The organism is Nocardia sp. Tas62D01 (assembly GCF_055232035.1).
In genome coordinates this window covers 8,398,602-8,619,684 of sequence record NZ_JBUYUZ010000001.1, presented here as the reverse complement: position 1 = coordinate 8,619,684, position 221,083 = coordinate 8,398,602, and the positions used below count along the sequence as shown (strand labels likewise).

The window sequence follows — 221,083 nt, the reverse complement described above, 5'->3', positions numbered from 1 at the left end:
GGTCTGCTCGGCCAACTCCAGCACCGGCACCAACCCGGCGCACGACACGAGATTCGTCTCATCGAACACCGCCGACCCCGCAGCGAACGTATGCAAGGATCGCATTGGAAATGCCTCCTGATCACTGGATGATTCCGACCTCGGCAGTCACAATCATCCCAGTTCAGAAGGCATTTCCCATTTCACACGCCGGACGCAGCCCCACCCCCACCCACGAATTCAGGCTCAGCGACCTGGTCGAGGTCCAAGGCGGGTGTCCATGTCGAGTTGGAACCGGCCGTAGGGGTTGACGTGTGCCCAGCACAGGGCGCTCAAGGCCCGACGGTCCTCCGGTGTGAGCCCGCTTGGCCCACACCGGGTCGGCCAGAACTCGTTGCAGCAAAAGGGTATTGATGTAGACGAGGCTGCTCTGCAACAGATGGAGAGCGAGCATCGACACCTCGACGGTCTCCCGGTCTGGGCCGGTGAGCTTGCCGTAGAAGACGACCTCGTTGGCTGAGTTCCACTTGTCCACCACCTGCAACCCAGGACCCAGAATCGCCCCGCATCAATTCATCAGAAACGACGACATATTGTGCTCCGGTTGGCGTGATGAGATCGGCGCCTACGGGATCCAGTGCAGCAACAACGACGAGGCATTCCGCGTCTCCCGCAACCGATACAGCCTTACCTATGCCTGACTTCGAATCACGCTGACCTCGGTGTCCTCGCTGGAAATGGGAGTGTGACAGTCCCCGGTATGCAGCATGGCAGGATGGCGAACCAGAAATAAGGACCTCATCGGGAGAGCCAGGCACGGAGGGTTCGGGCGAGGGCGTTGGTGGATTTGTGCGCGTGATCGAGTTTTCGGCGCACATGGATTGTGAACGGATCTTGCGGGCCGAGTACACGTCGGCTGTCGGCGAGGGCCGTTTCGTATAGCGGGATGGCGGTGTCGACGCGCCCGACGGACTCGTAGGCTTCGGCGAGATTGCTACGCGCGAAGAGGGTTTCGTGGTGGTCGGGCCCGAGTATTCGTGTGCTGTCGGTGAGGGTTGTCTCGAACTGGACGGTCGCCTCGTCGAGGCGTCCCGTCGAGTGGTAGCCGAACGCGAGGTTGGTACGGGAGGCGAGGGTGTCAGACATCCCAGGAGCTTGGGTGTCAAGGAAATTCAAGCTGCGAGGTGCTGGTGGCGGTGTGACCAGGCCGCTTGCTGGCTGTAGGGAGTCTTGGTTTTCAGGCAGCCGTGCAGGATGCCGACGAGCCGGTTGCCGAGCTGGCGGAGAGCGGCGTTGTAGTTCATGTCGCGGGCTCGTAGCTCGTCGTAGTAGGCGCGCGCTCCGGGGTCGTGCAGGATCGCCGCACCGGCCTGCATGTGCAGGGCGTCGACGAGCCGATCGTTGTGGACGAACCGGGCGTGGACGGTTTTGGTCTTGCCGGACTGGCGGGTGATCGGGGCGGTGCCGGCGTAGTTCTTGCGGGATTTGGCGTCGGCGTAACGGCCATCGGCGTCGCCGAACTCGGCAAGCACCCGGGCGCCGGTGATCACGCCCATGCCGGGTTGGCTGAGGTAGACCTCAGCGTCCGGGTGCCGGCCAAAACACGACCCCACCTCGCCCTCGAGGATCTTGACCTGCTCGTTGAGGGTGCGCAGGACCGCGACCGTCGCGCGGACCGATGCCGCGTAGGCGCCGGCCACGATCTCGGCCTGGCCCAGGTGCTCACCGCGCAGCGCCGCCTGGATCGCGGCGGCCTTGGCGGGGATATCGCGGCGTCGTGCCCGCTTGAGCGCGGTAGTGATCTGGCCGATCGTCAACCGTGCCGCAGTGGCGGGATCGGCGGCCTTGCCCAGCAGTTCGAGGGTGTCGGCACCGGCGAGCCCGAGCGGCTTGTAGGCCTCGAGTGCCGCCGGGAAGTACTCGCGCAGCGCCGTGCGCAGCCGCAGCATGTGCCGGGTGCGTTCCCAGATCAACGTCTGATGCGCGCGGGCGGCGACCTTGACCGCCGCGGCCTCGTCGGAATCGGCGGCGACCTGACGCAGCTGGTGGCGGCGGGTGCGCAGCATGTCGGCCAGGGTCTTCGCGTCGGCCTTGTCGTCCTTGGCGCCCGACAGCGACAGCAGTTCCCGATGACGGGCAGCGGTTTTCGGGTTGACCCCGTACACCTGGTAGCCGGCCGCGACCAGCGCCCGCACCCACGTGCCGCGGTCGGTCTCGATGCACACCAGCACCTGCCCGGGATCGGAATCCTGTGGCAGGAACCGGGCGATCAGCTCATGCAGCCGGGTCATGCCCTCGACGCCCTCGGGTAGCCTGGCTGCCTTCAGGGTCTTGCCTTGTTCGTCCTGCACCTCCACGTCATGGTGATCTTCGGCCCAGTCGTCTCCGACGAACAGCATCGTGTGCTCCTGAATCTGCCGGTTCGGTCATCAGCAGCCGACGGGAGACCCAGCGCCCTAATGGACCAGTGCTCACACCAAAGGTGTTGGTGGGCACGACATCCCATAAGTTGTTTCGCTCCCGGCCACCGGCAGGGGCACGGTCTGACACAAGAACTCGAAGCTCAGGGTGCGTAAGTGCTCACCTGCCGGGGCTACCGGCACCGAGTCTGCCCTACCGACCGACCCGGTAGCTCCCATTAGGATGGTCGCCGCCGAGCACCCGTTCGCGGTCGGCGAGGGTCTGCTCGTTCAGTTGAACCGCCTCGTCGGGGCGGCCTGCCGAGTCGTAGCCGAACGCGAGGTTGTTGCGGGAGGTGAGGGTGTCGGGATGGTCGCGGCCGAGTACCCGTTCGCGGTCGATCAAGTTTGCCTCCAAGAGCTCGATCGCTTCGTCGAGACGGCCGGCCGATAGATAGCAAGTAGCGAGGTTGTTGCGGGAGAGGAGGGTCATTTGATGGTCGGCGCCCAGCGCCGGCACACAGGCCAGATAGGTGGTTTCGTGCAGTTCGATTGCGTCCTCGAGACGGCCCGCCGTCACATACGCCGAGGCGAGCTTGTTGCGAGTGGTGAGGGTATCTGGATGGTCGGCTCCGAGAACGCGATCGCAGTCGGTCAGAGTTTCCAATAACAGCGGGATCGCCTCCTCGGGATGTCCCGCCGTTTTGTAAGCGCCGGCCAGGTTGTCGCGGGAGGTGAGTGTGTCCGGGTGGTCGGCTCCGAGAACTTGCTCGCGGTCGGCGAGAAGCGCCTCGTACAACTGGATCGCCTCGCTGAGACGTCCGGCAGATTCGTAGGTCGCGGCGAGGTTGTTACGGGAATAGAGGGTGGTGGGGTGGTCAGGACCGAGTGCCCGTTCACAATCGGGAATGGTCGATTCGAATAGCGTTGCGGCGCGGTCGAGTTGTCCCGCCAATCGGTAGATGTAGGCGAGATTGTGGCGTTCGGCCAGAGTGTTGGCGTGGAAATGGCCGAATACCCGCTCGTTATCGGTGACGACTTGCTCGTACAGCCTTATAGATTCATCCAGCTGCCCGGCGGACCCGAAAGCCCTGGCGACGTAGCTGCGCACAGTGAGGGTGTTAGGGTGGTTTGGGCCGAGAAAGTGTTCGAAGTTCGCGGCGACAAGCTGTCCAAGCGCGATGGCTCGGGTGAGATCGGCGGTCTCGATCAGATGTGTCACGGCCCATGCACGCGCCAACAGCACCTGCTCCACCAGATCGACATCGCCCTGGGCCAGCCGCGTATCCCACAGGGCCTCGATCTGGTCGACGAGATGCCTCCCGACGTGCCCACGACTGTGATCTGTCGAACAGACACGGCCCGATCACCGCCAGTGCGGTGTTGACGAGATCGTTGGCTATGTCTACGGATTGGGCGCGTTCACGCAGCACCCGGGACACCAGCCGGTGCATGATCACGGCTGCGCCATCGGTCGACCACGACAACAACGAACCCATCGAGCACAGCTCGAGCACCTCGTCCAACCGACCATCGGGGTCGGGCAGGACAGTCCGACGCACACCTGCGGGTGAGAGCATCGCCATCACCCCGAGCAGCCAACTCACCACCACGTCCAGGTCAGGCTCATCGGCGCCGGTCTCGACTGTATCGATCGACAACAACACCGCCTGCACTACCGACCGCGGGTAGTCGTGGCCTGCACGGCGGGCCACGACTACCGGAAGTGGATGGTCGGCTAGCAACTGCCGATACCGGCCATAGCCGATACGACGTCCGTTGATCGTCGCGCCCAGGTCGGCGGCCACCGAATCAGCGCCGACTTCATCGGCCGATCCAGTGGCCTGGCAGAGAAAGCGCACTGACTCCGGCCGGTTGAAACAGTCCAGCTCGACCGGCTCGCCCAACGCGGTGAACGCGCGATCGGTGCTAGTGATCAGCACTCGCGCCTGGCCCCCGACGGCAGGGCTCCGGCGTTGTCGGGGTCTAGGTCATGAGCTGCGGAAACCGGTTGCGCGACACGCCGGTTCGGGATGCGAGGCGGACACGGGCTTCTCGGTGACGATGAAGGTTCCTACGCCTGAATCGATTTCCGGAGTCGCCCGTGTCCGCTGGTCCAGTATCGCTTGCCGAGCCCGTGGTGGAGGTGTTGACCCGTCGGCGCGTCGAACCGGCACCGTCGCCGCTACCGCAGGACCGGGTGATCGAGCCGTGTTTGCTACAGATGTTGGGGACGGTGCCCGACCCCCGCGATCCACGCGGGGTCCGCTACCCGTTGACCGCGTTGTTGGCGATCATGATCCTGGCCACCGCGGCCGGGATGCGGTCGGTGGCCGGGATCGCCTGTTGGACCCGTACCGCGCCGACGGAAGTGTTGGCGCAGTTGGGCATCCGGGTCCGACGCCCGAGCGAGAAGACGTTGCGCACGATTATGGCCCGCCTCGACGCCGCCGACCTGGACCAACGGTTGGGCGACTACTTCGCCGGCATAGCCGCCACGGTCGACACCACTACGGAGCTGATGGCCGTCGCGCTGGACGGCAAGACCGTGAGAGGTGCACGGTTGGGTGGTGGCCGGGCACCGCACCTGGTGTCGATGTTCGCCCACCACACCCGCCTGGTCCTGGGCCAGTTGGCGGTCGCCTCGAAGACCAATGAGATCCCAACGGTCCGGAAATTACTGCAATTATTCAGTCGCACAACGCTTTTGGTGACCATCGATGCTATGCACACGCAGACCGCGACGGCGAAGCTGATCTGCGGAAAGCTGAAATCGCACTACCTGATGACCGTAAAATCCAACCAGTGCGCCACGAGGCGCTCCGACGCATCCCCGCTTCAGGCGGGACAGACTCGAAGGGAGGTCTGCTGGGTCCGATGACTTACCTGGATCCGAAAGGTGAAGGGGACCAGAGCATGTCAGAAAACCGGCGGCCGGGTCCAGGTGCCTGGGACGGCGCGTCGGGGGACCCGCGCGGTATGGCGAAGGCTTGATTGCTTGAACCCCAATCTCCAGCAGCAGCAATTTACTGCGACCGGAACGGCACCTGAAACCGGTGTCCGTCGTGGCCGGGGACGTACTGGTTCGCCCCGGCCAACCTTTCGCGGCGGAAGCGATGCCCGGCGAGGGCATTGAAGGAGATGAATGGGGCGCCTGCAGCCGCGCTGCAACGTGTGTCGGAGACGAACGTGGGATCACCGTCCCGGTCTGGCCGGCGGTGACGGAGTGCTCGTAGTAGTCGGCGGAGTCACGCCCGGCCGAGGGGAGCGGGAAACCCGCTCGCAGGGCGAAGTTGCGCCGTCTAACTCGGCGTTGGATCACTCTCGCAGAGAGTAGAGGTTCGGAAGGAGCAGACCCTTTGGGTCACCCGTCTTACCTGGACGCGAAAGCGCGAGGGGACAACAGCATGGCGGGAAAGCGTGGAGCATTGTGAAGGCGTTGATGGTGCTGCCGCGCAAGACCCGTGTGATATGGCGAAGACCAGACTGTTTGAAGCCCAGTTCCCGGTGATGGAAATGTGCATCCTCCGACATACAACGCCCGGAGCGGAGCCACCAGCATCAGGCGAATCCCCTTTGCTTCGCCCCAACCCTTCCGGCTGGTGGGCGGTGGGCAACGAGCTCACTCAAGGGAACGGACGGGCCGCCTACGTCGCACTCGATACGTCCAGCGCAAGAGGAATTCGGGATCACCTACCGGGCGCGAGCCCCACGGTGACGGAGTGCCAATAGTAGTCGTGGGAGTGACGCCCCACCAGGGAGAGCGGGAAAGCCGTTCACAGGGCCAAGTGGCACAGGTGTCGAGGTTATCCGGATAGATGAGGTATGCGTAATGCAGAGAGCCGAAGTCCTGAGGGAGATCATCCATGAACGCGGTAAGAGAGGATTGCCACTGGAGAGATTGTATCGGCACTTGTTCAACCCGGAGTTGTATCTGCGTGCCTACGGCAAGATCTACCGAAACGACGGTTCCATGACGCCCGGCTCTAATCAGGAGACCGTGGATGGCATGAGCCTGAAGAAGATTCAGGCGATCATCGAAGCGCTGCGGTATGAGCGCTATCGGTGGTCCCCGGTAAGGCGTGTATATATCGACAAGAAAGGATCGCCGAAGAAACGCCGACCCCTGGGTCTGCCGTCGTGGTCGGATAAGCTGTTGCAGGAAGTGATCCGTTCCCTGTTGGAAGCGTATTACGAGCCGCAGTTTTCCGAACGTTCTCACGGCTTCCGGCCGGGGAAGGGCTGTCACACCGCTCTGACGGAAATATCGCAGTCGTGGCGCAGTATGACGTGGTTCGTCGAGGGAGATATCTCCCAGTGTTTCGACCGGCTCGACCATGGGGTGCTGCACTCCATTCTGGTCGAAGACATTCACGACAACCGTTTCTTGCGGTTGATCGACGGACTGCTCCAGGCTGGATATCTAGAGGAATGGCGTTACCACGAAACATTGAGTGGCGCACCGCAAGGTGGATTATGCGCAGCTGCGCATAATCCCCCTTATGAACAGCGCTGGGTTATGCGCAGTGTCGGTCGGTATGGCCTGATGACAGCGATTTCAGGGGTCGATCACTGCGCATAACGCGTGGATCCTCTGATCAGGAGGTCCGGCATGGTGCCGGGCCGGGCATGATCGGAGGTCGGTTGTCATGGCGAGGTTGTCTGCGTTGGTGTCGGGCCTGGAAGCGGAGTTGCAGCGTCTGGGCTACAAGGAATCGACGCTGGTCTGGTACCGGGGGTGCTGGCGGCGGATGCAAAAGTACTTCGCTGCACGGGGTGTCGAGGAGTTTTTCTTGGATGGGGCGATGGCGTGGGTCGACGACGCGTGCGGGTTCTTCGGCAAGGAGCAGGCCGGAACACTGAAGCCAACCGATGTGTATCTGTTCAGGGTCGCTGCGATGCTGGACGATTACGCGGTCCACGGGGCGGTGCTGCGCCGCTACAGCCGGTCGGTGAGCAAGCTGGACGAGGCCGGCATTGAGACGGTGGCCCGGTTCCAGGCGCAGCTGCGCTCGGCTGGGCGTTCGGTGTCGACGGTGCGGACTTATGGGACGCTGGCCGGGGAATTCGTCGCGTTCACCGGCACCCGTGGAGGGTTAGGCTGCTGCGACGCCGCCATGATCGGGGCGTTCGTCGCCACACTGACCGGATACCAGTTCAAGACCGTCGAGCAGAAACTCTGTGCGGTGCGGTCGTTCCTGCGGTTCGCCTCCGCCGTCGGCTTGGTCGACGAGGCGTGTCTGGAGGCGGTGCCAGCGGCACGCTCGTCCCGCCACGCCAGGATCCCGTCGGTGTGGGGTCCAGGCGAGGTGGCCAGGATCGTGGAAGCGATCGACCGGGACAACCCGTGCGGGAAAAGGGATTACGCGATCATCCTGCTGATCACCAGGCTCGGGCTGCGCGGCGTCGACATCAAACGGCTGGAGTTCGCCGACTTCGACTGGCCGGGCAACCGCCTGTTCGTGACGCAGGTCAAGACTGGTCACCGAGTGCGGCTGCCGCTGCTGAAAGATGTCGGCTGGGCGGTGATCGATTACATCCGCCACGGCCGGCCCGACTGTGAGCATCCGCAGGTGTTCGTGCGGCATATGGCCCCGATCGGCCCGTTCTCCGATCAGGACCATTTACATCAGATTCTGGTCAAACATGCTCGGGCAGCGCATGTTCCGGTGAGCGAGAAACGCCGACACGGCATGCACTCTCTGCGGCATTCGCTGGCGACCCGGCTGATGGAAAGCGGCACACCGGTCGAGCAGATCGCTGACATCCTCGGTCACCAGGACGTCCGGTCGACTGGTGTCTATCTGAAATCCTCTCTGGGCCTTTTGGCCAAGTGCGCGCTGGACCCGGACGAGCCCACGCATGGGGTGACGCGATGAACGCCGACATCACGATGACCGAGGCGATCGGTGCTCTGGTCACCGAAAAACGCGCCACCGGTTACAAATACGGCGCCGAGGAACGGGTGCTGATCCGGTTCGCCGCGTTCACCGCAGCCCGGTTCCCCGGCCAGCAGGCACCCACCCAGGCCTCGGTCGAGGCATGGATCGCAGCCGCCCGTCGACGCGACGTCACTCCGTCGACCCTGCATGGCTTGGCCGCGCCGGTGCGGGAGTTGGCCCGCTGGCTGGGCCGCCGGGGCGTGGCGGCCTACGTCCTGCCCGCTGGGGCACTGCCCCGTCCCGCCCGTTACGTCCCGCACATCTATACCGACCAAGAGCTGGCCGCGGTGTTCGCCCAGACCGACCGCTGCCACTACGACTCCCAGGTCCCGTTCCGGCACCTGGTCATGCCGGTGTTGTTCCGCACGATCTACGCCTGCGGGCTGCGTGCTTCCGAAGCCCGACTGCTGGCCTTCGGCGACGTCGATCTCGAGGCCGGGGTCCTGACCATCCGCGACGGCAAGGGCGGCAAAGACCGGCAGGTCCCGGTCAGCGCACCGCTGCGTGAGCGGCTGGCCGACTACTACGACCAAGTGGCCGGGCGCACCGGCGCGGACTGGCTGTTCCCCGGCACCACCGGACGCCCGCTGACGATCGGCAACATCGACAAGAACTTCCGCCGGTTCCTCTGGCAGGCCCGCATCCCCCACGGCGGCCGGGGCCGTGGCCCGCGCGTCCACGATCTGCGGCACACCATGGCAGTCAACAATCTTCGGGCCTGGTTCGCCCACGGCGAGGATGTCGCGGCGCTGCTACCGATCCTGCAGACCTACATGGGGCATTCGTCGGTCGCCGACACCGACTACTACCTGAGGCTGACCGCCGAGTCCTACCCGCACATCGCCGCCCACATCCAACACGCCTACGGCGACATCGTCCCGCCTGTCACGGAAGGCCCTCGTGATGGCCACTGATTTCGCGGTGTTGCTGCACCGGTTCCTCACCTCACACCTGGCCGGGCTGCGCGGCTGCTCACCCAACACGATCGCCTCCTACCGCGACACCTTCAAACTTTTGATCGCCTGGTTCCGCGACCACAAATCCATCCCGCCCGACAAACTCACCCTCGACCGCATCGACGCCGGCGCGATCACCGCGTTCCTCGACTGGCTGGAAACACAACGGCACAACAGCATCTCGACCCGCAACCAGCGCCTGGCCGCGGTCAGTTCGTTCTTCCGATGGCTGCAATCCCAAGACCCGGCCCGAATGGCCGCTTGCCAGGACATCCTCGCAGTCCCGGCCAAACGCAAGGCCCAACCGGGCGTCCATCACCTCACCGTCGCCCAGACCCGTCGCCTGCTCACCGGCCCCGACCGGTCCACCCGGCCAGGCCGCCGCGACGCGACCCTGCTGGCCACCCTCTACGACACCGCCGCCAGAGTCTCCGAATTCACCGACCTGACCGTCGGCGACATCCGCCTGCAACCCCCGGCCCTGGCGGTGCTGACCGGCAAGGGCCGCAAAATCCGCCACGTCCCGCTCGGCGACAACACCACGGCCCTGCTAAACGCCTACCTGACCGAACACGGCCTCGACACCCGCGGCCACGACGAGCATCCACTGTTCACCAACCAGCATCACAACAAGCTCAGCCGCAGCGGAATCGCTTGGATCATCAGCAAATACCGCGCCCGCGCCGACGATCCGGAACTGACCGGCGCACACCTCGGCCCGCACACCCTGCGCCACTCCAAGGCCATGCACCTCTACGAGGCCGGCGTCCCGCTGCCCTACATCCGCGACATCCTCGGACACGTAGACCTGACCACCACCGAGATCTACGCCCGCGCCTCCACCGAGGCCAAACGCAAAGCCCTCGAAGCCGCCTACAGCGAAATCGTCACCGACGAACTACCCGAATGGAACCACGACACCGGACTACTCAACTGGCTCACCAGCCTATGAACCAGCACTGCGGTTATGCGCAGTGATCGACCCCTGAAATCGCTGTCATCAGGCCATACCGACCGACACTGCGCATAACCCAGCGCTGTTCATAAGGGGGTATTTTGAGTCCTTTGCTCTCCAACATCTATCTGGACCGGTTGGACAAGTACGTCGAGACAACACTTCTGCCCGCCTTCAACCGGGGAGCCCGGCGCAGGCCGTATCTGCCGTATATGCGGGTGCACAAGGCAGCATGGAAGCTGGAGAAACGTGGTCAACGGGAGGAAGCGCGGCAGTTGCGTCGTCAGCTGCAACAACTTCCCTCTCATGACCCGAATGATCCGGGTTTCCGCCGGCTGCACTATATCCGCTATGCCGACGATTGGTTGCTGGGATTCTCCGGAACACGGCGGGAAGCCGAATTGATCAAGGAACAGGTCGGTAGGTTCCTGCGGGATCGTTTGAAGCTGGAACTGTCCGAGCCGAAGACCCTGATCACCCACGGGCGGACACAGGCCGCTCGATTTCTCGGCTACGAAATCGTGGTCCACCACAACGACGCCAAGCGCGATCGGAACGGTCACCGCTCGATCAACGGGCAGATCGGCCTGAAAGTGCCGATGGATGTCGTGCGGGGAAAACGCAAACCCTATCTGCGCCGCGGTAAACCTGCTGCTCTGCTCGCGCGTGCGCACGATTCGGACTTCCGGATCGTCGCGCGCTATCAGGCGGAGTTCCGGGGCATCGCGGAGTATTACCAGCTGGCCTACAACCGGCACCGTCTCGGCCTGCTGAGATGGATTATGGAACGGTCTTTGACCAAGACGCTGGGACATAAGAACAAGATCAGCGTCACCAAGGTCTGGAACCGTTACCGGTCCACCTGGCAGACGCCTGCCGGTCCCCGAAGGGGACTTCAGGTCGAAGTCGAACGCGGGAACGGAAAGAAAGCCCTGGTCGCTCGGTGGGGCGGAATATCGTTGGCCCGCAGGACCATGAGGGTAACCCTCAAAGACGAACTCCCGGCGGTATGGAGGAAGCGCTCCGCAGAACTCATCGACCGGCTCATGACCGGCCGCTGCGAACTCTGCAAGAAATACACGGACGTCGAAGCGCACCACATTCGGCGACTGAGCGACCTCCCCTCGGAGAATGAGGCTGAGCAGCCCGACTGGGCAAAGCAGATGGCATCACGCCGCCGCAAAGCCCTTATCGTCTGTCGCGACTGCCACAAAGACATCCACAACGGATGTTCCACCCGGCAGGATTCGAGGAAAACGGCACTGGAGAGCCGGGTGCGGTCATAAGTCGCACGCCCGGTTCGGAGGGGGGCCGTCGGAAAAGGAGCCGCGCACGCGGACACCTCGCCGACGGCCTACCCAGCGGGCACAGATGAATGCGGGTATCGACAAACCTGGAGGTATGCGAAATGCAGAGTGCTGAAACGGTTCTCGGTGTCCTGCGTGACAGGGGCAGGCAGGGCCTGCCGCTGGATCGGTTGTATCGGCAGCTGTTCAACGAGCAGCTGTTTCTGATGGCCTACGGGCGCATCTACGCCAACGACGGCGCGATGACACCCGGGGTCGACGGGGACACACCCGACGGGATGAGCCTGGAGGTGATCCGGAGTGTCATCGGCCGTTTGCGGGCCGAACGCTACCGGTTCACTCCGGCCCGGCGGGTCTACATCCCCAAGAAGAACGGAACCCGCAGGCCGTTGGGTTTGCCGACCTGGACCGACAAACTGGTCGGTGAGGTGGTGCGCCTGCTGTTGGAGGCGTACTACGAGCCGCAGTTCTCGGCCCGCTCGCACGGGTTCCGTTCCGGGCGGGGCTGTCATACCGCGCTCGACGAGATCGCTTCGACATGGACGGGCACGACCTGGTTCATCGAGGGCGATATCGCCGATTGTTTGAAGTCATCGACACACTGCTCCTTTCGTTGATTGTCATGGTTGAAACAGTCCTTCCGGGGTGGTGGGGGGTTGGATACGCAGGCCTTTTCGTCGTCCGGTGCGGACGTGGACGGCTTGCAGTTCGCCGGTCTTGACACGGTGCATGATGGTTTGGCGGGACACTTTGTAGGCGAGGGTGGCTTCGAGCATGGCCAGCCACCCTTCAGGGGCGTCATCGACGAACAGGGCGCGGACGTTGTCGGTGAGCCGGATCCGCCAGGGCGCGCCGGGGGTGAGTTGTTCTCCGGCGATGAATCCGTCGCCGAGCCAGCGGTGCAGGGTGGAGGGGGCCAAGCCGAGTTCGCGGGCGGCGTCGGCCACGGTGAGCAGTTCTCCTTCCTGCGGGTTGTCGCTGGGTTGGTGGCGGTCGATGTTGTAGTGGTGGCGTGTGGTTTGGACCCTACCGGCGGTGTATGACAATCCTCGGGCGGTGCGGCGGCCTTGCCTGTTGAGGATGTGGGCGATCGTCGCGTCGGGGTAGTGCACCGCGAGACGGCGGATGAGGTCGACGGTGTCTTCGTTGGTGCGTAACGTGTTGGGCGGCTTGCGTTTCACGGGCACGGTGAGTTCGCTGATCGCGCCGCCTTTCCATCGCACGATCAGCTCGGCGTGGGAGTCGGAGTCGTCACGGTGGATGGCGATGTTGACTTCCTCGAGCAGGGTCCGTAGGAGTTGTTTGCGGTCGCGGTCGGTGGTGGTGTCGGCGTCCCATACGGCTTCGAGGTTGTCGCCGAGGGCCAGGATCGCCGTTTTCTCTTGTGGGGTTAGTGTTTTCGGTCGTGCGGTTTCGCGTTGGGCGAGTTCGGTCTCGGCGTCGGCGAGGTGGGTGAGCGCGGTTTCCCACGCGGTTTCCAGGCCGCGGGCGACGAGCCGGTTCTCCGGGTCGACGGCGTGGTAGCGGCGTTCGGCTTTGCTGGCGTCGTAGCGGGCGGTTTCGACTTGCCGTCGCCACTGGGCCAGGGCGGCGTCGTGGTTGTCCTCGAGTTGTTGGGCGGCGGCCAGGCAGGCTTGTGCCGCCGACGGGGCGAGAGCGGTCAGGAACAGGGCGGTGACCGCGGCGTCGATGCCGACGCCTCCGACCCGCAGGTGCCGTGTGCCGCGTCCGTCGACGATCTGCCCGGTGCCGGTGCAGTAGTAGCCGGGGGTGGCTTTGTGTTCGCCGTCGTAGTAGACGGCGAGTTTGCGTCCGCAGACCCCGCAGGTCGCCAGGGTTTGCAGCAGGGCGCAGCCTTCCCGGATCGCGCCGGTGCCGGGCTGGTGGGCAGCCGGGCGGATGTTGGAGCCGATGCGGGTTTGATTGGCGAGGTAGGTGTGCCAGTCGATGAATCCTTCGTGGTGGTCGGGTATCAGGACGTCCCACTCGTTTCGGGGCAGCACGCGGCGGCGCACGCGTAGGACACCGTCCTCGCCGACCCGTTTGACCGCCCCTGTTCGGCCGAAGGTGTAGGCGCCGGCGTAGGCGGGGTGGGTCAGGATGTTGTGGACCGCGTGATAGGTCGGGTCGACCCACACCATCTCGGTGGTGGTGTTGATGAATCCGCCCTTGTTCAAGGGCAGTTTCAGGCCTTGGTCGCGCAGCCACAGCCACACCCCGCGCACCGATCCGCGGTGGCCGAACTGTTCGAAGATCGCGTCGATGACGCCGCGGACGGCTTCGTTGGGGTGTTTGAGGATCTGCCCGTCGGTCTCGCTCCAGATCAGGCCGGTCGGCAGGCCGGTGCGCAGCTCGCCGCGGGCGGCTTTGTTGCGGATGCCGCCGTTGAGGCGGGCCCGCAGGATGTGCAGTTCAGCTTCTGACATGGTGCCTTTCATGCCGAGCAGCATCCGGTCGTTGAACAATCCCGGATGGTAGACGCCGTCGGCGTCGGCGATCAGCGTGTCGGTCATCCCGGCCAGGTCCAGCAGCCGGTACCAGTCGGTGTTGTTGCGGGCCAGCCGCGAGCATTCCAACGCCAACACGATCCCGACCTGCCCGAGCCCCACCCGGGTGACCAGTTCCGCGAATCCGGACCGGCCCGCGGTCGAGGCCCCGGACACACCGAGGTCCTCGTCGATCACGCTCACCGCGCTACGCGGCCATCCGAGCGTTTCGGCTCGCGCGACCAGGTCGTATTGGCGGGCGGTCGATTCCTTGTTGCGGTCGACCTGGGCGAGGGTGGACTGGCGGACATAGATGGCCGCGGTCCGCCGCAGATGCGAGGCGGTGATCTTCGAGTCACTCATCGGCGCTGCCCACCGTTTCCGTCATGGGGGCCGCCGCTTTGGCGATCAGGCCGGCCAGGATCGTGACCGCCTCGGCGAGTTGAGGTTCGGGGAGCTGGGCCGACGGTGTGGTGGGTGGTGCCGGAACCTGGTCCAGCGGCAGAATCAGCTGTGCGGGCTGCATGGGAGTCCTCCTTGGACGGTGACTGCCGTGCAGCCTGCTCCCGCGCGAGTCCGTGCCGGGCCGAAAGCGCGGAAACCAGCTCGCACGCGGCCAGCAAATCCGCCACCGTCCCCAACGTCGCCGATATCGAACCGGGAAGCTGTTCTGTCGCAGCGTGATCGACGTGATCTGTCCATGCCGCGGGAACGAGGGTCTTGCTGCCGTCGGGCAGCACCAGCAGCAGTTCGAGCCGGCCGTGGCGGTGGACCCGACCCAACACGACCAGCAGCCGACCCTCCAACGGGTGGTGGCGCCGCGTGATCGTGACCGTCGCCGCGCTCATCGCATCGCCCGGAAAGCACCGGTGCCGTCGTGCCCGGCAGCGTGAACGACGGCCGAAACGATCAGGGCGGTGTTGGACTCGTCCAGGCCCGACAGCGCCTCGCGCAGATCCACCGGCACACCTTCGGCGATGCTCACGGCGATCAGCAGCAGCTGCCTCTCGCTCGACGAGCACGGCAACTGTCCGGATTCCACAGCCCGCACCGCCGCAACGAAATCCAGCGACACCATGGGCTGACCGCAGAACGGATGACGACACCACCGCAGCGCGACCCGACTGAAATCCTCCCGCCGCAACCAGGACTTATGCCCGATCAGCAGCCCGACAGCCGCCTCCAAACACAGCGCGCTCCTGGCCCACACCCGCAAACCGGCGGTCAGGTCCTCGAGGTGGGTAGTAAGTCGTGTGCTTCTTCACCAATTTGGATCATCACTGGCTGGCGAATTTTCTCGAGCACCGGATCGCGGATCAGCGGATCCTGCGTCTCATCCGAAAGTGGTTGAGCGCGGGAGTCATCGAGGAAGGGGAGTGGTCGAAGACAGAGGGTGCACCACAGGGGGCATCGGCATCGCCGTTGCTCGCGAACGTGTACCTGCATTATGTCTTCGACCTGTGGGTCCAGTGGTGGAGAAGGCATTTCGCGCGCGGCGACGTGATCGCCGTGCGTTTCGCCGACGATTTCGCCATGGGCTTCGAGTATCAGCAGGACGCGCGGCGGTTCCTTACCGATCTTCGTGAGCGGTTCGCGAAGTTCGGGTTGGAGCTGCATCCGGACAAGACCCGGCTCATCGAGTTCGGGCGGCACGCCGCCCGGCGCCGGAGGGCGCGGGGCGACGGGAAACCGGAGACGTTCGACTTCCTCGGCTTCACGCACCTGTGCGGGCTGACGAAGAAGGGACGGTTCTGGTGCAAGCGCAAGACCATCTCGAAACGGATGCGGGCCAAGCTGTCCGAGGTCAATGAGGAACTCAAGCGACGCCGACATCAACCCATCCCCGAACAAGGGCAGTGGCTGCGCAGCGTGGTGGCAGGCCACCTCGCCTACTACGCCGTGCCCGGTAACACCGACGCGGTGGCGGCCTTCCGCACCCAGGTCGGGCGGCTTTGGTTCAAGGCGCTGCGGCGCCGAAGCCAGCGAACCCGACTCAACTGGGTCCGGATGGACCGCCTCACAAAACGATGGCTACCACCCGCTCGACCGAGGCATCCATTCCCCGACACGCGGTTCGACGCCAGAACCCAAGGCAGGAGCCCAGTGCGGTAATTCCGCACGCTGGGATCTGTGCGGGGGGCCGCCGGCAACGGCGGTCCCTACCGCGATACCCCGGATACTGGGTCTTTCCGGAGAACAGGTCCGGAACCGCCGACCAGTCCCAGGCCGGGCAGATTGTGCCGTCCACCAGCACGGACCCGACTCCGATGACGTCGCGGGGGTTGGGAACGAACTCTTCGAGTACGTCAGCGATCACCGGTCGCAGCAGATCCCAGCGGCGGCTCACCGTGGACTGACTGATCCCGAAGAACGCGCCCGCGACATCCTGGACGAGGTTTCTGCGCATCAACGACACCACCAAAGCGACAGACCTGAACAAGCTCAACGCGTAAGGGCGACCGGCCGACTCGAACCCGCCGACGGTCTCGTGTACCCGGGCGGTCAGTTCCGTCAGTTGCCCATCGGTCAGCCCCGTAATAGCCTTGTACCGCAACGGCCCTCGTTCTCGCTCGTAGACTTCGTAACTCCACGAACTGAGATACATGAGGGCCGTTGCCAATACGGCTGCGACACGCCGACGTATCAAGCATTACGATCACCATCTCACCATCTCACCGGCCACACATGCCACGAGAGTTGCTACGCCACAGCCGATTGCGGGACAGGCTTATGAATAAGCCTCCAGCATGACCACTAGAGCCAATAGCACCCGAATCCATCGTGGCCAACGCCACACCATCCGCAACACTAGCCAAGTATGCCGGATCCAAAGATCCAGCCGGAGTGTCAGCTGGAGACGGCGACTTCTCCGCGCTCGCCCGCCGGGATGGAGCCGATCAAACCGGATGGCTCGAACAAGTGGGATGACTCTTGGTTCGTCGGCCGCGCGTTCTCGGCGATGAGAGGGAAGATCGGGGACGCACTCACACGCTCGAAAGTGCAACTCGACGGGTATGACATCATCGCATCCGGTGACGAGATCACCGTCTTCGCACCCGGACTGGTGCAAGAACGGATTCAAACCGGATTTCCTCGCCCGAGATCCCGACGGCAATCTAGTGATGATCGAGTCCAAGGCATGGGGAGCGGGCTATTACCGACCCGCAGCTACCTGGTTAGACCCACTACCAGGGAGGCGACAAATTACTTGATTTTCAGTGTGAAGGATGAGGTGCTGGCTGACAGCTGATGAAAGCTGGCTTCGACGACCCGCACAACGTCACCGTCGCTCGTGTGGAGACGGTGCGCTGGAACGGTCCGCACGGTTATGTTCCCACCGACGAGGTGCTGCGCAAAGCGGCCATGGAATACGAGACCAACTACAGCCCATTCACGCGCCAACCTCGGGACAATCCGGGAGGTCCGCCGGAGTTGACCAGGTCGAAACTGTTGGCCTGGAACGCTCTCGCGGAAGAATTGGCCCGGCGCGACGAGGCGAACGGGCAGATAGTCAAGGCCATGATCGCGCGGGCGCGGCAAGCGGCGATGGATACGATACTCCGTGCCACCGGTCAGGTGAAACCGGACGTAGGCGAAATCGCGGCTCCGGTGCCGCCGTTCCCTACTCCGCCGCACACATCCATCGCGGACATAGCGCGGCCGGTTCGCGGCTTGTCGAGCGGATTTTTCGGAAAACGAACCGCCGATCAATCGATGACTGTGAATATCACCAGACCGGTGTGGGCGGATGTCAGCAGGTCGGCGTTCGAGGAAATGGTCGTGCATGGACTCGTCGCGCACCTCGTCTGACGAGTTCTCGTCTCGCACGGGTGGGGCGTCGGTGTGCTCGCTGGTCGAGGGTCGGTCGCGACGTCCTCGCGGCGTCGGCGCGCCTAGGCTTGTGATCATGTGCAGCAGGAGACTTCGACTGCTGAGCGGAAGGCGTTAGACAATGGGTGTCAGCAGGGCGAAATTGACCGAGCATGTCCTCTCCGAGATCACTGCGGGGATGACGATGGAGGGGTACTCGGTGAGCGAGCCCCTGGACAACCAGCCGTCGGCCGAGCCCGGCGTTCGGATGCCGTCTTGGTGGACGGTGTGGTTCACTCACGCGGAGAGGGGGCTCGCGGGCAGAACTACCGCCGCGGCGAGTGCGACGGTCGCGGCTGACAGCCAGACCGGCGGGGTGCGGATCATAGGTTATGCGTGGTTGCTGTCGCAGGCCGTGGAAGGGGTCTTGCGGGAGGTGCCGATTACGGCACTGGACAGCAGCTACCGCCCCGGCAATACGTATGCCCATCGGAACTACATGGATATGACCGGTTTCGGCGATATGGAGAATCCGCCCAAGTCGGATCGAGAATTCCACGTAGTCGCTCTCGGTGTCGGTGACGGTGTCGAACGGTTCATGGACGGTGTGCGCGGGGGAGTCGTGGATTTCTTCGCCGAACGTGACAGTCTGGCGAAATTGGTTGATCTGGCGTTGCGGGAACGCCCCGCGGACCGGGGATGGCCGGCGCCGTCGCGATTCCGGGGGGTCGTGGTGTTGTGTCTGCTCGATGGTCGGGTCGATGACGCGGTGGATTTGATGGATCGGTATCTGTCGTGGGAGAAGTACAAGCGTTCGGATTCCCGCGACCGCGTCGTGGCTTTCGATTCGGTACTGCGCGAACGCTTCCCGGACTACGCGCGCACCCGCTCGAATCGAGCCGGTTGATCCCCCGCAGGCCCCACGGACCCGCGCGGCTGTCTCGATGCCACCACGATGTCACAAGTACCCCACACACAGCCGGACGTTCCCAGACACAACCGGACTGAATCGCCAGAATGCCGAACCGCGACGCCCCCCGAAAACTCCATAAACCTGCCCGAGGCTGCCTCCGGAGCGGAAAGGCGACAGTCGTCAGCGCAGCGCTGTGTTCTGTGGTCCGGATCGCCCGACGAGTGCGCATGGAATTGCGGTGAGTGCGAATACGGCCGCGAACGCGAAGAGGACGTGCCCCCCGAGAGTCAACGGTCCGATCTGATGGTACGTCCGTATGGCTCCACACGATCAATCCGAGCTGGACCAATCCCGTCAGCGCCGATCCGATCGCGATCAGCACCCGCCCGTTCTCGTCTCCGGAAGCGAACAGCCCCGCACCCCATGCCTGTATCGCCGCCACGATGGCAACAACCACCGCCACGATCGCGAACGGTGACGCCGTGTCAGCCTGATAGGGGGTTGCGTCGCGGTTGAGGTAGACGAGGCCGAGCATCAGCGCCTCCAGAAACACACCGATACTGTGTCGGCTGCCGCCTTATGGGACCACCGGTTTGCCATGAGCATGGGACCGGGTCCGGTCGCGGCCGTGTGCTGATGGTGACCGATGACCGGGCTGTTGGTCAATCCGTGTGGGTCGGATCGGCTGGTTTGCCGCGGCGCGGCTTCTGGCGTTGCCGGTAGGACTCGCCCTCGACGACGAGCTCGTAGGCGGCTGATTGGAGCCGGTCCATCGCTGACTGCGCCAGCAGCGGGTCGGCCATCATGGTCAGGATCTCCGGCGGTTCGCGGTTGCTGGTGATGATCGTGGAGGCTTTGCGGTGGCGTTCGACGATCAGCTCGTAGAAGTCGTTGGTCTCGGGTGCCTCGAGCCTGTGTAATGCCAGGTCATCGATGATCAGCAGGTCGACACGGTGCAGCTTGCGCATCTCGTCTTCGTAGCTGCCGTCCAGGCGTGCTCCCCGCAGTCGTTTGAATAGTTTGTCGGCGCGTTCGGTGTGGACGGTGTGGTGCCGGCGGACCGCGATGTGTCCTAATGCGTTGGCCAGGAAGGTTTTTCCAACCCCGACCGGTCCCATAATCAGGATGTTGTAGGCGTCGGCGAGGAACCGCAAGGAGATGAGTTCGGCCCAGAGTTCGGAGTCGAAGGTGGCCGCGGTGGACTCGTCCCATGCTTGCAGCTGCATCTGCGGGTCCAGGTGCGCGGTCTTGGCGCGGCGTTGCTCGGATTGCCGGTCGCGGCGGGTGACCTCGTCAGCGAACAGCATCTCCAGGAAGTCGTGGTGCGGCAACCGATTCGACCTCGCCAGCGCAAGCCGCTCCGGGAGGGTGTCGAGCAGTTGTCCGAGTTTGAGGCGGCGCATCAACGATTTCAGTTCCGGCGAGATCTCGATCGGTTTGACCGCCGGGGACGCGGCGGGACGGCGAGTGGTGCTCATGACAGCCTCCTGACCGCGAAATCGGTAGTGGAACGGACGAACGGGGACGGGGCCGGCGGTGTCGTGAGCAGAGTCAGCTGCTGGCCGGCGCCGCCACGGGTGAGCATGCGGTCGATGACGCCGACGTCGACGACCTCGGCGTCCAGGGCGCGGCGGCACGCGTCGTCGACGGTGTCGCAGCCGTGGCGGCGGACCAGGCCCAGCAGCCGGTAGACCTGCCGCATCTTCGTCCAGGGCAGCGGATGCTCGAGCACCGCCGCCGCGTAGGCGCCGACATGGTGGCCGTGTGATTCGGCCTTGCGCTGCAACGTATTCAGATCCCGCATCGCATACGCGGTCAACTCCGACGGCAGGTCGGCAGGATCGGTCTGCCGACGACCGGGCCCAACGCGGGGGTGGACTTTGATCAGTTCACTACGGAAGTAGAGCTTCACCGTGGCCGTGTCGACGCGGGCGGTCAACCGCTGCCCGACCAGATCACCGGGGATACTGTAAAGCGCTTTGGCGATCTGAACGTGTTCTCTGAACCAAAACTTTGTTCGATCCGACAGTTCTGATCTGTCACTCGGCGACAGGCCGTGGGATGCCGAGGTGTGTGGTTGTGCTGGAGCGTCTTTCGATCTGAGTGAGTTTGTCTTTGGTGCCGGCGAGGCTGATCTGGAGTCCTTCGACTTCGCCGAGCCAGCCCTCTCGTTCGGCTTCGGCGATCCGGGCTTTGAGACATCCCAGGGCTTAGCTTGTCAAGCTGCGGCTTGTTGATCTTGGGTGTGGTGTGTCCAGGCGGTGGTCTCGTTGTAGAGGGTTCCGGATTTGAGGCAGCCGTGGAGGATGCCCACGAGCCGGTTGGCGACCTGACGCAGGGCGGCACGGTGGGCTAGGCCGCGGGCGCGTTGCTTGTCGTAGTAGGCGCGGGCTCCCGGCGATACGTTGAGCGCACTGAATGCTTGGGCCATCAGCGCGTCGACGAGCCGGTCCTGGTGCACGAACCGGGCCGCGACGACCTTCATTTTCCCCGAGGCGCGGGTGATGGGGCTGGTCGCGGCATAGTTCTTGCGGGCCTTGGCGCTGGCGTAGCGGGTGGGGTCGTCCCCGAACTCGGCGAGCACCCGGGCGCCGAGGATCTTGCCCAGTCCTGGCTGGGACAAGATGATCTCAGCGGCCGGGTGCCGGCCAAAATGGGCCTCGACCTCCCCTTGCAGGACTTTCACCTGCTCGTCGAGGGTGGCCAGGACCGCGACCGCGGCGCGGGTCCCTGCCGCGTAGGCCGCCGCGATGACCTGGTTGCGGCCCAGCTGCTCGCTGCGCAGGATTGCCTGGATACGGGCGGCTCTAGCGTCGAGGTCGCCGCGGCGGCCGGCCCGCTTCAGCGCGGCCCGGATCTGGTTGAGCGACAACCGCGCCGCGGCGGCCGGGTCGGGTGCCTTGCCGAGCAGCTCCAGGGCGTCGGGAGCGTCGAGGTCGTCGAACGCTTCCAAAGCGGCGGGGAAGTACTCCCGCAACGCGTACCGTAACCGCTGCGTGTGGCGGGTGCGTTCCCAGATCAACGTTTTATGTGCTCGCGCAACAACTTTCACCGCTTCTGCGGCGGGACTGTCCCCGGCGACCGGACGCAACTGGTGCGCGTCGGTACGGACCATGTCGGCAAGGGTATGCGCGTCGGCGGCATCGCTCTTCGCACCCGAAACGCTGCGGCGTTCCCGGAACCGGGCCGCCTGCAACGGGTTCACCGCGTACACCGTGTAGCCGGCCGCGATCAACGCCGCGACCCACGGGCCACGATCGGTTTCGATCCCGATCCGTACCCGCGCGGCATCGGCGTCGTCGCCGAGGTGTTCACCGATCATGGCGTGCAGCCGGGTGATCCCGGCGATCCCTTCCGGTAATCGAGCCTTGGCCAGCCGTTTCCCGGCCTCATCCATCAGCTCGACATCGTGGTGGTCCTCGGCCCAGTCATCACCGACCAGCAGCACAGCTGTTCCCTCTTCATCGTTGTCGGACACCAAATCCGGCAGCGTGCGGGAGAACGTCGGCGACCTAATGAATCGGTGCTCACGCCGTCATGCGGCAGGCACGACATCCCATCAGCGATCCATTTCTCCCGGCCGACCGGCAGGGGCACGATCTCAAAGCAGGACTCGAAGTCCGGGGCCAATCAGTGCTCACCTACCAGCCGCTACCAGTAGCGAGTCTGCCCGATCGACCGACCCGCTACATCTCATTAGGTTGTCGTGGATCTCGATCAGCCGGTGCTGCTGGGCGGGGTCCGGCCAGAGGAGCGAGCATCTCACGCATGCGTGTTCATGGATGCAGCTCGAGCCGAACGCGCGCCCGCAGGTGCCGATGGAGACCTTGCGGCGTTCGAAGTGGCCGAGGAACTGCTGCCATTCCTCGTCGGTGGGGCGACGGTATTCCTCCGACGGCCGCAAGGCGCGGCGGCGAGCCAGGAAGCCCAGGTGGGCGGTGATGGCTTCGTCGGGGTAGACGGCCTTGTAGCCCATGGTGACGTTGATGTCGCGGTGCCCGGCGATGATCTGCGCGATGTGTGGTGGGAGGCCGTTGAGCACGGCGTCGGTGATGAAGACTCTCCGGAAATCGTGGGCGGTGAACTTCAGCGGGTCGCCGGTGGCCGGGTCGGTCAGTCCCGTTCGAGCGAGGGCCTTGTCGAGCAGGTCGGAGACGAGACCGTGTGTGAACGAATGGATTTCGGTTCCGATGCGGTGCTGGAACAGCAGCGGCGCCGGTGGATTCCACGTCAGTTCGTGGCTGTCGCGGGCTTTGATGATCGGGACGGCGCCGTCGGGGCGGCGGATGCGGCAGAGGATGGCGCTGAGGACGTCGGCGAGTTCCGGGTTGACCAGCAGCAGGCGTTCGGTATCGGTCTTCGACGGCGCGATCTGCAGCAACGGCACCAGTTCCCCGGTGCTGGGCAGACGATACTGCACGAGACTGTGGTGGCTGAGCTCGAGCAGTTCCTCGACACGGATTCCGGTGTGCCGCAACACTTCGATGGCCGCCCAAGCCCAGAATGCGTGGTTCGCGTCGCGGTTGAGCAGCGTCAGCGTGCCGCCGTCGGGGTTGCGAATCCAGACGTTGTCCGGCTTCGCGCTGGGCCGATGAATCCTGGTGAAGGCCTTGCCTGCGGCGGTGAACGACTGCCCGGGTGGGGTCTGTCTGCCGACTGCGAGCAGTTCTTCGGATTCGCGGCGCCATTGGTTGGTGGTCTCGACGAGGATCGGCAGCACGGGCAGGCGCTCGCGGGTGCGGCTGTCCATGCGGGCCTTGCGGCGGCGGACGAATTTGACGCGGGAGAGGTCTTCTTGGCTGATCGGACACGGTGCGACCCACGGACCCCAGCGAGCCGGGTCTTCCAGAGCCCATTCGGCCAGGTCGAGGTAGAACGCGCGAACCGTGGAGAGGGTGTCGAGGTAGCCGAGGCGCTCACTGTCGACCTCGACGAGCTCACCGTCGCGCAGGACCGTGCTGGTCTTGGTGCGCAACCGCCGCTTCCAGGCTCCGGCGACCTCGCGTGGCAACGCCAGCGAGTCGATGCCAGGGTGATGGTGCTCGAGATCGACCCAGAAGCTGCGGACCAGGTGGTTGACCAGGCCGAGTAGCCGCGAGTAGTCGACCACGGGCTGGCGCTCGCGCAGATAGTCCACCAGCAGCTCGCGCATCGGCCCGCATGCAATCGGATAGCGGTCGACGAGCTGCTCGATGCTGCGTTGCCCGAAACTGCGGATTTCCCGCAGCGACGGCACGTCGCTGCCGAAAACGCCTGCCTCACTGAGCATCCGGAACGTGGCCGCCGCGGAATCGCAGCGTCCGCGGACCTCGCGTTCGACGTCGAAGATCTCCAAGACGTCACCGACGGTGACATCGGCCAGCACTCCGCCCTTCGCAGCGACGATCACCGCGGACCGGAACACGACATCCTGACCGGCGTCCGAGCGGACCGTCGGGTTCTGCTCGCAGAGCCCCCGCAGCCGCGCGAACCCTTCACTGTCACGGGCGTAGACCATGTTGCGGACGAGCTTGCGTTTCTTGCCCGCGGTCAACAGCCATTCCAGGGACGGGCGAACGACGTCGGTGCCGACGACGAGCAGCAGCGAGTTGGTCATCAACTTCAGCATGTGGTCGGAATAGCGGCCATTGCGGCGTAACCATTGCTCGGGGATCTGTGCCCAGTCCTCGCGCGCGTCGTCGGCGCCGCTGGCCAGCCAGCGATCCTGCCAGGTGTCACCGGGCTGGTCTTCGAGCCAATCGAGCAGGTGCGTCAACCCCCACCGGCGAGCGTTGCGCACCTGTTTCGACGCGATCGCCCGATGACTTGTCGACAGCACCAGCGAGTCGACCTTGGCCCGGCTCAACCGGGTTCTCGGCCAGTTGCCGCCCACGATCCGTGTGGGATAGCGTTCACGCCAATCTGGCTGCGCAGCAATCGTTTCCCGCTGTGTGGTGTGGATTCTTTCGGAGGATGTCGTGGTCATCGATCGATCCGTCCGAACAACACCGCCATCGTTTCCGGGCGATAACCGGGTGCCGGCGGCGGGGCGGGCAGGCTGGCTCTGCGGGTCCGTTCGGCATGGTGAGCCAGCACGCGGGCGATCACATCCTCCTGCCGCGGTGTCGTATAGATCTGAGTGGTGGTCAACCGTGCGTGGCCCAGCACGTACTGAACGTCCGTCAACGGCATCGCCGGGTCCTCGGCCATCCGGTAAGCGGCCGTATGCCGCAAGGCGTGCAATGTCACCTCCGAGCCGACAGCGGCGTTGACTCGCTCGAACATCCGATGCGCCGCGTGATAGGTCAAGGGGCGGACCGGCCGGGTTCGCGTCCACCACAACGGCTTGCTGCGCCCGTGCGGGATCAGCGTTCCCATCTCCACCTGATAGAGCCGCAACCACACGAACGCATCCGACGACGCCGGCAACTCCTGAGTCTCACGAGTGCCCTTGCGCACCACCGTAATCAGCTGCCGCCCCGGATCGACACCACCCTGTGTGGCCGACAACAGTTCCGATGCCCTGGCTCCGGTGGACACGTAGAACGCCACCAGCGCCCGGTCCCGGTTCGACGGCAGCCCGGCGAAAATATCGTTGAACTGCTCGTCCGGGATCGCCCGCGGCAGCCGCCGCGGGACCCGCGGGCGATACAAACCTGTCTTCTCGTTTGCATACGGCTCCATCGGATTGTGGTGCGCATGCGCGCGCCCGCCGCGCCGAGACCGGTCCAGCGGGAACGGATTCAGCATCGGGCCCGTGCCGACATCCCGATGAAAGTCGTAGAACCCGCGCAACACCGTCTCGCTGTGCGCACGTACCGACACCGAATACGGCTTGCCGTCGCGGCCGGACACCGCCATCCAGCGGCAGAAATCACGGGCCTCGATCCGGGTCGCCCGACTCCACGACATCTCGACCACCCACAAGAACCGGAACCAGCGCAGCAGATCCATCCCATACGATCGCACCGTCGCCGCGCTGCGCCCGGCAGCCAGCAGATCACCGAAGAACGCCGCCGCCGAGTCGACCGGATCACCGATCGGATCGAGCAGCCGGTAGGGATCCCACTTCGACTGCGTCGCAAGCAGACACCCGACAACCGGCACCTGCAAACCGGCCAAATCCCGCGATGCCTCCGCTTCGTCGAACATGGCAACCGACCGTAGGTGCTCGCCCGAGCGCATGTCCCCCGAACTGCTCGAACACCCTGGTCTGTTCAGTCAATAGGTGCCGGTCCGGCGCAACTTTCGGATGAGACCAGGTCGGGATGTCGAATGCGGTGTCGGGCAACGGTTTCAGCTTCGGGTGCTCCTCGGTGGCGAACACCTCGGCCGGGCGTAGTCGAGTGGTGGGCGTGTATTCTCAACCCCGCGGTCTCCCGGCACCACCGCTCGGCCCGCTGGCGGCAGTCGTCAAGGTCCAGGAATTGTTCTCCGGCAAAGAAATTCGATCGCGCGTAAGGAACACACCGTTCGACGCGAGGCTTATCTTGGGGGCTCCGGACGCGGGCCGGATCGACCACGAACCCACGCGATTCGGCGTATTCGCGGAACGAGTCGTTCAACCACGGATCGGTCGCGTTCGCGTGGTCGACGATCGCTTTCATGTTGTCCGGGATCGCGACTGCGAACACACCGTCGAAGAACACCCATGCCGCCTCGAACCCGGCGATCACGTCGTTGAGCGTTTCCCGGTAGGTCGGATAGACGAACATGTGCCGCGAATACACCGCGGTGAAGATCAGTCCCTTCACCACCCGCCGCCGACCCTCCACATCGGTCAGCAGGCCGAGCCGACCGAAGTCGACCTGCACCTCGGCACCAGGGTCGCAGTCGGCCACCCGCACCGTCGTTCTTCGCTGCCCGAACCCCAATTCCGTTGTCGCATAACGGTTCAACGTCCGATACGACACCACCACACCCCGGCGGCCCAGCAGAACATGAATCTTCGTCAACGGGAGGCACTACGTTCTTTCTTCGATGGTCTGGACTGCATTGGGACCGGGGTGCCTGATTGTGGAAACTGTCGGGGTGGTGTAGTCGAAGTTGATCTGGGCGTAGCTGCCGCGGTATTCCTTGGGCAGTTCGTTGTCAGCGATGATCACCTGGAGTCGACCCGGCAAAGTGCCAACCAGGGTGGTGAGCCTTCGGTACATCGCCTTGCTGAGGCCAGTGGCCGTGTTGAGTGCCATGCATGGGCTGTCGATCAGGAGGAGCAGCGGGTAGAAGTTGTCGGACGTGCGCAGGGCGACCGCGACCAGCGAGCACCAATAGGCGATTTGGGTGGCAGTTGTCAGACCGCCGCCCAGCTGATTGCTCTTGGAGAATATGTTGCCGTTGATGACTGGCAGGTACTTCTTGGGATCGATGGTCGCGGAATTGACGCCGGGGATTCCGATCGCTCGGACGGTGGTGGCGAATTCCTCGCTGAGTGCGTTGATGATCTCGGTGCGCCGCTTGTCCAGTGCCTGCTGCGCCTGTTTGATGTCGGCTTCCAACTGTGCGCGCTGGGAGCTGAGGGTGCGCACGTGTTGACGGAGGTCGGCCACGACGTCCCACTGGCGGAGAACGGCTTCCCATCGCTGTTGCTCGCTGCGTGCGCTCGCCAATTCCTGTGCCGCATCACTGAAGGCTTGCAGGCGAGGGCTGATACGTTCGGCGGTGCGCTGCTCGATCTGGGCGTTGAGAAGGTCAATCAGCCGGTTCTTCTCAGCCGCAGTTCGCTCGACCACTGTTCTCTGGCTGCTCAGTGCAACGATCTGCTCGCTCATCTCCTGAATCTGGTCCTGCAACTGCCTCGTCTCGTACTGGTTGTCAGAGGTGCTGTCGTTGACCGGGTCTGGCTGGAGGCATACCCTGCAGGCGTTGGCAGGGATCTCTCGGTCCTCCAGCGACTGCATGCACCGCGGGCATACCCTGAATTCGATGTTTGCGAGCACGAGGTTCGCCTCGCGCATGCGGCCAAGCCTGCCCATATCTGCCTCGACCCGTCGGCGTTCCGCGGTGAGCTGGGACTGGCGGCGGTTGATGTCGGCGATTCCTGCGGCGAGGTCTGCGGCACTGCGCTCGGCGTCGGAGAGCAAATCTCGTAGTGCGCGAGTGTTGCTGTCGATCACCGGGTCCAGCTCGTCTCGAAGCTGCGCAAGCTGCTGTTCCGCTGCGGCTTCGTTCGCCTCCGCGGTGTGGAGTTGGCTTTCGGCTTCTTCTCGCTGCCCGGTCCCGCTCTCATGTAGGAAGTCGACAACAGCTGTGTGCCGAGCCTCAGCCACAGCGATCTCGTTTGCCAGTGTGTTGGCCTGGGCACGCAGGTCGAGGATCTCAGCATCGGTGAGTCCGTACAGCAGCTCGAAGACTGTGCGGCGCTTGAGATCCCGAAAGTTGTCTTGGCTGTAGGCTATATCGACGTTGATCTGCCGCTGCGGGATGTAGACGTACATGAGGATGTCGGCGAACGTGACGCGGTTGCCTGCTTTCTTGCCCTTCTCGGAGCTGGCACGCAGGTCGTCACGCAGGCCCAATGACGTCATCAGCAGCGAGTTCAGGGAGTACTCGGCGTCAAGGCCGACGTTGTGGTCGGGCAAGCGATCTTGGGTGATCAAATCGGTGACCCGGACCGCGCGCCGTTTGGCGCGGTCGAGGCTGCGCGCAAGCTGGAGTTGCGCGTCACCGATTCGCACGTGGAGGGTCACCGAGTCGATGTGCTCCACAGCAACCGGTGCCAGCGTGGCATCGAGCCCGAATCCGAACTTGATCAGTTCGAGCAGGGTGGTCTTCCCCACCCCGGTGGGGCCAGCCAGCACGGTCAGGTCCGAGCGGAAGCGGTACTCGACGGCGCCCTCGGTGGTGTCGAGGCGAACCAGGTCGAGTCGGAAGCGTGTCGTCACCGGATCTCCTGCCGGTGTGGGCGGTCCATCAAGTCAGCCAATCGGTCGTAGATCCGTTCTTTGACGTCGTGGCCGGTCAGCCCAGACGAGGCCTCCGCAATGGCGACGCTGCGCTCAGCAATGCCGGACCACTCGGCACTGCCTGCCAAGCGCTCGGCTGCCTTTCGACCTGCGGGGGTCGGGGCGACTGCCATGCTGCCTTTTCGGGCCTTGACATAGCGCAGCAAGCCTCGGCCAATCAGCGCGCCGATGACAGCGTAGTAGCGGTCGTCCCAAGGCCCGTACTTGTACCTGATCATCGGCGCTTCGACGTCGGTCGGGGAGGCTTCGGGGTCTGGCGGCAGGTGCAGGCGCGGGTCGGCCCGGTCTAGTTCGTCGAGCACCACGGGCCCGAGCGCTGGGTAACGCAGCAGGAAGTCAAGTTTGGCTAGCTTGGTCAAACCGTCGAGCTTTTTGCTGTGCCCGTCCGCGGCGGAAACTGCCGCGACCAGCAGCAAGACCCGGGCTTGGTGGTAAGCGAGGTCCTCACGGAGTAGCGCCAGCTCGGACTTGTCCAAGTCGATCACGGCTGCGTCACCCCCTTTGAACGACGGTCTGTGATGACGGCGTCGATGTCGAACCTCGGACCGAACCAGATCTGGCACCGGTTCGACAGGTCACAGAGCCCGCCCAGGGCGATCTCGCTGTCGACGCCCGCCGGGAGCTTGCCCGCTTCTTGTAGTTCGACCAGCTTGTTGTCCACGGCACTCCACAGTCCGTGGCCGGACAGCTCAGAATCTCCCATCGCGTGGTCGCTGACCCGACGCAGCAGTCGCTCCAGCTTCTTGCGCGCCACCCGCGCTCCAGGATCTCCGCTCTCCTGGTCACGCCAGTAGTCCTCGTATTCCATCCGCAGTGCAGTGGCCCGGCTTACCGCGTTAGAGGAGCACCCGCCCTGAGTCATCTTGATCTCGACCCGGGAGATGGCTGGGATAGACAGCACGGGTTGATAGGCGCCTGGGACGGCGAGGGCGGTCTCGATGGCGATCTGGATGTCTCCCAACGTGACAAGTCGGCGGGCAATTCGCCGACGCACGTCCGGCTCCGGACCTCCGCTGCGGTCCCGCTGCAGGACCAAAGGAAGATCGCCGTAAGTCGTCTCCCCGCATCCGTTCGCGAAAAAGGCCCAACACCGCGTTCCACACCGCTACGCGATCAACTACATCGCGACCCATCTTCTCCAGGATGGGATTGACGTACTTGGTGGGCGCAGCGTCACCTACCACGCCCTGGGTCACCTCGACTGTGACGATGGTCAACGAGGCGAGGAATACCATGACCTCGCGATCCTGATCCTTTTCCAGGGATACGTCTCAGTGCGCTTCCAACGCTTAGCCGTGCCTTTGTCGTGAGCCATGATCGCCGTGCCCAACTGCCTGACAACCTTTGCCTCGTCCGACGTAAGGGCCGGTTCGCGCCTCTCGGCTTCGAGCGTCCGCAGCCGAGAAGTCAGAGTCTTCAGCTTTCGTGCGGGACCTGCGGTGAGACCGCCTGTGGTCACCAGGCGACACACGGGCTTCTGCCCCAATGCGAACCACCGGTTGAACAAGTGGGCGAGGCCTCCATCATCGGCCAACATATTCACCGTGGTGTACGCGCCGACATCCGCGCTTCGGTGTTTGCCCGAGACAAGTTCCATGAGGTCCGCGCTGCCTACAACCCAGTCCTCATGCCACTCGCACAGGATGTAGTCGTCGCAGGTGGGGTCTAGCACATCCTGCTCGTCGAGGGCATCACGGTAGAGTGCGAGCCCGTCTGCGGCGGCCATGGCCGCCTGCCACTCGTACAAGTCAGCTGTGTTGGCACCTGCGTCATCGAGCTGAGCGACCGCAGCGAGACCATCGAGGTCATCGGCGCGGGTGGTTACCACCCACTGGCGCAGGACCTCCGGAGCTGTCCCCGCCACCATGAGCTCGGAGCCCGGCTGACCAGCGGGTCCTGGGGTTGAGTCCTCCGGCGGCACCCACCGGACTCTATACGGCCGACCGGCCCGCCTCTAGTGGATGTCGAGCCAAGACAGATGCGAAGGCTCCAAACGCTTTTGCCTGTTGAGTGTGACTGGCTCGCCAGACATTCTGCAGCCGTTACCAAAGGACGGACATCGGCTAGTTAGACACTGGTGTGAGGATCAGATCCCGGCCAGGATCTGGTTCAGGTGCCCGGTGGGGTGCTCTCTCATGCGGCTGCCCGCCGTCGGTATTGGTGTGGCTCTCTAATTGGCTTGCCGCCCACCGGGTGCCGTGCCGGAGTGGCTCGAAAGGGGTTTGCCCCACGCTCGAACTAGCAGTGCCCTCCCGCACGGACACCAGTTGCCGACCACGGGAGAGACGATGACCGTCATCGTCGGAATGGACCCACACAAACGTTCCGCGACCATTGTCGTTGGCGCGCTGCAACCCTCGCCGCATCGCCCAATACGACACCGCCCGGGGCGTCCCACGTCGGGTACGCCACAACGGCTGCCCGTCGGCCGGGACGCCGTCGGCGTCGAGATATAACGCCAGATACCGCAGCGCTTCCGCCGACACCGGCACCGATTGTCGCAACCACGTCCCCTTCGACACCACATAGATCCGGCTACCAGCCCAATCGACATCCCCGACGCCGATCGCGAGCAACTCGTTCGCCCTGGCGCCGCTGCTGACATAGCAGAGCAGCAGGGCGCGGTCACGATCGCACGACATCGCCGCGAACAGCTCATCCCACAGCAGGTCCGGAATCGACCGTGGCGCAGCATCGTTGACACGTTGCCGCAACCGTGCCCGCCTGAACTTTGCCGGAGCTTCGATCGGACTACGGTGCCCCAACGCTCGGCGGCGCGACCGGGACGACGGCACCGGATTGACCACTGGGCCACGACCACAATGAGAATGGAACGCGTAGAAGCCGTAGATCGCGCTAATAGTGAATGATTGATCGTCCGACGTGAATACCCGCGCGCCAGATACGGGTTCCAGTCTTGGGGTTGATCGAACCCGCGGTCGTCGTCGATGCCGAGGAGCGGCGGCGTTGCGGGTTCGGGGCCGTCTTGAGCCATCCCACCAGCACGTCGACCTCAGTCCCGGTAGCCCGGTCCCAGTCGATCTCCAGCATCCACAGAAGTCGGAACCAACGAAGCAAAATCGTAGCCGTAACTGCGGGACGTCAACGGCCGCGAGTCACTCAACGCCAGGTCACGTAGGAACTGCGTGATCGGCTCTATCTCGACACCATCCACATCAAGAGCAAGATACGGAGGAAACCGAGTCTCCACGGCCACAACAGATCCCACCCGTTTCAGGCCGACCCTCCCCTCCATCAACCGCCTGCACATGTCCACAACACACACCACCCCTTCGAACCTGTCGCCGGGCCATCCTCGACCGACTGTGGTTGGTGCAGTCAACCGAACAGGTTCGGTTTCCACCCAGGGTGGGTAGGACACCGTTGCCGCGATGTTCGGCGCTCAGCGCGTAGAAGCCGTGCTCGTCGGGATCGAGGTGCAGCGCAACCGGTTCGCGGGTGTCTTGCAACAAGACGATCCGGTCGGCGGTTGACGGGCCGGCGCGGGTCACCACGACCAGACGCACCGAGCGCTGCCGCAGCATCGGGAGCAGATGGGTGGCGACCAGCTCACACGTGCTGGTCCACTCATCGCCGGTTTGGGCGATCATGATGACCAGGTTCGACAGGTCCGACAGTAACTCCGGTGGCCGGAACTCAGGTTCCAAGAGGGTGCGGGCCACTGCGCACGTGCTTTCCACACCCATTCCGTACGACCAGCACACCAGCACAGCATCATCCGCGAACGCCAAAGGGAGAGGGAACAATCCATCGGCGTGATCGATCATCGCGGTGGCTCCTGTCCGGACGTCGGCATGCGCGACACCTGTGCGGGGCGATTCCGACGGAGGTGTCGTGCAGCGGTGAGTTGGTGAAGGTCCCATCTAGCGGGGACCGTCGAATGTTGGCCGGTGCGCCACGGCGGTGGTGTTGAGTCGTGGCGCTGATCGGGTCCGCGGCCACTGGGAATGGAGCTGCGCTGCGCACACCGGCCGGCGCCAAAGTGGATAGGGGAGGTGGGCGGAGTGGAGGCCGATACCCCACGAGTTAGGGGACCTGCCAACAGCACTGACCACGCAGCTGGTCAAAGCTGGTCAGACGCAAGGATTTGAGAAGCCTTCGACAGCAGATCACCCGCGCCGTAGTTTGATTACAAGACCGGTGCAATGGGAGGAACCGTGATGCGCGTCGATGTCGAATTCACCAGTGGCGCAGTGATCTTGCGGGGCTGGCTGTATCGGCCCGAGCAGGCGTCGGGGCGCGTCCCGCTGGTGGTGATGACCCACGGGTTCGCCGGCGTCAAGGAATGGGTTGCCCCGTTCGCCGAAGTGTTCAGTCAGGCCGGTTTAGCTTGCCTTGTCTACGACCACCCCGGATTCGGGACCTCCGATGGTGAACCGCGTTTCGAGGTCGACCCCGCTGCGCAGATCGAGGGCTACCGTGATGCGATCACCTTCGCGCAGACCCTGGACGGTATCGACCCCGAACGCATCGGCATCTGGGGAACCAGCTTCGCGGGCGGCCACGTCCTGGTGGTCGCGGCGACCGACCGGCGTGTGCGTGCGGTCGTATCGCAGGTGCCACTGACCAACGGCTGGGCCAACTTCCGCAGCTTGGTGCCGTCGATCATGTTGCCGACCGTGCATGCGGCCATCGCCGCCGATCGGCAAGCGCGTGCCTCCGGCAAACCGCACCAGACGATCAAGGCGGCCTCCGATGATCCGACCGAACTCGTCGCCATGCCCGGTATCGAGGTCTACAACTGGTTGATGGCCAACGGCCCGCAAGTCCCGACCTGGCGCAACGAGGTCACCCTCTCCAGCGTCGACAAGTTCCAGTCCTACGCCCCGGAAGCGTTCCTACGCCGCGTGTCTCCGACACCGCTGCTGATGGTGATCGCCGATCAGGACACCCTGACACCCGCCGATATCGCTCTGCAGAGCTACGCCGAGGCACTGGAACCCAAACAATTGGCCCTGATCCCCGGCCCGCACTTCGCGGTGTACGAGGAGCAGTTTCAACGAGCGTCCGGCGTGGCCCGGGACTTCCTGCTCGCCAACTTGAGCGGATAACGCCTGGGTCTGGCTCGGTATTTGCTCGCAACCTCGATCAGGCGTAAGCCGTGTTAGCTGAGCGGCAAGACTGTGGCGACCAGATCACAAGTGCTGGAGCACTCGTCGCCACCTTGGGCGACCGGAGGGATCGAATTCGACAGATCATCCTTCAAATACGACCGAGACTTGCCGAGCGAGTGCGGGAGTATGATCGATTGCGGGAGAATCAGCAGGCGGGCCCGACGTAGGAGGTCGGCAATGTCGTTGCGTCGTCCGCCGCGGTCACCGCGGACAGCTCGATCCCCGGAAGCCCTTGAGCGACTGGAGCGCTCGCGTGCGCGTATTCGTGAACGCCGAGAACTGGCGCGTCAGCGGGAGCGAGCGATCACCGACGCGGTGAAGCGGTACCTCACCGATTGGCAGGCGATCATTGCGTGTGAAACCAAGCGTGATCAAGAAATCGAGGCGCTGCGCCAGCAGATCAGTGCAGTCGAATCACGAGCCACTGAAGAGATCGCCCGCCACCGCGCCGACCAAGCTCTTGCCGCCGCAGTGATCCGCGACCAAGGCCAGACCGACGAAGACGTCGCTGAACTGCTCGAAATCAGCGTCAAACAAGCCCGGCAACTGATCACCGCCGCACGCGCAACCGGTGCCACAATGTCGGCGAGTGCATCACCGAAGCCCACCGCCACACCCACCATTTCGCCCGATTCGATGTTGGATTCAGGCGCTGGCGTAACCACCGGCGTTCCACACGAACCACCGGAAGTGCTGCGGGGCGAAGGCTTGCCGTGAAGGAATGCCCGGCGCTGGAGAGAAGGGCCAGAACGCGACACCGCACCGATGGCAGTAGAAACCGGCTTGCCATACAGCGTGAGCGTGCCGACGTCCTCGTACGACTCTCCCGTTGCGACGAATACGACGAACAGCAACGCTGAGCAGGAGGCCGCCAGGCGTCGTCAGCACCACGAAGAAGACCACGGTGGAAAGAGCAGCGACCCACCGTGAGACCCCGGGATACGGCTCGGCGACCGAGATGATTGCCGGAACGATCCAGCACATCGCTGGCAACAGCAGCACAAGCCCAAAGAAGGTCAGGCGCCCGGCTGGAGTACGTGCGGGCTCGCGGGCCAGACTCCGTGCGAGTGTTGTGGTGTGAGTGCGCTCAACCGTGGCGGTACCGAACACCGGGATCAGGCCAGTTGAACCCACACCAACGCCGGAATAGACGTTCGTTCCGGAGCTGGTCGACACACCGTCCGCATTCAAGGCGGGCACACTCTGAACCGAGTCGAGCTGGCGGCAGTGTGGACACGTGAGGTCGATGTCCATGCGGGGAACCCCCTCCCAAGCCGTTGCGCTGTAGCGGCGCGGTTGTGGTGCTGGTACCTGCAACGAAAGCTCTGTGAGGTATCCAACACCTTCAGCGACCCGCTGTCGAGAGGTATTGGCGTGCTGATGCATTGATGAGTCCCTTCCTTGTGGCCGACGGTTGAGGCAGATTCGTCCGATCCAGCTGCACATGGCCCCAGACCGACAAAGGGCCGATCACCGCCTCCTACTTCTACGAGAAGGCGTGGCAACCCGCCCCGCGGCGTCTGGACGCGCTCGCCCGCGCTGCTGCCGCGATCGACCAGGGCGAGGACATCGTGGCCCACGGGCATCTGAGCCCGTTCACGCAAGGCGCTCTGGCGCGGTGCCGACCCCGAGGAGTTGATCGCCCGCTACGCAACGGCGCTGAAGACTCTGCAGATCAAGCACCTGACCCCGTACACGTTGCGGCACACCGGGATCTCGTGGAAGTTGCAGGACGGCGTGCCGATGTTCGTGGTTTCCCGCGACGCCGGGCATGAATCGGTCACCGTCACCGACCGCGTCTACGGCCACAACGACCGCCGCGCCAGCGAATCCGCCGCCCAGGTCATCGCCCACCGGCTGCCTCGGGTGCGTGCGAACATGCTAGCCATGGCCGCCTGACCGCACACGCCGCCGACCGAAATCCATTCCATTGCATTCCATTCCCGTGAAACGGAATGAATTGGAATCCAATGGAATGGATTGAAGCGGAATCCGCGATGGGGATAGCAGTCACTGCTCACATCGCGGCCGAGCCCTGGTCAGTGCCAGTTCCCGGCTGCCGGCTTGGGTAGCGTTGCCGGTGATGCTGACCGCGGGTGCCGAGGTGAGCACCGTCCAGAAGAAGCCGTGCGCACGCGGCTTCGGTGTGGTCGTCTCGGGCCGGGCGGTGCGAACGCCGACGGCTGTGGGGGCGAGGGCGATCTCGGTCATGAAAGTCCTTTGTCGCGATGTGATCAGCGTGCGTACGAGGAATGGGTGCTCTGATGTTGCGCGGACACGAGTGGATGGGGTTCGGCAGTTTTGGGTGTTCGAGTGCCTCGATCTGTGTACTGGTCAATCCTGGTGGCCCACTGGGCAAGTCGCCCAGCTGCCGCAACCCCAATTCCTTCATCACAGTCAGCTGTTACTCAGGCATCGGACGTAGTCTCTGTGGGTCTCCGGGCGAGACCGAGCGGGTGTGTTCGCCGCTGAGGGCCGAAAGCGCTTGGGCTGTTTCATCGATCCCGGTGGGTGTGAGGGAGAGGCACGGTGTTGCGGTGGCCGACGGCGCAGCCCGTCGTTCGGGTAGCCTGAAAGGCGGGAGAATCAGCGGACAGGTGGTCAGGAGCCTGACATGCCCACGTCTCGTCCGCCACACAGATCACGCGCATCATGACGCTGATCTGTCCTTGCCACTCCGTCAATGCGAATCGCGAGGACGATAGGCACAGTCTCGGGTTGCGGGTGTCGCCAGTTTCTGGGGACCAGCGGACACCCATTGATCTCCCGAGTCTCGCCGACGTCACCAGAGGTATCTTCAGCGGATTGCGCTGTGAAAGACCGGGCTCGCATTCGGTCGCCCACGGCGTCAGAGCTGTCACGGTCAACGGGGCGGCGAATTGCTGTCAGTGGAACACATTCCGTGTACGACTTTGGCTTCGAGCATTCATTCGCAACACGGCCCGACTGTTCACTGATGATCGTTTAGTGCTGGTCGCCCGTCCGGGAACCGGCACAACTGTGGCGGTTTCGCCCACTGTGCCGGCAGATGTGCTACGAGTCTTCCGACCTGGCTCTGGGCATCCTGAGCGCCCAGCAATCTTGTGTCCCGCAAGGTGCTTCGAGCGCGGGGGCGCTGATTGTGTGCGCTAACCCCAGCAATCGGCGCGTTAACCATAGCAGCGATGGGCCTGGCATCATCAGAGTCGTCTGCCCCGATAGCCCGCCGGAGTTGAATGACAGTGCGGCCAGGGTGCTGCTCGAGCTTCTCCTCCGACATGCCCGCGAACAGACCACTGAGAGGCAGGACGATGCCGACCGAGTCCCACGAATGGGCCGTACTCGACGAGCTGCTCGGACTCGTCCCCGAGGTCGGCGACAGCAGTGCTGACCGAAAGTTCGCGTTCTACGGGCGTTGCTCGACCGAGGACAACCAAGACCCGCAGACCTCTTATCGATGGCAGCGGGGCAACGCGGAGAAGTTTGTCGCCGAGGCGTCGATCATCGAGGACTATTTCGATATCGGGCAGTCGCGGTCGGTGCCGTGGCATCGCCGCGGGGAGGCAGCGCGCCTGCTGGCCGATCTGAAGAATCCCGGCAGAGGGTGGACCGCCATCGTTGTGGGCGAGGGAACTCGCTGCTGGTTCGGTAACCAGTTCAGTCTCGTGGCGCCGCGCCTTCAGGCGCACGGCGTTGAGGTGTGGGTGCCGGAACTGGGCGGGCGCTTCGACTCACACAACGTGACCCACTCGATGATGATGAGCATGCTCGGTGGGCTCAGTGAGTCCGAACGCCAGCACGTGCAGCAGCGCACCCGCGCGAGCATGGACGCTCAAGTCCTCAACGAGGGCCGCCACCAGGGCGGGCGCCCACCCTACGGTTACGTTGTCGTCGACGGTCCACCGCATCCGAATCCCAACCGGGCCGGCGACGGGCTCAAGCTACGGATCTTGTCGATCGATGTGGCCACCGCGCCTGTGGTGCAACGGATTTTTCGTGACTACCTCGCTGGCAGCGGTGACAAGGCCATTGCGATTGCGCTCAACCGGGAGGGAATTGCGTGCCCGTCGGCGCATCGGCCCGAACAGAATCGGCACCGCTCCCAGGATGGCTGGCAAGCAAGCACCGTTGCCGCGATCCTGCAGAATCCCCGCTACACCGGGTACGCCGTCTTCGGCCGATGGAGCAAACACGAAGAACTCCTCGATCCCGACGATGTCGCCGCCGGAAACATCACACGATTCCGGCGCTCGCCTACTCAGCGGATCGTCCGCTCGAAGAAGCCAGCGCACCCGGCCGTCGTCTCGGTGGGAACCTTCACCGAAGCCCAATTGATCCGCAGACGCCGGGCCGGCACCGGCAACCGCTCCCGCGGCCGCCTGGAACGCACAAGGAAGCCGTCGCCTCGCGAGTACCTGCTGCGGGGCCTGGTCCGCTGCGACGCGTGCGGCCGCAAGATGCAGGCCGAAGTGGTCAGCGGCATCGTTTACTATCGCTGCCGCGCCAAAACCCTGGCCCCTGCCAGCCCGGCCCTGGCTGAGCACCCGCCTACGGTCAACCTGCGCGAGGACACCATCACATCCTCGATCGACCGCTGGCTGGCCACCCTGTTCGACCGCCCCCACCGTGAGCGCACTATCGCCACCCTGCTCGCCGGCCAGAACGACGACGACCGGGATGCGCAGCGTGCACTGCTGCGGCGGCGTATCGCCGATGCCGAGGCCCGGCTCGGACGCCACCTCGCTGCCATCGAAGCAGGGGTAGACCCGCAAGCACTGGTCTCTGCGATGAATGCCTCACAAGCAGACAAAGCCGCAGCCCAAGCAGAACTACACAATCTCCCGAGCACGCCTCAACTGACCGAAACCGAGATCCGCAAACTCATCGAATCACTCGGCGATATCTCCGCGGTCCTCGCCGCAGGTGCGCGATCAGATAAGGCGAACCTGTATCAAGCCCTCCAACTCCACATACAGTTTCGGCCCCGACAACAGCTCGCTGTCGTCGGGGCCGACCTTGGGTTTAGCACTGGTGTCCGGAGGGGGACTTGAACCCCCACGCCCGTTAAGGGCACTAGCACCTCAAGCTAGCGCGTCTGCCATTCCGCCACCCGGACCGGTGGTGCTCAGCAAGGTTATCGGATGTGGGCGCGTGGACCAAATCGCGGCTCTAGCTGGCGATTCTTGGGGATGTGCGGGCGGGGCGTGGGTTCGGGTGCGGTGGGGATGTCGGGGCGCGAATGCGCGGAGCACGGTTGGGCTGAGGCGAGTTCCTCGGCGGTTCGGTCGGGGTGGTCAGCGTGCTGGGACCCGGGTTGCTCGTTGCCCGATGGACCGACGAGTACCTACTATTTGGGCTGGCACTTACCGGTGGGTTTGTGAATAGCTAGCGAGGTCGGGCGATGGGTGGAAAGAGGTCAGGGCCGTATTTCTGCGGGATCGATGCGGCGATGGATGTCGTGGGCGGGAAGTGGAAGTCGCTGATTCTCTGGGAGCTGGAGAACCACGGTGTGCGTCGGTTCGGTGAGTTGCGCCGCGGGCTGCCGGGGGTGTCGGAGAAGATGCTGATCCAGCAGCTGTGGGAGCTGGCAGAGGACGGGATCGTGGATCGCGAGATCTATCGCGAGGTGCCGCCGCGGGTCGAGTACCGGCTGACGGAGTTGGTGTCGGCGCTCAATGCGGCGTTGGAACCGTTGGGTGCGTGGGGCCGCGACCGGATCGATCGGATCGGTGCCGATCGGGTACACCTGACGGCCTGACAGCGGAACCACTCTCGGCGAAACGTGTTGCGCCGCATGGAAGAACCCGATGCCCGTCGGGCAAGACTACTCACCCCAGGAGCGGGTATTTGTGGTCCGCCGCCAGGTCGGACAGCGCCCGGTGCATGATCCCGGTGACGTACTCGTAGGCCACCTCCAGGTCCAGGGCAGCGCGGCTCGGGCGCTGTCGGGGTTCGCGGCGATGGCACCGAATTTGGCGAGGAACGAACCGAGCACCGGCACGGCCATCACCAAGTTGTGGGGCGAGTTGGTAGAACGGACGGTCGGGACCGAAACGGCGGGCGAACGCGAGGGTCGTCACCATCACCTCAGACGAGACATTGCCTCCGGAGTGGTTGCCTACCAACAGAATCGGGCCGTCCTCGGGGATTCGATCGAGACCGCGCACCTCGGGACGGAAGAACCGGCGCGCCAACTCCCAGTACGGACCGGCCGTGCGGGCGATGAACTCAGGATCCCGCTCGCTCATATCCGCCTTCGGAACCCGCTCTGTGACTTGTCGACCGACCCAATCGGTTACGGCGTCGACCGGAAGGGGTGGAAGGTTGATCAGCTTCATGGTACCCACTTTCGGAGCACGAGTGGTGTCGGTCACAGGGGTACCCGAGTAGGCGGCGATCACACAGGCGGCGTTCCGATCAGCCTGATGCTGGCGCACGCCGCGCCGCGATTGCGCACCATAGACGGCACCGCACAGGTGCACTCCGACCGGCGCGGCGGGAGGTGCAGCACGGCATCCCGGCCGCCAGATGGTAGGAAAGGGTACGTGTCAGCAACTGGCGAAGGATCCGGCCCGAACAAAAGCTCTCGCGCGGTGTCCGAGGTGGTGGAGCTGGTCAGTAGGCTGATCCAGTTCGATACCTCCAACACCGGCGATTTGGCTACCACCAAGGGGGAGTGTGAGTGCGCGCAGTGGGTGGCCGATCAGCTGCATCAGGCGGGCTACACCACCGAGTATGTGGAGTCCGGCGCGCAGGGGCGCGGGAATGTGTTCGCTCGGTTGAAAGGCGCCGATTCCAACCGCGGCGCGCTGATGATCCACGGCCACCTCGATGTGGTGCCCGCCGAGGCCGCCGACTGGAGCGTGCATCCGTTCGCCGGTGCGGTCCGCGACGGTTATGTGTGGGGGCGCGGCGCGATCGACATGAAGGATATGGTCGGCATGATGCTGGCCTTGGCCCGCCAGTTCAAGATCGAGGGGACGGTGCCGCCGCGCGATATCATTTTCGCGTTTCTGGCGGACGAGGAGAACGGCGGCAAGTGGGGGTCGCAGTGGCTGGTGGACAACCGGCCCGACGTGTTCCACGGGATTACCGAGGCGGTGGGGGAGGTCGGCGGATTCTCGCTGACGGTGCCGCGCCCGGATGGCACCGAGCGCAGGCTCTACCTGGTGGAGACGGCGGAGAAGGGGCTCGGCTGGATGCGGTTGCGCGCCAAGGCCCGTGCGGGCCACGGTTCGTTCCTGCACGAGGACAACGCCGTCACCATCCTGGCCGCAGCGGTGGCGCGACTCGGCAAACACACTTTCCCGCTGGTGCTTTCGGATTCCGTCGCTGAATTCCTTGCCGCCGTCGCCGAGGAGACGGGCCTGGAATTCGATCCGTCGAGCCCGGATATCGAGGGCCAGCTGGCGAAGCTCGGCACCATTTCTCGAATCATCGGCGCCACGCTGCGCGACACCGCGAACCCGACCATGCTGCAGGCCGGATATAAGGCGAACGTCATCCCACAGACCGCGGAGGCGGTCGTGGACTGCCGGGTGGTCCCAGGACGGCAGGCGGCATTCGAACGCGAGGTCGACGAGCTGATCGGCCCGGACGTCGAGCGCGAGTGGATCACCAAACTCGATTCGTACGAAACGACCTTCGACGGCCACCTGGTCGACGCGATGAACGACGCCATTCTCGCCCACGACCCGCAGGGCCGCACCGTGCCCTACATGCTCTCAGGCGGCACGGACGCGAAGGCGTTCGCCCGCTTGGGTATTCGCTGCTTCGGTTTCGCGCCGCTGCAGCTGCCGCCGGATCTGGACTTCACCGCCCTGTTCCACGGTGTCGACGAAAGAGTTCCGGTGGATGCCCTCGAATTCGGCACCCAGGTGCTGGAACATTTCCTGTTGCACAGCTGAATCAATCCGGAGAGGATCTCATGACCTACAACCCCTACGACGCGCTCCCGCAGGTGCCCACCTTCACGGTGACCTCGGAAGACATCACCCATGGCGAGTCGCTGCACAACGATCAAGTCAGCGAATTCTTCGGCGCCGGAGGCAAGGACATCTCACCGCAGCTGTCCTGGTCCGGATTCCCCGCCGAGACAAAGAGTTTCGCGGTGACGGTGTTCGATCCGGACGCACCGACGGCGTCGGGATTCTGGCACTGGGCCGTCGCGAACATCCCGGTGAGCACCACCTCGCTGTCCGGCGGTGCCGGCAGCGCTGGCGGCACCCTGCCCGAGGGCGCGATCAATCTGCGCAACGACGCGTCGTTCCCTGGCTTCGTCGGCGCCGCGCCGCCCGCTGGACACGGACCGCACCGCTACTTCGTCGTGGTACACGCGGTGGATGTGGAAAGCCTTGAGGTCGGCGAGGACGCGACGCCGGCGTTTCTCGGCTTCAATCTGTTCTTCCACACCCTCGGCCGTGCGACCATCGTGTGCACCTACGAGGTGAAGTAACTTCGAGAAACACTGTGGCCCTGAGCGAAATGCTCAGGGCCACAGTACGTTCGGTTGTCGTCTGCTACGAGACGTTGACGACGCCCGTCCGGCAGCGGGCTGGTATAGAGCGCGACGATCTCCTCGGCGTACTTGGCCGCGATCGGCGACCGCTCGAGCTTCATCGTCGGGGTCAGCTCCTCGCCGCCCGGCTCCCACGCCGAGGCCACCAGGGTGAACCGCTTGATCTATTCCACCCGCGACAGGTTGGTGTTGCCCTCCTTGACGGCGGTCACCACCTCGTCGGCGCGCAGCTCACTAATCGTGGTCAGATGTGGAACGCTGTGGCAGGCGTTACTGTGCTAGCGGCTCCAGCGCCACGGCATGAGTACGAGCCACCAGCCCGGAGATCCGAGGACCAGTGGTGTGGTAACCGGAATCATGTGTCCGCGGCGGCTCCGCTTGGCCTCGAGATATTTCCGCGCCCGCTCGCTTCGGGGCTTGATATGCAATGGCACCACGGTCACCGCGAGACCGGCACCTTCCAATGCGCGAACCTTGTCCGGATTGTTCGTGAGCAGCCGCACCGACGTGAGTCCGAGCGCGGCCAGACTCTTGGCCGCGAGTTCGTAGGACCGTGCGTCGGCACTGAAGCCGAGTCGCTCGTAGCTGTCGAAGGTGTCGAGATCGCAGACCTCGCTGAGGTGTAGACCGCGCGCCTTGTTGGTCAGCCCGGCGCCGCGTCCCTCCTGCTCCAGATAAACGAGGACGCCGGATCCCGCCTTTTGGATCCGATCCATCGCCGTGTCGAGTTCGGGACCGCAGTCGCAGTCATCCGATCGCAGCGCTTCACCGTAGAGACAGCGGGAATGGATGCGAACCAGGCATCCGTCGGTGACCTGACCGAAGACCAGCGCATGCCCGCCGTTGGCTTCGTGCGGAATCGGCACGACTCGAACGTCTAGTTCGCGCCCTTTGCGAGTCAACCGATGCCCGGTATCGGTGAGGCTCGATGCCGCGGTGGTCACATATTCCTCCGATGCAGGTCAGGCGATCAGGCGGGACTGCGGGTTACCGGTGGTGCGACGCGCGACCGAGCAGGAATGGCATGCCACCATCGCGTCGGTTGTTCGACAAATTACACGCCTGACCCGGCGGGGCATGACAGTATCCCAGCGGAGGGTGCTTCGCGACCGCTGAAGGTATATCGGCGCGGCTGGTGTGACGCCGATCAGGTTGGAGGGCAATAGATTACAGCTATAGCCGAGAGTTCGCTCGTCCCGACCTGTCAACGGTCCTCGGACGAGAGCCGCACGATCCGATCGATCTCGCCGACCAATGGCATGGCGCCGGGGACGTCCCCGAACGACTGTGTCGCCACCATCGCGGCGGTTGCCCAGAGATAGTCCTGCCGATCGGCAGCGCGGCGCGATGAAATCAAGCGGTATGCGAGAGCGGCGGCGAAGGCGGCCTGAGCGCCCGGCGACCCCTCGAGTGCCACCGGGTACGGAAGGATCTCGACATCCACCCCGTCGGAGCGCACCGTGCATCCGAAGTCCTCGAGCACACACACCGAACGCACACCGAGCGAGCGCAGCCGTCGCACGACGTCGGTATCCGGGCCGTGGTTCACCTCGCCCATCATCCGTTCGAGCTCCCACCTTCCGCCGACGAGATAGTCGACGGCCCCCAGGTGTCTGTAGAGCAGCTGTGGTCGATCGATCGGAGGGGTTGGGTCGACCACGAGCAGTGGCGGCGCATCGGGTCGCATCGTGGCCATCACCTCCTCGATCACGTCGACGGCATGCTCGAAGGTCAAAAGCACGACATCCGAGGTGAGGATCGCGTCGCGTATCGCCGGATTGCGCGGGTCGGGCGCGCCCAACCGGACGCGGTCGTCTTTGCAACCGATGCTGCTCGACATGCCGGTACTGGTGATCATGACCGCGGCGACCGCCGTTTGCGCTCCTGCGACGATCTTGACCAAATCGGTATCGACGTTTTCCTCGCGGAGGTAGTCGAGGATGTACCGGCCTCGGTCGTCGTCGCCGATCGTCGCGATCAGCCGTACCTCGAGACCAAGCCGGGCCGCCGCGACGGCGCGGTTGAGCCCCTTGCCCCCGGGGTGTTCCTCGAAGCTGCCCGGAGTGGATTTTCCTGGCCGTGGCACATGATCGATCCGATAGATGTGGTCGATAACCGCGTCCCCGACCACCGTGACGACGCCCGGCTTGGCATTTGAATATGCCAGTGCAACAAGCGTTTTCGGCTTGGGGGCATCGTACGGCAGCGCAATCGCATACTGCGATCCCGCGGCCAGTAGACCGGCGAGAGCGGTGAAGGCGTTATGCTCGAGCGCGCCCCGCAACTGCCGCACGGTCGGCGTCGGTGGAATGCTGTCCGCCCGCAGCGCTTCATGCAGCGACTGCCACTGCTCGGTCAGGTACTCGCGCCGCTTGCCCATGTGTTCGGCGTAGAGCCGATCGAGATCTACTCCAGCAGCTGGGTTTTCGCGGAACAGGCCGAGAGACAAGGCGGCATCGACGATCATCCGGTCGGTCGGGCCCAGCTGTGTGGTCAGTTCGATGACAACGGGCAGTACGGCCTGCTCGGCAGTAACTCTGACCTGATGCGCGCGCTGTCGCACCACGGGTAGGTCCAGCAACGGTGACACGTCGATCTCGGTGGTGCGCAAGCGATCCGGGTTGAGGCCCGAATGCTTGCCCAGGCGAGTGAGGATATTGCGAATGGCAACCATGCGCGAGTCCTGCAGGACCATGTCCGAGATCCACCCTCCGTGCGCTCGTTGCTGTTTCGTTGCCTATGCAGCTGGAGCGACAACGGGGTTTAGCGCGCTGCAAAACCGGCAATTACCAACTTACAACGGCAATTGACGGCTAGGAACCGCAAATGCCACACTGGGTTGGGCGATCTTATCGCCTCCACCAGACGACTCGGGAGGGCCTGGTGACGAGAGTGATTCTCTGGATACGGAACGTTCGATGGCGCATACAGCATTGGCCCGGGCGACTCGGAATACCCCTAGAGCTCATCGGGCTCGAGCTGTTACCTCGGAGGCAGCCATGAATGTACACGCGACCGAATGGACGATGATCAGCGATATAACTCCCGAATCGGCGTACCGGATGAACGGGCCGGGGGACAGGATCTGGCGGCTGAGCTGGCTGCCCGGCCGGCTGTTGACCCGGGAACAGGCATTCGCGGGCATGGAACTCGACGAGATCCTCAGCAACCCTGCGGGTGTGCACGATCGCATCGCGCAAGCCGAAGCTACCAAACGAGCGGATACGGTCGGCATCATCTGGGAACAGGCGGTGATCCTGTTGTCCAAGCGGATTGTGGCTCGGCTGCGACAGCATTCGGACGAATCGCAGGAGCAAGACGACGCGGCGGCGGGTGAACCGGTCACCACCGGCCCCACCTTCCGCTCGCGCTGAAGATCGCGGCGCAGCGGACGCCGCGCGTGCTCGGTTAGTGTCAATGCCGCGCAGTTTGGTTGGTGCTCGCTTTGGTTGGTGCTCGCAGTGCCGATAGGCATCGGCTGGTTCGCAACTATTGCTGCGCCGAAGCCAGTCGGACGATTCGATCGATCTGATCGACTTCGGGCATGGCGCCGGGGATGTCACCGAACGATTGTGTCGCAACCATCGCGGCGCTCGCTTATAGGTAGTCGTGTTCATCCGTGGGGCGGCGCGAGGAGACGAGACGGTAGGCGAGGGCGGCTGTGAAAGCCGCATACTTGCCGGGAGATCCTTCGAGGGCGACCGCGAATGGTGGGGTTTCGGGTTGTTCGAATGTCAGCAGCAAGGCGTCGGAGGCTGCGATCGCGTCGTGCACCGCGCCGCCGAGGAGGTCCTGCGGGCTGAGCCGGATGCGATCGTCACGACAGCCGACGCTGCCTGCCACGCCCGTTCAGGTGATCATCACCGCGGTGACCGGTGTCGGCACATTGGGGACCACCCGTACCGGTTCGATGTCGACGTTCTGGCTGCGTAAGTAAGCACGGATGGGATGGCCTGCGGTGTCGTCGCCGGAGATCGGCTGCACCTGGAGCCCGAGCCGAGCGGCCGCGACGGAGGTCCTTGCCGCCGGGTGCTCCTGGAAGCTCCCGTCCGCGGGCGCGTCAGCGGACGGAATGCGCTCGACCCGGTAGATATACCGCGTCCCCGACGACGGTGACCACGCCGGGGATGACCTGCGAATTCGACGGCACCATGCACCGTCCCCCTTGGGTGCTGCATTGATTTGTCCTGCCGCACACCAGAATAGGCCGCGTGCATCACGGCAGCGCCCGCTTGCGTCTTTCAGGCGATGCGGGATGGCATGTCCTGCAATGACGCATCGCCCTCCCGCCGCGGCGATCAGCTCAGGCGCGGGCCTCGTGTTCCGCACCGATGGCGTCGGCGATGTTCTTGTAGCCGTTCTCGCGCAAGCGATGTGCCAATCCGCGGTGGATTTTGCGGGTCCAGAAGGGGCCGCCGTAGATGAAGCCGGTGTAGCCCTGCAGGAGGGTGGCGCCGGCGAGGATGCGCTCCCAGGCTTGGTCGGGAGTCTCGATGCCGCCGACGGAGATGAGGACGAGGCGGCCGCCGACTCGGCGGTAGAGGCGGCGGAGGACTTCGAGGGAGCGGTCGGCGACCGGCGGACCAGAGAGGCCGCCCGTTCCCATGGCGGCTACTTCGGCGGGGTCGGTGCGCAGGCCGTCGCGGCGGATGGTGGTGTTGGTGGCGACGATGCCTGCCAGACGGAGCTCGACGGCGAGGTCGGCTACGGCGTCGATGTCGTCGTCGGAGAGATCGGGGGCGATCTTCACCAGCACCGGCACCTGGACGCTGTCGAGCACGGCCTGCAGCACCGGGCGCAGCGATTCGACGGCTTGCAGGTCGCGCAGGCCGGGGGTGTTGGGGGAGCTGACGTTGACGACGACGAAGTCGGCCAGCGGGCCGAGCAGTGCGGCGCTGATCGCGTAATCGGCTGCGGCGCCTTCGGGTTCGACGACTTTCGTCTTACCGATGTTCGCGCCGACGGGTAGGCGGCCGCGGCGGCCGCGCAGTTGTTCGGCCGCGGCGGCGGCGCCGTCGTTGTTGAAGCCCAACCGGTTGATCAGGGCGCGGTCGGCGGGCAGGCGGAACAGCCGCGGCGCGGGATTGCCGGGTTGGGCTTGCGCGGTGACCGTGCCGATCTCGGCGAAACCGAAACCGAGCGGCCGCCAGGCGTCGACGCCGTCGGCGTTCTTGTCGAATCCCGCGGCCAGGCCCAGGGGTGCGGGGAAGTCCACGCCGAAGGCGGTATTGCGCAGGATCGGATCGTCGGAAACGAGCACCCTGGACATTGCCCAGCGAGACGGGGCGAAGCGCTCAGCCAGCTTCATCGCGGCGAAGGCCAGACGATGGATGCGTTCGGGCGGCAGCAGGAACATCAGGCGCAGCACTAATGCGTACATCGGCTCACATCCCCGGTTCTGGCTGGGGTAGCTGCGCGGTTTTTCGGCGGCGCAGCAGTACCCGGCGGCTGCCGTCGGTGTAGGCGCGCACGCGGGACAGTTCCCAGCCGCCGAATTCGGCCTGGATGGCCAGCCGCATCGACGCGGTCACCCGGTTCACCTCAGGTGGTAGTCGCAGCGGCACGTACTCGTAGTCGTCGCTGCTGGTTTCCCAACTCGCCGGTAGCGCTGCGCGCGGGCGAAATTTCGGCGCCATCACTGCCCTCTCTTCCGCTCATCCGCGCGGATCCGCTGCAGACCGTCTCCGGTCGCGGACCCGACGAACAGGTCACCGGTGCGCTCATCGATGACCACCGAGTTCGGCTGTCGGACCGTCGGATACCGGCCCACTTCCTTCGGTATACCCGTCGACAGATCGAATCCGACGACTTCGTTGCTCTGCGTACACGTCACCCACACGGTGTCGGACCGCAGATCGTAGGCAAGCGCGTAAGGCGATGATCCTACCGGGAAACGCTGATGCAGTACGAGCGGTCCGGAAGTGTAGACCAGCAGTTCGTTACCCGCGGTATCGGCGACGATCAGGCGGCCGAAGCGGTCGGATATCAGGTTGGTGGCCCCGTCACCCGCGCGCAGTGCCAGCCCGAGCCGATCTTTGTGCAGGTCGAGTTCGGTGAGCGAGGTCTGGCGCCGGTCCAACACGGCGACCCGGTTGTCGGCGACGGCGAGTGCGTCCGCCGAGGCGAGGCCCGACACGGTGTCGAGCACCTCGCCGCGGGGGGACAGGCTGCGGACGTGGCCGTCGGCGGTGCCGATGAGCAACGAACCGTCGCCGCGCAGCAGCACGGTCCTGGCGTCGCCTTCGACACGGACCTCGGTGGTGGCCGCGGTGGCGACATCCACGCGAATCACCCGGTTCGGCGCGGCGACCAGGATCTCGCCCGGCCAACCCTGAGCCAAAGCCGCTCCGGGCGCCGGCAGGGCGACGGTACGCACCGCGGGCGGTTCGACCGTGGGATCGATGAGCGAGAGGGTGGTGCCGTCGAGCGCGGCGAGCAGGCCGGTGCCGACGTCGTAGCGCAGTGCGCCGATGGAAATGCCGACCGGCAGGACCTGTCCGCCGGGTGCGGTGGTCACCGCCGGGGCAACCGCCGCGATGGCCGGTTGTCTGGTCTGCAGATCGTCGTTATTCGTCTTGGAGGAGCAGCCGGTGAGCAGCATCAAAACCGCTACACCCGCGATCGCTGAGGGGACCGAGCCGCGAGGGCGCATCCACCGAACTCCTTACTACCGACCGAACTACCGACGACTCAACCGCAACATCACCATCTGACCATGATGGCGCACGGTGACGGCTGACCGGGGTGGTGGCTCGAGGTGAATGTCGGTGATCGGGTTACGGTTGTGTTGAAACAATGTCCGACTCAGGGAGATGTGTTGAAAGCCGACCATCCATCGGGATTTGCCATCGATGACATAACCGTTGGTCGGTTTGCTCACGGATTCGGCAGCACTGCCGATGGCAGGCTCTACGCCTTTCGGACGGTCCGGTCGACCGTCACGCTGGAGATCTACCGCAGCGACCTGGACAGCTACGTTCCAGGGCCGGAGGACGTCGTCGCTGTCGCTCAGGCGCGGGTCACCGATATCGATCTCGACGACGAACGCAGCGTGATCGCGCTGGTACGGGACATGATTCCGGACGCGGTGCCGGTCGAAGCGGCCGCCGAGCGCGACGTGACGACGGTCCGGGCCTTGCTGGGACGGATCAGTTCTGTCATCGATGGTATGTAGATGGTGATGCTGACCACACAATTCGCCCGTACCGCGCTGACCGCAGCGGCCTTCCTCGTGGTGGCGTCGGCCGCGGCGTGCAGCTCGGGACCGGACGAAGGGGCTGTCGATGCCGCCCGCTCGTCAGCCAATGCTTCGCTGTCCTCCTCCGTCGCGGCGTCCTCCAGTGCCGCGCATCGGCCGTTGCCGACGGCAGCCGAGCTGGACGCGCAGATCAAGCGCGCGCTCGACCCCGCGCTGCCCGACAGCGAACGTACCGCGCTCATCGAGGACGGCGAGGTGTTCAAGGACGCCATCCCGGACATGTACAAAGCGTTGCGAGACAATCCGCGTGCCATCTACAGTGTCACCGACCCGGTCTTCGACAACCGTGACGGCACGCTGACCGCGACCATGCGTCTGGACAAGGACGGCAGTGGCACCGCGATCCGCACCACCGTGGTGCATTTCGTGCTCATCGGCGGTAAGTGGAAGATCTCCCGCACCGACCTGTGCGGCATTCTGCGCTCCGCCGACTACCGCACGCCCGCCTGCGGCTAGTGCTGAACTCCGGCCTAGCGCGATGGGGTCACTTCGTCCACCGTCACCGCTACCTCGTTCTGGTCGTGTTCGCGCTGGCTGTGGTCGTTTCCGGCTGGTACGGCCGCGACCTGTCGGGCAGGTTGACCCAGGAGGGCTGGTTCGACGAGAGCAGCGAATCGGTGGCCGCCTCCAAGATCGCCGACGACACCTTCGGCCGCGACACCGATAGTGACATCATCGCGCTTTACACCGCACCGGCGGGGGCCACGGTCGACGACCCGGCTGTCCGCGCCGCGGTGACGAGCGCGCTGCACCAGTTGCTGGCCCGCCACCCCGACCGCGTCCAGAAGATCGACAGCTACTGGGACAGCCCGTTCGCGGCCCAAGCCACCGATGCCTCGCACAGCCATGCCTTCGCCAGTATCGGCCTGCGCGGCGAAGGCACCGCGACCGTCGAGAACTACGCGGCGATCAAGACCGAGCTCGGCGCGGGACCGGCAGGCGGCGGACCGGGCGGGACGACGGTGCAGTTGGCCGGGCTGCAGCCGATTGTCGAGGGCATCAATCAGGGCATGCAGCACGACATCAAACGTGCCGAAATCATCGCGTTGCCGATCGTGGCGATCCTGCTGTATTTCGTGTTCGGCGGGGTGATCGGCGCGCTGCTGCCGGTGCTGATCGGGGGCATGACGGTGCTGGGCACCCAGGGCGCCATGCGAGTGCTCACCAACCACATCGGTGTGAATGTATTTGCTAGTGCCGTAGTGACTTTGGTAAGCCTCGGGTTGGCGATCGACTACGGGTTGTTCACCGTGACCAGGTTCCGCGAAGAGCTCGCGGCGGGCCGGACAGTGGAGGAGGCCGCCGCGCGCACCGTCGCCACCGCGGGCCGCACCGTACTGTTCTCGGCGGCGATCATCGCGATCAGTCTCGGCGCGCTGTTCATCTTCCCGAATGGCGTGCTGCGTTCGGTGCCCTACGGCGGCATCAGTTCGGTGCTGCTGGCCGCGCTGCTATCGGTGACCGCGCTGCCGGCGGTGCTGAGCATCGTCGGGCGCCGGATCGACCTGTGGGGCTGGCATCGCTTCTCGCGCAGCAAGACCGAGGCGCAGATCGATGCGGGGTTCTTCTCGCGGCTGGCTACCCGGGCGATGCGACGGCCGTGGCTGGTGGCGGTGCCGATCGTGCTCATGCTTATGGCGCTGAGCATTCCGTTCCGGAACATAGAATTCGGCGGACTGAGCGAACGCTATCTGGCCGATGACAATTCGGCGCGGGTCGCGCAGGAACGCTTCGACGAGCTGTTCCCGAGCTTCCGCACCGAGCCGCTCAAACTCGTGGTTGTCGGCGCGAATCCGCAGCAGCTCAGCGATATTCGGTTCGAGGCGAACCAGATGCCCGGGCTCACCGGACGCTTCGAACCCAGCGTGCCTACCAAGAACGGCGTCAATGTGCTCAATGCCGGGCTGGCCGACAAGCGCGACGCGGACAAGGTGATCGCCGCCCTGCGGGCCATACCCGAACCGCCCGGCGTGGACGTCATGGTGGCTGGTGTGCCCGCGCTGGAGCGCGACAGCATCAACGGGCTCCTGGACAGGCTGCCGATGCTGGCGGCGATCCTGGTGATCGCGGCGCTCGTGCTGATGTATGCGGCGTTCCGATCGTTTGTGCTGGCGCTCAAGGCCGTCATCATGAGCGCGCTGAGTCTCGGCTCCACGCTGGGCATCCTGACCTGGGTTTTCGTCGAAGGCCACGGTGCGGGGATCCTCAATTTCACGCCGGGACCGCTGATGTTCGCGGTGCTCGCGCTGATCGTGACGGTCATCTTCGGACTGTCCACCGACTACGAGGTGTTCCTGCTGTCGCGGATGACCGAGGCCCGCGCCGACCGCGCCGACCCACCGGAGGCCATCCGCTACGGCATTGCCCACACCGGCGGCGTCATCACCTCAGCCGCGGCGATTCTCATCGTGGTGACCGGCGCGTTCGGCTTCTCCGATCTGGTGCTGATGAAATACATCGCCTACGGCATGATCGCCGCACTGATCATCGACGCGACCGTGATCCGTATGCTGCTGACGCCGGCGGTGCTGAAATTGATCTGGCGCTGAGGGGAGACGGAGTATGTGTGCGTTCAAGGGCGCGAATCTGGCGCTGGTGTTCCTGCTGGAGCTCGGTGTGCTTGTCGGAGTGGGCATCTGGGGCTTCACGCTGCCCGCCGGGGTGTTCACACGGGTGATCGCCGGGCTGGGCGGGCCGGTGTTGTTCATCCTCATGTGGGCATTGTTCGGCGCGGGGTCGAATGCGCGATTTCAATTACGCGGGAGGTGGCGTCTGGCTCTGGAGTTGCTCTGGTTCGGTGGAGGCGCGCTGGCGTGGTACCAGGCGGCAGGGCCGATCGCTGGACTCGCTTTCTTCGCGGTGTGGGCGTTCACCGCGGCAGTACGGGTCGGTGTGCAAGGTGGTCTGATCGTCGACATCGGGGCCGAGGAAATCGGCGACCAAGCGTAGTGGTTCCAGCGCAACGGTTCTGGCTTCGGAGTCCAGGCTCGGCGGGGCTGCGGGCGAAGCGAAAGTCGTGGCCTGATGGCTGACGGTCGTCAGCGGCGGACCGGGAGGACCAGTTGGGCGCCGGTAACCGGGTGATCGAGGACCTCGACCGGGTGTTGGTAGACGCGGCTGAGTAGTTCTGTGGTGAGGACTTTGCGGGGTGGGCCGTCGGCGGCTATGTGGCCGGATTCCAGGACCGCGACGCGGTCGGCGTAGGCGGCGGCGATGCCGAGGTCGTGTAGGACGACCACGACGGCGGAGCCGTCCTCGGCGCGGCTGGTGGCGAGGTTCAGGACCGCTTCCTGATGGCCGAGGTCAAGGGCTGCGGTGGGTTCGTCCAGCAGGAGGGTGCCGGTGTCCTGGGCGAGGACCCGGGCCAGCGCGACGCGGGCGCGTTCACCGCCGGACAGGGTCGGAAATGACCGGGCCGCAAGGTGTTCCACGTCGGTGGCGGCCATGGCGGCAGCGATCTTCTCGTCATCGAGTTCACGCAACTCGGTGCGCACCCACGGCGCACGCCCCATCGCGACCACCTCGCGGGCGGTGAACGGAAAGCCGACGGTGTGGCTCTGCGGCAGCACGGCGCGGCGACGAGCCATGTCCAAGGGCGACCAGTGCGCCAGCGAACGGCCATCGAGCTCGACGGTGCCCTCGGTCGGGGCGAGCTCACCGGCAAGTGCGGCAAGCAGCGTGGACTTGCCTGCCCCGTTCGGCCCGACCAGTGCGACGATCTCACCCGCGACAACCTCGAAGTCCACGTTCTCGAGCACCCGCCGCACCTGCGCGCCGGTAGTACCGCGCCGATCGACACTGATCCCGGTCGCCCGCAGCATGACCGTCCCGGGCTCCGCCACCTGGGGCAGCTCGTGCGTCCGCGCGAACACCCCGCCGATGCCTTGCCGCACACTGCTCATGCGCCACCACCGAGCACGCTGCCCACTCGACGGTCGTGCCTGAAACGGATCGTTGGGCATCCGCCAAGACCCGCTATCGACCGACTAGCTTCGCCTGAGCCGTGTTCTACGCTGCTGCACCTGTGTGACATCCACATCGGATCGCGCGCGGCCACTCGCACACCCGCCCCTCGGCCGCGGGCGGCGAACACACTGCGCGGAGCCGCCGGCGGGTCCCGCTCATCTGAGATCTCCAAAGTTGGCTGCCCCAGTCCGCTTTCACGGTCGACATCGCGTGCAGTGTCGGTGCGGTTCGTAGAGGCTCTTTGGTCACCGGAACGAGCCGTCCGTGGTCGGCGGGTCATGCCCAACCTCCGGCGCGGGCGCGGGTGCGGCGCAGGAGCCAGAAGAAGAACGGGCCGCCGATGAGGGAGGTGAGCATGCCGAGGGGGAGGTCGGCGTTGTCGACCAGGGAGCGGGCGCCGACGTCGGCGGCCAGCAGGACGACCGCGCCGATGATCGCGCTCAGCGGGATCAGCACGCGGTGGGCGGGGCCGACGAGCATCCGGACCAGGTGCGGGACGATCAGGCCGACGAACAGGATGATGCCGGTGAAGGCGACGCCTGCGGTGGCCAGGATTGCGACGACCACGATGACATTGCGGCGCAAGCGTTCTACGTCGACACCGAGATGGCGGGCGGCGGATTCGCCGAGGGCGAGCAGGTCCAGGCGCGGGGCGATGACGATCGCGGCGAGCACACCGAACGCGGTGAGCGGCGCGACAACACGCACCGCATCCCAGGTCGCGCCGTTGAGACTGCCCAACTGCCAGAACACGATCTGATCCCGGGCCGCGGGGGAGGCGACGAACAGCAGGAAAGCGATCAAACCGCCCGCAAAGGCGTTGATCGCGACACCAGTGAGCACCAGGGTGACCACTTCGGTGCGGCCATTCGAGCGCGCCAGCAGATACACCAGCAGCGTGGTGGCCAGGCCCGCGACGAACGCGGCCGCCGCGACCGACCAAGCCGCGATGAACGCACCGCCGACCACGATCACCGTGCCCGCACCGACCGCGGCACCCGCGGACACCCCGATCACGCCCGGTTCGGCCAGCGGGTTGGCGAACACTCCCTGCAACAATGCACCCGCTGTAGCTAGCGCCGCCCCGACCAGCATGGCCAGTACGACCCGCGGGAAACGCACCTGCCACAACGTCACTTCCCCGGCCGGATGGGCGGGCATCGGCCCCCAGTCCAGACCGATTCGGTGTAGCACGCTGCCCGCCACTTCTGCGGGCGTCGTCGGCACCTGCCCGATCGCCGCGGACGCCAACGCGAGCAGCACCAGCACGGCAATCGCGACCACGAAGACGATCGTGGTGCGTGAGCGGCCCCGAGACTTCGGCGCGACTGGTTGCGGTGTATGCGGCATCGTCCGGTTGGTCGCAGTGGTTCGCGACACCGACTCACTCACGACCGCACCTCGCCGACTGTCGGCTCCCTGAGCCCTGAAGCAGTCCCGCCGGGTGCCATCTGGACGTGGTCCCGGGACACGACGCCCGTCAAGCCGAACGCTGTGCAGGGCACGGCCGAGGCTGGTGCGCCGATCAGTGCTGCGGGTATGGAGCCGAGGTTCCGCTCGCCGCAGCCGAGGTTCCGCTCGCCGAGGGCGGTCATGCGGGCTTGGTGCCGTACACGGCCTCGCTGAGGGCGGAGATAACACGGCCGGTGTTGGGCCCGAAGCTCAGCAGGACCGCGTCGGACATGTCGACGACGCGTTTGTTGCGACCTGCGGGGGTTTGGGCGATGCCGGGCACCTTTTCCAAACCGTCCACGCCGCCAACGGAATTCAGGCCGTCGGACATGACGAGCAGCACGTCGGGGGCGGCGCTGATCATGGCTTCGCTGGTGATCGCGACGAACGGCTCCTTCAGTCCTGCCGCGGTTCCTGCGTCGTGGGCGCCGAGGGCGGCGATGAGCGCGTCCGCGCCGGAGCCGGGACCGGCGAGCATGGTGATGGCGGTGCTGCGCAGGTAGAGGAACGCGATGGTGAGTGGATTGTCCAGCTTGGGCACCGCGGCGGTCGCGGCGGCGATCTCGTCGCGGGTTCGTTGGGCCAGCTCTTGGCCACGTCGGGGTATACCGAGCGCGCCCGCGACGGCCTCGATTTGCGGGACGACGCCGTCCATGGTGCGTTGTGGATCGAAGTAGACGACCGTGACGCCGACCGCGCGCAGCTGCTCACGAACTGCTGGCGCGGCACTGGTGCTGTCGGTGAGGAACACCGTAGGCCTTAGCGCCAGAATGGATTCCACATTGAGCGAGCCGCTGCCGCCGGTCACGTTGGGCACGTTCTGCACCGCGGGGAAGGCTGCGGCGGTGCTGCGGCCGACGAGTTTGGGTCCCATGCCCAGCGCCCACACCGTCTGCGCGAGGGTGCCGTAGCGGTCGGCGGCGATGATGCGGCTCGCGTCGGTGATGGTGACGTCGGATCCGTCGAACGAACGCACCGTCACCGGCAACGTGGGAGCGGGCTCCGGTCCGATCGGCACCGGGTCCAGATTCGTCAGCTTGGCGGTGGAGCGTCCCTGCGGACCGGAGGTCCCGGCCTCGCCCCCCGTCCCGCAGGCGGCCACCTCCATGAGCAGGGTCAGCGCGAAGACAGCGAGGACAGCGCGACGCGCTCCGATTCGGACCCGGTCGATCCCACGCGTCTGGACAGCCGAATGCCTGGACCTCGCACACCTCATGCAGGCAAGGCTAACTCGCGTTATTCCGTGCGTGCACTGACGTCGTCCAGAGCTGCCGCGATCGCCCGCGGCAGTTCGAGCGTCTCCGCGGCCAAGACGCCGGTCAACTGCCCGATATCGCGGGCGCCGACGATCATGCTTGCGACGCCGGGCCGATCCCTAACCCAGGCCAACGCGACGGCCAGCGGCGAGGTGGCGAGCCCGTCGGCGGCGGTGACCAGCGCGTCGACGACCCGGGTCGCACGCTCGTCGAGCCGGTGCCGGATCTCGGCGGCGGTCGCCTCGTCCGCGCCCCGTGAATCGGCGGGCACGCCGTCACGGTATTTGCCGGTGAGAATGCCCCCGGCCAGCGGCGCGGAGGCGATCAGCCCGACTCCGTGATGGTCGGCGGCGGGCAGGAACGCGCTTTCGGCACCGCGTGCCAGCAGCGAGTACGGCGCCTGCGCGACGCTGATCGGTGCGATGGCGGCGAGGCTGGCCAACTGCCAGGCGCCGAACCCGCGCACACCCGCGTAGCGGACCCGCCCCGAACGCACGACGTATTCGAGGGTGGCCGCGACCTCGTCGAGCGGGGTACGCGGATCCCAGGCGGCGACATTCCAGACGTCGAGGTGATCGGTGCCCAGCTCGAGCAGCGTCCGATCGAGTTGACGCAGCAGCGTGCGCCGCGAAGTGTCCACCGTCGCGCGGGCCGGTTCCGGCGCGGGCACCGACGGACCCGCTGGCGCGGGCGAAATCCTTGGCAGCACACCGGCGCAACCGCTGAGCACCAGATCGTCACGGGACACCAAGTCACCGAGCAGATCGGCAAGAATCCGCTGCGCCGCACCGCCACCGTGGGCGGGGGAGGTGTCCACCAGGGTGCCACCGGCTTCGGCGAAGGCCACCAACTGCACGGCGGCCTCGTCGGCATCCGTGTGTGAACCCCAGGTATGAGTCGCCAAACCTATCCGGGACACCCGTAGGCCACTGCGACCGACCGTCCGCTGTTCCATCACCGTGTCCGCGATTTCGTCACGGCGCCAAGCCTAGAGCGTGCGAGCGCCTGCCGGTGCCCACGCACGGCCGTGGGTCGCACCACCGTGCCGGACACCCCTGCGCCGCCTCGACACTGTACTGTCGCTGCGTGATTACGGCGGTGATCATGTCCGTGCGACCCGCCCGTCAACCAATTGCCCAGTCCGAACGGATATTTCGGGCAGAAGTGGAGGAGGGTACGTGGTCGGCGAGTCAATGACCTGGGTGCAGGCGCTGGTGCTCGGTCTGGTGCAGGGCCTCACGGAGTTTCTGCCCGTTTCTTCCTCCGCGCATCTGCGCATCGTGTCGGGGGTGTTCTTCGGCGACGACGCGGGCGCGTCGTTCACCGCGGTGACCCAATTGGGAACCGAGGCTGCGGTGCTGGTGTATTTCGCCAAGGACATCTGGCGGATCGTGTGCGCGTGGTTCGGCGGGCTGCAGCGCAGGTTGACCGGGTCTGCCAGGCAAACGGTTTCGATCGAGGATCAGGTCACCATGAAGCTTCCGGTCGTGACCGCGGGCACCGCGAGCCACGCGGGATTGCCCGCCTTCGACCAGGAGGCACAGCGTGAGCTCGATTACCGGATCGGCTGGTACGTGATCATCGCGACGATTCCGATCGGCGTGCTCGGCTTCCTGTTGAAGGATCAGATCCGCACCGGCGCCCGCAATCTGTGGCTGATCTCCTTCATGCTTATCGCTTTCGCGCTGGTCATCGCCGCCGGTGAGTACTACGGCCGCAAGGTGCGCCCGATCGAGCAGCTGACCACCCGCGACGGACTGGTCATGGGCTTCGCGCAATGCCTCGCGCTGATCCCGGGTGTGTCGCGCTCCGGCGCCACAGCCACCGCGGGTCTGTTCCTCGGACTCGAGCGTGAAGCGGCGGTGCGGTTCTCGTTCCTGCTCGCCATCCCCGCGGTGACCGCGTCGGGTCTGTTCAGCCTGCCCGACGCGTTTCAACCCGCGGGCGATGGGCTGAACGCAAGCGGACCGCAGCTGCTGGTCGCGACGATCGTGGCGTTCGTCGTCGGCTATGCCTCGGTGGCCTGGCTGCTGAAGTTTGTCGCCAAGCACTCGCTGGACTGGTTCGTCGGCTACCGCATCGTGCTCGGCCTGACCGTGATGGGTCTGCTGGCGGGCGGGGTGGTGTCGGCGACATGAACATTAGGCTGGCCGCATGACGGTGATTTTGCTGCGGCACGGTGTGTCCACCTCGAACACCGCCCGCACTCTCGCCGGGCGCAGCCCTGGTGTCGATCTGACCGAACGCGGTACCGAACAGGCCAGGGCGGTCGCGGATCGACTCGCTAGTCTGCCGATCGAACACATCGTGCATTCGCCGCTGTTGCGCTGTCAGCGAACGGTGGCGCCGCTGGTGGAGAAGTTCGGGCTGGAACCGGAGTACGACGACCGGCTCATCGAGGTCGATTACGGCGACTGGACCGGCAAATTGCTCGCCGATCTGCTGAATGAACCGCTGTGGAAAGTCGTGCAGCGGCACGCCTCCGGCGCGGTGTTCCCCGGCGGGGAAGGGCTGGCGCAGGTGCAGGCTCGCGCGGTCGCCGCGATCCGCGAACGCGACCGCGCCTTCGCCGAACAGCACGGCCACGACGTGCTGTGGGTGGCCTGCACCCACGGTGACGTCATCAAATCCGTGCTCGCCGACGCGTTGGGCATCCACCTCGACGGGTTCCAGCGCATCGTGGTGGAACCCGCGTCGATCAGCGTCGTTCGTTACACCGCGACCGCGCCGTATGTGTGGCGGATCAACGACACGGGCACCGATCTGTCCGCGCTCGCGGCGGCCAATTCGCAACGGGGCGCGGCAGATTCTGGCAAGGCCGGAGAGCCCGATTCCCGCGCGCCGGAGGCCGCCGAACCGGTCGACACATCCGGTCCGGTTCCCGGCGGCGAGCTAGGTGGCACCGGAAGTGCGGATAATGGGAATGCGGAGCGCTGAGATTCCTTGTAAACGAGTAGTCGGCGTGTCGAATGTCCGGGCGCCGTGGGTAGTCGATCAGGGTCACGTATCAGGAGGTGCATGTGTCACGCGCAATCCATGTATTTCGCACCCCCGATCGTTTCGTCGCCGGGACCGTCGGTGAGCCGGGCGATCGCTCGTTCTATCTGCAGGCCGTGGAGCAACCGCGCGTGGTCAGCGTGCTGTTGGAGAAGCAGCAGGTAAAGGTGCTCGCCGACCGGATGGGTCTGCTGCTGGACGAGGTCGCGCGCCGCTTCGGCGCCGAGATGCCGCCGCAGGCCGACGACGTGTCCGATGTCGATCCGCTGGTGACGCCGATCGACGCGGAGTTCCGGGTCGGCACCATGGGTCTGGGCTGGGACGCCGACGCGGGCGCCGTGGTGGTGGAGCTGTTGGCGATCACCGAGACCGAGGTCGACGAATCGGTGGTGCTCGACGACACCGAGGAGGGCCCGGACGCGGTGCGGGTGTTCCTGACCCCGATCCAGGCGCGCGAGTTCGCGCTGCGCTCGACGCGGGTGATCGCCGCGGGTCGTCCACCGTGCCCGCTGTGCGGGGAGCCGCTGTCGGCGCGCGGCCACATGTGTGTGCGCACCAACGGGTACAAGCGCGGGGAAATTTTCGGCGCGGCCGAGCTGGAGGAATAGGCGGTGGCCGAAGCCGGGTGGCAGACCGCCGAGTTGACGGTGATCGGGCGGGTGACCATCGCGAGCAATGTCACTCTGGTCTGCGACGCGTCGGGCACCGTCGGTCCGGCCGGTTCGCCGCTGCGCGTGGTGTACAAACCGGTGCGTGGTGAGCAGCCGCTGTGGGATTTCCCCGACGGCACGCTCGCGGGCCGCGAGGTGGCGTCCTATCGGATATCGGATGCGCTCGGCTGGGGCGTGATCCCCGAAACGATCCTGCGCGAGGGCCCCTACGGCCCCGGCATGGTGCAGCGCTGGGTGGACGCGACCGACAACCACACCGAACAGGGCAACCGGCTCGACCTGATCGATCTGGTGCCCGCGGGCGCGGTCCCGGACGGCTTCTGCGAAGTGCTGCGGGCGCTCGACCCGGCGGGCAACGAGGTGTCGCTCATCCACGCCGACGACCCGCGCCTGCAGCGGATGGCGGTACTGGATGTGCTGCTCAACAACGCCGACCGGAAGGGCGGACACGCGTTGGAAGGCATCGACGGCCAGGTGTACGGTGTCGACCACGGCATCTGCCTGCACAGCGAGCACAAACTGCGCACGGTGCTGTGGGGTTGGGCGGGCCGAGCCATCGGAGATGATTTGATCACCGACATCACCGCGTTCGCCAAGGCGCTGCCCGGGCAACTCGCCGATGATCTGGCACCGCACCTCACCGACACCGAGATCGAAGCCCTCGTCGATCGCACGCAGGAACTCCTGGACAGTCCGGTGATGCCGACGCCGCGCACTTCCCGCCCGATTCCCTGGCCCGCCTTCTGAGCGTGGCCCCACCAGGGTCTCCCTCCGCACATCCGCGGTGCATCAGACTGGGCGCATGCGATACCGACTCTCCGGCTCGACCGGTCTGCGAATCTCCGAAATCATCTTGGGCACAATGGTTTCGAGGATGCCGAGGAAAGCGGCCGGCTTGACGGAAGCCGATTCGGAGCGGCGATGACGGATCATCCGAGCAGCGGGCGCACCTTTTCGCCGACGAAACGAACGAACCCCACCGGATCCGGATCGTCGGAGGTCGGCTCGAGCACCACAGTGTCCGCGCCTGCTTCGCCGTACCGCCGGACGGCGCCCGCGATCGCGTCGGGGTCGCCCGCGATACCGGCTCCCGGCTGGAATCCGGCCTTCTGCCCGGCGGCCGCGACGCGTTCGGCGGCGTCCGGTCCGGTGGCCGCGAGCAGGTACACGATCACCCGATGTGGTTCGCTGCGAGCCGCTTTCGCGCGACCTTCGTCGATGAGTGCCCGCGCAGCGCGAACGCCGTCCGGCGCGGTTCGGGAGGTGAGGATCGAGCCGTCGGCGAGTTCGCCGGACAACCGCAGCGTCCGCGGCCCGGACGCGGCGGCAATGCTGTGCGCGGGCGCGGTGGGTCGCCAGTCCAGCGCTACCTTGTCGAGTTGCACGTACCGGCCCGCCGTGGTGACGGTTTCGCCGTTCAGCAACCTGCGCAGGGCGCCGAGCTGTTCACGCAGCAGCGTCATCGGTGATTCGACACCGGCGCCGACCTGCGCCATCCATTCCTGCACGCCGTGCCCGAAACCCGGACGATCGAGGCGGGACTGCTCGGCTCCTCGGCGAGTGCGAGAACCGATTGCGCCGGATTCGCCGACATCGCAATTCCGGAGCGGATCGCATCGAAACAACGAGACCGAAAGCATCGACGTCTGCCGGTTGTCACGTTTACGTAGGTCGGAAGGCGCGGTAGGGGTGTGCTAGGCATCGAATCCGCCGGGGCGAAGGGTGATGATCTCGACCACACCTTTACCCTCGAATCATGCAGTCCTGGTCCGATACCGCCCTACCCACCATTCCCGGAGCAGGGCCACCGTTGCGGTTGTATGACACCGCCGACCGTCAGGTGCGGCCGGTCACGCCCGGCCTGACGGCCACCATGTACGTCTGCGGGATCACCCCCTACGACGCCACCCACCTTGGGCACGCGGCAACCTACCTGACCTTCGACCTGGTCAACCGGTTGTGGCGGGACGCGGGTCACGACGTGCACTACGTGCAGAACGTGACCGACGTCGACGACCCGCTGTTCGAGCGCGCCGCCCGCGACGGCATGGACTGGCGTGATCTCGGCGCCCGTGAGATCGATCTGTTCCGCGAGGACATGACCGCGCTGCGCATCGTGCCGCCACGCGACTACATCGGCGCCATCGAGTCCGTCGACGAGGTCGTCGAGCTCGTGCAAAAGTTGCTGGCCTCGGGCGCGGCGTACACCGTCGATGACGCCGAGTTCCCCGACATCTACTTCCGCGCCGACGCCACCGAACAGTTCGGCTACGAATCCGGCTATGACCGCGCCACCATGGACCGCCTGTTCGCCGAACGCGGCGGCGACCCGGATCGTCCAGGCAAGCGCGACACCATCGACGCCCTGTTGTGGCGCGCCGCCCGCCCCAGCGAACCGTCCTGGCCCGCGCCTTTCGGCGCCGGACGCCCAGGCTGGCACATCGAGTGTGCCGCGATCGCCCTCAACCGCGTCGGCCCCGAGTTCGACATCCAGGGCGGCGGCAGCGACCTGATCTACCCGCACCACGAATACTCCGCGGCACACGCCGAAGCCCTCATCGCGGGCCGCCGCTTCGCCCGCCACTACGTGCACGCCGGTCTCATCGGCCTCGACGGCGAGAAGATGTCAAAGTCCAAGGGCAACCTGGTGCTGGTCTCCAAACTGCGCCGCAGCGGTGCGGACCCGGCGGCTATCCGCCTCGGCCTGCTCGCCGGGCACTACCGTCAGGACCGGATGTGGACCGACGCCGTCCTCGGCGAGGCAGCCAAACGCCTCGACCTGTGGCGCCGCGCCACCGCGCTGGATTCCGGCCCCGCCGCCGATGACACGGTGGCCCGGCTGCGTCAGCATCTGGCCGACGACCTCGACACCCCGAAAGCAACGGCCGCCGTGGACAACTGGGCGACGCAGGCCCTCGAGTACGGAGGCGCCGACCGCGATGCACCCGCCCTCGTCGCCGCTGCGGTGGATGCCTTGCTCGGCGTGCAGCTGTAAGATGGGCCGAACGCGATCTGCCGCAACGGGTTGCGTTTCGGTGCTGTTTCGCGCGCCGCAGTATCCACCCGAGCCGGGTTCTTGCCTTCGATGCCGAACACCGACGCCCTTCTCCTGCGCAGGGACCGAGCGCCCGCACATCGAGGTGTCTTGCCCGCGTCGTGATTCCGTGATCAGCTTCCTGCGTGTGCAATATCTCTCCGCGCGCCCTGCTCGGTAAGCGCTCCATCCTCGGTGGGGCGCTCGGTGCCGGGCTCCTGCCGGCAGCGGGTCGTCTCGAGGCATCGGCCGAGCCGAGCGAGGCGCGAACCATTGCGGCGCGCAAGCGTTTCTTCGGCGACGATACCGTCGATCCCGAAACCGGCGCGGTGCGTGCCGACCGCGTGGTGCTGTCGTGGGTGGGCTGCACCACATACGCGGCGGCGATCGGCGGGTCGGTGTTCCTGCTCGACGCGTGGGTGCCCCGGCTCACCAGCTCGGGGTACGTGCCTGCCACGCCGCAGGACCTGGCCGACCTGCGACCCGAGGCGATCTTCATCGGGCACGGCCATTTCGATCACGCCGGCGACGCGGGCCGGATCGCGCAGGCTTCCGGTGCGGTCGTACACGGTACCGCCGAGCACTGCGCTGCCATCCGAGCCCAGGTTTCGGAACCGACCTTCCCCATCGCCGCGCTGGGAGACGCCGACACCCCGATCGGCGAACGGCACGACTTCACCGTCGGCATTGTCTCGGTCACTGCCATCCGGCACTTGCACTCTGCCCCAACAGCTCCGGACCGTTCCGACCCCGCATCCCCGTTCTTCCCGATGCCCGAACTGCGCACGCTCGTGCAACACCCACCAACCCTCGACGGGGTGCTACAGAGCCTGCCGCGGCTACGTGACGCCGAAAACGGCGTCGTGCTCTACCAATTCCGCGTCGCGGGCTTCACCCTGGTCTGGCACGACTCCGCAGGCCCACTCACCGAGAAGGCGCCGCACGTCTTCGAGGTCTTCGAGGCCCTCGCACCCACCGACGTCCACATCGGCGCCATCCAGGGTTTCAACCAACTCACGAACGGCCTCCGCGACCCCCGCCGCTATATCGAGACCCTCCGCCCCAAACTCTTCGTCCCCAGCCACCACGACAACTGGCTTCCCGGCCTCACCGCATCCGCCGCCACCTACGACACCCCACTGCATGCCGAACTGGCGCGACTCGCTCCCGACAGGCGCCCGGAACTGCGCGCACTACACGACCCGGTCGACTACCTCAGCCCGCAGCGACTGACCTTCCCGCTGTAAGTTTCACCGAGCCGGGCGCTCGCACCACTGAAAGGTGTTGCAAGGGGTGAGCCAGCCGGGCACTCATACCGCAGGCTGCCGAAACGCGTTGCGACGGGCGGAGTCCTGTGCAGCGGAAAGCAGCCGGCTACCCGCTCGGCGTAGCGTACAGCGCCTCCTCCTCCGCCGCCGGTTCGTGCACGGCGTCGGTCAGCGCCGCGGCGTAGGGCTCTTCGATCGCCCCGGCATACTTCGGGTGGGAACCGAATACGCCGGAAAGGGGCCGCGGCGGAGTGTATCCGAGGTTGAGTAGCAGCGGTACAGCGGTTGGCGGTAGGCCAAGATCCGCTGGCCAGGGTTGATCGGCGACACCGAGTCCGCCTACCGGCTCATCGACGCCGCGCACGTCGCGCTGCTCGCCGAACGCGATACCCGCACCGAGGTCGCGACGGCCCTTGGCAGCCTGTCCACCACGACACCGACCCCTGTCAACGGCCGACCGCTGACCGTGGGCGAACTCGCGCGCCGACTCGGCGTGCACCCGGCGACGCTGCGCGCCTGGGAGACCGAGGGCATCCTGCGCCCCGAACGCGACCGGGCAACCGGTTACCGCGAACACGGACCGGACTGCGTGCGCGACGCCGAGATTGCACGACAGCTGCGCCGAGGCGGGTACCTGCTGCGCCAGGTCGCGCAGTTCATCGATTCGCTGCGCAAGGCGGGCGGGGCGAACGCGTTGAGCGCCTTCCTCGACTCCTGGCAGGACCGGCTGACCACGCGCAGCCGCAACCTTCTCGCCGGTGCAACCCAGCTCGACGCCTACCTCACCCTGCTCGATCAGACGTAGCGGGGGCAGCCAACGAGGTAGCCGAGGCGATGCGCCACGGAAACTGGAGCGTTCCGCTGCTTCGGCCAGCGCTCATCGGCATGCTGGGCGTGCTGGCCGGCTCGCACTGGTGGCGCGACTCCCATTCAATCCAAGCCTGGGAGTGTCCGACTCGTTAGCGGCCCGGGATTCACAGACATCCGACGGACTACTGTGACGGGCTCGGCGCGGAGCCTTCTGAGCGGTGGCATCTGCAGCCCGACGTCGGGCGCAGAGTGCGGCCCTGTCGAAATTCGCGATCAGATTCCGGCCACAAGCATCTTGCAGGTAGGTCGCCGTTCAGGCTGGGTTCGTGAGCATGCCGTTGACCGGGCTGTTAGTGGAAGTCGACAGGCGGTCGAGGTGTTCGGTGAGTTCGGCGGGGAGTTCAATGTCGGCGAGGTTCTGGTCAAGCTGTTCGAGCGTGCGGGGGCCGATGATGATCGAGGTGATGTCCGCTCGGCCGCGCACCCAGGCCAGTGCAACGGCAACCGCAGTTGTGCCCAGTTCTACAGCGATGCGGGAGACTTCGTTGGCGATGCGCAGATTCCCGTCGGTAAGCAGGTCACTGGCCCACCGGTTGGCCATCGGCACCGCCGAGGCCAGTAGCCGGCCCAACCGGGTGTTGTCTGCCGGGGCGGTATCACGATAGCGGCCGGTAAGCACCCCGGATCCCAAGGGGCTCCACGCGGTCACACCCAGCCCGTGCCGCCGGCACGTCGGTAGGATCTCCGCCTCGATCGACCGCGCGACCAAAGAGTATTGAGCCTGCAGGACGGTGAACAGAGTGCCGCCGACTCGCTCTGCGGCCCACTGCGATTCGACGATCTGCGCGGCGGTGAAGTTCGAGCACCCGAGGTAGCGGACCTTTCCCGATCGGACGAAGCCGTCCAGGGTCGCCATGGTCTCCTCGATCGGAGTGTCTGGGTCCCACTGGTGGCAGTAGTAGACATCGATGTAATCGGTGTCCAGGCGGCGCAGGCTCGCCTCCAGCGCCCGGGTCAGATGCGCCCGCGACAGTCCACGATTGTTCGGTCCATCCCCTTGGGGCAGAAATGCCTTCGTCGAGATCACGACCTGATCGCGGCACCGGTGTACCGCGCGGGCGACGATCTGCTCGGACTCGCCGCCGTTGTAGGCGTCAGCAGTGTCGATCACGTTATGCCCGGCTGCCAGGAATCGGTCGACGATCCGCCGCGCCTCAGCCTCATCACAACTGGCGAAGTACGCGGAGTTGCCGAAGTTCATGGTGCCCAGGCTGATCCCGGAAACCTTCAGACCGGATCTGCCTAGCGGGAGATAGTGCATGAGTGCGTCCTCACTCTCTCGATATAATCGGAATTATGATTCCGCTTAGACGATACGGAATGCAGATTCCGCTTGTCAAAGGGTTGGCGCCGTGACGGCCGGTCGCCCACTGCGCGCCGACGCCCAACGCAATCAAGCCCGAGTTCTGCAGGCAGCAGAGTCGGTGTTCGCGGCGCGGGGTATTGACGTCCCGATCGAAGAGGTCGCCAAGGCCGCCGGGGTCGGTGTCGGCACCGTTTATCGGCACTTCCCGACCAAGCAGCAACTGGTCGAAGCCATCATCGGTGCGCGTATGCAACGGCTGGTCGAACAGGCGAGAATGCTGGTTGTGCAAGGTGATTCGCGGACCGCGCTATTCGATGTCATGGATCGAGTGGTGGCCGAAGCCGCAGTGAAAAAGCATATGGGCGTCACCGTCGCGAAGGCCGAATCCGGCGCAGAGGGCTCCAAGGTGATGGCCGGTATTGCGGCCGATATGCGTGCGGTGCTCTCGGCACTGCTCGCCGCCGCGCAGGCTGCCGGGGCGGTGCGCGCGGATCTCGAACTGACCGACATCCTCGCAGCGCTATACGGCCTGAGCGCCGCCGCCGAGTACTACGGCTGGGAAACAGAGCGGCGACTACGCGCGATAACCACCACCTTCGACGGGCTTCGACCACCGTAGCCGGGTTCCATACAGGCGCGGGTGGAACATCACCGGATCGGATTCCTGACAGGCCATCGGTCTGGGCCGTCGTTGGTGCAGGAATGCGCGCACATGCCGCATAGCGTGCGTTGCCGCTCTGAAGGCCTCACGAAGCTGTTGTCTCCATCGCGTTTTCACCCAATGTTGTCTGGAGTAGGTACCTACTCCAGACCTGAGCTATTCCCTGGTCGGTCGAGGTTGGCTCGGCGCTGGGCCAGGTAGCTGTGCCAGTCGCGTTTGGCGACGCCGACCCAGCGGACTGCGGTGGTGTCGTGGAGTCCGAGGAGATCGGCGAGCACCGATGCGGGTAGGGGTTCCCGTAGAACTCGCCGAACGCGGCCCGGATCATCGACCAAAGCGCCACACCTATCAGTGCGAAAGACCGCCTCTGACCGGCATTTCCGTTGCTTTTCCGCCGATGCTACGGCGACCCGCACTATGCACGGTAACTCGAACGGTCGACCTAGCACTTTGACCGGCCGGGAGTTTGTCGACTCTGAAAACTATGCGCGCTACCGGCTACGCCGGGGGCCGTCCGACAGCAAACGCCCAGTTCGATTCGCGCTACCGCCGGATTCCGCGTGGATGCTCCTCGCCCCCCTCCACCGACACGCTCGACGCTGTCGCGCGAGACCGCGGATCCCCTCTACAGGGAAGTCAACGCTGATCGGGGAGGTCTCGCCCCCAACGGCACTCACCAACCGACATCACCCCTGTGACGGAGACGTCAAAATTGGTCGATACCAACATCTTCCGTGTGATGGTGGTGTCAAATTGCCATTGATCGGCGGTGTTGTAGATGACCGATGTAACCAGTCAGGAGTGCCCACGTGCCACGTGAAATCGATTCCGCTGTCTTCCCGCATCTGGATGCGGACCTGGACCGCGTCCGTGACGTTCTCGGCCCCGTGCAGTTGCGGGGCAGGCCTGAGCTGACCGCACTCACAGACGAAGGACCCGACACCTCTCGCCGCCTGGTCCGTCCCACCTTGACCTTGCTGTCGTACTACCTGCTCACCGATCCCGCCGCCCCGGCCGACGACCGGGCGGTGCGCGCCGCCGCCGCCATGGAGTTGCTGCATCTGGGGTCCCTCTACCACGACGACGTCATCGATCACGCCTTCCAGCGCCGAGGCCGCCCCAACGCCAACGCGGTGTGGGGATCGCACATGGCCGTGTTGGGTGGGGACTGCGTGACATCCTCGGGCACGCGCATGCTGGCCGAAATCGGCCATCGCGAAGTTCTCGCGGGGGCGATCGCGGGTGAGCAGATGTGCGAAGGCATGGTGATCGAGGCCGCCGACCTCTACGTGGCCTCCCGCAGCGAGCAGTCCTACCTGGACGCGATCGACGGCAAGACGGCGGTGCTGCTGTCGCTGGCATGCCGGGTGGGCGCGATGCAGGCCGGCCGCCCCGACAATCAGGAAGAGGCGTTGGCCCTGTTCGGCCGACACTTCGGGCTGGCCTACCAACTGTATGACGACATCCTCGACCTGACCTCGACCCCCGAAGAAATGGGCAAGCCCGTCAACGCGGATCTACCCGAGGGCATCTACACACTTCCCGTGATCCGCGCGGCGGCCCGCGACCGGGACCTTGCCCGCCTGCTGCGCAGAGCGATGACGCGTGAGCAAGCCGCACGTGCCCGTGAGCTCGTCATCGCCTCCGGTGCCGTGGACGAGGCACAGGCGATGGCCGATGAATTCATGGACCAGGCTGCCGGTCAGCTCGCCGCTGTGCCCGCTCACCCGAGCGCCCGCCACGCGATGATCGCCTATGCCCGGTCCGTACTCGATCGGCGAACTCCGCTGCCCGCGGTCCCGCCGCAGGTGACACAGCCACGTGCGGCCCATAGTTATGCGCTCCCGCAGGAGCTCACGCGATGGGTGAGGAGCTGGATGGTGGATACCGGCCTTGCCGTCACCTCGGCCGAGTTCGACCACCACCACCGATGGGCAGGAGTGCTGCGGTTCCCGGCGGCAGAAATCTTGGCCCCGGCGGACGCGGCCCGTGAACAGACCACCGCCGGCCTGGCCATGCTGTCCTTGGTGTGGGACGACCTTTTCGAGGATCCACGGCTGAGGGACCCGGAAGCCGTGACCGCGCTGAGGCGTGGCCTGGTGGCTACGCTGCGCCAGGACCCGGAGACACCGTGGCGGCCCGGCGCGATCCCGACGGCGTGGGCGAGTTTGTGGCCGCGCCTGCGCGAGGGCCGGAGCACCCGCTGGCAGGAGCGGTTCCTCGACAGTCTCGAGGAGTGGTTCGAAGCCGCCGAACGCGAAGCGCACCATCGCATCAATGGCTACATCCCTTCCACGGCCGACTACCTGCCGCTGCGGATGTCGACCAGTGGGATCGAAATCGCCCTCGCCTGCATAGAGGTGCACCAGGACCGGGAGCTGCCCTCGAGGCTGCGCAACCACCCCGTGATCCGCCGTCTCGAGGAACTCGCCTTCTGGGTGACCTTCGTGGAGAACGACCTGGTGGGGTTGGATCAGGACGAGGCAGACCAAGTCCCCTACAACCTGGTCAGGGCGATCCGTCACGAGACCGGGTGCACCCGCCGCGAAGCCGTCGAGCAGGTGCAGCGCCAAGTGGCGGATCAGCGCGCCCAGCTCAACGAGGTGATCCGCTACCTGCCCGCGCTCTTCCGCATGGTTCCAGGCCTGTCGGGCCGGGGTAAGGAATACGTGTCGATCTACGAGATGACAAGCGTGGCGCTCCGCGCGCATCAGAGCGATCGGTATACGCAAACCTCCGCTTCCGCAGCGCCGGACTTGGAACGCTTGCGCCGTGAGATCTATTACCCGGCCGCCGAACCGGCTCCTGCCGCGCCGTAGGCCCCCGCAGCCGGGGCGAAGCCGGGTGTCACTCGCGATCCACCGTGGTGGTCGCGCGGGACGCCCCTCAGTGCTTCGCCGCTCAAACGCCACAACGAGGTGACTTCCCCGGCGCGGGCGGCATGCAGCGGATCGGCGGTGTCACGCGGTCTGGTGTGTCGGGGTCGGGTGTCGATCCGATCCACTATCCGCAGGCCCGCCGATGCGATGCCGTCGATCAGCTCGGCGCGGGTTCTGAGCCATAGGCGCTCGGCCAGGTTCGACAGGATGAGCCAGCCTTCACCGCCCGATTCCAGATGGGCGGCAAGCCCATTCAGGAATGCACGCAACATAGCGCTGTCCGGATCGTAGACGCCCTGTTCGAGTGCAGCGGTCGGGCGCGCGGGTAACCAGGGTGGGTTGCAGACGATGAGGTCGGCGCGACCGTCCGGGAACAGGTCGGGACCGATCACCTCAATGCGGTCGGTGAGGTCGAGCCGGTTGATGTTGTCGCGCGCGCAGGCCAGCGCGCGCGGGTTGATGTCGGTGGCCACGACTCGCTCGATGCCGCGGCGGGCCAGCACGGCGGCGAGCACGCCGGTCCCGGTGCCGAGGTCGAAGGCGGTGCGGGTACCGGCGGGCAGCGGGGCCCGAGCGACAAGGTCGACGTATTCACCGCGCACGGGTGAGAACACCCCGTAATGCGGATGGATGCGCGCGCCAAGCGCGGGCACATCGACGCCGTTCACGCGCCACTCGTGCGCCCCGATGGCGCCGAGCAGTTCGGTGAACGCGATCATCATCGGCTCTCCCGGCCCACCGTAGGTCTCGGTGCACACCTGCCGCACATCGGGTGCTCGCCGCAGCGCGAGGGTGTAGTCGCTCGGCAACTCCACCACCAGCCTGCCCAGCACGCGTGCGCGATGGCCGCGGGCCCGGCGATGGAGGTGGAAGGATTCGGCCGGGCTACCACCCGGCGGCGTTGTCGTGCGATCGATGCGGCGACCCAGCGCCTGCAGCAGCTGGCGCGCGTTGTGGAAATCGCCCCGCCACAGCAGCGCCGTGCCCTCGCAGGCCAACCTGTATGCGGTGTCGGCACGCATGCTGTCGTCGGCAACGGCAACCTGCCGCGGCATCGGCGCCGCACTCTCGGAATGCCAACGCGCACTGCGGCTGACGTCGGCTTCGGTCCAGTGAACGGTGGACATCGAGTACTCCTCGTGATCGAACGTGCATGGGCACGGAGAGCACTTCGACGAGGAGCGGAAACAGCCGGTGTCAGACCCGATCGGGGTCGGAGGAAGAGAAGGCCTACCGGTCCCGCGTCGAAGCGCGAACCGAGGAGTCGCCGAGGACCATGCCGAGCGTCACGAGCAGTCCTTTCACCGGGATACCCACTAAGACTCGCATACGGATCACGCGCTGGGCCGATCGGGTCGCGAGGAATCGTGTTCATCCCACCGCTGTACACGCATGCCGCGCCGTTGTGCTCGCGTCGCACTGACCCGACCGGGGGCGCTACGTCAGCCCAGCAGCTCGTCGACGGCTGCCGACAACGTCAGCTCCATAACGTGGTGAGACGGACTGGATCACTGCCGAGTGGTCGACGCTGCCACGCCCTCGCAACGACACCGAAATTCACCCAGCACGGGTGCGCGGATCACGGTGGCGGCAAGGGCCGCGTTCATGCTCGGGCGAGGGTGGCTTGCATGGCGGTGGTGAAGGCGATGATGGCTGGATGTTGTTGTGCGCCTGCGCGAAACGCGATTGTGGTGTGGCGTGAGATCGGCAGTTTGGTCAGGGTGACGTTCGGTGGTGGGTTCGCGGCGCCGAGTTCTGGTATCAGTGCTACGCCGTGGCCTGCGGCGACGAACGCCAAAACTGTTGAAAACTCGTCGATTTGGTGGTGGATGCGGGGGAGGAATCCGGCCGCCTGGCAGGCTCGGATGGTCATGGTGTGGCATCGGGTGCCGGTGGTAGCGACGATCCACGGCTCGTCTCGCCAGGCATCGAGGACCATATCGGAGGTCGCGGGGTGGTGTGTGGTGGAGGCCAGGAACACGATCTCGCTGTAAAGCGGCTCGCTGCTCACCCCGGCTTCCGGTGGGAACGGGACCAGGTCGTAGTCGTGTACCAGCGCCACATCGAGTTCGCCCGTGCGTAGCGCGTCGGCCACCAGTGCTGGATCGAGTTCTGCCACTCGAGGTTCCAGGCCGGGATGGGCGGCGGCCAGTGCGCTGAGCGCGGCGGGGATGAATGCCTGGGTCGCGGAAGGGAAAGCGCCGATCCGTAGTGGTCCGGTCAGCCCGGCCTCGGTGTTGGCCAGGTCCGCGCGCGCCTCTTCCAGCCGCGCGAGCACGGCCTCGGCATGCCCGACGAGGGTGTGACCGGCGGGAGTGAGTGTCACCCGTCGGCCGGTGCGTTGCAGCAGCGCGACGCCGGCTTCCCGCTCCAGCGCACTGAGTTGCTGGGACACCGCGGATGGGGTGAAGGCCATGGCGTCGGCGACGGCCGCGATGGTGCCTCGTCGGGCGAGTTCTCGCAGCAGCCGCAACCGGCGAACATCGAGCATCAGCTCAGCTTATGCTCGACGGCACAAATGCGAACTAGACCTGTACTGTCGCGTGGGAAAGGCTGGAACCATGGCTCTCCACGAATCGCTGCGGGGGATATTCGTCCCGCTCGTCACCCCGTTCACCTCCGACGGACACGTTGCCCTCGACGCGCTGGAATCCTTGGCCGCAAGCGTGCTCGACGAAGGGGCGTCCGGACTCGTCGCACTGGGCACCACCGGCGAACCGGCCACTCTCGACGCCCCCGAGAAACGCGCGGTGATCGAGGTGTGCGCCGCTGCATGCCGGGCCCGAAACGCGTCGCTGATCGTCGGCACGGGCGATAACAACACTCGGGCCACCGCCACCGCGCTCGAAGAACTCGCGACCCACCCCGAGATCACGGCGGCACTGGTCCCCGTGCCGTACTACACCCGCCCCTCGGAAGCGGGCGTCCTCGCGCACTTCACCCAGCTCGCCGCGACCAGCCCCGTCCCGCTGATCGTCTACCACATCCCCTACCGCACACGCAGATCCCTCAGCGCCACAACCTTGCGCCAGCTCGGTCAGCTGCCGCGCGTCGCCGCCGTCAAATACGCGACAGGCGACATCAACGCCCAAACGGTCGACCTGCTCGGCGATCTGCCCCCGGACTTCGCCGTACTCGCCGGGGACGACCAATTGCTGTCCCCACTGCTCGCCCTCGGCGGGATCCTCGCCTCGGCGCAACTGACGACCGCACCATTCGTCGCCCTGATCTCCGCCTGGCGCAACGAAAACCACGCGGCAGCCCGCGAATCGGGCGCCGCGCTGGCCCGAATGTCGGCCGCCGCATTCAGCGAACCCAACCCCGCGGTGATCAAAGGAGTCCTCCACGCCCAAGGCCGAATCCCCACCCCGGACGTCCGCTTACCCCTGCTCTCCGCCGAATCGGACTCGGTCACGCAAACGATGAAACTGCTCGCAGAGTCACGTTGATTCGGTTCGGTGGCCCAACGTGTTCGGGTGCTAAGCCCGTCCCATCCACGCATCGATCTTGACCAACGCGCCAGGCGCGAACGCGCAGGTGACGTGGTCGCAGGGCGAAACCGTCAGCGACACATCCACTCCGGCCGCCTGCCCGGTGGTGGCCATCTACGCCAAGCTCGACCCTCACGCGTCGGCGCACCACGCAAACTCGATCGCGCGCTGACCGACCTCGGCGTCGAACACGACATCAAGACCTATCCCGCAGCCACACACGGCTTCGCCAAGGTCTTCCCTGGGGACCCGATACTGCGGGGTCACCGGCCTGGGCTACAACGAGGACGCGAGCCGCGACGCCGGGCATCGCATCTTCGCGTTCTTCGACAAGCGCCTCACCGACGCCGCGTCGGGCGGTTCCGGATTACACTGAACGCCAGGAGTTCTCGCGGAGGCGTTGTACGCGCTATCGTCATTCGCCGCGCCACCGTGGTGCGCGCTTCTCGGCGAACGCCAGCGTGCCCTCCATCGCGTCTTTGCTGACGAACACCGGGCCGCCCTCTTCGAAGCTCATCTGCCAGATCGGGAAATCCCAATCGGAGCCGAAGTCGTTGACGCGGTGCGCGATCCGCTTCGACGCACGGACCGACAGTGGGGCGTTGGCGGCGATTGTGTCGGCGAGGGCGAGGGCGGTGGGCAAGACCTGGTCGGCGGGAACGACCCGGTTGACCAGTCCCCACAGCGCGGCGGCCGGGGCGTCGATAGGGGTGCCGGTCAGCGCCATTTCCAGGGCGATCTTGGGCGGGATTTGCCTGGGCAGCCGCAGCAGTCCGCCCGCGGCGGCGATGAGACCGCGCTTGACCTCCGGCAGCCCGAGCGAGGCGTCCTGGCTCATCACGGCGAGGTCGCTGGCCAGCACGATCTCGGTGCCGCCGCCGAGGGCGAAGCCGTTGACGGCGGCGATGAGCGGCTTATCGATGAAATGCTGGACCAGTCCGGCGAATCCGTATTCCGGGTGATCCGGGTCGCCGATCCCGTTGCCGCGGGAGAGCTCCTTGAGATCGGCGCCGGCGCAGAACGCGCGGCCCGCGCCGGTGATCACCCCAACCCGCAGTTCGGGGTCGGCGGCCAGTTCCTCGAGCGCCGCGCCGACCGCGATGGACAGTGCGGCGTTCACCGCGTTCATCGCCTCGGGTCGGTTCAGCGTGATGACGGCGATGTGGCCCCGGCGTTCCAGGGTGGCTGCCTCGCTCAAGTCGGTCTCCTTGTTCGTGGGTCTCCGATGACTGTGTCGAAACCTACCGGGACACCGGGATTTCCGACGGAGCATCGGCGGTGAGCGCGGCGGCGGCAGCGCCGAACATGGTGTTCTTGATCGCGCCGAGGGTTTCGGTGTCTTTGCCGCCCAACGGCACGAGCAGTTCCAGTGCGGCGGCGGTGACCTCTCCTTCGCCCGCGGTCGCGTCGACGATGTCGAGGGCCTGCGCGTCCACGCCGCCGAAACGACGACCGGTGGTCATCGAGGCCACCGCCGACTTCGGGGTGAGTTTGGCCTGGATTAGCGCGGCCATGCCCGGGGTGAACGGGATGCGGATGTCGACCTCGGGGAAGCAGAAGAAGCCGCGGTCGGCGCGCATGACGCGGTAGTCGTGGGCGATGGCCAGCATGGCGCCCGCGCCGAACGCGTGCCCGGGCAGCGCGGCGGCGGTCGGGATGGGCAGGGTGAGCACGCGCGTGAACAGGGCCTGCACCTGTCCGATGTACCACTTGGTGCGTTCGCCGTTGGCGACCAGCCAGTCCAGGTCGAGACCGTTGGAGTAGAACTTGCCGCTCGCGGTGGTCACCAGACCTGGGGCACCGTCGGCGAGCGCGGTATCGAGGTGGGCGTTGATCGTCTCCAAAAAGGCTGGGGAGAAGCGGTTTTCGTCGGCGCCGAGGTCGAGCACGGCGATCTTCTCGTGGTAGGTGAGAGTGGACGACATGGGGATTGTTCCTTTCCGGCGGATCTAGGACGAGCGGGATCGAAGTCAGTTCGGCGGGCCTACCGCGAGGACGGCGCGCGCCGCGGCCCGCAGGTGTTCGCGCGCAACGGGATTGGCCAGCCGGTCGCGGCGCAGCAGCATCGCGGTCGGCAGGTCGACGACGCAGGTGGTGATCACATCGACGGCAGCGCCGTCACCGCGACCCCACAGCGCCCGCGCCAACCGGATCAGCAGCGCCACCAGCACCTCGTCGGTACCGGCGAGTTCGACGGCGAGCTCGGACGGCAGTTCGTCGCCGAGCAGTTCGGCGCGGGAGACGGTGTGCAGCAGCTTGGACGAATCGGGGTAGCGCTCGGCGAACGCGACAGGCGTCTCGGCTGCGGCGAGCACCGCCTCGATCGCGGCTGTCGGGGCCGATTCGTCGAGCGATGTCGCGGCCAGGTGTGCGTTCACGAGTTCGGTTTGCACGGCGAGATAGCGGCGCGCGGCGCGTAACCAACTGCGCCCGAGCAGTTCCGTGCGCGATCCGAAGGTGTGATAAATCGCGCCATTGGACACCCCGGTCGTCGCGGCGACGGCGCGAATGGTGACCGCCGCCGGACCCGACCGCGCCGCCAACGACTCCGCGGCGTCGAGCACGGTGTCCGGGTCGTGGGTCCGGGGACGAGGCATACCGAATACCATAACAGAGCGATTGCTCTGTTATGGGTTCGTCAACGCCGTGCTGCTGCTGCGCTTCGGTCGGTATCTGGATGTGGGGCAACTGCTCACAGCACATTGCCAGTGAGCACCCAGGGCTTTCACGTTTGCACCTGTCATACTCCTGCGGTGACAGCGATCAGCGGCGAAGCGACCCTGCCCGATGTGACCGAACCCGTCGAGCTGCCCGATCTGGTGGGATTGCCCCCGGCACGGCGATGGGAGCGGGTGGGGCTGATCGCACTGTTGGCCGGGACCGCCGGGGCGTACCTGTGGCACATCACCGTCAACGGTATGGGGAACAGCTTCTACGCCGCTGCCACCTGGTCGGGGTCGCGGGATTGGAAGGCGCTGCTGTTCGGCTCACTAGATCCCGGCAACATCATCACCGTCGACAAGCCGCCCGTCTCCCAGTGGGTGATGGGTCTTTCCGGCCAGCTGTTCGGGTTCAGCAGTGCGAGCATGCTGGTGCCGCAGGCGTTGCTGGCGGTCGCGGCGGTGGCGCTGATGTACGCGGCGGTGACCCGCGCGACGGCCAGCCGCGGCGCCGGACTACTCGCAGGCACCGTGCTGGCGGTTACGCCGGTGGTGGCCTTGATGTTCCGATTCAACAATCCGGACGCGGTGATGGTGCTGCTGATGACGGCCGGGGCGTACTGCACGATCCGGTCGCTGCGAAACGCCGGTGCCCGTTGGCTGATGCTGGCGGGTGTCGCGCTCGGATTCGCCTTCCTGGCCAAGATGCTGGAAGGGCTGATGGTGCTGCCCGCGCTGGCCCTCACCTATCTGATCGTCGCACCCACCTCGCTACCGAAACGGCTGGTGCACCTGCTCGGTGCGGCCACGGCACTGATCGTCTCGTCCGGGTGGTATGTGCTGCTCACCATGCTGTGGCCGCCGACCGCACGGCCGTACCTGGCCGGGTCCACCGACAACACCTTCATGGATCTGGTGCTGGGCTACAACGGTTTCGCGCGGTTCCTCGGCCACAATCACCACGGCGGCAACCGCTTCGAGCTGCCACCCGGATACGAGATGCCGGGCGGCTTCGGCGGCCAGGGCTTCGGCGGCTTCGGCGGATCCGGGCCGACCAGGCTGTTCACCGGGGAGATCGGGTTCGAGATCTCCTGGCTGCTTCCCGCCGCGCTACTCGCGTTCGCCGTGGTGCTCGCGTCACGGTGGCGCGCCCCGCGCACCGATCCGATCCGCGGCGCCGCACTGGCTTTCGGACTGTGGTTGATCTTCGACGGCATCGCGTTCACCACCATGCAGGGCGGCATGCACGCTTATTACACCCTGGCTATCGGTCCGGCCGTGGCCGGGATGTTCGCGCTCGGCGTGCACGAGGTGTGGCACAGGCGCACGGACGTGTTCGGCCGGATCGGTGCCGCCACACTGGTCCTCGCGTCGGGACTGTGGGCTTTCGTGCTGCTGCAGCGCAACGCCGACTGGCAACCGTGGCTGCGCTGGACCATCGCTGCGGCCTCGATCCTTGTGGCACTGGGGTTGATCGCCGCCGCGTTCCCCGCGGTGGCACGACGCCTGCGCACCCGGGCGGCCTCGGCGCTCGTGATCGCGGGCGTGCTCGTCGGGCTCGGCGGATCCACCGCATATGCGGCGGCCACGCTGCCGCAAGCCCATCTGGGCGGCGGCCCGTCGGTCGGCCCGGCCCGCCCCGAACCGCCGAGTCCGGCGAACGATATCCGGCGCGAAGTCATGGCCTTCGTCACCGGCGCGACGGAGCCTCAGGTCGCCGCGCTGCTGCGCGACACCACGACCACCTGGTCGGCCGCGGTGGACCGGTCCTCGACCGCGGCCGCCCTGGAGCTGGCCAGCCGGACCCCGGTGATCGCGATCGGCGGCTTCACCTCCGACGACCCGGTGCCGACGCTCGACGACTTCGAGAATCTGGTCCGCACGCACCAGGTGACGTATTACCTCGCACAGGAGGTGAAGCTGCCCGACTCATGGCGGGTGAAAGACCAGCCGGGGATCACTCCGGATCCCGCGCAGCCGACGAATCCCGACAGCGGATGGTGGCGGCCGACCGGGCACAAGGACATCGCCGACTGGGTTGCCGCGCACTACACGTCGGTCCACATCGGCAATGTCGCGGTGTACGACCTGACGGTGGCGCCACACTAGGTCGGCCGAGACTGTCGGTGGGTCGTCGGCACGAAAACGCACGCGTAGGGCGGCTCGGAAGGGTCCTTTGCGGGGTTGCGGCAGGTGCATCGTTCGGCTGAACTCTCCTTACCGAGTGCCCCCGCCCGTGTCGGAACAGGCGCTCGACCGGGTCGGTCGGCACGTCGGCCGTGTCTACCCAGAACTGTGGCAACCCGAGGTGGCTACCGTGCAATACACTTGTATTATCCCTGCTTGTGGGTTATAACTGGCCTGAGTGGGCATTGCTGTCGCTGATCGGGATCGACCCCCGCGAGGTGCTGCAGGTGCTCACCGGTGCCCGGCGATGGCCTCGGCGGGCGCGTGGCCTCGGCGGGCTGGCGGTCCTGACGGTGTGGGGCCGCACAGACGCAGGCAGGCCACTCATCGTCGCCGTCCGCCGCACCGAGGACTGGCAGTGGGACATCCTGGGTGCCGTCGATATGAACGACACGCAGGTCGCGGAGTTCGAGCGTTGGGAGCACGCCGATGACTGACTATCCGACGAACCCCGGGGACGTCCAGGATTTCCTGGCCGGCCTCGAATTCGGCCATGAGCCCGTCGATCCGGCCGACGCGCCGCCCGCGCTGCGCCCCGACGACACGGTCACCGTCACCACCTCGCTGCGCATCCCGTTCGAACTGCACCAGCGGGTGAAGAAGGCCGCCGAGGAACGCAACGTGACGATGTCCGCGCTCATCCGCGACTGGATCGAACTCGAACTCGCGGGCCTCGAAAATGACCAGCCCATCTCCCGCGCCGACGCCCTGCGCGCCCTCGCCGCCTTACATCCACTGCGCCAGTCCGCGTAGTCGGCGGGCGCGTCGTTCGTGGCTATCGCGTGTCTGCTTCAGCTGGCCGCAGGCGCTCGGACGCCACGAAGGTTCACCGTCCACCCGCGCTCAGCGGCGTGGGGTCAGGGTGCGCAGTCGGTCGGCGATGAGGTCGGCCACCGCGGCCATCCCAGTGTCGGTGGGGTGGCAGGGGGCGCCGGGTCGGGTGTTGCCAGGGAGTGGCACGTAGAAGTCGATGGTCCAGGCGTCGGGGGAACCGGGCGGGTGCGCGAGGCTCGGCGCGCGGGCGTCGATGAGCTCTGCTTCGGCGCGCTCGGCGGCCGATTTCGTTTGTGCGGCAAGGGCTTCGGCGAGATGCCGGTAGTGCCGGTCGGGCGCGGGGTCGTTCGGGGACTCTGGGCCGAGCACCGAGAGGTAGTTGACGATCAGGATGTGCGCGTGCGGCGCCCGTTCGCGCAGCGCGGTGAGGACCGCGAGCAGGCGGTCTTCGATCGTGTCCAGCGCCTCGTCGGTGGCGGATTCGTCGGCGAGTTTCGCGATCGGTGGTAGCAGCCGCAGCAGTCGGGGGAGGCGCTGGGCGAGCAGGTAGGGCGTGAGCCCGATGTCATTGCCGCCGATGGTCACGGTGACCAGATCGGTGGCGGGTCCGACGGCACTGATCTGGGGTGGCCTGCCGTACTGGCGGGTGTGCAGAATGTGATCGCAGGTGGCGCCGGAGCTGGTGACATCGTCGAGTTCCAATGCCGCAGCCGCCGCCACAAGGTGTGGATAATTCCGCTGCGAGCGCCCGGCCAAGCGCGGTGAATCCGGTACCCGAGGCGTAATGCCTGGTCCGGCCGCGAACGAACTGCCCAGGGCGACATACCGTTTCCCGCGCCATGCGGCCAAACCTCGGCGCGGTTCGCTGGATCCGCCGTCAGCCTGCGTATTATTCGTCACTCTCGCCCTTCCTGGTCGTCGCGCGGTCGATACTCTGACGAATCCTGGCGCAGATGGTCCGGTCGTTCTCGGCATCGAAGACGAAGTTCACGGCATGGATCAGAATGCCGGGCCCCTCCGCGCCGATGCCGAGCTGGTTGCGTATGCCCGCGCGGTTGCCGTCCGCGGCCACCAGATGCGTTCCAAATCGTCCTGGTCGATCATGACCCAGTCGGTGGGACTCATCGTCGCAGGCGGCCGAACCTGGGCGAGCACGTCGACGCGGAAACGTTCTTGCCCGGCCAAGGTCTCCGCACCGATCATCTCCGGCATATCGGCCAGTATCGATTGACGCCCGCGAATCTCCGCTTCCAGACCGAGGCCACGGTAGACCTCGATCGTGCGCGGGTTGAACCCCCGTGCCTGGGGCATGATCGCCGTGGACGGGTGCCGTTCGACCACGGTCGTCGATCGGCTGGGACGGCGCGTCGGCATTGGGACGTCGTGGTGCATTGGCCTCGACTGTTCAGCTGCTCTGTGCGAGTACGTGGCGGACCGCGTCGGCGGGGTCGGTAGCGACATACCCGGCGTCGACACGGTTTCCGGCGGCGTCGAGCAGTTGCCAGCCGCTGAGGGAGACGACGGGGATGTCGCCGCGGTGGTGGGCGAGCGCGAGTTCGGAGAGCGCGCCCCAGGATCCGCCGATGACGATGACCGCGTCGGCCGAGCGCACGAGAATCGCGTTTCTCGCTTCGCCCATGTTGGTGTAGAGCACCGCCGACAGGCCGGAGCAGGCGGCGGCGCGGTCGGTATCAGGACGGACGCCGATGACGAGTCCACCAGCGCGAGAGGCTCCTTCGGCGACCGCGGCCATTACTCCGGTGCCGCCGCCGCACAGCACCGTCGCGCCCGCCCCGGCGAGCAGTCGACCGACCTCGGTGGCGTGCGCTGCCTCCGCATCCGTGCAGTCGCGAGGCCCGCACACGGCGACCTGTCGTGGTGGTGCGGTCGGCTGCTCGCCGCGCGGGGATGTCACGGGGTCGGCGCGCCGGCACGGCTGGCCAACAATCCGGCCAGCTGCGCACTGAATCCGTCGGCGGCGATGACGTAACCGACGTGATTGCCCGGGAATTCGACGACCTCGAGACCCAACCGTTCGGCGAGCACGACATTCGGCCTGCCGGGGAACGTGTCCTTGGAGTCGTGTCCGACGGTGAGCACGAGCTTCGCCGCCGCGTCCCGCAGCGCCGCGATATCGAGTGTGTAGCGGGGGTATTGGCTCAGTTCGTGTTCCATCCAGAATTGCAGGTTCTGTTGAATCCTGGCGAACATCGCCGCGATATCGGGCGGCAGCTCCTCGGCGGGCGGCCGCGGCGGCATCTGCAGGCCGATTGCCGCGGAGAATGCGGCCATCGCCGCGAGAGTGCCCTCGGTGTGGCTCCGCTCTAGGATACCGTCCAGGAAAGCCAGCCACTCGTCGGCGTCAGGGAGCAACGTAGCCAAGGGAGGTTCGTGCACAACCACAGTATTGATCAACTCCGGGTGCTTGCTGAGCAACTCGACCGCGACGATCGCGCCGGAACTGCTGCCGAGCACATGGGCGGGTTGGTCGGACAAGCGGGTGAGTAGTGCCGCTGCGTCGGCGCCGTCGTTCTCGACGCGATTCTCCGGCCGCCCATCGAGGGGGCTGCGCGAGAAGCCGCGCCGATCATAGGAGACGACGGTGTAGCGGTCGGCCATTCGTTCGGCGAGGGCGTCGAAGGTGCCCGCATCGCCGTTGCCGCCGGGGATCAGCAGCAGCAACGGTCCGGCGCCACGGATTTCGTAGTAGAGCGTGGCGCCGGGAACGGTCAGGGTGTGGTGGGTCGGAACGTCCATGGGAAAGGCTCCTGGGAGAAAGGACAGTTGCCGCAACGCTTCCCGGATGACCGGTAGCGCCGCGACCGGCGGATCGGCATCGACCCACCGGGTAATGGCCACATGCAGCGCCGAGGAGATGGCGCCCGCCATGATGCGCGGGAACATGTCGGCGTCGAGATCGCGGCCGGTCCGCTCCGCGATGGCTTCGGCGAGCGCGTCCTGAATCACGCCCTGCGCCTTGAGATATTCACCCTGCAGCGCAGGCGCGCCGGTGATCAGCCGCACGCCCTTCGTCCACGCGGGATCGGGGATTTCGGCGTCGCGGAACTCGGCGAGCACCGCGTGGATGACCGCGGGCCACAACGGCTCCGTGGCGGGTCGCTCGCGCAATCCGTCCGCGATCCGCCGGGCCCGGTCCACCGCGAGCGCGCAGATGGCCTCGGGCTTGCTGGCGAAGTAGTTGTTGAAGGTGCGCGTCGAAACGCCTGCCGCCGCAGCAATGTCCTCGACGAGAACGTCATCGAGCCCACGCTCCACCGCCAGTCGCAGCGCCGCGAAACCCAGCGCCTCGTGAGTCGCCAACTTCTTGCGCTCCCGGAGCCCGAGTACGAATGCCACACCCCAACGGTACCGAAAATTGCGTGTCACGCAAGATTGCATGATCGGAAAGGTTTGGCGGACAAGGCCTTAGATCGACCGAGCAAACGGCGTCGCGTGAGATTGCCGCAACCTGAATGCGGTTCGGCTACCCGCTCGCGATCGGCGAGCAATTCGTAGCGGTCGCCCCTTGCGCTCCGAAACCGACCGAACGAGCTAGACGGCTCGCCGCCTCGAGCTTTACTGGCTTCGTGGCAGTGGATGTGACTCCACGACCCGACTGTCGGCGCGCCGATTGCGTGAATGCGGTTCGCGCAGTACTGCATTCGATGAATCGCCGACGTGGCCGTGGCAGCCCACGAACGCGTTGTTAGAGGATCACCGCCGGTGTGCCGCCGGATGTCGCGGGTATGTGCTGGGTGGTGGCGCGGGTGCATGGGTTGTGCGGATGTGGACATCGGTGCGGGGCATGGGCTTGTCCGGCCTCGAAGGGTGGCGGTGCGACTGCGCGCCGAGCTGGGCATCGGCACGCTGTCGAGGATCCACGGTGTGCGACGAATATCGCTGAGGGCGCGATTGTCGGTCAGTATGCGCTGCCGCTGTTGGGCCTGGGGAACCAGATGCCGTATGGGTTGCCCCAGAAGCCGTACGGGTTACCCCACAGGCCCTGCCCCCAGCCGCCGTATCCGCCCCAGCCGTATCCGTTCCAGCCGCCGTGTCCCCGGCCGCCGTGAATCTCGTCGCCTTGCTGCGCCTGCGTAGCCGCAGGCGTGTCCGCGAGCGCGGGAGTCGCAACTGCGGCTACCGGTGTCAGCGCGATCGCGGAGGCGATCGCGACGCGGGCAATCGTTCGCCGGGTAGGTCCGGTGTCGATGTTTTGGGTCATCGGAAACTTCCTCACTTCGGTAGGCGTCGTCCAGTCGGTGACCGACTGACTGGACGGGTCGACATCAATTCCCTTCGGACGCAAGAGAATCAATCTCGCCGTTACGTATCGTACCGTTATTTAACGGCACATTCAACCGGCGCTGATGGGATCGACACGGATCGGAGCGACACCCTCGATCGGACCCCCGACGACTGTTGACTGGCGAATTCGGCCCACCGGGTGCGAACCCAATTTAGTCGGCTGCGGGTCAGGAGGTCTGCGCGCACATCCAGGCCACACGGGCTGTTACGTAACGTGAACTGACCACCGAATCGGTCCCATAGTGGGACCCCATCCACGTATGCTGTGTGTGCTGGTCGCCCCTGACGGGGTACCGGCATCGCCGCAGCAGCTTTCGCGGCAACTACACCGGCTCCTGTTGAGCGGCGCTGCCAGTCGCTCCGGGGGAGTTACGGTCGGTACTGGTCGGGGTACCGGCGACAGCGAAGCCGCTGCCCACGCACGGTGACGCGAGGCCATGGCGTCCGCACCGATTCTGGATTTCTTCACCCGCAAGACAGGTGGTCGATTCGATGACCCCACTGCACATTTCGGTAGTCTCGGTCTGGATTGTCGCGGTTGCCACTCTCACCTGGCCCAGCATTCGCGGGCCGATCACATTCCCCTCCCTGTTGCTGACATCCCGACGCCATGACGATCACGCACCCGGCAGCGGCGTGCCGATCGCCCCGGCACCGCCCGCGCCCGCCCACGCCGCCCCCGGCACCTCCTTCACCGTCACCCAAGCCCACACCGTGATGCAGCAACATATGAGCTGCGATGTCGACAGGTGCGCGCGCAAGGCCGCGGCATTCGCCACTCTCGTCGACGCGGGCCTGCTCATACCGGACCGTTCCTATTTTCGAAGTCGCTCATGAATCGACGGCATCCCGACCCGGAGTGTTGCAATTCGGTTTCACAGGAAGCCCATAAGTGATTCGAGTGTCGTTCACGGATTCTCGCGGTTGACTGAAATAGGGCTTCGACCGCACGAAGCAAGCTTCAGTCCGAGGAGGTCAGGCCGTGCACACTGCAGCCACCATCCGCTTCGCGCGACCCGAGATGGTGCGACCTGTCAGTGTTGGGTGGGCCTCGACGAGTAGGAGCGGCCTGCGCTCGATCAATGCCGACGCCGTCACCACCTGCACCGACTCGATGATGGGGCGCACCGCGTTTGTCGTCGCCGACGGCGTCGGCGATCATCTCCCGGCCACAAGGGCCGCACGCACCGTCGCGGCGGTCGCCGCGCGGGTGGGCGCCCACCTCGGCGCCAAGGCTGGAATCCTTGCGGCCCAACAGGAATTGCTGCGCGAGTTCCCGCAATCTGAGGCCGACAGCGTGCTCGTCGTCGCGGTGCTGCCGTCCGACGCCCGACCCGACGAACCCTGCGACATCGCGTGGGTCGGTGATTGTCGCGCCTACCGGTGGAACGGGCGGGTGCTGCACCAGATCACCACCGACCACACCCTCGCCGAGTTCTGGCGCGCCCGCGGGCAGGTGCCGACGCCGCGCATGAATCACCTCGTCACCACCTCGGCGCGCACCACCCGACCGATCGACATCGGGCACGCCGTCACCGGGTCGAGCACCGGCCGGTTGCTGCTGAGCACCGACGGTGTGCATGGGCGCCTCGGCATGGCCACGATCAAGTCGATACTCGCCGACGCCACTACAGCCGAACTCGCCGCGGACGCCCTGGTGAACACCGCCCTCGGGGCACGCGGGACCGACAACGCCACCGCCCTGGTGGTGGACTGCCGTTCGGCTATGCCGAGGGTTTAGGTCGATAATCCAAACCGAACGCTTGGATGCGACGAATCTCAGCCTGTGCGCAATCGACAGCCACAGCCGATGAGCACACTGGCCGGATCGCATTCTGGATCCGCCCTTGGTGCCCGTATGGGCACTCGGAGGAACTGGCGTCACCGGGCGGCATCTGCCCCAAGAGATGATCCGACCCGGCCGGTGACGCCAGCCTCGCGCTGCCGATGCTGGGGAGCGGCCTGGCACCGCGCGCCGAATGCGTACCGGAGGCTCGCAGGTTCAAATCCTGTGGGCGGATGGGCTATCCGGGTATGAGGGCACGTGCTTGTTCGCTGCCGCGGTACCGTGCGAGAGCGCCTCTGATGGTGGCGACGGAGTAGGCGGCCTCGCTACGCCCCAGCGACAGCCGCGGCTTCAGCCCGCGGTTCTCGAGCGGGAACGTGGAACACAGCCTCGCTCTCGTGGAGGCTCTGTGCCGGGTCGCCGAGGGGAAAGGGTGCACGGTCGCCCAGTTGGCTATCGCGTGGGTGGCTGCACAGGGCGAGGACATTGTGCCGCTGGTCGGCGCTCGCACGCGCGAGCGGCTGGCCGAGGCGCTGCCCGCGATGGAGCTGAACCTCACCGCGGACGACCTCGCCGAGATCGAGAAGGCGGTGCCGGCGGGCGCGGTGCGCGGCGACCGATACCCGTCGGCGTTCATGTCCAGTCTCGGCGTGGGGAACTGAGTCCGGCTCCGGCGGGGCCCGCTGCGGCAGGGATGCTGGCGGGCAAGACACGTCGTCTAGCCAAGACCGTCAACTCGGGCATAGCCGCGCCGGGGATGTCCGAGGCGCGGACCCCGCCGGGAAGTCGGCACCCGATCAGTATGCCCTTATGCAACCGCCGAGGCTGGATGCGGACGTGCGATTCGGTCTGATGCGTTACTGCTGGAGGACGGATAGGACGTTGCCCGCGGGGTCGGTGAACCAGGCAATCAGGGGACCGCCTCCGCGGTGTATGCCGTTCTCGTCTTGTTCGGCGAATTCGTAGCGTTCGAAACGCACATTGCGGCGGGTGAGCTCGTCGACGGCCGTCTCGATGTCGGGGACCGGAAAGTTCAATACCGTGAAACTCGCGGAGCTGTGATCGGGTTTCGGGTACACCAGCACCGTGCCCCCGCCGCCGAGGCGCAGCTGTAGCATCCCGTTCTCCTCGGAGACCGGTACCCCCAACGTATCGGCGTAGAAAATCTTGGCCGCCTCGATATCGTTCACCGAAAACCCACTGAACGCGCTGCTGTCGGCAAACACCACTAGCCCCTCTCGGCCATCGCGGCCCGATGCTCCGGACTCAGCTGAATGAGTTGAACATAGTTTCCATCAGGGTCTATCGCGGTGGCGAACAGACTGCCGTCGCGATCGTCCAGCTCGGCCAGCCACCGCCCTCCGAGGTCATCGACGCGACCGGCTACCGCCCGCGCATCGTCCACATCGACGTTCAGGATCACGCGACCGGGCTCGGGGTTCGCGGCCCCGACGTCGTCGCGGCTGTCGATCAGAACATAAAAGCCGCCGAAGTCCAGGACATCGTAGCCGGGCTCGCCCGGTGTGCGGTCGACCTTCAGCGCGAACACCGCCGCGTACCAGTCACGCAGGCGGACAGGGTCGGTGCTGGACAACAACAAACTGCCGATCATGGGTGTAGTCATATCGGTAAAGACGGCACGAGGCCGACGAACTCATCGGTGCGGGGCAGACCGACTGCTCGCCTGCCATCCGCTCATCGACATGTGCGGATGTCCTGTGCCGCAGCTCATCTCGCACAGCTGACCGCGACGTAAGCGGCATGAGAGTGCTTTCCGAGGCAGTGGGGCAGGGCACCGGCGTTGTGTGTTTCGGTGCCGGTGAGCTGGGGAAAGGTGTTGAGCGACACGCGGTGTCGGGTTGATGGGCGGGCACGGGTTCCTCGGAGACGATGAAGGTCTGTTACGCTTGGTCGATCTCGGAGTCTGCCCGTGCCCGTTGTTACCCTATCGCCTGCCGACTCTGTTGTGGAGATGTTGACCCGGCATCGGGTCGATACGGATGACTGTGTCGCCCCATCGTTGCTGGAAGTGCTTGACAAGGTGCCGGATCCGCGTGATCGGCGGAGTCGTCGCTACCCTTTGGCCGGGTTGCTGGCGATCGCGATCCTGGCCGCCGCGGCCGGTATGCGCTCGTTCGCGGGGTTCGCGACCTGGGCTCGGACCGCTCCGGCGGAAGTGCTCGCCGAGCTAGGGATACCGCTGAGGCGGCCGAGCGAGAAGACGTTTCGGTCGGTGTTGACCCGTATCGATGCCGCCGACCTGGACCGTCGGCTGGGCGAGTACTTCATGATCGTGGCCGCGACCTCGGTCGATGGTGACTGCGGTGGGTTGTTGGCGGTCGCGCTGGACGGCAAAACGGTTCGTGGTGCGCGGGCTCGCGGTGGCCGGGCACCGCATCTGGTGTCGGTGTATGCCCATCGCGCTGGGCTGGTTCTCGGTCAACTCGCCGTCGCCGCGAAATCCAATGAGATTCCCACCGTGCGTAAGCTGCTGCGCATGCTGGGGGGGACCGGCCTGATGGTCACGATCGACGCCTTATGCCGACATCGGCATAACGCGTCTTATGGGGACCTGGCCGTTATGCCGATGGTGATGTGAGTCGATTGAGGGGCAGCGGCTTTTGGTGGCCAGGTCGGCATAATTCAGAGTCCGTCCAGGAAAGCCAGGAGGTTGTCGCCGGGTTGGTAGCGGCCGGGTTTGGTGTCGGTGGGAGCGGTTCGTGCGAGGGCGCGCTCCTTGACCGCAAGGTCGGCGTGGACGTAGATCTGTGTGGTGGAGGCGTTTTCGTATCCGAGCCAGAGCGCGATGACGGTGGTGTCGACACCGGCGTTGAGCAAGCGCATAGCAGCTGTGACGTAGGACGTGCGGTGAGACTGTCTTCTCGCTGATGGTCGGACACCTCATGGCCGCGCCGGCGGCGTGTTTGGCGATGCGGCGTTCGAGTGCGTCGCGGCTGAGTCGGGTGCCGGTTCGGGTGGGAAACAATGGATCGGCGGGAAGACCGCCGCGTTCGGTGATCCACGTTCGGAGCATCGAGACGGTCGTTTTGGTCAGCGGGGTGACCCGCTGTTTTCGGCCTTTGCCCAGGCAGCTGACGTGTGCCCCGGTGTTGAGGTGGACATCGCTGATGGTGAGTGACCGTAGTTCGGTTGCCCGTAAACCGGTTTGGACCAGCAGTGTCATCATTGTGTGGTCACGGCGGCCGGTCCAGGTGGAGGGGTCCGGGGCAGCGAGCAACGCGTCGGTCTCGGTGTCGGTGAGGTATGCGATGATGGTGCGGTCGAACCATTTCGGTCCGATCGCCAGCACCCGCTGGATGCTGGCGCTGTGTTCGGGGTGGGTAAGCGCGGCGTAGCGGAACAGCGAATGCACCGCCGCGAGGCGGGCGTTGCGGGTGCGGACGCTGTTGCCGCGGTCCTGTTCGAGGTGATCGAGGAACGCCCCGATCAATACGGCGCCGAGGTCGCTGATCGCTAACCGTGACGGCGGTATTCCGGTGCGTGACTCGGTGAAGGTCAGCAGCAGTTTGAACGTGTCGCGGTAGGCGACCACGGCACCCGCCCGGGGGAACGCAAGACTCGCCTGCTGCTGGAAGTGCTACGTGACCGCGAGGCCGACGTGCTGCGCTTCGCGCACGACCTGCGCGTCCCACCCACCTCCAACCAGGCCGAACGCGACCTGCGACCAGCCAAAACACAACAAAACACCTCCGGGCGGCTCACCAGCGAGGCCCGGACCACCGACCGCTACCGCATCCGCGGCTACATCTCCACCGCAGTCAAACACGGCCACAACGCCCTCGACGCCCTGCGCGAGGCGTTCCTCGGCAGACCCTGGATGCCACCGGACCCCACACCCACCTATGCCTGACCAGCCACCCCGACCGCAGCACCGGCCGGGCCAACAGTCACCGCAAAACCCAGATCAAAACCGGCGCTGAATGTTTACCGCCCCCTGCGCAAACAGGAACCTGTGTGCGTCAGGGGCATTGAGGCTTATTCGTGTGTCCTGAACGCAAGGAGGGTTTGATGTAGGTCTAACTCTTGATGCGGTGCTGCGTGGATGATGAAGGTTGTGGCCCTTCGGTGCCGCCCTGCGGAGGGTGGTATCAAACCGCCTCATGCTGCGTTGGCTGAAGACCGTCGTGGTGAGCGATGAGGAAAAGGCGTCTTTGAGGCGCCAGGTGGGGATCGGGAAGGCGAGCGCAAGCGAATCGTTGCTGACGTGTCGAAACCTCTGAGCTTGTGATTTAAGGTGCCGCCGCGTCAGCGGCGGCACCTTTTTTGGTGGGTTTGCCGACGTCGGGGTGGGTGGCGCGATGCTGGTTTTTGGTCCCGGGTGGGCGGCCGGGTCCTGGCCGGGAGGGTTTCGGCGCGCTGGCGGGCAGAGTGGTCTTCCGGCGGAGGTGGCGAAACCCGCGGCGGACGCGGGCGGGAGTGAGCCGGGCCGGGTCCGTGACGGGTTTTTCCCAGGGTCGGCGCAGATCTGTGGTGTGGCCGCGGGCGAGGCGGAGTTGAGTGTAAGCGGCGAGGATGAGCCAGGTCCACCGGTCGCCTTGGTCGGGGGTACGGATCCTGGGGCGGGTCCAACCGAGGGTTTGCTTCAAGAATCTGAACGTGTGCTCGAGATCGAATCTGCGTAGGAACGCCTGCCAGTACCGGTCGATGGTGTCGGCGGTGGTGTCGGGTCGGGAGTGCCACAGCCACACCGGTTTCGGGTTGCGGTCGCCGGGAAGGTGCTCGACACGCAGTTCGATGAGTGAGCCCTCGATGACCGGGGTCGGGCCGTCATGGCCGGCCCAGGCGCCGCGGTGGGGCAGGCGAGGGTGCAGCCGATTGAATGATCGGGCTCGCGCTTGACCGTAATGGGTTGTGTTGGTGCGTGTTTCGGCGGAAGGTTCGGGATGCGTGTCGGGCTGGTTCAGCGTGACTTCCCGGCCGTGCCGGCGGGGACGGCCGTTGGTGCCGGCCCGCCGCAGTGGAGCAGGCAGGCAGAATACGCGGTCGGAGCGGACCCGGCCGAGCAACTCGACGGGCAAGTCGGCGAGCAGCCAAGTTAGGCGGATGATGTCGTAGCCGGCGTCGAACACGATCAGAATGTCCGCCTCGCCCGGGTTGTGCTGCCCGGCGGCCCGCAGCCGGGTTATCACCTCACGCAGTTGCGCGGCGGTGACCTCGGTGACGTCGTCGGCGCGGCCGATACGCTGGGCGTCGAGCAGCGCCGTCCAGCTCGACCGGCCGGTTTCCAGCGCCGCGACGAACGAGTACGGCCAGCCGGGAATCAACTGTGCCTGGCCCTTACCACGGCAGTAGGTGTGGCAGAACGACCGGTCGGCGCTGGTCACCGCGTCGGGCCGCAGCCACGGGCTCACATCCACGGCCAGCACCAGCCGGCCGTGGGTGTCGCGGGGCAGCGGCGGACCCGCCAGCGCCGTACGCAGCCGGTCCACGCGGATCTGCCCGGCAGCCAGACCGTCGTAGAGCCCGCCGTGCCCCCGACGGTGCTCCGGGGCCAACGACAGCCCGACCAGCGTGGTCACCGGCCCGTCGGCACACAGCACCGCATCGGTCAAATCGAACAACGCATCACCGCGCACCGCGAGGCTGTCGTAGAACGAACAACGAAATCCCGCAAGGCAATCCGGTCCTGGGGAGCGTGTCCGCTCGCCACAACCCGCCGCCTCGGGCACAATCTGAGCCACGGCCACCGTCTTCTTCTTCAGGATCTTTCGCAGGAACCCGAAGATCATGAAGCGGTGGCCGCCTTCATGTCACGCGGACACGCCGAGCCACTGCCACCGAAACACACACGAACACAACAGTTCTCACGCAACCGCGACCCAACACCTTAAATCACAAGCTGAGAACGCGTCCGGAAACTTCGGTGGTGTCGGCGTGTGATGGGTGAGGCTGTGGAGGGCTCCCGGTAGGACTGGTGGTTGCGAATCCGTCCATTCCTTCCGAGAGCCCTTGTGTCAGTGTCGCTTACGTGCTTGTGTTCGTCGTGCCCGGCCCACGGCGAGTCGTCCGCCCTGTCGAAATGCCCGTTCTATCCGTCCTCGTCGTTGACCGACGCAGAGTGGGAGGTTTTGGAGCCGTTGTTGCCGCCGCCGGGCAACACGGCGGGCAAGGGCGGGCGACCGGAGAAACATCCGCGCCGCCTGCTGTTGGACGCGATCTTCTATCTCGTGCGCGGCGGGATCGCGTGGCGGCAGCTGCCCAGCGACTTCCCGCCGGCCACCACCGTCTACGACAACTTCAGCCGATGGACGAAAAATGGTGCGTGGCAACGGATTCACGACGCACTGCGGGATCGTGTGCGAGTCCGAGCCGGACGTAAACCGTCACCGACGGCGGCGATCATCGACTCCCAGACCGTGCGCGGCGCGGACACCGTACCCAACTGCAGCGCCGGCTACGATGCGGGCAAGAAAACCAAAGGCCGCAAACGCCACATCGCCACCGACACCCTCGGACTGCTCCTCGCGGTCGTCGTGACCTCGGCCGATATCCAAGACCGCGACGGCGCGCATCGTCTGCTGGTCGCGTTGCGGGCACGATTCTCCACGGTATCGCTGGTGTGGGCCGACGGCGGCTACGCCGGACGCCTGGTCACCTGGGCGCTACAAGGTCCTCACGCTCACCGTGCGGGTCGTCAAACGCAGCGACGACACCAAAGGATTCATCGTCCTCCCACGCCGCTGGGTCGTAGAAAGAACGTTCGGATGGATCACCAAACACCGCCGCTGCGTCCGCGACTACGAGACCCTGCCCCAGAACCACGAAGCGATGGTCCCACATCGCCATGATCCGAACCATGACCCGACGCCTCGCCCGAACCGAGCCAGCCGACCAGCACAAATGAGTTTCCGGACGCGTTCTTACACGTGCCCGCGGCGCGGCCGGTGGTCTCATCAGCGTGCAGCACTGGCGCGGAGCCCAGCAATGCCCGCATGTGGGCGGTGAAGGTCTTCTCCAGGATCCGGGCCGCGCGGCTACGCACCCCGGCGAGGAACCCGGTGGAGACATCGATCCCGCACAACGCGGTGAACAACTCGCGGGTGCGTCCGATGGGCAGGTAGTGCCCACAGCTCAGTAACGCCGCCCGGGCGAGGGTCGCCGGTCCGATCCGCACTGGCGAACCCGCCGACGCCAACACCGCGGCGTGCTCACCGGCATCGGCCCAGTCTGCGGCCGTGACCGTCCCGCAGCACCCGCATGCACGCGAAACCCGCTGGTACTCGATGATTTCCGGTGCCGGAGCCGGCGCGATATCGACCACTTGGCGGCGTTGCCGCCCCACCTCGGCCGCGCCCGGCAGCGAGCCCGAACATCCATGGCAGCGGCCCGGTTCGAGCCGCACGATCGTACGGTCCGGGTCGTCGGACAGTCGCCGCGACACCGACGACGACCCCGACTGCTTGCCCGGCTTACCCCCCGACCGCGACCGCGACGACCGCTTCTTTGCCGGCTTCTTGTCCCACGACGCGTCGCCCGAACCCGGCTTCGAGGAGTTCGACGAATCCCTCGACACCTGCCGCTCCAGCACCGCGATCCGATCCACCTGCGCCGCAACCTGTTCCGCCTGCACTGCAGCATGAACTGCTTGCGCGGCAATCTGATCCGCCTGCGCGGCATGGACCGCCACCAGCTCCGCGTTGGCGGCGAGCAGCCCCGCGTTCTCCACCCTCAACTCCTCGACCAATCCCGACAACTGCGCGACCAGCTCCACGAGCTGCTCCACCGTCGGCGAATCGATCACCCGGCCACCCTGCCACATCCAACGCCAAAACCAACATCAACACACCACGAACGACCGGTCAAACAGACTGGGGGACAGCTGAATAGCTACCCGAGAAAAGCCCCGCCGCCTCGATGTTGTTCGAGGCGGCGGGGCTTTCGGTTAGTCGGGGTCAGCGGAAGGTTTCGTACAGGCGTGCGTCGGTTGCGATGCCGAAGTGGCCGGTAATGAACTCGTTGCACTCGGCATGCGGGTGTGTCTGCGTGACATCCATTTCCGGATGCGGGCCCGCGTAGGCGTTTCGCTGACTCGACTGCCGATAGGGGCCGATTGCAAGCCCGCCGCCGAGGGAGACGCCGATGCAGTCGGCTTCCACGGTGAAGTATCCGTCACCACCGGGGCATAAGCCCGTCGCGCCGGTTAACGATCGATCGAGGGTGCAGTCCCTCGGTTCCGCCGATGCCGGACCAGCGGTGACGAGCACTGAAGCCACTGCGGCCGCTAGCAAGGTCGAACCGCTGATGATGCGACGCATGCCGCCTGTCATTCGAATCTTCGTTTCTTTGGCCACAGCGACAATCTAGTCGCTGCCCCACCTGTGGTAACAGAACATTGATGACCCCAATTCCATTGGCAACCGCGTCGCCACCAACTTGGCAGTTGCCAGCGGATCATGATCGAACGGGACATGGTGGCGCCAAGGTGCGAGTAGGCGTTGGCCGAAATCGGGAAACCGAGCAACGGTATGCATGGCCCCGTCGCTCGGATTCCCACTCGTCGGCCAGGACGATCATAGGGCCGCAGATCTTCCGCTGGCGGTGACTGTTGCCATCAGTGATCACCACCCGAGACCGTGCGGCGGGTACCCACGGGCTTGATCCGGATTTCGGGTCCCTGCGCTAGCAGGGTGTTCGGGTTCTGAAGCGTTAGGTACACGTAAATCGCAGGTCAGGCCGGGTACTGCACCGGGCCTGACCTGTGTTATTTGAACCAACCCCACGCTTACCCCACGTTTTCGTTCCCATTCGGATGGGGGTAGGTTCAATGCCACTAAGACTGTGCGCCTTGGGATTTCGGTAGGTTGACGAGGTCGATGGTAGGTGGTGCGTGGCGGGTACCGGTGTGGTGGGGTTTCTTGATGGGGTAGTGGTTGTGGCGGGCGCGTTTGATGACACGGGGTATTTGCGGGGGCGGCGGACGGGGTTGAGGTTGCGGGGCCTGGTGATACTACGTTTCACCTGGTTGAGGAGGGTTTTCTGGCGTCGAGGGGGGAAAGCCGCCGGATCGTTGATGCGGCGGCGGATGATGCGCAGCGTGCGTGTGAACTTGAGCCGGTCGGGGTCGGTGTCGGTTTCGGTGGCTGCCCGGCAGATCAGGGCGGCGATGGCGTAGTGCGCCAACAGGTATCCATAGATTTCCTGGCGGACCATGTCGGGGCTTTTCGATCGCAGCACCCGGCCGGGGCCGCGCAGGCTCGTCTTGATCTCGGCGTTGACCGCTTCATGTTCCCACCGCTGATGGTAGCTATCGGCCAGCAAGCCTGCGGGGGCGTCGTCGGGATCGACGATATTGGTGATCAGGCAGACCAGTTCGGGCACCTCGTCGGTGTCGGTGCCGGCGTCGACCTGGTATTCCACGACCCGCACCAGCCGGGCGGTGGCCGCCGCGTCGGTGAGGTCGTCGCCGGCGCGGGCACGGTCGGCCAGCACGGCACGGACCTTCGCCGAAGTGCGGGGGGCGTACACGATCGAGGTGTATGAGCCGTCGGTGTGCGGGCCGGCGATGATCGGCAGTTTCATGATGTCGCCGATGCGCCACAACACGTCCGCGCCCGTAGCCAGAGCCGCGCACAGGCCGGCGAAACTATAGAAACCGGCATCGCCGAGCAATATCCAGCCAGGCCGCAGCAGCGGAAACAACGCGCGGGCGGCGCTGCGTTCCCCGGTGCCCTTGCCCACCACCGGTCCCAGATGAGCACCCAGGTCCACATGCGAGCCGCACTCGACCAATGTCACCGCCCGCACCTGCGGAAACGCACCCCCGGACGGGCGGCCGAACACGGCGTCGTTGGCGGCGGTATCGGGGACGTCGAACACGGTGCCATCGATGGACACCATCCGGCGCCCGGCGCAGAACGCGCCGCGGGTCAGCACATCAGCGACGGGCTCGGCGATCTGCTCGAACACCTCGGCCACCGGCTCGTATCCCAACCGCTGCCGCGCCTGGGTGATCGCACTCGACGACGCCGGCTCCCCAACCGGCCCGCTCGCTGTCCCAGCCAATCACGACCACCGGCAAAAGCCAGCACGAGCCCTGAACCTCCCATGAATTGGCACAGGGAGATTCGGGGCTCGAACGCTTCCGACCCTCTGCACACCCACTTACGGATCGACAAACCTTTGACAGCGAAATACGTGAGTTACAAACTCGCTTGCCGTTGGCCAACGTAACCATTCAGGCTATGGCTGGGATCCAGGGGTTTCCGCTGATGGCGGCGCGGAGGCCGTCCAGGACAGGGGCACCGTTTTTGCGCATGGTGGAGATGTAGCCGCGGATTCGCAGCCATGCCCGTGCCCCATCGTTCGAGCGGTGGCAGCCTGAAATCTTTAGCTGGGTTTTCGCAGGCCGAAGACGACGCGGGCGCTGGCGGTATCGGTGTCGAACGCGTAGTGCGTGGTCGTGGTCATAGGTGGTATCCCCTTTGGTCCGTCACAACGATCGCCCGCCGACGGTACCGTGTCGATTACCCGTGAGGTAATGGTCGTGGAGCCCGTGAGTTCGTAGGATCGAAGCGTGACTACCCAGACTGCCGGTGACCTGCTGCGGCATTGGCGCCTCGAGCGCAGGCTCAGCCAGTTGGAATTGGCAGGTCGCGCCGACACGTCCACCCGGCATCTCAGTTTCATCGAAACCGGTCGCGCGACGCCGAGCCGGACCATGCTGGTGCATCTGTGCGAGCAACTCGAGGTTCCACTGCGGGAACGAAACCGCTTGCTGCTGGCGGCGGGTTACGCCCCGGTGTACGCCGAACCCTCCCTCGACACCCCCGCGATGGTCCCCGTGCGTGACGCCATGCGCCAGCTGCTGGCCGGGCTCGACCCATATCCCGCGTTGGCGATCGACCAGAACTGGAACATGATCGACGCCAATGCCGGTGTCGCACTGCTGATTCAGGATGTCGACCCGGAACTGCTCGCCCCGCCCACCAACGCGCTGCGGCTGAGCCTGCACCCCGAGGGAATGGCACCCCGCATCATCAACCTCGCCGAATGGCGCGGGCACCTGTTCGAGCGCTTGACCCGCCGCATCGAGGTCACCGGCTCCCCGGAACTGACCGAGTTGCTCGAGGAGTTGCGCGAATACCCCGGTGGCGAAATCGAACCCGCGCTGCCTGAGCCCGACCAGATGGTCGTCCCGCTGCGTCTGCGGCATGGAAACCACGAGCTGTCGCTCATCAGCGCGACAACGGTTTTCGGCACCCCGATGAACGTCACGGTCGCCGAACTCGCCATCGAATCGTTCTACCCGGCCGATCCGGAAACCAAGCAGCTGCTGACACCGGCGCAGTCGTGAGTGCGAGGATCGCCGACCGGGTACCGTCGGGCTCGACGGAAGCGAATGCGCCCGAAGGGGAGTCGTGACTGATCGTCGGGCTCGGAACACAGAACACGGTGTCTTCGAGCGCGAAGTGCTCGCCGCGGAGGCGGCCGGCTCAGCCCATGACGATGTACTTCATCTGCTCCTGCGGCGCGCACGCCATCTGCCCGCCCGCCTGCAGCCATTCCCCGATCACCCGCCTTCGGAGGCGAACAGTCCGTCGCCCGCGTAGGCGAGGCGGGTGGTCAGAATTCGACGCCGGGTTCGGTGGGATGGTCCAGGAGGTTCTTGATGCCGACGACGATCGCGTCGTTGGGTTCGTCGAAGGCGATCCAGTGGTGCTGGAAACGCATGTGCGGGAACGGCTTCATCACGCTCACGATCCAGCGCCGCACCTCCTCGCGGCCGTGCATGGTGCCATAGGCATGCTCGATGTACTCCACGTCGTCGGTGAACAGGTCCGCGAACGGTGACCAGTCACCGGTTTCCGAGCAGCAGTCGACGACCTGGCTGTAGTGGGTGAGTGCCCTCTCGAGTTCGTCGCGGCTGAACTTCCCCATGGTGTTCCTCTCTGTTCGCGCGCTACGGGTTCGTGCGTGCGATCACCTTCTCCGCGAACCGCGACAGATTCGCGATCTTGGTATTCAGCGGCTCGGTGTCGAGATCGGTGGTGTACGGGTAGCGGAAGCCGACGATGACATCGGTGACGCCCTTGTCCTCCAGCCGTTTCACACCGTCGACGGTGAACCCGTCCAGCGAGATGACGTGCACCTCGAAGTCCTCGCGGGTGCCGTACTCGGCACGCAGGACGTTCAATCGATCCAACAGCCGGTCGAGTTCGGTCCCGTCACCACCGGCGTGCATCCACCCGTCGCCGCGCTGCGCCGCCCGCCGCAGCGCGGGTTCGCTGTGCCCGCCGATGAGGATCGGCAGGGGTTGGCTCGGCACCGGATTGATCTTGATCGGCGCGATGTCATAGAACTTGCCGTGGAACTCGAAGTAGCCGCCCGCGGTCAGCCCGCGCACGATGTCGATGCACTCGTCCATCCGCGCGCCGCGATGCTCGAACGGCACCCCCATCATGTCGAAATCGTCCGGCCACGGACTGATTCCGACACCGAGAGCGAGCCGGTTACCGCTCATGGCGGCGATGGAGGCGGCCTGCTTGGCGACCAGCACCGGCGGGCGGATGGGCAGCTTCAGCACGAACGGGGTGAACCGCAGCGTCGTCGTCACCGCGGCCATCGCGGCCGTCACCACGAACGCCTCGACGAACGGCTTATTCTCCAGGAACTCTCGATTGCCGTCGGGCGTGTATGGATACTTCGCGTCGGAGTCTTTCGGGTACGCGACGCTGTCGGCGACAACCATCGACGAATACCCGGCTTCCTCGGACGCGCGGGCCAGGGGCACGTAGTAGGTGGGGTCGATCATCGTCTCGGCGTAGGTGAATCGCATATCAGGCGCCTTTCGGTGCGGGGGTCGGTGTGTTTGTCTGGTCGGTGGGCAAGGTACTCGGTTGTGATGGAGCAGGCGCATGGTCGGCGGGCAATGGACTCCGTGGCCCAGCAATCCCACCGGCGACCCGCATGGCGTGTGCTCCGGCGCGGCGCCCGAAGTAGGAGCCTTCGCCGAGACAGGTGCCGCTGGAGTAGCCGGAGCTGTCCTGCACGATGTTCGAGGCGCAGGCCCCCGCCGCGTACAGCCCGGGGATCACCGACCCGTCAGGCCGCACCGCACCCGCCGCCCCGCCATCGCGCCAGCGCACGCCGACGATGCGTCCGGCGTCATCGGCGACCAGATGCTCGACCTCCGTCTCGTAGCGCACGGTGATGTCGAGCTTCCGTGCTCGCTCGGTGAGCGCGGTCATCACCTGCTGGCCACCGCGCCCGGCGGGCGCGTTCACTTTGTGCCCGCGCGGCGCGGGCGACGCCTGGTCGCGATAGGGCCAGACCTTCTCTTTGCCGGTCCACATGAGCCCTTCGGTGCCTGGCTGCACCACGGCCTTGCCGGGATAGAAGGACCGCTCGAACTCGACGCCGTGCGCCTCCAACCACTCGAAATGCGCGACGCTACCGGTGCAGTACGCGGCGATCTTCGCCGAATCAGGTTGCGGGGTAACCGCTTCCAGGTAGGCGGTCATCGCCTCGACGCTGTTGCCGTATCCGGTAGCTTGTCGCACCGGTGTGCCGCCACCGGGATAGAAATGCCCCGCAGACAACGCCGACGCCCCACCCGAGGCGTCGTTGCGTTCCAGCAGCAGCACTCGCGCGCCCGCCTCGGCCGCGCTGATGGCCGCGCAGGCCCCGGCGATGCCGAAGCCGACCACGATCACCTCGACCGTCTCGTCCCACTCGATGTGGCCCCGAATCAGCTCGGGAAGATCCGTTCCTACGCCCATGGGTTCGAATACCCCTCCGGGATTAGGTAATCGAACATCGCCCGCATGTCCGCCGACAGCCGCATCAGCTCGACATACGAACCGAACGCCCGGCCGTCGAGGTAGGCGAATTCCATCCCGACACCCTCGAACGCGCCCGTGGCGACGATCTCGGCGCCAGCTGCCTTCGCCTCGGCCAGCGCGGCGTCGTAGTCCTCGGGAATCCACGCGACATGGTGCAGGCCGGGTCCGACGCGATCGAGACTGTACGTCCGGAATGGTGAGCCACTGCGCAACGCCGCACCGCTCGGTGAACTGCCGTTGTGCCGCGGTCGTGTCCCGGACCACGCAGCACAGCTGGAAGATCGGCCCCTGGGCGATCGTCATCGGTGCTCGCTTCCCATGACCTCAATTAATCACTGATGCTTAACATCGTCAATACCCGGGTTTAGTACAGTTCGGATATGCGCATCGACGATTCGCGCGCCGCGCTGCTCGACGCGGGGGAGCGGCTCATCGCACAACGAGGCGTGGACGTCCCGCTGCGCGACATCGCCACAGCCGCTGGCCAGCGCAACAACTCTGCGGTCCACTACTACTTCGACTCACGCACCGGCCTGATCGAAGCCATCGTCGAACGCCGGATGAACTGGCTGGAAGACCGCAGAATGCAGTTGCTTGCTGCGAGCGAAGCCGATGGCACCGCACACGACATGCGCACCCTGGTCGCCATGCTCGCCGCACCGATACTCGAACTCGTCGGCATGGAACAGATCACGCACTACGGCCGATTCCTCGAAGTGGTCCGCGCCCACCCCGTGATCGCCGACGCCCGCCGCCTCGCCGGCGCCGACCGCGCCGCCGTCCGCATCATCGCCGTCCGCCTTGATGCCGCACTCGCCGAATTGCCCGCACGTCAACGCAGGCAGCGCCTCGAAACGATGGCAACCGTCATGTTCGCCGTCGTCGCCGACTACGAACGCGCCCTGGAGTCCGGCGTCCGCAGCCCCGACGCGGCAGCCGACACCGCCGAAATCATCGACATGATCGTCGCCATGCTGACAGTCCCCACCGCCCAACCAGCCCCGGCGGCCCGAAACCGCCGCCGCTGACGCTTCCCCTCTGTCCGGCCGCTCGCCGGTTTGTTCGGCCGCTCGCCGGTTTGTTCGGCCGCTCGCCGGGTAGGACGCTTCACGAAGAACGTGACAGGGAAGCAGCGAAGACAACGGCGATCGCGGCGCCGGTCGGGTGCGTGGCGGAGGTACGCCGCGGCGGGGGTTCAGTAGCCTCCACGTCAGTTGACGCACACCGGCAATGCAGGGAAACCCGCGGTCACAGCTCTGGATCGGCCTCGATGCCCGGTCGGCACTGCGCCGGCGAGACGGAGCTGACGGTGAGCAGGAGTCCGGGGCGAGGGCACAGGGGGCCAATTCGGCCGACCGGCCTGAGCCTCAACGAACGCGGAGGGCCCCGACCCTTCCCATTGAGGTTCGGGGCCGACGTCAGGCCGGTCTGCGGGCGAAATCCGGGGCGTGTTCGGGTAGTACACCGCGGGCTACCAGGTACGGGGGAATACTGCGGATGATCGGGAGGCGGCGTAGCACTCGCAGCGGTAGCGGGGGGCGGGCGGCGTCCGAGACGTTCAGTGTGCCGGAGACGGCGGGGCGGATCACTCGGGCGTGCATCACCTGCTGCACGCCCTGGGTGAGAACGGTCGGCACGATGCGGCGGCGTTGGACGCGGGCCAGGTCGGCGGTCGTGACCCGGTGTGAAAGCAGTTTCGGGGCAAGGATTCTCGCGGCCGCTACCGCGTCCTGAACGGCCAGGTTTATGCCGACGCCGCCGACCGGGGACATCGCGTGGGCGGCGTCACCAAGGCACAGCAGGCCGTCGGCGTACCAGCGGTCGAGGCGGTCCAGTTTCACGTCGAGCAGTTTCACCTCGTCCCAGCTGTGCACCGCCTCCGTGCGATCCGCCAGCCACGGAACGACGTCCGCCATGCTGCGCATGATCTCGGTGACCGGCCCCTGCCGCAGGGCCGGGTCGCTCCCCTTGGCGATCAGCGTCGCGCACTGCCAGTAGTCGCCGCGGTCGAACATCAACGCGAACCGGTGCGGGGTGAGGAACGGGATCGCCCCGGCCGGGTCGGTGTCGTTGCGCGGAATCCGAAACCACCAGACGTCGAACGGAGTCGCCCACCGGCGCGAACCCAGACCGGCGGCGGCGCGCAGCGCCGAGGTCCGCCCGTCACAGGCAACGGTCAGATCGGCCCGAATCTCGCCGATATCACCGTCTTTCGTGCGATACCGAGCGCCGACCACGCGACCGTCCTCCCGGATGACATCCGTCGCTTCGGTATTCATCCGCAGCCGGAAGGTGGGCTCCGAATCCGCCGCGCGGGCCAGCAAATTCAGCAGGTCCCACTGTGGCACCATCGCGATGTATTTGTGCGCGCCCGGCAGCCGGTCCAGGCTGGCGACGATGAACATCCGCCCGCGGATCGGCAGCTGTACCGAAGTCAGCCGCCGCTGTGGCAGTTTCGCGAACTCCTCGCCCAGGCCCAGCTCGTCGAGCAGGTCGAGGGTGGTCGGGTGCACGGTGTCACCGCGGAAATCCCGCAGGAAATCGCCGTGCTTCTCCAGCACCGTCACCTCGACGCCGGCGCGCGCCAGCAACAGCCCCAACACGATTCCGGCCGGACCGCCGCCAGCAACGAGACAAGTCGTTCGATCCATCGGACAACCTCCGGGCCGCGTCGGAAACCACCGGTCGCCCTCGATACTATTCCCCGCGCGCTCATGCGGATGCCGGAGTCTGGTATCTCCACCGAATACTCGACGTCGAACGAGTACGCCCCAACGTCGACACGGTACTCGCAATGGAATTCGGCGCGAGTTGTACGTCTCGGTGTCGAGTCATACCGGGCCGGTGGCCACTGGTCGGTGGAGATGAAATGGGACGGCGTGCTTTTCTGAACTTGGCAAGCGGGTGGGGCCACGACGACAAAAGATCGCGCTTCCGCAGGGGGGTCCGAGCTATGACGATGTCGAGAATGCGACGTGACCCGACCTCCCGGTCGGGCCATACCTGAGGACGGTTGCCACAGGTTCAGTTGGCGAGCAGCGCGCCGGGCACGGTGACGCTGAGATGGTCGAGCACCGTGTACGGCACGGTGCTGGTGGGGCTGGTCATCGCGTCCTGCTTGGGGCTTTCGTGCGGGCAAGGCGTGAGCTCTGATGCGCACCCGCGGCCAACCATAGCAAGGGCGGATTCGTTCCAGGTCGCTCTACAGCAAGGCCAACCTCAGGGCGGATGTGTTGACATTCAGAATAGTCGATGGGTCTATCTGTGGATATGCCAGTGCTTGCTTGGTGACTGCTTCGAGGCATTCAAGTACGACACCCTGGAATGCGGCCATGCATCGGTCGAGAAGCGCCCGTACTTCCGGTTCGGTGGGTTCGGCGCTCGGACAACACGATGGAGCTCGTCGAACTTGCTGACGTTCGTCGCCGACTGGCTCACCGCCGACCGGAACGCCCGTGTTTCGCTCGATCGTTTCGCAGGACCTGCGTGTGCCGCGCAACAGCTGCGGGTCGATGTGCAACGATGCGCTGCCCGTAGCTGCCAGTCCACCAGTCGCAATGCGCGGGATATCGCCTCGACACTGAGTCGTACCGTCTCGACGATAGGGAACGTGCCGCGCACTCCGCCCGCGCGACCTGCGCCGTGACTATTTCGTGCCGAATCCGGTCGCCAGAGTGCGAATGTCGGCGGGAGACAACGCCACCGGGGTGCCACGGTCGACCAGATCGGCGAATCCCCCGTCGTCGGCCATCACTGTGATCGTGTAGAGCCGCTCGGTGTCGGAGGTGTTCACGATCCGGTGTTCGGATCCCGGCTGCAAGATCAGCACGTCACCGGCAGTGAGCTCCGCGGTGTGGGCATCGCTGTGCGCGGTGGCGGTGCCGGCCAGCACGAGGAAGATCTCGGCCGAGTCCGGATGGGAGTTCAGCGGTTGCGCTCCGCCGGGTTCCCAGATTTCGAGGAAAACGCTTGCGCTGGAACCATGTTCGGGCCCGGCCAATGTGCACAGGCGGACCGTGTCGGCCGGTGCGATGAGCGAGGCCGACAGGTCGGAGAGATGTCGGACGACGGGCGGTTCGCCAGCCATGGTCGGTCCTTTCGGGTCGGTCGGTACGTCGGAGGCGGTTCAGCCGAGGGGTGGTGTGAGCAGCGTGACTGGGCCGCAGTCGTGGCGGGTTACCGGTTGACCGAGCATGTCGCTGCCGGGCCGATGGGTGGTCGTCCCCGCCAGCAGTGCCGCCGCGGCGTCGGCGACCTCGGCGGCCGCACCGCCCGGCAGTTCGCAGACGACGTTGTGCGCGGCCAGAATTCGGCTGATTGGCAAGGTCGCCAGCCGCCTTGTCGATTCGGCAAACCTGGCCGGATCGGCACCGGAGCCATGCAGCCAGTGGGCGGCGGCGAGCACGGTGTCACCGGAGAACAGCGTGCCGCTGGCGCGGTCGAACAGGCACAGTGCATCCGGTGCATGGCCGGGCGTGTGCAACACCTCCAACTGTCGTCCGCCTAGATCGATGATCTCGCCGTCGGTGAGGGTGCAGCTGATCGGTATCGGCGGTATCCGCCACTCGGTCAGATCCGGCAGCGGGCGAAGATGACCCACCCGGGCCAGCGTGAAGAAGTACTGGGCGTCCAGTGCGGCGAAGCGGTCGAACTCCGCAACGACCTGCGCCATGGCCGCGGCGTAGCTGCGCAGGAAAGCCGGATCGGCATCGGTGTGCAGGCAGCCGGAATCCGCGCGGGCGGCCGCGGGGTGAGCGGCGAAATCGACCACCTCGACGTGCGCGGCCAGATCGGCATTGCCGCCGCGGTGATCGATGTGATGATGCGAGGACACCACCAGCACCGGCAGTGCGGTCAGTGCCCGCACGACCTGCGAGATCGGTGCGATGCCCAGTCCGGAGTCGAACAACAGCGCCGTCCGAATTCCGACTACCAGGTAACTGGCGACGTGACCGGGCTCGTTGATCAGATGGATCCCGTCCCCCACGTCCCGGACGTGGAACCACGAATCCGGATCTGCGCAGAAGGCCGGTGCTGGCGACGCCACCGCATCTCCTCGAATGTTGATGACAGTTATATCGGCCAAACTAGGGGCGGTATGTTTCCGAAGCGTAAAAGTTGCGGTCCTACTCGCGAACAGAACGGAAGCCGTAGTTGGCCAGCCGATCACGGCTGACAAGATTCACACCACGGTTACGCGAAGAATGTTCATGCCATCAACATTCCGCACTACAGTCCGACCGGTGATCTCCCCCTTCGACGACCTTGACGGTGCGCTGCGGGCGGCCTTCGCACGCTACGAACGTGCCCTGATGGTCAATGACGTCACCGAACTCGACGCCGCTTTCGCCGACGGTCCCCGGGCGATCCGCAGCGATCCGGCGAGCACGCTGGTCGGCCATGACGCCATCGCCGCATTCCGGGCCGGACGCGGCGGTACACCGGCTCGATCTCTGGTGCGGGTGCACGTGCGCCGTCTCGGCCCCGACACCGCGGCGATCGTCGCGGAGACCCGTCGCGCGGATGGCTTGTGCGGCATACAAACTCAGGTCTGGGAGTGCGACGGCAATGGCCGTTGGGCGGTCACGGTCGCGCATGTCTGCGCGGGGCCCGCACCCGCGGTCGACACCACGGTCGCCCCCGACTCGATATGGCGGATCGCCCCTGAAGAGCACCCCCTCGTGCGCGGCGGTGACGGTCCGCTCCAGCACGCGCGCGTGGCCGTCAAAGACCTTTTCGCCGTCGCCGGTCACGCCGTCGGAGCGGGCAATCCAACCTGGCTGGCGACGACTCCGGTCGAGCCCCACCACTCGGCAGCGGTGGCCGCGCTGCTGGCTGCCGGGGCCGATGTCGCGGGCATTGCGGTGACCGACGAGCTGGCCTTCTCCCTGGCGGGTGTGAATAGGCACTACGGCGCGACGCCGAATCCGGTTGCGGCTCAGTGCATCAGCGGCGGATCGAGCAGCGGACCGGCCGCCGCGGTAGCCGCCGGATTCGCCGATATCGGCCTCGGCACCGATACCGCGGGTTCGATTCGCGTCCCGGCCTCGTATTGCGGGCTCTACGGTCTGCGCACCACCCACGGGGTGATCGCGCGCACCGGGCTGGTGGGTCTGGCGCAGAGCTTCGACGCCGTCGGTCTGCTCGCCAGGGATGCCGACCTGCTCGCCCGTGCCGGCGCGGCACTGCTACCGGAGCAACCGGTCCATCCGATCACGAGCATCGTCGTGGCACCGGAACTGGTCGAACTGCTGGATCCCGCTGCGCGCGAGTCGTTCTGGGCGGCGGCGCAGGCGCTGACCCTGCGGGACGCGGCCGACGGTAAGGAACTGCCGGCACCGGAAATCATCACACTGACCTACCCCGACGGCGCTGGACTCGACGGCGTGCTCACTGCATTCCGCACCGTGCAGGCTGCCGAGGCTTGGCGATTGCACGGTGAGTTCCTCTGCGCCCATCCGGAAGCGTTGGCCCCCGACGTCGCCGTACGTTTCCACGCCGGACGGCACATCGACGCGGCCGCGGAGAAATCGGCACGGCACCTGCTCGCGGTAATGAGCGACGAGTTGCGGCGGCTGCTACCACCCGGGGTCGCCCTTGCACTGCCGGCCGCCTCGTCGGCTGCCCCGCTGCGCGATGCCGCCCCTGCAGAGGTGGAGGCGGTGCGGCAGGCGACCCTGCGACTGACCTGCCTCGCGTCACTGGCGGGATTGCCCGCGCTCACCATGCCCACGATGCTGGCCGGCACTCTCCCGGTCGGATTGTGCCTGGTGGCCGGGCCGGGGCAGGACACCAGCCTGCTCGCCTTCGCCAAACCCTACGACCGACAGGACTGAATCCGATGGCTCGCAATTCCTGGTCGCTGTCTGCCGACCAGGCGGATCTGCGCCGACCCGGTACCTCCCGGCCGATCGAACTCGACGCCCGGCCGCAGCGAGTGACCATCGACCTCGCGTGCACTGCGATAATCGTCATCGACCTGCAGAATGACTTCTGCCACCCCGACGGCTGGCTCGCCGCTATCGGCGTGGACATTTCGCCCACACGCGCGGCCGTCGACACGGTCCGCGCCGCGCTGCCGGCTGTGCGCGGCGCGGACATCCCGATCGTCTGGGTGAACTGGGGCAACCGGCCCGACCGGGCTAACCTGCCGCCCGGCGTGCTGCACGTGTACGACCCGGCGGGCGAGGGAGTCGGAATCGGCAGTGCGGCAAGCGCTTCGAGCACGGCCGTGCTCGAGGCGGGCAGCTGGGGCGCGGCCGTGGTCGACGAACTCGACATCGCTCCCGGCGACCTGCGTGTCGACAAGTTCCGGATGAGCGGATTCGTCGACACCGCTCTGGATTCCGTACTGCGCAACCTCCGCGTCGACACCCTGCTGTTTGCGGGCGTGAACGCAGATCAATGCGTGCTGTCGACGCTGATGGACGCCGCCAATATCGGCTACGACGTCATCATGCTCACCGATGCGGTGGCCACCACCTCACCCCAATACTGCATGGACGCGACGGTTTACAACGTCCGGCAGTGCTTCGGGTTCACCGCTTCCACGCAGGATCTCGTCAGGGCACTGACCGCCGAATCCCGGTAGCGCGACTGCCTTCCGGGATATATCGAGCTCCCAGCCAAAGCGCGCCGGGACGACGGAGGCGGGCCTGCCCCGTCCGACGACGAAGGTCGGAACACGCGCCCCGGACGACGAACGTCGGACGGCGCTATCCGCCGGTCAACTCCTCAGAGCTCGAGCACCAATCGTGAACCGGCGCAGCGTGATACACAGATCATCATCGACTCGTTCTCGGCACGTTCCTCCGGCGTCAGCACGGAGTCGCGGTGGTCGACTTCCCCGCTGACCACACCGGTTTCGCATGTGCCGCAGGTGCCCTCGCGACACGACGACAGTGTCACGACGCCGGATTCCTCGGCTACTTCCAGGATCGTGCGGGTGGTCGGCACCGTGAGCGTCAGCCCCGACAACGCGAGCGACACCTCGAACGGCACAGCCTGCGATGCCGTCGGATCGCGGGCGACGAACCGCTCGGCGAACACATCGACCGCCCCCAGACCGGCGCACGCCTCCTCTGCTGCGGCGATCAAACTAGCTGGGCCGCAGGCGAATACGGCGGTGCCCCGCGCCGAATCGGCGAGAACCTCGGCCACCGTGAGCCGCCCGGCCCGGGCGGAGTGGTGCACGACCACGGCGTCGCCGTACCGCTGCCGCAATTCCCCGGCGTAGGCCATGCTCGATTCGTCTCGGCCGGTGTAGACCAGCCGCCAAGGACGGCCGCTGCGTTCTGCGGCCGCGACCAGCGCGAGCATCGGCGTGATCCCGATACCTCCGGCGAGGAACACATAGCCGAGCGCGCGCACCAACGGAAAGTGGTTGCGCGGCGGGCGGATCGAGGCCGTTGCCCCGACGGACAGCGACTGGTGGGCGCGTACCGATCCACCGCGTCCATCCGGTTCCCGCAGTACTGCGACCCGGTACGACGTGCGGTCCTCGGGATCCGAACACAGCGAATACTGGCGCACGATTCCGCTGTCGAGGAGCAGGTCGATGTGCGCGCCCGCCTCCCACGCCGGAAGCGGGCCACCGTCAGGGCGCACGAGGGTGAACTCGTCGACATCGCGGGCCAGCCGGCGACGCTCACCGACGACGACGGTGATGGGGTCCGAATTGTTCATCAGGGCCTCCCGGAGTACGGGGCCCCGCCTGGTCATTTCTCCCAGCCACGGGAATCGGTCTCGCGCCCGGCCGCTTTCACGACGATCAGCCTGGCACGCGGGCCGTCCACCACACGCCACCGGTGTGGTGTGCCGCCAGTGTAGTAGAGGCTGTCCCCCTCGGCGAGCCGCGCGCTGCCGTGGTCGCCGAGGTCGACCACGATCGCACCCTCCACGACGTAGACCCACTCGTCCTCGTCATGCTCGAAGTACGGGCCGAAATCGGCGTGCACATCGACGAACTCCTGCGGATAGAACGATGCGCGCCCATGCACCAGCAGTCGGGTCGAGCCTTCCTCCTGGCCTGATCGGGCGATCCCGCGCGGCAGTTGCACGCCCTCGTGGGAGCGGATAACCCGGCCCTCGGCGGTACCCTCGGCCTCGTCGCGACCACGGGTGTCGGCGGCCAGCATGAGGTCGACCTGAGTGGTGCCCAGCGCCTCGGCGATGCGGGCCAGAGTCATCATGCTCGGCCGGGCCAGGCCGCGCTCGAGCTGGCTGAGGAACGGGTGCGAGATCTGCGCCTGCTCGGCGAGCCGAACCAGGGTGAGTCCGTGATCGCGCCGCCGACGGCGGATCTCGGCACCCAGCATCGTCTGCGCGTCCTGGTTCGCCGCTCCGGTCCCGTTGTCCACCTTCATATCTCACCACCCGGTCGTTGTGACGCGGTGCACACACGCACCGCACGCTGGCCCATCCTGCGCCGCGACGGTGAATTAACAAGACCGTAGCTGGCTCGTTCATCTACCCGAAACACGGCGGCTGAATAGTGCTGAATGTTGATCACATCAACATTAGCTTCTATCCGCAGCGCCTCGCCGACCAGCCACGGGCGGGCCACCACGACCTACTCCACCTCGAAGGTTTCCATGGATCATCCACTACCACAGCGTATTTCACGGCTGTGCGGGGCGACCCTGCCGGACGGCTCGGTGGTCGACATCGAGATCGGCCGCGACGGCGAGCACTCGCTGGTCACCGCGGTCCATCCGAGCGCGCTCGACACGACGGGCGAAACCCCCGACGGGTCGATCGATCTGAGCGGTTTCGTGCTGCTGACCGCGCCCGCCGAACCGCACGCCCACCTGGACAAGGCGCTGTCCTGGGATGTGCTCGCGCCCCCGTTCGGTGATCTCGGGGCGGCGATCGATTCGTGGCGCCGCGGCAGCGCCGATCTGGCCGAGGAGTCGTTCCGGGACCGCGCGGCCGCGGCCGCACTCGCCTTGCTGCGCAACGGAACTACCGCCGCGCGCTCGCATGTCGACATCCTCGGCGGTCCCGACCCGTTGCGCGGGATCCGCGCGGTGGATCGGGTGCGCAGACAGCTGGCGGGCCTGCTCGACATCGAGATCGTCGCGCTGACACCCATGACGGCCGATTCCGCGCTGCTGGATGCGGCCCTCGACGCCGGCGCCGATCTGGTCGGCGGCGCACCGCATGTCGCGCCCGACCCGATCGCCGAGCTGGGTCGGCTGCTCGACTTCGCCGAGGCGCGCGCCGTCGGCACCGACCTGCATGTCGACGAGTTCCTGCACGGCGAGCATCACACGCTCGCACACTATGCCGAACGGGTCGCCGCCTGGCCCGCCGACCGCAAGCGCACCGCCGGGCACTGCTGCCGCCTCGGCACCATGGCCGCCGACGAGCTGACGGCACTGCTGGCCGTCGTGGCGCGCAGCGGCATGGGGATCGTGAGCCTGCCGATCACCAACCTGTATCTGCAGGGCTGGGACGATCCGGTCGCCACGCCACGCGGATTGACCGCGCTCACAGCGCTTCTCGACGCGGGTATCCCGGTCGCCGCGGGCGCAGACAACGTGCGCGATCCGTTCAACCCGGTCGGCCGCAGCGACGCCCTCGAAACAGCCGCACTACTGATCACCGCCGGTCATCTGGCGCCGGAGGTGGCCGTGCACCTGGTCACCGACGGCGCGCGCGCGGTCATGGGACTGCCCGAGGCCGGTGCGAAGCCCGGCGCCCGTGCGGAATTCCTCGCCGTACGCGGCAGCGGGCTGCTCGACGTCGTCGCCAACGCCCCGGCCGACCGCATCGTGATCCATAACGGCTCGATCGTCTCGATCAGCCGAACCGACCACCGCACAGCCGATTTCGCAGCACTGGAGGTCTGATGTCCCGCACGCCCACGATGAGCGCCGCGCCGCCCCGGCCAGGCAGCCAGGTCCTCGGATTCGAATCGACTCAACTGACCTACCCCAACGGCACGGTCGCACTCGCGGGCGTTGACCTGAAGGTCCGCGCCGGCGAATTCGTCAGTGTCGTAGGGCCTTCCGGATGCGGGAAGTCGACACTGCTGCGGATCGCCTCCGGGCTCGAGACCGCGACCGGCGGCTACACCCAGGTCGGGGCGAACCGGATCGGCTATGTGTTCCAGGACGCGACCCTGCTGCCCTGGCGCACAGTGCGCGACAACGTCGCACTGCTGGCCGAACTCGACCACATCCCGAAGGCCGAGCGCTATCGCCGCGCCGACGAGGCCATCGAATTGGTCGGTCTCACCGGGTTTTCCGGCCACCTGCCGCGCATGCTGTCCGGCGGCATGCGGATGCGGGTGTCGCTGGCGCGCTCACTGAGCGTGGATCCCGAATTGTTCCTGTTCGACGAGCCTTTCGGCGCCCTGGACGAGATCACCCGGGAGCGGCTCGGCGACGAGATCACGGAGCTGTTCGACACCCGCCGGTTCGCCGGTCTGTTCATCACGCATTCGGTGACCGAGGCCGTCTATCTGTCCACCCGGGTGGCGGTGATGTCGGGCCGGCCGGGCCGCATCGTCGAAGAGATCGACATCCCGTTCGAATTCCCGCGCCGTCCGCAGATCCGCTTCACCCCCGAATTCACCGCTTTCGCGAGCCGGGTCTCGCAGGCACTGCGAGGAAGTCACCAATGAGCACCGAAATAACCACTGCCCCCACGGTATTCGAGCCGACCGGTGCCCCCGCGCCGCCGACCGGCCCGGAGCCCTCGATCACTGTCCCACCGGCGCGGAACCGGAAATTGTGGATGGTGCTCGCACCACTTGCGGTGCTGGCCTTGGTGATCGGCGCCTGGTACATCGTCAGTTACATGGTGCTGGCACCGTCCCGGCGATTTCTGATGCCGCCACTCCATGAGGTCATCACCAAGGGCCTGTTCGGTCCCGCGGCGCCCGACATGTGGCAGGCCTTGCAGCGCACCGCCACCGTGGCGTTCACCGGTCTGTTGATTGCCGTCGTCCTCGGCGTCCTGTGGGCGGTGCTGATGTCGCAGGCCGGCTGGGCGGAGATCGCACTGTTCCCGTATGCGGTTGTCATGCAATGTATTCCGATCCTGGCACTGGTGCCGCTGATCGGGTTCTGGTTCGGTTTCGGCTTCACCTCCCGGGTTTTCGTCTGCGTCCTGATCGCCCTGTTCCCCATCGTGTCCAACACGCTGTTCGGCCTGAAATCGGTGGACAAGGGGCTGCGAGAGTTGTTCGCGCTGCGCTCCACCAGCCGGTTGACCGTGCTGTTCAAGCTCGAGTTCCCGGCCGCGATGCCAGCCATCTTCGCCGGAGTCCGCATCTCGGCCGGCCTCTCGGTGGTCGGTGCGATCGTCGGCGATTTCTTCTTCAAACAGGGCAATCCCGGCATCGGCATCCTCATCGACAACTACCGCTCCCGGCTGCAGGCACCGCAACTGTTCGCCTCCATCCTGCTGGCCTCCGCGCTCGGCGTCGTCGTCTTCGTGTTCTTCGGCTGGCTGGGTCGCCGGGTCGTCGGCGCCTGGTACGACACCGACCGCCACTGATCCCTCTCCTCCTCCGCCGCGTCCCCTCGGGAGAAATAATGACCAGAAAGACCCCACACCAGTTCACACGTGCCCTCGGTGCCAGTGTCGGCGCCGCCGTCCTGGGCGTGGCCGCCCTGACCGGCTGCGCCCAGAATGACAGTCCCGCAGCCACTTCCGGATACAGCGGCCCGATCGGCTCGGTCAACCTGAAGGAGGTGTGCCCGGCCAAGATCGTGGTCCAGTCCGACTGGAACCCGGAAGCCGAACACGGTGGCATCTACCAAATGCTGGGCCCCAACCCGAGTTTCGACGCCGCGGGCAAGCGGGTCACCGGCCCGCTGTTCAACCACGGCGAGTACACCGGCGTCGATCTCGAGATCCGCGCCGGCGGCCCAGCCATCGGGTTTCAGACCGTCACATCCCAGATGTATCAGGACGATTCGATCATGCTCGGCTTCGTCGACACCGACCAATCTGTGCAGACCGCGGGTACCAACCCGACCACCGGGGTGTTCGCGCCGTTGAAGATCAACCCGCAGATGATCATGTGGGATCCGGCGACATACCCGAACGTGCACACCATCGCCGATCTGAAGGCCGCCAAGGCCACCGTGCTGTACTTCCAGGGCTCCGCCTACATGGACTACTTCACCGGTGCGGGCATTCTCGACAAGAGCCAGGTGGACGGTAGCTACGACGGCACCCCGGCCACCTTCGTCGCCGCGGGGGGTGCCAAGGCACAGCAGGGTTTTGCCAGCTCCGAGCCCTATCTTTACGAGCAGAAGATCGCTCAATGGCGCAAGCCGGTGGCCTACCAGTTGCTGCACGACGCGGGATTCCCTGTCTACAAGTCCGCGCTCGCGTTGCGCTCGGGCAAACTGGACTCCTATGCATCCTGCCTGCAGCGCCTGGTTCCCGTGATGCAGCGCGCCGAGATCGACTATTTCGCCGATCCGGCCAAGGTGAACGATCTGATCGTGCAGGCGGTCGGCAAGTTCAGCACCGGCTGGGTTTACGACGCCGGCAACGCCGACTTCGCGACGAAGAAGATGCGTGAAGCCGGTCTGGTTGGCAACGAACACGGCAGCACCCTCGGCGATTTCGACCCCGCACGAGTGCAGCGGATCATCGATCTCGCCCGGCCGATCTTCTCCGCGCAGAAGGTCAGCATTCCGCAGAACCTGACCCCGGAGCAGATCGCGACCAGCCGATTCGTTGATCCCAAGATCGGATTCCCGTCGTGACGGCCGCTCTCGTGGCGACCGGTGATCACCAGTTCGGGCCCGAGCAACTCGACGACCTCGTCGACGAGCTGCTCGCCCTGCTCGGCCCGCGCGGGGTGAGCACACTCGACCGGGCGCTCGACCGCGCCTCCCGCGACGGCTCTGGAATGAGTCCGATCCTGTCGGCCCAGTCGCTGGGCAGGCCGGATGCGGTGTGCTATCCCAAGACGGCACAACAGGTTCCGGCGATCGTGCGGGCGGCGGTGCGCCACGGCGTGCCGATCACCGCCCGGGGCAAGGGAACCGGTAACTACGGTCAGGTCGTGCCCCGCTTCGGCGGGCTGGTCATGGACATGACCTCGCTGGCCGGGATCCGGGAACTCACCGACACCACCCTCACCGCGGAGGCGGGCGCCAGGATGATCAACCTGGAGCAGGCGGCGTGGGATTGCGGACGGCAGCTGTGGATGTATCCGTCGACCGCGCAATCCACCCTCGGTGGTTTCCTGGCCGGCGGGTCCGCGGGCACCGGCACCATCGTGCACGGCCGCAACCACATGGGGTTCGTGGAATCGGTCGACGTCGTCTACGGCCATGAGGATGCCGAACTGGTCCATCTCGAGGGCGAGGCCGCGCAGCCGATGGTGCACACCTACGGCGTGGCCGGAATCATCGTCGCCGCCACGGTCCGGCTCGAGCCGCTGCAGGACTGGAAGTGCCTGTACGCCAGCTTCGATTCGCATTTCGAGGCGTTCCCTGCCGCGTTTGCGGCGGCCGCGATCGAGCCCAAGCCGCGGCTGCTGTCGGCCGACTGCGCCACAGTCGTCGACGCCTTGCCGGCCGATCCGGCGCTGGTACGCGGCCGGGCCAACGTCCGCGGCATTATCGACGCCGCCGCACTCGACGAGACGATCGCCGTGCTGGAGGCCGCGGGCGGCCGGATCGAGGCGGTGCGCGAGGGGCTGGCGCAGACGATGCGCCTGAGCACCATCTCCTACAACCACCCCACCTGGTGGCTGCAGAAAGCCGTGCCGGACACGTACTTTCATATGGAGTGCCAGGGCGATGCGCTGGTCACCCGGCTACGGGAGGTGGAAGAGGTCTATGAGGGTGGCATGCTGCATCTGGAGGTCGGGCATCAGATGATGTTCGGGATGCTCAACGGCGTCTACCACGATCCGGAACAGGTCTATGCCGGTGTCCCGGCGCTGGCGGAGCTCGGGGTGCGAGTGCACTCGCCCCATCAGTCCTATGTCGACCTCGATGCCGAACGGGTCCGGGCGCTGGCACGCAGCACCGATCCGAAGGGTTTGCTCAATCCAGGAAGGTGGCACCAATGACGACATCCACCCGGCGCTTCAGTGACCTCACCACCGCCGAGGTTCCCGAAGCGCTGCACCGGGATTCGATCCTGGTGCTGCCGACCGGAGCGATCGAGCCGCACGGCCCGCATCTACCGCTGAGCACCGATCTGGTGGTGGCCGAGGCCGTGGCCGGCGCGGCGGTCGATCGCGCCGTCGCCGAGGGGCACGACGTGTGGCTGCTGCCGGCGCTCGGATATACGAAATCCGATGAGCATGCCAACTTTCCGGGCGCGATGTGGTTGCAGGCGGAGACGCTGCTGCGCATCGTGGTCGACCTGGGCCGCAGTATCGCCGCCACACCGGCGCGGCGGGTGCTGTTCGTCAACTGCCACGGCGGCAATTCGGCACTGCTCGAGGTGGCGTTGCGGGAGCTGCGGCGCCGGTTCGATCTGCAGACCTTCCTCTACGCGTCCCCGGCGCGGCCGGGGCCGACCGAGCAGGGGTTCGGCATTCACGCCGGCTGGGCCGAGACGTCGGTGATGCTGCACCTGCGGCCGGACCTGGTCGAGATGAGCAAGGCGAAAGCCGCTGTGCCGCATGCGATCGCCGACCACAAGCACGTCGGGTTCGGCAAGCCGGTCCGATTCGGCTGGCTCGCTGACGATTTCGCCGAATCGGGGGTGATCGGCGATCCTACCGGGGCCGCCGCCGATATCGGCGCCGAGTTGTTCGCCGGCAGTGTCGACACGCTGGTGCAGGCCATTCCCGAGGTCGCCACCTTCGACCCAGGGCGGGTGCGCCGATGATCACCAGCAGCACCGCCTTCGGACAGGACTGCGCACCGGCCGACTACCTGAGCGTCGACCCGCTGCGACTACTGTCGATGTGGATTCCGGCACCGGGCACCGCACCCCCGCTGCTGCTGGCGCTGGCCACCGTCGCTGCCGACAGTTACCCGCGGGTGCGGCATGTGCTGCTCAGCGAATTCGACGGCACCGCAATCCATTTCCACACCGACGCAGGTTCGGGAAAGGTCGCCGAGCTGCACGCGAGCCCACGCGCGGCAGCGACCGTGGCCTGGCCGGAGGTCGGGCGGCAGCTGAGCATGCACGGCGATGTCTACCGCGCCTCCGCTGCTCAGGATCGGGCGACCTACGCGCAGCGCGGTCGGTACCTGCAACTGCTGGCGTGGCTCAACACGCCCGAGATCGCCGCGCTGTCCGAGGACCGGCGGCACGCGCGGTGGGCGCAGTTCGATGCCGAGCACGCCCACCTCGACCCGCCGCTGGCCTGGATCGGATTCGTGCTGCGCCCGCAGGAGCTGACGTTCTGGCGCGGCGACCCGGACGGTCCGTCCCGGCGGGTCCGCTATCGCCGCTGCGGCGCCGCCTGGGACGTGGAGGTGCTGCCCGGATGACCGCACTGACCGTCCGCAACGCGATCCTGCTGCCGGTCGCGGGCGATCGGGAGTGGCTGCACGGATGGCTGACCGTGGCCGCCGACGGCCGCATCTCCGGTATCGGCGAGGGGGAACCACCCGCGACCGAAGGTGAAATCCTCGATGCCGCCGGTGCCTTCGTCGCGCCCGGCTTCGTCTCCGCGCACAGCCACATCTACACCGGCGGCATGCGCGGTGTCGCGGCCAGCAGCACGCTGTATCCCTGGGTCACCCGCAACACCGAGATGCTGCTCGCCGCGCAGGCCGAGGATCTGTACTGGCTGACACTCGCCGGGTCGCTGGACTTTCTCGCGGGCGGGGTCACCTCGGCCTACAACTTCACCCAGAGCCGAGTGCTGGCCCTGTTCGACTACGGCTCCTCGAGCCTGAAAGCCGCCGCGGTGCGCCCGGTGGAATTCCTCACCCGCCAGATCGATGCCACCAGCGATGCGGGTATCCGGTTCGTCGCCAGTGTGCGGCTCGACGATGAGCAATTGCCAGAGGACGAGGCGCTGGGGGCCTTCGGCGAGGTGATGAATTATGCGAAAACGACTGTGCCCCAGGATCGTTACCTGGGCGGGTCGGTGTACGGGGCGGTGCAGTGGTCGACCTCGCCGGTCACCGCCGAACGCGAGCGCGCGATGATGGACCGCCACGGCGTCACCAACCAGGCACATTTCGTGGAGACCGCCGAACAACTCGACATCCAGCAGGCCAAGTTCACCTGGTACGACGACGCCGGGGTGCTGGGACCGGATTTCGCGTTCGGGCATTTCGTCCACCCCACCGACCCGATGGTCGAGCGCGCCGCCCGAACCGGCTGCGCGATGGTGTGGCAGCCGATGTCCAATGGCCGCCTCGGATCCGGAATCGCCGACATACCACGGTATTCGGCGACCGGTATGCGCATCGGAATCGGGTTGGACGATCAATCCTGCACCGACGTCTGCGATCCGTTCGAGAACATGCGCACCGGGCTGTACACCCAGCGAGCGGTGCACAGCGACGCCGCGGTTCTCACACCGACACAGATGCTGCGGATGCACACGCTCGGGGCGGCGTCTGCGATCGGCGCGGCCGACCGCGTGGGCTCGCTCGAGGTCGGGAAATACGCCGACTTCATCGTTGTCGACCCGCGGGTGCCCGACACCGGGCCAGTCTGGGATCCGGTGGCCACGTATGTGCTCGCCTGCTCACTGCGCAATCTGCGCGCGGTGTACGTCGGCGGGCAGCGCGCATGGGCGGACGGGCGTTCGACGCACCCGCTTGCAGATCAGGCGACACACGAACTGCATCAACGGATGATCCGGGTCGCGGCGGCAGGGGGATTCCACCCCGTCCTACCATATGCGGGGACCTAGTTTAGGGGGCGCGATGAGGCAGACTGGTCAATCGTAGGAACCTCAGGAGTCAAACCACCGGTCTGCTAGGGCACGTTGCGGGTAGCAAATCCGACTACGAACCGCTGCCAGACAAATAAGTCGGAACCCCAGGTGCGACGATTCCTGCCCCAGGGTTGGTTGGGCTACCGTCGCACGGTGGAACTCCTGGGAATACATCACGTCGCGATCATCGCCTCAAACTATGCGGAGTCCAAGCGCTTCTTCACGCAGACCCTCGGTCTTGCCGTGATCGCCGAGGAGTATCGCGCTGAACGCCGGTCTTACAAGCTCGATCTGGCGATTCCGGGTGGGAGTCGGATCGAGTTGTTCTCCTTCCCTGATCCGCCTGCGCGGCCGAGCAGGCCGGAGGCCCAGGGTCTGCGCCACTTGGCGTTCGCGGTCCGCGATGTCGGGGCGGCCTTGGATGAGTTGGCCGCGAAAGGTGTTCGGACCGAGGAGCTTCGGGTCGACGAGACCACAGGGAAGCGTATGGCGTTCTTCTTCGACCCGGACGATCTCCCGCTCGAATTGTACGAGGTGTAGGCGTCGACGTTTCGTAGCCGAGCTACTAGACGACGGGGAGCAGAACCATTACCTCAACGTTGCCGGACCTTCGCGCGTGCACGACGTCTTGCATCGCGGCCAGACCATGGGTCTCCTGCAACGGCAGCAGAATACCGCCCCTACAAGCTCGATCTGGCGATCCCCGGTGGCAGGATCGAGCTGTCCCCTTCCCCGATCCGCCTGCCCGCCCGAGCAGGCGCGAGGACCAGGGACTACGATATCTCGCGCCGTGCGCGCCGCCGCGGCAACACTGGACGAACTGGCGGCCAAAGGCGTCCACACCGAGGAACTGCGGGTCGACGCCGCCACCGGAAAGCGTATGGCGTTCTTCTTCGACCCCGACGATCTTCCACTCGAACTCTACGAAGTCCGACCCAGGCCCTCACGTGACAGCCGCGTCAATTCGACTGTCGCCGCACGCAATTGGTCGATGGAATCCAGTGGCGCCACATAACCCACCCGGGTGCGCGCCACCCCGCGCGGAGTAACCACTTGCAGCTCCAGCCCATACCGGTCGGCACGCTCACAGCTGGCCTCAGTCGCATCGGGATACCCACCGAGCACCTGAGCCACGGACAGCAACGCGTCGGCATGATCCTCATTGAGATGGGTGATCGCCCGCGCGGCGGCAGGGATGATCGGGTCGGGCGCCGCGGCGGCGTACTGCTCGGCCGACGCCGAATCCATCCGCCCGTACCCGCCGACCCACCGAATCCGCTGCACCCGCAACACCCACAGCGCGAAATCGCTGTAGTCGATATAGAACTTCGCCGCAGGAACCGCCGCCAAATGCGCCGCGCGTGCGGCAGCCGCCTCCGCGCCGATCGGTTGCTCGACCACACCCGCAAGAGTGATCCGGGTCCCCGCCAGCGGGTCGGCAGGCGTATTCGGCTCCACCACCGCGATGCTCGCCCGCGGATCATCGGCCAGATTGCGGCCATGCTCGGCCATCCTCGACACACACAGCACCGGCTGCCCCTCCAACAGCCCATAGGTGACGAACGAGGCCCATGGCGACCCATCCGCGCTCAGACTGGCCAATGTTGCGATATTCGTCGCCGCCACAACGGTTCTGGCCTCCTCGGCCGCAGCGGGCCGCGCGGAGTTCACCACTGGCCCCGTCGGCTGCGGAATTGAAGGCGCATCGCCCGGGTCACCGTGATCGAGAATCATGCCCCCATCCTCGTCCATGCTCGATCTCGCCTCCGCGTGCCATAGAGAAACGCCGGTCCGGGGCGGAGCATGGACCGAATTGCGCGCGCGTAACCCCGCCCGATCGGCAAGACTTGCGGGTGTGACCCGATATGCATTCGACGCAGACCGCAGCGCGCTAGTCGCCATCTGGGCGACCGGACGTGGCGATCTCGCGGCGACGGTGGCCGCGCTGCCACCGATGAGCCCAGACCAGGCAACGAGTTTGGCGTCGAATCTGACCACCCTGTCCCGCTTCCAATGGCGCACCTACACCCATCCGGCCAGCGCCGCAGGCGACCCCGACATCCCCAACAGTGAGGCGTGGCGCCGCGCCGAGGAACGCCGGAACTTCAAGGAAGTCGAGGCGGGGATCCGCACCCCCAACCTACCGACCGACCACGGCCTCATCGTCTCCTACAGCGGCGTCGTCGAATCCGCACACCGCGTCGGCCGCACCCTGCACGGCATCGGCGATCCCGACCTGCGCGACACCATCCTGGCCGAGCTCGCCATCGAACAGGCTGCGATCGAATCAGCCGAACTCGGAGACCTGTCCGGACGCGCCAGGCAGGCGGTCGAACTGTCCCGCCCCGATGTCTCACCGGCCCAGGTGCAGGCGGCCGACGAACTCCTGCGCGCCGATCCACTCGGCACCATCGAACTGTTCACCGAACTCGACCCCGCCTCGGCCGCGGTCGCCGCCGCCCACTGGCTCGACGCCGCCGCCGAGGTGGCCGGCGAACTGGCCGGTATACCCAGCGTCGACGTGGTGGTCGAAGCCGACGACATCGAGGCACTGCAGGTGGAAACCCCGACCTTGGTGCTCGAGCGCCTCGGCGCAGGGGAGACCCCGACCGAGATCGTGGTCGACCTGATCGCCGAAGCCGTGTCAGTATCGGAAGGGCACGTGCCCGCGCCGTGGGCCGTCGTCGCCCGAGTCGCCGAAATCGAAGAGCAGGCCCGGAAATTCGACCTGGACAGCGACACCCGGGAAGCCCTGCTCAACGAATTCCGCATCAGCCGCCTCGACCCGGTCCGCCCCGCCCCCGACCTGCTGGAAGACCTCCTCGACGGCATCCGCGGCTGCCTGCTGATGTATGCAGCGCACAGCCCCGGGAATGACGACGAGATCGAGGCTCAGTTCGCGGCTGATGTACGGGGTGTGGCGGACACGCACCCTGATCAGTTGTTCTGACTCGGTCTGCGTGGACAGTTCGCCCCAAGTCTGTGGATTCCGGTGTGGAGGACGCAGAAGTGTCCACGCAGGCCGGCGTCAGCCAACCCCCAAGGCCCGCACCCCTGACTCGCCAGCCAGCCACCGCCGCAGCGCCGCATACACCTCGTCGTGATTGAGCAGGGTGAAATGATTCGCGCCCGGCAGGTGCAGCCCGTTGGCATCGTCGAAGCCGATGCGGCGGGCAGGGTTTCGTCCCGCACCGCTGGCGGTCAAGACCAGGCCGTCGCCGATCAGCGCCTGCAGCACGGCACAAAACCGACCCGAAAACCGTGCGCGACGGCGCACTCCCACCAGGCACCTCCACGGTGCGCTCGGCCAGCGTGCCTGCGGCCTTCGCAGCACCGCCGACGACGCGATACACACCATCGGCGATGACATCGTGCACCGCCTTCACCGGCTGCGCGGCCGGCCCGACGCCCAACCGCACGGCCGAGAACACCCGATCGGACACCGCCCGATGAATCGCCGCGATCCCGTCGACGGCGCCAGCCAGTTCGTCGCCCGCCAACCGGGCGAGCGCCTGAACCTCCGCCTGTCGTTGCGGGTTCCATATATTCAGTGTCCAAGTGTGCACTGAAATTTGCCCGCTGGCGGAAACCCTTGCCGCCCTTATGTATCGATGTCACCGAACGCCACGGACACCCACCGCCGGACACGTACCGTGAGGATATGGAACCGATACTGGTCACAGGGGCGGCGGGCGGAATCCAGGGATCCACCGGACGGCGAGTCGTCGGACTCCTGCTCGAGCGGGGCCTCGCCGTGCGCGCACTGGTCCGCAGCGACGACGAACGCGCCGCTGTCCTCCGCGGGCTCGGCGCCGAGGTCGTCGTCGGCGACCTGCGCGAGATCGCCTCGATGCGGGACGCGCTGCAAGGCATCCGGTCGGCCTACTTCACCTATCCGGTAATCGACGGCCTGATCGAGGCCGCGGGCACCTTCGCCGCAGCTGCCCGCGAGGGCGGCGTCGAACGCGTCGTTGCCGCATCCCAACTCGCCGCGGGTCCGCAAGCGGGCACACCGCGGATGCGACAGCACTGGGTGGCCGAACAGATCCTCGACTGGGCAGGCATCGGCGCGATCCACCTGCGCGCGGCGGTGTTCTTCGAAAACCTCGCCCTGCTCGCCGGCGCGGGCAACGACCGCCTACTGGCCATGCCCATGGGCCCACCGGAGACCGTGCTCCCACTGATCGCCGCCGAAGACGTCGCCCGCGTCGCGGCAGGCATACTCGCCGACCCGAGCATTCCGGTCGACCCGGTCCAGTTGCTGACCGGCGAGGTCATGTCCATCGACCGTGCCGCCCGCACTCTCGGCGCCACCTACACCGAACTAGTACCCGGCGAATGGCACAGCTGGGCATTGAACTTCTACGGCTCCGCCCACGCCGCCGAACACCTGTCGAAGCTCTGGGAGATCTTCCGCATCCTCGGCGAAGGCACCGGGCTCTACCAGGTGACCGCCACCATCGAACAGTTCGGCGGCCACCCACCGACCACCCTCGCCGAATTCGCTGCCACCCGAACCTGATCGGTCGAAAGGGACTTGCCGCGCACCCCGATTCGGCGCACGCCGGTGCGCAAGCGATTCCGCGTGCGAGAAGCCAGGATTGTGCGTTGCCGACCTGCACACTCTGTGACAGCGCAGCCGGGATTACGACGGCACGGTCGTGATCCCTATGGCGGTCTCCGTGAGACTGCCGAGATAGAGCATGCCGTTGCTTTCGACAACGCCCGTGACCATCGAGAAATTGGTGCCCTCGACCTAGAAGTCGTGCACGGCGTTTTTCGCGGGGAGGGAAGGGTGATCCAGGCCTCCGTCGCTGCCGAGGGCCATATTGTCCGGAAAGCATGGCAGGTTCTCGATCAGGTAGTCGTGCGTGCCAGCCTTCGGCCCGGTCAGCCAATAGCGGGTGACCCGGTACGCGCCGGTCTCTGCGACGAGCACGCAGGAACGATCGGGGACAAGACCACCCCATTGGCGAATTGCAGCCCGTCGACCAGTGTTTCGATCCGTCCCGACGGATCGCGGCGGAACAGGCGGCCGGTCCCGGAATGCTCCAGAATGTCGCCCATCCATGTATCGAACGAATAGCGGCGGGTCGACGAGGAGAAATAGATGGCGCCATCGTCGTCCCGGACGACGTTGCTGGCGAAGGGGAGTGGTTCCCCGTCAATCCGGTCGACGAGAACCTCGATACCGGCCGCGGGATCCATGCGCAACAGCCCACGAATCGAATCGCAGATCAGCACGAGCCATCCGCGTCGGCATGCAGACCCAACGGTCTGCCGCCGGTATTTGCCAGGCAGCGCACATCCCCGTCGGCTGAATCGATGCTGAGGATTGAGCCGTCGTCGAGCCCGGCGAGCACTCGCCCGTCGGGCGCGAGCACCACGTCCTCGGTCGCGGCTCCGGGCAATTCCAGCCGGGTGACCGGGGGAGTGGTGTGGCGCTGCGAGTTGCGCGGGGGAGGGAGGCGGAGTCCAGCGGTGAGGTTGCATGGTGGGCCCGGCAAACATGCAACAGGTTAGCCAGGCGAGTGCTCCCTGTCGGGAGGAATGGCGGCTCATGCAACATATTGATACGTAGATATGCGCATTTATAGATGGTTTCCATCCTCTATTAAAGTCACCGAAACGCCCGGCCGAGCCGGGCGCGGCAAGGACGGGGGGCTCCGCCAACGCGATCCGCGGGCGCAGCCTGCTGACACCGCCATAGCGGGCCGAAACAGGCTACAGCCCTACGGTTTGTGCTCGGTTTCTATCGGAACTTCGTCTGGAGGTCGGCGAGTACCGCGGCAGCGAGGTCATCGCACTGTGCCGCATCGAGCGTGATCCGGTCGCCCAGTTCGAGTTTCACCACCGACTGCGCGGGGTCGTGCTTCACGACCTTGTTGTCGCGCAGGTCGACGTCGTTGTTCATTACCGAATCGGCGAGCTGACGGCATCGGGTCGGCAGAACGCTCTCCCGGCGGCGCTTGAGGAGTACGGGGCACTGCGTTGCACGATCTACGCAGCCCGATATCGGTCCGACCCGGGCCACCGGCTACCGGCCGCTGCGGGTCCGCGACACCCTTTTCTGATCACGTCACGTGCGGTTGGCCACCCTCCTCGAACATCTATGCCGATGAGCGGATCGCTGGTGGTTGCTGTTGCGATCGTGGTCGGGCCCCATGCCGGGTAGCGCCTTGCTGTATTGCCTTGTGCTGCAAGTATCTTGACGATGTCCGATGTCCGCGGCTCACGAACCCTCCACGTCCGGCATCGGTGAAATCGTTGCACCGGCCGTCAGCAGTCGCTGCGCCAATGCGTGACAGCGCGCCGCCAGCTCCGGAGGGTCGAGTACCTCGAAGTTGTGCCCCAGCAGGAGCACGTGCATGAGCACGAAGTCGAGGCTGGCGGCGCCGCTGAGCACCTCGCAGTGCTCGCTGTCTCGCCGGCGTACGACGGCCGCCGACGCCGGAATCTGCGCGCGGACAGTGTCGGCCGTCGCGTGCACGAGAAAGCGTGCCTGGTGCGGGTAGACCCGACTCGTCACACCCTCCTGCACGTACGTCGCTGCGTCGGGCGCAGCACGCGGATGGAAGTGCCAGGTCCGTGCAGACACATCGGTCATGCGGTCGACGCGGAAGCTGCGCCAGTCGTCGCGATCGAGGTCGTAGGCGAGCAGATACCAGCGCCGGTCGGAGGCGACCAAGCGGTAGGGCTCGATCCGCCGCGATCGCACCTCGCTCCCGGACGGATAGTCGAAGCCGGTCTCGACCCCGTCGCGGCAGGCTCTGGCCAGTGTCATGAGCACCTCGGGGTCGACCGGTGTGCGGCCTCCGCCGAAGGATTCCACCGAGCCGGCGAGCGCGCGCACCTCGTGCCGCAACCGGGTGGGCAGCACCCGGTCGAGCTTGGTCAGCGCCCGGAGTGCGGCGTCGCCGGCGCTGGCGACCGCGCTACCCGCGCCGGCCAGCAGCGAGACTGCGGTGACGATCGCCTCCTCGTCGTCGAGAAGCAGCGGCGGCAAGTCCTGCCCCGGCCCGAGCCGGTAGCCGCCGCCGACACCCTGGCTGGCATGGACTGGATAGCCGAGCGTGCGCAGCCGCTCGACATCGCGCCGTACCGTGCGCGGCGTGACCCGGAGCCGGGCGGCGAGTTCGGGGCCGGTCCAAACCTGGCGTTGCTGCAGCAGCCCGAGCAGGGTGAGCACCCGCTCCGTCGTACCCCGCTCCTCACCGCTCGCCACGTCCACGTCCCCCAGCCTGCCAGAAATAGCGGACCGATACTGTCCGCTAGGGATGTCAGGGTAGCCGCATGGATGCAGACGAACTCGATTGGAACCGGACGCTGCGCGAGCAGTGGGAGTTCCACTGGAACCATCAGCTCCGAGCCCGGCTCGACGGCCTCACCGACGACGAGTACTTCTGGTCGCCGGTGCCGGACGCCTGGAGCGTGCGGCCGGCGGCAGCTCGACCGCGCCCGTGCAGGTCGGTGCCGGAGACTTCACGATCGACTACGCATCCCCGGAGCCGGTCCCCGCAGCCTTCACCACGATCGCCTGGCGACTCGGTCACGTCATCGTCGGCGTGCTCGCCGCGCGCAACGCGGCGCACTTCGGTGCTCCCGCCGCGTCATACGAGACCTGGGAATACGCCAGCAGCGCGGCCACAGCACTCGACCAGCTCGAAGCCCAGCTCGACACCTGGCTGGCCGGGGTGCACAGCCTCGGCGACACCTGGCTGGCCGAGGTGCACAGCCTCGGCGACGCCGGGCTCCGGGTCCCGGTCGGCCCGAAGGAGCCCTACCCCGAGGCGACCATGGCCGACCTGGTGCTACACATCCACCGCGAACTGATCCACCACCTGTCCGAGGTCTGCCTGCTGCGCGACCTCTACCTGCACACGCAACCCGCCACGAACGGAGCAACCCGATGAGCCGCCACATCCAGATCACCTTCGACGCCCACGACCCGCAGGCACTGTCGACCTTCTGGCGCGACGCACTGGGCTACGTCCATCCCGGCCCGCCCGGAGTCGACCTGCCCGCCGATGCCGACCCACTGGCCGCATGGGACGAGTTCCTCGCTCGTATCGGTGTACCGCAGGAGCAGCGCAACACGAAATCGGCCATCGAGGACCCGGACGAGCACGGCCCACGACTGTTCTTCCAGCAGGTGCCGGAGGACAAAGTCGCCAAGAACCGCGTCCACCTCGACGTCCGTGCAGCTCCCGGACTACAGGGAGAGGAACGGATGGCGGCGCTGGAAGCCGAGTGCGATCGGCTCATCGCGCTGGGAGCGACACGGATACGTCGCCACGAGCCCGATCCCCCGATGGGCGCCGGCTTCATCGTGATGGCCGACCCCGAGGGCAACGAGTTCTGCCTGGACTGACCCAACTCGGCTGTAGGCGCTATTCGACAGCTCGAGCCCGCTCCTGTAGTCGCACGACGAAGGCGCGGCGTTGGAACGGTGCCGCATATCGCGCGGCTGACCGCACCCGCGGACCTGTGTTCATCACTCACCGGCGACCCGGCCCCGGCAAGGCCGCCGCGGAAATAGCAGCCATACCCGCTGATCAGGCGCAAGGCCGAACTTCGTTGAATTTTCGGCGAATTACTACCGGAATCCCGTATCCAACGATAGAATAGTCGCCACTGGTTATGGGCTGGTGCTGAAAACGTGCCACAGCACGCTGAGCGTGCCGAGCGTAAAGAGCGGTGACAGGACCCAGGTCTCGATCTTGTTCCCGGTGCGGTCGATCACCGGTACACGGGTACGCAACGGGAACGGCCAGAACAGGCGGCAGCCGCGGTCGGTTAGGCAATCGCCCCCGAGGTGGACCAATGCGCCAAGACCCACGGAGAACGGCAGCCAGGCCGGCTTATCGGTGATCCAGTGATCCATCGCGAATGTGCCTGCGGCGGCGAGGATGACAACGGTGCCCCACGCCTCGATGCCCTCGCCCGAGGGGCAGATATGAAGTGCTTTGACGGCAAGGGCGAGCAGGAAGAAAACAAGCGCGAGAGTGAAATATCGTCCGAGCCAATGCTCCCCGGCCCAGGTACCGCAGGCCACCGCGATCACGAACGCGAACGAGTGCGTTGCATGCCGATGCCCGCCTGAAATCCAGGAGATGAAGCGGCAGAAGTAATGCGAGACCGGGCCGAGCACATGCGCGATGGTGCCGTTCGGGTGGTCCGCGTCGGGCAACAGCGCGGCGCCCGCGGTGAGAAAGGTACCCAGCAGCAGATCGACGGGGCCGAGATGCGCGTCCGCGCTTGCCAATACGGGATACGTCAACGCGGAGATGGGCAATGTCGCCGCCGCCACTGTCCAGGCAAAGGCGCCACTTGTCGCATGAGAATGTCCTAACACCGCATGAAGGTTAGTTGACCACAGTACTTTTCAGATAGGCGCTGACCAGGGTAGGGGAGCGCTAGTCCTCCCGGGAGAGGGTGGGGTCGCGAAACAGGTTCGCGGGAACCGCTTTCAGTGGCAGCGGCGGCACCTTGTTCGTGTGCCCCTTCCGCACCGAGCAGCCGTGGAACGGCCCGTCCGGATCAAAGAGTTGCCGCATATGGGGATCGGCGTGGTCGAGCAACCACACCGAAAGCCCGGTGCGCCCATCGAGTCGGTAGTACTCCCAGGTCCGCCAGAGCGCATCGAGTCGCACGACGGCTTCGGCGTGCTGCCACCATTCCGGGCACCACACTCGGATGGTGTCGTCGACAGCGCGTCGATAGACCAGGGTCAGATAGTTCTCGACGAACTCGACAACAGACGCGTAGACATACGGTGGTGGCTCGTAACTCATTCGTTCCCCCCAGGGAAGCGGTGCACCTCCAGCTTGCTACTGTTCCGCCATGCAAGGCAACGGTAAGTCGGCGGGCGCGCGGACATCCCGTTCGGTACTCGCCGATTTGGACGATGCCTTTGCGCTGGCGCCACGGCCGACGCGGATCGAATCCTGCCCCTGCTGCACTACCGCGGAGGAGATCGCGGTGCTGCTGAGCAAGCCGCGAAAGCTGCTGAGCGCCAACGAGCTACAGGGTACGCCGCCAGCTCGATGACCACGATCGGTTCGGCGCAGGACCTGCGGTATTTCACGCCGCGGATCCTGGAGCTGTGCCACACGGGTGAAATGATCTGGCCCGATATCGAAATCGTGTACGACCATCTGCGCCACGCGGACTGGAAATCGTGGCCGGAATCGGTGATTGTTGCGGAGCTCATGAAGGCGCTGTGGACAGACGTTCTCACCGAGTATCCGGCACTGGAGGATCCGGCCGCATCGTTGTGTGCGTTCGGAAGTGCCGATGGCAGCGTCGCCCGACAGTTGGCGAGTTGGTCGCTTCTGGAAACTGGTGCGGCCATTCGCAATCTGCGTGATTTCCTGATCGACGATGTCGGGCGGCGTCGTGGCAGGCTCGTTCCCGACAACGCCTATCGGGAGCTTGCCGCCTGGCTGTCGGATGGGGGAGCGAAGGCGGCGATCGAGGATGCGTTCGCCCTCGCCACCGACGGCGCGCTGTTGGAACTTCTGGCGGAATCTCACGAAGTGGTCGCTGCGATCCAACCCTAAGCTGCCCGATCAGTGCTGGGCGTGTAGGTTGACGATCCGGTCCAGGGCGTGCAAGTCGGCTTCGAGGGCATAGAAGACCCGTAGCGCGCCGGCGAAGGCGAAGAGGCCGACGACGCACAGCGCGACGATCGAGCCGATCACCGTCTGTACCTGACCGGGATCGAGGAAGACCAAACCGCCCGCGACGCCGATGAGCGGGACCGAGGCCGTGATACCGAGGAAGATGCGGCTACGGCGGGCTAGGCGGTGCAGGCGAACCGTTTCCGTGGGGGGCGACCGGAATACGCCAGAAACCTGCCGTGAGGCCATGGCCGCAGGTGGGGTGGGACCCGATACGCCAGAAAGGGGGCCGCGGGGGGGTGCGGCGCCCCGTTGAAGGTCGTCGACGACGAGCGCGGTTCGGGTGCTGCTGGTCGAGTTCACCTGTACGGCTGGCGATCTGGGCGGTAGCCGCTCGGCGAACTTGTCAGTGGCCCGTGCCACAGTCATGGGCTTTCAGGTCTACTACCTGGAATGTCGGCAAATGATCGTTTCCCGACGCTGACCATCCGCCTCGGCGCGGCCAGATCAGCCGAAGATCCGATCAGCAATCGTCGCGATGGGCCGGGGCTTGCCCTGGCTGGTCACTCCGGTGCCGGTCGGCTGTCGTACACCCAGGTCACCGGCGTCCGCGACTGAGCTCCGCGCCGGAGGGCCTATGCAGGTTCTGGCTTGTGCGCCTCCAGGGTCTTCGCTAGGAGCGCATGGAGTTGGCGGCGCTCATCCGCGTCCAGGCCTGACAGCAGTTCGGCCTGGGCCTTGTCGGCGTTGAGCTGGATCTGCTCGAGATAGCGCGCGCCCGTCTGGGTGATGGTGACGAGGTTCCGGCGCCGATCGCCGGGGTCGGCCTGACGGTCGACGTGACCGCCCGCCTGGAGCCTGGTCGCGATGTCGCTGACGTCGTTGCGGTCCAGGCCCAGCCGCCTGCCGAGATCGGCCTGGCTGAGCGCGCCGCACTCCTCCAGCGCGGCGAGGACGGCGAAATCGGAGCGCGCCGTCAGGGGCATGTACCGCGCGGTCATGCGTGCCCCGATCGTGGAGACCTTGTTCGCCTGCCAGCTCGTGAGCGCCCGCAGCCGTGCCGGTGGCTGGAGGTCGTCGCCCGCATCACCCATGCCCTCACTATAACCGTTGGGATTCCCAACCGATCTGTGCTACGTTGGGATAACCAACGTTGGAAAGCCCAACGCAAGAAGTCCGGCGGGATCGCTGCCGGCTCAGGCTGGTCGAAGGAGCATGCCCCGTGTTCGACAACGTCTCTTCTCCCGACCTCTCCGATCGGCGAGTTCTGATCCCCGGCGGCACCGGAGGGGTGGGGGAGGGTGCGGTGCGCGCTTATCTCGCCGCTGGCGCCCAGGTCGTGGTGCCCACGCGCAGCCGGGAGCGGGCGGAGGAGTTCCGCGCGCTGCTCGGCGAGGCGGCAACTGAGCGCCTGCACCTGTTCGAGCACGACTACACGAGCTTCGCGGGCGCCGAGGCGCTCGTCGCGACCATGGTCGACCGGCTGGGCGGCGCGGACGACGTCGTCGCCCCGATCGGCGGCTGGTGGCACGGCAAGCGCTTGTGGGAGATCGACGAGGCGGACTGGCAGGCCGCCTTCGTGGGCCTGGCGACCGCTCATATGGCCGTGCTGCGCGCGGCCCTGCCTCGGATGACGCAGCGGGGCGCGTACTCCGTCGTCGTCGGCGAGTCCGCCTACGTCCCGATTCCCGGAAGCGGCCTGGTGAGCATGGAGCAGACCGCGCTCCAGATGATGCACCGGGTGCTCGCCGCCGAGCTTCAGGGCGCCAAGCGTGTGTTCCTGCTCGAACTCGGCCCCGTGACGACCCGTTTCGTCGAAGCCGACGAACCCGCCCAGGTCACTTCCCCGCAGATCGGGGCGGTCGCTGTCGCGGCCTCCGCTTCGATGCAGCCCGGACGGCTAGTGCAGTTGCTGAACCGGGACCAGGCCGAGGCCGCGCTCGTCTCGCTCGGAGCGGCGCAGTGAGCGCCCTCGGCCTGAGCTACGAGGTCCACGTGTCCGGGACGATCCCGCTCGCGTTGCCGGATCGCCTGCCGGACGGGGGTGCCCGTACCTGGGCGCCCGTATCCACGACGCTGATCCAAGGCCGCAGCGAGACTGTGGTCGTCGACCCGCCGCTCACCGCCGCCCACGCGGACGCCGTCGCGGACCGGGTCCGTGCCGACGGCAGAAGGCTCACGTACATCTTTGCCACCCACGCGCACGGCGACCACTGGTTCACCGCTGCGAGCCTTGCCGACCGGTTTCCCGGCGCCCAGGTTGTGGCCACGGCTGGGACCATTGAGCAGATGCACCGAGCCGCCCAGGCGCGCGCGGGCTTCTGGGACAAGATCCTGCCCGGACAGATCCCGGCATCCCCCGTCACGGCCGTCGCTGCCGAGGACCTCGGCAACCGACTCATCCTCGAAGGACACGAGCTGTCCGTCATCGGGGTCGGGCACAGCGACACCGACGACACCAGCGTGCTGCACGTCCCCGACCTCGACCTCGTCGTCGCCGGCGATGTCGTCTACAACGGCGTCCACCAGTACCTCGTCGAATCCCATGACGGGGGCCGCGACGCGTGGCGCCGTGCCATCGCCGTGGTCGAAGCGCTCGGTGTACGCAGGATCGTCGCTGGCCACAAGAACCGCGGGCACGACGACGACGCGGGCCGGCAGATCCTGGAGACCCGCCGCTACCTGGCCGACGTCGACGAAATGCTCGAGACAGAGCCGACACCGGAGGGTTTCTACCACGCCATGATCCGGCGGCATCCGGACCACCTCAATCGCAGCAGCCTCTGGGGCAGCAGCCAAGCACTCTACGCAGGCCGCAACTAGGTGGCCTCAGTGCGTTGAGTGAGGCCCTTTCGCGCGGCCTCGGCGACGGCGGGTTTGATGAAAAGGATTGTCAGTTCAGGTGGGTGGCGAAGAATCTTTCGATCCGGTTCCAGGCGTCCTTGGCGGACTCGGGTTCCGGGCCGATGCCAGCTATCCGCAGGAGGGGACGAAGCACGCGGGGGCCGGCTTCGGTGTCGTTGAGGAATGCGTGACTGGCGGCCGGATATTCCTTGACGTCGTGGATCACCTCCGCTTTGTCCAGGGCCGCGTCGAGCCGGTCGGCCGCCCCCCTGAGTGAGGGGTCGCGGCCGCCGCAGTTTCCGACTATCGGGCAGGCGCCTGCCACTGCTTCGTCGAGGTGACGCGGTAGCTGGCCGTAATTGACTGCGGCCGCGTCGAATCCGTCGTTCGCGGTGTCGTTCGCGGTAAGGAGCGCGAAGCCCCCTCCGATGCAGAAGCCGATGACGCCGATCTTGCCGGTGCAGTCGGGAGAACCGGCCAGGTAGTCGTGGGCGGCGGAGATGTCGGCGAACGCGCGGCCGCGGCCACGCATCATGGCGGTCATCGTGGCGACCAGGCATCGCGCGGTGCTACCCGCGCTGAACAGGTCGACGGCCAGGGTGAGGTAACCGAATTCGGCGAGCCGGTCGGCGTGGCCGCGCATGACGTCGTCGAGGCCGAAGATCTCGTGGATCATCACCACGCCGGGCCACGGGCCGGTGCCCGGTGGGCTGGCGAGGTAGCCACGAAGCGGCTGGGAGCCGTCGCGGTCGGCGGCTAGGTCGGTCAGGTTGATGTCGGTCATGGTGAGGCCTCCCGTGATGGTGTGGCGGGCAATGTGTAGGGGCCGACGACGGCCGCACCGAGCAGCGATAGTCCGTTGCGCAGGGCATCAGACGGTACGTCGTCGACGAGGTGGTGCATGACGATCAGGCCGTGCATCAGCGAAAATAGTGTCGCGGCAACGGCGTTGGTATCCGAGTACGGCGGGATGTGCCCCTCGTCGCGCCAGCGGCGGGCCAGTTCGGCGATGTGGTCGAGGGTTTCCAGGTACAGCGCGCGGGCACGTTTCTGCAGCGCCGGATCGCGCAGGGTCTCCGCCCAGGTCTGAAGGGCGATGCGGGTCATGTCGTAGTCGGGGTTGTTCGTCCTGCTGCGTAGTTCGGCGACCACCAGGGTCAGCGTTTCGGCCGGAGTAGGGCTGGGGTCGCGATCGAGTAGCGCCAGGAAAATGCCCCGCACCCGCGACAGTCCCTCATCAACGGTGGCGTAGATGATCTCGTCCTTACTGCCGAAGTAGCGGTAGACCGCCCGAGCGGACATCCCCGTCGCGGCGATCACCTGGTCCATCGAGGTGGTGTGGAAGCCGCCGCGTGAGAAGCAGGTCCACGCACTGGTGAGGATGTGTTGGCGGCGCTGCGCGCGGGTCTTTTCGCTGAGTCTTGGCACATACCCATACTAAACGAACACGAGTACTGGCGCTACATCCGGCACCGGGCGTACATTTAAAGACAAATGAACACAATTATGTTTGTTTGGAGTCGAGATGTCTCACATACGAGGGCTGCGCTGATCGACCTGGCCCGCGCCCGCGCGATCGTGGACCGAGCCCTCGCGCACGCACGCAGCAACGATTTCCCCCCGATGACGGTTGCGGTGTTCGATGCCGCCGCCCGGCTTGTCACCTTCGCCGGAGAAGACGGCTCGAGCCTGCTGCGTGAACGCATCGCCCGCGGAAAAGCCCACGGAGCACTGAACATGGGTGTGGGCAGCCGCGCCCTGGCCGCACGCGCGGCATCGGATCCCGATTTCGTCAACGCCCTGGTGGCGCTGGCCGAGGGCAACCTCATGCCCGTCCCCGGCGGCGTGCTGATCCGCGACCAGAACGACGACCTGATCGGTGCGGTCGGGGTCAGCGGCCACCTACCCGATGACAACGAAAAGCGTGCGCCATCCACGCGATCACAGGGTGTGACCTGCGAGCCGATCCCGGCACCTGATCTACCACCACCCTGCCACCGAAAAGGAGCACCAACCATGTTCGACACCGACAACCGCCTGCTCGCCATGATCGACCAGCACCAGATTCCGTTGGGTATGCAGTGCTTCACCGCCAATCGCGCACTGATCGAAGTCTTGGGGCTGACCGGCTTCGACTTCGTCATGCTCGACACCGAACATTCCCCGGCCAACCCCCGAGCCATCGAGGACGCGATCCTGGCCGCCGACATCGTCGGCTTGGTGCCGCTGGTCCGCGTGCCGAGCAGTACGGACGAAACCGCCATCCGACGCGCGATGGAAGCCGGCGCCCAAGGCCTGTTCGTGCCCGAGGTGAAATCGGCCGACGATGTGCGCCGTGTCTTCGACGCCGCGTTATTTCCGCCGTTAGGAACCCGCGGCATCTGCCCGGCCACCCGCGCCGCCCGGTACTCCTACCGCAGCTTCGTCGACTACGCCGAATGGAACAACCGAAACTTCCTCGTCGTCCCGCTCATCGAGCACCCCGACGCCGTCGACAACATCGACGAGATCTGCGCGTTGGACCAAGTCCACATCCTGGCCTTCGGTGCCGGCGATCTCGCCTACGCCATGGGCGAGGGCACCAACATGACCGACAGCCCCAAGATCCGTGAGGCGTACCTGAAGGTCCAAGCTGCCGCCGACCGGCATGGCGTCGCGGTCATGGGCGGTCCAGTACTCGATCCCAGCGTCGACGGCTGCAAATCTGCGCTTGACGACGGCGTCAAGGTGTTCTGCCTCGGCCTCGATGTCATGGGATTTCGGCGGTTCTGCGAGCACACCGTCCGTATCGCCGGCGACTCGGTGCAAGGCACTGCCTACATCCGGCCCGAAACCCCCACCCCAGACTTCGCACCGCATATCACTGCGTGAGAAGCCGACAACCCACGATTGAAAGGAACAGTGCAGTGACGACTCGTTTGAACAGGTTGGTGGTCGGACCCGACTCCGACGGCCGCTCGACGGTCCTGCAACACGGTCTGACCAACGTCCAGTCCCTCGACGGGTTCTACTGGCGCGCCACACTGTGGGCGACCGAAGAGACCCCCGTCGATAACACCATTGACGGCGACCGGTCGCAGACGGAGGGTCTGGGCGCGCGCCGCGAACCCTTCCCCAACGGCATGATTTGCCGGGCGCTGGAAATCCCGCCGGATGCCGTCGACGCCGACGAGCACCGCCGCGTCCTCGCCGACCTCAACCAACAGGTTCACCAGAAACACCAGCCGAGCCGAACCGACCTCGCCCGGCATCCGAGCATGCACCGCACCGACACCCTCGACTGCCTCACCTGCGTGCGCGGCGAAATCTACCTCGTCACCGACAACGATGAGACGCTCATGCGGCCCGGAGACACCGTCATCATCCGCGGCACCAACCACGCCTGGAGCAACCGGTCGGGCGCCCCATGCCTGCTGGTCGGCACCATGACCGACGCCACCCCACCCGACGAAAGCTAATCAGGAAGATGTCCGGGGTCAGGGTCGCCGCAGCCACCCACAATCCATCCGGGTCGCTGACCGGGGGACCTGCTCATCCGGCCGGACGGGATGATCTGCTGGCGGGCCCAATCCACCCACCCGGATCCCGCACTGATGGTGCGCACTACCCGAGCACGCACGCTCCACCCGAAAACCTAGATCGCAAGAGGTGATTCGCGATGCCCACCGTTCACCAGGCCACCTGGGAACTGCTCAGCGCGCTGGGCCTGCGCAAGGTGTTCGGCAACCCCGGGTCAACCGAGATGCCGTTCTTGGCCGACTTCCCCGAGGACATCGACTACGTTCTCGGCTTGCACGAGGGCGCGGTGGTCGGCATGGCCGACGTCTACGCCCAGCTGACCGGCGAGCCCACCCTGGTGAACCTGCACACCGCGGTGGGCCTCGGCAACGCGATGGGCGCAATCGTCAACGCGGCCAGCGGGCACAGCCCCCTGGTCGTCACCGCCGGCCAACAGGTGCGGGCGACGTTGACCATGGAACCTCTGCTGGCCAACCCCGATCCGACAACACTGCCCAAGCCTGCCGTCAAATGGGCATTCGAGCCGCCCCGCGCCCAGGACGTGCCCGCGGCGTTGGCTCGGGCGTTTCGTTATTCGACGCTGCCGCCGGCCGGCCCGGTGTTCGTGTCACTGCCGATGGACGACTTCGATCAGCCCGCCGAAGCGGGCATGACAGAACCGCTGGCGGCACGCCGGATCACCGGCCGGTCTGTGCCCGCGCCCGTCGAGCTGAACGCGCTCGCGAAGCGTCTCACAGCCGCCCGCAACCCCGTGCTGGTGGTGGGAGCAGGGTTGGACGCGGCACCGGGCGGGTTCGAGGCAGGCGTCGCGCTGGCCGAAACCCAGAATCTGCCGGTATGGCTCGCGCCGAACACCTCGCGCGTCGGATTTCCCACCGACCACGCACACTTCCGGGGCAGCCTCCCCACCGGCATCGGGTGGCTGTCCGAGTCACTCGCCGGGCACGACTTGATCCTTGTCGCCGGGGCACCGGTATTTCAGTACTACCCGTATGCGCCGGGCAACTACCTGCCACCCGGCGCCGAACTCATCGCAATCATGGACGATCCGGACGCGGCTGCCCGCGCGCCGCTCGGCGACGCGCTGGTCGCAGACCCCGCCCTTGCCCTGCGAGGTCTGCTCGAACTCCTACCGCGGACCACCAGGCCCGCGCCCGCGCCACTCACGCCGCTGCAGATCCCGCCCGCCGTCGACACGCTCACCGCATGCCAGGTCTTCGACATACTGGGGCCGCTGTTCCCGTACCACGGCATCCTCGTCACCGAATCGATGAACGGTGCGCCGGCGATGTGGGACCGAATGAAGGTGCGCCGGTCGGCTTCTTTCTTCTTCTGCGCCGCCGGCGGTCTCGGCTTCGCCATCCCCGGCGCAGTAGGTGCCCAGCTCGCCCAACCTGAACGGCCGGTGCTGGCGATCAGCGGCGACGGCAGCGCACAGTACGGCATCCAAGGGTTGTACACCGCGGCCAGCCGCCAGCTTCCAGTGACGTTCCTGGTCCTGATCAACCGCGAATACGGAATCCTCAAAGGCTTCGGCGATTACCTGTCCACCACCGGTGTGCCGGGCCTGGACCTCGACTACCTCGACTACCAGGCACTGGCCCAAGGCTACGGCATCCCCGCCGTGCGAACCGGACGGCCCAACGAATTGGCCGTCGCAGCGAAGGAAGCATTCACGACGGCCAAAGGACCGCACATGATCATCGTCGACGTCGCACCCGGCGTTCCCCTTGGCGGCTGATCGCCCGACCTCACCGAATGATGAAAGGAACACTACCGCAATGGAATTAGGCATTCACTTCGTCAACTTCAACCTTCCGGGCGGGCCGCAAATACAAGGTGTGCCACCTCGGCCGCGGCGAACCCACTCTCGAACAGCGCGCCCGGCTGCTGTACCAGCGGGCCATGGTGCATTGCGATCAACCCCAGTGGCGGCGGGCACGACAGACTCTCGGCCGGCTGCCCGTGGCGGGTTCCGAGGTCGGACGCGCCAGCGGAGCGGCGGCTGCCACTGACCGCGGAGGAACGCCGGCTGGCGCAGCGGTACCTGGAGGACGAGCATCAGGCCGACCTCGAGGCCGCGGAACGCGAGCGCTGGCGGGCCCAATTCCGGTATATGGACCGTGACGCTGCCGAGCCGCAACGGGCGGACCTGGGGCCCGTACCCGCGGCCGATGCCACACCATCAGTGCCCCGGCCGCGGCGGCGATCAGCACGGTCAGCGTCGCGGCCTGCTGCTCGGCGATGTGCCCGGCTCGCAGTACGACGACCAGCGCTGCGGCGCCGGCCATGACCATCACCGCCACTGCGTCCCGAGGCTGTACCCCAGATGATTCCGCTGCATTCGCTCGTGCGAACCGCTGATGGGCGATGTACCATCGTGAAGTCGGTCAGGGTCGATGCCGGGCTCGGCGCGGTGGTTAGACCTGGGCCATGCCACCATCGACGCTCAGTTCGATGCCGGCAACGAAGCTGCGGTCGTCGGAGGCCAAAAACAGTGCGGCGGCCGCGATCTCTTCAGGGCGGCCCAACCGATTGAGTGGTACCGCCGCGGCGAATTTTCCCTTGTCGGCCTGACCATCCAACATGGGAGTGTCAATCGGACCCGGGCTCAACGTATTGAACCGGATGCCGCGGTCGTTGAACTCCCGGGTCCAGGTGCGGGTATAGGACCGAAGGGCGGCCTTAGTGGCGCTGTAGGCGCTATAACCGGGAACGCCAATATGGCCTGCGGCCGAGCCGATCAGAATGACCGAGCCGCCGGTGCGGATCAGCGGCAGTGCCTTTTGAACCGTGAACAGCGTTGCGCGGGCGTTGAGGTTAAAGGTGGCATCGAAGTTCTCCTCAGTGATTTTGCCCAGCATTTCGGCCTCCACGCGGGCCGAATTCGCCACCAGGATGTCGAGGCCGCCCTTTGTGTCTAGGACTGTCGCGAATAACTTGTCCAGGTCGGCGCTGTTAGTAACGTCGCCAGCGAGGGTGCTCAGGCCGTCGCCGATCAACGCTTTGACCTTGTCCAGCTCGCCTCGGCGGCGGCCCATGATGAAGACGTGGGCGCCTTCGTCGACGAACCTCTGTGCGGTCGCCAGCCCGATACCGCTGCTGCCGCCGGTGATCACGGCGACCTTGCCAGCCAGTCGTGCCATCAGTCGATCCTCCAATTTCGGTTTGTGTGCTGAACGTGCTGATACGGCGTCTGTTTCTCCGATAACCGTCGTTGCGCGGAAATGGATGTGGTGCAAGCACATTCCGTGTCGCTCCTGTCGGGGAAACATCGCGAGAGGTCATGGCCGCGGAGTCAGCCCCAGTGCACCGGCCAGCTCGCAAAGCGTCGGCAACAGCTTGTCAGGCCCGCCGAGCACTTGGATCACGACGTGGTCGGCGCCGGCCCGCAGATGCTCGCCCAGGCGCTTAGCGATGTCGTCGGGGGTGCCGTAGGCGACCAGGGCGTCGATGAACTTGTCGCTGCCGGGCCGGGTGAGGTCGGCGTCGGTGAAACCTAGCCGCTTCCAGTTGCTCACGTAGTTCGCAAGGTCGAAGTAGCTCGCGCTCGTGCTGCCGCCGGTCGTGTTGTACGTTTCCGCCATAACCTTGCGGGCAATCGCGCGGGCCGCGTCGGCGTCGGTGGACAGCACCACCTTGTGCTCGGGTGCCAGCAGTGCGTTCGGCCCGATGATGTCGCGGGCCTGTGCGGTGTGCTCGGGTGTGGTGTTGTACGGGTGCGCCCCGGCAGTGCGTTCTGCCGACAGCCTCAGCACACGCGGCCCGAGCGCGGCGAGCACACGCTGATTGGCCGGTACGCCGTTTTCGTCTAGCTCGTCGAGGTAGTCGACCAGCGCGGCGTAGGGCTTGCGGTATTCCTCGGTGTGCTCGGGATGACCGGCCCCGATGCCGAGCACAAATCGGCCCGGATAGGCGGTATTGATGCGATGGAACGACTCGGCGACAGGTTTGGCGTCCGCCGACCAGATGTTGACAACGCCAGTCGCCACCTTCAGCGAGGTTGTCGCCTCCAAAAGTGGCTCCGCGAACGATAATTCGGCAGGTGGAGAACCGGAGACCCATAACGTGCCGTAGCCGAGCCATTCGATTTCCTGGGCCTGCTCGGGGGTGGGGCCGCCTGAGATGACGCCGCCCAATGTGAAAACGCCGAATTTGCCGAGGTCGCTTGTGGCCTTCTCTGGTGTGGTCATTGCCGCTCCTCGCGCACTAATGCTTGCTGAATCCGGTCGGGCGCACCACGATGACCACCCAGTCCGCGGCGTCGGAGGGAGCCTCTCCCCGGGGCGGGGCGTCGGGGGGAGGCTCGTGCCCGTTGTAGCGGTTGGCTAGACGCCGGAAGAAGCTCGCCTCCCTATCGGGTTCGATGCGCTCGACGTCGCCGCGCACTTCCAGGTAGCGGTACGGATCGTCGGGATCCGAGACCGACATGGCAACCCGCGGGTTGCTCTGTACATTGCGGTATTTCTGCCGCTTGGTGGTGTGCGCGAACCGCAGCAGCTTGCCGTCCCAGTCGAACCACATCGGACTCACCTGCACCGCACCGTCAGGCCGGGTCGTCGCCAAATGCCCGTATAGCGGGCGTTCAAGCAGATCGTCGTAGAGTGGGAACCGCAACCATATTCGCCTCCTATCTAAATCTGAGGGGAATGCCAGTTGATACAACAGCGACCCCGCTGTACTGGGTCAGTAGTCGGCGGGCTGGTTGAAGACGATCACTAGGTGGCTGGTGTTTTTCGTCTGGCGTTGACCGGCTGGGTGGGGCTCGAGTTGAATGACTGGGTGACGTTGGGACGGACGCCGGGGCAGGCTGATCTTTTTCGGTCGACTGTGCATTTCTGCGAGGGTCGGGTGGCGGCGGGCTCGATTTATGGTGTGTTGCATCGGGAGTGTGTCCGGTTGTTCCCGGATGAGATGTTCGCTGATCTGTTCACCGTGGTGGGGCGTCGGTCGGTGCCGCCGATGATCGTGGCGGTGGTGATGGTGTTGCAGCGGTTGGAGGGTTTGTCGGATCGGGAGGCGGCCGACCGGTTTGCGTTCGACGCGCGGTGGAAGTACGCGGCGGGGGGTTTGGATTTCGATTATCCGGGGTTCGTGCACACGGTGTTGGTGGATATGCGGGCCAGGTTGGCGTCCTCGGATCGGCCGAACCGGATCTTCGAAGCCGTGTTGGAGGTGGCGAAGGCGGCGGGGTTGGTGGGCCGCAAGCGGGTGTTGGACTCGACGCCGTTGTATGACGCGGTGGCCACGATGGACACGGTCACGTTGATTCGTTCGGCGATCCGGTCGTTGTTGCGGGTCGCGGACCTGGCGTTGGAGGCGGAGCTTCGGTCGGTGTTGCGTCGCGACGACGACTATGTGGCGGCGGGCAAACCGGTCTGTGATTACGACGACCCCGAGGCGCGGGAAGCGCTGGTCGACGCGTTGGCCACCGACGCGCGGGCGTTGTTGGCGGTGGTGGACGGGCGTGAGTTGTCGGCGGGGATCGACCAGGCCGCGAAGTTGTTGGCGACGGTGATCGGTCAGGATCTCGACGAGGACGTCGATGGGGTGTTCGGTATCGCGCGTCGGGTGGCGAAGGATCGGGTGATCTCGATCGTGGATCCGCAGGCACGGCATGGACACAAGACCGCCGCGCGGGGTTTCGACGGCTACAAGGGGCACGTCGCGGTCGATCCGGATTCGGAGATCGTCACCGCCACCACGCCTCACTCCGGGCAACACCGGTGATGTCGACGCGGCCACCGACCTGCTCGCCGAGGACCTGCCCCACCGCGCCGACACAGAGGTCGACGACGCCGACGAGATCGACGAGATCGACGAGATGTGCGGTGACAGCGACGGTGGGGCACCCCGCGCCGACGGCGACGAGTGTCATACGGATGGCGTTGCCGTGCAACGGTTGTCGGTGTATGGCGACGCTGCTTATGGAGCGGGGAAGCTGCTCGAGGAGTTGGAGGACGCTGACGCGGAGATCATGACGAAGGTTCAGCCCCCCGCGTCGAGGGACGGTCGGTTCGCCAAGGATCGTTTCGTCGTCGACCTGGAACATGACACGGTCACCTGCCCCAACGGGATCACCGCGGCGATCCGCCCAGCCACCGCGGATTCCGGGAACAGGGTTGCCTCGTTCGGAAAGGCATGCGCCGGTTGCCCTTTGGCGACCCAGTGCACCAGCTCCAGCAAGGGGCGCAATGTGACCATCACCCCGTATGAGGCGCAACTCGTCCGTGCCCGCACCGCCCAGGCCGATCCCGCGTGGCGTGCCGAGTACCGGGCGACCCGCCCGAAAGTCGAACGCAAGATCGGGCATCTGATGCGACGCAAGCACGGTGGTCGCCGCGCCCGTGTCCTCGGCCGCGACAAAGTCGCAGCCGATTTCTCCCTGCTCGCCGCCGCGATCAACCTCGCCAGGCTCACGGTCCTCGGCATCGCCGGCGGCCCCGACCGAACCTGGACAACCGCGACCGCCTGACAGGCCCCGCCAAGAGCTATATCCGCAGCTGTCAAGACCCATCAGCCGCCCGCCCCCATGAAACCACCAATCCGCCGAGCGACCAGATGATCCCGACACCGTCCCCACACATCCAGGGACCATTCCATGGCATCGCCCACGCCACGGATTTACCGGCTCTGATTCACAAGGCCTCGTTTAACACCAGCCACCTAGGCTGGTGATCTTGCCGTCGCGCACGCTGAAGTAGTTCGTCAGAACGATCTCGTCGGGCAGGTTGGTCCTGTCGAACGTACCGTCGTAGGCTCCGCGCACCACGGTATCGCCGTAATGATCGAGCACCTCGCGCACTTCGATCGTTACCTTGTCGCCGACCATCTCCTTGGCCACCCAGCGGCGGATGGCGTCGATTCCGACGAATTCGCGGTGGTTGTCGTTGACGTAGGCATCCTCTGCGAACGTGGCGACCGCGCGATGGGTGTCGCCGGCGTTGATCGCGTCGATGTGTTCGGCGACGATCCCGGTCAGGTCGATCTCTTTCATACTCTTGTCTCCCGATTCGTGGCCGGCGCGGTGTTGCAGCCGGTAATCCCACCGTGCGCGCTCACATCGTGGGCGAGTCAAGGCTCGTTCAGGGCGTGAGTCTCCCCCAGAGGGAGAGTGCACACTGAAGCCATGAGTTCACCCGCGCTGTTGGCTATCGGGGACTTCTCCCGTGCGACGCAGTTGAGCGTGAAGATGCTGCGCCACTACCACCAGATCGGGCTCCTCGAGCCCGTCGACGTCGATCGCGTTACCGGCTACCGCCGCTACAGCACCGACCAGATCTCGACAGCACAGATCATTCGCCGTTTCCGGGCTCTAGAAATGCCACTCGACGAGATCCGCACCGTTATGAGCACCACCGACATTCGTCAACGCAACGAACTGATCAACGCGCACCTCATGCGACTGGAATCCCAACTCGCGCACACCAAGCGCGCCGTTGAGTCGCTGCGTGAACTGCTCGAGCCCGGACCTGCTGCCGAAGGCCGGATAGGTTACCGCAGAGTCGAAGCGACCGAGGCGGTCGCGATCAGCGAGGTCGTCAACCTCAGTGATGCGCTGATGTGGATCCAGGGAGCGTTGGCCGAGCTCTATGCCACAGTTACCGCTCAAGGCGCGCGCATCTGCGGAACGGCCGGGGGCATCTTCGCCGACGAGCTAATCGCCAATGAACGAGGACTGGCGACCGTTTTCGTCCCGTTCGCCGGGGACATCCGACGCACCGGACGCCTCACCGAACTGGTGGTGCCTGCCGCCGAACTGGTCACCGTGGTGCACGCCGGCTCGTATCACGACTTCGACCTGGCCTACGGCGCCCTGGCCACCCACGTCGCCCAACACGCGATCCCCGTCGATGAGCCCATTCACGAGTACTTCCTCGTCGGCCCCCAAGACACCCGCGACGAAACGGCCTGGCGCACCGAAATTGGGTGGCCAGTCTTTCACACAACCACCGCCTGAGCTTGTGACCGGTCCCCGATGACGGAACCACCCGGTTTTAGAGCCAGGTTGTTTTCGATCCGTATTCAGTTGATGCCGCAGGCCACCGGGTGGTGGCTGTGGCTGCAGCGGGCAGCGTACTCGGCCGGGGTCAGATAGCCCAGCGCCGAATGTCGATGTCGTCGGTTGTGGTCTACCTTGTAGTCGCCGATGACGACGCGGGCTTCGAGCAGGCTTGTCCAGTGGTTCCGGTCGAGGCATTCTTTGCGCAGCCGACGGTTGAACGATTCGACGAATCCGTTATTCCACGGCGTGCCCGGTGGGATGTAGATGATCCCGACCCGGTTTGCGCAAAACTGTTGCAGCGCATGGGAAATCATTTCCGGCCCGTTGTCCATCCGCAACACCGTCGGCGACCCACCATGAGTGGTGAAGACCTTCTCGAGCTCGGTGACGAGCCGCTCGGCGGTGATCGAGCGTTCAACCAGATGCAATAGTGATTCACGGGTGTGTTCATCGACCATCGACGCGATCTTCACCGCTCTGCCGTCGATGGTGGAATCGAACTGAAAATCCAACGCCCACACCACCTTCGGTGCATCCGCATCGACCGGCGGCATCGACGAAACGCCGGCCCGTTTACGCGGCTGGTGCTCACGCACCTGCAGCCCTTCCTCCCGCCAGAGCCGATGCACCTTCTTCTTGTTCACCGAGCTGCCCTCGTCGAACCGCAACCGCGCCCACGCCCGCCGGAACCCGTGACACGGGTTCTTCGTAGCATACGAGCGCAGCCAGGCCCGCAAACCGGCGTCCGGATCATCCGGGGTCTGCGCGAGGGGCAGCCGCCGATACGTCGAACGAGCAAGCCCAACGACCTTGCACGCGAACCGTTCCGACACGCCCTTCACTGCTGTGAGCATGTCGACGGCACGGCGCTTGGACGCTGGGCTCAGAATTTTCCCCGGCTGATCTCCCGCAGGGCGTCCTTTTCCAGCTCCGCCTCGGCCAGCAGCCGCTTGAGCCGGGAATTCTGCTCCCGCAGCTCCTTGAGCTCCTTCGCCGCATCGGTATCCATACCGCCGTAAGAGCGGCGCCAGTTGTACAACGTCGCCGCCGACACTTCCAGCTCTGCGGCGATCTCCTCGCCCGACTTACCGGCCGCGGCCAGCTCATCGGCACGGCGCAGCTTCCGCACGATCTCCTCCGCGGAATGCCGCTTCCGTCCTCCAGCCATGATCCCAATCGTCCCTTCTGGCCCCTACCAGGGCCAACAGGACTCTAATACCGAGCGGTCTCATTCATTGGGGACGGGCCACTTGCCCACGCTCCATCAACGCTGCAGAGACCGTCTTGTCGCGCAGCCGATCCAGGATCTGATTGCCGAGCCCGAGTCGTCGTCGAGCAACTGAAGATCGGCTAGGACTTCGGTTAGGCGGGGACGGGACACTTGGCGGTGCGGGCGGGTGCGGACCTCGCTGAGCGGGACACGTTCACCGGCGGGCCGTCCGTCCAACACGGCGGCCAGGCCATCAAGCACGCACCGGATCGCGGAAATTACCGTCGCCGAATACGACGTCGTCGGTGCAGAGCGTGACGTCGCACAGGAGGGGGAGTTCGAGGCGAGGACCGGGGCTGTTGATAGCTGCGATGGTGGGGGACGTCGATCTCGCGCCGCCGCGGCCGAAGTCGGCTCGGCCACGCTGCATCGTCACTTCACCGGCCGTCTCGACCTGGTCCATTCGGAACTGGACGCAGAAGCCGAGCACCTCGCCGCGCGAGCATCGAGTTGAATTATTCCTCAAGGCCAGGTGGTATCGACATCTTCTCTACTTAACATAATGTCGATTATCGGCGTAAGAAGGAAGATGTTCGTAGCGGGGTGATCTTGTTGGATCTTGTTGTTGTGCGCGGTGTTTCGTTTCGGCCGCTTGGCTTCCAGGGCGCCTGGTGGCAGATCCCTGGTGTTGGTGTTGCCGCGTGTTCGGATCGTTTTGCCGATCCCCTTGGTGTCGTTTCTATTGGTGGAAAATTTCCGGCGATTTCGGGTTTTGGCCGAGAAGTATCGGGTTGGGCCTAGATTCGGGCTTGGAGAGCCTCTCCCCCCGTTGCCCGCCTATCCACCTCAAAACGTCACTGTGACGAATTGTAGGAGCGGCAATTGTTCCTGCCTGGCTGCCGTGCAGATGGATATTGAATGCACGGCAGCCCAGCTCGATCCTGCTGGCGTTGGTTCGAAAGCAGTTCCTCGATTTATCGGGTCGGTAGCCCGAGGCTGGTCGCCAGGCGCTCGAGTGTTTCGACCTGACGCTGCGGCTCGTAGCCGACGATGTTCAAGTCCCAGGCATGAGTGCGTGGGGCCACGGGCAACCGGACTGGATTTTCTGGGCGTGCAAATAAGTCCAGTACTAAGTGAGTGGATCTGTATTCGGGGGCCAGTTCTCGGTCATGCTAGGCGGATGCTGCTTCGTCGCTTGGCCTCGCTCTATGTCGGGCTTTGGTTGTATGGATTCTCGATGGCCGTCATGGTACGGGCTGCGCTCGGGTTGGATCCGTGGGATGTGTTTCATCAGGGGGTGGCGCAGCATATGCCGATCAGTTTCGGTGCCGTGACCGCGGTGACTGGTGCGGTAGTGCTGTTGCTGTGGATTCCGTTGCGGCAGCGGCTGGGTGTGGGGACGGTCAGCAATGTGGTGGTGATCGGGGTGTCGGTCGATGTCGGGTTGTGGCTGCTGCCGCAGTCTGAGGCGATCCCGGTGCGAATCGGTGCGATGGGTGCGGCGGTGGTGTTGAACGCGGTGGCGACGGTGCTCTATATCGGCGCGGGTATGGGACCGGGTCCGCGCGATGGACTGATGACTGGACTGGTTCGCCGGACTGGTTCGTCTGTGCGGTTGGTACGTACGACGATCGAGGTGACTGTGCTGGCGGTCGGCTGGCTACTTGGTGGCAGCGTCGGTGTGGGGACTGTGGTGTACGCGTTCGGGATCGGTCCGCTGATCCAGTTGCTGATCCCTGCGGTGAACCGGTATCTGCCGGGCTTCCATGTCGAGCCGAAGGGGGAGCCCGTCGCGGTGACGCCATGAGCGCGCGCGAACACGCGAATTGGTCTTGGTAGCGTGCTCGCAACTCTCGGCGGGTAGCCCCGCCACCGGGATGCCCGAAACGAGGCACGGATGGCCGAAAATCTCGATTTCGTGGCCGCTCGGCTCTCTCATCAGGTGTCTGCTGGTTCATACAGTTGTCTGCATGACTAGCACACAATCTGTGCTCATCGTCGGTGCCGGGTTCGGTGGACTCGCCGCCGCGCTGGAGCTGAAGCGCCGCGGGTATGACGACTTCACGATCGTCGACAAGGCCGGCGGGCTCGGTGGCGTCTGGCGAGACAACACCTATCCCGGTGCGGCGTGTGATGCGCCGTCGGATCTGTATTCGTTCTCGTTCGCGCCGAACGCACACTGGCCGAAGCGGTTCGCGGAGCAGCCCGACATTCTCGCCTACATGCGCGATGTCGCCGAGCAGCATGGGTTGGGTGAGCACATGCGGTTCGGTGTGGAGGTCGTCGCCGCGGATTTCGATGCCGATCGTGGGGTGTGGCAGGTGGCGACCGCGGCGGGCGAGGTGCTGGAGGCGGATGTTTTCGTGCCCGCTGTCGGGCAGTTGTCGCGTCCGGTGTTGCCGAATATCGCGGGCATGGACTCGTTCGCTGGTGATTCGTTCCATTCGGCGCGGTGGGATCACGGTGTGGATCTGACCGGCAAACGGGTCGCGATCATCGGTACCGGCGCGAGCGCGATCCAGATCATCCCGGCGATCCAGCCGAAGGTTGGGCAGCTGACGGTGTTCCAGCGGTCGGCGCCGTGGATCATTCCGAAGATCGAAAGCTATTACCTGCCACCGAAGCTGGACAGGTTGCCGGTGCTGAACAAGATCCCGGTGATCCAGCGCGCAGAGCGCCTGGGTTGGTACGGGTTCTACGAGTTGGTGACCTCCGGGTTGGAGGGCAATGGGCGGATCGCCGATCTGATCGCCGGCTGGGCGAATCGGCATCGTGCGGCGCAACTCGAGGATCCGGAGTTGCTGGCGAAGATGACGCCGGACTATCAGGCGGGTTGTAAGCGCGGGTTGATGGCGAGCAATTACTATCCGGCGGTGACGCAGCCGAATGTGTACGTCGAGACCACGCAGATCGCCGAGATCACGCCGACGGGTGTGGTGACAGGAGGCGGTGTGCGGCACGAGGTCGATGTCATCGTCTACTGCACGGGTTTCGCGGCGACGGAGTTCTTGGCGCCGATGGCGATTCGCGGGATCGGCGGAAAGGAGTTGCGAGAGGTGTGGGCTGACGGTGCGCGCGCGTACCAGGGTTTGACGGTGCCGCATTTCCCGAACATGTTCATCATGTACGGGCCGAATACGAATCTCGGTGCGGGCTCGATCATTTACATGCACGAGCGGCAGGCGCGTTATCTCCGTCAGGCGGTCGAGCATCTGCGGGAGGCGGGCGGTTATCTCACGGTGAAGCCGGAGGTCGAACAGCGCTACGACGGTGAGATCCAGGGTCGGCTCGAGCATACGGTGTGGACGAAGTGCACCAGTTGGTATCGGGAGGCGAGCGGTCGGGTGTCGGCGAACTGGCCGGGGCGAATGAGCGAGTACGACAAGCGGACCCATTTCGATGCTCGTGACTACGACCTGACTCGGACCGGAAAGTAGGGCGCACACATGACTACGCATTACGACGTGCTGGTGATCGGTTCCGGATTCGGTGGCAGCGTGACCGCGCTGCGGCTGACCGAGAAGGGTTACCGGGTGGGTGTGCTGGAGACGGGCCGCCGTTTCGCCGACGACGAGTTCGCGAAGAACTCATGGCATCTGAAGGAATACCTGTGGGCGCCGAAGTTGGGTTGCTTCGGTATTCAGCGGCTGACGCTGTTGAACGACACCTTCATCATGAGTGGGTCGGGTGTCGGCGGTGGGTCGCTGGTGTATGCGAACACGCTGTACGAGGCGCCGGACACCTTCTACCGCGACAAGCAGTGGTCGCATATCACCGATTGGCGCTCGGAGTTGGCGCCGCATTACGACCAGGCGAAGCGGATGCTCGGGGTGACGACCAATCCGGCGACCACGCCCTCGGATCGGGTGATGCAGGAGGTCGCCGAGGACATGGGCATCGCCGACACCTATCGGCGTACTCCGGTGGGAGTGTTGTTCGCCGACAAGGACACTCGGCCGGGTGCCCCAGTTGCTGATCCGTTCTTCGGTGGGGTGGGGCCGCAGCGGCGCGCGTGCACGCATTGCGGTGAGTGCATGACGGGGTGTCGGCACGGTGCGAAGAACACCCTGGTGAAGAACTACCTGTATCTGGCGGAGCAGGCCGGGGCCGCGGTGCATCCATTGACGACGGCCGTGACGGTGCGGCCCGTGGCAGGCGGCGGGTACGCCGTCGATACGGTGCGGACCGGGCGGTGGGTGCGCAAGGCGAAGCAGACGTTCACTGCCGATCAGGTGGTGTTCTCCGCGGCGGCGCTCGGTACCCAACAGTTGCTGCATAAGCTGAAGGATCGAGGGGTGCTTCCGAATGTGTCGGCGCGGCTGGGGCATTTGGCGCGCACGAATTCGGAGGCCGTCCTGGCGGCGCGGTCGCGCAATAAGGATTCCGATTTCACCAAGGGTGTCGCGATCACCTCGTCGATCCATCCCAACGACTGCACCCATATCGAGCCGGTGCGCTACGGCAAGAACAGCAACTTCATGGGGTTGTTGACCACGGTGCTGGTCGACGGCCAGGACGGTAAGCGGCGCTGGGTGCTCGGTCTGCGGGAGTTGCTGCGGCAGCGGCGGGATCTGGTCACGATGCATAATCCGCGGCATTGGTCGGAGCGGATGATCGGTCTACTGGTGATGCAGAACCTGGACAACTCGATCATCACCTACAACAAGCGCGGCTTGCTCGGTAAGCGGATGACCACCAAACCCGGGACCGGCCAAGCTCCCCCGGCGTGGATTCCGGAAGGCAACGAGGTCACCCGCCGGGTCGCGGAGAAGATCGACGGCATCCCGCAGGGCACTTGGACCGAGATGGTGAACATCCCGATCACCGGTCACTTCATCGGCGGTTGCGCGATCGGGGACTCCCCCGAGACCGGCGTCGTCGACCCCTATCAGCGGCTGTACGGCTACGAGGGCCTGCATATCGTGGACGGTTCGACGATTTCGGCGAACCTCGGAGTGAATCCATCGCTGACGATCACCGCGCAGGCGGAGCGGGCAATGTCGTTGTGGCCCAACAAGGGTGAAAAAGATCAGCGCCCGCCGTTGGGTGCGGCCTACCGTCGGGTCGACGCGATCGCGCCGAAGAGTCCCGTCGTGCCTGCCGCGGCGCCCGGCGCGCTGCGACTGTCCATCACACCGATCTAGGTCAGCCGTGCGTCGCCGGGCGCCCGGTGATCTCGTCGGCGTGTCGCTGCCATCCCGCCATGCTATGGGAGTGCCCATAACGGCGGGTGGCGGCCCTATTTCACCCGTGTGCGGTGGAAATCGAGAATGGCGGCGAGGGTCTCCTCGGGGGCCTCGAGCTGTGGGTAGTGGCCCACGTTCGGCAGTTCGACGACATCGGGTTCGCTGATCAGTTCGCGGTAGCGGGCCACCATGTGCGCGCCGGACACCGGGTCCAGCAGGCCGTCGATCAGTCGCAGCGGCACCGAAGTCTGCTGTAGCGCCCCGACCCAACGTGCTCGGTTCGCCCGGCGTTCGCTCATATAGCGAATGAGCTTGTGGCCGTTGCGTTTCCCGCGCTTACTGCACCACAGGATCCAGAATTGGTGCATCTCCTCTTCGGTGGGCTTGGTGTCGGGCCCGAACACGGACGCGAGGCTGCGGGCAAACGCGCTCTCGCCGCCGAGTACCCCGACCGCGGGTCCCAGTGGGCTCGCGAGCAGTCGCTGGATCAGCCGCGGCCGGTGCGTTTCCGGGAACAGTCCGCCATTGAGCAGGCATACCGATTCGATCACCAGCGAGTCGTCGCCGTCGGTGCGGCGCTGGGTGTCGCGGGCCAGCAACTCCTGGGCGACGGTGTCGCCGTAATCGTGGGCGAGGATGTGGACGCGCCCGATGCCCTGTACGCCTAGCAGGTCCTCGTGGATATCGGCCTGATCGGCGATCCGGTAGTCGTAATTGCGGGGTTTCGCCGACCAGCCGAAGCCGATCATGTCCGGTGCTACCACCCGGGCGAACCGCTCGCACAGTCCCGGCCACACCGCGTGCCAGTCCCAGGACGCGGTCGGGAATCCGTGAATGCACAGCAGTACGTCGCCGGATTCGGGGATTTCCGTCGGCGCAGCGCCGTCGGGACTTGCGCTGTCGTGCCAGAAGATCTGGTGGCCGCGATGGGTGTGCCGTCGCCCGCTCGCCCGCCAGAGGCCAAACTCCTCCATGCTTACCTCCTCGTGTGTCGACAAGCATTGCGCGCGAACCGTAGCGGCACAGCGATTTCGTCGAACCAGCGACAGAGTTCGTGTCACGTACTGCACGGTCGGTTCGCGCCGGTCGTTTGCTCTGAGACAATGCCACAGTGCACGTCGCGATCGGCCTAGTTGTTCTCGTTGCCTCGGCGGTGTCGCTGGCAGCCTTGGCGCGCCGGTTCGGAATCTCCGAACCGCTGGTGTTGACCTTGGCGGGCGTCGCGGCATCCTATGTGCCGTTCGTGCCGCAGGTACATCCGAATCCAGAGATCATCCTGCTCGGTTTCCTGCCGCCGCTGCTGTACACCGCGGCGATTCGGACCTCGCTGGTGGATTTCCGGGCCAACGCCCGCACCATCGCCTCGCTGTCGGTGGGTCTGGTCCTGTTCAGTACGTTCGTCGTCGCCGCGGTGGTGTGGTGGCTGCTGCCGGTGCCCTTCGCCGTCGCGGTGGCCCTGGGCGCGGTGGTGGCGCCACCGGACGCGGTCGCCGCGACGGCGGTGGCGCGCCGGATCGGGATGCCGCGGCGCGTCGTCGCCGTCCTCGAAGACGAGTCGATGTTCAACGACGCGACCGCACTGGTGGCGGTGCGCACCGCCATCGCGGCATCGGCCGGGACGGTGTCGGTGTGGAAGGCGGGCGGTGATTTCGTGCTCGCCGCAGGTGGCGGCGCCGTGGTGGGGATCGTGGTGGCCTACCTGCTGGCGATGCTGCGCCGCCGGATCACCGATCCGGTGCTCGACACCTCGCTGTCGTTCCTTGCGCCGTTCGTCGCCTACCTGCCCGCCGAAGGTATCCGCTCCTCGGGCGTGATCGCGGTGGTCACCTGCGGCATGATCCTCGGGCACGGCGCACCGGTCTGGCAGAGCGCGGCCTCACGCATCGCCGAGCGCACCAATTGGCGGACCATCCAGTTCATCCTGGAGTGCTCGGTGTTCCTGATCGTCGGGCTGCAGATGCGTGCGATCATCGAGGGCGCCTGGGGCAGCGGCCTGGACCACGGCACACTGCTCATTGCGGCAGTCGCGGTGTTGGCCGCGGTGATGCTGGCGCGGCCGTTGTGGATCTTCCCGTGGTCGGCGCTGTTCCGCCGGTTCGGTCTGCCGGGATCGGACGTGCCGGTGAGTCATCCGGCGGTGGTGTCGTGGGCGGGCATGCGCGGTGTGGTCACCCTCGCGGCGGTGCTGTTGCTGCCCGAGGACACGCCACAGTTGCCGGTGCTGAAACTGCTGGCCGTCGTCGTCGTAGCGGGCACGCTGCTGTTGCAGGGCACCACGCTGCCGTGGCTGGTGCGGTGGATGCGTCTGCGCGGGCCCAGTCGCGCCGAGGACGCGCTACAGAAGGCGAACCTGTTGCAGCAGGCGACGACGGCGGGCCTGGCCGAATTGGACAAGCTGATCACGCCGGACACGCCGCCCTCGGTGGTCGACTCGTTGCGGGATCGGGTCACCTGGCAGACCAACGCGGCCTGGGAACGGCTCGGCCGCGCCGAATCCGAACTGGCCACGCCGACCGCGGAGTACCGGCGACTGCGTCTGGAGATGCTGCGCGCGGAGCGGGAAACGGTACTGCGGGTACGGGATTCGGGTGGGCTCGACTACGAGATCCTGCAGCACGTGCTGGCGCGGCTGGACCTCGAAGAGTCGATGATCGACCGCTACGACGACACCGACGAAGAGAACATCGAAACGCTGGCGATACCCGCGGCCGATGACAACTGCGTACACCTACAGGACGCGCCGCTGGTGCTCGAACCGACCGAGCCCGACGAATGTAAGGAATGCCTGGCCGAGGGCCTCATCTGGGTGCACTTGCGCATGTGCCTGACCTGCGGGCACGTCGCGTGTTGTGAATCGTCGGTCGGCAATCACGCGACCAGGCATTACCAGGGCACCGAGCATCCGGTGATGCGCAGCGTCGAGCCGGGCGAGGCGTGGCGGTGGTGCTACGTGGACGAACTGCTGGGCTGAGCGCGGCGCGTTCGCTCGACAGCACCGACCGGTGCCGGGCGAGGACCGGTCAGCGGCGGGCGTGCGAATAGATGAGCCGAGCGTATGCGGCGAGCAGCTTGTCCAGCGACACGTCCTCACCACTCGCCGCGATCTGCTGATAACCGATCAACATCGCCATGCCCAGGGAGGTCACCACCGCGGCGGTGTCGTCGTTGCCGACAACGCCTTTGATCGCCTTGTGCACGGTGCGGCGGCGGGACTCGTCGACCCGCTTGAGCGCGAGATTCACCGATTCGTCGTTGGCGGCCCAGGCGCGGATGGCGGCCTCCGCGGCGTGGTTCAGGCCGGAGGCGAGGTCGGACATGGCGCGAATGTCGTCGTCGGGGTTGCCCTGGTTGAAGTTCAGGGTGCGCAGGATGAGCACCTGACGGTTCTCCCAGTGCTCGAGTAGCGCGTCGACGAAGCCCTGCCAGCTGCCGAAGTGGTGGTAGAACGAACCGCTGGTGACGCCGAGGCGGCGGCACAGCACACCGATGTTGAGGCCCTTGAAGCCTAGTTCGGCGAGCACCTCCAGAGCGGTGTCGAAGTACTGCTCCTTGATGACCACTCGTGACATCGGCGCGCCGTTCTGTTCGTTCGGGCAAGGGTGGGAGGACCGAACAGTACTGCACTGTATTCGGGTGTGAGTAGTTGAGGTACAGGAAATCCCGGTGAGAACGATCATGGTCGTCTAGCACATGTGATCGGTCTGATGCGGGGGTTCGGAGGAAGATCCTCGATCGCTGTCGGGGCATGGCTACCGTCCGCCGCATGCCGGTGGAGCTTTTAACTGATGAGCAGGCCGAGGCGTACGGGACGTTCACCGAGGTGCCCACGCGCCCGGAACTGGAGCGGTTCTTCTTCCTCGACGATGACGACCGCGACCTGATCGCCCTGCGTCGTACGGACGCACATCGCCTGGGCATGGCCTTGCAGATCTGCACGGTCCGCTACATCGGCCGGTTCCTGGGTGAGGACCCGCTCGCGGTGCCGTGGGAGGCCGTGGAGTACCTGGCCGGGCAGCTCGGCATCGCCGACGCCTCGTGCGTGAAGCGGTACCCGGAGCGCCGGTCGACGGTGTACGAGCACGCGGCGGAGATCCAGAAACGGTTCAAGTACCGGGACTTCACCGATCGGGAGTGGGGTCGGGAGTTCCGCGGCTTCCTGTACGGGCGGGCGTGGACACCGGCCCCTCGCCCAAGTACTACGGCTACAAACGCGGTGTGACCTGGCTTAATGCAGTAAACGACCAGGTGGCAGGGATCGGCGCGATGGTGGTGCGCGGCACCCCGCGCGACAGCCTGTACACGCTGGACACCCTGCTGAACCTCGATGGCGGGGTGAAGCCGGAGATGGTCGCGACCGACAACGCCTCGTACTCGGACATGGCCTTCGGCCTGTACAAGATGCTCGGCTTCCGCTTCGCCCCGCGCTTCCGCGACCTCGCCGACCAGCGGTTCTGGCGGGCCGACCTGCCCGACGGAGAAGGGCCGGCCGCCGGGTACGGGCCGCTTCAGGCCGTGGCCTGTAACAAGGCAACCTCAAGCGCATCGAGACGCACTGGCCGGACATGCTCCGCGCGGCAGGGTCGCTCATCACCAACCAGGTCCGGGCCCTACGACCTACTACGGATGTTCGGCCGCGAGGGCCGCCCCACCCCACTGGGCGCCGCGTTCGCCGAGTACGGCCGCATCGACAAGACCATGCACCTGCTCGCCCTGGTCGACCCGGTGGACGACACCTACCGGCGGCTGATGAACCGGCAGCTGACCGTGCAGGAGTCCCGCCACCGTCTCGCCCGCGCGATCTGCCACGGCGGCCGGGGCCAGATCCGCTAGGCGTACCGCGAGGGCCAGGAGGACCAGCTGGCCGGTCTGGGTCTCGTGCTCAATGCCGTCGTGCTGTGGAACACCCGCTATTTGGACGCGGCTGTCGCCCAGCTCCGCGCCGAGGGGCACGACATCAAGGACGAGGATGTCGCCCGCCTGTCCCCGCTCAAGGACCGGCACATCAACTTCCTGGGCCACTACCTGTTCAACATGGCCAGCGGCCCCGGCCAGGGCCTGCGACCCCTGCGGGACCCGGACGCTGTCGAGGACGACGAGGACGAAGACTGACCAGCGCATCCGCCGTCCGGGGCGGGTCGTTGTACACGGGAAGACCACCGCCGACCGGCGGACGGCAGAAGAGGGGCACCGGAATTCGCGTGACCGACTCGTACGACGAGCTGATGCAGCACCTGAGCGAGGCCAAGGAGCGGTTCGCCGCCGACGCCGAAGGCGCGACCATGACCGTCGTCAAAGACGACGGGGTCTACCGGAATTTGACCTTCAACTTCCCCCGAGCGTCCTGGGGCTGGTGCGAGGTCGTCACCTGGCCCCACATGCTCGTCCTGCGGGGCAACCTGGGCTGCTGGTCCTTCACCCGTGTCGAGGACATGTTCGACTTCTTCCGCGAGCCCGACGACGTCGCCCGGATGGACCCGTCGTACTGGGCGGAGAAGCTGGTACCCGGCGGCCGTGACAGCGCCAAGACGTACGACCCCTCGCGCGCCACCGCCTACGTCGTGCAGACGATGGACGAGAACGCCGCCGAACACCCCGGCCTGCCCGGGCGACGCCCAGGACGTGTTCTTCGCCGATGCGGACGTGAGCACCGAGACCGGCCTCCGGGAAGCGGTGGCCCGCTTCGACGAGCGGTTCCCGGAGTACGCCATCGACAAGGGCTTTCGATTCCCCGTCGACGAGTGGGACCTGTACCGGTACAGCCCGTGGTTCCTGCTGTCCTGCGTGGTCCTGCCCTGGGCCATCGGGCAGTACGACACCGCCCTCGTGCCGGCCAACTGACACACCCTGGAGCCCCCGCCATGTCGGGGGTTGAGGAACATCGGCGTCAGATCGTGCGCCTGTACGTTACGTAGGGCCTGCCCCGTCTGCGGGTGGAGCAGCCCCTTCCCGATTCCTCGCACCCGCGGCCCACTCTGCGGAGGCGGGAAGCGAGTGTCAGGGCCCCGTCTACTTGATGACCTCGACGGAGCTGACGGTGTCGTTCCACCCTTCGGGCATCTCACTCTGGTAGGTCGGGAGGAACGGGTTCTCCATGACGATGATGGGCCTCCCCCTGTAAGCCGCGTCCTCGTACATCCTGGCCTGCCAGCCCCTGGGGGCGTGGAAGTAGTACGAGGACGTGCGGTCGTTGGCGTCGTAGGCGCTCAGCCGCTCGACGTCGCCGGTGACGATCCAGATCTTGGCCTCCTTCTTGGAGTTGAAGTCGGTGTCCTGATAGAGGCACAGAGACCGCTCCGGACAGGCCGAAAGGCCCTGCCCGGTGATCTCTCGGACCGGGGAGTCGGCGGCGGATGCCGAGCTGGCCACCGGTGCGGCGGCGGCCAGCGTCATGATCAGAGCGAGAGCAATCTTCATCACGCCCTGGTGAACGACCCCCGAAACCGCAGGACACGCGGCTTCAGATTGACCCTGTGGGCCCCCGGTCCGTCGGCCGCTGATCAGGACCGACGAAGGCTTGGCGCACGATCTGACACAGGTGTTCCTCAGAGGGCGGTTCGTGACTCTTTAGGTGGTTCTGTGGTCGCCTGATGGTGTGGGTGTGGGCGGAAATCGCTGGTCCGCGGCCTGCGGTCTGTTGGGGTGGTGGGGTGAGTGAACGCAAGCCGCATCCGAGTGACTTATCGGACGAGCAGTGGTCGTTGATCGAGCCGGTGATCACCGCGTGGAAGGCCCGGCACCGTTCGGTCAGTGGCCATCAGGGCGCCTACGACGGGACCGACCAGATCATCCATGAACTTTTGCGCTGCCAGGTCCGTGAGCGGGCCTGCCGATTAGAGGACCCGACGTTGGTGGTGCTGGACACCCAGAGTGTCCACGTGGCAGCCGGGGTCCCCGCCGCCACGACCGGCCGGGATCCGGTCAAGCGGGTGCCGAGCCGCAAACGCGGACTGGCCCTGGACGTCCTCGGCCTGGTCATCGCGGTCGTCGTCCTCGCCGCGAACACGCACGACAACACCGCGGGCATCATCCTGCTTGACCAGGTCGCCGAACACGCCGGCGGCACCGTCCGCAAGGCGCTGGTTGACCAGGGCTTCAAGAACCAGGTGGTCCTGCACGGCGCCAACCTGGGCATCGACGTCGAGATCGTAGAACGGCAGATCGTAGAACGGCAACCCTCAGGACAAGGGGTTCGTGCCGCAGCCGAAGCGGTGGAGGGTCGAGCAGACCTACGGGATCTTGATACTGCACCGGCGTCTGGTCCGCGACTACGAGCACCGCCCTTCGTCGTCCGCCTCCCGCGCCTATTGGTCGATGTCCCACGTCATGATCCGCCGCCTCACCGGCGCGAACCGCAGGCGGTGACCGCATGAACATCCAGCCCCTGCTCGACACGCTGGACCTCCACGAGGACGCCGCCCGGGCCCAGGCCAACGACCTCCGCACACAGATCGGCGAACTGCAGACCCGGCTGCGGGAGGCCGAGTCGCACCTCGAGCACCTCGCGATCACCCGGAAGACCGTCACGGGCCTTGCCGACCGACTTCCGGCCGTCCCCCCGGACCTGCCCGAGCACCCTGACTACCCTCGCATCCTCGCCGTCTTCAACGAGGCGACCGGACCGCTGCGGGCCAAGGACATCTGCGAAGCCCTCGACCACAACCTGCTGCCGAAGAACATTGAAGGCACCCGCGCCAAGTTGAAACGCCTGGTCAAACTCGGCATCCTCACCGAGGTCGACACTGGCAGCTTCGCCAGGAAGCAGTAACCGGCCGAGCCCCGATTGGCTTCGTTCACGTCAAACAGCAGCCGTATGGCCGCCTGTGCTCGTAAGAATGGCGGTCGTGCGGGTGGTGGGGATCAGTGGGCCTTGTCAGCCAGCCGATGGGGTGAGGCTGGTGCGGTCGAACGGGCCACCGTGCGCGGCGGCGTACGCGATGGCGTCGTTGACAGCATCGAGGCCGAACGACCGGACTCGTTCGGGGGCGAGATCCAGAGTGCCCGAGGCGAGGAGCCGGATGATGCCGACATTGGCTGTGCGCGGGTACATCCACTGCCCGCGCACGGTGATCGAGTTGCGCATGATCCATGGGTACGGAAGTGCGAGGTCGTCGCCACCGAGCATGCCGACGCCGCCCATGAGGACGACGCGGCCGTACTCGCGCACGGTCATGGCCGCCGCGCGCGACGCCGAGCTGGGTGCGCTCGGCGGGAGCAAGTCGATCACCATGTCGATCGGGCCGTCGGCCGCCGCGGACATCGCCGCGCGGTCGGTGGCCTCGTCTCCGGTCAGCGGGATCGGGCGCAGCCGCGGACCGAACCGGTCGGCGAGGAGGTCGAGCGCGGCCTGGTTGCGGCCCGGGGCGACCACGCGGCCCGCTCCCATCGCGAGCGCAACCGCGACCGCGCTGCTGCCGAGGTTGCCGGTGGCCCCGCTGACGAGCAGCGTCTCGCCGGCTGCGAGCCCGCCTGCCAGCAGCCCGCCGTAGGAGATGGCGTGCACGGTGAGTGCGGCCCAGCGGGCCGGATCGTCCCCTGCCACGGTGGGCAGCGGGAAGACGTTCTCCGTCGGGACCCGCATGAGCTCGGCGAACGAACCGTCGTGCAGGTACCGGGCGAGCCGCGCGCCGCCCTCGCCGCGCGAGCTCCAGCCCTGGAGCGTGATGTCGGGCGTCAGGGCGTCGTCCCGCGAGCGCACCGTCGAGTCGCACCACACCAGGTCGCCGATGCGCAGCCGGGTGGCGTCCGGGCCGACGTGGATGATCCGCCCCACGCCGCCGACACCGGGCACGACAGGAGGGACAAGGGGGTAGTTCCGCTTGCCGCCGAAGACTTCGGCCGCGTAGGGCGCCACGCTGGCGGCAAGGACCCCGACCACCACCTCACCGCCCCCGGCCTCGGGGTCGGGCACCTCCCGCACCGTGAGCGGGGCGCCGAACTGCGTCAGAACTGCTGCTCGCACGTGATGACCTCCGTTTTCGTCGTGCTCGTGGGATCGACACTAGGAGCTGGGCGAGCATGCGGGAAGCGATGATCTAGCATTTGTGGTATGCGTATGCCGCATGGACATCTCCAGCGCGGGACTGCGGGTCCTGCGGCAGATCGCTGAGTCCGGCAGCTTCACCGCGGCAGCTGCCCGACTCGGCTACACGCAGTCGGCCGTCTCACGCCAGGCCGCCGCCCTCGAACGCAGCGCCGACACCACCCTGTTCGAACGCCGCCCAGACGGGGTACGGCTCACTCCTTCCGGCTTGACCCTGCTGCGGCACGCCCACACAGTCCTGGCCTCGCTCGCAGCGGCCGAGCGTGAGCTCGCTGGCACCGTCCCGCGGACCGAACTGGTGCGGCTCGGGGTAGTCCCGAGCGCGGGCGCGGCGATCCTGCCCGCCGCACTCGCACACCTCGCGGCGGCCGACCCGCAGATCACGGTCACCACCAGCGAGGGCACCACGCCCACCCTGATCCGGGCGCTGCGCGCGGGCTCGCTCGACCTCGCCGTGCTGACGTCCCGCCCACCCCACCGGCCCTTCGACGGCGACTCGCCGCGCCTGCACGTCGAGACCGTCGCGGATACCGAACTGGTCGTGGCGGTGCCCTCGACCGGAGAGTTCGCCGGACGCGCCACGGTGCACGTCGACGAGCTGGTCGACGCCGCGTGGATCGCCACCCCGTCATCGAGCTCTGAGCCGCTGCTCGGCGTCTGGCCCGGCCTGCCCGGACGGCCTCGCGTCATCCACTCCGCGCGTGACTGGCTGACGAAGCTCCAGCTGGTCGCCGGCGGCTTCGGCGTGACGACGGTGCCGTCCCGGCTCTCACCGGTGCTGCCGCCCGGGGTGAGCCTGCTGCGCGTCGACGGCGCGCCCCCCGAGATCCGCCGGGTGCTCGTGGCACGCCTCCCCGGCCACCCCGCCCCGGCGATCACGGCCGTCACCCGAGCGATCACTTCGACCGCCTGAACCGCCGCCAAGGCCGCGCACGATCGCGTGTACCCCTTTCCCCCTCACGGGTGGGCACCGCGGTCACCGTCGGCCTGTTCTTCGCGGTACTGGCGATCGGCTTCGCCGTCGTCACGGCCCTGCACGAACTCCTCGCGCCCCGCGGCCGCGCATAACGGCCGCCGGCAGCCAGCCTTCCGCCGAGGCAAGCGGACTCGTTGCCGGTGGACAACGTGGCACTGGTCGGGGTTTCGTGTTCGATCTCCCACCAAAAGCTCTCAAACCACCCGGTCAGACCCCATGTCCCGCACACGAGTCCGGCCGCTGGGCCACTGCTCTCGCTGCACCCGCGCCTGCTGGAAGGACGCCGACGACGCCTCCCGCTGGAACACCGAGTTCGACAAAGGCGTCCCAGTCGGCCCTCTGCCCGGCCTGCCAGACGCCGGAGGAGAACGCCGAGGCGGAGGTGAAGGCGGCCACGCTCGACTACACCAACGCGGCGGCGGACGCCGACGGCCGGCAGAAGGTGGCCCCGCTCGGCGGCTGGCACACCGTGATCGCCATGGGGCATCCCCTTGTACGAGAGGACAGGACCGTCCACCTTGCCCTCGCGGTCGAGTCGGCGGAACTCCGTGTCGCCGTGGGCCCGCAGAGCGACGCCCGCCTTCACGAACTCTTCGACGGCCCGTGCGCGACCGTCGTCCGCATGGCGCTGGAACAGGAACAGGCCCAGCCGGGACAACGCGCGATCACCTACAACCCCATGGCCGACCTCGGACCGGACACCGTCCTGCTCATCGAGGACCACGCCCTATGCGAAGACGGAGAGGACCGCGGCGAACTGATGCTCTCGTTCTCACCCTCGCTCAACCCGCACCTCCTGAGAGCCTTCGCCCCGCCGGTCGCGGAGACATCCGTGTCCCTTCTCATTCGACCTTGCCGTTAGCCAGCCGCCTGACCTGCGGAGAGACAGAGTCGAGTAAGACGCCGAAGTCCCGCCGTCTCACTCGACGTTGTCGGCCAGGTGCGTTTCCAGGGCTGCCGGACGCCGGGCGGCAGCGCGCTGGCCTGGGCTGTCTCACTTGGCCTTGTCCCTCACCTGCGAATCGGAGAACGTCCGGTGAGACGGAGGCAAGATCTCGTGAGACTGGACAATCCGCACCATCCTCCGAGCCGCCTGAGCACCTGCCGGGTCTTCAAGAAATGTTCGTTTTCTGAAGATCGCTCCGCAGGTGTCAGTTTCCGAAGTCGCGTGCACAGGTGAGCTGGTGATTCGCTGTCGCGTGCAGGGAACTGCGAACGCGCGGGACGGGCCGAACTCGCCTGCGCTACGGTCGAGTTGTCCGTAGTCGTGTGCGTGACGGGGGCTCCCGGATGGCAGCGGAACCGGTGACCGAGCGCGGGGTGCTGATCGCGTCGACCCAGATGTGGGAGACCGCGGTGCGGCAGGCCGAGGTGATCGGGCCGCTCGCGGCGAAGGACACAGTGGGGCTGGCCGAGGCGGATGAGGCCGCCGAGCGGCTGCGGGTCTCCCGACGCCAGGTGTATGTCCTGCTTGGGAGGTGGCGCGCCGGTGAGGGGGTGGTGTCGGACCTTCTGCCTGGCCGTTCCAGCGGAGGCCGCGGCGGCGGGCGCCTGTCTGGTGAGGTCGAGACGATCGTTCAGGAAGCGCTACGCACCCGGTACTTGACGCGGCAGCGCCGCTTGGTGGCGGCGGTCTACAAGGAGATCACGCGCCAATGCCGGGCTCGCGGCCGGCGGACTCCTTCGGCAGTCTGTCAGAACTGTCTCGCATAACATGTCGGTTTTGAGAGGGGTTCTGCGAACGGCCACCTGCGGATTCGCGAGCGGTTCCGAGGTGTTCGCAGAACTCTCGCATCTTTGTGAGAGTGCCCTTACGTCACGCGGATGCGACGGCCTGGTTCCGCGTGACCGCGCCGGACGTGGCACCGCCGCGCTCGGTGTCAGGCGCGCCGGGCGGCCCAGACAGTGCGTTCGGTGCGTACCGTCAGGTCATCGCGGCGCAGGATGCTGTCCGGGCTGCTGGTGTCGAGGAGTTGGTCGAGCGCGGCGAGGTCGTCGGGGGTGAGCCTGTCGGCGATGACGCTGCGGATGCGCTGCAGGACGCCGACGGCGTAGCAGCCGATTGCCTCGCTGCGGTCACCTTCGATGTTGACGGCGATAGTGCGTTCGCCCTCTATGGTGAAGCTGGCGGCGGTCAGCATCGGGCCCCAGTCGGCGCCGCGGTGGGGCATGTGTTCGGCTTGGCGGCGGTCGGCCGCGGCGTGGACGCGCTCTTCGAGGCCGGGCCGGTCCGCAGGGGCGTTCTCGGGCAGAAAACGGGGGTGGCCGGCCAGTTCCACGACGGCGAACAGGCCGCCGGGCGCGAGCGCGTCGTGGACGGTGCGCTGTGCGCTGTCGGGTTGGGCCATGTGGTGCATCGAAGCCGACGCCCACACCAGGTCCGGTGAGCCGAGGTCCGGCCAGGTGGCTTCGTCGAGGTCGGCCTGCACCGTGCGTACGCGGTCCTCGACGCCGCGCGCGCATGCCTTGGTGCGCAGGCGCTGAAGGTGGTCGGCGGAGGCGTCGACGGCGGTGATGCGCGCGTCGGGGAAGCGGTCGAGGAGGGCGAAGGTGCCCGCGCCGGTGCCGCAGCCCAGGTCCACGATGTGGTGTGGGCGGGTCTTCAGCGGCAGCCATGCGGTGATGGAGGCGGTGTGCTCGGCGAGGACCTCGGCGTCCAGGTCGAGGATCTCCGCCTGGCCGTCGCTGTCGGTGCCGTGGGCGTGGCGCTGGCCGTGGGCGGCGCCGCGGTGAGGGGTGTGGGCGTGTGCGTGGCTCATGCTTTTCACCCTAGGGCGGTTATGCGTCTGTGGCACTAGATATCCCGGTTTGCGCAAGGCGATGGCCGGGTGTGCTGCCTGACGCGCAAGAGTCCGTCTCTACGCAGGCCGCGGATCTGGCCGTCACGCGGGAGCGCTCTCGTCGCCGTCGCCGTCGTCGCGCTGGTGGCCGCGGCGGGCGTCGCGGTCGAAGATGCCCAGGATCTCGCATGGTCCGCCTTCGGTGCCGATCGCGTGCGGCATCATCGTGGGGAATTCGGCCGCCTGGTTGGCCTCGAGGCGGAAGCGGCGGTGGCCGAGCATGAGGATGGCGGTGCCGGACAGGACGACGAGCCATTCGCGCCCCGGGTGGGCACGCATGCGCGCCAGGTTCTCGGGGGGTGGTTCGGTCAGGCGCTGGCGCACCACGCTCATCCCGGGGTCGGCCTTTATGGTCCAGCGCATTCGGCCGTGGGCGGCATCGATCGTCGGGCTGGTGATGACGTCGTCGGTGGCGGTCTCCACGAGCTGATCGAGGGTGGTGTCCAGCGCGCGGGCGAGGGTGACGAGCTGGTCCAGGACGAGGCGGCGCTGACCGTTCTCGATGCGGCTCAGTGAGGACTGGCTGAGGTTGGCCCGCTTCGCCAGCTCCTCCAGGGACCAGCCCTGTGCCACCCGCAGAGCGCGGAGGCGTTTGCGTACGAGGCTGTCCAAATCTCCATCTTCTTGCGTCATGGGCAACATCGTATGCCCTCAGTGCATATCTGGCTTAGCGTCGTGTGTGGATGGTCCGCAACGTGTGGGGCCACGCACAAGGAAAGGCAGGAGGCCATGGCTGTGACGACTTCTCCGTACGCGAGCGACGCACTGCCCGAGGGGACCGTCGACGCGGTGGTGATCGGCGGGGGCTCCGCGGGGCTGAACGGTGCACTGATGCTCGCCCGCTCCCGCCGCTCGGTCGTCGTGATCGACAGCGGCTCTCCGCGCAACGCGCCCGCGCAGGCCATGCACGGCTTCATTGTCCTGGACGGCACCCCGCCTCCCGAGATCCTTCGACGGGGCCGGGAACAGGTGCGCCAGTACGGCGGGCGCGTCGTCTTCGGCGAGGTGGTCTCGGCCGAGTCTGCCGCCCCGTCGGTGGACCGGGATCTGCGGTTCACCGTCTCCCTGGCCGACGGTCGCAGCATCACCGCTCGCCGCATCCTGGTGGCCACCGGCCTCACGGATGTGCTGCCGGAGGTGCCCGGGCTCGCCGAGCACTGGGGGCACAGTGTGGTGCACTGCCCGTACTGCCACGGCTGGGAGGTGCGCGATGAGCCCATCGGCATCCTCGCCACCGGCCCGGCCTCCATCGGCCACGCGTTTCTGTTCCGTCAGCTGACCGAGGATTTGACCTACTTCACCCACGGCGCTGACCTGGATGAGGACACCCGGGCCCGCTTCATTGCCCGCGGCATCCGCATCATCGACACCCCGGTCAAGGAGGTCGTCAACAACGAGGACGGTGCCCTCGCCGGGGTGCGCCTGGCCGACGGCCAGGTCGTGGCCCGCCGCGTCCTCGCGGTCGCCACGCAGATGCAGGCCCGCACCCAGGGCCTGGAAGGTCTGAGCCTGCCGGTGCAGGAGCTGCCCAACAACATGGGCCGCGGTTTCGCCTCCGGCATGGCCGGCACCACCGAGGTGCCGGGTGTGTGGGTGGTCGGCAACGCCACCGACCTCACCGCCCAGGTCGGCGCCTCCGCAGCGGCCGGAGCCCTGGCCGGCGCCCACATCAACAGCGTGCTGTCCACCGCGGACACCGACGCGGCCCTCCACGCAGCCCAGGGCGACACGCCCACCCCCTGATATCCCGGCACGGCACCCGCCGCCGCTCGACCGCCTGGTGCTGCGCGCGGTGCCCCACCCACCCCCCTCTTTTTTGCTCGGCGACCGGCCCTGCTCCGGCGCTCTCTCGGCATGCCCTTTTTGAGAGGAAATCCATGAGTACGAACCAGCCCACACAGGCCGTAGAGGCCGGTAACGGGGGTGCCCCCGACGCGCGTCAGCTGCGCAAGGTCCTGACCGCCGTCTCCATCGCCCTGATGGCGGTCATCGCCTCGGTGACCGGACTGAACGTCGCGCAGACCCACATGGCCGTGGAATTCGGCGCGTCCCAGAGCACGGTCCTGTGGATCATCAACATCTACACCCTGGTCCTGGCAGCGCTGCTGCTGCCGCTCGGCGCCCTGGGCGACCGCCTGGGCCGCAAGTCCATGCTCATCGCCGGACTGGGCGTCTTCGGCACCGCCACCGTCCTTGCGGGCCTGGCCCCGACCGCGGAAGTGATGCTCGCCGCCCGCGCGGCCAGCGGTATCGGCGCCGCAATGATCATGCCGATCACGCTGGCCGTCATCACCTCCACCTTCCCCGAAGAACAGCGCGGCAAGGCGATCGGCGTGTGGACCGGCATCGCCGGCGGCGGCGGCATCCTGGGCATGTTCCTGTCCGCGCTGCTCGTCGACGTCGCCGACTGGCGCTGGCTGTTCGTCCTCCCGGCCGTCCTCGTCGTCGCGGCCCTGGCCATGACGCTGAAGTCGGTCCCCCACTCCCGCGAGACCTCGCCCCACCGATTCGACACCACCGGCGCTCTCCTCTCCGCGATCGGGGTGACCGGCCTCATCTTCGTCCTGCAAGAAGGCCCCGAACACGGCTGGACCGTCCCCCAGACACTGATCAGCCTCACGGTCGGCCTCATCGCTGGCATTGGCTTCATCGCCTGGGAGCTGCACCGCCGCGACACCGGCCTGCTGGACGTCCGGCTGTTTGGCAAGCGCACTCTCGCCGGCGGCTCGATCACGCTTCTGGTCGTCTTCGGCGTCCAGGCGGGCATCGGCGTGGTCCTCTTCCCGTTCTTCCAGGCCGTGCTCGGCTGGTCGGGCCTGCTGTCCACGGTCGCGATGATGCCCATGGCCCTCGCGATGATGATGGCTTCCGGCCTGGCCCCCAAGCTCGCCGCACGTACCGGCGCCCGCGCCACCATGGTGGTGGGCATTGCTCTGGCCGGCGTCGGCATGGCGCTCATGGCCCTGCTCGTCTCCGTCGACGGCGGCTACCTGTCCGTCCTGCTCGGCCTGCTTGCCATGGGTATCGGCATGGGCCTGTCGATGACCCCGTCCACGGAAGCCATCACCGCCTCCCTGCCGGGCGAGAAGCAGGGCGTCGCCTCCGCCCTCAACGACGTCACCCGCGAGTTCGGCACCGCACTCGGCGTCGCCCTGCTCGGCGCGCTCGTCTCCGCCGGCTACCAAAGCTCCATCGACGACAAGCTGAACGGCATCCCCCAAAGCGCCGCGGACACCGCCCGCGAAGGCGTCGCCAACGCTGTCGAGGTCGCGGGGAGCACCGGATCGCACGCACAGGACCTGCTCCACGCAGCCCGGCAGTCCTTCGTCGACGGCTGGCACCAGGCTATGTGGGCAGGCGCCGCCATCATGGCCGTCCTGTTCGTCTACATCGCCTTCCGCGGCCCCAAGAACACACCCTCCGCGGACGCGGACGAGCAAGCCCCCGCTGAGGCCGTCGCCGCTCGCTGACCGTACAAGAGTCCAGACGCACACCAGGCACACCGCTCCGCGTACCTTGCGTTCGCCGGCGCACGATCAGCCGACCGGACCCCCGGCCCGGCTGACCGTGCGCCGATTTCGTGCCCCGGGCCATGGCATGCAGCCACCAACGACGCCCCGACCTCGCCCCACGTCCCGGGTACTCCGGCCGTCAGTCCTCTTCCCCGTCGTCTTCGGCGGTGTCGGGATCTCGGAACGGGCGCCCATCCGGGGCCGCTGGCGGTGATGTTGAACAGAACTTGCGCGTCTCGCCCATGGGCTCATGATGGCGACACGGCCAGGTCACGCGGCCTGGCCGAAGCCAGCGGCGGCCGGGTCCGGTTCACGCAGCGGGGTGAAGTCCACATCCAGCTTCGCCTCGTACGCGTCGGGCTGGATGCCGAGCTCGTGGGTGGAGTACTCGCCGAACCGGTTAATGTGCTCGGTCAGGTACGGCGAGATGCGGGCCAGGTCCTCCGGCTCGATCGTCCAGCCCTCTTCCAGGAGCTGGCGGACGATCTCCGCGATGTCCAGGCCGTTGTGAAAAATGACCGCGTTCGTGAGCAGGGCATTGAACTTCATCGCCTTCTCCTGCTCGATAGGGTCGTTGTCCGCGATGACCCCGCGGTTGCCGAAGCCGATCCACTGCGAGAAGCCGTTGAATGCTTCGGTCTTGTTCGTCGCCGCGGTCACCCGCCGGCGAAGCGCCGGATCACAGAGGTAGCGCAGCAGCTGGACGGTGCGGATCACGCGGCCGATCTCGCGGAAGGCGGCGTAGGTGGCGTTCTTCTTGGAGCCCGAACGCAGCCGCTTGAGCAGCGTGGACGAGGAGATTGCCCTCTCCCGTACGGAGAGGGCGACCTTCATCAGGTGCCGGAACTGGGACTCGATCAGGTCGAAGTCAATGACGTTCTTCCCGGCCTCGCCGAACAGCGCGTCGATGTGCACGTACTCGGCGGCTTGCTGGGCCGGTAGAAGGTCAGGCCCTTCCAGTTCCTGATCCTGGGCATGAGATCGAAGCCCACCAGGTGCGCGAGCGCGAACACCGGCTGGGACTGGCCCTGGGTGTCCGCGTGCACGGTGGTCGGCTTCACCTCGGAGTAGTTCTTCAGCAGGCCCTCGATGATGTAGACGGCCTCCCACACCCCGCACGGGATGAAGTGCGTGAACAGCGCGATGTAGGTGTCGGAGATGTGGTGGTAGGCGATCCCGCCCGGCTTGGAAGCGCGCGGGTTCGCCGATTCTTGGACTGCTGGACGCCAACGGCGCGGCGACCGACGCGGGCCACGCCCTGCGCGCCGAGGTCAGCGCCGCACCGATGAACTGGCCGCTGCCCCCTGGCAGGCGCTCGGCGCCGAGGGCACCGCGCGACTCGCCGACCTCCTTGGCCCGCTCTGGCTGGAGGTCCTCGGCTCAGGAATGCTGCCCCGCGAGACCACGCTCGGCATCGGGAAGGTCTGACGTCTCCTGCCGTACGGTGATCGCGTCGCGGCGGATCGCATACCCGGAACGGCCCGGCGTGGTGGCCGGGCCCAGCGGCTCACGGGCGCTGCGTGAGCAGGCGGTGAGAACCGCTGCGAGGGGCGCGTCGACCTGAAGACTGACCATGTGCGGGGCACGGTGACCCCTCTGGGATGTCCAGGGTCCGCCGTTAGCGCGCGCAGCCGACTTCAGCCATCCGAGCAGGCGACTTCGGAAGCTGACAGCAGGGCCGCCCGGACCTCGCAGAGCATTCAAAAACCCCTTCAAAAACCTGGGTCATTCAACAACCTCAGACCACCGTTTTCTGACATGATCCGGAGCCATGACCGCCCTCGAACCGGCCGACGGGCCGGACCTCCTCGTTGCCGAACCGCTCGTCCGCACCGAAATCAAGATCGGATACGCCCGGGTCTCGACCGGCGGGCAGAAGCTCGACCGGCAGATCGATGCCCTTGCTGCCGCCGGGTGCCGGAAGATCTTCGCGGACAAGAAGTCCGGCAAGACCGCGCTCCGCCCGGAGCTGAAGGCGTGCCATGCCTTCCTCGACGCCGGCGACACCCTCGTGGTCCCCTCGCTCGACCGCTACGGCCGCAGCCTCCAGGACCTCATCAACATGGTCGCCGAACTCCGCGACCGGGGCATCGGCTTCACCTCGCTCCACGAGAACCTCGACACCACCACTCCCGGCGGACGGCTCGTCTTCCACGTCTTCGCCGCCCTCGCCGAGTTCATCCGCGAACTCATCGTCCAGGGCACCCGCGAGGGCCTGGCCGCCGCCCGCGCCCGCGGCCGAGTCGGCGGACGCCCCACCGTCGCCACCGAGGAAGTCATCCGCGCCGCCCGTGACCTCCTGCCCGACGCCGGACGCTCCATCACCTCGATCGCCAAGCTCCTCGGCGTGAGCCCCGGCACGCTCTACAACCACATTCCCGACCTGCGCGAACTGCGCGCCAGCGCCGTCCCCCGTCAGCTCGAAGCTCGTACGAGGTAGGCGACCGCCAGCAAGATCGTTCTCGCCGGGATTTCCTGTACCTCAACTACTCACACCCGGTATTGCCGTCTCGCTGGAGCGTAACGAAGTCTTCGATGTGGCGCTCGTCATGACGGAATGTATCTGTGACCTGGCGAAACATGAAGTGCGACAGCGCAACCGGCCGCTCGGACACCGGCGCTGGCCGGGACGTCACATCGACATGCCGGTCGGTCTCGTCTCGTGTCATGCTGGGGTACATGGTGATCGAGGGAACCGTCGTGCCCGGATTCGAAGCGGTGCGCGAGGCGTTCGCCGCGAACTTCGCCGACGGCGGCGATGTGGGTGCGGCGGTATGCGTGTATAAGGATGGACAGCCGGTCGTCGATCTGTGGGGTGGCTCGGCCGATCCCGACACCGACCGACCCTGGGAACGCGACACGCTCCAACTCGTCTACTCCGCGACCAAGGGTGTCACGGCGGCGGTGGCGCATCTGCTGGCCGAGCGCGGCCAACTCGACCTCGACGCACCAGTAGCGCACTATTGGCCGGAGTTCGCGGCCGCGGGCAAAGCCGACATCCCGGTGCGCTGGCTGCTCAGCCACCAGGCGGGCCTGGCCGCCTTGGACAAGCCGGTCCCCCTCACTGATGCGCTCGCATGGCAGCCGATGGTCGAAGCACTTGCCGCACAGACCCCGAACTGGCCGCCGGGCACCGCCCACGGCTACCACGGCCGCACCTTCGGCTGGCTGGTCGGCGAGGTCCTCCGGCGCGCGACCGGACGCACCGTCGGCCAGATCCTCGCCACCGAGATCGCGGGCCCGCTGGGCATCGACTTCTTCGTCGGCCTGCCCGTCGGCGAGCAACCCCGCGTGAGCCGTCTGGTCTTCGCCCCCGCACCCGATCTGTCAGCCATCCCCGAAGAGATGATTCCCGCGCAAGCGCGCGACATGATCGCCGCGATGAAAGACCCCGACTCCCTGACCAACCGCGCCTTCCAGGTCACCGACCCCGCCGCCATCGACTTCAACGACCCCGCCGTCCACGCCGCGGAAATCCCGTCCAGCAACGGAATCGGCACCGCCCGCGCCATAGCCCGCCTCTACGCGTCCCTCATCGGCGACGTCGACGGCATCCGCCTCCTCACCCCCGAAACCGTCGCCGCCGCTACTGCGGAGCAAGCCTCCGGCATCGACCGCGTCATGCTGCTCCAAAACCGCTACGCCACCGGCTACATGCTCCCCACCGAAGGCTTCCCCCTCGGCGGCCCAACCTCTTTCGGCCACCCCGGCCGCGGCGGCTCCCTCGGATTCGCCGACCCGGGCGGCAACATCGCCTTCGCCTACGTCACCAACTACATCATCGAAGGCGCTCCCGACCTCCGCGCCCGCAACCTGGTCGACGCCCTCGAGACCGCCCTGGACTAACGCATTGCACCGTCACACGCGGGTCGACTACGCCACGTCAACCCGGGCACCGGTGGTCGCGGTGTATCGCAAGCCGTCACATGGCATCGAATGCGATATGGCACAGGTCGGCCTCGCCCACTGGGACAAGGGCGGCGGCACGCCATGGAGGGCGCCGTCGTATACTCCGGGGGTCGCGTAGTGCGACTGCTATTCACTCAATGTCGGCCGCGAGTTGGTGCACGCCTGCCCGTACCACGATTTCCCATTGGTCGAGATCGACGCGAGCGGCATCTGCGCCGTCACACCGTACCTGGTCACCAGGTGTAGCGGCCGTGCCGTCGCCGGTGCCGTGATTGCCTTCCTGGACCAGAATTGGGCAGGCGGTGGGTACCGCTGGGAGATCCGCCGAGCACGCCATGAGGGTGACACGCTGATCGAGACCGGTCGCGAGCGTCTGACGTTGCCCGAGGGCCGACACCCCTCGGGCTGGGCACGCGGGAAGATCGGCCGTGACGAAACCCTATGGCTGCGCGAGGACGACGACGTGCGGCGGTGGTATCGCTACGAGATCGACGGTTAGGCCATCAGTGGTTGCCGCTGAGCGCCACACTCGCGCCGACACCGATGATCATCAGCCCGCCGGTGCTGCCGACGGCCTCGAGCCGGCGGGGTGAGCGGGCGAACCAGGAGCGGGCGGCACCGGCGAGCATGGCCCACGTGCTGTCCGAAAGTACTTGGATGGCAAGGCAAATAGCGCCGAGCAGCAAGAACTGCACGGGTAGCGCACCCGCCTCGGGCACCGCGAACTGGGGCAGCACAGCGCCGAAGAACACGATGGTCTTGGGATTGGTGGCACCGACCACGAATCCCTGTCGCATCATGTGCCCGACAGCGGGTTCCTCGGCCGCCGACTGTAGGGCGGCTACCAGTTCCTTCCGGTGGCGAATCGCCATGACGCCCAGGTAGATCAGGTAGGCGGCACCGGCCACCTTGATCAGGGTGAACAGGACCGCCGACGCGGCGAGGATCGCGCCGAGTCCCAGGACAACGGCCGTCAAAGGCACAGTCGATCCCAGTGTCGCACCGAGCACCGACAGCAATGCGGGACGACGGCCGTGGGCGAGCGCCCGTCCGATCGCGAACAGCACATTCGGGCCGGGGATCACGATGATCACGAACGCCGCGACAATAAACGCCGCGAGATGAGAAGCGGGCACCATCAACGCAGCCTATCCCGGCGATGAGGTATGTGGTCCAGTCGCAGCGATGACCTCAGCGCAACGTGCGGATCCAACGACGCGTGTCGGCCGGATCGATCACGTCGTCTACCTCCAGAACGGTGGCGGCGGTGAGCGCTTTGCCGTTGGCGTAGGCGAGTTGGACGAGGTTGTCGAACGCTTCCCGCTGCTTATCCGGGTCCTCGATGGCGGCGAGTTCCTTGGCGAAGCCGAGGCGGACCGCGCCTTCCAGACCCATGCCACCGATTTCGCCAGTGGGCCAGGCGATCACGAAGCGCGGGGCACGGAAGGAGCCCGCCGCCATGGCTTGAGCGCCCAGACCGTACCCCTTGCGCACGATGACGGTGCCGAAGGGAACGGAGAGAGCCGCAGAATCGATGAACAGCTTGCTGAACTTCGTCACCGTCGCGTCCTTCTCCGCCTCCGGACCGACCATGAAACCCGGTGTGTCACACAGGGAAATGATCGGCAGGCCATGTGCGTCGCACAGTTGTAGGAATGCGCTGAGCTTGTCGGCGGCGGGGGCATCGATCGCGCCGCCCAGGTGGTGACAGTTGTTGGCGATGAGCCCGAACGGGCGGCCCTCCACTCGGACCAGCGCGGTGATGATGCCGACGCCCCAGTCGCGGCGCAGCTCCAGCACCGATCCGAGGTCGGCGACGGATTCGATAGCGGCGCGGATGTCGAAGGCACGCAACCGATTCTCGGGCACCACATGACGTGCCAGTCGCGAGTCGGGATTCTCCCATTCCTCCACTGCCCCTTGGAAATACGCCAGATACTGCCGAGCGATGGCGACCGCCTCGGCTTCGTCGGCCGCGACGATATGCACGACCCCGTTGCGGCGCTGCACATCGATCGGCCCGATGTCTTCGGGCGCGTACACACCGAGACCGCCACCCTCGATCATCGCCGGACCGCCCATCCCGATATTCGCGTCGGGTGTGGCGATAACGACATCGCAGATGCCGAGTAACGCCGCGTTGCCCGCGAAACAGCGCCCGGACACGATGCCGATCAACGGAACTCGACCCGACAGGGCACCCATGGCACGGAAGGTGGTGACGTCCAGGCCAGAGATACCGGCGTAGTCGGTATCTCCGGGCCGCCCGCCACCGCCCTCGGTGAAGAACACCACCGGCAGCCGCTGCTCGTGCGCCATCGCGAGCATGCGGTCGGTCTTGGCATGGTTGCGCATGCCCTGGGTGCCCGCGAGCACGGTGTAGTCGTACGACATCACCAGCGCCCCAGCGACTTGCGCGCCGAATCGGTCCGCGTTGATGGTGGCGATACCGGCGATCAAACCGTCGGCGGGAGTGTTCGCGATCAGATCTTCGGGGCTGCGACGCAAACGTTGCGCGGCGACCGCGAGGGCGCCGTATTCGACGAAGCTGTCCTCGTCGACGAGATCGGTGATGTTCACCCGTGCGGTGCGCCGACCCAGCCGATGGCGTTTGGCGACAGCGGCCGGGCGGCCCTCGTCGAGCCCGATGCGGTGGCGCTCACGCACTTCGGCGAGATCGGCGCGCACGACATCCAGGTCGACCGCCTCGATATCGGTGGCTGGGCCGTCGTGGTCGGCCTCGACCCACGTCAGCAAAACCGCGTGCGGGTCGACTGTCGCGCCGGGCGTGACGACATGGCGCAGCACGCGCAGCGGTTGTTCGGCGCGCAGCACATGCTGCATCTTCATCGCTTCGAGCACGGCGACTTCCGCACCCGCCGAGATGACCGTGCCCGGCTCGGCGAGGGCGATCACTGTGGCGCCCATCGGGGAGCGCAGGGCCTGCTCGTCGTACCGCAGCGTCTCTTCCATGGTGACTGGCTCCGAGGTGAGCTCCGCCGGTGCGGTTGGCACGTAATCGGCTGCCCGGCTTGCGAATTCACCGACGTGCCGCTCGAACCACGAGGTGGATACGGTGGTCCCGTCCAGTTGCTCCAGCACCGCCCGCAGCAGACTCGTGTTGGAATCGACCCCGGCGATCGCCGTTTCCGCGAGCGCGTCCGCACAACGCCGCAGCGCGGCCGAATACGTCGGGCCCCGTGCGATGATCTTCGCCAGCAGCGAATCGAACCGCGCGCCCTGCCGCATCCCGGCATACGCGGCAGTTTCCACCCGCACACCCGCTCCGGTCGGCGCGGCGAACTGGGTTACCGTGCCCGTGCTCGGCAGCACCTCGCCGCCCGCGGTCACGAGTTCGGCGTTGATTCGCGCCTGCACGGCGAAGCCGCCGGGCGACCCACCCGGCAGGTCCAGATCGGTGAGCGTGCACCCGCGGGCGAGATCGAACTGCACCGCCACTAGATCGATACCGGTCACCTCCTCGGTCACCGTGTGTTCGACCTGAAGACGCGGGTTGACCTCGAGGAACCACGCGTCTGCGCCGCCGACCAGGAACTCGACGGTGATCACACCGCGGCAGCCGACCGACTCGGCGATCCGCACGGCATCACCGTGCAACCGTTCCCGCAGTGCCGCAGGGACATTCGGCGCCGGCGCGACTTCGACGAGTTTCTGGTGTCGACGCTGCACGCTGCAGTCGCGGTCCCCGATCACGACCGCTCGTGCGCCGTCTGCGACGATCTGTACCTCGATGTGCCGCGCGTCGGGCGCGAGTGCCTCGGCGTAGATGGTGCCGTCGCCGAAACCGGCCAGCGCCTCCGCCGCGCAGCGCTCATACGCCTCGGCGAGCCCAGCGGCGTCGCGCACCACCCGCATGCCCCGCCCGCCTCCCCCGGCAGCGGCCTTCACCATCACCCCATCGGAATGAGCGGTGAGCAACGCCGAGATCTCGTCCAGGCCCGCTCCGGCAGGCGTCGCCGCAAGCACCGCAACTCCTGCCCGCCGCGCGGCCTCGCGCGCCGCGAGCTTATTACCGAAGACCCGCAACACCTTTGGCGCGGGACCGACGAAAACGAGCCCGGCCTCCGCGCACGCGGTCGCGAAATCCGCACTCTCACTGAGGAATCCGTAACCCGGGTGCACCAGAGCGTCGGGCCCCGCCTTGCGTGCCGCGGCGACGACAGCGGCGATGTCGAGATAGGCCGCCGCTCCGCTCCCCGGCAGCTGCACCGCGTCATCGGCCATCCGGACATGCATCGCCGCGGCCTCGTCGTCGGTGTGCAGCGCGAGGGTGGAGTAGTCCCGCTCGCGGGCGGTCCGGAGCACCCGGACCGCCACTTCGCCCCTGTTCGCCACAACCATCCGCATGCCGACAGTCTGCTTTGACATTGACATCAATGTCAACGACGATGAGCCCATGACAGACACCGGCTGGTCGGTGCGCGCGGCACGGGAACGATCGCATACCTCCCGCCACCGCGCCCTGCTCGACGCCGCCGCCCGAGTCTTCGCCGAGCGCGGCTACGACAAGACCACCGTCGCCGACATCACCGCCGCGGCCGGAGTCTCCCGCGCCACGATGTATGTCTACTTCGCCTCCAAGGACGAAATCTTCCTTGCCCTCGCCGCCCAGGTCCGCGACGACTTCCTCGCCGCGCAGGAACCCGACCTCGACGACGATCCGCGAAAGATGTTGGCCGCCACCATAGAAGCGTTCGCCGCCGCCGTCCTCGCCGCAGGACCGATGCTGCGCCTGATCGACGAACGAGGCGCAGTAGACACCCGAGTTGCGGCTCTCGCCGAAGAAATCGCCGAACGCCCGATCCGCCGCTTCACCCGCTACCTCGAACGCCTACAACAGGCAGGCCGCATCACCCCGGTCGTGCCGCCCCGCATCGTCGCCGAAACCGTCGGCTACACCCTCACTCGCGGCACCCTCGCCCGCATCGACACCGACCCCGCCACCCGCACCGCATACTTCGCCCACATCCGCACCGTCGCCGAAACGCTACTGACCCCCACCTGCAGGTGAACCGCACGATGGTGGCAGTCCCGATTCAGCAGGCCGACGGCATAGCCGACCCCAGTCGGGAGGCCGACGGGAGTGGCCCCGAACCGGGCCGCGCGGTCGCGTTGCCATGTCGGCGTGCGGGCACCCTGCAGGTCAGGCGATGCGAGAGACTGCGAGGCTGCGGTCGTCGGCGTTGGTTGCGGTGTCGGCGCCGGTGAAGGTGACTACGCCGTCCTCGATCTGTCCCTTGCGGAGACGGATCGATCATTAAAACCGCGCTGGTTTCAAACGGTGACTTGCGCTCACCCCGCCTTCACCATGAAGAACTGCGGCCGCCCGACGGTTCGCCTCGCCCTGCCCCCGACCCGAAGGTGCTGCATGTCGTCAATCGCCTTGGACTCGGCATCAGCTCGGGTCCGGCCACGCATTCGGTGGCGTCTGGGCCCGGCCTGGCTGCGGATCCTGAGTCCACTGGTCATCGTCGCGGCCTGGCAACTGCTGAGCAGCACCGGCGTGTTGCCAGCACGTTTGCTGCCGTCGCCGATCGCGATCGTGCAGACCGCGTGGTCACTGCTTCAGCAGGGCACCCTGCAGGACGCCATCACCGTCTCACTCGGCCGCGCCACGACCGGTTTCGCGTTCGGCGCGGTAATCGGGATCGGCCTTGCCCTCGTTGCCGGCCTCAGCCGGGTCGGTGAATACATCGTCGACCCGCCGTTGCAGATGCTGCGCACCGTGCCGTTCTACGGACTGATCCCGTTGCTCATCCTCTGGTTCGGCATCGGCGAACTACCCAAGGTGGTGCTGGTCGCGTTCGGTGTGGCAATCCCGCTCTACCTCAACACGTTCGCGGGCATCCGCGGCGTGGACGGCAAACTCGCCGAACTCGCGCAGGTTCAGCAGCTGGGCCGGGTCGCCCTCATCGGCCACATCGTGCTGCCGGGCGCGCTGCCGCAAACCCTCGTCGGCCTGCGGCAGTCCCTCGGCGTCGCCTGGCTCGCGCTCATCGTCGCCGAACAGGTCAATGCCGATGCCGGACTCGGCTACCTGATCAACGACGCCCGCGAATTCCTGCGCACCGATGTGGTCGTGGTCGGCCTGCTCGTCTATTGCTTCCTGGGCCTGCTCACCGACGCCGTCGTCCGACTGATCGAAAGGAGGGCCCTCGCATGGCGACGCGGCTTCCTGGGACGGTGATCACCGATACCGAAACCCCCAGCGCGGAAACAACACCCGAGGCAACCGTGCGAGCCTCCGCCGACGCGGGCGAGGCAGCGGACCCGCCCGGCCCCACGCCCGTTGCGACCCGCCCGGGCGACGTAACCGCACCGGCCGGCGCCTCTGACCGCGGTCTCGCCTCGTCCACAGAAGCGCCGACCACGGTTACCGCACAGGATCGTGCTGTCCAGACTCCGGCCGACCAAGCATCGACGAATCCTGTTGCCCGAGTTCACAATCTGGTCCGCGATTTCGACGACCGCCGCGTCCTCGACGGTCTCGATCTCGATATCGCGCCCGGTGAATTCGTCGCCCTGCTCGGCCGTAGCGGATCGGGCAAGTCCACCCTGCTGCGCGCGCTCGGCGGACTCGACCGCGGCGTTCGGGGCGAGCTGACCACCGAATGCACCATCGCGGTGGCATTCCAGGAACCACGCCTGGTCCCGTGGAAGCGCGTGCTGGCCAACGTGATTCTCGGTCTGCGCCACGACAACCCCAAGGCCGCCGCCCGCGCCGCGCTGGCCGAAGTCGGCCTCGCCGAACGCGCGAACGCCTGGCCGCTCACCCTTTCCGGCGGCGAAGCCCAACGCGCCAGCCTCGCCCGCGCGCTGGTCCGCGAACCCGACCTGCTGCTGTTGGACGAACCCTTCAGCGCCCTCGACGCTCTCACCCGCATCACCATCCACCGCCTGGTCGTCGACCTCTGGCAACGCCGTCGCCCCGCCGTGCTGCTGGTCACCCACGACGTCGACGAAGCGCTTCACCTAGCCGATCGGGTGCTGGTCCTCGGTGACGGCCGCATCGCCCACCATTCCCGCATCGACCTGCCGCGCCCGCGCCGCAGTGACCACCCCGATCTACTCACCCTGCGAACCAGGCTGCTCACCCAACTCGGTGTCGCGCCGGAAGGAACTTCATGATCGCCAAAAAGCTGTTACTCGCCACAACTCTGGCACTGGTCGCGGCGGTGGGAACAGCCTGCGGCTCCGGCGATTCCAGCGACCCCGCGGTCCGCGCGGACGGCTCGGTCGACCTGTCACAGGTGACCCTGCACGCGGGCGATCAGAAGGGCACCGGCCTGCAGGCGCTACTGACCGCCGCCGGTGAGGACAAGACCCCCTACAAGATCACCTGGGCGCAATTCACCTCCGGCCCGCCGATGCTCGAATCCATCAATGCGGGCGCGGTCGACATCGGTGGCGTCGGCAATGCGCCGCCCATCTTCGCCGCCGCCGCCAACTCCGCGGTGAAGATCGTCACCGCCTACCAGGCCGGGGTGGAGGGGCAGGGCATTGTGGTGCCGAAGGATTCGCCATTGCGCACCCCGGAGGAGTTGCGCGGCAAGAAGATCGCGGTGGCCAAGGGCAGCTCGGCACACGCCCATTTACTCGCCGTGCTGACCAAGGCCGGACTCAAATGGGACGACATCCAGGCGCAGTACCTGCAGCCGCCAGACGCCTTGGCCGCACTGTCCACCGGACGGGTCGATGCCTGGGCGATCTGGGACCCCTACACCGCGCAGGCCGAACAGCAGGCCAACGCGCGAATCCTGGTGGACGGCACCGGCTATATCCCCGGTGACTCCTTCTATGTGGCGGGCACGAAGGCGCTGGGCAACAAGTCCACCACGGCGGCGCTGCGCGATCTGGTCGCCCGCATCCAGCGCGCACACCTGTGGGTCGACGACCATCCCGAGCAGTGGGCCAAAACCTACGCCGAGCTGACCGGGCTGCCCAACGAAGTCACCCTCGCCGCCGTCAAGCGCGGCTCCTACCACGACCACCCCATCGATCCCGCCACCATCACCGCCGAACAGAACATCGCCGACGGCTTCGCCGGCGCCGGGCTCATCCCGCACAAGGTCTCCATCGCCGACTTCACCGACACGCGCTTCAACGACCTGTTGCCCCCGACCTCCTGAAGGGATTGGCTCCGAATGAGTCTGTCATTCCATTGGTTCCTCCCCACCTACGGCGATTCCCGCGGCCTGGTCGCCGGTGGGCACGGCGGCTCGTCCGCACCCGCCGGGCCCGTGGCCGCCCAATACGCCGACACCTACCTGACCTGGGGTGAGCCGGTACTCGCGGTGAGCAGGAAACTGGACTGGATCCGCGGGCTGGCCACCGAACGCGGCCGCGCCCTCGGCTACGGCTTGCGCATCCACGTCATCACCCGCGACACCGCCGAGGGTGCATGGGCCGAGGCTGATCGACTGTTGCAGGGCATCGACCCGGCCGACATCGAGCGAGTGCAGGCCAGCCTCGCGCGCAGCGAATCGGAGGGCCAGCGCCGCATGTCCGAACTGCACGGCGGCAGCACCGACCGGCTCGAGATCGCACCCAACCTGTGGGCGGGCGTAGGACTGGTCCGCGGCGGCGCGGGCACCGCGCTGGTCGGCTCGCACGAGGAAGTGGCCGAGCGCCTCATCGAATACTCGAAGATCGGCATCTCGCACTTCATCCTGTCGGGCTACCCGCATCTGGAGGAGGCGTACTGGTTCGGCGAAGGAGTGCTGCCCATCCTCGAGCGTAAGGGCCTGTGGCGCAACCCGGTCAGCAAGGCGGCCCCGGTGAGCGCCACCCCGTTCGCGGCGTCCTCGAGCAGCTGACCTCGGTCTCGACGACCGGATATTCGCGCCACGCGTCGACGCATGCGGTGCGTGTCAGCGCACAGTGCAACACCCCAGTTACCACGCCCGCGTTGTTGCGACGAGAAATGGTCTGTCGAGTCGGGCTCCCTCGGGCCGACTCGACAGACCATTTTTTCGTCCAGAGGGAGTCGATGACCAGCGCACCAGCGCGGCGGTGGCGCCGCCGCTTCCCCGATGAAGCGAGCACTCTCGGTGCCGGTTCCGCCACCCTGAAACGCAGCCTCGCCCGGATGATCTCACCGCCATGGGCGTGGGCATCATCATCGTCGGCGCGGGCATCTTCGTCATCACCGGGGTGACCGCCGCAGAGAAGGCCGGTCCCTCGATCGTGCTGTCGTTCGTGCTCGCCGGAACGGTCTGCGTGCTTGTCGCGCGCTCTGGTACAGCGAACTCGCGGCGATGGTGCCGGTCCCGGGCAGCGCCTACGCCGTGGCCGTCGGCATTGCCGTTACCTGGGCTACAGTCGTAAACGCTCGGCACTGGCCGAACCGGTCACCACCACCGAGGTGGTGTCGGCCGAGCGGTAGCGGGCGATCTTTCGGCAATTGGGATCTTGCACGAATTCGTTGCGACCGTCCCCGATTCATTGCGTACGACCAGGGATTTCGGCACGCTCTCTGGCAAGAGCACGGCCACCCACCCTCGGGGCCGTACGGAAAGGACAACGAACCCTATGTCCGATGACGAGAAACAGATCCGGATCCTGATCGAGCGATGGGCCGCCGCGGTGCACGTGGGCGATCTCGACGGTGTCCTCGCCGACCATGCCCCCGACATCGTGATGTTCGATGTGCCGCCGCCCCACGAGGGCGTCCGCGGTATCGACGCCTATCGGAACGTCTGGCCCGGCTTCTTCGACTGGCAGGCCCACGGCGCGACCTTCGACATCGTCTCCCTCGAGGTCGCGGCCTCCGGCGACGTCGCCTTCGCTTACGCCCTGCTGCTGTGCGGCACCGCCGAGGACTTCGCCGCCGACCCGGCCAAACGGCTACGCCTCACCCTCGGGCTGCGCAAGCAGAACGGGCGCTGGGTCGTTGTGCACGAACATCATTCCTTCCCCGACGCGGGGCTCGAACAGGGCGCCGTCTAGCGCTCGACGGCGGCCGCGGCTGCACTCGATGCAACGGCGCACCGAGGGCAGCTGCGGGTACTCGGCTTCCACCTGCCGTCAGCACCCCAGCGGGCCCCGAAATTCGCCGGATGCCATTGTGCGTACAGCGCAGCGCTGCCAGTCGACTGCCTGCTGCGCCCGAAACGCCGCATCGAGTGCACCAGGAGTTCCACGTGAATCAGCCTGATTACACCAATCATCCGGGCACCCGGCCGCCTGGTACGAGAACTGGACCGACGCCTCCGACTCGCCGTAGCAGCATCGTCCGGAGCCCGGCGGCGAACGCGAGTACCCGACCCTGACCTACGAGCGCGACGGGCGCATCGCGCGGATCACCTTCAATCGTCCCGAGAAGGGCAACACGATCACCCCGGACACCCCGGTCGATCTGGCGCACAACGAAGCGCGAAGCGCACTATGTGCTCGATGAAATCCTCGGCAACGCAACGGATCTGCCGATCACCGAGCCCGCCACCGATACGCACGACGTTATCTTGGTGAACTTCGGCCTGTTCGATCTGCTCGGGCTGCAACTCTCGCCGCGCATCCGGGACCTGGGGCGGATCACCTTGTATCGGCCGGGCCCGCGCGGCGAGGCGGAGTCCCGGTTCCCGCACGCGGGGCCGCTGCTGACCCGACGGTGCAACCTGGATCTGATCGCCGAGCACTATGACGACCTGCTCAGGTTGGCCGGGTCGCTGAAATTTGGGCACACCACCGCGTCGCTGCTGGTCGGCAAGCTGTCCGGCTCCGGGCGGCACAACACTGGCCGCCGCGCTCGAGGAGTACGGGGCGCTGCGGCGCACCATCTACGCCGCGAAGTACTTGTCCGATCCGGATTATCGGCGCAAGATCGCCCGCCAGCTCAACAAGGGCGAATCCCTGCATGCGTTGCGCCGTGACCTGCTCTACGCCCACGAAGGCATGATCCGGGCCCGGCACCTGGAAGCCCAGACCGAACAAGCGTGGTGCCTGACCCTGGCCACCAACTCGGTAATCGCCTGGACCACAGAGTATTACGGGCTCGCGATCGAGCAGATGCGACGTACCGGACGGCGTATCGATGACGAAGTCCTGGCCCACATCTCCCCAGCCCACAGAGAGAACATCAACTTCTTCGGTGCCATCGAGGTCGACATCGACGCCGAACTCGCACAACTCGGCCCTACCGGTTACCGGCCGCTGCGGGTCCGCGACACCCTCCTCTGATCACGCCCACATCCGGTTGCCTATCGTGAATTGCCTTGTACTGGTGTGGCATGGAATGCATACCATCAGATGGGTGAGATCCCCCGCCGACTTCGTGATTGTCGACGGACCTACAGCGACGATGTATTGCGGGTCGCACGCTGCCGGGCATTTGGGTCCGCTCCTGCTTGTGGGGCCGGACAACACGATTCGGCGGGCTCGGGCAGAGGAGTCGGTCGAGGACTTCGACCCCTGGTGCGAAGCCGTGGTGCTGATCGATGTGCGACGTCGGGTGCTTGCGTTGTCCGGGCGGCTGGACATGTCGTGGTGGGACGTGCTGACTCCGAGTTCAGGCGAGCTGCAATATGCCTACCGCGCCGCATACTATGCGTTGCTCGCACAAGCATGGCCGGGATGGGAGCTCCAATGGGCCTACGAAGGTATGGACGACATCGTGCGGTATCTCGGAACTCGGTACCGCGGTGACAACTACGGTCCAGGGCCAACATTCAGCGGGCCTTGGTACGACAGGTCACCGGTCTACGTCGACCCCGAATCGGACAATCCGTGTGACTCCCTGCTCGTTACACATGCTGTCGAGCCTGGTGCGCCGGTACGGGCGTACCACCTGTACAACGACGAAAACTCCGCCTTCGGGATCGGTGCGACGCTGGCGACCGCACTGCCCCCCACCGGTCTGGTGACCGAGCTGCCATATCCACCCACCAGTGGACTGCAATTGGACCTGGGTGCGCGGCATGCGATGGTGTGGACCATTCGCGAACTTACCGGTCTGCGCTCCGACTGGCCGCGGCTGTGGCCGGGTTGGCAGCTGGAGATCCAAAACGACCGATACGAAACGCAACTCGCCCGCTGCGATGGCCGGCTGTTCATCCTGGAACCCGACATGGCCTCGGCATGGGACCACCTCACCCGATGGGCGACACCCGGCATGATCGCCACGGAGCGCTCGCAATTGCGCCACACGCCACGCTGGCCCGCCCTGGTGTGCCCGCCTAGACGCGACGGCCGCCGGCGGGCTGCACCGAGACGACAATCCCGCGATGCTTGACCACCTCCACTCGCGCCCGCCGACCGTCTGTTCATCCGTCACCCCCGAGGGCAGACCTGAGCGTCGGACTGCACAGTCGCTCATTGCGGCCAACCACGCACGCTCATGCCGCCTACCGCGCTGTGGTGTGGGTCCCGTTACTACCAGAACCCCGAGCCCGCGACACGCTGTTTTGATCCGAGTCTCGCAGTGGGTTATCGCGCCCCCGAATATCCCAAAACGCCGATCATGTGATGTTCGGCTGGGCTGTGTGAGTTTCGCCAGCTTGATGCGGAAGGCCGCCGTAACGTAGTCCGTTCATGAGGAGGGCGAGCAGGCGGCCGGCTCGAGCGGAGCTGTCCGGGGTGTCCTGGGCGGCCCAGGCGATGGCGCCGACCATCTTCAGCACATCTGCTTCGTCCGCATCGGCGACGACCACGCCTGATTGCCGCGCCCGCGCCAGTAACGCGGCCCCGACCTCGAACAGCTCCGCATGCCAGGTCGATACCAGGCCATTCCCGTGGTCTAGCGCCGAGTTCATCACCGCGGCCGACAGACCCCGATAGGTCAAGGCATGCGTGAGCGAAGCACGCAACCACATGGACAACGCGTCGAACTCGTCCTCGACTGTCAGCAGCCCGCGACCAAGGTCGACCAACTCGGCCATCTGCTCGGCGAGCACCGCCTCGATGAGATCCAGCCGAGCGGGGAAATGCCGATACAGCGTCCCGCTGGCCACTCCTGCCCGCCGAGCGATCTCGTCCAAGGAGGCGTCCACGCCGAACTCGGCGAACGCAATTCGCGCCTGCTCGAGCAACTGCTCGTAGTTACGCCGGGCGTCTGCACGCCTCGGACGCCCCACACGCGACCGCGATTCGTGGCCTGCCAGCGCAATCACCACACCCTTGCTAACCGGGGACACAGTCCGCTACCGTACCCACCTAACCGGACCATGCCTCACTTTACTGGCATGGTTCACCCCGAGCATGGAGGGCCACCCCAATGGCGCTGACGGAACAAGAGCGGATCGACATCAACGACCTGATCAATCTCCACGGCCACCTCACCGACGCGGGCGAGCTGGACCGAGCGGGTGAGCTGTTCACCCCAGATGTCACCTATGACCTGGACGACTTCGGCCTCGGCTCGTTGCATGGGACCGCTGCTGTGCGTGAGGCCGCGCTCGCATTGGGCGATGCCAACCCGGTCGGCCATCACGTCACCAACATCGTGATCACTCAGATCGACGATCGCGCGGCGCGGGTCCAATCCAAAGGAATCGGCATCAAGGCCGACGGGACTGCCGGCAGTGTCGTCTACGACGACATCGTCACGCGCCAGCCCGACGGCTGGAAGATCCGCTACCGCAAGGTGACTGCCAGGCGAGCGGCGCTCGGCGAGCAAGAAGCTGGTCCGCATGAGGTTCTGGAGCGTTGGCGCCAAGCCGCTATCAGCCAGTCCGCCGACGAAATGAGGCGCCTGTACGCCGTCGACGCGGTGCATGAGTTCCCGTTCACCCGCCCAGGCCTGCCATCCCGGCTCGAGGGCCGCGACGAAATCGTGAACTGGATAGCCGCAGGGTGGAACGCCAACCAACTGAAGTCCGAGCTGTACCGCACCCTTGCCATCCACGACACCACCGATCCAGACACGATCATCGTCGAGCAGGAAGCCCTCGGAACTAGCACAGCCACCGGCGGTTTCGCGCTTCCCAACATCATTGTGCTGACCGTGCGCAACGGGCAGATCGCCCATCTGCGCGACTACGTCAACATCCTGGCGGACGCAGCCGCCATGGGGCGCGATATGTAAAGGCTGAAAACCGTGCACGGAACCGAACGTGGTACGGGTGAGCGCGTCCAGCTGACCGGCCTCATGCCGCATACCGCGCGGTGCGATGGGGCAAAAAGATCGTTTCCGCCTACGACCCGACCGCCGCAGCGAGCCACAGCCCATTCATCGCCGTTGACCAGCCGTTACCCGAAGTTCGTTGGATTTTCGGCGCTACCGGAACCCCCACTTCCATGGAACCGGAACAGTTTGCTGACCGGACACAGCAATCAGAGTCATGCCGATTGCGTATCGGTCGGGTGCAGCGAGCCGCCGCCCCGTCCAGGACAAGGCACCGCTTCATGGCGCCGCGGCTACTTTGCACTTCTAGTCACGGATCGTAGTTCGACGCCGAACTGCCAGGCGACCGCCGCCGCTGCGGCTCGGAGGGCCCCGACCGCATCGGCATCACCAGCGTCTGCGCCATCAGCAGCACCCTGCGCCACATCCGGGCAGCACGCCGGATCGACGGCCAGCACCAGTCCGAGCAGATCTTCCAGCGCCCGCCCGATCCGCAGATCAGCCAGCTCATATCGATTGCGCCGCCCCTCCCGGCTCTGCGACGACCAACCCGCAACCCCGAAGGCAGGCAAGGTGATTCGACAGAATCTGCCGCGGCACCCCGATCGCGTCGGCGAGGTCGGCCGGATGTCCCGGCGCCTCCCGCAGCCGCAGCAGGATCTGGGTACGTGTCGCATCCGACAGCGCGTGCCCGAATCTGATCAGCGCCTCGTTGTGCACGGTGGTCCGCATACGTCAGACAGTAAATTACATTCTGTATTCAGAACATTCTGTATCGTTTGGCCCTTCCGTTCGGCGGAAATCCGAGCCGATAGGGTCGACGAGGTGACCTGGACCGTTGGCTTCGACCTCGACATGACCCTCATCGACTCGCGTTCGGGCGTCGCCCTGGCGATCGACACCGTCGCCGCCGAGTTCGATGTTCCCCTTCAGGGAACCGCACTCGCCGAACAACTCGGCCCGCCGCTGGGCATGCTGTTGGCCGACTCAGGCGCCCCCGCCGAGTTGATCCCCGCCATGGTCGCCCGCTACCGAGAGTTCTATCCGACCGTCGTACCGAGAATTCCGGCACTGCCGGGCGCCGACGCGGCACTGGCCGCGGTGGCCGCGCGGGGCGGACGGATACTGATCGTGACCGGCAAGCACGAACCACTCGCCAGGCTGCATGTCGTCGAATTGGGTTGGCACGTTGACCATTTGGCGGGAAACCTGTGGTCGGCAGGCAAGGCCGGGGTGCTGCGCGAACAGCGAGCCGACCTGTTCGTGGGCGATCATGCCGGTGATATGCGCGGCGCGCAGGCGGCGGGCGTGTTCGCCGTCGGGGTCACCACCGGACCGTGTGATGCCGACGAACTTCGGGCGGCGGGCGCGGATGTGGTGCTCGACGATCTCACCGAATTTCCGGACTGGCTCACCCGATTCGGCGACACCGCGGTTGCGCAGAGCACCGACGCCGAGACGTAACCCCGCGTTGCTCAGCGCTCGGACGCGGCGGCCTCCAATGACTGGAACCGCAGCGTCAAACCATCCAGCAGCGCCCGCAGCCCGGTCTCGAAGGCGGCGTCGTCGATGTCACGCTGCCGTCCCGACAGCAGATGCGCCTCGTCGAGATGCGGATAGTTGCCCCGATACACCGCCGCGTCCTCCAGGAAGCTGCCCGCGAACGATCCCAGTGTCGATCCGGTGACGAAGAACCGCATGAGCGCACCCACCTGGGTCGCCTCCCGCCGCGGCCACCCGGAAGCCACCAATCCTCCGAATACCGCATCGGCCTGCGCAGCGCATTCGGCCGACGACCCATCCCCCGATTGAACGCGGGCACCAGGTTCGGATGCTCGGCCAGCGCCGTGCGATAGGACCCGGCCCACGTCTGCAGTGCGCCACGCCAATCCGTGATTACTGCCTGGTGCTCGAGGAACTCGGCCGCGGCGACTCCGCGGTGCGTCCAAGGCGTAGTCGTTCGCGCACGAGGCCGCCGTGCGTTCCGCCGATCGCGCGCCGCAGGTGTTCGGCGGCTACGGCTACATTGACGTATTCCCCCGTCGGCAAATACCTGCGCGACGCCAAGGTCATGACCCTCTACGAGGGCACCAGCCAAATCCAGAAGCTGCTGATCGGCCGTGCTCTGACCGGAATCAGTGCATTCTGATGCCGCCGGGTCCTGGCCGAACACCTACCGAGGAGGACGATCAATGAGCAGATTCACCGACAAGGTCGCCGTTGTCACCGGCGCGGCGCAGGGCATCGGCGCGGCCACCGCGCTGAAGCTGGCCGTCGAAGGCGCGGTGGTCGCCGTGCTCGACCGCAATGCTCCGGACGACACCCTCACGCAGATCGAGCGAGCAGGCGGCACCGCCCGCGGCTACATCTGCGATGTCACCGACCGCGCGTCCGTGCAATCCGTATTCGACCATCTGGCAACCGATCTCGGTGCACCACACATCCTCGTCAACAATGCGGGCATCACCCGCGACGACCTGTTCTTCCGACTCTCCGAGGACGACTGGAACGCGGTGCTGTCGGTCAACCTGACCGGCGTCTACCACTGCGCCCAGGTCGCCCAGAAATTCATGGTCGCCCAGCGGTACGGCAAGATCGTCTCGCTGTCGAGCCGCTCGGCCCTCGGCAACCGTGGCCAGGCGAACTACGCCGCCGCCAAGGCCGGCATCCAGGGCCTGACCGCAACCCTCGCCATCGAACTCGGCCCCTACAACGTCAACGTCAACGCCGTCGCCCCCGGCTACATCGCCACCGCAATGACCGCCGCCACCGCCAACCGCATCGGCCTCACCGCCGAGGAACACCAGAAAATCATCGCCGAGCACACTCCCCTCGGCCGCGTCGGCCAACCCGCAGAGGTCGCCGCCGTCATCGCCTTCCTCGCCAGCGACGAGGCCTCCTACGTCAGCGGCCAGACCCTGTACGTCAACGGCGGAGCCCGCTGACCCGCCATCCTCCTCGAATACGAGAGCGGCCGCCCGGTATGCGAATGTGACGTCGAGTCCGTTCGATCGACGACATGCCCATTCGACAGCAAGACCGCTAGCCGATGCCCTCAGGCACCGTCGGGTCGATGCTCGGCATCCCAACGCTGACGAGCCGAAGCGATGGCGCCTTTGTGATCTCGTGACCAATCGGCAACAGTCAGAATCGCCTGCGCGAGCCTGCGTCCGGTCTCGGTGAGCCGATACTCGACCTGCGGCGGGATGGTCGGATATGCGATCCGGTCCACCATCCCGTCCCGGCACAACCGCTTGGTGGTCAGCGTCAGCATGCGCTGCGAGATCCCCGGAATCGCTCGTTCCAGCTCACGGAAGCGGCGCACCCCCTTGCTCAACTCCACGATCACCAGCACCGTCCATCGATCCCCCAGCCGGTCGAGCACATCCCGGATCCCGCAGTCGTACTCGCCACAGCTGCGGATGCTGGGACGTGTTCAGCAACTGCAACGTTCGGGAGTGTTCCGATGATCCTTGTAACCGGTATCTCCGGGTCGCTCGGCGGCCTCGTCTTCGACGGGCTGTCCGCGCTCGACGACCCCACCGTCATCGCGGCAGCCGCTCCGGTGACGGCGTCGATAGCCGACGGGTCGAATTCGACGACCCCACGACCCTGGCCGACGGCTTCCGGGACGTAGACGTACTGGTGTTCATCTCGGCCGGATACGCCGAAGACGATGTGGTGGTTGCCCGGCACGGCGCAGTAGTCGCCGCCGCCACGGCCGCCGGGGTCCGGCACGTCATCTACACCAGCCTCGCGGGTTCCGGCGATCTGATGACCATCGCGCTACCGCACCGGTGGACCGAGACACGTTTGACGGCCGCACCGCTGGATGTGACGATCCTGCGCAACGGCCTCTACGCCGAGGTGTCGGTCGGTCTTGGCCGCAGCGGGCGCGGCGTCGGCCGCCGAAACCGGTGTCTACGCGGCCGCATTCGGCACCGGGCGGGTCTCGGAGGTCGCCCGCGAAGACCTCGCCGATGTAGCGGTGCGGGTGACCGCCGAGACCAGCCGGGACCTCCTCGCGGGCGGTCGCAGCAGACACGCGGACAAGGTGTACGAACTGGAGGGCATCGCCACGATCGGTGGGCTCGACATCGCCGAAGTCTTGACCGAATCGCTGGGCCGATCGGTGGACTATCGGACGATGTCGTTGTTCGACACGCGAATTGCCTTGCAGCACCTCGGAATGGAGCCCTACCAGATCACGAATGCGCTCTCGCTGTTCGCGAACATCGGCGCGGGCGTGCTCGAGGCGAGCCATACCGATCTGCTCGAACTGCTACCCACCGAACCCCATGACGTGCGAGCGCTCATCACCGGCGCCGTTCAAGCCGGTGGGTACCAATCCATTTCGGTCGACGCGCCCCGCTGAGTTCGGCTGTCCTGGCGCCGCGCCGAGCCGATCGGAGAATTCGGTCGGTCTCGGTCAGCGTGACGCGTTCACCAGGGCACCGTGCCGAACCGGTCGAAGAAACTGCCGGTCGGCCCGTCCGGTCCGATGGAGGCGAGCCGGACGATGGCATCGGTGCCCTCGGTGACGGTCTGGTGGCCGGAATTGTTGTTCAGATCCGTTGCGGTGTAACCGGGATCGACGGCGTTCACTTGAATACCGGGCAGCGCTCGCGAGTACTGCGAAGTGATCATGTTCAGCGCGGTCTTCGACGACGGATACGGCAGTCCGAGCAGGCTGGATTCGAGGCGGGTCGGGTCGGAGGTGATGGCCAGCGAGCCGATCCCGCTGGACACCATCACGATTCGGGGCTGGGTGGCGGCGCGCAGCAGCGGGAGGAAGGCGTTGGTCACCGCAACTGCGCCGAAGACGTTGGTCTCGAAGACCGCGCGGAAGTCGGCCGCCTCGGTCTCGGGTGGGGACTTTCGGGTGCCGCCGATGCCCGCATTGTTCACCAGCACATCCAGCCGCGAGGTCCGTTGCCCGACCGCCTCGACGGCCGCGGCGATCGATGCGGTAGAGGTGACGTCCAGCTGGACGAATTCGACGTTCAGTCCGGCCTCGGCGAGTTCGGCGGCCGTCGCCTTGCCGCTGTCGGCACCTCGCGCTCCGAGAAAGACCTGCCAACCCTGTTCGGCCAGCCTGCGGACCGTCTCTCGACCCAGTCCCTTGTTCGCCCCGGTGACCAGGGCGGTTGTGGTGTCGTTCGTCGCGTTCATGATTCGAGCATCGTCCGCGGCACCGAAGCTCGCCAGGGTTGGCAACTCCTGGGAGCAACAGTCCCACCCGGTCTCTCCCCCGCTGCGGCATGATCGGTGCATGGATCGCACGGAACTCGCCGAGCTGCTTCGGCAGGCCCGCTCGCGCGTCCGGCCCCGCGATGTCGGGTTGCCCGCGGGATCCCGCAGACAGGTGCCAGGACTGCGGCGCGAAGAAGTCGCACAACTGGCCGGTGTCAGCGTCGACTATGTGGTCCGGCTCGAGCAGGGCCGCGGCCCGCACCCCTCGACCGCCGTTCTCGCGGCATTGGCCCGCGCGCTGCGCCTCAACGACGAGGACCGGGATCTGCTGTTTCAGTTCGCCGGCGCCGCACCACCCCAGGCCGGCCGCATCGCCATGGTGGTCCGGCCAAGCGTGCTGCGGCTGCTGGACCGAATGGACGATCTGCCCACGCTGGTCCTCTCCGCGAAAGGCGATGTGCTGGCCTGGAATTCGATGGCGGCAGCGCTGCTCGGCGATTTCTCCGCTTGGCCGCCGGCGCAGCGCAACATCATCTGGCAGCAGTTCCTCGGCACCGGCCCCCGGCGCGTGGCGATGGCCCCTGCCGAAGCGGCGACCGCCGCCGTGTTCTCGGTGGGCAGCCTGCGCAGCGCCAGAGCCCGCTACCAGGACGACCTCGACCTGCTCCGCCTGATCAGCGAATTACGCGCGCGCAGCCCACGATTCGAACAACTGTGGAACGAGCGTCGCTCCGAGCAGTGGCGCAGCGCGACCAAATCGGTCGACCATCCCGAGCTGGGCCTACTGGTCTTGGAGTGCGACACGCTGCTCGTCCCGGACACCGACCAGGTCGTCATCGTCTACTCCGCCGCACCCGACACCCCCGCGGCCTCCGCCCTCGCACTGCTGCGCATCACCGGCACCCAACAGTTCACCGAGCGAACGTAATTCGAGCACGCCCGTGCACGTGTGCGAGTTCTGCGACGGCACGATCAGTCGTCGGAACGTGTGACTCGATGTCGCCGCCATCGTGCGACAGCCGACCGCACAGCGCCCTCGGGGAGTGCCGACACGACCGGACCCGGCGGCCCGGTCGTGTTCCTCCGCTGCCTATGCGGCCTTGTATTTGCGGAGGTATTCGCCGGTGAGTGAGGTCGGATGCTCCAGCAGTGCGGCCGGAGTGCCGGTGAAGACCACCTCGCCACCGTCCTTGCCGCCGTCGGGGCCCAGGTCGATCACCCAGTCCGAGTGGGCGACCACGTCCAGATTGTGTTCGATCACAATGACCGTATTACCGCGGTCGACCAAACCGTCCATCAGCGCGAGCAGAGTGTCCACATCCGACATGTGCAGCCCGGTGGTCGGCTCGTCCAGAACGTAGACGGTGCCGGTGTTCTGCAGCTGGGTGGCCAGCTTGATGCGTTGCCGCTCACCGCCGGACAGGGTGCTCATGGCCTGGCCAAGGCTCAGGTAGTCGAGGCCTACTTCGTTCATGGTGCGCAACCTGGTATGAAGCGCCTTCTCCGCGAAGAACTTCAGCGCCTCCTCGGCCGTCATCTCCAGTACGTCGGCAATCGACTTGCCGCGCAACGTGTGTGCGAGCACCTCATCGGAGAAGCGTCGTCCGTCGCAGGCGTCGCAGTGGGTGGTCACCGGATCCATGTAGGCGACCTCGGTGATGATGACCCCGCGGCCCTCGCATTGTTTGCAGGCACCGGCCGAGTTGAAACTGAACAGGCCCGGCGACTCCCCGGTGGCCTTGGCGAACAGCTTGCGGATGGGATCCATCAACCCCAGATACGTGGCCGGGGTGGAGCGCGACGACGCCGCGATCGCGGACTGGTCGACGAAGATCGCCTCGGGATGCTTGCGCACGAACACATCTCGGATGAGGCTGCTCTTACCGGATCCGGCCACACCGGTGATCGAGGTGAGCACACCGGTCGGAATCGCGACCGTCACATCCTTCAGGTTGTGCACGCTGGCATGCTCGATAACCAACTCGCCGTTCGACTTCCGGAACGTTTCCTTCACCGTGAACAGCCTGCGCAGTCCGGCGCCGGTAGGAGTATCGGACTCGCGCAGGTCGGCGAAGCTGCCCTCGAACACCACCTGCCCGCCGTGCACACCGGCGCGTGGACCGACATCGACGATGTGGTCGGCGATCTGGATGACATCGGGATCGTGCTCGACGACGAGCACGGTATTGCCCTTGTCCCGCAACTCCTTCAACAGATTGTTCAACCGGCCGACATCCCGGGGATGCAGCCCGACGCTCGGCTCGTCGAAGATGTAGGTCATCCCGATCAATGTGCTGGCCAGATGCTTGATCATCTTGAGCCGCTGCCCCTCACCGCCCGACAGGCTCGAGGTCGCCCGATCCAGGCTCAGATAGCCGAGCCCGATATCGGCGACCCGCTGCAGCGCGGTGCGGATGGCCCCGGCGAGCCCGAGCGCGGCCGGATCGGTGACCTCCTCCAGCACCGCCATCAGATCGGTGATCTGCAACCGCGACCAGTCGGCGATATTGCGTCCATTGATCTTCGTCGCGAGCGCCTCGGCATTGAGCCGAGCGCCCTAATGGGAGCTACCGGGTCGGTCGGTAGGGCAGACTCGGTGCCGGTAGCCCCGGCAGGTGAGCACTTACGCACCCTGAGCTTCGAGTTCTTGTGTCAGACCGTGCCCCTGCCGGTGGCCGGGAGCGAAACAACTTATGGGATGTCGTGCCCACCAACACCTTTGGTGTGAGCACTGGTCCATTAGGGCGCTGGGTCTCCCGTCGGCTGCTGATAACCGAACCGGCAGATTCAGGAGCACACGATGCTGTTCGTCGGAGACGACTGGGCCGAAGATCACCATGACGTGGAGGTGCAGGACGAACAAGGCAAGACCCTGAAGGCAGCCAGGCTACCCGAGGGCGTCGAGGGCATGACCCGGCTGCATGAGCTGATCGCCCGGTTCCTGCCACAGGATTCCGATCCCGGGCAGGTGCTGGTGTGCATCGAGACCGACCGCGGCACGTGGGTGCGGGCGCTGGTCGCGGCCGGCTACCAGGTGTACGGGGTCAACCCGAAAACCGCTGCCCGTCATCGGGAACTGCTGTCGCTGTCGGGCGCCAAGGACGACAAGGCCGACGCGAAGACCCTGGCCGACATGCTGCGCACCCGCCGCCACCAGCTGCGTCAGGTCGCCGCCGATTCCGACGAGGCCGCGGCGGTCAAGGTCGCCGCCCGCGCGCATCAGACGTTGATCTGGGAACGCACCCGGCACATGCTGCGGCTGCGCACGGCGCTGCGCGAGTACTTCCCGGCGGCACTCGAGGCCTACAAGCCGCTCGGGCTCGCCGGTGCCGACACCCTCGAACTGCTGGGCAAGGCCGCCGATCCCGCCACTGCGGCACGGTTGACGATCGGCCAGATCACTACCGCGCTCAAGCGGGCACGACGCCGCGATATCCCCGCCAAGGCCGCCGCGATCCAGGCGGCGCTGCGCGGTGAGCACCTGGGCCAGGCCGAGATCGTGGCCGGCGCCTACGCGGCATCGGTCCGCGCGACGGTCGCGGTCCTGCGCACCCTCAACGAGCAGGTCAAGATCCTCGAGGGCGAGGTGGGGTCGTGTTTTGGCCGGCACCCGGACGCTGAGGTCTACCTCAGCCAACCCGGCATGGGCGTGATCACCGGCGCCCGGGTGCTTGCCGAGTTCGGCGACGCCGATGGCCGTTACGCCGACGCCAAATCCCGCAAGAACTACGCCGGCACCGCCCCGATCACCCGCCAGTCCGGCAAGACCAAAACCGTCCACGCCCGGTTCGTCCACAACGATCGGCTCGTCGACGCCCTGCACATGCAGGCCGGTGCGGCGATCCTGCACGACCCCGGAGCGCGCGCCTACTACGACGAGCTACGAGCCCGCGACATGAACTACAACGCCGCTCTCCGCCAGCTCGGCAACCGGCTCGTCGGCATCCTGCACGGCTGCCTGAAAACCAAGACTCCCTACAGCCAGCAAGCGGCCTGGTCACACCGCTACCAGCACCTCGCAGCTTGAATTTCCTTGACACCCAAGCTCCTGGGATGTCTGACACGTCGGGCACACACCCTCGGTGAGGAACTTCTGCATCTGCTCGCGGGTCTTCTCGCTGAGCGTGGAGGTGTCGCGCTGCAATCGGGTGCGGGTGAATTTGGTCGCCACCCCTTCGTAATTCGCCTTCCAGGTGCCCTTGCTGAAGGTCAGCTCCACCTTGCCGCCACTGCCGTAGAGCAGATCATGGAACTCCTCCTCGGTGTAGTCGGCCAGCGTCTTGTCCGGATCGAACCGACCCGACTTCCCGTAGAGCTGCCAGTCACCGCTGCCGACCGCGTAGCCGGGCAACAGGATCGCGCCGTCGTTGAGCGACTTGCTGCGATCAACCAGCCGATCCGGATCGGCACGCACAGTCATGCCGAGGCCATCGCAATCCGGGCACATCCCCTGCGGCACATTGAAGGAGTAGTTGTAGACGAATCCGGCCGAGGGCGAACCGAATCGGGCGAACATGGCGCGCACCATCGAGTAGATATCGGTCATCGTCCCGACGGTGGAGCGCGGGCCGCCACCGACCGGCTGCTGGTCGATGATCACCGGCGCGGTCAGGTTCTCGATCGCCTCGGCGTGCGGGCGCTCGTAGCGTGGCAGGAAGTTGAGTATGAACGCCGGGAACGTGGCGTAGAGCTGGCGCTGGGATTCCACGGCGATGGTGTCGAACACGATCGAGGACTTCCCGGACCCGGAGACACCGGTGAACACGGTGATCTTGTTCTTCGGAATCTCCAGCGACACATCACGCAGGTTGTGCTCGCTGGCGCCCAGCACCCGGATGACATCGCGAGCGGCGGATTCGGTGAATGGCATAGCCACAACCATGCCATCCGCCACCGACATTGCGCGCGGCGAAGAGTGACATAAATCACATTGATTCTGATTGTGAATAACTCTCCGCGCGGTCTCGTCGGTACGGTCGTCTTGGTGAGTCGCGATCCGTATTGGAACCACAACACGCACTACCATTCCTGGCTGCTGGCCCAGGTCCCACCGACCGCACAGACCGCGCTCGACGTGGGCTGCGGTGACGGATTACTCGCGAACAAGCTTGCGCACCAGTGCGATTCCGTCCTTGGGATCGATATCGACGCCGACGTCCTCACCCGCGCCCGCGGCCGGGCCAACGTTCGTTTCTGGCGCGCCGACTTCCGCACACTGTCGGGCCGCTTCGATTTCGTGTCGGCGGTGGCGAGCGTTCATCATGTGCCGCTGCCCCAGGGCCTCACCGCGCTGCGCGATCTGGTCGCGCCCGGCGGCACCCTGGTGATCCTCGGTCTATGGAAGATGAGCGTGCGGACCGACCCGCTGCACACCGTCCTGATACCGGTCATCCGGGCCGTCGATGCCGTGCACCCCGCAGCTACCGACCCGGCACCCGTGCAGAGTCCGCAGGACACCCTCGCCGAGATCCGGCGCGCGGCAGCCGACATCCTGCCCGACGCTCGCATCCGACGCCGATTGATGTGGCGCTATACCTTGCTCTGGCACAAGCCGACCGAATAGGCCGGGCCACCACTGCTCCGCAGCTACTGCCCATGAGCAGGCCTACGGCGGGCCTCGTCCGTTCGATCGAACGGACGGCACCCGATCAGCGCAGCAGCTCGATGACCGGCGCGAAGTTCTCCATGCTGTCCTCGAGCACGGTGATGTAGCTGATGCCATACTGCTCGCGGCGCTCGCGCAGTCGCTGCGCCATCTCCTCCGGCGTCCCGATCAGCAGGATCGGCAGTTCTTCCGGCGTGTCCGCGACCTCCGGCGGCAGCGCGGGACCGAATACCTCCAACACCGCCGAGCGGTCCTGGGGCGGAACCACCCGCTGGATAAGGATATTCAGCTCCACCTGCTCGGCGCGCGCACCGAGCAGCCCGCGCACATAGGCGATCCGCTCCGCGGTTTCCTCGAGCCCGGCCATCTGCAGCGGCGCGCCGTTGCGGGCGGCCGCGGCACCGGTGAATCCGATGATGTCGGCGTGCGCGGCGGCGACCCGCAGCAGCCGGTCACCCCAACCGGCGATAAGCAGCGGCGGACCCGACGGCTGCGCGGGCTGCGGCTGATATTCCGGGTCCGCGAACAGTCGGCGCAGCGTGACGACCGTGTTCTCCAGGTGCTCGACGCGCTTGCCGCCGCTCTCGAACGGGATTCCCGCCGCCTCGAATTCGGCCTTCACATACCCAGCGCCCAGGCCGAGTTCCACTCGACCGTCGGTGAACCGGTCCGTACCCGCGACATCGCGGGCCAGCAGCACCGGGTTGTAGAACGGCGTGTTCAGCACGAAGGTGTTCAACCGGACCCGCTCGGTCGCCTCGGCCGCCAGAACTATCGCAGGAAACGGCGCGGGCAACCCTAGATGATCGGCCACGCCGATCACGTCGTATCCGAATTCCTCGGCCCTGCGGCACTTTTCGACCCAGTTGGCCCGCGACTCGGGAACCACCATGTTGACGCCGAACCGGAACGGTCGCTGCACAGTCACAACCCTTGTCTACCCAATGCGGTCCGGTTAGGCCAACTCGACGGCCGTCCGCCCGGTCGGCTCAGCACTGCACGAACGCGCTCGCAGCCAGGGCGATACCGATCAGAGTGAGCGCCGCCGCGAACACCGGCAACCGACGGCGGACCGGCGGACGCGTCGCCCGATTATCCGGCGATGCGCGCTCAGGTCCGGAATCGACGGTCTCTTCCGTGGTCGTGCGGCGCCGCCACCAGCGCCGCAGCAGTCCTATCGTGGTGATGAGCAGCGTGGCGACCAACATGTCCGAATCCCTCAGGCCGAGGCGGAGTTCGCCGACAACGGTCCCGGATTCCGTACTGGCCCACCGGAACCACGACCTCGCGGTTGCGCGACGATTCCGTACACCAGCAGGCTGTCGGCGGTGTCGACGACCATTTCCCGGATCGGGCGCATCGTCGCGCCGAGTTCCCGGCGCGCCTTCTCGGCGCTGAGCCGTTCGGTGCGCCCCAGCGTCGGTACGGCCAGGCGCAGCCCCTTGTCGAACACGGCGATCGTCCGCACCAGCCAATCCGGCAGTCCGCGGGTCGGTACCCGGAACCCGAGGGAGTCGAACTCCTCGGCCAATATTCGCGCCATCTCCCCCATCCAGAGGTGCTCGCCCGAGCAGATATACCGATTCCCCGCGGCCTCTGGCACCTCCATGGCCAGCCGGTGCGCGGTCGCGAGATCCCGCACATCGACGACCGACCACCCCACCCGCGGTGACCCTGGCGTGTCGCGGGCGAGCAGTCGGCGGATCGGTTCGTGCGAGGTGCTCGTTGCCGCGTATTGCACCGGCCCCAGCACCATTCCGGGGTTCACCACCGCCAGTTCGAGGCCGCGATCGGCGGGCTGCGCATCGACAAACTCCCAGGCCGCCCGCTCGGCCAGGGTCTTGCTCTTCTGATAGGCCGGACTGCGTTCCACCACCGTCCAATCCGCCTCGGTGCGCAGCGCGTCGGTCCGATGACCGTGCGCCACGGCCGCGATCGACGACGTGAGTACCACTCGCCGCACCGTGTCGCTCGCGACGCAGGCGCGCAGCACCCGCAGAGTGCCGTCCACGGCGGTGGTGATCAATTCCTGTTCGTCCTCCGGCGGCGCCGATGGAAACGGCGAGGCCACGTGTAGGACGTAGGTACAGCCGGAAACCGCTGCAGCCCAGCCGGATTCGCCGTCCAGGTCCGCCGCGACGAATTCGAGGTCGCCGCCGGTGCGCTCAGCCAGCCGCAGCAGATGCGCCCGCCTGCCGGTGTTTCCGAGGTCGCGGACCGTTGCGCGCACCGCGTAACCGTGCTCCAGCAGTTCCGCGATGCAGTGCCCGGCGACGAATCCCGTTGCACCGGTGACAAGTACCCGTGTGCTCATATGCTCACCCGTCTCGAGGTCGGCACCAATCTGAGCGCCGCTCAGATAATCTAAGCATCGCAAAGATAGGTTGTCCAGGGTCTGTCGCCTAGGCTCGAACGGTGACGCGGACCTCCTACCACCACGGCGCATTGCGTGACGCGCTGCTGGCTGCCTGTCTGCGGTTGATCGAAACCGAGGGCATCGGCGCGGTCAGCCTGCGCCGGGTGGCCCGCGAAGCCGGCGTCAGTACCGGCGCGCCCTACCACCACTTCCCTGATCGAGCCGCGCTGCTCGCGGCCCTGTCCACGCAGGGATTCCGGCAACTCGGCAGCGAATTGGCGGCAGCGCGCTCGAACGCGGCGGCGCCACTGGAGGCGCTGACCGCGCTCGGCCAGGCGTATGTGCGGTTCTCCCGCGCGCACCCCGGCTATTTCCGGCTGATGTTCCGCCCCGAGCTATCCCAGCCGGACAAGCATCCCGACGCCATGGCCGCAGGCGATGCGGCGTTCGCCGTGCTGGCCGACGTCGTCGCCGACTGCGTCGCGGCCGGCGTACTGCCCGCGGCCAAGGCCGACACGCTAGCCGTCACCTGGTGGGGCCTCGCGCACGGACTGGCCTCGCTCTGGCTCGACGGACAATTGGAGAAGCGTTCGGTGCAGTTCGGCACGACGGCCCCCGAGCTCGTCGACGACATCATGCGCACGTTCACGACTCTCGTCGCTCCCGGCGCGTAACGCGCGCCGCCGCATCGCACCCCAGCAGCCTGCGCTGGCCTACAGTAAAATTGAATGTTTGCTGTCCCCGCCCTGCACTCCCGCACTTGATCCGAGAGGTAAGACCGGATGACCGCACAGCAGCTCGATCCCGTCGTCCAAGAGTTCGTCGACGCGCTCAACGCCAATGACAACGACCGGTTCTACGGCATTCTCACCGACGACGCGTCCATGTCCGACGACGGCGTCGAGCGGAATGTCGCACAGTGGACCGACTCCGAAATCTTCGGCAGCAACGGGCGCATGGACATCGAATCCGTCGGCGACGGCGGCACCGACCTGGTTGCCAACTACACCAATTCCCGGTGGGGTTCGATGCGCACCACGTGGCGATTCACCGTGCGCGAGGGCAAGATCAGCCGATTCGAAACCGGCCAGGCCTGATCGCGCTTGCCTTCGCCACCGCGACCTTGCCAGGCTGACGTCGTGTTCGTCGCGCCCCGTTACGGTACGGGCTCCCTGGCAGATCTGTTCCCCTCCCTGCTCGCCGGGCTCGGTATACCCGGCGAGGTCGACCGGCTCGGCCTCGGTCTGACAGCCAACCGGATCTGCGTACTGCTGATCGACGGCCTCGGCGCACAGGCGCTGGCCGCCCATCCCGATGTGGCGCCGTTCCTGTCGAGCCTCGTTCCGACCGAGCTGGCGGCGGGCTTCCCCAGCACCACCGCGACCAGCCTGAGTTCGCTCGGCGTCGGCGTTCCGCCCGGCGAGCACGGCATCGTCGGATATCTGATCAAAGTTCCCGGCTACGACCGGCTGGTGAATTCGCTGCGCTGGCGACTCCACGGCGAGGGGCCGAAGATCGACCTGCTGCGCGAGCTCGTCCCCGAGCAATTCCAGCCGAGCACAACGGTATTCGAGCGCGCCGTGGCGCACGGCATCGCCGTCACCCAGGTAGCCCCCAACTATCAGGCTGCCTCCGGACTTACCCGAGCGGTGTTGCGCGGCTGCGAATTTCGACCCAACGTCTCCTTCGGCGACCTCGTCGCAGGCGTCGCCGAAGCGCTGCGCGCGGGCAGCCGCTCGCTCGTCTACGCCTACCACGGTGACCTCGACACCACCGGACACGTGCGCGGACCCACCTCGGACGCATGGCTTTTGGAGCTCACGCACGTCGACCGCCTCGCCGCCGCCATCGCCGAACACCTCCCGCCCGACGGCGCGCTGATCGTCACCGCCGACCACGGCATGGTGGAACTCGACGAACGCATCGATTTCGACACCACAGCCGCACTGCAGGACGGCGTGGCCCGCCTCGGCGGCGAGCCGCGCGCCCGGCACGTGTACACCGTCGAGGGCGCCGCATCCGATGTCGCGGCCGCCTGGCAAGAATTCCTCGGCGCCGACTTCGCCGTGCTGGCCCGCGCCGACATCATCGCTCGCGGCTGGTTCGGCCCCACCGTCTCCCCGCAGTTCGCCGATCGCATCGGCGACCTGGTGGTGGTCGCGGGCGGCGGCCGCGGTGTCATCCGCAGCGGAGCCGAGCCGCTGCAATCGATCATGGTCGGCCATCACGGTTCACTCACACCGGCCGAGATGAACGTACCGCTGCGCATCACCCTCCACTGATTGTCCACATTGTTGGCCTTACGCTGGTGGCGATCGTCGCGGGCTCTGCCGCTCGCCCAGTCGCCAGGAGGAACACATGAACGCCACGCTGTCACAGACGGGCCTCGGGGTCGCGGCGGTCGCGTTATTGCTGGCCGGCTGCACCGATGTCCAGCGCGTACTCAACCGCGGTGGCGACACCCCGTGCAGCGAATACGTCAAGCAGGATCAGGACACCAAGCGGATGACAATCACCAAGTTCGTCAAGCAGCAGACCAAGGACGATCACGAACCCGCGGGCACCGTCGTGGACGGAACGATGATCTCGGTCGACCTGCTCTGCGGCGCGCAGCGAAATGCGGAAACGCCGATCAAGAACGCCGACGTGGCAGGCATTTTCATGAACAAGTGACCGTGGCGCGACCGCTGACCCACACGTTGCGGTGCGCGCCGCCGCGGCCGCCAGCTTGCTCCGCGACGAGGTCGCCCAGTCCTGGCAGCGTTCGCTGCACACCGTCGACCCCGGGCACCATCCTGTGGTCGTGCGGCGACCGCAGTGTCCGGCGCCACGCCGAATAGGTGAACTTCGCCCCGGGCGGTTGCTGGGACGAAAGCCACTTGGGTACCAACGCTTTATCGCTCGCGTTGCACAACGATCGACCGACCACCGGTCTTCTCCGCCGAGCATCTGGTCGCGGCATGCTACTGCGCGCCGATCCACGCACCCGATGCCAGACAGGTCGGCGTGCTCGATCAGTCCAGCTCCTGGAACCGCTCCCATCCCGCGGTGATGACCTCGGTGCGGGCCCTTGTCCCCGCGGTCGAGACCATGCTGCGCGCCGCTGCCCCCGCACCGGCAGCGGGTGTCTGCCTCGAATGCCTCGGCGCCGCAAGGGCTTTTGCGAGAGGGCAAGCCGGTGCCGCTGCCGCCTCGCCAACTCGAAATCCTGGCGCTGCTCGCGCTGGAACCCGACGGTTTCACCCCACTGCACGCCGCCGTCTACGGCGACCGCCCGGCATCCGCCAGCACGCTGAAAGCCGATGTCTCAGGCCGGCACCGCAAGCCCCGTCGTCGGTGCCGGCCGGGATGACGGGGTGCGGGCGCGCAGGTGACGAACGGTCAGCGACCGGGCAGGAAGCGGATGCTGCGCGCGAGCATCATCAGCAGCCGCTGCCACTTGTCCTGCGAAACCAGCGGCGGCGCATCCAGGTTCATGAACCTGGTGACGACCACCGTCTGCGGTTCGGTGAACTTCAGCAGTCCGTCCGGGCCGTGCCTGCGGCCGACGCCGGAAATTCCCATGCCACCCATCGGGGCCGCGGTGGTACCCCAGGCCGGGGCATATCCCTCGTCGACGCATACCGTGCCGGCATGCAGTTGCTGCGCGATCTGCTCGCCCTCGCTCTTGGTGGCCCCCCACACGCTGGCATTCAGGCCGTACTCGGTGTCGTTGGCCAGCCGGATTGCCTCGTCCGCGGCGTCGACCGGGTAGATCGACACCAGCGGGCCGAAGGTTTCGTCGCGGCCGCAGGACATCTCGTCGGTCACGTCGGCCAGCACCGTCGGCTCGAAGAACAGCGGGCCGAGATCCGGGCGCGCCTTGCCGCCGGCCAGCACCTTCGCGCCCTTGGAGGTCGCGTCGGCGACGTGCTTGGTGACGGTCTCCAGTTGCGCCTCGGAGATGAGGCTGCCGATATCGGTCGAATAGTCGTAGGCGGCACCGAGTTTCGCGGTCTCGACGGCGGCGACGAACTTTTCGGTGAATTCCGCGGCGATCGCCTTCTCCACATAGAGCCGCTCGATCGAGATGCACAGCTGCCCGGCATTGGAGAAGCAGGCCCGTACCGCCGCCTTCGCGGCCTTGTCCAGCTTCGCGCCATTGGTGACGATCATCGGGTTCTTGCCGCCCAGTTCCGCGGAGAACCCGATCAGCCTGCGTCCGCACTGCTCGGCCAGTGCGCGACCGGTGGCCGAGGAGCCGGTGAACATCAGGTAGTCGCAGGCATCGACGATCGCGGTGCCCACCACCGTGCCCGGCCCCGGCACCACCGCGAGCAGATCGCGCGGCAGCCCTGCCTGATACAGCACCTCCGCGCTGGCCAGCGCGGAGAACGGAGTTTGGCTGTCGGGCTTGGCGACCACCGCGTTGCCCGCGAGCAGCGCGGGGATCGAGTCACCGATCGACAGCAGCATCGGGTAGTTCCACGGTGCGATGACGCCCACCACGCCCTTGGGCTGATGCCGGACGGCGGCACGGTTGAGCACCGGGAACGCGCCCGGCACCGAATGCGGTTCGAGCAATCCCGGCGCGGCCTTAGAGAAGTATCGGGCCGCGAACATCAGGCCCATGATCTCTTCCTGGGCCGCCCAGCGCGCCTTGCCGGTCTCGGCCTGGATCACGTCCATCAGGAACTTGCGGTTTCCCACTACCAGCGCCCGGTATCGCTCCAGCACCGCGGCGCGTTCCTTGGCCGAGCGTGCGGCCCAGCGCGCCTGCGCTGCCGCGGCCCTGCCGAAGGCGGCCGTCACATCCTCGGCGGTGCCAACGGGCACGGTGCCGAGCGGCTTACCGGTGAAGGTCTCGACGATCGTCTTGGTCGCGCGCGCCCCGGGGCTATCGATCGCGGCGAGCGCGCTCAGACGAGCGAAGACTTCGGCTTCAGGCGCGGGCATCATCGCCTCCTACTTGGGAGTAACCGCCGGGTGCACACAATCTACGCCGTCGCGCTCTCGGAGCGCACACGCCGGACCCGGTCGGCGGCCGGTGCCAACGAATTGGCCGGAACTGTCGACTACACGGCCTTCGGCAGATCCAACCGGCGTCGGTCTCCGAATCTTCTATGGGCACGGCAGAAGCCATGGCGTCGAGGTGAATTCGTCAATCCGCAAAAGCAGAAGTTCTCTTCGAAGTCAAACTGAGTCCCGCTCACCAGGACACAATCCCCGGACCGGTGGGCATCTCGATTAGGTTGTGCCGATGTTCAGAGCGAGGCTCGGGGTCCGAACGCGGATTCTGGCGATCGCGCTCGTCCCGAGCCTGACCCTGCTCGTGGTCGGCGTGGGCGCGGCGGGGTACCTGGTGGCCGAGGCAAATAAGGCCAAAGAATGGGTCACGCAGAATCAGCAATCGCTGCAGCCGGGGCGGGAATTCATGGACGCGGTCCAGGAGGAACGCCAGCTCACACTCGCCGCGCTGGCCGGTGACGAGACCGTCATGCCCGCGCTCGGCGCGGCCCGGCTGCGGTCGGACAGCGCGTTCAAGGGTCTCGTCGGCGTCGCGTTCGGTCCACGCGCGGCGGACGATTCGCAGGTCCGCGAGTACGGCGCGAACTTCGCGGCCATGCAGACCGCGATATCCCAGGTGCGCGCCGCGACCGATGCGGGCCAACTGCCCGTGCTCGATGCGTACATGTCCTACAACCGCCAACTCGAGGCCATCCTCTCCGGCACCGAGCTCGCCGAGCAGACCGCGCCGGACGCCGAAATCGGTGTGTTCCTCGCCGATAGCAAGCGATTGTTCCATGTGGTGGAAGCGATGTCGCGCAGTAATGCCCTGGCCAATTTGATCGCCACCGCGAACGGGCCAACACCCATTCCGGTGGAGGAGTTCCTGCGCGAGACCGGCTTCTACCACACCGAAGTCGACAATCTCTCCAGAGACCCGAACGGGATCGAGGCCCTGAAGACTCTCAAGGCGAGCCCGGCGTGGCAGCAGCTGACGTCGATGGAAAACGCGCTGGCACAGCGCGCCGTAACCCCGCCGAGCACCGCCTCGTCGAGCAGTCCGGGCAAGCCCTCGACCCCGCCGCCACTGCCGTTGAGCACACAGGAATGGCACAGCGCCGCCGCCGAGGTGAACCGAGTGCTGGTCGACACCTGGATGGCGCACAACAATCAAACGCAGAAAGTGGCCGAGGGCAAGGCCATCGATGCCGCCACGAATTCCGCCTACGCCGGTGGCGGCGTCATAGTGGTCAGCCTGCTGGCAATCCTGATCGCGGTGGTGCTGGCCAACCGGATCATCCGCAGGCTCAAGCGTCTTCGCGGCGAAACCCTCGCCCTGGCCGACGAACGCCTGCCCGAAATGACGCGGCGGCTGGGCGAGGGCGAAGACATCGACCCGGCCACCGAATCACCGAACCTGGACTACGGTCACGACGAAATCGGCCAGGTGGCCAAGGCATTCCAGCACGCGCATACCGCGGCCGTCGCCGCGGCGGTGAACGAGGCGCGCACCCGAGAAGGCGTGAAGGCCGTCTTCCTCAATATCGCCCACCGCAGCCAGATCGTCGTGCACCGGCAGCTGGAGATACTCGACCAGGCCGAGGCGCAGCAGGAGGATCCGGCCCTGCTCGACACCCTCTTCCGGCTCGATCACCTGGCCACGCGCCAACGCCGCAACGCCGAGAACCTGATCATCCTCGGCGGCGGCCAGCCCGGCAGGCAGTGGCGCAACCCGGTGCCGCTGGTCGACGTGGTGCGCAGCGCCGTCGGCGAAACCCTCGACTACGCCAAGGTTCGGGTCGCGCGCTTGCCCGATACGCACGTAATGGGTACCGCCGTCGCCGACCTCATCCACCTGCTCGCCGAGCTGGTGGACAACGCGACCGCGTTTTCGCCGCCGCAGTCGCACGTCGAGGTGACCGGCAATGTGGTCGGTAAAGGCATTGTCGTCGAGATCAGCGATCAGGGCATGGGCATGCTGGAGGGTGACGTCGCTAAGATGAACGACATGCTGCGGAGCCCACCGGATTTCGGTGTCGCCGCGCTGTCCGCCGATTCCCGGCTCGGCCTGTTCGTCGTCGCGCGACTCGGCGCCCGCCACGGCGTGTCGGTCCGGTTGACGGAGTCCGACTACGGCGGAATCCGCGCCATCGTGCTCATTCCCTCGGCGCTGATCGCGGTCGAAACCTACACTTCCACACCGGGGCTCGATGCTCCCGAGTCCACGCGCCGCCGCCGGCACCCGGTGCCGTTCGTCGACTCCACACCGCGCACCGCCGCGGAGCCCGAATCCGCGGTGCTGACCGCGGAGCCCGAGGCGCCACCGGTCACCGAGCCGCCGCGGGCGCTCCCGGCCAGCGAACCGCGCCCGACCGCGCCGCCGCAGCAGCAGACCGGACCCGATGGCAGGCCCGCACTGCCGCGCAGGAGCCGGCAGGCCAGGCTCGCACCACAATTGGCGCAACCGGCTCCCGAGCCCGCTGCGGAGTCGAGCCCGGAACGAGCGCGCACCGCGGAGCAGGCCCGAGATCTCATGTCCGCCATCGAGAACGGAACCCGACAGGGTCGGCAGGCGGTGCCCGATGAGCAGGCCCACTGGCCTGCCGCGCCCTCGGATGAACAGGAAGGCAACGGTGACTTCTTCCAACCCCGGTGATCTCAACTGGCTCCTCGATGACCTCGTCGATCGGCTGGCCGGAGTGCGCTACGCGGTGGTGCTGTCCACCGACGGCCTGCTACTCGGCCGGTCGACCGCGATGACCCGCGAGGACGCCGAACACTTCGCCGCCATGTCCTCCACGCTCTACGGGCTGGCACGTAGCGCGGGCAGCCGCTTCGACGGCGGCGGGGTCCGGCAGGCGGTGATCGAACTCGATCGCGCGGTGCTGTTCGTGACCTCGGCGGGCGATAACGCCTGTCTCGCACTGCAAGCCGCCGAGACAGCGAATCTCGGCATGGTGGCCTACGAAATGAACGTCACCGTCCAACGTGTCGGCACCTACCTATCCACCCCCGCGCGACTGCCGTGACACGCCAGGGTGAGCAGTGGTTCGACGAGGCTGCCGGCCCGCTCGTCCGGCCCTACGCGGTGACCCGCGGCCGCACCCTCGGCGCGGGTCACGATCTGGACATGCTCACGGTGGTGGTCACCGCCGACCGCGCGCCCACCCTGCGGCGGCCTGAACCCGAATACGCACAGATCGTTTGGCTCTGTCGCACCCCGCAGTCGGTCGCCGAGGTGGCGGCTATTGTGAAACTGCCCTTGGCGGTGACCAAGATCCTCGTCGGCGATCTGATCGGCGAGGGACACCTGATCTTCCGGGCTCCGGTGCAGCCGGAAGCTGGCCCGGGCGATCTCAACATATTGCGAGCGGTACTGAATGGCATCCGAAAAATCTGACCCGACCCGGCTCGACGCGAGCTCGGCGCCGCAGCTGGCGGCCTCGGTCAAGATCCTCATCGCCGGGGGATTCGGCGTCGGCAAGACCACCATGGTGTCGGCGATCAGCGAGATCACACCGCTGCACACCGAGGAATTGATCACCGAGGTCAGCACCGGCGTCGACGATCTGTCCGGTGTTGAGCAGAAGACCACCACCACCGTGGCGCTGGACTTCGGCCGTATCACCATCGATCCCGGTCTGGTGCTCTACTTGTTCGGCACGCCCGGGCAGGACCGGTTCTGGTTTCTGTGGGACGAGCTCTCCCGCGGCGCGCTCGGCGCCGTGGTGCTGGCCGACACCCGCCGCCTCGGCAATTCCTTTGCCGCGGTGGACTTCTTCGAACGCCGCGGCCTCGCCTTCACTGTCGCGGTGAACTGCTTCGACGGTGCTCCGATCTATACCGTCGAAGAGGTCCGCGACGCGCTCGATCTCGACGACCACATCCCGGTGCTGCTGTGCGACGCGCGGAACCGGGCGTCGTGCAAGGAGGTGCTGATGAACCTGGTACAGCACCTCATCGAACGAGCGGGACGATCGACCGTTACCACCTGAGTCGCTCCCGCGAGGCGACCCACCCACCCGGCTCTACACCTTCGGGTGCGGCCGGGCGGTTTAGCGCCGCTTCCAATACCGTTGGCAAGCAGGTGCATTCATCGACCCTCCGACGGTGCCCGCCGCTGCGCCCCCACCCTTCGGGGCCCCACAGTTCGGGTCTGTCGGGCGGTGTGCGACCCGATCGATACTTGCGGCGAACATTCGCAGATCGAACGGAGTTATCAGTGCGTTTCACACGAACACTTGCCACCGCCGCCGTAGCCGGCGCGATGATCACCTCGGCCGCCTTCACGACCGCACCCGCGTTCGCCGCACCGGCCGAGGCTCCCGCACCGGGCGCCATCGCCGACAGCGGCTCGGCCAGTGGCTCGGCCAGCTACGGGCACGATTTCATCGAGTTGATCAGCTGCCTGCTCAAGGGGTCGGTCACCGGCTCGAAGGCGCCGCTCTGCTGATCGGCCTCACGCCTGATGCCGCCAGGCAATGAAGAACAGGACGCCGCCGGCGCCCAGCACGAGGGACACCGGGACCGGAAACCACGGCCCGGTGTGCCCGAGGATCTGGCGGATCAGCCGAACCTGCAGCGCACCGAGTCCGGCCACCAGCGCCAACCAGGCCGGGAGCAGCCCCACCCCGAGCAGCGCGTGCACCGCCCACGCGCCCGCGAGCGTCGGCCCGCCCCAGGAATTCTCGTAGTCGCCCGCCGCGATCAGCGGGTACGCGATCCCGCGCACGGCCGCGAGGATGGCCAGAAACGCCAGAAACCACGTCAGCAGGCCGACCGCGACAGCAAGTACTGAATGCAGAATGGCGCGGACTGCAGAGGGGTCCCGCACCGCGATGGACTCACCAAGCATCCGCCGCGGCACCCGCAACCGGACGGCCACCGAACGGCAGGCGAGCGGTCCCGCCACCAATGCGTAACCGGCCCAGCGCGACAACGAGCACACCGACTTCATCCAGCGACCGTATCGCGATCGATGGTCGCGCGATCACCGCACCGGCCGATCGCGCGTGAACGAACGCCGACGATCCGGTGACTCAGGCCAATCGGCCCGTATCCACGAGATCGTCGAACAGCAACTGATCGACCGGCGGCACCAGGTCTCTGTCGGCGTAGGAGAACCAGGCGACCTCTTCGATCTCGCTGCTGGCCGCGAGCGTGCCGTGGTAGTCGGCCGTGTAGCAGCTCATCCGCACGACCACGCCGCTGTCGGGGCCGTATACCGCCGCCTCGTAGGTGCCGACGTGCGCGACAGTCTCCGGTAGCAGCGCGACGGTGAGTTCCTCTTCGATCTCGCGCAGCAGGGTCTGCACGTCGGTCTCGTCGCCTTCGCGCTTACCGCCGGGAATGTAGAAGAGGTCCTTACCGCGCGGCCGCGCACACAGGATGCGCCCGTCCTCGATCCGTACCCACGCCACCGTATCGATCAGCTGCCCCACTCGCCCGTCCGCCACCGCCGCAGCCTAATGGAACAGCCGGAGCGAGTCCGCCCTCAATTCGGTGTTCTTCCAAGTCGCGTTCGCGGGCATGCTGCTGACTGTCGTGCTGTGGTCGCACAACGTGTGGGGCTGGTCGGCATTGCGGACCGGGTTGGCGATCGCACCGGGGCCGCTGGTCGTGCCGGTCGCTAGGCGACTCGGACGGGCCGAATGTCTTGTCTGAGTACTCCGGACAGATGCTCGACCTCCGCGGCGAGCTACTTCTTCGGTGGCGCCGCGCCCTCGAACATGGCGAGCACGAGCACGAGCTCGGAGTCGATGATGTTCCACGTGCCCGCGATGCGACCCTTCACCACGATGAGCGGTGAAATCCAGCCCCGGCTCATCTTCGCTCGGTGTTCGGCGGGCAGCAGACGGCGCACAGCCTGCTGTGCGCGGGCTCGGATCCGTGTCACCGCCTCGGAGTCCAGCACGCCCGCGGCGAGGAGTTTCTTCGATCAGGGCTGCCATTGTTTCGACATCCTCCACTGCCATCTTCGACAGGTTCGACAGCTTCGGGTCGTGACTGGCGGGAGGGAATGGGTCGGCGTCGGGGTTGATTAGCGTCGGATTCGGGCCATTTGGACCGCTACCCCCGGCCTGAGCTGAGGGGAGTCGTCGCTGTCAGGGGTTGACGTTCGGGAAAGGCCGGTTCGTCCGCCAGGTTTCGGCGTCGAACCACCCGACCGTGTACCTGTCGACCAGATGGTCGGCGATCTTGCGGGCGATGAGTTCGTACACCGCCTGGGTCGGGTGGGCGAGGTCGCTGGTGGTCAGAGCGCGACGCAGTGGCATCACCGGGTCGTCTTTCTGGCCGCCATACAGCACCTTGACGCCCGGAAGTTGGGCCGTCGGAATGAGATCGAACGCCTCGGCGTTGGCCGAGACCCGATTCATCCAGTCGGACATCCGCACCAGCGAGATATTGGCCTGCTCCGCACCCAGCGTGCCGTCCGTGGCAGCGGGCCAGTGGGTGACGACGGATGCGAGGAGGTCGTTGAAGTGCTGGGTGTTCTTCTCGAACTTATTCAGCAACTTCACCTTCCCGTCGGCGATCTTGTCCCGGAACCGAATCGAGACGGTCGGGCTCGGCAGGTCGATCAGCACGTAGTGATCTGTGTCGCGGGTGGCGCTTCTTACGGGCACCCCTAATCCGTTGTCGCAGTACGACCGTGGTGACCACGGTTTGCTGTTCATCGGGATGCCTGGAATCGAGAAGACGTTCTCCCGCTACCCTCAGCTCTACAGTCGTGTCGGCTTCGCCCACCACTACCGGCCCCTCACCGGCGAAGAACTCACCTTCGTCCTGAACCGGCACTGGCACAAACTCGGTCTCGAACTCGACCCCGACGACTTCACCGACGCCCAGGCCGTCGCCGCGGTCGCCCGCATCACCGGCGGCAACTTCCGGCTCCTGCAACGACTGTTCGCCCAGATCCACCGCATCATGAAGATCAACGAACTCCACACCATCACCGCCGACGTCGTCGAAACCGCCCGCAGCACCCTCGTCATCGGCGCCACCTGACGGTGCGATATCACCGCCACTTACCGCTGCGAGTCACACGGAACCTCCCCGGGGCCTCAGGCGAAAACATCACACGCCGCCGTGTCTCGCAACCAAGGTTTCGAGACAACTCGGCACCGGGTCCGGTAAGTGTGGGTTGTCGGAGTCGTCTGCACGGGTGACGTGCGGTTTCCGGTGCACGTGAAGGCGATTCGAACATCGGTGTGCCCCAACTCGCCTGCACCACGGTGCTTTTGGCTCGAAGTCGTCTGCACGGAGGGACTGCCCTGCCAGTCCCCCGGAGCCCAACGGGTCGTGAGCGTCAGGCCTCCGCCTCGGCTTTGGCCAGCCACTTGTCGCGGGTGCTGAGCAGCAGCGCGCCGAAGCTGTCGTGGGGCAACAGGTCGCCGCCGTCGCCCGCCCACCACTCGTAGGCCCGCCACTCGCCGTCCGTGCCGATGTGGTCCGCGCTGAGCACCCAGAAGTCGCCCTGGTTGGTGTCGGTGGAGATCAGTACGCACCGTCTGAGCTCGGACTCCAACTCGGGGAAGTCCATGTCCCCGAACCACGCGGTCCACATCTCGGGGTCCGCCTCCGGGTACCACCCGATCGCGTCGACCTGCCGCAGCGTGCCCGCGTTGGTCGGCATCTGGGCCCAGCCGTCGCTGACCAGCAGGAAGTTCCGGTAGCTGGGCGGCAGCGGGACGCCGAGCCGCTGTTCGGCGGCGCGGACCGCGTCCTCACCCGCGGGCTGCGTGCCGGGCCATTCGGTGCCGGGACCGGTCAGGAGCTCACGCCATTCGGGGACGGTGACGGGCGCGGACATGTGCGTACTCCATTCGTGATGACGGTGCGCGCCGATCGTAAGGGATGTCGCGGCCCACGCGCGTTGTTGTCGGAGAAGTCGGTGCGCACCAGGGGCACCGAGGGCATCCTCGGGAACAACGGCTCCCCACACCTGCAACTCGAAACCGCCACTGCTACTGGCGAGGAACCGGACGGGGACTTATCTGCGGCAACTCGGCTACCGCGACTTTTCGACGATCTGGACCCCACATGCCGCCCGGCCCGGAGGTAGCTGTAGACGGTTTCCCGGCTGATGCCGAACTCCTTGGCCAGCAGTGACTTCTGCTCACCGGCCGCGGCGCGCTCGCGCAGCTGGTGTGCCTGTTCGTCGGTGAGTGCGGGTTTGCGGCCGGTGTAGACACCGCGGGTCTTTGCCGCGGCGATGCCCTCGCGCTGGCGTTCCAGGATCAGGGCGCGTTCGAACTCGGCGAAGGCGCCCGCCATCGTCCCAGCGCCTCGGCCGACACCTTGGTGTAATTCGCGAGGCTGCGCACCGAGGCGTGCCCGGACAACGCCATCAGCATCGGCGTGGACGCGCCGGTCTCGGCGGCGTGGGTGAGCTTGCTGTGCCTAAGTTGGTGCAGTGTGAACGGGCCGCGCTTCATCGCCGTCGAGTGTTCCTCGAACAGTGTCGCCGCGCGCCGGTACGACAACCGGGCGCGCCGCGTGGTCGGGTCGATGTCCTCCAGCGCCACAGACGGTTTCGCCTTGCGGTCGGTGAGGAACAACGGCCCGCGCTTGCGGCCGGCGATCAGGCGGGGCAGCAGCCGCGCGGTGCCGGTCTGCCAATAGATGACGTCGCGGGCGCCGCCCTTGCGAGCCACGGTCGCGCACCGGTTCACGGTGTCGAGATTCTCGACGTCGAGCGTCAGGATCTCCTCGGCCCGAGCCACGGTCTCGTACAACATCGTCCACAACGTGCGCTCCCGCAGCGGCACGTCCGAGGCCAGCAGATCGCCGACCTCGTCGTGGGTCATGGCCCTGCTGTTGTCCGGCGGCGCCGGACGCGACTGCAACCGCACCAACGGATCACCGGCGAGTCACTCCTAGCCCGTCGCCCGGCTCGTCCGACTCACCATCGCCGACGTTGTCAACGACGACGACCGCTTGCTGATCCGTTTCGGCACACCACCGCTGCCCGTCCCTGAACCACTGGCGGGAATGCTGCTGAAACTTGTCGACACCCGCCAGAACATGGCCACAGTGAACCCGGACAGCCAGTGGCTGTTTCCTGGCCGCCGGGCCGGACAACCCTTGCACTCCAGCACCCTGCTCGAGCATCTCCGCAACGATCTCGGCCTGCCTGCGCAGGCCACGAAGTCGGCGACACTCCGCCAGCTTGTTCTCCAGGCTCCGGCCCCCGTCGTCGCCGACGCACTCGGCTTCTCCGCCAAGCACTTGATCCGGGTCTGGGGCGAGGCCGGTGGAAGCTGGACGACCTACTCCACCAGGGAAACCGGCCGCGACTCAACGAGGTGATCAGGTCGGGGAATACAGACCCGTTGACACGGGTCCTTGCCAGTTCCGACGCCGAACCGGCAGGTCGAAGCGCTTCGCGCGTCGCCGTCACGGTTTGATTCGGGCTCCGAATAGCGGCAGGCACTCCGCTAGCCCGGTCACTTCCACCGGCACGCTCCGATGCGCTTCCCATCCCTCACGCGTCAGCCGCAACCGGCGTATCACCGCCGGTTTTCCCCGCACTGCATGCACCTCGAGCCCGTCGGGCTCGTAGCCGAGTTTGCGTGAGACTCCGTGCGAGCCCAGGTTGTCATCGAACGCGCCCGATACCGCCGACTCGGCCCCGAGATGAGCGAAGGCCAACTCCAGAACCGCGGCCCGCATCTCGGTTCCGATGCCTTGCCCGTGATGGGTTCGGCCGAGCCAGGATCCGGTGTTCACCTCGCAGCAGACCGAGAAGTCCTTCGCACTGATCGTTTGGGTGCCAACCAACTCCCCCTCTCGGAGCACGACGAGATTGAGTGCCCACGCATCGACTTGCCAGTCGGCCCAGCATCGCCAGTGCCACCGCAGCACCCGCTGCGCACGTTCGTCTGGTTCCGCATCGGTCCACTCCGCAGTGAACGGCTGCACCGCCGGATCATGCACTCCCTCCGCGGCCAGCCCAGCAAGCGCGCCGAGATCTTCCAAACCAGGCATTCGCAGTTCCAGACGCGGTGTCCGCACCCGCAATCCGGCCAAGGGCCAGTACTTCATCAGGCTCATGCCCGCCATCATGGCCGCCGGGCGGCATTCGGGGCCACGGGGTTTCGCCAGCAGCGGACCCCGCCTGGGAAACCGGTCGCGACCAAGCGAGGCGATCAAAGGAATACAGACCGGTTGAATACGGACCCTTGCCGGTCTACCCCCAAGAAGTGTTAAGTCGTCCGCCGGGGCGAGAGCGGGCTGTTTCGGCAGGTGCCGCGGCGGTGTCGGGGTGTTAGCAGCCGCGTTGAGCTGTCGGGGCCGCGGATCGATTTCGGACGAGGCACCACGCGTTCTCGACCTCCGCAGGTTTTCCGCCGCGGCAGCGCCGCCGGCTTCTGCGGCTTTGCGGTACCAATACTGGGCTTCGGCGAGGTTACTGGTCAGGTGGTCGCGGGCATCCAGGGTTGGCCCTCGGCGAGGGTGACGAGGACTTCAAGGAATTGCTTGCCGTAGAAAGATCCCGAAGAGTTCAGGAGACGGGATTTTGATCAGGGAACGTTTTCCTGGTGGGGTTGACGGGCTTGATGTCCCAATGATCCGTCGAGGAGGACGTTCGTGGCCCAGTGTAGTGGGTTGACCCGTGGGGATCGCCGTCGTAACAGCAGGATTGAGGAGTTGCGGGCGGTGGTCCGCCCGGATCGTGCGATCTTGTCGATCGATCTTGGTGAGGATAAGCAGGTCGCTGCGTTGATGGATCACGACGGCCGGGTGCTGGGCCGGAAGGTGGTCAAGGTGAAGGCGCATGGGCTGGGCGGGCTGCTGGAGTGGGCGGCGGTCCAGGGTGGCAAGCATGATTTCGCCGGGGTGGTGGTGGGGTGTGAGCCGACCGGGCACCGGTGGCGGTCGGTGATGCAGCTGGCCGATGAGGCCGGGATGGGTTTCGTGTGCGTGCAGTCGCTGAAGGTGCATCTGGCGCGTGAGGCCGATGACTACACCCGTGACAAGACCGACCACAAGGACGCCGTGCTGATCGGCAGGTTGATGTCCCGGTTGGACTGCTATCTGCCCGAGCGGGCCGAAGAGGACTGGGCGCGGCTGCGGCATCTCGGGCAGCGCCGGTTCCGGCTGATCGGGGAGATGGTCGCGTGCCGCAACCAGATCAGCGACCTGCTCTCGTGCTGCTGGCCGGCGGTGCTGGAGTGCGCGGTCAAGCCTCTGGAGTCCACGACCTGGCTGGCATGCCTGGCGGTCACGGTGGACCGCTGCAACGGCAACCCCGTCAAGTTGCGCAAGCTGGGACGTGAGCGGTTCTTCGCCGCGGTGCGCCGCGAGTTGCCTCGTTTCGGGGCGCAGCGAGTGTGTCACCGGGTCGCCGACCGGTTCTTCGGCGCGCTGACCGACGGCCGTGGGGTGGCCACTCAGCGGCGCGGGGCGCTTGAACGGGTGGGGCTACTCATGGACGATTGGCGCTCGGTGATCGCCCGCCTCGGTGAGGTCGAGGCCCGCATGGTCGCGATCCTGGACGGGCTCGGGTTGACCGCCCTGGTCACCTCGATCCCCGGGCTGTCCGCGGTGGGTGCGGCGGTGATCCTGGCCGAAACTGGCGACCTGGAGCGGTTCGCCTCGGTCCGCAGCGTGGTCAAGCACGCCGGGTTGAACCCGGCCGAGCACACCTCGGCGACCTTGCGCGGCCGGACCCGTGTCAGCCCACCGCGGGCGGCCCGCGTTGCGCGCCGCGGCCTGGCGAGCCGCCTGGGGCGCGTTGCCCCACAACGCTGTTCTGGGCGCCAAGTTCACCCATCTGACCACCCGCGACCACGACCGGCTCGCCCCGGGCCAGGCCCGCGTCGCCTGCGCCGCGGCTCTGCTGCGCTGGCTGCATGCCGTCATCACCAAGCGGCAACCGTGGAACCCCGACATCGCCGCCCGCGCCGTGGCCGGCCACCAGGGACGGGCCACCACGGCCGCCTGACCACGCCACCAGAGCCGCGTATCCCGCGGTGCCGGTGACAATCTCACCTTCCCACGGCGGGGCGAGCCCCTAATGCCGTTGAGCCGTCAAGCTCGTCAAACACCAAGACCCGCCCCGCTGCCCCTGCACAAGCTCGATTGCGCGTTGTCGGGACCCCGCCCCCATAGCAGCGGGAACAGCCCGCTTGATGATCTACGTAGAGACGCAGGAGCGCGGCGGAGCCCCCGGCCGACCGCGGGATGGGTGCCTCCCCCACGAGCTGACCACGATCCGCCGTGGCCGGTCGGCCTCCGCATGCCCACCATGCCGTGTCGATGCTGCAGCGGCGCACCGGACCACCGCTTCGTCGACGCCGCAACCATCCCTGAGTAGGGGAAATCGATCGAGCCAGAAATTCCATCGAACCAGCTTGACAACGACCTCTTACGGTGGTGTTTGGCCGCTGTGGAGACGTAGCCGCGGATGGCGCAGAACTGTTCGGCACCGGTAAGGGCTCGCAGGCAGCCAGAGACTTTCTGGCGGAAGACTGCGGAAGCGGCGATGCCGACGACGAGTATCGCCACACCGGCCCCCAGTGCATCCGCCCCGCTCTGAGGGCTGTTGCGTTGATCCTGAACAGCCTTGTCGTAGGTAGTGCCACCGACCACTCGGCCGTTTCGGAATTCTTGACAAATCGTATTGGAGTTCAGAGGTCGTCGCAGGTCGGCGTGGCATACGGATCCTGAGACGACAGGTAGATACCCATGCCGATAGCGATCAGTCCCACCGGCACCGCCACCATCGCGACAAGCGACAGAGCGACCGCCAGTTGTTGAAGAACTCTCAACTGACGCCCCCGCCTACCTACTCGACTTTCGCGGTTATGCGGCGGCGTGTAGCCATGCTTGCTGGACTTCCATGATTTCCTGGGTTGTCGCTCGTCGGGGGTGGTGGGCATAAATCGGGGTGGCGATGATCTGGCGGCGGAGCTTGACGAGCATGTCCATGGTCGAGGGTTCGGTTTTGGTCCGGTACCACGGTGCGGCATGGCGGCGTTGGGTCACATCGTCTTGGTCGTGGCCGGCCGGGGCGTACCCCAGATGATCAGGATGCTGTGGCGCAACAGTCCGAAGGGGACCGTGCGGGCGACGGCGAGGGCGACGCGGTTGCGTGCTTGTCCGACGCCGAGGATGTTTTGGCGTCGAGCATGTCACGGGCCAAATCAGGCTTGCCCTGGCCGCTTTTGACCGCCAACGCGCCGGCAACGCCACCGGATGCGTGCAGAACGGCAACGTGACCACGACCGCGAGGACGACCCCGTTGTTGCCGAACCCGAGTTTCGCCTTCCCCGCCGCCGACCCGTCGTGGAACCAGCCCGCCGCGTGGACACAGCGGCCCCGGCGACGGAACAGGGTGTCGTCCACAGCGACCGTGATCGCCGATCCGACCGGAAGTAGCTGGGTGACAATCAGTTCGGCCAGCACCAACCCCATCTGTTGGGGACTCCATCGCGCGGTGGAGAAGAATCGGTGGGCTCGACTGTGATGCCACAGGGCGGCCAGTCCGGCACCGGTGAGCATCCCGCACACCGTGCGCCGCACCGGTTGGGCGAACAACCCCGCCACCATCATCGTGAACGTCTCGTACGTCGGGGCGGTGAAACATCCCCGGAAGTTGACCAGCACACGCGTGAGCGCACCCGGTGAGGTAGGGACCTGGAGCATCGGCGGAACACTCTAGCGTTAGCGATCGGGCTGTTACACGAACCGCCGATGCCCACCATCCAGCCCGAAAGTCTTGCGCGACAAGCCGTTACGCGACCTGACAGCCTTGAGCTGCCGCCATCACCCGACCCGGCCGGATTCCCTCAAAAGTGCGAAAGTCGAGTACCTAGTTGTGTACGAGCGTCCGCACTGACTTCCGGCGGCGGCAATTCGCTAGTTCCACGCCTGCGTCCCGTCCAATCGGGCCGCGAAATCTCAGTCGCACAGCTAATTCCCCTCGCATCGGTCCCGCTCCGACCCCGTGAAGGCCGGAGCCGATGTCAGAGTCTGGCGCTGTACTCGCCCTGGCTGATCCACGGTGGTCGCGGCGCTGGTCCAGCGTTAACAGACAACCTAACTCGAGATGATCACTCGGTGCAGAGTGTCGACCGGTTCGTTGATCGATCGGCATATGGGGTGTCGAGAATCGCGCGGTACCAAGAATTGGTATCCTTGTGCTCATGGGTAAGAACACGTCCTTCAGCCTCGATGAGCACTACAGCGCCTTCATCGACTCCGAGGTGTCCTCAGGCCGCTATCGCTCAGCCAGCGACGTGGTCCGCTCAGCCCTGCGGCTGCTCGAAGACCGCGAAACCCACCTGCGCGCGCTGCGCGACGCCCTGATCGATGGCGAACGAAGCGGCCCGTCCACACCGTTCAATTTCGACGCCTTCCTCGCCCGCAAGCGCGCTGGCGGGCCGGGCCCTCGGTGAGCCGATACCTCCTCTCACCAGCTGCCCAAGCCGACCTCGAACACATCTGGGACTACCACTGGGACGCCGACCAAGCCGAGGAATACCTGCGCGAACTCCAACGCACCATCGAACGGGTTGCGGTCAACCCGCGCATCGGCCATGCCTGCGACGAGATCCGGCCCGGCTACCTCAAATTCGCCGCCGGATCGCACATTCTGTTCTACCGGGTCACCACCGACGGCGTTGTCGACGTCGTACGCGTCCTGCACCAACGCATGGACGTCGACCGTCACCTCTGACCAGGGTGGCTCGGCAAGCCCCTATCTGTCTATCCAGCTAGCTAGGCACCTGCAGCGACAGAATGGCGCGTTCGACCAGTTCGCGGCGGGTCCAGCCGGTTGCGGCTTTCACTTCCTCAAGATGGCGTTGAACTTTCAGGAACACACGGACGCCGAGCTGTACTTCGGCTGACTCCGGCGTCGAACTCCGCAGCGTCAGCCGAAGATCCAACTGGAGATCAACAATCCGCGGCCGAACCCAGCACCCGACGATCGCGACCAACCAACCAGGCCGCGCCGCCCAGCCGCGGACCGCGCCGCCATAGATCAGCAGGCCGATCGCAACGTTTACGGCGCCTCGGGCGTCTTGCGGGCGGTGAGCCTGCGCAGCGCGGCACGCAAACCGGCCGACTCGTCGGCGCTGATTCGATCGACGAAATGGCTGAGCACCAGATCCGAGCGACCGCCGGAGCCGAGCGCCTCGAGCATGAGCCGGGCACTGTGTTCCTCACGGGTGAGGGTCGGCCAATATCGATAGGCCTTGCCCGAACGCTCGCGTGCCAGCCAGCCCTTGCGATGCAGGTTGTCCATGGTCGACATGACCGTCGTATAGGCGATGCCGCGTTCGGTCGCCAGTTCGTCGAAGATTTCGCGGACCGTCGTGGTCTCCGCGTCCCGATCCCAAATGCGGTCCATGATCACCGCTTCCAGGTCACCGAATCCACGCACCGTGCCGACTCCCTTATCGCTCACCCGTCTTGCCGACCGCCCAGCGTACCGGCTCAGCGGGATTCCTACGTAGGTAGGCCGTAGATTCGCTAGCGGTGGGGCCGCGGAAGGTTCGCCGCAGGTCGTCGACCCATAGATCGGGGATTTCCCAGGGGATGAAGTGACCGCCTTTGTCGTGGGCGTTGAGGTTGACGTGGTTGTACCAACTGGCGCGGTCGCTATCGAGAAAGCTCTGGAAGCGCCGCTCGGTGATTACTCCGGGCGGATTCTCGAAGCCGACGAAGGTGATGCCGGTCGGTGCTTCGATGACCGGTTGCCGGTCGTGCGACGGTGTCCAGGGGTAGCGATTGTTGTTGGCGTAGGTTCGAATCGAGGTACCGATCGCATTGTTGACCCAGAAGATCATGGTGTGGGTGAGCAGGTCGTCCTTGCTGAAGACGGTCTCGATATCGCCCCCGTGGTCGCTCCATTTCACCCAGCGTTCGAGGACCCAGGCGAGCAAACCCGCGGGTGAGTCCGACAGCCCTACGGCGAGCGTGCTCGGCTCGAGGATGTGCGCGGCAAGGTGGACGGCGAACCGCTTTTCCAACTCGATGATCCGGGCGTGGACAGCGGCGGGCAGGCCGTCCGGGATGGGCCTGCCACCGCTGACATCCCAGGCCCGGTCGCCGTCGAACAGGGTGAGCTGCTGACCGGAGCCGATGTGGATGGCGTACAACTCAAAGGGCGCGGAGGCGTGGTGCGACAGCCGGCGGGTACCGGGGAACCCGCTCGCGATGTTCAGTTGTTGCACTCCTATGCGAACATATGTTCGTGTCCGACTCCGCGCCCGCTTCTGGTAAGCCGCGGATCACTGTGCCCGGACGCGATCGTGGTGCGCCCACGCATGTCCGCCTATGCCGAGGCAAGCAGGGCGGTCTTCGAGGTCTTTCGCAACACGACGCCGGTGGTCGAGGGCGTCTCGATCGATGAGGCGTTCCTGGATGTCTGCGGACTGCGCCGGATCGCGGGCGCGCCCGTCGACATCGCCCATCGGCTGCGCGCCGAGGTCCGCGACCAGGTGGGCCTACCCATTTCCGTCGGCATCGCCCGCACCAAATTCCTCGCGAAGGTGGCCAGCGCGGTAGCCAAGCCGGATGGTCTGCGCCTGGTGCCGCCCGACGGCGAACTCGAATTCCTGTGTCCACTTCCGGTCGAAAGCCTGTGGGGCGTCGGCGAAGTCACCGCCCGCACCCTGCACGAAAACGACATCACCCGGGTCGGCCAACTCGCCGAACTCGGCGAACCGCTGCTGCGCTCCCTGCTGGGTAGTGCCGCCGCGCGACACCTGTACGCCCTGTCCTTGGCCCGTGACCCGCGTCGCGTCGAAACTGGCAGGCGCCGCCGCTCGATCGGCGCCCAACGGGCCCTCGGCCGCCGTCCGCGCCCACCCGATGAGATCGAGGCATACCTACACGGGCTCACCGATCGCCTCGGTCGCCGCCTGCGCGCAGCCGACCGAGTATGCCGAACCGTGGTGCTACGCATGCGTTTCGACGATTTCACCCGGGCTACCCGCTCGCACACCCTGCCCGATGCCACCGATCACACCGAAACCATCCTGCGCGCCGCCCGCATCCTGCTGGCCACCGCCATGCCGATGATCCAGCAACGCGGCCTCACCCTTATCGGCCTCGCCCTGACCAACCTCGAGGACGCCGACGCCGTCCAACTGGCCCTCCCCTTCGAGCCCCGAGCGACCAACACCCTCGACGCCACCCTCGACGACCTCCGCCAACGCTTCGGCTCGAGCGCCGTCACCCGCGCCGCCCTCATCGGCCGCGGCGAGGGCCTCTCGGTACCGCTCCTGCCGGACTGACCATGACATATCGAACCCGCCGCGCCGCAAGGCTGAGCCGCGAAGGTGAGGACATCTCTGCACTTCCAATCCCGGCTGCCGCCGCGTATCGGCTGGAGCGTCGAAGTGGACGATCACCTTGCAGGGCCGCACGCGGACGACCAGTTCGCTGGGCACACCGTTGCGCTTCCTGAACTCCTCGGCCCGGTCCGCGCCCATGTAGCGGCCGGCGATCTCGGTGGCGGTACGCACCAACTCGTCCGGGTCCTCCGTCGGTCTGTTGACGCCGAGCAGGCCCGCGGCTGGGGTACCCCCGGAGGAGGCCCCTGTGACTCAGGGGCGGACCGGCGGAACATCTCGACTATCCGGGCGCCGGGACAGGTTTGAGAGGGGAAATGTGGTGTACACGGCATTTATGAGCACGGCGAGTCACTGATGAACCCGCTGTTCGGCGAGTCGCCGTCGAAGCAAGCAAGCAAGCAAGCAAGGAGTGATCATCATTATGAAGGGTGGAGCACGAATAGCGGTAGGGGTGGGAATCGGCTACGTACTCGGCCGCACGCACAAGATGCGGTTCGCGTTGTCAGTGGCAGGTGCGGTATTGAGCAGGCAGACCTCGGGAGGGGCGCAGGAGCTGGTCCAGCGAGGGACCTCATTGCTCAGGTCGTCACCGGAGCTGGCCGAGCTCACCGAAACGGTCCGCGCGGAGTTGCTGGGTGCGGCACGGGCCGCGGCGGTCACCGCCGCGAGCAACCGGATCGATACGTTGAACGCCCGCCTCCAGCAACAGACCACAGGAACCCGAGCGGACGAAGAACCCGAAGAGTCTCCAGAGCTCACCTCAGGCCGGGGCGAAGAAGAGTACGCCGGCGAAACATCCGCGGATGACTACATCGGCGGCGAGGAACGCGAACCCGCCGAGGAGAATCTGGCGGACGAGTACCCGGACGAAGAGGGCGCGCCGGACGAGGACACCGAAGCTGCGAATAGCGAGCAATACGATAGCACCGAGGAAGCCCAGGAGCCCGCCCCTGCACGACCGGCGGCACGCGCAGGCCGACCCCGAGCCGGTGAGTCCCGCTCCCGGGGGCCGGACAAGTCGTACGGCTCCGGGGCCCGTAAGCCGGCTACACCCACTCGGCGTCGTGTACGCACTGACGCCGACGCCGCGGAACGTGCGCCGGTGCGGCGCACGAGGAGGTGAACCCGATGGTGCGGAAATCATCTCTCGAAGACGTCCCCGGCAAAGTGGGCAAGACCGCCACCGGCACCGTTGGCAAAATGGGCAAGGCCGCCGCCGGCACCGCGGGCCAGGTCGGCAAGACCGCCACCGGCACCGTTGGCCGGGTGGGTAAGACCACCACCGGCACCGCGGGCCAGGTCGGCAAGGCTGCGACCGGCGCGGCCGGAACAGCTCAACGGAAGGTCCAGGAGGCCACCCCCACCGGGCAACTGCAGCAATCGCTCCAGGATCTGGCCGGAACACTGGCCGGACGTGCCCTCTCAGGGATCTCGGACAAGTTATCCGGGACGGCCGGACGCCTAAACCAATACGCGGAAGGCGGTGGTGGGAATCTGCTGTCGGCGATGACCGGCATCGAGAAGCTCGCCGAGGGCAAATCGCCGATACAGGCGGTCTTCAGCGCTGGACTTGATCGCCTCAAGCACACCGCCCAGGAGAAGTTCCAGGACGTGACGGAATCTCTTGTCGGCGGTAAAGGTAAGGGCCCCGGCGGCAAGGAGCTCAAACTGACGAACATCATCGAGCAGATCGACATCGGCGCTCCGATCCAGCTCACCTACGACCAGTGGACCCAATTCGCCTACTTCCCGAAATTCATGAAGAAGGTCGAGCAGGTCGAACAGGCCTCCGACGAGAAGCTCGTGTGGACCGGCAAGGTGTTCTGGTCCCGGCGCACCTGGGAGTCCACAATCGTCGAGCAGGTGCCGTTCGAGCGGATCGTGTGGCGCTCGAAGGGCGCCAAGGGCTATATCGACGGCGCGGTGACCTTCCACGAGCTCGCTCCCGACCTGACCCGCGTCATCGTGGTGCTCGAATACCACCCCCGCGGACTCTTCGAAAAGACAGCCAATCTCTGGCGTGCGGCCGGGCGTCGTATCCGCCTGGAACTGAAGCATTTCGAGCGCCACGTCATGACCGAGAGCGTGCTGCATCCGGACGACATCGAGGGCTGGCATGGCGAGATCCGCGACAAGAAAGTCGTCATGGACGACGAGCCCGCCCGCCGCGAGGAGCAGGACACCTTCGAAGACGAGGGTGTGGAAGACGAAGCCAACGACGAGGAACCCGAGCCGCACCATCGTCGATCTGCGGCCCGCGGCAGCACCACACCAAGAATTAGGTCACGAGTCGAGCTAGGAGAAAGAGCATGACAATCCAACCCGCAGGCGGCGGAGGGGGCGCTGGCACTATGGCCCGCCCGAACTCCTCGGGCCTGGCCGAAGTCATCGACACGATCCTCGACAAGGGTCTGGTCATCGACGCATTCGCACGGGTGTCGCTGGTCGGCATCGAATTGGTGACCATCGACGCCCGGGTCGTGGTGGCCAGCGTCGACACCTATCTGCGATTCGCCGAGGCCGTCAACCGGCTGGAGATTTCCCAAACCCAACCGAAGGGCCTACCTGACCTGGTCGGCGATATGACGGAGGGCGCGGCAAAACACAAGACAAAAGGCGCTATCGAGGCCGCGGGCGAGAAGGTCATGGACTTCCTCGGGGACGTCCAGGACCAGCGCCAGGCAGCGAGTAGGCCGTCGAAACGAAGGGGAAATTGATGCCCACCGATCAGGCCACAACGGCCCCTGAAAAGAAAGACGTTCAGAGCACCGCAGTGTACGTGTACGGCATCGTGCCGGCCGATGTGGAACCCGAGGAGGACGCCTCCGGTGTCGGTGATCCGCCGACGCACATTGCGATGGTGCGCAACGGCGAGATCGGCGCGCTGGTCAGCGAGATTTCGGTCGATCGGCCACTCGGCACGCCCGACGACCTCACGGCCCACGCGGATCTGCTGGACGGTTCCGCGGCTGTCACGCCGGTGCTGCCGCTGAAGTTCGGAGCGGTGATGGCCGACGCGGAGTCAGTGGAGAAGGAACTGCTCGAGGCTAACCACGACGAGTTCCGTGCCGCGCTGGAGGAGCTCGAGGACCGTGCGCAATTC

Annotated in this window: 233 protein-coding genes, 1 tRNA gene and 16 pseudogenes (2 of these 250 only partly in view); 129 read left to right on the top strand and 121 right to left on the bottom strand. The window is 66.4% G+C overall.

Annotation, left to right across the window (positions count from 1 at the left end; genetic code table 11):
- The 5 genes from ACV7NQ_RS41820 to ACV7NQ_RS41800 form a co-directional block, all read right to left on the bottom strand.
- Positions 1-105 carry the beginning of a hypothetical protein gene (locus ACV7NQ_RS41820; RefSeq protein WP_463366149.1) on the bottom strand. The gene continues 138 nt to the left of window position 1, outside the view, so the window shows 105 of its 243 coding nt (coding positions 1-105); the start codon lies at positions 103-105; the stop codon falls past the left edge of the window.
- Between the two features lie 58 nt (positions 106-163).
- A complete protein-coding gene (locus ACV7NQ_RS41815) occupies positions 164-517 on the bottom strand; it encodes a Tn3 family transposase (RefSeq protein ID WP_463366017.1) in 354 nt (117 codons plus the stop codon).
- Between the two features lie 260 nt (positions 518-777).
- On the bottom strand, positions 778-1,125 hold the full coding sequence (locus ACV7NQ_RS41810) for a tetratricopeptide repeat protein (RefSeq protein WP_463364548.1): 348 nt from the start codon (positions 1,123-1,125) through the stop codon (positions 778-780).
- Positions 1,126-1,151: 26 nt separating this feature from the next.
- Positions 1,152-2,378, bottom strand: a complete 1,227-nt coding sequence (locus ACV7NQ_RS41805; protein WP_463359367.1) for an IS110 family RNA-guided transposase — start codon at positions 2,376-2,378, stop codon at positions 1,152-1,154.
- A 214-nt stretch (positions 2,379-2,592) separates the two neighbouring features.
- On the bottom strand, positions 2,593-3,600 hold the full coding sequence (locus ACV7NQ_RS41800; protein ID WP_463364547.1) for a tetratricopeptide repeat protein: 1,008 nt from the start codon (positions 3,598-3,600) through the stop codon (positions 2,593-2,595).
- Positions 3,601-4,596: 996 nt separating this feature from the next.
- Here ACV7NQ_RS41800 and ACV7NQ_RS41795 point away from each other — a divergent pair.
- The 7 genes and pseudogenes from ACV7NQ_RS41795 to ACV7NQ_RS41765 form a co-directional block, all read left to right on the top strand.
- Positions 4,597-5,259: pseudogene (locus tag ACV7NQ_RS41795) on the top strand (ISAs1 family transposase); the annotation flags it as partial.
- Between the two features lie 951 nt (positions 5,260-6,210).
- On the top strand, positions 6,211-6,960 hold the full coding sequence (locus ACV7NQ_RS41790; RefSeq protein WP_463364546.1) for a reverse transcriptase/maturase family protein: 750 nt from the start codon (positions 6,211-6,213) through the stop codon (positions 6,958-6,960).
- Positions 6,961-7,027: 67 nt separating this feature from the next.
- Positions 7,028-8,257, top strand: coding sequence for a site-specific integrase (locus tag ACV7NQ_RS41785; protein ID WP_463364545.1), 1,230 nt, complete (start codon positions 7,028-7,030; stop codon positions 8,255-8,257).
- Positions 8,254-9,234, top strand: a complete 981-nt coding sequence (locus ACV7NQ_RS41780; protein WP_463364544.1) for a tyrosine-type recombinase/integrase — start codon at positions 8,254-8,256, stop codon at positions 9,232-9,234. Before ACV7NQ_RS41785 ends, ACV7NQ_RS41780 begins: the two co-directional genes overlap by 4 nt.
- The gene (locus ACV7NQ_RS41775; RefSeq protein WP_463366016.1) at positions 9,224-10,228 is read left to right on the top strand and encodes a tyrosine-type recombinase/integrase; all 1,005 of its coding nucleotides are present in this window, start codon (positions 9,224-9,226) and stop codon (positions 10,226-10,228) included. Before ACV7NQ_RS41780 ends, ACV7NQ_RS41775 begins: the two co-directional genes overlap by 11 nt.
- A 104-nt stretch (positions 10,229-10,332) precedes the next feature.
- On the top strand, positions 10,333-11,517 hold the full coding sequence (locus ACV7NQ_RS41770; RefSeq protein ID WP_463364543.1) for a group II intron reverse transcriptase/maturase: 1,185 nt from the start codon (positions 10,333-10,335) through the stop codon (positions 11,515-11,517).
- Between the two features lie 122 nt (positions 11,518-11,639).
- On the top strand, positions 11,640-12,155 hold the full coding sequence (locus ACV7NQ_RS41765; RefSeq protein WP_463364542.1) for a reverse transcriptase/maturase family protein: 516 nt from the start codon (positions 11,640-11,642) through the stop codon (positions 12,153-12,155).
- A 3-nt stretch (positions 12,156-12,158) separates the two neighbouring features.
- Here ACV7NQ_RS41765 and ACV7NQ_RS41760 read toward each other — a convergent pair whose 3' ends face one another.
- The 3 genes from ACV7NQ_RS41760 to ACV7NQ_RS41750 form a co-directional block, all read right to left on the bottom strand.
- Positions 12,159-14,387, bottom strand: coding sequence for a recombinase family protein (locus tag ACV7NQ_RS41760; protein WP_463364541.1), 2,229 nt, complete (start codon positions 14,385-14,387; stop codon positions 12,159-12,161).
- On the bottom strand, positions 14,380-14,550 hold the full coding sequence (locus ACV7NQ_RS41755; protein WP_463364540.1) for a hypothetical protein: 171 nt from the start codon (positions 14,548-14,550) through the stop codon (positions 14,380-14,382). The genes ACV7NQ_RS41760 and ACV7NQ_RS41755 overlap by 8 nt, the downstream gene beginning before the upstream one ends.
- 318 nt (positions 14,551-14,868) lie before the next feature.
- Positions 14,869-15,210 (bottom strand): hypothetical protein, encoded by a 342-nt coding sequence (locus ACV7NQ_RS41750; protein ID WP_463364539.1) that lies wholly within the window; start codon positions 15,208-15,210, stop codon positions 14,869-14,871.
- 65 nt (positions 15,211-15,275) lie between these two features.
- Between ACV7NQ_RS41750 and ACV7NQ_RS41745 the strand changes: the two genes are divergently transcribed.
- Positions 15,276-16,136: a reverse transcriptase domain-containing protein gene (locus tag ACV7NQ_RS41745; RefSeq protein WP_463364538.1), complete on the top strand. Its 861-nt coding sequence runs from the start codon at positions 15,276-15,278 to the stop codon at positions 16,134-16,136.
- On the opposite strand, the gene ACV7NQ_RS41740 is transcribed toward ACV7NQ_RS41745, so the two are convergent.
- Positions 16,042-16,629, bottom strand: a complete 588-nt coding sequence (locus ACV7NQ_RS41740) for a helix-turn-helix domain-containing protein (RefSeq protein ID WP_463364537.1) — start codon at positions 16,627-16,629, stop codon at positions 16,042-16,044. The genes ACV7NQ_RS41745 and ACV7NQ_RS41740 overlap by 95 nt on opposite strands.
- A gap of 644 nt (positions 16,630-17,273) precedes the next feature.
- Between ACV7NQ_RS41740 and ACV7NQ_RS41735 the strand changes: the two genes are divergently transcribed.
- Both ACV7NQ_RS41735 and ACV7NQ_RS41730 read left to right on the top strand, forming a co-directional pair.
- On the top strand, positions 17,274-17,834 hold the full coding sequence (locus tag ACV7NQ_RS41735; protein WP_463364536.1) for a hypothetical protein: 561 nt from the start codon (positions 17,274-17,276) through the stop codon (positions 17,832-17,834).
- Between the two features lie 142 nt (positions 17,835-17,976).
- Positions 17,977-18,741 (top strand): hypothetical protein, encoded by a 765-nt coding sequence (locus ACV7NQ_RS41730; RefSeq protein WP_463364535.1) that lies wholly within the window; start codon positions 17,977-17,979, stop codon positions 18,739-18,741.
- Positions 18,742-19,409: 668 nt separating this feature from the next.
- Here ACV7NQ_RS41730 and istB read toward each other — a convergent pair.
- From istB to ACV7NQ_RS41675, 11 genes are all read right to left on the bottom strand, one after another.
- Positions 19,410-20,225 (bottom strand): IS21-like element helper ATPase IstB, encoded by an 816-nt coding sequence (gene istB / locus ACV7NQ_RS41725; RefSeq protein ID WP_463364534.1) that lies wholly within the window; start codon positions 20,223-20,225, stop codon positions 19,410-19,412.
- On the bottom strand, positions 20,222-20,686 hold the full coding sequence (locus ACV7NQ_RS41720) for a hypothetical protein (RefSeq protein WP_463364533.1): 465 nt from the start codon (positions 20,684-20,686) through the stop codon (positions 20,222-20,224). The genes istB and ACV7NQ_RS41720 overlap by 4 nt, the downstream gene beginning before the upstream one ends.
- 279 nt (positions 20,687-20,965) lie before the next feature.
- On the bottom strand, positions 20,966-22,195 hold the full coding sequence (locus tag ACV7NQ_RS41715; protein WP_463365766.1) for an IS110 family RNA-guided transposase: 1,230 nt from the start codon (positions 22,193-22,195) through the stop codon (positions 20,966-20,968).
- 189 nt (positions 22,196-22,384) lie between these two features.
- Positions 22,385-24,712 (bottom strand): tyrosine-type recombinase/integrase, encoded by a 2,328-nt coding sequence (locus ACV7NQ_RS41710; RefSeq protein WP_463364532.1) that lies wholly within the window; start codon positions 24,710-24,712, stop codon positions 22,385-22,387.
- Positions 24,709-25,878, bottom strand: a complete 1,170-nt coding sequence (locus tag ACV7NQ_RS41705; protein ID WP_463358810.1) for a tyrosine-type recombinase/integrase — start codon at positions 25,876-25,878, stop codon at positions 24,709-24,711. Before ACV7NQ_RS41705 ends, ACV7NQ_RS41710 begins: the two co-directional genes overlap by 4 nt.
- A gap of 65 nt (positions 25,879-25,943) precedes the next feature.
- Complete coding sequence (locus ACV7NQ_RS41700) at positions 25,944-26,681, bottom strand: transposase (protein ID WP_463364531.1); 738 nt, start codon at positions 26,679-26,681, stop codon at positions 25,944-25,946.
- A gap of 9 nt (positions 26,682-26,690) precedes the next feature.
- Positions 26,691-28,610: an AAA family ATPase gene (locus ACV7NQ_RS41695; protein WP_463364530.1), complete on the bottom strand. Its 1,920-nt coding sequence runs from the start codon at positions 28,608-28,610 to the stop codon at positions 26,691-26,693.
- The gene (locus ACV7NQ_RS41690) at positions 28,607-29,176 is read right to left on the bottom strand and encodes a hypothetical protein (RefSeq protein WP_463364529.1); all 570 of its coding nucleotides are present in this window, start codon (positions 29,174-29,176) and stop codon (positions 28,607-28,609) included. The genes ACV7NQ_RS41695 and ACV7NQ_RS41690 overlap by 4 nt, the downstream gene beginning before the upstream one ends.
- The gene (locus tag ACV7NQ_RS41685) at positions 29,173-29,685 is read right to left on the bottom strand and encodes a hypothetical protein (RefSeq protein WP_463364528.1); all 513 of its coding nucleotides are present in this window, start codon (positions 29,683-29,685) and stop codon (positions 29,173-29,175) included. The genes ACV7NQ_RS41690 and ACV7NQ_RS41685 overlap by 4 nt, the downstream gene beginning before the upstream one ends.
- A gap of 219 nt (positions 29,686-29,904) precedes the next feature.
- Positions 29,905-30,558 carry a hypothetical protein gene (locus ACV7NQ_RS41680; protein ID WP_463364527.1) on the bottom strand — a complete coding sequence of 218 codons (654 nt, stop codon included), beginning with the start codon at positions 30,556-30,558 and terminating at the stop codon, positions 29,905-29,907.
- 196 nt (positions 30,559-30,754) lie between these two features.
- The gene (locus ACV7NQ_RS41675; RefSeq protein WP_463364526.1) at positions 30,755-31,405 is read right to left on the bottom strand and encodes a hypothetical protein; all 651 of its coding nucleotides are present in this window, start codon (positions 31,403-31,405) and stop codon (positions 30,755-30,757) included.
- A gap of 1,467 nt (positions 31,406-32,872) precedes the next feature.
- Between ACV7NQ_RS41675 and ACV7NQ_RS41670 the strand changes: the two genes are divergently transcribed.
- From ACV7NQ_RS41670 to ACV7NQ_RS41660, 3 genes are all read left to right on the top strand, one after another.
- Positions 32,873-33,763 carry an alpha/beta hydrolase gene (locus ACV7NQ_RS41670; protein WP_463364525.1) on the top strand — a complete coding sequence of 297 codons (891 nt, stop codon included), beginning with the start codon at positions 32,873-32,875 and terminating at the stop codon, positions 33,761-33,763.
- A 240-nt stretch (positions 33,764-34,003) separates the two neighbouring features.
- Complete coding sequence (locus tag ACV7NQ_RS41665) at positions 34,004-34,543, top strand: hypothetical protein (protein ID WP_463364524.1); 540 nt, start codon at positions 34,004-34,006, stop codon at positions 34,541-34,543.
- 918 nt (positions 34,544-35,461) lie between these two features.
- Positions 35,462-35,725: a site-specific integrase gene (locus tag ACV7NQ_RS41660; RefSeq protein WP_463364523.1), complete on the top strand. Its 264-nt coding sequence runs from the start codon at positions 35,462-35,464 to the stop codon at positions 35,723-35,725.
- Between the two features lie 111 nt (positions 35,726-35,836).
- Here ACV7NQ_RS41660 and ACV7NQ_RS41655 read toward each other — a convergent pair whose 3' ends face one another.
- Entirely contained in the window at positions 35,837-36,037 is a 201-nt protein-coding gene (locus ACV7NQ_RS41655) for a hypothetical protein (protein WP_463364522.1), read from the bottom strand.
- A gap of 1,079 nt (positions 36,038-37,116) precedes the next feature.
- Between ACV7NQ_RS41655 and ACV7NQ_RS41650 the strand changes: the two genes are divergently transcribed.
- Positions 37,117-38,856: a recombinase family protein gene (locus ACV7NQ_RS41650; RefSeq protein WP_463364521.1), complete on the top strand. Its 1,740-nt coding sequence runs from the start codon at positions 37,117-37,119 to the stop codon at positions 38,854-38,856.
- Here ACV7NQ_RS41650 and ACV7NQ_RS41645 read toward each other — a convergent pair.
- Positions 38,835-38,921 (bottom strand) — tRNA-Leu (locus ACV7NQ_RS41645). The two genes, ACV7NQ_RS41650 and ACV7NQ_RS41645, sit on opposite strands and share 22 nt — an antisense overlap.
- Positions 38,922-39,206: 285 nt before the next feature.
- Here ACV7NQ_RS41645 and ACV7NQ_RS41640 point away from each other — a divergent pair.
- Entirely contained in the window at positions 39,207-39,563 is a 357-nt protein-coding gene (locus ACV7NQ_RS41640) for a winged helix-turn-helix transcriptional regulator (RefSeq protein WP_463364520.1), read from the top strand.
- A gap of 70 nt (positions 39,564-39,633) precedes the next feature.
- Here the strand turns inward: ACV7NQ_RS41640 and ACV7NQ_RS41635 are convergent, their stop codons facing one another.
- On the bottom strand, positions 39,634-40,143 hold the full coding sequence (locus tag ACV7NQ_RS41635; RefSeq protein WP_463364519.1) for a hypothetical protein: 510 nt from the start codon (positions 40,141-40,143) through the stop codon (positions 39,634-39,636).
- A gap of 207 nt (positions 40,144-40,350) precedes the next feature.
- Here ACV7NQ_RS41635 and ACV7NQ_RS41630 point away from each other — a divergent pair, with 207 nt between their 5' ends.
- The gene (locus ACV7NQ_RS41630; protein ID WP_463364518.1) at positions 40,351-41,712 is read left to right on the top strand and encodes a M20/M25/M40 family metallo-hydrolase; all 1,362 of its coding nucleotides are present in this window, start codon (positions 40,351-40,353) and stop codon (positions 41,710-41,712) included.
- A 20-nt stretch (positions 41,713-41,732) separates the two neighbouring features.
- Positions 41,733-42,260, top strand: coding sequence for a YbhB/YbcL family Raf kinase inhibitor-like protein (locus ACV7NQ_RS41625; protein WP_463364517.1), 528 nt, complete (start codon positions 41,733-41,735; stop codon positions 42,258-42,260).
- Here ACV7NQ_RS41625 and ACV7NQ_RS41620 read toward each other — a convergent pair.
- The 3 genes from ACV7NQ_RS41620 to ACV7NQ_RS41610 form a co-directional block, all read right to left on the bottom strand.
- Positions 42,245-42,469, bottom strand: a complete 225-nt coding sequence (locus tag ACV7NQ_RS41620; protein WP_463366148.1) for a hypothetical protein — start codon at positions 42,467-42,469, stop codon at positions 42,245-42,247. The two genes, ACV7NQ_RS41625 and ACV7NQ_RS41620, sit on opposite strands and share 16 nt — an antisense overlap.
- A 132-nt stretch (positions 42,470-42,601) precedes the next feature.
- On the bottom strand, positions 42,602-43,267 hold the full coding sequence (locus ACV7NQ_RS41615) for a GTP cyclohydrolase II (protein WP_463364516.1): 666 nt from the start codon (positions 43,265-43,267) through the stop codon (positions 42,602-42,604).
- 260 nt (positions 43,268-43,527) lie between these two features.
- Entirely contained in the window at positions 43,528-45,018 is a 1,491-nt protein-coding gene (locus ACV7NQ_RS41610) for a PfkB family carbohydrate kinase (protein WP_463364515.1), read from the bottom strand.
- Positions 45,019-45,322: 304 nt separating this feature from the next.
- On the opposite strand from ACV7NQ_RS41610, the gene ACV7NQ_RS41605 reads away from it, so the two are divergent.
- Positions 45,323-45,697, top strand: a complete 375-nt coding sequence (locus ACV7NQ_RS41605) for a hypothetical protein (RefSeq protein WP_463364514.1) — start codon at positions 45,323-45,325, stop codon at positions 45,695-45,697.
- Between the two features lie 223 nt (positions 45,698-45,920).
- On the opposite strand, the gene ACV7NQ_RS41600 is transcribed toward ACV7NQ_RS41605, so the two are convergent.
- The 5 genes from ACV7NQ_RS41600 to ACV7NQ_RS41580 form a co-directional block, all read right to left on the bottom strand.
- The gene (locus ACV7NQ_RS41600) at positions 45,921-46,166 is read right to left on the bottom strand and encodes a hypothetical protein (RefSeq protein ID WP_463364513.1); all 246 of its coding nucleotides are present in this window, start codon (positions 46,164-46,166) and stop codon (positions 45,921-45,923) included.
- A 6-nt stretch (positions 46,167-46,172) separates the two neighbouring features.
- Positions 46,173-46,307, bottom strand: coding sequence for a hypothetical protein (locus tag ACV7NQ_RS41595; RefSeq protein ID WP_463364512.1), 135 nt, complete (start codon positions 46,305-46,307; stop codon positions 46,173-46,175).
- Positions 46,308-46,626: 319 nt separating this feature from the next.
- Complete coding sequence (locus tag ACV7NQ_RS41590; RefSeq protein WP_463364511.1) at positions 46,627-47,703, bottom strand: quinone-dependent dihydroorotate dehydrogenase; 1,077 nt, start codon at positions 47,701-47,703, stop codon at positions 46,627-46,629.
- A 4-nt stretch (positions 47,704-47,707) separates the two neighbouring features.
- A complete protein-coding gene (locus tag ACV7NQ_RS41585; protein ID WP_463364510.1) occupies positions 47,708-47,959 on the bottom strand; it encodes a DUF5703 family protein in 252 nt (83 codons plus the stop codon).
- Positions 47,959-48,975 (bottom strand): YncE family protein, encoded by a 1,017-nt coding sequence (locus ACV7NQ_RS41580; RefSeq protein WP_463364509.1) that lies wholly within the window; start codon positions 48,973-48,975, stop codon positions 47,959-47,961. Before ACV7NQ_RS41580 ends, ACV7NQ_RS41585 begins: the two co-directional genes overlap by 1 nt.
- A gap of 165 nt (positions 48,976-49,140) precedes the next feature.
- Here ACV7NQ_RS41580 and ACV7NQ_RS41575 point away from each other — a divergent pair, with 165 nt between their 5' ends.
- The 4 genes from ACV7NQ_RS41575 to ACV7NQ_RS41560 are packed head-to-tail and all read left to right on the top strand — an operon-like array spanning position 49,141 to position 52,530.
- Positions 49,141-49,497 carry a hypothetical protein gene (locus ACV7NQ_RS41575; protein ID WP_463364508.1) on the top strand — a complete coding sequence of 119 codons (357 nt, stop codon included), beginning with the start codon at positions 49,141-49,143 and terminating at the stop codon, positions 49,495-49,497.
- Complete coding sequence (locus tag ACV7NQ_RS41570) at positions 49,498-50,037, top strand: WKL family lipoprotein (RefSeq protein WP_463364507.1); 540 nt, start codon at positions 49,498-49,500, stop codon at positions 50,035-50,037. It abuts the gene before it with no gap.
- Positions 49,989-52,130, top strand: coding sequence for an MMPL family transporter (locus ACV7NQ_RS41565; protein WP_463364506.1), 2,142 nt, complete (start codon positions 49,989-49,991; stop codon positions 52,128-52,130). Before ACV7NQ_RS41570 ends, ACV7NQ_RS41565 begins: the two co-directional genes overlap by 49 nt.
- A 13-nt stretch (positions 52,131-52,143) precedes the next feature.
- Positions 52,144-52,530, top strand: a complete 387-nt coding sequence (locus tag ACV7NQ_RS41560) for a YrdB family protein (protein WP_463364505.1) — start codon at positions 52,144-52,146, stop codon at positions 52,528-52,530.
- Between the two features lie 89 nt (positions 52,531-52,619).
- Here the strand turns inward: ACV7NQ_RS41560 and ACV7NQ_RS41555 are convergent, their stop codons facing one another.
- The 4 genes from ACV7NQ_RS41555 to ACV7NQ_RS41540 all read right to left on the bottom strand — a co-directional run bounded on the left by ACV7NQ_RS41555 (position 52,620) and on the right by ACV7NQ_RS41540 (position 57,210).
- A complete protein-coding gene (locus ACV7NQ_RS41555; protein ID WP_463364504.1) occupies positions 52,620-53,483 on the bottom strand; it encodes a heme ABC transporter ATP-binding protein in 864 nt (287 codons plus the stop codon).
- Positions 53,484-53,823: 340 nt separating this feature from the next.
- Complete coding sequence (locus ACV7NQ_RS41550) at positions 53,824-54,897, bottom strand: FecCD family ABC transporter permease (RefSeq protein WP_463366015.1); 1,074 nt, start codon at positions 54,895-54,897, stop codon at positions 53,824-53,826.
- 241 nt (positions 54,898-55,138) lie between these two features.
- Positions 55,139-56,215 carry a heme/hemin ABC transporter substrate-binding protein gene (locus ACV7NQ_RS41545; RefSeq protein WP_463364503.1) on the bottom strand — a complete coding sequence of 359 codons (1,077 nt, stop codon included), beginning with the start codon at positions 56,213-56,215 and terminating at the stop codon, positions 55,139-55,141.
- Positions 56,216-56,235: 20 nt separating this feature from the next.
- A complete protein-coding gene (locus ACV7NQ_RS41540; RefSeq protein WP_463364502.1) occupies positions 56,236-57,210 on the bottom strand; it encodes an aldo/keto reductase in 975 nt (324 codons plus the stop codon).
- A gap of 238 nt (positions 57,211-57,448) precedes the next feature.
- Between ACV7NQ_RS41540 and ACV7NQ_RS41535 the strand changes: the two genes are divergently transcribed.
- The 4 genes from ACV7NQ_RS41535 (at position 57,449) to ACV7NQ_RS41520 (ending at position 60,670) form a co-directional block, all read left to right on the top strand.
- Entirely contained in the window at positions 57,449-58,393 is a 945-nt protein-coding gene (locus ACV7NQ_RS41535) for an undecaprenyl-diphosphate phosphatase (RefSeq protein ID WP_463366014.1), read from the top strand.
- Positions 58,394-58,409: 16 nt separating this feature from the next.
- Positions 58,410-59,192: a histidine phosphatase family protein gene (locus tag ACV7NQ_RS41530; protein WP_463364501.1), complete on the top strand. Its 783-nt coding sequence runs from the start codon at positions 58,410-58,412 to the stop codon at positions 59,190-59,192.
- Between the two features lie 83 nt (positions 59,193-59,275).
- Positions 59,276-59,860 (top strand): DUF3090 domain-containing protein, encoded by a 585-nt coding sequence (locus tag ACV7NQ_RS41525; protein WP_463364500.1) that lies wholly within the window; start codon positions 59,276-59,278, stop codon positions 59,858-59,860.
- Between the two features lie 3 nt (positions 59,861-59,863).
- Positions 59,864-60,670 (top strand): SCO1664 family protein, encoded by an 807-nt coding sequence (locus ACV7NQ_RS41520; RefSeq protein ID WP_463364499.1) that lies wholly within the window; start codon positions 59,864-59,866, stop codon positions 60,668-60,670.
- Positions 60,671-60,852: 182 nt separating this feature from the next.
- Here ACV7NQ_RS41520 and ACV7NQ_RS41515 read toward each other — a convergent pair whose 3' ends face one another.
- On the bottom strand, positions 60,853-61,497 hold the full coding sequence (locus ACV7NQ_RS41515) for an LLM class flavin-dependent oxidoreductase (RefSeq protein ID WP_463366013.1): 645 nt from the start codon (positions 61,495-61,497) through the stop codon (positions 60,853-60,855).
- Between the two features lie 182 nt (positions 61,498-61,679).
- On the opposite strand from ACV7NQ_RS41515, the gene mshC reads away from it, so the two are divergent.
- The 3 genes and pseudogenes from mshC to ACV7NQ_RS41500 all read left to right on the top strand — a co-directional run.
- Complete coding sequence (gene mshC / locus ACV7NQ_RS41510; RefSeq protein WP_463364498.1) at positions 61,680-62,918, top strand: cysteine--1-D-myo-inosityl 2-amino-2-deoxy-alpha-D-glucopyranoside ligase; 1,239 nt, start codon at positions 61,680-61,682, stop codon at positions 62,916-62,918.
- Positions 62,919-63,103: 185 nt separating this feature from the next.
- On the top strand, positions 63,104-64,204 hold the full coding sequence (locus ACV7NQ_RS41505) for an MBL fold metallo-hydrolase (protein ID WP_463364497.1): 1,101 nt from the start codon (positions 63,104-63,106) through the stop codon (positions 64,202-64,204).
- Between the two features lie 343 nt (positions 64,205-64,547).
- A pseudogene (locus ACV7NQ_RS41500) lies at positions 64,548-65,030 on the top strand (MerR family transcriptional regulator); the annotation flags it as partial.
- Between the two features lie 318 nt (positions 65,031-65,348).
- On the opposite strand, the gene ACV7NQ_RS41495 reads toward ACV7NQ_RS41500, so the two are convergent.
- Entirely contained in the window at positions 65,349-66,356 is a 1,008-nt protein-coding gene (locus tag ACV7NQ_RS41495; protein WP_463364496.1) for an aldo/keto reductase, read from the bottom strand.
- Positions 66,357-66,447: 91 nt separating this feature from the next.
- On the opposite strand from ACV7NQ_RS41495, the gene ACV7NQ_RS41490 reads away from it, so the two are divergent.
- A complete protein-coding gene (locus ACV7NQ_RS41490) occupies positions 66,448-67,020 on the top strand; it encodes a TetR/AcrR family transcriptional regulator (protein WP_463364495.1) in 573 nt (190 codons plus the stop codon).
- A 182-nt stretch (positions 67,021-67,202) separates the two neighbouring features.
- Here ACV7NQ_RS41490 and ACV7NQ_RS41485 read toward each other — a convergent pair whose 3' ends face one another.
- Positions 67,203-67,397: a hypothetical protein gene (locus tag ACV7NQ_RS41485; protein ID WP_463364494.1), complete on the bottom strand. Its 195-nt coding sequence runs from the start codon at positions 67,395-67,397 to the stop codon at positions 67,203-67,205.
- 474 nt (positions 67,398-67,871) lie between these two features.
- Between ACV7NQ_RS41485 and ACV7NQ_RS41480 the strand changes: the two genes are divergently transcribed.
- On the top strand, positions 67,872-69,881 hold the full coding sequence (locus ACV7NQ_RS41480) for a polyprenyl synthetase family protein (RefSeq protein ID WP_463364493.1): 2,010 nt from the start codon (positions 67,872-67,874) through the stop codon (positions 69,879-69,881).
- On the opposite strand, the gene ACV7NQ_RS41475 is transcribed toward ACV7NQ_RS41480, so the two are convergent.
- A complete protein-coding gene (locus ACV7NQ_RS41475) occupies positions 69,845-71,068 on the bottom strand; it encodes a methyltransferase (protein ID WP_463364492.1) in 1,224 nt (407 codons plus the stop codon). The two genes, ACV7NQ_RS41480 and ACV7NQ_RS41475, sit on opposite strands and share 37 nt — an antisense overlap.
- Before the next feature lie 476 nt (positions 71,069-71,544).
- Positions 71,545-72,432, bottom strand: a complete 888-nt coding sequence (locus tag ACV7NQ_RS41470; RefSeq protein ID WP_463364491.1) for a LysR family transcriptional regulator — start codon at positions 72,430-72,432, stop codon at positions 71,545-71,547.
- Positions 72,433-72,502: 70 nt separating this feature from the next.
- Here ACV7NQ_RS41470 and ACV7NQ_RS41465 point away from each other — a divergent pair, with 70 nt between their 5' ends.
- Positions 72,503-73,390 (top strand): dihydrodipicolinate synthase family protein, encoded by an 888-nt coding sequence (locus ACV7NQ_RS41465; protein ID WP_463364490.1) that lies wholly within the window; start codon positions 72,503-72,505, stop codon positions 73,388-73,390.
- A 58-nt stretch (positions 73,391-73,448) separates the two neighbouring features.
- The gene (locus ACV7NQ_RS41460; RefSeq protein WP_463364489.1) at positions 73,449-73,604 is read left to right on the top strand and encodes a hypothetical protein; all 156 of its coding nucleotides are present in this window, start codon (positions 73,449-73,451) and stop codon (positions 73,602-73,604) included.
- 243 nt (positions 73,605-73,847) lie between these two features.
- Here ACV7NQ_RS41460 and ACV7NQ_RS41455 read toward each other — a convergent pair whose 3' ends face one another.
- Genes ACV7NQ_RS41455 through ACV7NQ_RS41445 form a run of 3 tightly spaced genes read right to left on the bottom strand, consistent with a single transcriptional unit; the run spans position 73,848 to position 76,029 of the window.
- The gene (locus ACV7NQ_RS41455; RefSeq protein WP_463364488.1) at positions 73,848-74,630 is read right to left on the bottom strand and encodes a crotonase/enoyl-CoA hydratase family protein; all 783 of its coding nucleotides are present in this window, start codon (positions 74,628-74,630) and stop codon (positions 73,848-73,850) included.
- A 43-nt stretch (positions 74,631-74,673) separates the two neighbouring features.
- Positions 74,674-75,357, bottom strand: a complete 684-nt coding sequence (locus ACV7NQ_RS41450) for an enoyl-CoA hydratase-related protein (RefSeq protein WP_463364487.1) — start codon at positions 75,355-75,357, stop codon at positions 74,674-74,676.
- 45 nt (positions 75,358-75,402) lie between these two features.
- Positions 75,403-76,029, bottom strand: coding sequence for a TetR/AcrR family transcriptional regulator (locus ACV7NQ_RS41445; protein WP_463364486.1), 627 nt, complete (start codon positions 76,027-76,029; stop codon positions 75,403-75,405).
- A gap of 156 nt (positions 76,030-76,185) precedes the next feature.
- On the opposite strand from ACV7NQ_RS41445, the gene ACV7NQ_RS41440 reads away from it, so the two are divergent.
- The 3 genes from ACV7NQ_RS41440 (at position 76,186) to ACV7NQ_RS41430 (ending at position 79,032) form a co-directional block, all read left to right on the top strand.
- Positions 76,186-78,201, top strand: a complete 2,016-nt coding sequence (locus ACV7NQ_RS41440) for an ArnT family glycosyltransferase (RefSeq protein ID WP_463364485.1) — start codon at positions 76,186-76,188, stop codon at positions 78,199-78,201.
- A 236-nt stretch (positions 78,202-78,437) separates the two neighbouring features.
- A complete protein-coding gene (locus ACV7NQ_RS41435) occupies positions 78,438-78,716 on the top strand; it encodes a hypothetical protein (RefSeq protein WP_463364484.1) in 279 nt (92 codons plus the stop codon).
- A complete protein-coding gene (locus ACV7NQ_RS41430) occupies positions 78,709-79,032 on the top strand; it encodes a ribbon-helix-helix domain-containing protein (RefSeq protein ID WP_463364483.1) in 324 nt (107 codons plus the stop codon). Before ACV7NQ_RS41435 ends, ACV7NQ_RS41430 begins: the two co-directional genes overlap by 8 nt.
- 90 nt (positions 79,033-79,122) lie before the next feature.
- Here the strand turns inward: ACV7NQ_RS41430 and ACV7NQ_RS41425 are convergent, their stop codons facing one another.
- From ACV7NQ_RS41425 to ACV7NQ_RS41400, 6 genes are all read right to left on the bottom strand, one after another.
- Positions 79,123-79,953 carry an SGNH/GDSL hydrolase family protein gene (locus ACV7NQ_RS41425; RefSeq protein WP_463364482.1) on the bottom strand — a complete coding sequence of 277 codons (831 nt, stop codon included), beginning with the start codon at positions 79,951-79,953 and terminating at the stop codon, positions 79,123-79,125.
- A complete protein-coding gene (locus ACV7NQ_RS41420; RefSeq protein WP_463366147.1) occupies positions 79,943-80,125 on the bottom strand; it encodes a hypothetical protein in 183 nt (60 codons plus the stop codon). The genes ACV7NQ_RS41425 and ACV7NQ_RS41420 overlap by 11 nt, the downstream gene beginning before the upstream one ends.
- Positions 80,053-80,364, bottom strand: a complete 312-nt coding sequence (locus tag ACV7NQ_RS41415) for an FAD-dependent monooxygenase (protein WP_463366012.1) — start codon at positions 80,362-80,364, stop codon at positions 80,053-80,055. Before ACV7NQ_RS41415 ends, ACV7NQ_RS41420 begins: the two co-directional genes overlap by 73 nt.
- A 94-nt stretch (positions 80,365-80,458) precedes the next feature.
- Positions 80,459-80,968, bottom strand: coding sequence for an SLOG cluster 4 domain-containing protein (locus ACV7NQ_RS41410; RefSeq protein ID WP_463364481.1), 510 nt, complete (start codon positions 80,966-80,968; stop codon positions 80,459-80,461).
- Positions 80,965-82,410 (bottom strand): alpha/beta fold hydrolase, encoded by a 1,446-nt coding sequence (locus ACV7NQ_RS41405; RefSeq protein ID WP_463364480.1) that lies wholly within the window; start codon positions 82,408-82,410, stop codon positions 80,965-80,967. Before ACV7NQ_RS41405 ends, ACV7NQ_RS41410 begins: the two co-directional genes overlap by 4 nt.
- Before the next feature lie 562 nt (positions 82,411-82,972).
- Positions 82,973-83,275 (bottom strand): hypothetical protein, encoded by a 303-nt coding sequence (locus tag ACV7NQ_RS41400; protein WP_463364479.1) that lies wholly within the window; start codon positions 83,273-83,275, stop codon positions 82,973-82,975.
- Between the two features lie 575 nt (positions 83,276-83,850).
- Between ACV7NQ_RS41400 and ACV7NQ_RS41395 the strand changes: the two genes are divergently transcribed.
- From ACV7NQ_RS41395 to ACV7NQ_RS41385, 3 genes and pseudogenes are all read left to right on the top strand, one after another.
- On the top strand, positions 83,851-84,195 hold the full coding sequence (locus tag ACV7NQ_RS41395) for a hypothetical protein (protein ID WP_463364478.1): 345 nt from the start codon (positions 83,851-83,853) through the stop codon (positions 84,193-84,195).
- Positions 84,196-84,340: 145 nt separating this feature from the next.
- The gene (locus ACV7NQ_RS41390; protein WP_463364477.1) at positions 84,341-85,099 is read left to right on the top strand and encodes a PP2C family protein-serine/threonine phosphatase; all 759 of its coding nucleotides are present in this window, start codon (positions 84,341-84,343) and stop codon (positions 85,097-85,099) included.
- A 404-nt stretch (positions 85,100-85,503) separates the two neighbouring features.
- A pseudogene (locus tag ACV7NQ_RS41385) lies at positions 85,504-85,806 on the top strand (aldo/keto reductase); the annotation flags it as partial.
- Between the two features lie 195 nt (positions 85,807-86,001).
- Here ACV7NQ_RS41385 and ACV7NQ_RS41380 read toward each other — a convergent pair.
- Entirely contained in the window at positions 86,002-86,370 is a 369-nt protein-coding gene (locus ACV7NQ_RS41380; RefSeq protein ID WP_463364476.1) for a VOC family protein, read from the bottom strand.
- A gap of 2 nt (positions 86,371-86,372) precedes the next feature.
- Entirely contained in the window at positions 86,373-86,768 is a 396-nt protein-coding gene (locus tag ACV7NQ_RS41375; RefSeq protein WP_463364475.1) for a VOC family protein, read from the bottom strand.
- A 348-nt stretch (positions 86,769-87,116) separates the two neighbouring features.
- Here ACV7NQ_RS41375 and ACV7NQ_RS41370 point away from each other — a divergent pair, with 348 nt between their 5' ends.
- The gene (locus ACV7NQ_RS41370; protein ID WP_463366011.1) at positions 87,117-87,743 is read left to right on the top strand and encodes an ISAs1 family transposase; all 627 of its coding nucleotides are present in this window, start codon (positions 87,117-87,119) and stop codon (positions 87,741-87,743) included.
- Between the two features lie 44 nt (positions 87,744-87,787).
- Here ACV7NQ_RS41370 and ACV7NQ_RS41365 read toward each other — a convergent pair.
- Positions 87,788-88,454, bottom strand: a pseudogene (locus tag ACV7NQ_RS41365) (tyrosine-type recombinase/integrase).
- Positions 88,455-88,472: 18 nt separating this feature from the next.
- Here ACV7NQ_RS41365 and ACV7NQ_RS41360 point away from each other — a divergent pair.
- Together ACV7NQ_RS41360 and ACV7NQ_RS41355 are read left to right on the top strand one after the other, a co-directional pair.
- Positions 88,473-88,622, top strand: a complete 150-nt coding sequence (locus tag ACV7NQ_RS41360; RefSeq protein WP_463366146.1) for a hypothetical protein — start codon at positions 88,473-88,475, stop codon at positions 88,620-88,622.
- Between the two features lie 105 nt (positions 88,623-88,727).
- Positions 88,728-89,015, top strand: a complete 288-nt coding sequence (locus ACV7NQ_RS41355) for an IS66 family transposase (protein WP_463366010.1) — start codon at positions 88,728-88,730, stop codon at positions 89,013-89,015.
- Between the two features lie 379 nt (positions 89,016-89,394).
- On the opposite strand, the gene ACV7NQ_RS41350 is transcribed toward ACV7NQ_RS41355, so the two are convergent.
- Positions 89,395-90,894, bottom strand: coding sequence for an NF041680 family putative transposase (locus ACV7NQ_RS41350; RefSeq protein ID WP_463364133.1), 1,500 nt, complete (start codon positions 90,892-90,894; stop codon positions 89,395-89,397).
- Positions 90,895-91,116: 222 nt separating this feature from the next.
- Here ACV7NQ_RS41350 and ACV7NQ_RS41345 point away from each other — a divergent pair.
- Positions 91,117-91,873: pseudogene (locus ACV7NQ_RS41345) on the top strand (IS5 family transposase); the annotation flags it as partial.
- A gap of 1 nt (position 91,874) precedes the next feature.
- On the opposite strand, the gene ACV7NQ_RS41340 reads toward ACV7NQ_RS41345, so the two are convergent.
- From ACV7NQ_RS41340 to ACV7NQ_RS41330, 3 genes are all read right to left on the bottom strand, one after another.
- Positions 91,875-92,906 carry an IS66 family transposase gene (locus ACV7NQ_RS41340; protein ID WP_463364474.1) on the bottom strand — a complete coding sequence of 344 codons (1,032 nt, stop codon included), beginning with the start codon at positions 92,904-92,906 and terminating at the stop codon, positions 91,875-91,877.
- A 151-nt stretch (positions 92,907-93,057) separates the two neighbouring features.
- A complete protein-coding gene (locus tag ACV7NQ_RS41335) occupies positions 93,058-93,432 on the bottom strand; it encodes a hypothetical protein (protein WP_463364473.1) in 375 nt (124 codons plus the stop codon).
- 379 nt (positions 93,433-93,811) lie between these two features.
- Positions 93,812-95,167 carry an IS4 family transposase gene (locus ACV7NQ_RS41330; protein ID WP_463364472.1) on the bottom strand — a complete coding sequence of 452 codons (1,356 nt, stop codon included), beginning with the start codon at positions 95,165-95,167 and terminating at the stop codon, positions 93,812-93,814.
- 511 nt (positions 95,168-95,678) lie between these two features.
- On the opposite strand from ACV7NQ_RS41330, the gene ACV7NQ_RS41325 reads away from it, so the two are divergent.
- Positions 95,679-96,458 (top strand): helix-turn-helix domain-containing protein, encoded by a 780-nt coding sequence (locus tag ACV7NQ_RS41325; protein ID WP_463364471.1) that lies wholly within the window; start codon positions 95,679-95,681, stop codon positions 96,456-96,458.
- A gap of 139 nt (positions 96,459-96,597) precedes the next feature.
- Here ACV7NQ_RS41325 and ACV7NQ_RS41320 read toward each other — a convergent pair.
- The 4 genes and pseudogenes from ACV7NQ_RS41320 to ACV7NQ_RS41305 all read right to left on the bottom strand — a co-directional run bounded on the left by ACV7NQ_RS41320 (position 96,598) and on the right by ACV7NQ_RS41305 (position 99,158).
- Positions 96,598-97,042: pseudogene (locus ACV7NQ_RS41320) on the bottom strand (nuclear transport factor 2 family protein).
- Positions 97,043-97,064: 22 nt separating this feature from the next.
- Positions 97,065-97,940 carry a TIGR03619 family F420-dependent LLM class oxidoreductase gene (locus ACV7NQ_RS41315; protein WP_463364470.1) on the bottom strand — a complete coding sequence of 292 codons (876 nt, stop codon included), beginning with the start codon at positions 97,938-97,940 and terminating at the stop codon, positions 97,065-97,067.
- A 1-nt stretch (position 97,941) separates the two neighbouring features.
- Positions 97,942-98,883 (bottom strand): FAD-dependent oxidoreductase, encoded by a 942-nt coding sequence (locus ACV7NQ_RS41310; RefSeq protein ID WP_463364469.1) that lies wholly within the window; start codon positions 98,881-98,883, stop codon positions 97,942-97,944.
- Positions 98,874-99,158, bottom strand: coding sequence for a VOC family protein (locus ACV7NQ_RS41305; RefSeq protein WP_463364468.1), 285 nt, complete (start codon positions 99,156-99,158; stop codon positions 98,874-98,876). The genes ACV7NQ_RS41310 and ACV7NQ_RS41305 overlap by 10 nt, the downstream gene beginning before the upstream one ends.
- Positions 99,159-99,326: 168 nt before the next feature.
- Between ACV7NQ_RS41305 and ACV7NQ_RS41300 the strand changes: the two genes are divergently transcribed.
- A complete protein-coding gene (locus ACV7NQ_RS41300) occupies positions 99,327-99,974 on the top strand; it encodes a TetR/AcrR family transcriptional regulator (RefSeq protein ID WP_463364467.1) in 648 nt (215 codons plus the stop codon).
- A gap of 390 nt (positions 99,975-100,364) precedes the next feature.
- Here the strand turns inward: ACV7NQ_RS41300 and ACV7NQ_RS41295 are convergent, their stop codons facing one another.
- From ACV7NQ_RS41295 to ACV7NQ_RS41280, 4 genes are all read right to left on the bottom strand, one after another.
- Positions 100,365-101,597, bottom strand: a complete 1,233-nt coding sequence (locus ACV7NQ_RS41295; RefSeq protein WP_463364466.1) for an FAD-dependent oxidoreductase — start codon at positions 101,595-101,597, stop codon at positions 100,365-100,367.
- A 373-nt stretch (positions 101,598-101,970) separates the two neighbouring features.
- Positions 101,971-102,120, bottom strand: a complete 150-nt coding sequence (locus ACV7NQ_RS41290; protein ID WP_463364465.1) for a hypothetical protein — start codon at positions 102,118-102,120, stop codon at positions 101,971-101,973.
- Positions 102,121-102,592: 472 nt separating this feature from the next.
- Positions 102,593-103,033: a cupin domain-containing protein gene (locus tag ACV7NQ_RS41285; RefSeq protein WP_463364464.1), complete on the bottom strand. Its 441-nt coding sequence runs from the start codon at positions 103,031-103,033 to the stop codon at positions 102,593-102,595.
- 39 nt (positions 103,034-103,072) lie between these two features.
- Entirely contained in the window at positions 103,073-103,993 is a 921-nt protein-coding gene (locus ACV7NQ_RS41280; RefSeq protein WP_463364463.1) for an MBL fold metallo-hydrolase, read from the bottom strand.
- A 196-nt stretch (positions 103,994-104,189) separates the two neighbouring features.
- On the opposite strand from ACV7NQ_RS41280, the gene ACV7NQ_RS41275 reads away from it, so the two are divergent.
- Together ACV7NQ_RS41275 and ACV7NQ_RS41270 are read left to right on the top strand one after the other, a co-directional pair.
- A complete protein-coding gene (locus tag ACV7NQ_RS41275) occupies positions 104,190-105,782 on the top strand; it encodes an AtzH-like domain-containing protein (RefSeq protein ID WP_463364462.1) in 1,593 nt (530 codons plus the stop codon).
- 5 nt (positions 105,783-105,787) lie between these two features.
- Positions 105,788-106,537, top strand: a complete 750-nt coding sequence (locus ACV7NQ_RS41270) for a cysteine hydrolase family protein (RefSeq protein WP_463364461.1) — start codon at positions 105,788-105,790, stop codon at positions 106,535-106,537.
- Positions 106,538-106,680: 143 nt separating this feature from the next.
- On the opposite strand, the gene ACV7NQ_RS41265 is transcribed toward ACV7NQ_RS41270, so the two are convergent.
- On the bottom strand, positions 106,681-107,631 hold the full coding sequence (locus ACV7NQ_RS41265; RefSeq protein WP_463364460.1) for a PDR/VanB family oxidoreductase: 951 nt from the start codon (positions 107,629-107,631) through the stop codon (positions 106,681-106,683).
- Between the two features lie 32 nt (positions 107,632-107,663).
- Positions 107,664-108,311: a helix-turn-helix domain-containing protein gene (locus ACV7NQ_RS41260; RefSeq protein ID WP_463364459.1), complete on the bottom strand. Its 648-nt coding sequence runs from the start codon at positions 108,309-108,311 to the stop codon at positions 107,664-107,666.
- 228 nt (positions 108,312-108,539) lie between these two features.
- Between ACV7NQ_RS41260 and ACV7NQ_RS41255 the strand changes: the two genes are divergently transcribed.
- From ACV7NQ_RS41255 to gloA2, 9 genes are all read left to right on the top strand, one after another.
- The gene (locus tag ACV7NQ_RS41255) at positions 108,540-109,799 is read left to right on the top strand and encodes an amidohydrolase family protein (protein ID WP_463364458.1); all 1,260 of its coding nucleotides are present in this window, start codon (positions 108,540-108,542) and stop codon (positions 109,797-109,799) included.
- Entirely contained in the window at positions 109,799-110,575 is a 777-nt protein-coding gene (locus ACV7NQ_RS41250; protein WP_463364457.1) for an ABC transporter ATP-binding protein, read from the top strand. The genes ACV7NQ_RS41255 and ACV7NQ_RS41250 overlap by 1 nt, the downstream gene beginning before the upstream one ends.
- The gene (locus tag ACV7NQ_RS41245) at positions 110,572-111,453 is read left to right on the top strand and encodes an ABC transporter permease (RefSeq protein WP_463364456.1); all 882 of its coding nucleotides are present in this window, start codon (positions 110,572-110,574) and stop codon (positions 111,451-111,453) included. The genes ACV7NQ_RS41250 and ACV7NQ_RS41245 overlap by 4 nt, the downstream gene beginning before the upstream one ends.
- A 38-nt stretch (positions 111,454-111,491) precedes the next feature.
- Complete coding sequence (locus tag ACV7NQ_RS41240) at positions 111,492-112,679, top strand: ABC transporter substrate-binding protein (protein WP_463364455.1); 1,188 nt, start codon at positions 111,492-111,494, stop codon at positions 112,677-112,679.
- Positions 112,676-113,998, top strand: a complete 1,323-nt coding sequence (locus ACV7NQ_RS41235; protein WP_463364454.1) for an FAD-binding oxidoreductase — start codon at positions 112,676-112,678, stop codon at positions 113,996-113,998. The genes ACV7NQ_RS41240 and ACV7NQ_RS41235 overlap by 4 nt, the downstream gene beginning before the upstream one ends.
- Complete coding sequence (locus ACV7NQ_RS41230) at positions 113,995-114,768, top strand: creatininase family protein (RefSeq protein ID WP_463364453.1); 774 nt, start codon at positions 113,995-113,997, stop codon at positions 114,766-114,768. Before ACV7NQ_RS41235 ends, ACV7NQ_RS41230 begins: the two co-directional genes overlap by 4 nt.
- Complete coding sequence (locus ACV7NQ_RS41225) at positions 114,765-115,379, top strand: pyridoxamine 5'-phosphate oxidase family protein (protein ID WP_463364452.1); 615 nt, start codon at positions 114,765-114,767, stop codon at positions 115,377-115,379. Before ACV7NQ_RS41230 ends, ACV7NQ_RS41225 begins: the two co-directional genes overlap by 4 nt.
- Positions 115,376-116,761, top strand: coding sequence for an amidohydrolase family protein (locus tag ACV7NQ_RS41220; RefSeq protein ID WP_463364451.1), 1,386 nt, complete (start codon positions 115,376-115,378; stop codon positions 116,759-116,761). Before ACV7NQ_RS41225 ends, ACV7NQ_RS41220 begins: the two co-directional genes overlap by 4 nt.
- A gap of 177 nt (positions 116,762-116,938) precedes the next feature.
- Positions 116,939-117,325 carry an SMU1112c/YaeR family gloxylase I-like metalloprotein gene (gene gloA2 / locus ACV7NQ_RS41215; protein WP_463364450.1) on the top strand — a complete coding sequence of 129 codons (387 nt, stop codon included), beginning with the start codon at positions 116,939-116,941 and terminating at the stop codon, positions 117,323-117,325.
- A gap of 381 nt (positions 117,326-117,706) precedes the next feature.
- Here the strand turns inward: gloA2 and ACV7NQ_RS41210 are convergent, their stop codons facing one another.
- Positions 117,707-118,519 carry a HugZ family pyridoxamine 5'-phosphate oxidase gene (locus ACV7NQ_RS41210; protein ID WP_463364449.1) on the bottom strand — a complete coding sequence of 271 codons (813 nt, stop codon included), beginning with the start codon at positions 118,517-118,519 and terminating at the stop codon, positions 117,707-117,709.
- 121 nt (positions 118,520-118,640) lie between these two features.
- On the opposite strand from ACV7NQ_RS41210, the gene ACV7NQ_RS41205 reads away from it, so the two are divergent.
- Positions 118,641-119,735 carry a hypothetical protein gene (locus ACV7NQ_RS41205; protein WP_463364448.1) on the top strand — a complete coding sequence of 365 codons (1,095 nt, stop codon included), beginning with the start codon at positions 118,641-118,643 and terminating at the stop codon, positions 119,733-119,735.
- Between the two features lie 78 nt (positions 119,736-119,813).
- Here the strand turns inward: ACV7NQ_RS41205 and ACV7NQ_RS41200 are convergent, their stop codons facing one another.
- A complete protein-coding gene (locus ACV7NQ_RS41200) occupies positions 119,814-120,023 on the bottom strand; it encodes a hypothetical protein (RefSeq protein WP_463364447.1) in 210 nt (69 codons plus the stop codon).
- Between the two features lie 423 nt (positions 120,024-120,446).
- On the opposite strand from ACV7NQ_RS41200, the gene ACV7NQ_RS41195 reads away from it, so the two are divergent.
- Complete coding sequence (locus ACV7NQ_RS41195) at positions 120,447-121,307, top strand: SDR family NAD(P)-dependent oxidoreductase (protein ID WP_463364446.1); 861 nt, start codon at positions 120,447-120,449, stop codon at positions 121,305-121,307.
- A gap of 368 nt (positions 121,308-121,675) precedes the next feature.
- On the opposite strand, the gene ACV7NQ_RS41190 is transcribed toward ACV7NQ_RS41195, so the two are convergent.
- From ACV7NQ_RS41190 to ACV7NQ_RS41180, 3 genes are all read right to left on the bottom strand, one after another.
- On the bottom strand, positions 121,676-121,993 hold the full coding sequence (locus ACV7NQ_RS41190; protein WP_463364445.1) for a hypothetical protein: 318 nt from the start codon (positions 121,991-121,993) through the stop codon (positions 121,676-121,678).
- 29 nt (positions 121,994-122,022) lie between these two features.
- Positions 122,023-122,292 (bottom strand): hypothetical protein, encoded by a 270-nt coding sequence (locus ACV7NQ_RS41185; RefSeq protein ID WP_463364444.1) that lies wholly within the window; start codon positions 122,290-122,292, stop codon positions 122,023-122,025.
- 245 nt (positions 122,293-122,537) lie between these two features.
- The gene (locus ACV7NQ_RS41180; protein ID WP_463366145.1) at positions 122,538-122,699 is read right to left on the bottom strand and encodes a hypothetical protein; all 162 of its coding nucleotides are present in this window, start codon (positions 122,697-122,699) and stop codon (positions 122,538-122,540) included.
- A gap of 6 nt (positions 122,700-122,705) precedes the next feature.
- Between ACV7NQ_RS41180 and ACV7NQ_RS41175 the strand changes: the two are divergent.
- Positions 122,706-122,822 (top strand): annotated as a pseudogene (locus tag ACV7NQ_RS41175) (Tn3 family transposase); the annotation flags it as partial.
- Between the two features lie 195 nt (positions 122,823-123,017).
- Here the strand turns inward: ACV7NQ_RS41175 and ACV7NQ_RS41170 are convergent.
- Positions 123,018-124,016: a helix-turn-helix transcriptional regulator gene (locus ACV7NQ_RS41170; RefSeq protein ID WP_463364443.1), complete on the bottom strand. Its 999-nt coding sequence runs from the start codon at positions 124,014-124,016 to the stop codon at positions 123,018-123,020.
- A gap of 62 nt (positions 124,017-124,078) precedes the next feature.
- Here ACV7NQ_RS41170 and ACV7NQ_RS41165 point away from each other — a divergent pair.
- Positions 124,079-124,698: pseudogene (locus ACV7NQ_RS41165) on the top strand (DinB family protein).
- A complete protein-coding gene (locus ACV7NQ_RS41160) occupies positions 124,695-125,156 on the top strand; it encodes a VOC family protein (protein ID WP_463364442.1) in 462 nt (153 codons plus the stop codon). Before ACV7NQ_RS41165 ends, ACV7NQ_RS41160 begins: the two are co-directional and overlap by 4 nt.
- Before the next feature lie 267 nt (positions 125,157-125,423).
- On the opposite strand, the gene ACV7NQ_RS41155 is transcribed toward ACV7NQ_RS41160, so the two are convergent.
- Complete coding sequence (locus tag ACV7NQ_RS41155) at positions 125,424-126,140, bottom strand: metal-dependent hydrolase (protein WP_463364441.1); 717 nt, start codon at positions 126,138-126,140, stop codon at positions 125,424-125,426.
- A gap of 61 nt (positions 126,141-126,201) precedes the next feature.
- Entirely contained in the window at positions 126,202-126,579 is a 378-nt protein-coding gene (locus ACV7NQ_RS41150) for a DUF4913 domain-containing protein (protein WP_463364440.1), read from the bottom strand.
- Between the two features lie 49 nt (positions 126,580-126,628).
- Between ACV7NQ_RS41150 and ACV7NQ_RS41145 the strand changes: the two genes are divergently transcribed.
- Positions 126,629-126,835: a hypothetical protein gene (locus tag ACV7NQ_RS41145; protein WP_463364439.1), complete on the top strand. Its 207-nt coding sequence runs from the start codon at positions 126,629-126,631 to the stop codon at positions 126,833-126,835.
- Entirely contained in the window at positions 126,832-127,347 is a 516-nt protein-coding gene (locus tag ACV7NQ_RS41140; RefSeq protein WP_463364438.1) for a hypothetical protein, read from the top strand. The genes ACV7NQ_RS41145 and ACV7NQ_RS41140 overlap by 4 nt, the downstream gene beginning before the upstream one ends.
- Before the next feature lie 9 nt (positions 127,348-127,356).
- Here ACV7NQ_RS41140 and ACV7NQ_RS41135 read toward each other — a convergent pair whose 3' ends face one another.
- Entirely contained in the window at positions 127,357-127,836 is a 480-nt protein-coding gene (locus ACV7NQ_RS41135) for a hypothetical protein (protein ID WP_463364437.1), read from the bottom strand.
- Between the two features lie 206 nt (positions 127,837-128,042).
- Positions 128,043-128,501, bottom strand: coding sequence for a MarR family winged helix-turn-helix transcriptional regulator (locus tag ACV7NQ_RS41130; RefSeq protein WP_463364436.1), 459 nt, complete (start codon positions 128,499-128,501; stop codon positions 128,043-128,045).
- 128 nt (positions 128,502-128,629) lie between these two features.
- Between ACV7NQ_RS41130 and ACV7NQ_RS41125 the strand changes: the two genes are divergently transcribed.
- Positions 128,630-129,373: an SDR family NAD(P)-dependent oxidoreductase gene (locus ACV7NQ_RS41125; protein ID WP_463364435.1), complete on the top strand. Its 744-nt coding sequence runs from the start codon at positions 128,630-128,632 to the stop codon at positions 129,371-129,373.
- Positions 129,370-130,230, top strand: coding sequence for an MBL fold metallo-hydrolase (locus tag ACV7NQ_RS41120; RefSeq protein WP_463364434.1), 861 nt, complete (start codon positions 129,370-129,372; stop codon positions 130,228-130,230). Before ACV7NQ_RS41125 ends, ACV7NQ_RS41120 begins: the two co-directional genes overlap by 4 nt.
- Positions 130,231-130,300: 70 nt before the next feature.
- Here the strand turns inward: ACV7NQ_RS41120 and ACV7NQ_RS41115 are convergent, their stop codons facing one another.
- The gene (locus ACV7NQ_RS41115) at positions 130,301-131,035 is read right to left on the bottom strand and encodes a dienelactone hydrolase family protein (protein WP_463364433.1); all 735 of its coding nucleotides are present in this window, start codon (positions 131,033-131,035) and stop codon (positions 130,301-130,303) included.
- Positions 131,032-131,679 carry a TetR/AcrR family transcriptional regulator gene (locus tag ACV7NQ_RS41110; protein WP_463364432.1) on the bottom strand — a complete coding sequence of 216 codons (648 nt, stop codon included), beginning with the start codon at positions 131,677-131,679 and terminating at the stop codon, positions 131,032-131,034. Before ACV7NQ_RS41110 ends, ACV7NQ_RS41115 begins: the two co-directional genes overlap by 4 nt.
- 78 nt (positions 131,680-131,757) lie before the next feature.
- On the opposite strand from ACV7NQ_RS41110, the gene ACV7NQ_RS41105 reads away from it, so the two are divergent.
- The 3 genes from ACV7NQ_RS41105 (at position 131,758) to mdlC (ending at position 135,511) form a co-directional block, all read left to right on the top strand.
- On the top strand, positions 131,758-133,122 hold the full coding sequence (locus tag ACV7NQ_RS41105; RefSeq protein ID WP_463364431.1) for an aldolase/citrate lyase family protein: 1,365 nt from the start codon (positions 131,758-131,760) through the stop codon (positions 133,120-133,122).
- A 35-nt stretch (positions 133,123-133,157) separates the two neighbouring features.
- Complete coding sequence (locus ACV7NQ_RS41100; RefSeq protein WP_463364430.1) at positions 133,158-133,709, top strand: cupin domain-containing protein; 552 nt, start codon at positions 133,158-133,160, stop codon at positions 133,707-133,709.
- A gap of 200 nt (positions 133,710-133,909) precedes the next feature.
- A complete protein-coding gene (gene mdlC, locus ACV7NQ_RS41095; RefSeq protein ID WP_463364429.1) occupies positions 133,910-135,511 on the top strand; it encodes a benzoylformate decarboxylase in 1,602 nt (533 codons plus the stop codon).
- Positions 135,512-136,190: 679 nt separating this feature from the next.
- On the opposite strand, the gene ACV7NQ_RS41090 is transcribed toward mdlC, so the two are convergent.
- From ACV7NQ_RS41090 to ACV7NQ_RS41080, 3 genes are all read right to left on the bottom strand, one after another.
- Positions 136,191-136,916, bottom strand: a complete 726-nt coding sequence (locus ACV7NQ_RS41090; RefSeq protein ID WP_463364428.1) for an SDR family NAD(P)-dependent oxidoreductase — start codon at positions 136,914-136,916, stop codon at positions 136,191-136,193.
- Between the two features lie 138 nt (positions 136,917-137,054).
- Positions 137,055-137,963 (bottom strand): LLM class F420-dependent oxidoreductase, encoded by a 909-nt coding sequence (locus ACV7NQ_RS41085; protein ID WP_463364427.1) that lies wholly within the window; start codon positions 137,961-137,963, stop codon positions 137,055-137,057.
- A 16-nt stretch (positions 137,964-137,979) separates the two neighbouring features.
- Positions 137,980-138,387 (bottom strand): PPOX class F420-dependent oxidoreductase, encoded by a 408-nt coding sequence (locus ACV7NQ_RS41080; protein ID WP_463364426.1) that lies wholly within the window; start codon positions 138,385-138,387, stop codon positions 137,980-137,982.
- 282 nt (positions 138,388-138,669) lie between these two features.
- Here ACV7NQ_RS41080 and ACV7NQ_RS41075 point away from each other — a divergent pair, with 282 nt between their 5' ends.
- Positions 138,670-139,500, top strand: coding sequence for a transposase (locus ACV7NQ_RS41075; protein WP_463357814.1), 831 nt, complete (start codon positions 138,670-138,672; stop codon positions 139,498-139,500).
- Here the strand turns inward: ACV7NQ_RS41075 and ACV7NQ_RS41070 are convergent.
- Complete coding sequence (locus tag ACV7NQ_RS41070; protein ID WP_463364425.1) at positions 139,463-139,648, bottom strand: hypothetical protein; 186 nt, start codon at positions 139,646-139,648, stop codon at positions 139,463-139,465. The genes ACV7NQ_RS41075 and ACV7NQ_RS41070 overlap by 38 nt on opposite strands.
- A 15-nt stretch (positions 139,649-139,663) precedes the next feature.
- Here ACV7NQ_RS41070 and ACV7NQ_RS41065 point away from each other — a divergent pair, with 15 nt between their 5' ends.
- The gene (locus ACV7NQ_RS41065; protein WP_463357812.1) at positions 139,664-140,245 is read left to right on the top strand and encodes a transposase; all 582 of its coding nucleotides are present in this window, start codon (positions 139,664-139,666) and stop codon (positions 140,243-140,245) included.
- A gap of 177 nt (positions 140,246-140,422) precedes the next feature.
- On the opposite strand, the gene ACV7NQ_RS41060 is transcribed toward ACV7NQ_RS41065, so the two are convergent.
- Positions 140,423-140,767, bottom strand: a complete 345-nt coding sequence (locus ACV7NQ_RS41060) for a nuclear transport factor 2 family protein (protein WP_463364424.1) — start codon at positions 140,765-140,767, stop codon at positions 140,423-140,425.
- 132 nt (positions 140,768-140,899) lie between these two features.
- On the opposite strand from ACV7NQ_RS41060, the gene ACV7NQ_RS41055 reads away from it, so the two are divergent.
- On the top strand, positions 140,900-141,730 hold the full coding sequence (locus tag ACV7NQ_RS41055; protein WP_463364423.1) for a MerR family transcriptional regulator: 831 nt from the start codon (positions 140,900-140,902) through the stop codon (positions 141,728-141,730).
- Positions 141,731-141,795: 65 nt separating this feature from the next.
- Here ACV7NQ_RS41055 and ACV7NQ_RS41050 read toward each other — a convergent pair.
- Positions 141,796-142,943 (bottom strand): IS3 family transposase gene (locus tag ACV7NQ_RS41050; protein WP_463358517.1). Its coding sequence is split into 2 segments (ribosomal slippage): positions 141,796-142,673 and positions 142,673-142,943, totalling 1,149 coding nucleotides; the frame shifts between segments, so codons are not numbered across the junction.
- 295 nt (positions 142,944-143,238) lie between these two features.
- Positions 143,239-143,448 carry a hypothetical protein gene (locus ACV7NQ_RS41045; RefSeq protein ID WP_463364422.1) on the bottom strand — a complete coding sequence of 70 codons (210 nt, stop codon included), beginning with the start codon at positions 143,446-143,448 and terminating at the stop codon, positions 143,239-143,241.
- A gap of 140 nt (positions 143,449-143,588) precedes the next feature.
- Here ACV7NQ_RS41045 and ACV7NQ_RS41040 point away from each other — a divergent pair, with 140 nt between their 5' ends.
- From ACV7NQ_RS41040 to ACV7NQ_RS41025, 4 genes are all read left to right on the top strand, one after another.
- The gene (locus ACV7NQ_RS41040; protein WP_463364421.1) at positions 143,589-143,786 is read left to right on the top strand and encodes a hypothetical protein; all 198 of its coding nucleotides are present in this window, start codon (positions 143,589-143,591) and stop codon (positions 143,784-143,786) included.
- A gap of 379 nt (positions 143,787-144,165) precedes the next feature.
- Entirely contained in the window at positions 144,166-144,792 is a 627-nt protein-coding gene (gene yczE / locus ACV7NQ_RS41035) for a membrane protein YczE (protein WP_463364420.1), read from the top strand.
- 163 nt (positions 144,793-144,955) lie between these two features.
- Positions 144,956-146,422, top strand: a complete 1,467-nt coding sequence (locus tag ACV7NQ_RS41030) for a flavin-containing monooxygenase (protein WP_463364419.1) — start codon at positions 144,956-144,958, stop codon at positions 146,420-146,422.
- 9 nt (positions 146,423-146,431) lie between these two features.
- Positions 146,432-148,129 carry a GMC oxidoreductase gene (locus tag ACV7NQ_RS41025; protein WP_463364418.1) on the top strand — a complete coding sequence of 566 codons (1,698 nt, stop codon included), beginning with the start codon at positions 146,432-146,434 and terminating at the stop codon, positions 148,127-148,129.
- Between the two features lie 95 nt (positions 148,130-148,224).
- Here ACV7NQ_RS41025 and ACV7NQ_RS41020 read toward each other — a convergent pair whose 3' ends face one another.
- Positions 148,225-149,145, bottom strand: coding sequence for an alpha/beta fold hydrolase (locus tag ACV7NQ_RS41020; RefSeq protein ID WP_463364417.1), 921 nt, complete (start codon positions 149,143-149,145; stop codon positions 148,225-148,227).
- Positions 149,146-149,282: 137 nt separating this feature from the next.
- Between ACV7NQ_RS41020 and ACV7NQ_RS41015 the strand changes: the two genes are divergently transcribed.
- The gene (locus ACV7NQ_RS41015; RefSeq protein ID WP_463364416.1) at positions 149,283-151,142 is read left to right on the top strand and encodes a Na+/H+ antiporter; all 1,860 of its coding nucleotides are present in this window, start codon (positions 149,283-149,285) and stop codon (positions 151,140-151,142) included.
- Between the two features lie 49 nt (positions 151,143-151,191).
- On the opposite strand, the gene ACV7NQ_RS41010 is transcribed toward ACV7NQ_RS41015, so the two are convergent.
- Positions 151,192-151,740, bottom strand: a complete 549-nt coding sequence (locus ACV7NQ_RS41010; RefSeq protein ID WP_463364415.1) for a TetR/AcrR family transcriptional regulator — start codon at positions 151,738-151,740, stop codon at positions 151,192-151,194.
- Between the two features lie 176 nt (positions 151,741-151,916).
- On the opposite strand from ACV7NQ_RS41010, the gene ACV7NQ_RS41005 reads away from it, so the two are divergent.
- From ACV7NQ_RS41005 to ACV7NQ_RS40995, 3 genes and pseudogenes are all read left to right on the top strand, one after another.
- Entirely contained in the window at positions 151,917-152,390 is a 474-nt protein-coding gene (locus ACV7NQ_RS41005) for a DUF4158 domain-containing protein (RefSeq protein WP_463364414.1), read from the top strand.
- Positions 152,303-153,280 (top strand): annotated as a pseudogene (locus tag ACV7NQ_RS41000) (Tn3 family transposase). The gene ACV7NQ_RS41005 and the pseudogene ACV7NQ_RS41000 overlap by 88 nt, the downstream one beginning before the upstream one ends.
- Before the next feature lie 531 nt (positions 153,281-153,811).
- Positions 153,812-154,009 (top strand): hypothetical protein, encoded by a 198-nt coding sequence (locus ACV7NQ_RS40995; RefSeq protein WP_463364413.1) that lies wholly within the window; start codon positions 153,812-153,814, stop codon positions 154,007-154,009.
- A gap of 168 nt (positions 154,010-154,177) precedes the next feature.
- On the opposite strand, the gene ACV7NQ_RS40990 is transcribed toward ACV7NQ_RS40995, so the two are convergent.
- The gene (locus ACV7NQ_RS40990) at positions 154,178-154,585 is read right to left on the bottom strand and encodes a peptidase inhibitor family I36 protein (RefSeq protein WP_463364412.1); all 408 of its coding nucleotides are present in this window, start codon (positions 154,583-154,585) and stop codon (positions 154,178-154,180) included.
- Positions 154,586-154,818: 233 nt separating this feature from the next.
- Between ACV7NQ_RS40990 and ACV7NQ_RS40985 the strand changes: the two genes are divergently transcribed.
- Both ACV7NQ_RS40985 and ACV7NQ_RS40980 read left to right on the top strand, forming a co-directional pair.
- On the top strand, positions 154,819-155,541 hold the full coding sequence (locus ACV7NQ_RS40985; RefSeq protein ID WP_463364411.1) for a transposase: 723 nt from the start codon (positions 154,819-154,821) through the stop codon (positions 155,539-155,541).
- Complete coding sequence (locus ACV7NQ_RS40980) at positions 155,538-155,936, top strand: hypothetical protein (protein WP_463364410.1); 399 nt, start codon at positions 155,538-155,540, stop codon at positions 155,934-155,936. The genes ACV7NQ_RS40985 and ACV7NQ_RS40980 overlap by 4 nt, the downstream gene beginning before the upstream one ends.
- A gap of 105 nt (positions 155,937-156,041) precedes the next feature.
- Here ACV7NQ_RS40980 and ACV7NQ_RS40975 read toward each other — a convergent pair whose 3' ends face one another.
- Positions 156,042-157,130 (bottom strand): alcohol dehydrogenase catalytic domain-containing protein, encoded by a 1,089-nt coding sequence (locus tag ACV7NQ_RS40975; protein ID WP_463364409.1) that lies wholly within the window; start codon positions 157,128-157,130, stop codon positions 156,042-156,044.
- A gap of 100 nt (positions 157,131-157,230) precedes the next feature.
- Here ACV7NQ_RS40975 and ACV7NQ_RS40970 point away from each other — a divergent pair, with 100 nt between their 5' ends.
- The 3 genes from ACV7NQ_RS40970 (at position 157,231) to ACV7NQ_RS40960 (ending at position 159,900) form a co-directional block, all read left to right on the top strand.
- Complete coding sequence (locus ACV7NQ_RS40970; RefSeq protein ID WP_463364408.1) at positions 157,231-158,124, top strand: LysR family transcriptional regulator; 894 nt, start codon at positions 157,231-157,233, stop codon at positions 158,122-158,124.
- Between the two features lie 445 nt (positions 158,125-158,569).
- On the top strand, positions 158,570-159,049 hold the full coding sequence (locus ACV7NQ_RS40965) for a hypothetical protein (protein ID WP_463364407.1): 480 nt from the start codon (positions 158,570-158,572) through the stop codon (positions 159,047-159,049).
- A 428-nt stretch (positions 159,050-159,477) separates the two neighbouring features.
- Positions 159,478-159,900 carry a hypothetical protein gene (locus ACV7NQ_RS40960; RefSeq protein WP_463364406.1) on the top strand — a complete coding sequence of 141 codons (423 nt, stop codon included), beginning with the start codon at positions 159,478-159,480 and terminating at the stop codon, positions 159,898-159,900.
- A gap of 167 nt (positions 159,901-160,067) precedes the next feature.
- Here ACV7NQ_RS40960 and ACV7NQ_RS40955 read toward each other — a convergent pair whose 3' ends face one another.
- Both ACV7NQ_RS40955 and ACV7NQ_RS40950 read right to left on the bottom strand, forming a co-directional pair.
- Positions 160,068-160,946, bottom strand: coding sequence for a methyltransferase (locus tag ACV7NQ_RS40955; RefSeq protein WP_463364405.1), 879 nt, complete (start codon positions 160,944-160,946; stop codon positions 160,068-160,070).
- Positions 160,947-161,069: 123 nt separating this feature from the next.
- Positions 161,070-161,660 carry a helix-turn-helix domain-containing protein gene (locus tag ACV7NQ_RS40950; RefSeq protein WP_463364404.1) on the bottom strand — a complete coding sequence of 197 codons (591 nt, stop codon included), beginning with the start codon at positions 161,658-161,660 and terminating at the stop codon, positions 161,070-161,072.
- A 96-nt stretch (positions 161,661-161,756) separates the two neighbouring features.
- On the opposite strand from ACV7NQ_RS40950, the gene ACV7NQ_RS40945 reads away from it, so the two are divergent.
- Positions 161,757-162,770, top strand: a complete 1,014-nt coding sequence (locus tag ACV7NQ_RS40945) for an NAD(P)/FAD-dependent oxidoreductase (RefSeq protein ID WP_463364403.1) — start codon at positions 161,757-161,759, stop codon at positions 162,768-162,770.
- Positions 162,771-162,904: 134 nt separating this feature from the next.
- Positions 162,905-164,497 (top strand): MFS transporter, encoded by a 1,593-nt coding sequence (locus ACV7NQ_RS40940; RefSeq protein ID WP_463364402.1) that lies wholly within the window; start codon positions 162,905-162,907, stop codon positions 164,495-164,497.
- 312 nt (positions 164,498-164,809) lie between these two features.
- Here ACV7NQ_RS40940 and ACV7NQ_RS40935 read toward each other — a convergent pair.
- Positions 164,810-165,714: pseudogene (locus ACV7NQ_RS40935) on the bottom strand (Tn3 family transposase).
- A 10-nt stretch (positions 165,715-165,724) separates the two neighbouring features.
- Here ACV7NQ_RS40935 and ACV7NQ_RS40930 point away from each other — a divergent pair.
- A complete protein-coding gene (locus tag ACV7NQ_RS40930) occupies positions 165,725-165,967 on the top strand; it encodes a helix-turn-helix domain-containing protein (RefSeq protein WP_463364401.1) in 243 nt (80 codons plus the stop codon).
- Here the strand turns inward: ACV7NQ_RS40930 and ACV7NQ_RS40925 are convergent.
- On the bottom strand, positions 165,920-166,114 hold the full coding sequence (locus ACV7NQ_RS40925) for a hypothetical protein (RefSeq protein ID WP_463366144.1): 195 nt from the start codon (positions 166,112-166,114) through the stop codon (positions 165,920-165,922). The two genes, ACV7NQ_RS40930 and ACV7NQ_RS40925, sit on opposite strands and share 48 nt — an antisense overlap.
- Positions 166,115-166,310: 196 nt before the next feature.
- Between ACV7NQ_RS40925 and ACV7NQ_RS40920 the strand changes: the two genes are divergently transcribed.
- The 3 genes from ACV7NQ_RS40920 (at position 166,311) to ACV7NQ_RS40910 (ending at position 168,947) form a co-directional block, all read left to right on the top strand.
- Positions 166,311-166,979, top strand: a complete 669-nt coding sequence (locus ACV7NQ_RS40920; protein WP_463364400.1) for a recombinase family protein — start codon at positions 166,311-166,313, stop codon at positions 166,977-166,979.
- Positions 166,980-167,218: 239 nt separating this feature from the next.
- Positions 167,219-168,385, top strand: a complete 1,167-nt coding sequence (locus ACV7NQ_RS40915; protein WP_463364399.1) for a serine hydrolase domain-containing protein — start codon at positions 167,219-167,221, stop codon at positions 168,383-168,385.
- Between the two features lie 247 nt (positions 168,386-168,632).
- Positions 168,633-168,947 carry a hypothetical protein gene (locus ACV7NQ_RS40910; RefSeq protein ID WP_463364398.1) on the top strand — a complete coding sequence of 105 codons (315 nt, stop codon included), beginning with the start codon at positions 168,633-168,635 and terminating at the stop codon, positions 168,945-168,947.
- Between the two features lie 4 nt (positions 168,948-168,951).
- Here ACV7NQ_RS40910 and ACV7NQ_RS40905 read toward each other — a convergent pair whose 3' ends face one another.
- Positions 168,952-169,587, bottom strand: a complete 636-nt coding sequence (locus ACV7NQ_RS40905; RefSeq protein WP_463364397.1) for a LysE family translocator — start codon at positions 169,585-169,587, stop codon at positions 168,952-168,954.
- A 52-nt stretch (positions 169,588-169,639) separates the two neighbouring features.
- The gene (locus ACV7NQ_RS40900) at positions 169,640-172,816 is read right to left on the bottom strand and encodes an acetyl-CoA carboxylase family protein (RefSeq protein WP_463364396.1); all 3,177 of its coding nucleotides are present in this window, start codon (positions 172,814-172,816) and stop codon (positions 169,640-169,642) included.
- 49 nt (positions 172,817-172,865) lie between these two features.
- Between ACV7NQ_RS40900 and ACV7NQ_RS40895 the strand changes: the two genes are divergently transcribed.
- The 9 genes and pseudogenes from ACV7NQ_RS40895 (at position 172,866) to ACV7NQ_RS40855 (ending at position 180,698) form a co-directional block, all read left to right on the top strand.
- Positions 172,866-173,480 carry a TetR/AcrR family transcriptional regulator gene (locus ACV7NQ_RS40895; RefSeq protein ID WP_463364395.1) on the top strand — a complete coding sequence of 205 codons (615 nt, stop codon included), beginning with the start codon at positions 172,866-172,868 and terminating at the stop codon, positions 173,478-173,480.
- A gap of 357 nt (positions 173,481-173,837) precedes the next feature.
- A complete protein-coding gene (locus ACV7NQ_RS40890) occupies positions 173,838-174,656 on the top strand; it encodes an ABC transporter permease (RefSeq protein ID WP_463364394.1) in 819 nt (272 codons plus the stop codon).
- Positions 174,657-174,916: 260 nt separating this feature from the next.
- The gene (locus tag ACV7NQ_RS40885) at positions 174,917-175,597 is read left to right on the top strand and encodes an ABC transporter ATP-binding protein (RefSeq protein WP_463366009.1); all 681 of its coding nucleotides are present in this window, start codon (positions 174,917-174,919) and stop codon (positions 175,595-175,597) included.
- On the top strand, positions 175,594-176,598 hold the full coding sequence (locus ACV7NQ_RS40880) for an ABC transporter substrate-binding protein (protein WP_463364393.1): 1,005 nt from the start codon (positions 175,594-175,596) through the stop codon (positions 176,596-176,598). The genes ACV7NQ_RS40885 and ACV7NQ_RS40880 overlap by 4 nt, the downstream gene beginning before the upstream one ends.
- Before the next feature lie 84 nt (positions 176,599-176,682).
- A pseudogene (locus ACV7NQ_RS40875) lies at positions 176,683-177,285 on the top strand (LLM class flavin-dependent oxidoreductase); the annotation flags it as partial.
- 286 nt (positions 177,286-177,571) lie between these two features.
- Positions 177,572-177,796: a hypothetical protein gene (locus ACV7NQ_RS40870; protein WP_463364392.1), complete on the top strand. Its 225-nt coding sequence runs from the start codon at positions 177,572-177,574 to the stop codon at positions 177,794-177,796.
- Positions 177,797-178,000: 204 nt separating this feature from the next.
- Positions 178,001-178,417: a YybH family protein gene (locus ACV7NQ_RS40865; protein WP_463364391.1), complete on the top strand. Its 417-nt coding sequence runs from the start codon at positions 178,001-178,003 to the stop codon at positions 178,415-178,417.
- Positions 178,418-178,836: 419 nt separating this feature from the next.
- Positions 178,837-179,647, top strand: a pseudogene (locus tag ACV7NQ_RS40860) (Tn3 family transposase); the annotation flags it as partial.
- A 151-nt stretch (positions 179,648-179,798) separates the two neighbouring features.
- Complete coding sequence (locus ACV7NQ_RS40855; protein ID WP_463364390.1) at positions 179,799-180,698, top strand: hypothetical protein; 900 nt, start codon at positions 179,799-179,801, stop codon at positions 180,696-180,698.
- Between the two features lie 226 nt (positions 180,699-180,924).
- Here ACV7NQ_RS40855 and ACV7NQ_RS40850 read toward each other — a convergent pair whose 3' ends face one another.
- A complete protein-coding gene (locus ACV7NQ_RS40850) occupies positions 180,925-181,599 on the bottom strand; it encodes a TetR/AcrR family transcriptional regulator (protein ID WP_463364389.1) in 675 nt (224 codons plus the stop codon).
- 80 nt (positions 181,600-181,679) lie between these two features.
- On the opposite strand from ACV7NQ_RS40850, the gene ACV7NQ_RS40845 reads away from it, so the two are divergent.
- Positions 181,680-182,489, top strand: coding sequence for a nuclear transport factor 2 family protein (locus tag ACV7NQ_RS40845; RefSeq protein WP_463364388.1), 810 nt, complete (start codon positions 181,680-181,682; stop codon positions 182,487-182,489).
- 349 nt (positions 182,490-182,838) lie between these two features.
- On the opposite strand, the gene ACV7NQ_RS40840 is transcribed toward ACV7NQ_RS40845, so the two are convergent.
- Together ACV7NQ_RS40840 and ACV7NQ_RS40835 are read right to left on the bottom strand one after the other, a co-directional pair.
- Positions 182,839-183,039 carry a hypothetical protein gene (locus tag ACV7NQ_RS40840; protein WP_463366143.1) on the bottom strand — a complete coding sequence of 67 codons (201 nt, stop codon included), beginning with the start codon at positions 183,037-183,039 and terminating at the stop codon, positions 182,839-182,841.
- Positions 182,954-183,260: pseudogene (locus tag ACV7NQ_RS40835) on the bottom strand (ArsR/SmtB family transcription factor); the annotation flags it as partial. The pseudogene ACV7NQ_RS40835 and the gene ACV7NQ_RS40840, both read right to left, overlap by 86 nt.
- Positions 183,261-183,353: 93 nt before the next feature.
- On the opposite strand from ACV7NQ_RS40835, the gene ACV7NQ_RS40830 reads away from it, so the two are divergent.
- Complete coding sequence (locus ACV7NQ_RS40830) at positions 183,354-183,992, top strand: HAD family hydrolase (RefSeq protein WP_463364387.1); 639 nt, start codon at positions 183,354-183,356, stop codon at positions 183,990-183,992.
- Between the two features lie 11 nt (positions 183,993-184,003).
- On the opposite strand, the gene ACV7NQ_RS40825 is transcribed toward ACV7NQ_RS40830, so the two are convergent.
- Positions 184,004-184,396: a TetR/AcrR family transcriptional regulator C-terminal domain-containing protein gene (locus ACV7NQ_RS40825; protein ID WP_463364386.1), complete on the bottom strand. Its 393-nt coding sequence runs from the start codon at positions 184,394-184,396 to the stop codon at positions 184,004-184,006.
- Positions 184,397-184,487: 91 nt separating this feature from the next.
- Between ACV7NQ_RS40825 and ACV7NQ_RS40820 the strand changes: the two are divergent.
- Together ACV7NQ_RS40820 and fabG are read left to right on the top strand one after the other, a co-directional pair.
- Positions 184,488-184,677 (top strand): annotated as a pseudogene (locus ACV7NQ_RS40820) (acyl-CoA dehydrogenase family protein); the annotation flags it as partial.
- A gap of 43 nt (positions 184,678-184,720) precedes the next feature.
- Entirely contained in the window at positions 184,721-185,473 is a 753-nt protein-coding gene (fabG, locus tag ACV7NQ_RS40815) for a 3-oxoacyl-ACP reductase FabG (RefSeq protein ID WP_463364385.1), read from the top strand.
- A 110-nt stretch (positions 185,474-185,583) separates the two neighbouring features.
- Here the strand turns inward: fabG and ACV7NQ_RS40810 are convergent, their stop codons facing one another.
- Positions 185,584-185,913 carry a winged helix-turn-helix transcriptional regulator gene (locus tag ACV7NQ_RS40810; RefSeq protein ID WP_463364384.1) on the bottom strand — a complete coding sequence of 110 codons (330 nt, stop codon included), beginning with the start codon at positions 185,911-185,913 and terminating at the stop codon, positions 185,584-185,586.
- 47 nt (positions 185,914-185,960) lie between these two features.
- Here ACV7NQ_RS40810 and ACV7NQ_RS40805 point away from each other — a divergent pair.
- Positions 185,961-186,323 (top strand): annotated as a pseudogene (locus tag ACV7NQ_RS40805) (NAD(P)H-binding protein); the annotation flags it as partial.
- 85 nt (positions 186,324-186,408) lie between these two features.
- Positions 186,409-186,903 (top strand): Rossmann-fold NAD(P)-binding domain-containing protein, encoded by a 495-nt coding sequence (locus tag ACV7NQ_RS40800; RefSeq protein ID WP_463366142.1) that lies wholly within the window; start codon positions 186,409-186,411, stop codon positions 186,901-186,903.
- A gap of 68 nt (positions 186,904-186,971) precedes the next feature.
- Here ACV7NQ_RS40800 and ACV7NQ_RS40795 read toward each other — a convergent pair whose 3' ends face one another.
- On the bottom strand, positions 186,972-187,700 hold the full coding sequence (locus ACV7NQ_RS40795; RefSeq protein ID WP_463364383.1) for an SDR family oxidoreductase: 729 nt from the start codon (positions 187,698-187,700) through the stop codon (positions 186,972-186,974).
- A gap of 100 nt (positions 187,701-187,800) precedes the next feature.
- Between ACV7NQ_RS40795 and ACV7NQ_RS40790 the strand changes: the two genes are divergently transcribed.
- Positions 187,801-188,649 (top strand): helix-turn-helix transcriptional regulator, encoded by an 849-nt coding sequence (locus ACV7NQ_RS40790; RefSeq protein WP_463364382.1) that lies wholly within the window; start codon positions 187,801-187,803, stop codon positions 188,647-188,649.
- A gap of 162 nt (positions 188,650-188,811) precedes the next feature.
- Here ACV7NQ_RS40790 and ACV7NQ_RS40785 read toward each other — a convergent pair whose 3' ends face one another.
- Positions 188,812-190,209, bottom strand: a complete 1,398-nt coding sequence (locus tag ACV7NQ_RS40785) for an ATP-binding cassette domain-containing protein (RefSeq protein WP_463364381.1) — start codon at positions 190,207-190,209, stop codon at positions 188,812-188,814.
- 312 nt (positions 190,210-190,521) lie between these two features.
- Between ACV7NQ_RS40785 and ACV7NQ_RS40780 the strand changes: the two genes are divergently transcribed.
- A complete protein-coding gene (locus tag ACV7NQ_RS40780; RefSeq protein ID WP_463363901.1) occupies positions 190,522-191,748 on the top strand; it encodes an IS110 family RNA-guided transposase in 1,227 nt (408 codons plus the stop codon).
- On the opposite strand, the gene ACV7NQ_RS40775 is transcribed toward ACV7NQ_RS40780, so the two are convergent.
- On the bottom strand, positions 191,719-192,591 hold the full coding sequence (locus tag ACV7NQ_RS40775; protein ID WP_463364380.1) for a hypothetical protein: 873 nt from the start codon (positions 192,589-192,591) through the stop codon (positions 191,719-191,721). The two genes, ACV7NQ_RS40780 and ACV7NQ_RS40775, sit on opposite strands and share 30 nt — an antisense overlap.
- A gap of 114 nt (positions 192,592-192,705) precedes the next feature.
- Here ACV7NQ_RS40775 and ACV7NQ_RS40770 point away from each other — a divergent pair, with 114 nt between their 5' ends.
- Positions 192,706-193,284, top strand: a complete 579-nt coding sequence (locus ACV7NQ_RS40770; protein ID WP_463364379.1) for a class I SAM-dependent methyltransferase — start codon at positions 192,706-192,708, stop codon at positions 193,282-193,284.
- A gap of 85 nt (positions 193,285-193,369) precedes the next feature.
- Here the strand turns inward: ACV7NQ_RS40770 and ACV7NQ_RS40765 are convergent, their stop codons facing one another.
- The 3 genes from ACV7NQ_RS40765 to ACV7NQ_RS40755 form a co-directional block, all read right to left on the bottom strand.
- The gene (locus ACV7NQ_RS40765) at positions 193,370-194,248 is read right to left on the bottom strand and encodes an LLM class F420-dependent oxidoreductase (RefSeq protein ID WP_463364378.1); all 879 of its coding nucleotides are present in this window, start codon (positions 194,246-194,248) and stop codon (positions 193,370-193,372) included.
- 67 nt (positions 194,249-194,315) lie between these two features.
- Positions 194,316-194,534 (bottom strand): hypothetical protein, encoded by a 219-nt coding sequence (locus ACV7NQ_RS40760; RefSeq protein ID WP_463364377.1) that lies wholly within the window; start codon positions 194,532-194,534, stop codon positions 194,316-194,318.
- A gap of 11 nt (positions 194,535-194,545) precedes the next feature.
- Complete coding sequence (locus ACV7NQ_RS40755) at positions 194,546-195,640, bottom strand: SDR family oxidoreductase (protein WP_463364376.1); 1,095 nt, start codon at positions 195,638-195,640, stop codon at positions 194,546-194,548.
- A 101-nt stretch (positions 195,641-195,741) separates the two neighbouring features.
- Between ACV7NQ_RS40755 and ACV7NQ_RS40750 the strand changes: the two genes are divergently transcribed.
- From ACV7NQ_RS40750 to ACV7NQ_RS40730, 5 genes are all read left to right on the top strand, one after another.
- Positions 195,742-196,356, top strand: coding sequence for a TetR/AcrR family transcriptional regulator (locus ACV7NQ_RS40750; protein WP_463364375.1), 615 nt, complete (start codon positions 195,742-195,744; stop codon positions 196,354-196,356).
- 108 nt (positions 196,357-196,464) lie between these two features.
- Positions 196,465-196,779 carry a nuclear transport factor 2-like protein gene (locus tag ACV7NQ_RS40745; RefSeq protein WP_463364374.1) on the top strand — a complete coding sequence of 105 codons (315 nt, stop codon included), beginning with the start codon at positions 196,465-196,467 and terminating at the stop codon, positions 196,777-196,779.
- 42 nt (positions 196,780-196,821) lie between these two features.
- Entirely contained in the window at positions 196,822-197,964 is a 1,143-nt protein-coding gene (locus ACV7NQ_RS40740; protein WP_463364373.1) for an alkaline phosphatase family protein, read from the top strand.
- A gap of 76 nt (positions 197,965-198,040) precedes the next feature.
- Positions 198,041-198,355, top strand: coding sequence for a hypothetical protein (locus ACV7NQ_RS40735; protein ID WP_463364372.1), 315 nt, complete (start codon positions 198,041-198,043; stop codon positions 198,353-198,355).
- A 451-nt stretch (positions 198,356-198,806) separates the two neighbouring features.
- Positions 198,807-199,034 carry a hypothetical protein gene (locus tag ACV7NQ_RS40730; protein WP_463364371.1) on the top strand — a complete coding sequence of 76 codons (228 nt, stop codon included), beginning with the start codon at positions 198,807-198,809 and terminating at the stop codon, positions 199,032-199,034.
- 29 nt (positions 199,035-199,063) lie between these two features.
- Here ACV7NQ_RS40730 and ACV7NQ_RS40725 read toward each other — a convergent pair whose 3' ends face one another.
- Complete coding sequence (locus ACV7NQ_RS40725) at positions 199,064-200,617, bottom strand: succinic semialdehyde dehydrogenase (RefSeq protein WP_463364370.1); 1,554 nt, start codon at positions 200,615-200,617, stop codon at positions 199,064-199,066.
- A gap of 304 nt (positions 200,618-200,921) precedes the next feature.
- On the opposite strand from ACV7NQ_RS40725, the gene ACV7NQ_RS40720 reads away from it, so the two are divergent.
- From ACV7NQ_RS40720 to ACV7NQ_RS40700, 5 genes are all read left to right on the top strand, one after another.
- Positions 200,922-203,324, top strand: coding sequence for a sensor histidine kinase (locus ACV7NQ_RS40720; RefSeq protein WP_463364369.1), 2,403 nt, complete (start codon positions 200,922-200,924; stop codon positions 203,322-203,324).
- Complete coding sequence (locus ACV7NQ_RS40715) at positions 203,302-203,697, top strand: roadblock/LC7 domain-containing protein (protein WP_463364368.1); 396 nt, start codon at positions 203,302-203,304, stop codon at positions 203,695-203,697. Before ACV7NQ_RS40720 ends, ACV7NQ_RS40715 begins: the two co-directional genes overlap by 23 nt.
- Positions 203,694-204,068, top strand: coding sequence for a DUF742 domain-containing protein (locus tag ACV7NQ_RS40710; RefSeq protein WP_463364367.1), 375 nt, complete (start codon positions 203,694-203,696; stop codon positions 204,066-204,068). The genes ACV7NQ_RS40715 and ACV7NQ_RS40710 overlap by 4 nt, the downstream gene beginning before the upstream one ends.
- On the top strand, positions 204,049-204,663 hold the full coding sequence (locus ACV7NQ_RS40705) for a GTP-binding protein (protein WP_463364366.1): 615 nt from the start codon (positions 204,049-204,051) through the stop codon (positions 204,661-204,663). Before ACV7NQ_RS40710 ends, ACV7NQ_RS40705 begins: the two co-directional genes overlap by 20 nt.
- Positions 204,664-204,890: 227 nt before the next feature.
- The gene (locus tag ACV7NQ_RS40700) at positions 204,891-205,121 is read left to right on the top strand and encodes a hypothetical protein (RefSeq protein ID WP_463364365.1); all 231 of its coding nucleotides are present in this window, start codon (positions 204,891-204,893) and stop codon (positions 205,119-205,121) included.
- A 6-nt stretch (positions 205,122-205,127) separates the two neighbouring features.
- On the opposite strand, the gene ACV7NQ_RS40695 is transcribed toward ACV7NQ_RS40700, so the two are convergent.
- A complete protein-coding gene (locus ACV7NQ_RS40695; protein ID WP_463364364.1) occupies positions 205,128-205,625 on the bottom strand; it encodes a hypothetical protein in 498 nt (165 codons plus the stop codon).
- A gap of 82 nt (positions 205,626-205,707) precedes the next feature.
- A complete protein-coding gene (locus ACV7NQ_RS40690; protein ID WP_463364363.1) occupies positions 205,708-206,124 on the bottom strand; it encodes an NUDIX hydrolase in 417 nt (138 codons plus the stop codon).
- Between the two features lie 46 nt (positions 206,125-206,170).
- On the opposite strand from ACV7NQ_RS40690, the gene ACV7NQ_RS40685 reads away from it, so the two are divergent.
- Positions 206,171-206,332, top strand: coding sequence for a hypothetical protein (locus ACV7NQ_RS40685; RefSeq protein ID WP_463364362.1), 162 nt, complete (start codon positions 206,171-206,173; stop codon positions 206,330-206,332).
- Between the two features lie 34 nt (positions 206,333-206,366).
- On the opposite strand, the gene ACV7NQ_RS40680 is transcribed toward ACV7NQ_RS40685, so the two are convergent.
- Together ACV7NQ_RS40680 and ACV7NQ_RS40675 are read right to left on the bottom strand one after the other, a co-directional pair.
- Positions 206,367-206,564: a hypothetical protein gene (locus ACV7NQ_RS40680; protein ID WP_463364361.1), complete on the bottom strand. Its 198-nt coding sequence runs from the start codon at positions 206,562-206,564 to the stop codon at positions 206,367-206,369.
- A 208-nt stretch (positions 206,565-206,772) separates the two neighbouring features.
- The gene (locus ACV7NQ_RS40675) at positions 206,773-207,294 is read right to left on the bottom strand and encodes a hypothetical protein (RefSeq protein ID WP_463364360.1); all 522 of its coding nucleotides are present in this window, start codon (positions 207,292-207,294) and stop codon (positions 206,773-206,775) included.
- Between ACV7NQ_RS40675 and ACV7NQ_RS40670 the strand changes: the two genes are divergently transcribed.
- Positions 207,275-207,676, top strand: a complete 402-nt coding sequence (locus ACV7NQ_RS40670) for a TniB family NTP-binding protein (RefSeq protein ID WP_463364359.1) — start codon at positions 207,275-207,277, stop codon at positions 207,674-207,676. The genes ACV7NQ_RS40675 and ACV7NQ_RS40670 overlap by 20 nt on opposite strands.
- Positions 207,677-207,977: 301 nt before the next feature.
- Here ACV7NQ_RS40670 and ACV7NQ_RS40665 read toward each other — a convergent pair whose 3' ends face one another.
- From ACV7NQ_RS40665 to ACV7NQ_RS40655, 3 genes are read right to left on the bottom strand one after another with little or no spacing between them, the layout of a single operon-like run.
- A complete protein-coding gene (locus ACV7NQ_RS40665) occupies positions 207,978-208,481 on the bottom strand; it encodes an SMI1/KNR4 family protein (RefSeq protein WP_463364358.1) in 504 nt (167 codons plus the stop codon).
- Entirely contained in the window at positions 208,439-208,945 is a 507-nt protein-coding gene (locus ACV7NQ_RS40660; RefSeq protein WP_463364357.1) for a helix-turn-helix domain-containing protein, read from the bottom strand. Before ACV7NQ_RS40660 ends, ACV7NQ_RS40665 begins: the two co-directional genes overlap by 43 nt.
- On the bottom strand, positions 208,909-209,523 hold the full coding sequence (locus ACV7NQ_RS40655) for a tyrosine-type recombinase/integrase (RefSeq protein ID WP_463364356.1): 615 nt from the start codon (positions 209,521-209,523) through the stop codon (positions 208,909-208,911). Before ACV7NQ_RS40655 ends, ACV7NQ_RS40660 begins: the two co-directional genes overlap by 37 nt.
- 85 nt (positions 209,524-209,608) lie before the next feature.
- Here ACV7NQ_RS40655 and ACV7NQ_RS40650 point away from each other — a divergent pair, with 85 nt between their 5' ends.
- Positions 209,609-209,980 (top strand): hypothetical protein, encoded by a 372-nt coding sequence (locus ACV7NQ_RS40650; RefSeq protein ID WP_463364355.1) that lies wholly within the window; start codon positions 209,609-209,611, stop codon positions 209,978-209,980.
- 87 nt (positions 209,981-210,067) lie between these two features.
- Here ACV7NQ_RS40650 and ACV7NQ_RS40645 read toward each other — a convergent pair whose 3' ends face one another.
- Positions 210,068-210,724 (bottom strand): GNAT family N-acetyltransferase, encoded by a 657-nt coding sequence (locus tag ACV7NQ_RS40645; RefSeq protein WP_463364354.1) that lies wholly within the window; start codon positions 210,722-210,724, stop codon positions 210,068-210,070.
- A gap of 630 nt (positions 210,725-211,354) precedes the next feature.
- Here ACV7NQ_RS40645 and ACV7NQ_RS40640 point away from each other — a divergent pair.
- Positions 211,355-212,656, top strand: coding sequence for an IS110 family transposase (locus tag ACV7NQ_RS40640; protein ID WP_463364353.1), 1,302 nt, complete (start codon positions 211,355-211,357; stop codon positions 212,654-212,656).
- Between the two features lie 647 nt (positions 212,657-213,303).
- Here ACV7NQ_RS40640 and ACV7NQ_RS40635 read toward each other — a convergent pair.
- Together ACV7NQ_RS40635 and ACV7NQ_RS40630 are read right to left on the bottom strand one after the other, a co-directional pair.
- The gene (locus tag ACV7NQ_RS40635) at positions 213,304-213,444 is read right to left on the bottom strand and encodes a hypothetical protein (protein ID WP_463364352.1); all 141 of its coding nucleotides are present in this window, start codon (positions 213,442-213,444) and stop codon (positions 213,304-213,306) included.
- Positions 213,445-213,478: 34 nt separating this feature from the next.
- The gene (locus ACV7NQ_RS40630; protein WP_463364351.1) at positions 213,479-214,321 is read right to left on the bottom strand and encodes a transposase; all 843 of its coding nucleotides are present in this window, start codon (positions 214,319-214,321) and stop codon (positions 213,479-213,481) included.
- A 500-nt stretch (positions 214,322-214,821) separates the two neighbouring features.
- Here ACV7NQ_RS40630 and ACV7NQ_RS40625 point away from each other — a divergent pair, with 500 nt between their 5' ends.
- Together ACV7NQ_RS40625 and ACV7NQ_RS40620 are read left to right on the top strand one after the other, a co-directional pair.
- Positions 214,822-215,073: a type II toxin-antitoxin system ParD family antitoxin gene (locus ACV7NQ_RS40625; protein ID WP_463364350.1), complete on the top strand. Its 252-nt coding sequence runs from the start codon at positions 214,822-214,824 to the stop codon at positions 215,071-215,073.
- Complete coding sequence (locus ACV7NQ_RS40620) at positions 215,070-215,354, top strand: type II toxin-antitoxin system RelE/ParE family toxin (protein ID WP_463364349.1); 285 nt, start codon at positions 215,070-215,072, stop codon at positions 215,352-215,354. The genes ACV7NQ_RS40625 and ACV7NQ_RS40620 overlap by 4 nt, the downstream gene beginning before the upstream one ends.
- A 37-nt stretch (positions 215,355-215,391) precedes the next feature.
- On the opposite strand, the gene ACV7NQ_RS40615 is transcribed toward ACV7NQ_RS40620, so the two are convergent.
- The 3 genes from ACV7NQ_RS40615 to ACV7NQ_RS40605 form a co-directional block, all read right to left on the bottom strand.
- Positions 215,392-215,616, bottom strand: coding sequence for a hypothetical protein (locus ACV7NQ_RS40615; protein WP_463364348.1), 225 nt, complete (start codon positions 215,614-215,616; stop codon positions 215,392-215,394).
- A gap of 65 nt (positions 215,617-215,681) precedes the next feature.
- Positions 215,682-216,086, bottom strand: a complete 405-nt coding sequence (locus tag ACV7NQ_RS40610; protein WP_463364347.1) for a BlaI/MecI/CopY family transcriptional regulator — start codon at positions 216,084-216,086, stop codon at positions 215,682-215,684.
- The gene (locus ACV7NQ_RS40605) at positions 216,076-216,855 is read right to left on the bottom strand and encodes a hypothetical protein (protein WP_463366141.1); all 780 of its coding nucleotides are present in this window, start codon (positions 216,853-216,855) and stop codon (positions 216,076-216,078) included. Before ACV7NQ_RS40605 ends, ACV7NQ_RS40610 begins: the two co-directional genes overlap by 11 nt.
- Between ACV7NQ_RS40605 and ACV7NQ_RS40600 the strand changes: the two genes are divergently transcribed.
- Positions 216,751-217,920 carry a Y-family DNA polymerase gene (locus tag ACV7NQ_RS40600; RefSeq protein ID WP_463366008.1) on the top strand — a complete coding sequence of 390 codons (1,170 nt, stop codon included), beginning with the start codon at positions 216,751-216,753 and terminating at the stop codon, positions 217,918-217,920. The two genes, ACV7NQ_RS40605 and ACV7NQ_RS40600, sit on opposite strands and share 105 nt — an antisense overlap.
- 99 nt (positions 217,921-218,019) lie before the next feature.
- On the opposite strand, the pseudogene ACV7NQ_RS40595 reads toward ACV7NQ_RS40600, so the two are convergent.
- Positions 218,020-218,172 (bottom strand): annotated as a pseudogene (locus ACV7NQ_RS40595) (pyridoxamine 5'-phosphate oxidase family protein); the annotation flags it as partial.
- Positions 218,173-218,389: 217 nt separating this feature from the next.
- Between ACV7NQ_RS40595 and ACV7NQ_RS40590 the strand changes: the two are divergent.
- The 4 genes from ACV7NQ_RS40590 to ACV7NQ_RS40575 form a co-directional block, all read left to right on the top strand.
- Positions 218,390-219,103 (top strand): hypothetical protein, encoded by a 714-nt coding sequence (locus tag ACV7NQ_RS40590; RefSeq protein ID WP_463364346.1) that lies wholly within the window; start codon positions 218,390-218,392, stop codon positions 219,101-219,103.
- A 77-nt stretch (positions 219,104-219,180) separates the two neighbouring features.
- On the top strand, positions 219,181-220,293 hold the full coding sequence (locus ACV7NQ_RS40585; RefSeq protein WP_463366007.1) for an SRPBCC family protein: 1,113 nt from the start codon (positions 219,181-219,183) through the stop codon (positions 220,291-220,293).
- Positions 220,290-220,697 (top strand): gas vesicle protein GvpJ, encoded by a 408-nt coding sequence (gvpJ, locus tag ACV7NQ_RS40580; RefSeq protein ID WP_463364345.1) that lies wholly within the window; start codon positions 220,290-220,292, stop codon positions 220,695-220,697. Before ACV7NQ_RS40585 ends, gvpJ begins: the two co-directional genes overlap by 4 nt.
- A protein-coding gene (locus ACV7NQ_RS40575; protein ID WP_463364344.1) for a GvpL/GvpF family gas vesicle protein crosses the window boundary here: on the top strand, positions 220,697-221,083 show its 5' portion. The gene runs 411 nt beyond the window's last position; 387 of the gene's 798 nt are visible here — the first part of the coding sequence; its start codon is at positions 220,697-220,699; the stop codon falls past the right edge of the window. Before gvpJ ends, ACV7NQ_RS40575 begins: the two co-directional genes overlap by 1 nt.

Bases quoted from the DNA above. Each gene is read 5' to 3' on its own strand.
- ACV7NQ_RS41810 (WP_463364548.1), bottom strand. From the start codon at position 1,125: ATGTCTGACACCCTCGCCTCCCGTACCAACCTCGCGTTCGGCTACCAC.
- ACV7NQ_RS41805 (WP_463359367.1), bottom strand. From the start codon at position 2,378: ATGCTGTTCGTCGGAGACGACTGGGCCGAAGATCACCATGACGTGGAG.
- ACV7NQ_RS41790 (WP_463364546.1), top strand. From the start codon at position 6,211: ATGCAGAGAGCCGAAGTCCTGAGGGAGATCATCCATGAACGCGGTAAG.
- ACV7NQ_RS41785 (WP_463364545.1), top strand. From the start codon at position 7,028: ATGGCGAGGTTGTCTGCGTTGGTGTCGGGCCTGGAAGCGGAGTTGCAG.
- ACV7NQ_RS41780 (WP_463364544.1), top strand. From the start codon at position 8,254: ATGAACGCCGACATCACGATGACCGAGGCGATCGGTGCTCTGGTCACC.
- ACV7NQ_RS41775 (WP_463366016.1), top strand. From the start codon at position 9,224: ATGGCCACTGATTTCGCGGTGTTGCTGCACCGGTTCCTCACCTCACAC.
- ACV7NQ_RS41765 (WP_463364542.1), top strand. From the start codon at position 11,640: ATGCAGAGTGCTGAAACGGTTCTCGGTGTCCTGCGTGACAGGGGCAGG.
- ACV7NQ_RS41760 (WP_463364541.1), bottom strand. From the start codon at position 14,387: ATGAGTGACTCGAAGATCACCGCCTCGCATCTGCGGCGGACCGCGGCC.
- ACV7NQ_RS41755 (WP_463364540.1), bottom strand. From the start codon at position 14,550: ATGCAGCCCGCACAGCTGATTCTGCCGCTGGACCAGGTTCCGGCACCA.
- ACV7NQ_RS41740 (WP_463364537.1), bottom strand. From the start codon at position 16,629: ATGTATCTCAGTTCGTGGAGTTACGAAGTCTACGAGCGAGAACGAGGG.
- ACV7NQ_RS41735 (WP_463364536.1), top strand. From the start codon at position 17,274: ATGAAAGCTGGCTTCGACGACCCGCACAACGTCACCGTCGCTCGTGTG.
- ACV7NQ_RS41730 (WP_463364535.1), top strand. From the start codon at position 17,977: ATGGGTGTCAGCAGGGCGAAATTGACCGAGCATGTCCTCTCCGAGATC.
- istB (WP_463364534.1), bottom strand. From the start codon at position 20,225: ATGAGCACCACTCGCCGTCCCGCCGCGTCCCCGGCGGTCAAACCGATC.
- ACV7NQ_RS41710 (WP_463364532.1), bottom strand. From the start codon at position 24,712: ATGACCACGACATCCTCCGAAAGAATCCACACCACACAGCGGGAAACG.
- ACV7NQ_RS41705 (WP_463358810.1), bottom strand. From the start codon at position 25,878: ATGTTCGACGAAGCGGAGGCATCGCGGGATTTGGCCGGTTTGCAGGTG.
- ACV7NQ_RS41680 (WP_463364527.1), bottom strand. From the start codon at position 30,558: ATGGTGGCGGGGACAGCTCCGGAGGTCCTGCGCCAGTGGGTGGTAACC.
- ACV7NQ_RS41670 (WP_463364525.1), top strand. From the start codon at position 32,873: ATGCGCGTCGATGTCGAATTCACCAGTGGCGCAGTGATCTTGCGGGGC.
- ACV7NQ_RS41665 (WP_463364524.1), top strand. From the start codon at position 34,004: ATGTCGTTGCGTCGTCCGCCGCGGTCACCGCGGACAGCTCGATCCCCG.
- ACV7NQ_RS41655 (WP_463364522.1), bottom strand. From the start codon at position 36,037: ATGACCGAGATCGCCCTCGCCCCCACAGCCGTCGGCGTTCGCACCGCC.
- ACV7NQ_RS41650 (WP_463364521.1), top strand. From the start codon at position 37,117: ATGCCGACCGAGTCCCACGAATGGGCCGTACTCGACGAGCTGCTCGGA.
- ACV7NQ_RS41640 (WP_463364520.1), top strand. From the start codon at position 39,207: ATGGGTGGAAAGAGGTCAGGGCCGTATTTCTGCGGGATCGATGCGGCG.
- ACV7NQ_RS41635 (WP_463364519.1), bottom strand. From the start codon at position 40,143: ATGAAGCTGATCAACCTTCCACCCCTTCCGGTCGACGCCGTAACCGAT.
- ACV7NQ_RS41625 (WP_463364517.1), top strand. From the start codon at position 41,733: ATGACCTACAACCCCTACGACGCGCTCCCGCAGGTGCCCACCTTCACG.
- ACV7NQ_RS41610 (WP_463364515.1), bottom strand. From the start codon at position 45,018: ATGGTCCTGCAGGACTCGCGCATGGTTGCCATTCGCAATATCCTCACT.
- ACV7NQ_RS41605 (WP_463364514.1), top strand. From the start codon at position 45,323: ATGAATGTACACGCGACCGAATGGACGATGATCAGCGATATAACTCCC.
- ACV7NQ_RS41590 (WP_463364511.1), bottom strand. From the start codon at position 47,703: ATGTACGCATTAGTGCTGCGCCTGATGTTCCTGCTGCCGCCCGAACGC.
- ACV7NQ_RS41585 (WP_463364510.1), bottom strand. From the start codon at position 47,959: ATGGCGCCGAAATTTCGCCCGCGCGCAGCGCTACCGGCGAGTTGGGAA.
- ACV7NQ_RS41580 (WP_463364509.1), bottom strand. From the start codon at position 48,975: ATGCGCCCTCGCGGCTCGGTCCCCTCAGCGATCGCGGGTGTAGCGGTT.
- ACV7NQ_RS41570 (WP_463364507.1), top strand. From the start codon at position 49,498: ATGGTGATGCTGACCACACAATTCGCCCGTACCGCGCTGACCGCAGCG.
- ACV7NQ_RS41560 (WP_463364505.1), top strand. From the start codon at position 52,144: ATGTGTGCGTTCAAGGGCGCGAATCTGGCGCTGGTGTTCCTGCTGGAG.
- ACV7NQ_RS41555 (WP_463364504.1), bottom strand. From the start codon at position 53,483: ATGAGCAGTGTGCGGCAAGGCATCGGCGGGGTGTTCGCGCGGACGCAC.
- ACV7NQ_RS41550 (WP_463366015.1), bottom strand. From the start codon at position 54,897: ATGCCGCATACACCGCAACCAGTCGCGCCGAAGTCTCGGGGCCGCTCA.
- ACV7NQ_RS41545 (WP_463364503.1), bottom strand. From the start codon at position 56,215: ATGAGGTGTGCGAGGTCCAGGCATTCGGCTGTCCAGACGCGTGGGATC.
- ACV7NQ_RS41540 (WP_463364502.1), bottom strand. From the start codon at position 57,210: ATGGAACAGCGGACGGTCGGTCGCAGTGGCCTACGGGTGTCCCGGATA.
- ACV7NQ_RS41535 (WP_463366014.1), top strand. From the start codon at position 57,449: ATGACCTGGGTGCAGGCGCTGGTGCTCGGTCTGGTGCAGGGCCTCACG.
- ACV7NQ_RS41530 (WP_463364501.1), top strand. From the start codon at position 58,410: ATGACGGTGATTTTGCTGCGGCACGGTGTGTCCACCTCGAACACCGCC.
- mshC (WP_463364498.1), top strand. From the start codon at position 61,680: ATGCAGTCCTGGTCCGATACCGCCCTACCCACCATTCCCGGAGCAGGG.
- ACV7NQ_RS41495 (WP_463364496.1), bottom strand. From the start codon at position 66,356: ATGCACTATCTCCCGCTAGGCAGATCCGGTCTGAAGGTTTCCGGGATC.
- ACV7NQ_RS41475 (WP_463364492.1), bottom strand. From the start codon at position 71,068: ATGTCCACCGTTCACTGGACCGAAGCCGACGTCAGCCGCAGTGCGCGT.
- ACV7NQ_RS41470 (WP_463364491.1), bottom strand. From the start codon at position 72,432: ATGCTCGATGTTCGCCGGTTGCGGCTGCTGCGAGAACTCGCCCGACGA.
- ACV7NQ_RS41465 (WP_463364490.1), top strand. From the start codon at position 72,503: ATGGCTCTCCACGAATCGCTGCGGGGGATATTCGTCCCGCTCGTCACC.
- ACV7NQ_RS41450 (WP_463364487.1), bottom strand. From the start codon at position 75,357: ATGTCGTCCACTCTCACCTACCACGAGAAGATCGCCGTGCTCGACCTC.
- ACV7NQ_RS41445 (WP_463364486.1), bottom strand. From the start codon at position 76,029: ATGCCTCGTCCCCGGACCCACGACCCGGACACCGTGCTCGACGCCGCG.
- ACV7NQ_RS41430 (WP_463364483.1), top strand. From the start codon at position 78,709: ATGACTGACTATCCGACGAACCCCGGGGACGTCCAGGATTTCCTGGCC.
- ACV7NQ_RS41415 (WP_463366012.1), bottom strand. From the start codon at position 80,364: ATGCCCCAGGCACGGGGGTTCAACCCGCGCACGATCGAGGTCTACCGT.
- ACV7NQ_RS41400 (WP_463364479.1), bottom strand. From the start codon at position 83,275: ATGACCCAAAACATCGACACCGGACCTACCCGGCGAACGATTGCCCGC.
- ACV7NQ_RS41395 (WP_463364478.1), top strand. From the start codon at position 83,851: ATGACCCCACTGCACATTTCGGTAGTCTCGGTCTGGATTGTCGCGGTT.
- ACV7NQ_RS41375 (WP_463364475.1), bottom strand. From the start codon at position 86,768: ATGACTACACCCATGATCGGCAGTTTGTTGTTGTCCAGCACCGACCCT.
- ACV7NQ_RS41370 (WP_463366011.1), top strand. From the start codon at position 87,117: ATGTTGACCCGGCATCGGGTCGATACGGATGACTGTGTCGCCCCATCG.
- ACV7NQ_RS41350 (WP_463364133.1), bottom strand. From the start codon at position 90,894: ATGATCTTCGGGTTCCTGCGAAAGATCCTGAAGAAGAAGACGGTGGCC.
- ACV7NQ_RS41335 (WP_463364473.1), bottom strand. From the start codon at position 93,432: ATGACAGGCGGCATGCGTCGCATCATCAGCGGTTCGACCTTGCTAGCG.
- ACV7NQ_RS41315 (WP_463364470.1), bottom strand. From the start codon at position 97,940: ATGCGATTCACCTACGCCGAGACGATGATCGACCCCACCTACTACGTG.
- ACV7NQ_RS41310 (WP_463364469.1), bottom strand. From the start codon at position 98,883: ATGGGCGTAGGAACGGATCTTCCCGAGCTGATTCGGGGCCACATCGAG.
- ACV7NQ_RS41300 (WP_463364467.1), top strand. From the start codon at position 99,327: ATGCGCATCGACGATTCGCGCGCCGCGCTGCTCGACGCGGGGGAGCGG.
- ACV7NQ_RS41295 (WP_463364466.1), bottom strand. From the start codon at position 101,597: ATGGATCGAACGACTTGTCTCGTTGCTGGCGGCGGTCCGGCCGGAATC.
- ACV7NQ_RS41290 (WP_463364465.1), bottom strand. From the start codon at position 102,120: ATGGTTGGCCGCGGGTGCGCATCAGAGCTCACGCCTTGCCCGCACGAA.
- ACV7NQ_RS41285 (WP_463364464.1), bottom strand. From the start codon at position 103,033: ATGGCTGGCGAACCGCCCGTCGTCCGACATCTCTCCGACCTGTCGGCC.
- ACV7NQ_RS41270 (WP_463364461.1), top strand. From the start codon at position 105,788: ATGGCTCGCAATTCCTGGTCGCTGTCTGCCGACCAGGCGGATCTGCGC.
- ACV7NQ_RS41265 (WP_463364460.1), bottom strand. From the start codon at position 107,631: ATGAACAATTCGGACCCCATCACCGTCGTCGTCGGTGAGCGTCGCCGG.
- ACV7NQ_RS41260 (WP_463364459.1), bottom strand. From the start codon at position 108,311: ATGAAGGTGGACAACGGGACCGGAGCGGCGAACCAGGACGCGCAGACG.
- ACV7NQ_RS41255 (WP_463364458.1), top strand. From the start codon at position 108,540: ATGGATCATCCACTACCACAGCGTATTTCACGGCTGTGCGGGGCGACC.
- ACV7NQ_RS41250 (WP_463364457.1), top strand. From the start codon at position 109,799: ATGTCCCGCACGCCCACGATGAGCGCCGCGCCGCCCCGGCCAGGCAGC.
- ACV7NQ_RS41245 (WP_463364456.1), top strand. From the start codon at position 110,572: ATGAGCACCGAAATAACCACTGCCCCCACGGTATTCGAGCCGACCGGT.
- ACV7NQ_RS41240 (WP_463364455.1), top strand. From the start codon at position 111,492: ATGACCAGAAAGACCCCACACCAGTTCACACGTGCCCTCGGTGCCAGT.
- ACV7NQ_RS41230 (WP_463364453.1), top strand. From the start codon at position 113,995: ATGACGACATCCACCCGGCGCTTCAGTGACCTCACCACCGCCGAGGTT.
- ACV7NQ_RS41225 (WP_463364452.1), top strand. From the start codon at position 114,765: ATGATCACCAGCAGCACCGCCTTCGGACAGGACTGCGCACCGGCCGAC.
- ACV7NQ_RS41220 (WP_463364451.1), top strand. From the start codon at position 115,376: ATGACCGCACTGACCGTCCGCAACGCGATCCTGCTGCCGGTCGCGGGC.
- ACV7NQ_RS41210 (WP_463364449.1), bottom strand. From the start codon at position 118,519: ATGATTCTCGATCACGGTGACCCGGGCGATGCGCCTTCAATTCCGCAG.
- ACV7NQ_RS41195 (WP_463364446.1), top strand. From the start codon at position 120,447: ATGGAACCGATACTGGTCACAGGGGCGGCGGGCGGAATCCAGGGATCC.
- ACV7NQ_RS41190 (WP_463364445.1), bottom strand. From the start codon at position 121,993: ATGGATCCCGCGGCCGGTATCGAGGTTCTCGTCGACCGGATTGACGGG.
- ACV7NQ_RS41180 (WP_463366145.1), bottom strand. From the start codon at position 122,699: ATGAACAACGACGTCGACCTGCGCGACAACAAGGTCGTGAAGCACGAC.
- ACV7NQ_RS41160 (WP_463364442.1), top strand. From the start codon at position 124,695: ATGAGCCGCCACATCCAGATCACCTTCGACGCCCACGACCCGCAGGCA.
- ACV7NQ_RS41150 (WP_463364440.1), bottom strand. From the start codon at position 126,579: ATGAGTTACGAGCCACCACCGTATGTCTACGCGTCTGTTGTCGAGTTC.
- ACV7NQ_RS41145 (WP_463364439.1), top strand. From the start codon at position 126,629: ATGCAAGGCAACGGTAAGTCGGCGGGCGCGCGGACATCCCGTTCGGTA.
- ACV7NQ_RS41140 (WP_463364438.1), top strand. From the start codon at position 126,832: ATGACCACGATCGGTTCGGCGCAGGACCTGCGGTATTTCACGCCGCGG.
- ACV7NQ_RS41135 (WP_463364437.1), bottom strand. From the start codon at position 127,836: ATGACTGTGGCACGGGCCACTGACAAGTTCGCCGAGCGGCTACCGCCC.
- ACV7NQ_RS41130 (WP_463364436.1), bottom strand. From the start codon at position 128,501: ATGGGTGATGCGGGCGACGACCTCCAGCCACCGGCACGGCTGCGGGCG.
- ACV7NQ_RS41115 (WP_463364433.1), bottom strand. From the start codon at position 131,035: ATGACCGACATCAACCTGACCGACCTAGCCGCCGACCGCGACGGCTCC.
- ACV7NQ_RS41105 (WP_463364431.1), top strand. From the start codon at position 131,758: ATGTTTGTTTGGAGTCGAGATGTCTCACATACGAGGGCTGCGCTGATC.
- mdlC (WP_463364429.1), top strand. From the start codon at position 133,910: ATGCCCACCGTTCACCAGGCCACCTGGGAACTGCTCAGCGCGCTGGGC.
- ACV7NQ_RS41090 (WP_463364428.1), bottom strand. From the start codon at position 136,916: ATGGCACGACTGGCTGGCAAGGTCGCCGTGATCACCGGCGGCAGCAGC.
- ACV7NQ_RS41085 (WP_463364427.1), bottom strand. From the start codon at position 137,963: ATGACCACACCAGAGAAGGCCACAAGCGACCTCGGCAAATTCGGCGTT.
- ACV7NQ_RS41070 (WP_463364425.1), bottom strand. From the start codon at position 139,648: ATGACACTCGTCGCCGTCGGCGCGGGGTGCCCCACCGTCGCTGTCACC.
- ACV7NQ_RS41060 (WP_463364424.1), bottom strand. From the start codon at position 140,767: ATGAAAGAGATCGACCTGACCGGGATCGTCGCCGAACACATCGACGCG.
- ACV7NQ_RS41055 (WP_463364423.1), top strand. From the start codon at position 140,900: ATGAGTTCACCCGCGCTGTTGGCTATCGGGGACTTCTCCCGTGCGACG.
- ACV7NQ_RS41045 (WP_463364422.1), bottom strand. From the start codon at position 143,448: ATGGACCAGGTCGAGACGGCCGGTGAAGTGACGATGCAGCGTGGCCGA.
- yczE (WP_463364420.1), top strand. From the start codon at position 144,166: ATGCTGCTTCGTCGCTTGGCCTCGCTCTATGTCGGGCTTTGGTTGTAT.
- ACV7NQ_RS41030 (WP_463364419.1), top strand. From the start codon at position 144,956: ATGACTAGCACACAATCTGTGCTCATCGTCGGTGCCGGGTTCGGTGGA.
- ACV7NQ_RS41025 (WP_463364418.1), top strand. From the start codon at position 146,432: ATGACTACGCATTACGACGTGCTGGTGATCGGTTCCGGATTCGGTGGC.
- ACV7NQ_RS41020 (WP_463364417.1), bottom strand. From the start codon at position 149,145: ATGGAGGAGTTTGGCCTCTGGCGGGCGAGCGGGCGACGGCACACCCAT.
- ACV7NQ_RS41010 (WP_463364415.1), bottom strand. From the start codon at position 151,740: ATGTCACGAGTGGTCATCAAGGAGCAGTACTTCGACACCGCTCTGGAG.
- ACV7NQ_RS41005 (WP_463364414.1), top strand. From the start codon at position 151,917: ATGGCTACCGTCCGCCGCATGCCGGTGGAGCTTTTAACTGATGAGCAG.
- ACV7NQ_RS40990 (WP_463364412.1), bottom strand. From the start codon at position 154,585: ATGAAGATTGCTCTCGCTCTGATCATGACGCTGGCCGCCGCCGCACCG.
- ACV7NQ_RS40980 (WP_463364410.1), top strand. From the start codon at position 155,538: ATGAACATCCAGCCCCTGCTCGACACGCTGGACCTCCACGAGGACGCC.
- ACV7NQ_RS40970 (WP_463364408.1), top strand. From the start codon at position 157,231: ATGGACATCTCCAGCGCGGGACTGCGGGTCCTGCGGCAGATCGCTGAG.
- ACV7NQ_RS40960 (WP_463364406.1), top strand. From the start codon at position 159,478: ATGGCAGCGGAACCGGTGACCGAGCGCGGGGTGCTGATCGCGTCGACC.
- ACV7NQ_RS40955 (WP_463364405.1), bottom strand. From the start codon at position 160,946: ATGAGCCACGCACACGCCCACACCCCTCACCGCGGCGCCGCCCACGGC.
- ACV7NQ_RS40950 (WP_463364404.1), bottom strand. From the start codon at position 161,660: ATGACGCAAGAAGATGGAGATTTGGACAGCCTCGTACGCAAACGCCTC.
- ACV7NQ_RS40945 (WP_463364403.1), top strand. From the start codon at position 161,757: ATGGCTGTGACGACTTCTCCGTACGCGAGCGACGCACTGCCCGAGGGG.
- ACV7NQ_RS40940 (WP_463364402.1), top strand. From the start codon at position 162,905: ATGAGTACGAACCAGCCCACACAGGCCGTAGAGGCCGGTAACGGGGGT.
- ACV7NQ_RS40925 (WP_463366144.1), bottom strand. From the start codon at position 166,114: ATGGTCAGTCTTCAGGTCGACGCGCCCCTCGCAGCGGTTCTCACCGCC.
- ACV7NQ_RS40920 (WP_463364400.1), top strand. From the start codon at position 166,311: ATGACCGCCCTCGAACCGGCCGACGGGCCGGACCTCCTCGTTGCCGAA.
- ACV7NQ_RS40915 (WP_463364399.1), top strand. From the start codon at position 167,219: ATGGTGATCGAGGGAACCGTCGTGCCCGGATTCGAAGCGGTGCGCGAG.
- ACV7NQ_RS40905 (WP_463364397.1), bottom strand. From the start codon at position 169,587: ATGGTGCCCGCTTCTCATCTCGCGGCGTTTATTGTCGCGGCGTTCGTG.
- ACV7NQ_RS40900 (WP_463364396.1), bottom strand. From the start codon at position 172,816: ATGCGGATGGTTGTGGCGAACAGGGGCGAAGTGGCGGTCCGGGTGCTC.
- ACV7NQ_RS40895 (WP_463364395.1), top strand. From the start codon at position 172,866: ATGACAGACACCGGCTGGTCGGTGCGCGCGGCACGGGAACGATCGCAT.
- ACV7NQ_RS40890 (WP_463364394.1), top strand. From the start codon at position 173,838: ATGTCGTCAATCGCCTTGGACTCGGCATCAGCTCGGGTCCGGCCACGC.
- ACV7NQ_RS40880 (WP_463364393.1), top strand. From the start codon at position 175,594: ATGATCGCCAAAAAGCTGTTACTCGCCACAACTCTGGCACTGGTCGCG.
- ACV7NQ_RS40870 (WP_463364392.1), top strand. From the start codon at position 177,572: ATGGGCGTGGGCATCATCATCGTCGGCGCGGGCATCTTCGTCATCACC.
- ACV7NQ_RS40865 (WP_463364391.1), top strand. From the start codon at position 178,001: ATGTCCGATGACGAGAAACAGATCCGGATCCTGATCGAGCGATGGGCC.
- ACV7NQ_RS40845 (WP_463364388.1), top strand. From the start codon at position 181,680: ATGGCGCTGACGGAACAAGAGCGGATCGACATCAACGACCTGATCAAT.
- ACV7NQ_RS40840 (WP_463366143.1), bottom strand. From the start codon at position 183,039: ATGAGCTGGCTGATCTGCGGATCGGGCGGGCGCTGGAAGATCTGCTCG.
- fabG (WP_463364385.1), top strand. From the start codon at position 184,721: ATGAGCAGATTCACCGACAAGGTCGCCGTTGTCACCGGCGCGGCGCAG.
- ACV7NQ_RS40795 (WP_463364383.1), bottom strand. From the start codon at position 187,700: ATGAACGCGACGAACGACACCACAACCGCCCTGGTCACCGGGGCGAAC.
- ACV7NQ_RS40790 (WP_463364382.1), top strand. From the start codon at position 187,801: ATGGATCGCACGGAACTCGCCGAGCTGCTTCGGCAGGCCCGCTCGCGC.
- ACV7NQ_RS40780 (WP_463363901.1), top strand. From the start codon at position 190,522: ATGCTGTTCGTCGGAGACGACTGGGCCGAAGATCACCATGACGTGGAG.
- ACV7NQ_RS40775 (WP_463364380.1), bottom strand. From the start codon at position 192,591: ATGCCATTCACCGAATCCGCCGCTCGCGATGTCATCCGGGTGCTGGGC.
- ACV7NQ_RS40760 (WP_463364377.1), bottom strand. From the start codon at position 194,534: ATGTTGGTCGCCACGCTGCTCATCACCACGATAGGACTGCTGCGGCGC.
- ACV7NQ_RS40755 (WP_463364376.1), bottom strand. From the start codon at position 195,640: ATGAGCACACGGGTACTTGTCACCGGTGCAACGGGATTCGTCGCCGGG.
- ACV7NQ_RS40745 (WP_463364374.1), top strand. From the start codon at position 196,465: ATGACCGCACAGCAGCTCGATCCCGTCGTCCAAGAGTTCGTCGACGCG.
- ACV7NQ_RS40735 (WP_463364372.1), top strand. From the start codon at position 198,041: ATGAACGCCACGCTGTCACAGACGGGCCTCGGGGTCGCGGCGGTCGCG.
- ACV7NQ_RS40725 (WP_463364370.1), bottom strand. From the start codon at position 200,617: ATGCCCGCGCCTGAAGCCGAAGTCTTCGCTCGTCTGAGCGCGCTCGCC.
- ACV7NQ_RS40720 (WP_463364369.1), top strand. From the start codon at position 200,922: ATGTTCAGAGCGAGGCTCGGGGTCCGAACGCGGATTCTGGCGATCGCG.
- ACV7NQ_RS40705 (WP_463364366.1), top strand. From the start codon at position 204,049: ATGGCATCCGAAAAATCTGACCCGACCCGGCTCGACGCGAGCTCGGCG.
- ACV7NQ_RS40695 (WP_463364364.1), bottom strand. From the start codon at position 205,625: ATGAAGTCGGTGTGCTCGTTGTCGCGCTGGGCCGGTTACGCATTGGTG.
- ACV7NQ_RS40665 (WP_463364358.1), bottom strand. From the start codon at position 208,481: ATGTCCGCGCCCGTCACCGTCCCCGAATGGCGTGAGCTCCTGACCGGT.
- ACV7NQ_RS40660 (WP_463364357.1), bottom strand. From the start codon at position 208,945: ATGGCGGGCGCCTTCGCCGAGTTCGAACGCGCCCTGATCCTGGAACGC.
- ACV7NQ_RS40645 (WP_463364354.1), bottom strand. From the start codon at position 210,724: ATGAGCCTGATGAAGTACTGGCCCTTGGCCGGATTGCGGGTGCGGACA.
- ACV7NQ_RS40630 (WP_463364351.1), bottom strand. From the start codon at position 214,321: ATGCTCCAGGTCCCTACCTCACCGGGTGCGCTCACGCGTGTGCTGGTC.
- ACV7NQ_RS40625 (WP_463364350.1), top strand. From the start codon at position 214,822: ATGGGTAAGAACACGTCCTTCAGCCTCGATGAGCACTACAGCGCCTTC.
- ACV7NQ_RS40585 (WP_463366007.1), top strand. From the start codon at position 219,181: ATGGGCAAGGCCGCCGCCGGCACCGCGGGCCAGGTCGGCAAGACCGCC.
- gvpJ (WP_463364345.1), top strand. From the start codon at position 220,290: ATGACAATCCAACCCGCAGGCGGCGGAGGGGGCGCTGGCACTATGGCC.